Source organism: Pseudomonas sp. SJZ131 (genome assembly GCF_007828705.1).
Classification (GTDB): Bacteria; Pseudomonadota; Gammaproteobacteria; order Pseudomonadales; family Pseudomonadaceae; genus Aquipseudomonas; species Aquipseudomonas prosekii.
The window spans coordinates 972,674-1,199,360 of sequence record NZ_VIVC01000002.1; the positions used below are offsets into that span (position 1 = coordinate 972,674).

General features: G+C 59.2%; 222 protein-coding genes, 5 tRNA genes and 1 riboswitch (2 of these 228 cut by a window edge). Of the genes, 148 read left to right on the forward strand and 79 right to left on the reverse strand.

The features are described from left to right. The 43 genes from FBY12_RS11415 to solA all read left to right on the forward strand — a co-directional run. Positions 1-52 carry the 3' portion of a flagellar protein FlaG gene (locus FBY12_RS11415; protein ID WP_145252928.1) on the forward strand. It extends 314 nt beyond the left edge of the window, so the window shows 52 of its 366 coding nt (coding positions 315-366); the start codon falls outside the window, past its left edge; it ends in the stop codon at positions 50-52. An 82-nt stretch (positions 53-134) separates the two neighbouring features. After that, entirely contained in the window at positions 135-1,571 is a 1,437-nt protein-coding gene (fliD, locus tag FBY12_RS11420; protein WP_145252929.1) for a flagellar filament capping protein FliD, read from the forward strand. 130 nt (positions 1,572-1,701) lie between these two features. Beyond that, complete coding sequence (gene fliS / locus FBY12_RS11425) at positions 1,702-2,097, forward strand: flagellar export chaperone FliS (protein WP_092271473.1); 396 nt, start codon at positions 1,702-1,704, stop codon at positions 2,095-2,097. 10 nt (positions 2,098-2,107) lie between these two features. Beyond that, positions 2,108-2,404: a flagellar protein FliT gene (locus FBY12_RS11430; RefSeq protein WP_092271471.1), complete on the forward strand. Its 297-nt coding sequence runs from the start codon at positions 2,108-2,110 to the stop codon at positions 2,402-2,404. A gap of 172 nt (positions 2,405-2,576) precedes the next feature. Beyond that, the gene (locus FBY12_RS11435) at positions 2,577-4,052 is read left to right on the forward strand and encodes a sigma-54 dependent transcriptional regulator (RefSeq protein WP_092271469.1); all 1,476 of its coding nucleotides are present in this window, start codon (positions 2,577-2,579) and stop codon (positions 4,050-4,052) included. 128 nt (positions 4,053-4,180) lie between these two features. Beyond that, entirely contained in the window at positions 4,181-5,374 is a 1,194-nt protein-coding gene (locus tag FBY12_RS11440; RefSeq protein ID WP_178111747.1) for a PAS domain-containing sensor histidine kinase, read from the forward strand. 5 nt (positions 5,375-5,379) lie between these two features. After that, on the forward strand, positions 5,380-6,783 hold the full coding sequence (locus FBY12_RS11445) for a sigma-54 dependent transcriptional regulator (RefSeq protein ID WP_145252930.1): 1,404 nt from the start codon (positions 5,380-5,382) through the stop codon (positions 6,781-6,783). A 235-nt stretch (positions 6,784-7,018) separates the two neighbouring features. Then, positions 7,019-7,348, forward strand: coding sequence for a flagellar hook-basal body complex protein FliE (gene fliE, locus FBY12_RS11455; protein ID WP_092271463.1), 330 nt, complete (start codon positions 7,019-7,021; stop codon positions 7,346-7,348). A gap of 15 nt (positions 7,349-7,363) precedes the next feature. Next, positions 7,364-9,151, forward strand: a complete 1,788-nt coding sequence (gene fliF, locus FBY12_RS11460) for a flagellar basal-body MS-ring/collar protein FliF (RefSeq protein ID WP_092271461.1) — start codon at positions 7,364-7,366, stop codon at positions 9,149-9,151. Then, positions 9,144-10,163: a flagellar motor switch protein FliG gene (gene fliG / locus FBY12_RS11465; protein ID WP_092271459.1), complete on the forward strand. Its 1,020-nt coding sequence runs from the start codon at positions 9,144-9,146 to the stop codon at positions 10,161-10,163. The genes fliF and fliG overlap by 8 nt, the downstream gene beginning before the upstream one ends. Positions 10,164-10,170: 7 nt before the next feature. Next, positions 10,171-11,013, forward strand: a complete 843-nt coding sequence (gene fliH / locus FBY12_RS11470) for a flagellar assembly protein FliH (protein WP_145252932.1) — start codon at positions 10,171-10,173, stop codon at positions 11,011-11,013. Then, positions 11,003-12,361 (forward strand): flagellar protein export ATPase FliI, encoded by a 1,359-nt coding sequence (fliI, locus tag FBY12_RS11475; RefSeq protein ID WP_121757366.1) that lies wholly within the window; start codon positions 11,003-11,005, stop codon positions 12,359-12,361. The genes fliH and fliI overlap by 11 nt, the downstream gene beginning before the upstream one ends. A gap of 6 nt (positions 12,362-12,367) precedes the next feature. Continuing rightward, positions 12,368-12,817 (forward strand): flagellar export protein FliJ, encoded by a 450-nt coding sequence (gene fliJ, locus FBY12_RS11480; protein ID WP_092271453.1) that lies wholly within the window; start codon positions 12,368-12,370, stop codon positions 12,815-12,817. Positions 12,818-12,970: 153 nt separating this feature from the next. Next, the gene (locus FBY12_RS11485; protein WP_121733529.1) at positions 12,971-13,276 is read left to right on the forward strand and encodes an STAS domain-containing protein; all 306 of its coding nucleotides are present in this window, start codon (positions 12,971-12,973) and stop codon (positions 13,274-13,276) included. 5 nt (positions 13,277-13,281) lie between these two features. Then, positions 13,282-14,988, forward strand: a complete 1,707-nt coding sequence (locus FBY12_RS11490; protein WP_145252933.1) for a fused response regulator/phosphatase — start codon at positions 13,282-13,284, stop codon at positions 14,986-14,988. Between the two features lie 31 nt (positions 14,989-15,019). Beyond that, positions 15,020-15,367, forward strand: a complete 348-nt coding sequence (locus FBY12_RS11495; protein WP_145252934.1) for an Hpt domain-containing protein — start codon at positions 15,020-15,022, stop codon at positions 15,365-15,367. A 105-nt stretch (positions 15,368-15,472) separates the two neighbouring features. Further along, positions 15,473-16,858 carry a flagellar hook-length control protein FliK gene (locus tag FBY12_RS11500; protein WP_145252935.1) on the forward strand — a complete coding sequence of 462 codons (1,386 nt, stop codon included), beginning with the start codon at positions 15,473-15,475 and terminating at the stop codon, positions 16,856-16,858. A gap of 154 nt (positions 16,859-17,012) precedes the next feature. Further along, complete coding sequence (gene fliL, locus FBY12_RS11505; protein ID WP_121733525.1) at positions 17,013-17,519, forward strand: flagellar basal body-associated protein FliL; 507 nt, start codon at positions 17,013-17,015, stop codon at positions 17,517-17,519. A 9-nt stretch (positions 17,520-17,528) separates the two neighbouring features. After that, positions 17,529-18,497: a flagellar motor switch protein FliM gene (gene fliM, locus FBY12_RS11510; RefSeq protein ID WP_092271441.1), complete on the forward strand. Its 969-nt coding sequence runs from the start codon at positions 17,529-17,531 to the stop codon at positions 18,495-18,497. Positions 18,498-18,566: 69 nt separating this feature from the next. Further along, positions 18,567-19,025, forward strand: coding sequence for a flagellar motor switch protein FliN (fliN, locus tag FBY12_RS11515; protein ID WP_145252936.1), 459 nt, complete (start codon positions 18,567-18,569; stop codon positions 19,023-19,025). Continuing rightward, a complete protein-coding gene (fliO, locus tag FBY12_RS11520; protein WP_121733523.1) occupies positions 19,026-19,469 on the forward strand; it encodes a flagellar biosynthetic protein FliO in 444 nt (147 codons plus the stop codon). Continuing rightward, positions 19,469-20,227, forward strand: coding sequence for a flagellar type III secretion system pore protein FliP (fliP, locus tag FBY12_RS11525; protein ID WP_092271435.1), 759 nt, complete (start codon positions 19,469-19,471; stop codon positions 20,225-20,227). Before fliO ends, fliP begins: the two co-directional genes overlap by 1 nt. After that, complete coding sequence (fliQ, locus tag FBY12_RS11530) at positions 20,224-20,493, forward strand: flagellar biosynthesis protein FliQ (RefSeq protein WP_092271433.1); 270 nt, start codon at positions 20,224-20,226, stop codon at positions 20,491-20,493. The genes fliP and fliQ overlap by 4 nt, the downstream gene beginning before the upstream one ends. 3 nt (positions 20,494-20,496) lie before the next feature. Next, positions 20,497-21,279, forward strand: a complete 783-nt coding sequence (fliR, locus tag FBY12_RS11535) for a flagellar biosynthetic protein FliR (RefSeq protein ID WP_121733522.1) — start codon at positions 20,497-20,499, stop codon at positions 21,277-21,279. A 3-nt stretch (positions 21,280-21,282) separates the two neighbouring features. Beyond that, the gene (gene flhB / locus FBY12_RS11540; protein WP_121733521.1) at positions 21,283-22,422 is read left to right on the forward strand and encodes a flagellar biosynthesis protein FlhB; all 1,140 of its coding nucleotides are present in this window, start codon (positions 21,283-21,285) and stop codon (positions 22,420-22,422) included. A gap of 635 nt (positions 22,423-23,057) precedes the next feature. Then, complete coding sequence (gene flhA, locus FBY12_RS11545; RefSeq protein WP_092271426.1) at positions 23,058-25,187, forward strand: flagellar biosynthesis protein FlhA; 2,130 nt, start codon at positions 23,058-23,060, stop codon at positions 25,185-25,187. 11 nt (positions 25,188-25,198) lie between these two features. Next, positions 25,199-26,533, forward strand: a complete 1,335-nt coding sequence (flhF, locus tag FBY12_RS11550; RefSeq protein WP_121733520.1) for a flagellar biosynthesis protein FlhF — start codon at positions 25,199-25,201, stop codon at positions 26,531-26,533. 116 nt (positions 26,534-26,649) lie between these two features. Further along, complete coding sequence (gene fleN, locus FBY12_RS11555; RefSeq protein ID WP_003184001.1) at positions 26,650-27,480, forward strand: flagellar synthesis regulator FleN; 831 nt, start codon at positions 26,650-26,652, stop codon at positions 27,478-27,480. Then, positions 27,477-28,217 (forward strand): RNA polymerase sigma factor FliA, encoded by a 741-nt coding sequence (gene fliA / locus FBY12_RS11560; RefSeq protein ID WP_092271422.1) that lies wholly within the window; start codon positions 27,477-27,479, stop codon positions 28,215-28,217. Before fleN ends, fliA begins: the two co-directional genes overlap by 4 nt. Positions 28,218-28,384: 167 nt before the next feature. Continuing rightward, entirely contained in the window at positions 28,385-28,756 is a 372-nt protein-coding gene (locus FBY12_RS11565; RefSeq protein WP_178111748.1) for a chemotaxis response regulator CheY, read from the forward strand. A 22-nt stretch (positions 28,757-28,778) separates the two neighbouring features. Continuing rightward, entirely contained in the window at positions 28,779-29,567 is a 789-nt protein-coding gene (locus FBY12_RS11570) for a protein phosphatase CheZ (protein WP_121733519.1), read from the forward strand. 54 nt (positions 29,568-29,621) lie between these two features. Beyond that, a complete protein-coding gene (locus FBY12_RS11575) occupies positions 29,622-31,904 on the forward strand; it encodes a chemotaxis protein CheA (protein WP_145252937.1) in 2,283 nt (760 codons plus the stop codon). A 49-nt stretch (positions 31,905-31,953) separates the two neighbouring features. Then, the gene (locus tag FBY12_RS11580) at positions 31,954-33,132 is read left to right on the forward strand and encodes a chemotaxis response regulator protein-glutamate methylesterase (RefSeq protein ID WP_145252938.1); all 1,179 of its coding nucleotides are present in this window, start codon (positions 31,954-31,956) and stop codon (positions 33,130-33,132) included. Further along, positions 33,132-33,872, forward strand: a complete 741-nt coding sequence (locus FBY12_RS11585; protein WP_092271414.1) for a flagellar motor protein — start codon at positions 33,132-33,134, stop codon at positions 33,870-33,872. Before FBY12_RS11580 ends, FBY12_RS11585 begins: the two co-directional genes overlap by 1 nt. Positions 33,873-33,887: 15 nt before the next feature. Then, positions 33,888-34,778: a flagellar motor protein MotD gene (motD, locus tag FBY12_RS11590; RefSeq protein ID WP_092271412.1), complete on the forward strand. Its 891-nt coding sequence runs from the start codon at positions 33,888-33,890 to the stop codon at positions 34,776-34,778. Between the two features lie 43 nt (positions 34,779-34,821). Continuing rightward, positions 34,822-35,610: a ParA family protein gene (locus FBY12_RS11595; protein ID WP_092271410.1), complete on the forward strand. Its 789-nt coding sequence runs from the start codon at positions 34,822-34,824 to the stop codon at positions 35,608-35,610. Next, positions 35,610-36,515, forward strand: a complete 906-nt coding sequence (locus FBY12_RS11600; RefSeq protein ID WP_145252939.1) for a CheW domain-containing protein — start codon at positions 35,610-35,612, stop codon at positions 36,513-36,515. The genes FBY12_RS11595 and FBY12_RS11600 overlap by 1 nt, the downstream gene beginning before the upstream one ends. An 87-nt stretch (positions 36,516-36,602) precedes the next feature. Then, positions 36,603-37,088 (forward strand): chemotaxis protein CheW, encoded by a 486-nt coding sequence (locus tag FBY12_RS11605; RefSeq protein WP_059407544.1) that lies wholly within the window; start codon positions 36,603-36,605, stop codon positions 37,086-37,088. Beyond that, on the forward strand, positions 37,089-37,481 hold the full coding sequence (locus FBY12_RS11610) for a DUF2802 domain-containing protein (RefSeq protein ID WP_121733515.1): 393 nt from the start codon (positions 37,089-37,091) through the stop codon (positions 37,479-37,481). It begins immediately after the preceding gene. 559 nt (positions 37,482-38,040) lie between these two features. After that, positions 38,041-38,895 (forward strand): pyrroline-5-carboxylate reductase, encoded by an 855-nt coding sequence (locus FBY12_RS11615; protein ID WP_145252940.1) that lies wholly within the window; start codon positions 38,041-38,043, stop codon positions 38,893-38,895. Further along, a complete protein-coding gene (locus FBY12_RS11620; protein ID WP_145253308.1) occupies positions 38,852-39,712 on the forward strand; it encodes a class I SAM-dependent methyltransferase in 861 nt (286 codons plus the stop codon). The genes FBY12_RS11615 and FBY12_RS11620 overlap by 44 nt, the downstream gene beginning before the upstream one ends. 2 nt (positions 39,713-39,714) lie before the next feature. Beyond that, on the forward strand, positions 39,715-40,632 hold the full coding sequence (locus tag FBY12_RS11625; RefSeq protein ID WP_145252941.1) for an EamA family transporter: 918 nt from the start codon (positions 39,715-39,717) through the stop codon (positions 40,630-40,632). After that, positions 40,622-41,770 carry an N-methyl-L-tryptophan oxidase gene (gene solA, locus FBY12_RS11630; RefSeq protein WP_145252942.1) on the forward strand — a complete coding sequence of 383 codons (1,149 nt, stop codon included), beginning with the start codon at positions 40,622-40,624 and terminating at the stop codon, positions 41,768-41,770. Before FBY12_RS11625 ends, solA begins: the two co-directional genes overlap by 11 nt. Positions 41,771-41,791: 21 nt before the next feature. Here solA and FBY12_RS11635 read toward each other — a convergent pair whose 3' ends face one another. Continuing rightward, a complete protein-coding gene (locus tag FBY12_RS11635) occupies positions 41,792-42,121 on the reverse strand; it encodes an EscU/YscU/HrcU family type III secretion system export apparatus switch protein (protein WP_092271404.1) in 330 nt (109 codons plus the stop codon). Then, positions 42,118-43,683: a flagellar hook-length control protein FliK gene (locus FBY12_RS11640; protein ID WP_145252943.1), complete on the reverse strand. Its 1,566-nt coding sequence runs from the start codon at positions 43,681-43,683 to the stop codon at positions 42,118-42,120. The genes FBY12_RS11635 and FBY12_RS11640 overlap by 4 nt, the downstream gene beginning before the upstream one ends. A 219-nt stretch (positions 43,684-43,902) precedes the next feature. On the opposite strand from FBY12_RS11640, the gene ccmA reads away from it, so the two are divergent. The 12 genes from ccmA (at position 43,903) to FBY12_RS11700 (ending at position 52,163) form a co-directional block, all read left to right on the forward strand. Continuing rightward, positions 43,903-44,538 (forward strand): cytochrome c biogenesis heme-transporting ATPase CcmA, encoded by a 636-nt coding sequence (ccmA, locus tag FBY12_RS11645; RefSeq protein WP_145252944.1) that lies wholly within the window; start codon positions 43,903-43,905, stop codon positions 44,536-44,538. After that, on the forward strand, positions 44,535-45,203 hold the full coding sequence (gene ccmB, locus FBY12_RS11650) for a heme exporter protein CcmB (RefSeq protein WP_007980754.1): 669 nt from the start codon (positions 44,535-44,537) through the stop codon (positions 45,201-45,203). Before ccmA ends, ccmB begins: the two co-directional genes overlap by 4 nt. Before the next feature lie 95 nt (positions 45,204-45,298). After that, a complete protein-coding gene (locus FBY12_RS11655) occupies positions 45,299-46,054 on the forward strand; it encodes a heme ABC transporter permease (protein WP_092271398.1) in 756 nt (251 codons plus the stop codon). Further along, a complete protein-coding gene (gene ccmD, locus FBY12_RS11660; RefSeq protein ID WP_092271396.1) occupies positions 46,051-46,227 on the forward strand; it encodes a heme exporter protein CcmD in 177 nt (58 codons plus the stop codon). Before FBY12_RS11655 ends, ccmD begins: the two co-directional genes overlap by 4 nt. Further along, on the forward strand, positions 46,224-46,679 hold the full coding sequence (gene ccmE, locus FBY12_RS11665) for a cytochrome c maturation protein CcmE (protein ID WP_121733512.1): 456 nt from the start codon (positions 46,224-46,226) through the stop codon (positions 46,677-46,679). Before ccmD ends, ccmE begins: the two co-directional genes overlap by 4 nt. A 4-nt stretch (positions 46,680-46,683) precedes the next feature. Next, complete coding sequence (locus FBY12_RS11670; protein ID WP_145252945.1) at positions 46,684-48,672, forward strand: heme lyase CcmF/NrfE family subunit; 1,989 nt, start codon at positions 46,684-46,686, stop codon at positions 48,670-48,672. Next, the gene (locus FBY12_RS11675) at positions 48,669-49,205 is read left to right on the forward strand and encodes a DsbE family thiol:disulfide interchange protein (RefSeq protein ID WP_092271391.1); all 537 of its coding nucleotides are present in this window, start codon (positions 48,669-48,671) and stop codon (positions 49,203-49,205) included. The genes FBY12_RS11670 and FBY12_RS11675 overlap by 4 nt, the downstream gene beginning before the upstream one ends. Next, positions 49,202-49,672, forward strand: coding sequence for a cytochrome c-type biogenesis protein (locus FBY12_RS11680; RefSeq protein WP_145252946.1), 471 nt, complete (start codon positions 49,202-49,204; stop codon positions 49,670-49,672). Before FBY12_RS11675 ends, FBY12_RS11680 begins: the two co-directional genes overlap by 4 nt. Next, positions 49,669-50,868 (forward strand): c-type cytochrome biogenesis protein CcmI, encoded by a 1,200-nt coding sequence (gene ccmI, locus FBY12_RS11685; RefSeq protein ID WP_145252947.1) that lies wholly within the window; start codon positions 49,669-49,671, stop codon positions 50,866-50,868. The genes FBY12_RS11680 and ccmI overlap by 4 nt, the downstream gene beginning before the upstream one ends. Positions 50,869-50,882: 14 nt before the next feature. Then, positions 50,883-51,290, forward strand: coding sequence for a hypothetical protein (locus FBY12_RS11690; RefSeq protein ID WP_101207333.1), 408 nt, complete (start codon positions 50,883-50,885; stop codon positions 51,288-51,290). A 256-nt stretch (positions 51,291-51,546) separates the two neighbouring features. Beyond that, positions 51,547-51,759: a type II toxin-antitoxin system HicA family toxin gene (locus FBY12_RS11695; RefSeq protein WP_121733508.1), complete on the forward strand. Its 213-nt coding sequence runs from the start codon at positions 51,547-51,549 to the stop codon at positions 51,757-51,759. Beyond that, the gene (locus FBY12_RS11700) at positions 51,759-52,163 is read left to right on the forward strand and encodes a type II toxin-antitoxin system HicB family antitoxin (protein ID WP_145252948.1); all 405 of its coding nucleotides are present in this window, start codon (positions 51,759-51,761) and stop codon (positions 52,161-52,163) included. The genes FBY12_RS11695 and FBY12_RS11700 overlap by 1 nt, the downstream gene beginning before the upstream one ends. Before the next feature lie 91 nt (positions 52,164-52,254). Here the strand turns inward: FBY12_RS11700 and FBY12_RS11705 are convergent, their stop codons facing one another. Then, positions 52,255-53,460: an MFS transporter gene (locus FBY12_RS11705; protein WP_145252949.1), complete on the reverse strand. Its 1,206-nt coding sequence runs from the start codon at positions 53,458-53,460 to the stop codon at positions 52,255-52,257. A 233-nt stretch (positions 53,461-53,693) separates the two neighbouring features. On the opposite strand from FBY12_RS11705, the gene FBY12_RS11710 reads away from it, so the two are divergent. Continuing rightward, complete coding sequence (locus tag FBY12_RS11710) at positions 53,694-54,323, forward strand: DUF5666 domain-containing protein (RefSeq protein ID WP_145252950.1); 630 nt, start codon at positions 53,694-53,696, stop codon at positions 54,321-54,323. A gap of 102 nt (positions 54,324-54,425) precedes the next feature. Here FBY12_RS11710 and FBY12_RS11715 read toward each other — a convergent pair whose 3' ends face one another. The 8 genes from FBY12_RS11715 to gcl all read right to left on the reverse strand — a co-directional run bounded on the left by FBY12_RS11715 (position 54,426) and on the right by gcl (position 64,044). Continuing rightward, the gene (locus FBY12_RS11715) at positions 54,426-55,421 is read right to left on the reverse strand and encodes a sulfate ABC transporter substrate-binding protein (protein WP_145252951.1); all 996 of its coding nucleotides are present in this window, start codon (positions 55,419-55,421) and stop codon (positions 54,426-54,428) included. 104 nt (positions 55,422-55,525) lie between these two features. Beyond that, positions 55,526-56,350, reverse strand: a complete 825-nt coding sequence (locus FBY12_RS11720) for an ion transporter (protein WP_092271372.1) — start codon at positions 56,348-56,350, stop codon at positions 55,526-55,528. A gap of 21 nt (positions 56,351-56,371) precedes the next feature. Beyond that, positions 56,372-57,286 (reverse strand): urea transporter, encoded by a 915-nt coding sequence (locus FBY12_RS11725; RefSeq protein WP_145252952.1) that lies wholly within the window; start codon positions 57,284-57,286, stop codon positions 56,372-56,374. A 166-nt stretch (positions 57,287-57,452) separates the two neighbouring features. Beyond that, a complete protein-coding gene (pyk, locus tag FBY12_RS11730; RefSeq protein WP_121733503.1) occupies positions 57,453-58,868 on the reverse strand; it encodes a pyruvate kinase in 1,416 nt (471 codons plus the stop codon). Then, positions 58,858-60,138, reverse strand: coding sequence for a glycerate kinase (locus FBY12_RS11735; protein WP_145252953.1), 1,281 nt, complete (start codon positions 60,136-60,138; stop codon positions 58,858-58,860). The genes pyk and FBY12_RS11735 overlap by 11 nt, the downstream gene beginning before the upstream one ends. A gap of 159 nt (positions 60,139-60,297) precedes the next feature. Then, positions 60,298-61,191: a 2-hydroxy-3-oxopropionate reductase gene (locus FBY12_RS11740; protein WP_092271364.1), complete on the reverse strand. Its 894-nt coding sequence runs from the start codon at positions 61,189-61,191 to the stop codon at positions 60,298-60,300. 149 nt (positions 61,192-61,340) lie between these two features. After that, on the reverse strand, positions 61,341-62,123 hold the full coding sequence (gene hyi, locus FBY12_RS11745) for a hydroxypyruvate isomerase (protein WP_145252954.1): 783 nt from the start codon (positions 62,121-62,123) through the stop codon (positions 61,341-61,343). A 145-nt stretch (positions 62,124-62,268) separates the two neighbouring features. Then, positions 62,269-64,044, reverse strand: a complete 1,776-nt coding sequence (gene gcl, locus FBY12_RS11750; RefSeq protein WP_092271359.1) for a glyoxylate carboligase — start codon at positions 64,042-64,044, stop codon at positions 62,269-62,271. A 268-nt stretch (positions 64,045-64,312) separates the two neighbouring features. Between gcl and FBY12_RS11755 the strand changes: the two genes are divergently transcribed. Next, positions 64,313-64,753: a heme-binding protein gene (locus FBY12_RS11755; protein WP_109502342.1), complete on the forward strand. Its 441-nt coding sequence runs from the start codon at positions 64,313-64,315 to the stop codon at positions 64,751-64,753. A 213-nt stretch (positions 64,754-64,966) separates the two neighbouring features. Next, positions 64,967-65,425, forward strand: coding sequence for a transposase (locus FBY12_RS11760; RefSeq protein ID WP_145252955.1), 459 nt, complete (start codon positions 64,967-64,969; stop codon positions 65,423-65,425). 99 nt (positions 65,426-65,524) lie between these two features. Here FBY12_RS11760 and FBY12_RS11765 read toward each other — a convergent pair whose 3' ends face one another. Continuing rightward, a complete protein-coding gene (locus FBY12_RS11765) occupies positions 65,525-66,133 on the reverse strand; it encodes a TetR/AcrR family transcriptional regulator (RefSeq protein ID WP_101208030.1) in 609 nt (202 codons plus the stop codon). A 152-nt stretch (positions 66,134-66,285) separates the two neighbouring features. Between FBY12_RS11765 and FBY12_RS11770 the strand changes: the two genes are divergently transcribed. After that, positions 66,286-67,197 carry a DUF808 domain-containing protein gene (locus FBY12_RS11770; protein ID WP_109502345.1) on the forward strand — a complete coding sequence of 304 codons (912 nt, stop codon included), beginning with the start codon at positions 66,286-66,288 and terminating at the stop codon, positions 67,195-67,197. 200 nt (positions 67,198-67,397) lie between these two features. Here the strand turns inward: FBY12_RS11770 and FBY12_RS11775 are convergent, their stop codons facing one another. Continuing rightward, positions 67,398-68,186, reverse strand: a complete 789-nt coding sequence (locus FBY12_RS11775; protein WP_092271349.1) for a VacJ family lipoprotein — start codon at positions 68,184-68,186, stop codon at positions 67,398-67,400. Beyond that, complete coding sequence (locus FBY12_RS11780) at positions 68,179-69,477, reverse strand: serine/threonine protein kinase (protein WP_092271347.1); 1,299 nt, start codon at positions 69,475-69,477, stop codon at positions 68,179-68,181. Before FBY12_RS11780 ends, FBY12_RS11775 begins: the two co-directional genes overlap by 8 nt. A 225-nt stretch (positions 69,478-69,702) precedes the next feature. Between FBY12_RS11780 and FBY12_RS11785 the strand changes: the two genes are divergently transcribed. Beyond that, complete coding sequence (locus FBY12_RS11785; protein WP_145252956.1) at positions 69,703-70,071, forward strand: hypothetical protein; 369 nt, start codon at positions 69,703-69,705, stop codon at positions 70,069-70,071. A 109-nt stretch (positions 70,072-70,180) separates the two neighbouring features. Here the strand turns inward: FBY12_RS11785 and FBY12_RS11790 are convergent, their stop codons facing one another. Then, entirely contained in the window at positions 70,181-71,776 is a 1,596-nt protein-coding gene (locus FBY12_RS11790) for a beta (1-6) glucans synthase (RefSeq protein ID WP_145253310.1), read from the reverse strand. 299 nt (positions 71,777-72,075) lie between these two features. On the opposite strand from FBY12_RS11790, the gene FBY12_RS11800 reads away from it, so the two are divergent. The 3 genes from FBY12_RS11800 to FBY12_RS11810 all read left to right on the forward strand — a co-directional run bounded on the left by FBY12_RS11800 (position 72,076) and on the right by FBY12_RS11810 (position 75,177). Then, on the forward strand, positions 72,076-72,927 hold the full coding sequence (locus FBY12_RS11800) for a glycine betaine ABC transporter substrate-binding protein (protein ID WP_121733499.1): 852 nt from the start codon (positions 72,076-72,078) through the stop codon (positions 72,925-72,927). A 283-nt stretch (positions 72,928-73,210) separates the two neighbouring features. Next, the gene (locus FBY12_RS11805) at positions 73,211-73,522 is read left to right on the forward strand and encodes a DUF485 domain-containing protein (RefSeq protein ID WP_145252957.1); all 312 of its coding nucleotides are present in this window, start codon (positions 73,211-73,213) and stop codon (positions 73,520-73,522) included. Further along, a complete protein-coding gene (locus tag FBY12_RS11810) occupies positions 73,519-75,177 on the forward strand; it encodes a cation acetate symporter (protein WP_121733498.1) in 1,659 nt (552 codons plus the stop codon). Before FBY12_RS11805 ends, FBY12_RS11810 begins: the two co-directional genes overlap by 4 nt. A 400-nt stretch (positions 75,178-75,577) precedes the next feature. On the opposite strand, the gene gltA is transcribed toward FBY12_RS11810, so the two are convergent. Beyond that, on the reverse strand, positions 75,578-76,867 hold the full coding sequence (gltA, locus tag FBY12_RS11815; protein WP_003222994.1) for a citrate synthase: 1,290 nt from the start codon (positions 76,865-76,867) through the stop codon (positions 75,578-75,580). Positions 76,868-77,229: 362 nt separating this feature from the next. Between gltA and sdhC the strand changes: the two genes are divergently transcribed. The 12 genes from sdhC to FBY12_RS11875 all read left to right on the forward strand — a co-directional run bounded on the left by sdhC (position 77,230) and on the right by FBY12_RS11875 (position 91,768). Further along, positions 77,230-77,604: a succinate dehydrogenase, cytochrome b556 subunit gene (gene sdhC / locus FBY12_RS11820; protein ID WP_054049451.1), complete on the forward strand. Its 375-nt coding sequence runs from the start codon at positions 77,230-77,232 to the stop codon at positions 77,602-77,604. After that, positions 77,598-77,966: a succinate dehydrogenase, hydrophobic membrane anchor protein gene (gene sdhD / locus FBY12_RS11825; protein WP_092271335.1), complete on the forward strand. Its 369-nt coding sequence runs from the start codon at positions 77,598-77,600 to the stop codon at positions 77,964-77,966. Before sdhC ends, sdhD begins: the two co-directional genes overlap by 7 nt. Positions 77,967-77,969: 3 nt before the next feature. Then, a complete protein-coding gene (gene sdhA, locus FBY12_RS11830; RefSeq protein WP_092271333.1) occupies positions 77,970-79,745 on the forward strand; it encodes a succinate dehydrogenase flavoprotein subunit in 1,776 nt (591 codons plus the stop codon). Positions 79,746-79,756: 11 nt separating this feature from the next. Continuing rightward, positions 79,757-80,461, forward strand: a complete 705-nt coding sequence (locus FBY12_RS11835; protein WP_092271331.1) for a succinate dehydrogenase iron-sulfur subunit — start codon at positions 79,757-79,759, stop codon at positions 80,459-80,461. Positions 80,462-80,720: 259 nt separating this feature from the next. After that, positions 80,721-83,552: a 2-oxoglutarate dehydrogenase E1 component gene (locus FBY12_RS11840; protein WP_101208035.1), complete on the forward strand. Its 2,832-nt coding sequence runs from the start codon at positions 80,721-80,723 to the stop codon at positions 83,550-83,552. Between the two features lie 42 nt (positions 83,553-83,594). Beyond that, positions 83,595-84,824, forward strand: coding sequence for a 2-oxoglutarate dehydrogenase complex dihydrolipoyllysine-residue succinyltransferase (odhB, locus tag FBY12_RS11845; RefSeq protein WP_092271327.1), 1,230 nt, complete (start codon positions 83,595-83,597; stop codon positions 84,822-84,824). A 99-nt stretch (positions 84,825-84,923) separates the two neighbouring features. Beyond that, complete coding sequence (gene lpdA, locus FBY12_RS11850) at positions 84,924-86,360, forward strand: dihydrolipoyl dehydrogenase (protein ID WP_145252958.1); 1,437 nt, start codon at positions 84,924-84,926, stop codon at positions 86,358-86,360. Between the two features lie 230 nt (positions 86,361-86,590). Beyond that, a complete protein-coding gene (sucC, locus tag FBY12_RS11855; RefSeq protein WP_092271323.1) occupies positions 86,591-87,757 on the forward strand; it encodes an ADP-forming succinate--CoA ligase subunit beta in 1,167 nt (388 codons plus the stop codon). Continuing rightward, positions 87,757-88,638, forward strand: coding sequence for a succinate--CoA ligase subunit alpha (sucD, locus tag FBY12_RS11860; RefSeq protein WP_101208037.1), 882 nt, complete (start codon positions 87,757-87,759; stop codon positions 88,636-88,638). The genes sucC and sucD overlap by 1 nt, the downstream gene beginning before the upstream one ends. Before the next feature lie 419 nt (positions 88,639-89,057). Further along, positions 89,058-90,371, forward strand: coding sequence for a branched-chain amino acid transport system II carrier protein (gene brnQ, locus FBY12_RS11865; protein WP_145252959.1), 1,314 nt, complete (start codon positions 89,058-89,060; stop codon positions 90,369-90,371). Between the two features lie 258 nt (positions 90,372-90,629). Continuing rightward, positions 90,630-91,367, forward strand: a complete 738-nt coding sequence (locus FBY12_RS11870; protein ID WP_092271317.1) for a DUF599 domain-containing protein — start codon at positions 90,630-90,632, stop codon at positions 91,365-91,367. Continuing rightward, positions 91,367-91,768 (forward strand): MAPEG family protein, encoded by a 402-nt coding sequence (locus FBY12_RS11875; RefSeq protein WP_109502351.1) that lies wholly within the window; start codon positions 91,367-91,369, stop codon positions 91,766-91,768. The genes FBY12_RS11870 and FBY12_RS11875 overlap by 1 nt, the downstream gene beginning before the upstream one ends. A gap of 66 nt (positions 91,769-91,834) precedes the next feature. Here the strand turns inward: FBY12_RS11875 and FBY12_RS11880 are convergent, their stop codons facing one another. Continuing rightward, positions 91,835-92,113, reverse strand: coding sequence for a hypothetical protein (locus FBY12_RS11880; RefSeq protein WP_109502352.1), 279 nt, complete (start codon positions 92,111-92,113; stop codon positions 91,835-91,837). Between the two features lie 157 nt (positions 92,114-92,270). Here FBY12_RS11880 and FBY12_RS11885 point away from each other — a divergent pair, with 157 nt between their 5' ends. The 3 genes from FBY12_RS11885 to htpG all read left to right on the forward strand — a co-directional run bounded on the left by FBY12_RS11885 (position 92,271) and on the right by htpG (position 95,182). Further along, the gene (locus tag FBY12_RS11885) at positions 92,271-92,747 is read left to right on the forward strand and encodes a PaaI family thioesterase (protein WP_121733496.1); all 477 of its coding nucleotides are present in this window, start codon (positions 92,271-92,273) and stop codon (positions 92,745-92,747) included. Beyond that, a complete protein-coding gene (locus FBY12_RS11890; RefSeq protein WP_092271309.1) occupies positions 92,744-93,196 on the forward strand; it encodes a PaaI family thioesterase in 453 nt (150 codons plus the stop codon). The genes FBY12_RS11885 and FBY12_RS11890 overlap by 4 nt, the downstream gene beginning before the upstream one ends. 81 nt (positions 93,197-93,277) lie before the next feature. After that, positions 93,278-95,182: a molecular chaperone HtpG gene (gene htpG, locus FBY12_RS11895; protein ID WP_092281460.1), complete on the forward strand. Its 1,905-nt coding sequence runs from the start codon at positions 93,278-93,280 to the stop codon at positions 95,180-95,182. A 236-nt stretch (positions 95,183-95,418) separates the two neighbouring features. On the opposite strand, the gene FBY12_RS11900 is transcribed toward htpG, so the two are convergent. Together FBY12_RS11900 and FBY12_RS11905 are read right to left on the reverse strand one after the other, a co-directional pair. Further along, on the reverse strand, positions 95,419-96,279 hold the full coding sequence (locus tag FBY12_RS11900; RefSeq protein ID WP_145252960.1) for a pirin family protein: 861 nt from the start codon (positions 96,277-96,279) through the stop codon (positions 95,419-95,421). 61 nt (positions 96,280-96,340) lie between these two features. Beyond that, entirely contained in the window at positions 96,341-96,757 is a 417-nt protein-coding gene (locus FBY12_RS11905; protein WP_092271305.1) for an OsmC family protein, read from the reverse strand. 168 nt (positions 96,758-96,925) lie between these two features. Between FBY12_RS11905 and FBY12_RS11910 the strand changes: the two genes are divergently transcribed. Continuing rightward, entirely contained in the window at positions 96,926-97,930 is a 1,005-nt protein-coding gene (locus FBY12_RS11910; protein ID WP_371927429.1) for an amidohydrolase family protein, read from the forward strand. 152 nt (positions 97,931-98,082) lie between these two features. After that, the gene (locus tag FBY12_RS11915; protein WP_145252962.1) at positions 98,083-99,708 is read left to right on the forward strand and encodes a methyl-accepting chemotaxis protein; all 1,626 of its coding nucleotides are present in this window, start codon (positions 98,083-98,085) and stop codon (positions 99,706-99,708) included. Between the two features lie 195 nt (positions 99,709-99,903). Here FBY12_RS11915 and FBY12_RS11920 read toward each other — a convergent pair whose 3' ends face one another. From FBY12_RS11920 to purM, 3 genes are read right to left on the reverse strand one after another with little or no spacing between them, the layout of a single operon-like run. After that, entirely contained in the window at positions 99,904-100,617 is a 714-nt protein-coding gene (locus tag FBY12_RS11920) for a DUF3108 domain-containing protein (protein WP_121733493.1), read from the reverse strand. Positions 100,618-100,625: 8 nt separating this feature from the next. Beyond that, on the reverse strand, positions 100,626-101,276 hold the full coding sequence (gene purN, locus FBY12_RS11925) for a phosphoribosylglycinamide formyltransferase (RefSeq protein ID WP_092271297.1): 651 nt from the start codon (positions 101,274-101,276) through the stop codon (positions 100,626-100,628). 11 nt (positions 101,277-101,287) lie between these two features. After that, complete coding sequence (gene purM, locus FBY12_RS11930; RefSeq protein ID WP_092271295.1) at positions 101,288-102,346, reverse strand: phosphoribosylformylglycinamidine cyclo-ligase; 1,059 nt, start codon at positions 102,344-102,346, stop codon at positions 101,288-101,290. 393 nt (positions 102,347-102,739) lie between these two features. Here purM and FBY12_RS11935 point away from each other — a divergent pair, with 393 nt between their 5' ends. The 6 genes from FBY12_RS11935 (at position 102,740) to FBY12_RS11960 (ending at position 108,105) form a co-directional block, all read left to right on the forward strand. Continuing rightward, positions 102,740-103,810 carry a DUF2066 domain-containing protein gene (locus FBY12_RS11935; protein WP_145252963.1) on the forward strand — a complete coding sequence of 357 codons (1,071 nt, stop codon included), beginning with the start codon at positions 102,740-102,742 and terminating at the stop codon, positions 103,808-103,810. Positions 103,811-103,848: 38 nt separating this feature from the next. Continuing rightward, entirely contained in the window at positions 103,849-104,922 is a 1,074-nt protein-coding gene (locus FBY12_RS11940; RefSeq protein WP_145252964.1) for an AI-2E family transporter, read from the forward strand. 231 nt (positions 104,923-105,153) lie between these two features. After that, entirely contained in the window at positions 105,154-105,858 is a 705-nt protein-coding gene (gene hda / locus FBY12_RS11945; RefSeq protein WP_054049492.1) for a DnaA regulatory inactivator Hda, read from the forward strand. A gap of 225 nt (positions 105,859-106,083) precedes the next feature. Beyond that, the gene (locus tag FBY12_RS11950) at positions 106,084-106,722 is read left to right on the forward strand and encodes a C40 family peptidase (protein WP_121734346.1); all 639 of its coding nucleotides are present in this window, start codon (positions 106,084-106,086) and stop codon (positions 106,720-106,722) included. 165 nt (positions 106,723-106,887) lie between these two features. Continuing rightward, positions 106,888-107,430: a C40 family peptidase gene (locus tag FBY12_RS11955; RefSeq protein ID WP_145252965.1), complete on the forward strand. Its 543-nt coding sequence runs from the start codon at positions 106,888-106,890 to the stop codon at positions 107,428-107,430. A gap of 21 nt (positions 107,431-107,451) precedes the next feature. Beyond that, a complete protein-coding gene (locus tag FBY12_RS11960) occupies positions 107,452-108,105 on the forward strand; it encodes a class I SAM-dependent methyltransferase (protein WP_145252966.1) in 654 nt (217 codons plus the stop codon). A gap of 383 nt (positions 108,106-108,488) precedes the next feature. On the opposite strand, the gene FBY12_RS11965 is transcribed toward FBY12_RS11960, so the two are convergent. After that, positions 108,489-109,799 carry a sorbosone dehydrogenase family protein gene (locus tag FBY12_RS11965; RefSeq protein WP_145252967.1) on the reverse strand — a complete coding sequence of 437 codons (1,311 nt, stop codon included), beginning with the start codon at positions 109,797-109,799 and terminating at the stop codon, positions 108,489-108,491. Positions 109,800-109,888: 89 nt separating this feature from the next. Beyond that, positions 109,889-110,473: a hypothetical protein gene (locus FBY12_RS11970; protein ID WP_145252968.1), complete on the reverse strand. Its 585-nt coding sequence runs from the start codon at positions 110,471-110,473 to the stop codon at positions 109,889-109,891. Positions 110,474-110,627: 154 nt separating this feature from the next. Further along, positions 110,628-110,860: riboswitch (cobalamin riboswitch) on the forward strand. A gap of 78 nt (positions 110,861-110,938) precedes the next feature. Between FBY12_RS11970 and cobO the strand changes: the two genes are divergently transcribed. The 14 genes from cobO (at position 110,939) to FBY12_RS12035 (ending at position 122,567) form a co-directional block, all read left to right on the forward strand. Then, positions 110,939-111,550, forward strand: a complete 612-nt coding sequence (cobO, locus tag FBY12_RS11975) for a cob(I)yrinic acid a,c-diamide adenosyltransferase (RefSeq protein WP_101208045.1) — start codon at positions 110,939-110,941, stop codon at positions 111,548-111,550. A 10-nt stretch (positions 111,551-111,560) separates the two neighbouring features. Beyond that, positions 111,561-112,961, forward strand: coding sequence for a cobyrinate a,c-diamide synthase (locus FBY12_RS11980; protein ID WP_145252969.1), 1,401 nt, complete (start codon positions 111,561-111,563; stop codon positions 112,959-112,961). Then, on the forward strand, positions 112,958-113,608 hold the full coding sequence (bluB, locus tag FBY12_RS11985; protein WP_121734352.1) for a 5,6-dimethylbenzimidazole synthase: 651 nt from the start codon (positions 112,958-112,960) through the stop codon (positions 113,606-113,608). Before FBY12_RS11980 ends, bluB begins: the two co-directional genes overlap by 4 nt. After that, positions 113,605-114,513, forward strand: coding sequence for an adenosylcobinamide-phosphate synthase CbiB (gene cbiB, locus FBY12_RS11990; protein WP_092271272.1), 909 nt, complete (start codon positions 113,605-113,607; stop codon positions 114,511-114,513). The genes bluB and cbiB overlap by 4 nt, the downstream gene beginning before the upstream one ends. Next, a complete protein-coding gene (gene cobD / locus FBY12_RS11995) occupies positions 114,506-115,498 on the forward strand; it encodes a threonine-phosphate decarboxylase CobD (RefSeq protein WP_145252970.1) in 993 nt (330 codons plus the stop codon). The genes cbiB and cobD overlap by 8 nt, the downstream gene beginning before the upstream one ends. After that, entirely contained in the window at positions 115,495-116,946 is a 1,452-nt protein-coding gene (locus FBY12_RS12000) for a cobyric acid synthase (RefSeq protein WP_145252971.1), read from the forward strand. Before cobD ends, FBY12_RS12000 begins: the two co-directional genes overlap by 4 nt. Before the next feature lie 114 nt (positions 116,947-117,060). Beyond that, positions 117,061-117,582: a bifunctional adenosylcobinamide kinase/adenosylcobinamide-phosphate guanylyltransferase gene (gene cobU, locus FBY12_RS12005; RefSeq protein ID WP_145252972.1), complete on the forward strand. Its 522-nt coding sequence runs from the start codon at positions 117,061-117,063 to the stop codon at positions 117,580-117,582. Then, positions 117,579-118,634: a nicotinate-nucleotide--dimethylbenzimidazole phosphoribosyltransferase gene (gene cobT, locus FBY12_RS12010; protein WP_145252973.1), complete on the forward strand. Its 1,056-nt coding sequence runs from the start codon at positions 117,579-117,581 to the stop codon at positions 118,632-118,634. The genes cobU and cobT overlap by 4 nt, the downstream gene beginning before the upstream one ends. After that, the gene (gene cobC, locus FBY12_RS12015) at positions 118,631-119,206 is read left to right on the forward strand and encodes an alpha-ribazole phosphatase family protein (RefSeq protein WP_145252974.1); all 576 of its coding nucleotides are present in this window, start codon (positions 118,631-118,633) and stop codon (positions 119,204-119,206) included. The genes cobT and cobC overlap by 4 nt, the downstream gene beginning before the upstream one ends. Before the next feature lie 2 nt (positions 119,207-119,208). Further along, a complete protein-coding gene (locus tag FBY12_RS12020) occupies positions 119,209-119,943 on the forward strand; it encodes an adenosylcobinamide-GDP ribazoletransferase (protein WP_145252975.1) in 735 nt (244 codons plus the stop codon). Between the two features lie 232 nt (positions 119,944-120,175). Beyond that, complete coding sequence (locus FBY12_RS12025; RefSeq protein ID WP_121734360.1) at positions 120,176-120,580, forward strand: MarR family winged helix-turn-helix transcriptional regulator; 405 nt, start codon at positions 120,176-120,178, stop codon at positions 120,578-120,580. A gap of 46 nt (positions 120,581-120,626) precedes the next feature. Further along, entirely contained in the window at positions 120,627-121,835 is a 1,209-nt protein-coding gene (locus tag FBY12_RS12030) for an MFS transporter (RefSeq protein WP_101208055.1), read from the forward strand. Next, complete coding sequence (locus FBY12_RS27860; RefSeq protein ID WP_256663299.1) at positions 121,832-121,957, forward strand: hypothetical protein; 126 nt, start codon at positions 121,832-121,834, stop codon at positions 121,955-121,957. Before FBY12_RS12030 ends, FBY12_RS27860 begins: the two co-directional genes overlap by 4 nt. A 55-nt stretch (positions 121,958-122,012) precedes the next feature. Then, entirely contained in the window at positions 122,013-122,567 is a 555-nt protein-coding gene (locus FBY12_RS12035; protein ID WP_145252976.1) for a glutathione peroxidase, read from the forward strand. An 85-nt stretch (positions 122,568-122,652) separates the two neighbouring features. Here the strand turns inward: FBY12_RS12035 and FBY12_RS12040 are convergent, their stop codons facing one another. The 3 genes from FBY12_RS12040 to FBY12_RS12050 form a co-directional block, all read right to left on the reverse strand. After that, positions 122,653-123,924, reverse strand: coding sequence for an OmpP1/FadL family transporter (locus FBY12_RS12040; RefSeq protein WP_121734362.1), 1,272 nt, complete (start codon positions 123,922-123,924; stop codon positions 122,653-122,655). Positions 123,925-124,070: 146 nt separating this feature from the next. Continuing rightward, positions 124,071-124,553: a hypothetical protein gene (locus FBY12_RS12045; RefSeq protein WP_109502369.1), complete on the reverse strand. Its 483-nt coding sequence runs from the start codon at positions 124,551-124,553 to the stop codon at positions 124,071-124,073. A 289-nt stretch (positions 124,554-124,842) separates the two neighbouring features. Beyond that, positions 124,843-125,067: a hypothetical protein gene (locus FBY12_RS12050; RefSeq protein ID WP_092271247.1), complete on the reverse strand. Its 225-nt coding sequence runs from the start codon at positions 125,065-125,067 to the stop codon at positions 124,843-124,845. 1,089 nt (positions 125,068-126,156) lie between these two features. Here FBY12_RS12050 and FBY12_RS12060 point away from each other — a divergent pair. Next, positions 126,157-126,480 carry a hypothetical protein gene (locus FBY12_RS12060; RefSeq protein WP_092271245.1) on the forward strand — a complete coding sequence of 108 codons (324 nt, stop codon included), beginning with the start codon at positions 126,157-126,159 and terminating at the stop codon, positions 126,478-126,480. Between the two features lie 249 nt (positions 126,481-126,729). After that, complete coding sequence (gene rmuC / locus FBY12_RS12065; protein ID WP_178111761.1) at positions 126,730-128,094, forward strand: DNA recombination protein RmuC; 1,365 nt, start codon at positions 126,730-126,732, stop codon at positions 128,092-128,094. Between the two features lie 173 nt (positions 128,095-128,267). On the opposite strand, the gene FBY12_RS12070 is transcribed toward rmuC, so the two are convergent. Then, complete coding sequence (locus tag FBY12_RS12070) at positions 128,268-131,738, reverse strand: PAS domain-containing hybrid sensor histidine kinase/response regulator (protein WP_145252978.1); 3,471 nt, start codon at positions 131,736-131,738, stop codon at positions 128,268-128,270. A gap of 217 nt (positions 131,739-131,955) precedes the next feature. Further along, positions 131,956-132,495 (reverse strand): TetR/AcrR family transcriptional regulator, encoded by a 540-nt coding sequence (locus FBY12_RS12075; RefSeq protein ID WP_145252979.1) that lies wholly within the window; start codon positions 132,493-132,495, stop codon positions 131,956-131,958. A 91-nt stretch (positions 132,496-132,586) separates the two neighbouring features. Here FBY12_RS12075 and FBY12_RS12080 point away from each other — a divergent pair, with 91 nt between their 5' ends. From FBY12_RS12080 to FBY12_RS12095, 4 genes are all read left to right on the forward strand, one after another. Beyond that, positions 132,587-133,780, forward strand: coding sequence for an MFS transporter (locus FBY12_RS12080; RefSeq protein WP_145252980.1), 1,194 nt, complete (start codon positions 132,587-132,589; stop codon positions 133,778-133,780). A 60-nt stretch (positions 133,781-133,840) separates the two neighbouring features. Next, positions 133,841-134,152, forward strand: coding sequence for a cupin (locus tag FBY12_RS12085; RefSeq protein ID WP_145252981.1), 312 nt, complete (start codon positions 133,841-133,843; stop codon positions 134,150-134,152). Positions 134,153-134,269: 117 nt separating this feature from the next. Further along, complete coding sequence (locus FBY12_RS12090) at positions 134,270-135,451, forward strand: TDT family transporter (RefSeq protein WP_145252982.1); 1,182 nt, start codon at positions 134,270-134,272, stop codon at positions 135,449-135,451. Positions 135,452-135,550: 99 nt separating this feature from the next. Further along, positions 135,551-137,425: an MFS transporter gene (locus FBY12_RS12095; protein WP_145252983.1), complete on the forward strand. Its 1,875-nt coding sequence runs from the start codon at positions 135,551-135,553 to the stop codon at positions 137,423-137,425. 116 nt (positions 137,426-137,541) lie between these two features. Here FBY12_RS12095 and sugE read toward each other — a convergent pair whose 3' ends face one another. The 3 genes from sugE to rdgC form a co-directional block, all read right to left on the reverse strand. Further along, positions 137,542-137,856 carry a quaternary ammonium compound efflux SMR transporter SugE gene (sugE, locus tag FBY12_RS12100; RefSeq protein ID WP_121734209.1) on the reverse strand — a complete coding sequence of 105 codons (315 nt, stop codon included), beginning with the start codon at positions 137,854-137,856 and terminating at the stop codon, positions 137,542-137,544. Positions 137,857-137,973: 117 nt separating this feature from the next. Next, positions 137,974-138,939 (reverse strand): bile acid:sodium symporter family protein, encoded by a 966-nt coding sequence (locus tag FBY12_RS12105; protein WP_145252984.1) that lies wholly within the window; start codon positions 138,937-138,939, stop codon positions 137,974-137,976. 149 nt (positions 138,940-139,088) lie between these two features. Further along, the gene (gene rdgC, locus FBY12_RS12110; protein ID WP_145252985.1) at positions 139,089-140,009 is read right to left on the reverse strand and encodes a recombination-associated protein RdgC; all 921 of its coding nucleotides are present in this window, start codon (positions 140,007-140,009) and stop codon (positions 139,089-139,091) included. 159 nt (positions 140,010-140,168) lie between these two features. Here rdgC and FBY12_RS12115 point away from each other — a divergent pair. From FBY12_RS12115 to FBY12_RS12130, 4 genes are all read left to right on the forward strand, one after another. After that, positions 140,169-140,244 (forward strand) — tRNA-Val (locus FBY12_RS12115). Positions 140,245-140,263: 19 nt separating this feature from the next. Continuing rightward, positions 140,264-140,340 (forward strand) — tRNA-Asp (locus FBY12_RS12120). A 199-nt stretch (positions 140,341-140,539) separates the two neighbouring features. Further along, positions 140,540-140,615 (forward strand) — tRNA-Val (locus FBY12_RS12125). Positions 140,616-140,629: 14 nt separating this feature from the next. Beyond that, positions 140,630-140,706 (forward strand) — tRNA-Asp (locus tag FBY12_RS12130). 242 nt (positions 140,707-140,948) lie between these two features. On the opposite strand, the gene FBY12_RS12135 is transcribed toward FBY12_RS12130, so the two are convergent. After that, on the reverse strand, positions 140,949-142,085 hold the full coding sequence (locus tag FBY12_RS12135; protein ID WP_145252986.1) for a catalase family protein: 1,137 nt from the start codon (positions 142,083-142,085) through the stop codon (positions 140,949-140,951). Between the two features lie 3 nt (positions 142,086-142,088). Beyond that, the gene (locus tag FBY12_RS12140; RefSeq protein ID WP_145252987.1) at positions 142,089-143,921 is read right to left on the reverse strand and encodes a di-heme-cytochrome C peroxidase; all 1,833 of its coding nucleotides are present in this window, start codon (positions 143,919-143,921) and stop codon (positions 142,089-142,091) included. A gap of 270 nt (positions 143,922-144,191) precedes the next feature. Here FBY12_RS12140 and FBY12_RS12145 point away from each other — a divergent pair, with 270 nt between their 5' ends. The 9 genes from FBY12_RS12145 (at position 144,192) to FBY12_RS12185 (ending at position 151,086) form a co-directional block, all read left to right on the forward strand. Continuing rightward, positions 144,192-144,908, forward strand: a complete 717-nt coding sequence (locus tag FBY12_RS12145; RefSeq protein WP_092271215.1) for an FKBP-type peptidyl-prolyl cis-trans isomerase — start codon at positions 144,192-144,194, stop codon at positions 144,906-144,908. A gap of 296 nt (positions 144,909-145,204) precedes the next feature. Next, positions 145,205-145,660, forward strand: coding sequence for a YkvA family protein (locus tag FBY12_RS12150; protein WP_092271212.1), 456 nt, complete (start codon positions 145,205-145,207; stop codon positions 145,658-145,660). Between the two features lie 113 nt (positions 145,661-145,773). Beyond that, positions 145,774-146,115, forward strand: a complete 342-nt coding sequence (locus FBY12_RS12155; protein ID WP_092281458.1) for a helix-turn-helix domain-containing protein — start codon at positions 145,774-145,776, stop codon at positions 146,113-146,115. After that, the gene (locus tag FBY12_RS12160; RefSeq protein WP_003223109.1) at positions 146,112-146,483 is read left to right on the forward strand and encodes a hypothetical protein; all 372 of its coding nucleotides are present in this window, start codon (positions 146,112-146,114) and stop codon (positions 146,481-146,483) included. The genes FBY12_RS12155 and FBY12_RS12160 overlap by 4 nt, the downstream gene beginning before the upstream one ends. Beyond that, complete coding sequence (locus tag FBY12_RS12165) at positions 146,484-146,876, forward strand: sel1 repeat family protein (RefSeq protein WP_145252988.1); 393 nt, start codon at positions 146,484-146,486, stop codon at positions 146,874-146,876. 86 nt (positions 146,877-146,962) lie between these two features. Next, positions 146,963-148,171 carry a chromate efflux transporter gene (gene chrA / locus FBY12_RS12170; protein WP_145252989.1) on the forward strand — a complete coding sequence of 403 codons (1,209 nt, stop codon included), beginning with the start codon at positions 146,963-146,965 and terminating at the stop codon, positions 148,169-148,171. Positions 148,172-148,277: 106 nt separating this feature from the next. Continuing rightward, on the forward strand, positions 148,278-149,822 hold the full coding sequence (locus FBY12_RS12175) for a class I SAM-dependent methyltransferase (RefSeq protein ID WP_145252990.1): 1,545 nt from the start codon (positions 148,278-148,280) through the stop codon (positions 149,820-149,822). Between the two features lie 78 nt (positions 149,823-149,900). After that, positions 149,901-150,521, forward strand: coding sequence for a hypothetical protein (locus FBY12_RS12180; protein WP_256663300.1), 621 nt, complete (start codon positions 149,901-149,903; stop codon positions 150,519-150,521). A gap of 214 nt (positions 150,522-150,735) precedes the next feature. Next, a complete protein-coding gene (locus FBY12_RS12185) occupies positions 150,736-151,086 on the forward strand; it encodes a hypothetical protein (protein WP_145252991.1) in 351 nt (116 codons plus the stop codon). Between the two features lie 159 nt (positions 151,087-151,245). On the opposite strand, the gene FBY12_RS27865 is transcribed toward FBY12_RS12185, so the two are convergent. From FBY12_RS27865 to FBY12_RS12200, 3 genes are all read right to left on the reverse strand, one after another. Then, positions 151,246-151,629, reverse strand: coding sequence for a cytochrome c (locus FBY12_RS27865; RefSeq protein ID WP_145252992.1), 384 nt, complete (start codon positions 151,627-151,629; stop codon positions 151,246-151,248). 259 nt (positions 151,630-151,888) lie between these two features. Then, a complete protein-coding gene (locus tag FBY12_RS12195; RefSeq protein ID WP_145252993.1) occupies positions 151,889-153,574 on the reverse strand; it encodes an ATP-binding protein in 1,686 nt (561 codons plus the stop codon). A gap of 16 nt (positions 153,575-153,590) precedes the next feature. Beyond that, a complete protein-coding gene (locus tag FBY12_RS12200; RefSeq protein ID WP_145252994.1) occupies positions 153,591-154,802 on the reverse strand; it encodes a DUF4297 family anti-phage-associated protein in 1,212 nt (403 codons plus the stop codon). Positions 154,803-155,533: 731 nt separating this feature from the next. Here FBY12_RS12200 and FBY12_RS12205 point away from each other — a divergent pair. After that, complete coding sequence (locus FBY12_RS12205) at positions 155,534-155,860, forward strand: hypothetical protein (RefSeq protein WP_145252995.1); 327 nt, start codon at positions 155,534-155,536, stop codon at positions 155,858-155,860. Between the two features lie 126 nt (positions 155,861-155,986). On the opposite strand, the gene FBY12_RS12210 is transcribed toward FBY12_RS12205, so the two are convergent. Both FBY12_RS12210 and FBY12_RS12215 read right to left on the reverse strand, forming a co-directional pair. Further along, on the reverse strand, positions 155,987-157,777 hold the full coding sequence (locus FBY12_RS12210; RefSeq protein WP_092271197.1) for a bifunctional diguanylate cyclase/phosphodiesterase: 1,791 nt from the start codon (positions 157,775-157,777) through the stop codon (positions 155,987-155,989). 132 nt (positions 157,778-157,909) lie between these two features. Continuing rightward, positions 157,910-159,991, reverse strand: a complete 2,082-nt coding sequence (locus FBY12_RS12215; RefSeq protein WP_178111762.1) for a carboxy terminal-processing peptidase — start codon at positions 159,989-159,991, stop codon at positions 157,910-157,912. Between the two features lie 140 nt (positions 159,992-160,131). On the opposite strand from FBY12_RS12215, the gene FBY12_RS12220 reads away from it, so the two are divergent. Continuing rightward, a complete protein-coding gene (locus FBY12_RS12220) occupies positions 160,132-161,094 on the forward strand; it encodes an NAD(P)H-quinone oxidoreductase (RefSeq protein ID WP_145252996.1) in 963 nt (320 codons plus the stop codon). Positions 161,095-161,562: 468 nt separating this feature from the next. Here FBY12_RS12220 and FBY12_RS12225 read toward each other — a convergent pair whose 3' ends face one another. From FBY12_RS12225 to FBY12_RS12250, 6 genes are all read right to left on the reverse strand, one after another. After that, entirely contained in the window at positions 161,563-162,216 is a 654-nt protein-coding gene (locus tag FBY12_RS12225) for an HAD family phosphatase (RefSeq protein WP_101209971.1), read from the reverse strand. A gap of 34 nt (positions 162,217-162,250) precedes the next feature. After that, on the reverse strand, positions 162,251-163,240 hold the full coding sequence (locus FBY12_RS12230) for an ABC transporter ATP-binding protein (RefSeq protein WP_145252997.1): 990 nt from the start codon (positions 163,238-163,240) through the stop codon (positions 162,251-162,253). Further along, positions 163,237-164,037: an ABC transporter permease gene (locus tag FBY12_RS12235; RefSeq protein WP_145252998.1), complete on the reverse strand. Its 801-nt coding sequence runs from the start codon at positions 164,035-164,037 to the stop codon at positions 163,237-163,239. Before FBY12_RS12235 ends, FBY12_RS12230 begins: the two co-directional genes overlap by 4 nt. Beyond that, positions 164,024-164,860 (reverse strand): ABC transporter permease subunit, encoded by an 837-nt coding sequence (locus FBY12_RS12240; protein ID WP_178111763.1) that lies wholly within the window; start codon positions 164,858-164,860, stop codon positions 164,024-164,026. The genes FBY12_RS12235 and FBY12_RS12240 overlap by 14 nt, the downstream gene beginning before the upstream one ends. Before the next feature lie 5 nt (positions 164,861-164,865). Next, on the reverse strand, positions 164,866-165,672 hold the full coding sequence (locus tag FBY12_RS12245; protein WP_121734225.1) for an alkaline phosphatase family protein: 807 nt from the start codon (positions 165,670-165,672) through the stop codon (positions 164,866-164,868). A 142-nt stretch (positions 165,673-165,814) separates the two neighbouring features. Next, positions 165,815-166,879 carry an ABC transporter substrate-binding protein gene (locus tag FBY12_RS12250; RefSeq protein ID WP_145252999.1) on the reverse strand — a complete coding sequence of 355 codons (1,065 nt, stop codon included), beginning with the start codon at positions 166,877-166,879 and terminating at the stop codon, positions 165,815-165,817. A gap of 361 nt (positions 166,880-167,240) precedes the next feature. On the opposite strand from FBY12_RS12250, the gene FBY12_RS12255 reads away from it, so the two are divergent. Next, complete coding sequence (locus FBY12_RS12255; RefSeq protein ID WP_145253000.1) at positions 167,241-167,954, forward strand: UTRA domain-containing protein; 714 nt, start codon at positions 167,241-167,243, stop codon at positions 167,952-167,954. A 210-nt stretch (positions 167,955-168,164) separates the two neighbouring features. Here FBY12_RS12255 and FBY12_RS12260 read toward each other — a convergent pair whose 3' ends face one another. The 8 genes from FBY12_RS12260 to minC all read right to left on the reverse strand — a co-directional run bounded on the left by FBY12_RS12260 (position 168,165) and on the right by minC (position 176,451). Next, positions 168,165-169,502: an amidohydrolase gene (locus FBY12_RS12260; RefSeq protein WP_145253001.1), complete on the reverse strand. Its 1,338-nt coding sequence runs from the start codon at positions 169,500-169,502 to the stop codon at positions 168,165-168,167. A gap of 67 nt (positions 169,503-169,569) precedes the next feature. Beyond that, positions 169,570-171,726, reverse strand: coding sequence for a mechanosensitive ion channel family protein (locus FBY12_RS12265; protein ID WP_121733421.1), 2,157 nt, complete (start codon positions 171,724-171,726; stop codon positions 169,570-169,572). Between the two features lie 77 nt (positions 171,727-171,803). Then, positions 171,804-171,980 carry a hypothetical protein gene (locus tag FBY12_RS27670; RefSeq protein WP_178111750.1) on the reverse strand — a complete coding sequence of 59 codons (177 nt, stop codon included), beginning with the start codon at positions 171,978-171,980 and terminating at the stop codon, positions 171,804-171,806. Between the two features lie 147 nt (positions 171,981-172,127). Beyond that, on the reverse strand, positions 172,128-173,417 hold the full coding sequence (locus FBY12_RS12270; protein ID WP_145253002.1) for a M18 family aminopeptidase: 1,290 nt from the start codon (positions 173,415-173,417) through the stop codon (positions 172,128-172,130). Positions 173,418-173,626: 209 nt separating this feature from the next. Next, positions 173,627-174,262, reverse strand: coding sequence for an RluA family pseudouridine synthase (locus FBY12_RS12275; RefSeq protein WP_092271155.1), 636 nt, complete (start codon positions 174,260-174,262; stop codon positions 173,627-173,629). 183 nt (positions 174,263-174,445) lie between these two features. Further along, positions 174,446-174,700: a cell division topological specificity factor MinE gene (gene minE, locus FBY12_RS12280; protein WP_007898843.1), complete on the reverse strand. Its 255-nt coding sequence runs from the start codon at positions 174,698-174,700 to the stop codon at positions 174,446-174,448. Then, complete coding sequence (gene minD / locus FBY12_RS12285; protein WP_145253003.1) at positions 174,700-175,512, reverse strand: septum site-determining protein MinD; 813 nt, start codon at positions 175,510-175,512, stop codon at positions 174,700-174,702. Before minD ends, minE begins: the two co-directional genes overlap by 1 nt. A gap of 201 nt (positions 175,513-175,713) precedes the next feature. After that, positions 175,714-176,451, reverse strand: a complete 738-nt coding sequence (minC, locus tag FBY12_RS12290) for a septum site-determining protein MinC (protein WP_121733490.1) — start codon at positions 176,449-176,451, stop codon at positions 175,714-175,716. Positions 176,452-176,569: 118 nt separating this feature from the next. On the opposite strand from minC, the gene FBY12_RS12295 reads away from it, so the two are divergent. Both FBY12_RS12295 and FBY12_RS12300 read left to right on the forward strand, forming a co-directional pair. Further along, positions 176,570-177,502, forward strand: a complete 933-nt coding sequence (locus tag FBY12_RS12295; RefSeq protein ID WP_145253004.1) for a lipid A biosynthesis lauroyl acyltransferase — start codon at positions 176,570-176,572, stop codon at positions 177,500-177,502. Positions 177,503-177,660: 158 nt separating this feature from the next. Continuing rightward, the gene (locus tag FBY12_RS12300) at positions 177,661-178,833 is read left to right on the forward strand and encodes a patatin-like phospholipase family protein (protein ID WP_145253005.1); all 1,173 of its coding nucleotides are present in this window, start codon (positions 177,661-177,663) and stop codon (positions 178,831-178,833) included. Positions 178,834-178,938: 105 nt separating this feature from the next. Here FBY12_RS12300 and FBY12_RS12305 read toward each other — a convergent pair whose 3' ends face one another. The 8 genes from FBY12_RS12305 to puuE all read right to left on the reverse strand — a co-directional run bounded on the left by FBY12_RS12305 (position 178,939) and on the right by puuE (position 187,042). Then, positions 178,939-179,724: an outer membrane protein OmpK gene (locus FBY12_RS12305; protein WP_121733425.1), complete on the reverse strand. Its 786-nt coding sequence runs from the start codon at positions 179,722-179,724 to the stop codon at positions 178,939-178,941. Between the two features lie 376 nt (positions 179,725-180,100). Beyond that, the gene (locus FBY12_RS12310; protein ID WP_145253006.1) at positions 180,101-180,886 is read right to left on the reverse strand and encodes an outer membrane protein OmpK; all 786 of its coding nucleotides are present in this window, start codon (positions 180,884-180,886) and stop codon (positions 180,101-180,103) included. Between the two features lie 162 nt (positions 180,887-181,048). Then, on the reverse strand, positions 181,049-182,407 hold the full coding sequence (locus FBY12_RS12315; protein WP_092271131.1) for a nucleobase:cation symporter-2 family protein: 1,359 nt from the start codon (positions 182,405-182,407) through the stop codon (positions 181,049-181,051). A gap of 139 nt (positions 182,408-182,546) precedes the next feature. Further along, positions 182,547-183,848, reverse strand: a complete 1,302-nt coding sequence (locus FBY12_RS12320) for a urate hydroxylase PuuD (RefSeq protein WP_121733427.1) — start codon at positions 183,846-183,848, stop codon at positions 182,547-182,549. Positions 183,849-183,898: 50 nt separating this feature from the next. Continuing rightward, positions 183,899-184,402 carry an ureidoglycolate lyase gene (locus tag FBY12_RS12325; RefSeq protein WP_145253007.1) on the reverse strand — a complete coding sequence of 168 codons (504 nt, stop codon included), beginning with the start codon at positions 184,400-184,402 and terminating at the stop codon, positions 183,899-183,901. A 118-nt stretch (positions 184,403-184,520) separates the two neighbouring features. Beyond that, positions 184,521-185,516, reverse strand: coding sequence for an allantoicase (gene alc, locus FBY12_RS12330; RefSeq protein ID WP_145253008.1), 996 nt, complete (start codon positions 185,514-185,516; stop codon positions 184,521-184,523). Positions 185,517-185,603: 87 nt separating this feature from the next. Continuing rightward, the gene (gene uraD, locus FBY12_RS12335; RefSeq protein WP_145253009.1) at positions 185,604-186,119 is read right to left on the reverse strand and encodes a 2-oxo-4-hydroxy-4-carboxy-5-ureidoimidazoline decarboxylase; all 516 of its coding nucleotides are present in this window, start codon (positions 186,117-186,119) and stop codon (positions 185,604-185,606) included. Next, entirely contained in the window at positions 186,116-187,042 is a 927-nt protein-coding gene (gene puuE, locus FBY12_RS12340) for an allantoinase PuuE (RefSeq protein ID WP_092271119.1), read from the reverse strand. Before puuE ends, uraD begins: the two co-directional genes overlap by 4 nt. A 418-nt stretch (positions 187,043-187,460) precedes the next feature. Between puuE and uraH the strand changes: the two genes are divergently transcribed. Continuing rightward, positions 187,461-187,814, forward strand: coding sequence for a hydroxyisourate hydrolase (uraH, locus tag FBY12_RS12345; RefSeq protein WP_010456673.1), 354 nt, complete (start codon positions 187,461-187,463; stop codon positions 187,812-187,814). 210 nt (positions 187,815-188,024) lie between these two features. Here uraH and FBY12_RS12350 read toward each other — a convergent pair whose 3' ends face one another. The 7 genes from FBY12_RS12350 to FBY12_RS12380 form a co-directional block, all read right to left on the reverse strand. Further along, positions 188,025-188,651, reverse strand: a complete 627-nt coding sequence (locus tag FBY12_RS12350; protein WP_092271114.1) for a LysE family translocator — start codon at positions 188,649-188,651, stop codon at positions 188,025-188,027. Positions 188,652-188,715: 64 nt separating this feature from the next. Further along, positions 188,716-190,065, reverse strand: coding sequence for an NCS2 family permease (locus FBY12_RS12355; RefSeq protein ID WP_092271111.1), 1,350 nt, complete (start codon positions 190,063-190,065; stop codon positions 188,716-188,718). Positions 190,066-190,583: 518 nt separating this feature from the next. Further along, complete coding sequence (locus tag FBY12_RS12360; RefSeq protein WP_121733431.1) at positions 190,584-190,955, reverse strand: glutathione S-transferase N-terminal domain-containing protein; 372 nt, start codon at positions 190,953-190,955, stop codon at positions 190,584-190,586. A 101-nt stretch (positions 190,956-191,056) separates the two neighbouring features. Continuing rightward, on the reverse strand, positions 191,057-191,602 hold the full coding sequence (folE, locus tag FBY12_RS12365; protein WP_085705311.1) for a GTP cyclohydrolase I FolE: 546 nt from the start codon (positions 191,600-191,602) through the stop codon (positions 191,057-191,059). 77 nt (positions 191,603-191,679) lie between these two features. Next, positions 191,680-192,237, reverse strand: coding sequence for a Smr/MutS family protein (locus tag FBY12_RS12370; RefSeq protein WP_101208291.1), 558 nt, complete (start codon positions 192,235-192,237; stop codon positions 191,680-191,682). Between the two features lie 86 nt (positions 192,238-192,323). Beyond that, positions 192,324-192,644 (reverse strand): hypothetical protein, encoded by a 321-nt coding sequence (locus FBY12_RS12375; RefSeq protein WP_092271102.1) that lies wholly within the window; start codon positions 192,642-192,644, stop codon positions 192,324-192,326. A 131-nt stretch (positions 192,645-192,775) separates the two neighbouring features. Beyond that, a complete protein-coding gene (locus FBY12_RS12380) occupies positions 192,776-193,366 on the reverse strand; it encodes a cysteine hydrolase family protein (RefSeq protein ID WP_101208292.1) in 591 nt (196 codons plus the stop codon). 253 nt (positions 193,367-193,619) lie between these two features. Here FBY12_RS12380 and prmB point away from each other — a divergent pair, with 253 nt between their 5' ends. Next, positions 193,620-194,528 (forward strand): 50S ribosomal protein L3 N(5)-glutamine methyltransferase, encoded by a 909-nt coding sequence (gene prmB / locus FBY12_RS12385; protein WP_145253010.1) that lies wholly within the window; start codon positions 193,620-193,622, stop codon positions 194,526-194,528. Between the two features lie 168 nt (positions 194,529-194,696). Here prmB and FBY12_RS12390 read toward each other — a convergent pair whose 3' ends face one another. Both FBY12_RS12390 and FBY12_RS12395 read right to left on the reverse strand, forming a co-directional pair. Next, a complete protein-coding gene (locus FBY12_RS12390; RefSeq protein ID WP_145253011.1) occupies positions 194,697-195,488 on the reverse strand; it encodes a hypothetical protein in 792 nt (263 codons plus the stop codon). A 99-nt stretch (positions 195,489-195,587) separates the two neighbouring features. Next, entirely contained in the window at positions 195,588-196,586 is a 999-nt protein-coding gene (locus FBY12_RS12395) for an alpha/beta hydrolase (RefSeq protein WP_121733433.1), read from the reverse strand. Between the two features lie 148 nt (positions 196,587-196,734). Between FBY12_RS12395 and aroC the strand changes: the two genes are divergently transcribed. The 4 genes from aroC (at position 196,735) to FBY12_RS12415 (ending at position 199,824) form a co-directional block, all read left to right on the forward strand. Beyond that, the gene (aroC, locus tag FBY12_RS12400) at positions 196,735-197,826 is read left to right on the forward strand and encodes a chorismate synthase (RefSeq protein ID WP_092271087.1); all 1,092 of its coding nucleotides are present in this window, start codon (positions 196,735-196,737) and stop codon (positions 197,824-197,826) included. Positions 197,827-197,860: 34 nt separating this feature from the next. Continuing rightward, on the forward strand, positions 197,861-199,006 hold the full coding sequence (locus FBY12_RS12405) for an MFS transporter (RefSeq protein ID WP_145253012.1): 1,146 nt from the start codon (positions 197,861-197,863) through the stop codon (positions 199,004-199,006). Next, complete coding sequence (locus FBY12_RS12410) at positions 199,003-199,185, forward strand: class II aldolase/adducin family protein (RefSeq protein ID WP_145253013.1); 183 nt, start codon at positions 199,003-199,005, stop codon at positions 199,183-199,185. Before FBY12_RS12405 ends, FBY12_RS12410 begins: the two co-directional genes overlap by 4 nt. A 93-nt stretch (positions 199,186-199,278) precedes the next feature. Then, positions 199,279-199,824, forward strand: coding sequence for an acireductone dioxygenase (locus FBY12_RS12415; RefSeq protein WP_145253014.1), 546 nt, complete (start codon positions 199,279-199,281; stop codon positions 199,822-199,824). 374 nt (positions 199,825-200,198) lie between these two features. On the opposite strand, the gene FBY12_RS12420 is transcribed toward FBY12_RS12415, so the two are convergent. Then, entirely contained in the window at positions 200,199-200,477 is a 279-nt protein-coding gene (locus FBY12_RS12420; RefSeq protein WP_092271072.1) for a DUF3509 domain-containing protein, read from the reverse strand. 343 nt (positions 200,478-200,820) lie between these two features. Here FBY12_RS12420 and FBY12_RS12425 point away from each other — a divergent pair, with 343 nt between their 5' ends. From FBY12_RS12425 to FBY12_RS12450, 6 genes are all read left to right on the forward strand, one after another. After that, positions 200,821-202,659: a long-chain-acyl-CoA synthetase gene (locus FBY12_RS12425; RefSeq protein WP_145253015.1), complete on the forward strand. Its 1,839-nt coding sequence runs from the start codon at positions 200,821-200,823 to the stop codon at positions 202,657-202,659. Between the two features lie 97 nt (positions 202,660-202,756). Next, entirely contained in the window at positions 202,757-203,275 is a 519-nt protein-coding gene (locus tag FBY12_RS12430) for an ankyrin repeat domain-containing protein (RefSeq protein ID WP_121733437.1), read from the forward strand. 153 nt (positions 203,276-203,428) lie between these two features. Beyond that, a complete protein-coding gene (locus tag FBY12_RS12435) occupies positions 203,429-203,959 on the forward strand; it encodes a hypothetical protein (protein ID WP_145253016.1) in 531 nt (176 codons plus the stop codon). A 71-nt stretch (positions 203,960-204,030) separates the two neighbouring features. Beyond that, positions 204,031-204,222 (forward strand): PLDc N-terminal domain-containing protein, encoded by a 192-nt coding sequence (locus tag FBY12_RS12440; protein WP_092271060.1) that lies wholly within the window; start codon positions 204,031-204,033, stop codon positions 204,220-204,222. 222 nt (positions 204,223-204,444) lie between these two features. Continuing rightward, entirely contained in the window at positions 204,445-204,678 is a 234-nt protein-coding gene (locus FBY12_RS12445) for a hypothetical protein (RefSeq protein WP_121733439.1), read from the forward strand. Positions 204,679-204,893: 215 nt separating this feature from the next. Further along, on the forward strand, positions 204,894-205,235 hold the full coding sequence (locus FBY12_RS12450) for a ribonuclease E inhibitor RraB (RefSeq protein ID WP_092271051.1): 342 nt from the start codon (positions 204,894-204,896) through the stop codon (positions 205,233-205,235). 535 nt (positions 205,236-205,770) lie between these two features. On the opposite strand, the gene FBY12_RS12455 is transcribed toward FBY12_RS12450, so the two are convergent. Further along, positions 205,771-206,592 carry a cytochrome c gene (locus FBY12_RS12455; protein WP_145253314.1) on the reverse strand — a complete coding sequence of 274 codons (822 nt, stop codon included), beginning with the start codon at positions 206,590-206,592 and terminating at the stop codon, positions 205,771-205,773. A gap of 606 nt (positions 206,593-207,198) precedes the next feature. Here FBY12_RS12455 and FBY12_RS12460 point away from each other — a divergent pair. The 3 genes from FBY12_RS12460 (at position 207,199) to FBY12_RS12470 (ending at position 211,392) form a co-directional block, all read left to right on the forward strand. Next, complete coding sequence (locus tag FBY12_RS12460) at positions 207,199-208,404, forward strand: acetyl-CoA C-acetyltransferase (RefSeq protein ID WP_145253017.1); 1,206 nt, start codon at positions 207,199-207,201, stop codon at positions 208,402-208,404. A gap of 25 nt (positions 208,405-208,429) precedes the next feature. Continuing rightward, positions 208,430-210,574, forward strand: a complete 2,145-nt coding sequence (locus FBY12_RS12465) for a 3-hydroxyacyl-CoA dehydrogenase NAD-binding domain-containing protein (RefSeq protein WP_145253018.1) — start codon at positions 208,430-208,432, stop codon at positions 210,572-210,574. A 95-nt stretch (positions 210,575-210,669) separates the two neighbouring features. Beyond that, positions 210,670-211,392: an amidotransferase gene (locus tag FBY12_RS12470; RefSeq protein ID WP_145253019.1), complete on the forward strand. Its 723-nt coding sequence runs from the start codon at positions 210,670-210,672 to the stop codon at positions 211,390-211,392. 44 nt (positions 211,393-211,436) lie between these two features. Here FBY12_RS12470 and FBY12_RS12475 read toward each other — a convergent pair whose 3' ends face one another. The 3 genes from FBY12_RS12475 to FBY12_RS12485 form a co-directional block, all read right to left on the reverse strand. After that, a complete protein-coding gene (locus FBY12_RS12475) occupies positions 211,437-212,408 on the reverse strand; it encodes a magnesium and cobalt transport protein CorA (protein WP_145253020.1) in 972 nt (323 codons plus the stop codon). A 143-nt stretch (positions 212,409-212,551) separates the two neighbouring features. Next, positions 212,552-213,274: a 1-acylglycerol-3-phosphate O-acyltransferase gene (locus FBY12_RS12480; protein WP_145253021.1), complete on the reverse strand. Its 723-nt coding sequence runs from the start codon at positions 213,272-213,274 to the stop codon at positions 212,552-212,554. Positions 213,275-213,487: 213 nt separating this feature from the next. Continuing rightward, positions 213,488-214,177, reverse strand: coding sequence for a crotonase/enoyl-CoA hydratase family protein (locus FBY12_RS12485; protein WP_101208302.1), 690 nt, complete (start codon positions 214,175-214,177; stop codon positions 213,488-213,490). A gap of 308 nt (positions 214,178-214,485) precedes the next feature. Between FBY12_RS12485 and FBY12_RS12490 the strand changes: the two genes are divergently transcribed. The 7 genes from FBY12_RS12490 (at position 214,486) to FBY12_RS27870 (ending at position 217,351) form a co-directional block, all read left to right on the forward strand. Then, a tRNA-Ser gene (locus FBY12_RS12490) sits at positions 214,486-214,575 on the forward strand. A gap of 182 nt (positions 214,576-214,757) precedes the next feature. Then, positions 214,758-215,078: a YbjQ family protein gene (locus FBY12_RS12495; protein ID WP_145253022.1), complete on the forward strand. Its 321-nt coding sequence runs from the start codon at positions 214,758-214,760 to the stop codon at positions 215,076-215,078. Positions 215,079-215,314: 236 nt separating this feature from the next. Next, the gene (locus FBY12_RS12500; protein ID WP_092271023.1) at positions 215,315-215,503 is read left to right on the forward strand and encodes a hypothetical protein; all 189 of its coding nucleotides are present in this window, start codon (positions 215,315-215,317) and stop codon (positions 215,501-215,503) included. A gap of 328 nt (positions 215,504-215,831) precedes the next feature. Continuing rightward, entirely contained in the window at positions 215,832-216,203 is a 372-nt protein-coding gene (locus FBY12_RS12505; RefSeq protein ID WP_145253023.1) for a YMGG-like glycine zipper-containing protein, read from the forward strand. 168 nt (positions 216,204-216,371) lie between these two features. Next, the gene (locus tag FBY12_RS12510; protein ID WP_145253024.1) at positions 216,372-216,794 is read left to right on the forward strand and encodes a hypothetical protein; all 423 of its coding nucleotides are present in this window, start codon (positions 216,372-216,374) and stop codon (positions 216,792-216,794) included. A 127-nt stretch (positions 216,795-216,921) separates the two neighbouring features. Next, the gene (locus FBY12_RS12515; RefSeq protein ID WP_145253025.1) at positions 216,922-217,104 is read left to right on the forward strand and encodes a hypothetical protein; all 183 of its coding nucleotides are present in this window, start codon (positions 216,922-216,924) and stop codon (positions 217,102-217,104) included. A gap of 43 nt (positions 217,105-217,147) precedes the next feature. Continuing rightward, a complete protein-coding gene (locus FBY12_RS27870) occupies positions 217,148-217,351 on the forward strand; it encodes a hypothetical protein (protein WP_145253026.1) in 204 nt (67 codons plus the stop codon). A gap of 56 nt (positions 217,352-217,407) precedes the next feature. On the opposite strand, the gene FBY12_RS12525 is transcribed toward FBY12_RS27870, so the two are convergent. The 3 genes from FBY12_RS12525 to FBY12_RS28155 form a co-directional block, all read right to left on the reverse strand. Continuing rightward, entirely contained in the window at positions 217,408-217,836 is a 429-nt protein-coding gene (locus FBY12_RS12525; protein WP_145253027.1) for a hypothetical protein, read from the reverse strand. A gap of 167 nt (positions 217,837-218,003) precedes the next feature. Continuing rightward, positions 218,004-218,435, reverse strand: a complete 432-nt coding sequence (locus FBY12_RS12530) for a hypothetical protein (protein ID WP_145253028.1) — start codon at positions 218,433-218,435, stop codon at positions 218,004-218,006. A 658-nt stretch (positions 218,436-219,093) separates the two neighbouring features. Continuing rightward, entirely contained in the window at positions 219,094-223,971 is a 4,878-nt protein-coding gene (locus tag FBY12_RS28155; RefSeq protein WP_145253030.1) for an RHS repeat-associated core domain-containing protein, read from the reverse strand. Positions 223,972-224,228: 257 nt separating this feature from the next. On the opposite strand from FBY12_RS28155, the gene FBY12_RS12545 reads away from it, so the two are divergent. Beyond that, entirely contained in the window at positions 224,229-224,924 is a 696-nt protein-coding gene (locus FBY12_RS12545; RefSeq protein WP_145253031.1) for an HAD-IA family hydrolase, read from the forward strand. 56 nt (positions 224,925-224,980) lie between these two features. Here FBY12_RS12545 and FBY12_RS12550 read toward each other — a convergent pair whose 3' ends face one another. After that, positions 224,981-225,727 (reverse strand): 3-oxoacyl-ACP reductase family protein, encoded by a 747-nt coding sequence (locus tag FBY12_RS12550; protein WP_145253032.1) that lies wholly within the window; start codon positions 225,725-225,727, stop codon positions 224,981-224,983. A 124-nt stretch (positions 225,728-225,851) separates the two neighbouring features. On the opposite strand from FBY12_RS12550, the gene FBY12_RS12555 reads away from it, so the two are divergent. After that, positions 225,852-226,687, forward strand: partial view of a LysR family transcriptional regulator gene (locus FBY12_RS12555; protein WP_145253033.1) — the 5' portion only. Its footprint extends 88 nt past the window's final position; only the first 836 of its 924 coding nucleotides appear in the window; its start codon is at positions 225,852-225,854; the stop codon falls past the right edge of the window.

Below are 226,687 nucleotides of genomic sequence, written 5' to 3' on the forward strand. Positions count from 1 at the left end.
CGCGGAAAGCCTGCATAACGCCAGTAACGTGTTGTTCGACGCCAAAGCCTGATGCTGGCATGAAACGTGTTTGTACGATCATTGATCGCTGAGAGTGGTCAAAAGACCGGCGATACACAGAGAGGGAGATGCACATGGCAAGTCCAATTCTACCGGGTTCGGGTCTAGGCTCTGGTCTGGACATCGGCGCGATCGTCAGTGCGCTGGTTGGTGCCGACAAATCGGCCAAGCAAACCCAGATCGATACGCAGACCAAAACCAATACGCTGAAAATCTCCGGTGTCGGTGCCCTGAAAAGCGCATTGACCGCGTTTCAAACGGCGATGAAAAACCTGGGCAGTACGACGACTCCTGCATTTGCGGGTTTTACTGCTTCTTCAGGCAATGCCTCGATTCTCGCTGCGACCTCGGACAACACAGCGGTGGCCGGGACTTACAGCGTTGTCGTGAAAAATCTGGCCACCGGCTCGAAAGTGGCGAGCGCTGCTTTTGCGGGCGGAACTGCCAGTGCCATTCCGAGTGGTACTCTGAAAATCAGTCAAAATGGCACTGACTACGATGTCGCGATTCCCGCCAATGCGACCCTGCAGTCAACCCGGGACGCGATCAACACCGCGCAGGGCGCCAACGGTATTTCGGCCAACATCGTGACGGACAGCACCGGCGCTTCGCGTCTGGTGATCAGTTCGAACAAGACTGGCGCCGGCTCCGACCTCACCGTCAGCGGCATCGCCGGCCTGGAGATCGATGGCACCAAACCGATGAGTGATACCCCGTTGCCAGGCGCCTCCGGTGCGGTCAACGGGATTGCCAGCGATGCATTGCTGACCATCGATGGTCTGACCGTCACCAGCAAAAGCAATACGGTCACGGGCGCGATCAGTGGCTTGACGCTTAATCTCGCCGCCGTCAGCCCCGGCACGCCGCCGACCGCCGCTGTGGTCACCGTCGCCAACAACACCACCGGTTTGCAGACCTCCGTCCAGGCGTTTGTGGATGCTTACAACACCCTGAAGAAAACCGTCGATACCTTGTCCAAAGCGACGGCCGACGATGAGGGTAATCCGACCGTTTCTGCGGCGTTCACGGGTGATGCCTTGCCGCGTTCGCTGATTGCCGACATCCGCGGTCAGTTGACTGCGCCCGGCGCCGGTGGTCCGTTGGCGGTGCTGTCGCAGATCGGGGTCATGACCGACCAGAACACCGGTAACCTGGCGTTCGACTCGGCAGCGTTCACCAAAAACATGGCTACTAACGGCATGGCCGGTCAGGTGCAGCAGTTGTTCACCGGGACCAATTCGACCAATGGCCTGCTGGCGCGCATGAGCGCTGCTGTCGATCCTTACGTCAAGACTGGCGGGCTGCTGGATCAACGCAGTTCCAACCTGACGACTGTCGGCAAGGCGCTGACGACCCAGCAGAAAGCGTTGGATTTGCACGTCACCAGCCTCACTGCGACCCTGACGGCGAAGTACAACGCGATGGATTTGATTGTCGGGCAAATGAAGGCGACGGCCAGCAACATCACCTCGTTCTTCGCGTCGCTGAACGCGCAGCAGTCCAGCAAGTAGTCATGAACTGACGACAAAAACCCGGCTACGCTTTTTCAAGTGCGCCGGGTTTTTGTCTTTTCAATCTAAAGTTTTCTGGCTCGACGACGATACAGTGGTCATACGAGTCAACGTGGCAATGAGGTAAAACATGAACCCAATGTTAGCCCTTCGGCAATATCAGAAGGTTGGCGCACAGGCGCAAACGTCCGAAGCCAGTCCGCACCGCCTGGTGCAAATGTTGATGGAAGGTGGGCTGGATCGTATCGCCCAGGCCAAAGGCTCCATCGAGCGTAAAGATGTGCCGGGCAAGTGCGTATCGATCAGCAAGGCGATCGGCATTGTCGGCGGCCTGCGTGAAGGTCTGGACCTGGAGAACTCCGCCGAAGCCGTCGGCGAGCTCGACCAGTTGTACATCTACATGATGAAGCGTCTCGCCGAGGCGAACATCAAGAGTGACCCGCGGATCCTCGACGAAGTCGCGGGTTTGCTGCGCACGGTCAAAGAAGGCTGGGACGCCATCGCGGCGCCAGGTCCTCAGTTTTAAGGAGATCACCATGAGTCTTGTTTTGCAGCGAATCGAACACACCCGCGTAGCGTTGGTGAGTGCATTGGCCGACCGTAACTGGGAGGTGATCGGTCAATTGGATCTGGATTGCCGGTCCTGCATGGAAGACGTCTTGAGTGAAGCTTCGCTGGACGAGGCCGCGTTGCGCGACAACCTCGAGGAGCTGCTGTATGTCTACAAGCAGCTTCTGGAAGTGGCGATGGGGGAGCGGCAGGCAATTGTCGACGAGATGTCTCAGATCCACCAAGCGCAGAACGCCGCAAAGGTTTACCATCTGTTTGGTTAATTAATCCCCGGTTAATCCAAACTAGTGCGCCATAAATTTGACTGTGCACAGTTTTTTGACTTAACTAGTGGCTGTATCCAGATTTCAGGCGTCTACAGGCTTAACGAGTCTGCAAGCGTCTAGCTTGCCCCCTCATTTCGGGCATTGAGTTGACTAGGGAAGTTGCTATTGCATGTGGCGTGAAACCAAAATTCTGCTTATTGATGACGATAGCGTCCGCCGCCGCGATTTGGCGGTGATCCTTAATTTTCTTGGCGAAGAAAATTTACCCTGCGGCAGCCATGACTGGCAGCAGGCGGTCGGCTCTTTGTCATCAAGTCGTGAAGTCATTTGCGTACTGATCGGGACGGTGAATGCTCCTGGCGCGCTTTTGGGCTTGTTAAAGACACTCTCAACCTGGGATGAGTTCCTTCCGGTTTTGTTAATGGGCGATAATTCTTCCGTTGACTTGCCCGAAGACCAGCGTCGCCGAGTGCTTTCGACCCTCGAAATGCCGCCCAGCTACAGCAAATTGCTCGACTCCCTGCACCGTGCCCAGGTCTATCGCGAGATGTACGACCAGGCCCGCGAGCGCGGTCGTCACCGCGAACCCAATCTTTTCCGCAGCCTCGTCGGCACCAGCCGGGCGATTCAGCACGTGCGCCAGATGATGCAGCAAGTCGCTGACACCGACGCCAGCGTGCTGATCCTCGGCGAGTCCGGCACCGGCAAGGAAGTGGTCGCGCGCAACTTGCACTATCACTCCAAGCGCCGCGACGGGCCATTCGTTCCAGTCAACTGCGGGGCGATCCCGGCCGAGTTGCTGGAAAGCGAATTGTTCGGTCACGAGAAAGGCGCGTTCACCGGGGCGATCACCAGCCGCGCCGGGCGTTTTGAACTGGCCAACGGCGGTACGCTGTTCCTCGACGAAATCGGCGACATGCCGCTGCCAATGCAGGTCAAGCTGTTGCGCGTCCTGCAGGAACGTACCTTTGAACGCGTGGGCAGCAACAAGACCCAGAGCGTCGACGTGCGCATCATTGCCGCGACGCACAAAAACCTCGAAAGCATGATCGAGATCGGCACGTTCCGCGAAGACCTTTACTATCGCCTGAACGTGTTCCCAATCGAGATGGCGCCGCTGCGCGAACGTGTCGAAGACATTCCGTTGCTGATGAACGAATTGATCTCGCGCATGGAGCACGAGAAACGCGGCTCGATCCGTTTCAATTCCGCCGCGATCATGTCCCTGTGCCGCCACGGCTGGCCGGGCAACGTCCGTGAGCTGGCCAACCTGGTGGAACGCATGGCGATCATGCATCCGTACGGGGTGATCGGCGTGGTCGAATTGCCGAAGAAATTCCGCTACGTCGACGACGAAGACGAGCAACTGGTCGACAGCCTGCGCAGCGACCTCGAAGAGCGCGTGGCCATCAACGGTCACACGCCTGACTTCAGCGCCAATGCCTTGCTGCCGCCGGAAGGCCTGGACCTCAAGGACTACCTCGGTGGTCTGGAGCAAGGGCTTATTCAGCAAGCGCTGGATGATGCGAATGGCATCGTCGCGCGCGCCGCCGAACGCCTGCGTATTCGTCGTACCACGCTGGTGGAAAAGATGCGCAAGTACGGCATGAGTCGTCGTGATGGAGATGAACAGGCGGATGATTGACGCCTGTTTTTCAAGTCGTTCATTTGTAAGCGATTTTTTTTAGGCACGGGTATTGCTATAGCTCTCGCAACGTTCCGTTTAACTGACGGTCAGCCAAGCGAGAGAGCACGATGCCCCAAGCCGCCCAGATGTCTCCTGTCCCTGATACTTCGGGGCTGCCGCTGCCCGTAGAGCAGGCGAGCCGTCTCGGACTTGAGCAGGCGTTCGCGCTGTTCAACCAGATGTCGAGCCAGTTGACCGATTCCTACAGCATGCTCGAAGCCCGCGTCACCGAGCTCAAAGGTGAGCTGGCAGTGGTCAGCGCCCAGCGCATGCAAGAGTTGGCGGAAAAGGAACGCCTGGCCAACCGTCTGCAAAACCTCCTTGATCTGTTACCCGGCGGCGTGATCGTCATCGATGCCCAAGGCATGGTGCGCGAAGCCAACCCGGCCGCGTGCGAATTGCTCGGCTTGCCACTCGAAGGCGAGTTGTGGCGCCAGGTCATCGCCCGTTGTTTCGCGCCCCGTGAAGACGATGGTCATGAAATCTCCCTGAAGGACGGTCGGCGCCTGTCGATTGCCACGCGCTCGCTGGATGCCGAGCCCGGTCAGTTGGTGTTGCTCAACGACCTCACCGAAACCCGGCATTTGCAGGATCAACTGGCGCGCCACGAACGTTTGTCGTCGCTGGGGCGCATGGTGGCTTCGCTCGCTCATCAAATCCGCACACCGCTGTCCGCCGCGCTGTTGTACGCCAGTCATTTGACCGAGCAGGAATTGCCGGTCGCCACCCAGCAACGTTTTGCCGGGCGCTTGAAAGAGCGTCTGCATGAACTCGAACATCAGGTGCGCGACATGCTGGTGTTTGCCCGTGGCGAACTGCCGCTGACCAACCGCGTCACCCCCAAAGAACTCATGCAGGCGCTGCAAGCGGCGGCGTTGACGCATGTGCAGGATTTGCCGATTCGCTGGCAGTGCGACAGCCATGCCGGCGAATTGCTGTGCAATCGCGACACCTTGGTCGGGGCGATTCTGAACCTGATCGAAAACGCGATTCAGGCCAGCAGCGGCGCGGTGCGCTTGAAAGTCCATCTGTATAGCCGCGACAACCATTTGCGCCTGTGTGTCAGCGACAGCGGCAGCGGCATTGAGCCGGTGGTGCTGGCGCGATTGGGCGAGCCTTTTTTCACCACCAAAACCACTGGAACCGGGCTTGGCCTGACCGTGGTCAAGGCAGTGGCTCGCGCGCATCAGGGAGAATTGCAGTTGCGCTCGCGGCTCGGTCGCGGCACGTCTGCGTTACTGACCTTGCCGTTGTTTTCCAGCGCAGCGCAGATGGAGTGAAGGGGATGCCAATCAAGGTTTTACTGGTCGAGGATGACCGCGCGCTGCGCGAAGCACTGGCCGACACCCTGCTGCTCGCGGGCCACGATTTCAAGGCTGTCGGTTCTGCCGAAGAGGCGCTGACGGCGGTCGCTGTCGAGGCGTTCAATCTGGTGGTCAGCGATGTCAATATGCCGGGCATGGACGGCCATCAACTGTTGGCGTTGCTGCGCGCGCGTCAACCGCAATTGCCGGTGTTGCTGATGACTGCGCATGGCGCCGTCGAGCGTGCCGTCGATGCGATGCGCCAGGGCGCGGCGGATTATCTGGTCAAGCCTTTTGAGCCCAAAGCCTTGCTGGATTTGGTGGCTAGGCACGCGCTCGGCAGCCTCGGCGCAAGCGACAGCGAAGGCCCGATCGCCTTCGAACCGGCCAGCGCGCAGTTGCTGGAACTGGCGAAGCGCGTGGCGCGCAGCGATTCGACCGTGTTGATTTCCGGCGAATCCGGCACTGGCAAAGAAGTGCTGGCGCGTTTTATTCACCAGCACTCGAACCGCGCCAATCAGCCGTTTATCGCGATCAACTGCGCGGCGATTCCCGACAACATGCTCGAAGCGACGTTGTTCGGTCATGAGAAAGGTTCGTTCACCGGCGCCATCGCCGCTCAGGCCGGCAAGTTTGAACAGGCCGACGGCGGGACCATTCTGCTCGACGAGATTTCCGAAATGCCGATGGGCCTGCAGGCCAAGTTGCTGCGGGTGTTGCAGGAGCGCGAAGTCGAGCGGGTCGGTGCGCGCAAGCCGATCACTTTGGACATTCGCGTGGTCGCCACTACTAACCGTGACCTGGCCGGTGAAGTGGCGGCGGGGCGTTTTCGTGAAGACCTTTATTATCGTTTGTCGGTTTTTCCGCTGGCCTGGCGTCCGTTGCGCGAGCGTACCGCCGACATCCTGCCGCTGGCCGAGCGGCTGTTGGCTAAACACGTCAATAAAATGAAGCATGCGGCGGCGCGTCTGTCGCCGGACGCGCAGGCGTGCCTGATCGGTTATCCGTGGCCGGGCAACGTGCGCGAACTGGACAATGCGATTCAGCGCGCGTTGATTCTGCAGCAGGGCGGCTTGATCCAGCCGCAGGATTTCTGCCTGTCGGGGCCGGTGGCCTGTGCGCCGTTGCCGACGTTGGCGCCGACATTGGCATCTACGCTGACGCCGCTGCGGGCGGCGGACGTGGATGTAGAGTCGGCGAATGCCTTGGGCGATGACCTGCGTCGCCATGAATTCCAGATGATCATCGACACCCTTCGCGCCGAACGTGGCCGCCGCAAGGAAGCCGCCGAACGCCTGGGCATCAGCCCGCGCACCCTGCGCTACAAACTCGCGCAAATGCGTGACGCCGGCATGGACGTGGAAGCGTACCTGTTCGCCACTTGAGTGCGGCGCGCCGCATAACCCCCTGTAGGAGCGAGCCTGCTCGCGATAGCGGTCTATCAGTCGACATTTATGTAACTGACACAGCGCTAATCGCGAGCAGGCTCACTCCTACAGTAGTTTTCGCATCTGCAGGCTTTTCTGAAGGCTGTCTCGCCGAGCTGGCACCCTTGTTGCTAACACCTGTATACCCGCCGAGTGAGTGTCAAAAAATTGCGGGTCGTCAGAGAGAGAGACCATGAGCCAAGGTATTGAATTTAATCGATTGATGTTGGACATGCGTTCCATGCAAATGGACGCAATGTCGGCACCCAAATCGACTGCAGCCGTTCCCGAACTCGGTGGCAGCAGCTTTGCAGACATGCTTGGCATGGCCGTCAATAAAGTCAGCGAGACCCAGCAGGCGTCGAGCCAGTTGGCCAATGCCTTCGAGATCGGCAAAAGCGGCGTTGATCTGACGGACGTGATGATTTCCTCGCAGAAGGCTACTGTGTCTTTTCAGGCGTTGACCCAAGTGCGTAACAAGTTGGTTCAGGCTTACCAAGACATCATGCAGATGCCGGTTTAAGGACGAGATTGAGTCATGGCTGATGCGATCGCCGATAATGTTCCGGCCAAGGCCACCCCGGTAGACGGCAAACCGCCGCTGTTCGGGTTGTCCTTCCTGGAAAACCTCTCCGAGATGACCATGCTGCGTCAGGTAGGCCTGTTGGTCGGCCTGGCTGCGAGCGTGGCGATTGGCTTCGCCGTGGTGTTGTGGTCGCAGCAGCCGGATTACCGGCCGCTGTACGGCAGCCTCGCCGGGATGGACGCCAAGCAGGTCATGGAAACCCTGGCCGCCGCCGACATTCCTTATTCCGTTGAACCCAATTCCGGTGCCTTGCTGGTCAAGGCCGATGATGTGTCGCGCGCGCGGCTCAAGCTCGCGGCCGCTGGTGTCACTCCCAGCGACGGCAACATCGGTTTTGAAATCCTCGACAAGGAACAGGGTCTGGGCACCAGCCAGTTCATGGAAGCGACCCGTTATCGTCGCGGCCTCGAAGGCGAACTGGCGCGGACCATTTCCAGCCTGAACAACGTCAAGGGTGCCCGCGTGCACCTGGCGATCCCGAAAAGCTCGGTGTTCGTGCGTGATGAGCGCAAGCCAAGTGCGTCGATTCTGGTTGAGCTGTATTCCGGCCGTTCGCTGGAGCCAGGTCAGGTTTTGGCGATCATCAATCTGGTTGCCACCAGCGTGCCTGAGCTGAGCAAGTCGCAGATCACCGTCGTCGACCAAAAGGGCAACCTGCTGTCCGATCAGGCGGAAAACTCCGAACTGACCATGGCCGGCAAGCAATTCGATTACAGCCGTCGCATGGAAAGCATGCTCACCCAGCGTGTGCACAACATCCTGCAACCCGTGCTGGGCAACGACCGCTACAAGGCAGAAGTGTCGGCGGACGTCGATTTCAGTGCTGTCGAGTCGACTTCCGAGCAGTTCAACCCGGATCAACCGGCGTTGCGCAGCGAGCAATCGACCTCTGAACAACGTACTTCCAGCAATGGCCCGCAAGGTGTGCCGGGTGCCCTCAGCAACCAGCCGCCAGCGCCAGCCTCGGCGCCGCAAACCACCGGTGGCGCGACTGCGGCGGCGGGCATGGTGCAGCCAGGTCAGCCATTGCTTGATGCCAACGGTCAGCAAATCATGGACCCGGCCACCGGCCAGCCTATGCTTGCACCGTACCCTGCGGACAAGCGTCAACAATCCACCAAGAACTTCGAGCTCGATCGCTCCATCAGCCACACCAAGCAGCAACAGGGTCGTTTGAATCGCCTGTCGGTGTCGGTGGTGGTCGATGATCAGGTCAAGGTCAACGCGGCCAACGGTGAAACCAGCCGTGCGCCGTGGAGCGCCGACGAATTGGCACGCTTCACTCGCCTGGTGCAGGACGCCGTCGGTTTCGACGCCAGCCGTGGTGACAGCGTCAGCGTGATCAACATGCCGTTCTCCGCCGAACGCGGCGAAGTGATTGCCGATATTCCGTTCTACTCCCAGCCTTGGTTCTGGGACATCGTCAAACAAGTGCTGGGTGTGTTGTTCATCCTTGTACTGGTGTTCGGTGTGCTGCGTCCGGTGCTGAACAACATCACCGGTGGCGGCAAAGGCAAACAACTGGCCGGCATCGGCAGCGACGTCGAGTTGGGTGGCATGGGCGGCCTGGACGGCGAACTGGCCAACGACCGCGTGAGCCTCGGCGGCCCGACCAGCATCTTGCTGCCGAGCCCGAGCGAAGGCTATGACGCCCAGTTGAACGCAATCAAAAGTTTGGTGGCAGAAGATCCGGGCCGTGTGGCCCAGGTCGTGAAAGAGTGGATTAACGCAGATGAGTGATAACCGAGCCGCTGTCGCCAAACTGTCCCGTGTCGATAAAGCCGCGATCCTGCTGCTGTCGCTCGGTTCGACGGATGCCGCCCAAGTGTTGCGCCACATGGGGCCCAAAGAGGTCCAGCGTGTGGGCGTAGCCATGGCGCAAATGGGTAACGTGCACCGTGAGCAGGTCGAGCAGGTGATGAGCGAGTTCGTCGACATCGTCGGCGATCAGACCAGCCTCGGCGTCGGTTCCGACGACTACGTGCGCAAAATGCTCACTCAGGCGTTGGGCGAAGACAAGGCCAACGGCCTGATCGACCGCATTCTGCTGGGCGGCAACACCAGTGGCCTGGACAGCCTGAAGTGGATGGAGCCGCGCGCCGTCGCCGACGTGATTCGTTTCGAACACCCGCAGATCCAGGCAATCGTGGTCGCGTATCTCGACCCGGACCAGGCTGGCGAAGTGCTCGGCAACTTCGACCACAAGGTGCGTCTGGACATCATTCTGCGCGTCTCGTCGTTGAATACCGTGCAGCCAGCGGCGCTGAAAGAACTCAACCAGATTCTCGAGAAGCAGTTCTCCGGCAACTCGAACGCCTCGCGCACCACCCTCGGTGGCATCAAGCGTGCGGCCGACATCATGAACTTCCTCGACAGCTCGATCGAAGGTCAGTTGATGGATTCGATTCGCGAAGTCGACGAAGACCTGTCCGGTCAGATCGAAGACCTCATGTTCGTGTTCAACAACCTGTCCGATGTTGATGACCGCGGGATTCAGGCGTTGCTGCGCGAAGTGTCCTCCGACGTGCTGGTGCTGGCCCTCAAGGGTTCGGACGAAGGCGTCAAGGAAAAGATCTTCAAGAACATGTCCAAACGAGCGGCCGAACTGTTGCGCGACGACCTCGAGGCCAAAGGCCCGGTGCGCGTCAGCGACGTCGAAACTGCACAGAAAGAAATCCTCACCATTGCCCGCCGTATGGCCGAAGCCGGAGAAATCGTTCTCGGTGGAAAGGGCGGCGAAGAGATGATTTAAGGTCACTATGTCGTCCGAACATGATGAGTCCAATACCGACCTGATCCGTGGCAAGCAGGTCGGCAATTTCGACATCTGGTCGCTGCCAAGCTTCGACCCGCATGTGCCTGAGCCCGAACCGGAAGCCGAGCCTGAACCGCCGGAAATGGAAGAAGTGCCGCTGGAAGAAGTCCAGCCACTGACCCTCGAAGAGCTCGAAAGCATCCGTCAGGAGGCTTACAACGAAGGTTTTGCCACCGGCGAAAAAGAGGGTTTCCACAGCACCACGCTCAAGGTTCGCCAGGAAGCGGACGTCGCTTTGTCGGCCAAGCTTTCCGCGCTGGAGCAGTTGATGGGGCATTTGTTCGAACCCATCGCCGAGCAGGATTCGCAGATTGAAAAATCCCTGGTCGACCTCGTGCAGCACATCACCAAACAGGTGATTCAGCGCGAACTGGCGATCGACTCCACGCAAATCGAAAGCGTCATGCGCGAAGCGCTCAAGTTGTTGCCGCTGGGCGTGGGCAATGTGCGGCTGTACATCAATCCGCAGGATTTCGAACAGGTCAAAGCCCTGCGCGAGCGCCATGATGAAACCTGGCGCATCGTCGAGGACGAGGCGCTGCTGCCCGGCGGTTGCCGGGTTGAAACCGAGCACAGCCGCATCGACGCGACCATCGAAACCCGCGTTGCGCGAGTGATGGACAAGCTGTTCGATCAGTTGCACGAACAAGCCTTGCACCCGGCCGCGCCGGACCTGAGTCTGGAACTGCCGGTCGACGCCAAACCGGCGGCCGATCCAGTTTCCGAATCTGGTCTTGCGCCAGACGCCGAATCGCCCGCCGAGCCGGACCCGACCGATGCGCCTTGATCGCACCAGTTTCGCCAAGCGCCTCAGCGGTTACGCCGAGGCCACGGAGCTGGAAGGCGCGCCGATCCTTGAAGGACGCTTGCTGCGCATGGTCGGCCTGACCCTCGAAGCCGAGGGTTTGCGCGCCGCCATGGGCAGCCGTTGCATGGTCATCAACGACACCAGTTATCACCCGGTGCAGGTTGAAGCTGAAGTCATGGGTTTTTCCGGCAGCAAAGTATTCCTGATGCCAGTCGGCAGCGTCGCCGGCATTGCGCCCGGCGCGCGTGTAGTGCCGCTGGCCGATACCGGCCGTTTGCCGATGGGCATGAGCATGCTCGGTCGAGTGCTGGATGGCGCCGGCCGCGCGCTCGACGGCAAGGGCGGGATGAAAGCCGAGGATTGGGTGCCGATGGACGGCCCGACGATCAACCCGCTCAAACGCCACCCGATCAGCGAACCGCTGGACGTCGGCATTCGCTGCATCAACGGTTTGTTGACGGTCGGTCGCGGTCAGCGTCTGGGCCTGTTCGCCGGTACCGGCGTGGGTAAATCTGTGCTGCTGGGGATGATGACGCGCTTCACCGAGGCCGACATTATTGTCGTCGGGCTGATCGGTGAGCGGGGGCGTGAGGTCAAGGAATTCATCGAACACATTCTGGGTGAAGAAGGCCTCAAACGCTCCGTCGTGGTCGCCTCGCCGGCGGACGATGCGCCGCTGATGCGCATGCGCGCCGCGATGTATTGCACACGCATTGCCGAATATTTCCGCGACAAGGGCAAAAACGTCCTGTTGCTGATGGATTCGCTGACCCGTTTCGCCCAGGCCCAGCGCGAAATCGCTTTGGCCATTGGTGAGCCGCCAGCGACCAAAGGTTATCCGCCGTCGGTGTTCGCCAAGTTGCCAAAATTGGTGGAACGCGCCGGTAACGCCGAGAAGGGCGGCGGTTCGATCACCGCTTTCTATACCGTGTTGTCCGAGGGCGATGACCAGCAGGACCCGATTGCCGATGCCGCGCGGGGCGTACTCGACGGCCACATCGTGTTGTCCCGGCGTCTGGCCGAAGAAGGTCATTACCCAGCCATCGACATCGAAGCGTCGATCAGCCGGGTGATGCCATCGGTGGTGACGCCGGAACACATGATGCGCGCGCAGTATTTCAAGCAGTTGTGGTCGCGTTATCAGCAGAGCCGCGACTTGATCAGCGTTGGCGCCTACGTCGCGGGCGGTGATCGCGAAACCGATTTGGCGATCTCGTTGCAGCCGCAGCTGGTCCGCTACTTGCGGCAGGGTTTGAACGACAGCATCAGCCTCGGCGAAAGCGAAGCCTACCTCGGCAGCATTTTCGCCCCAGCGGCCGGCGGTTAACCGGCCATGGCCCAGAGCCGAGCCGGGCGTTTGGCGCCCGTGGTCGAAATGGCCGAAAAAGCCGAGAAGGCTGCGGTGCAGCGTCTCGGGCATTTTCAGGGCCAGGTGCGCCTGGCAGAGAGCAAACTCGCTGACCTTGAAGCCTTTCGCCTCGATTACCAGGAGCAATGGATCGTGCGCGGCAGCGGCGGCGTGTCCGGGCAGTGGCTGCTTGGGTATCAGGGCTTTCTGGCGCAGCTCGGGACGGCCATCGACCAGCAGCGCCAAAGCCTCGCTTGGCACCAGAACAATCTGAATAAAGCACGGGACGCCTGGCAGCAGGCGTTTGCCCGGGTCGAGGGTTTGCGCAAACTGGTCCAGCGCTACATGGACGAGGCGCGCAAGCTCGAAGACCGGCGCGAGCAAAAGCTGCTTGATGAACTGTCGCAGCGGTTGCCGCGACAGGATCCGTATTGAGTCAGATCAAGCGCGTTATCGCTGTTCGCGGGCAAGCCTCGCTCCTGCAGCGAAGGCGATCTGGCTGGCGCGACAATATTTCCCGCCTTGCCGGCTTCCACGGCAGGTGCTAAACCTTGTACACACATTGTTCAATGACAAGGAAGCCGTTAAATGTCAGTCGTTACAGAACTAACTCCAGATGGGCAGAAACTGACGATTGTGATCTCCGGACGATTCGATTACGCCAAGCATCAGGGATTTCGTGAATCCTACGAAAATCTCCAGCCAAAACCTAAATCCTTCGAAGTCAACTTGAAGGACGCTACTTATCTCGACAGCTCCGCGCTTGGCATGTTGCTGCTGCTGCGCGATCACGCCGGTGGCGATAAAGCGGACATCAAGTTGTCCCACGCCAGCGCCGATGTCCGGAAAATTCTCGCCATCTCCAATTTCGTAAAATTGTTCAACGTCAGTTGAGCCCTGTGCAATCGCCCTTCGAACCGCTGACGATCCTCATCGCTGAAGACAGCGCCGCCGATCGCATGCTGCTGTCGAGCATCGTCCGGCGCCAGGGCCACCAGGTGCTGACGGCCGCGAATGGCGCCGAAGCGGTCGAAGCTTTCCGTCAGCAGCGCCCGCAACTGGTGTTGATGGACGCGATGATGCCGGTGATGGACGGTTTCGAGGCGGCGCAGCAAATCAAGGCGCTTGCCGGGGAAACCCTGGTGCCGATCATCTTCCTGACTTCGCTCACCGAAAGCGAAGCCTTGGCCCGATGCCTGGAGGCCGGCGGCGACGATTTTCTGGCGAAGCCGTACAACCAAGTGATCCTCGCCGCCAAGATCAAGGCGATGGATCGCTTGCGCCGCTTGCAGGCGACTGTCCTCGAGCAGCGCGACCAGATCGCCAAACATCACGAATACCTGCTCAACGAGCAACGGGTGGCGAAAGCGGTGTTCGACAAAGTCGCGCATTCCGGCTGCCTCAATGCACCGAACATTCGTTACCTGCAATCGCCATACGCGCTGTTCAACGGCGACTTGCTGCTGGCCGCGTTTACCCCGGCCGGCGACATGCACGTGCTGCTCGGCGATTTCACCGGGCACGGTTTGCCGGCAGCGGTCGGCGCCATGCCGCTGGCGGAAGTGTTTTATGGCATGACCGCCAAGGGCTACGGCTTGTCGGAAACCCTGCGCGAAATGAATGCCAAGCTCAAACGCATCCTGCCGGTGGACATGTTTTGCTGCGCCACGTTGCTGTGCCTGAGTTTTCAGAGCCGCTCGGTGGAAGTCTGGAATGGCGGGATGCCCGACGGTTACCTGCACAGCATCACCACCGGCGAGCGCACGCCGCTGCCGGCGCGGCATTTGCCGCTGGGCGTGTTGAGCCCGCAGACCTTCAATGACCGTACCGAAGTGTTTCCGATGGCACAGGGTGACCGGGTGTTCCTGTTGTCCGACGGGGTGATCGACACCTGCGATGCCAACGAACAGTTATTTGGCGTCGAGCGCTTGCAGCAAGTGTTTGCCGCCAACCGTCAGCCGGATCACTTGTTCGAGGACATCGAGCAGGCCCTGCGCGACTTCCGTGGCGAGGCCCGGGACGATGTGAGCATGGTCGAGATCAGCCTGCTCGACGCGCAACAGTTGAGCCCGCCAGCGCCGGTGTACTCCGACAGCGGCCAGTCGTGCCCGCTGGACTGGTCGGTGAGTTTCGAATTCCGCGCCGCCTCTCTCAAGCGCTTCAATCCATTGCCGTACCTGCTGCAGTTGTTACAGGAAGTGCACGGCCTGCGGGCGCAAAGTGGCGCGTTGTACAGCGTGCTCGCCGAACTGTATTCCAACGCGCTCGAGCATGGCGTGCTCGGCCTCGATTCCAGTCTCAAGCGCGATGCCTCGGGTTTCGCCCGCTATTATCAGGAGCGCAATACCCGCCTCGATCAGTTGCAGGACGGCTACGTGCGCCTGCATTTGCAGGTCACGCCGACCGAGCAGGGCGGTCGCCTGAACATTCGCGTCGATGACAGCGGCAAGGGTTTTGATGTTGCGCGGGTGATGCAGCGGCCGGTGGATGGCGTCCGTCTGTCGGGCCGTGGTGTCAGTCTGATCCGACAGTTGAGCCACAAGGCGAGCTGGTCCGACGATGGTCGTAGTGCGCACGTGGAGTTTTACTGGGAGGCTCTGGCATAATTCCGCGAATTCTTGATCAAGGAGTGAACAAGTGGCTGATACACATCTGGATCGCGACGTGCTCAGCGCGTTGCAAGAGGTGATGGAAGGTGAGTATCCGACGTTGCTCGATACCTTCATCGCCGATTCCGAAGAGCGCTTGCGCGTGCTGCGCAAGGCCGACGATGCGGTGCAATTGATGAACGCCGCGCACAGCTTCAAGGGCAGCAGCAGCAACATGGGCGCCACGCGCCTGGCTGAGCTGTGCAATGAGCTTGAGCAACGCGCCAAAGATCAACAGTTGTCCGGAATCGAAAAACTGGTGGGCGAAATCGACGGTGAATTCGCCATCGTCCGTCCACTCTACGAAGCCGAGCGCCAGCGTTCTCTGGCCGAATAATCCCACTGTTCAGCGTTTTTTTCTCCGCTGCGGGCATTCTGGCTCGCACCTTGCAATCACCTTTCACAACTGTACCTACGATCCCAGTGCAGCGGAGACCGCGTCATGCCCGTTACCCCCAATTTGCTTCTTCAGGCCGCTACCAAGGCCAAATCTCAAGCTGCCACTGCCAATAACCCGGTAGCGGCCGCTGAGCCTGGGGATAAGGCAGCCAGCTTCGCCAATGTTTTCGCCAAACAGGCGCAAAAAAAGCCTGCCATGCTGGCCGAAGCGCCGGTCAAACCGGCGCGTGACAAGGTCGCGGACGCGCCTGCCAAGAAAGACGTGAGCAATGACAAATCTGCCGCTGCGGACCAGAAGGTTGCCGATAGCGGCAAATCCTTGCCCGCCGATAAACCGGCGGCAGCCGACGACAAGAGTGCCAGCGAGCAAGACGCGGACGCCGAAACGCCGGTAGCGGTCGATGCGTCGCCGGTTGATGCATCGCCAGTTGATCCGACGCTCGACCCGGCGCTGGCGCAAGCCACTCAAGCCGTAACGCCCGCACCCGCGCCGGAAACGCCGCCGACAGTCGCCACCGAGCAACCGCAAGCGGCCGCCGTTGCTGCTGCTGCGGCGGCCGCTGCACTGCCGGTTGCAGCCGCCGCGACTGCCGACACTGATTTCGATCCTGAAGCCGATCCGCTGGATGCCTTGCCGGCCCTGCGCATGGCCATGGAGCAAAGTGGCCACGTCTCGGCGTCCAGCCAGAATCAAACGAAAGCCACTGCGGCGCAGCTCTCCGCCGATGGTGAGCCGACAGCCGCGCAGAACTTCACTGCTGGCATGGCCAACATGCTCAATGTGCAAAGCGACAAGGACAGCACCGGTCAGGGCGGCGACAAGGCTTTCAGCGGCTTGCTCAATGAAGGCCTGAAAGACTTGTCGTCGAGCAGCAGCGACACTCGCGTCGATGATTTCGCCAGTCGTCTGGCGGCATTGACCCAGGCCGCTACGCCGAAAACTGCGAACGTCGCCGTGCCGGTCAATCAGCCGATCGCCATGCATCAAAGCGGCTGGACCGAGGAAGTGGTCAACCGCGTGATGTACCTGTCCAGCGTCAACCTCAAGGCTGCTGACATTCAGTTGCAACCGGCTGAGTTGGGGCGCCTGGATATTCGGGTGAACATGGTCCCGGACCAGCAGACCCAAATCACGTTCATGAGCGCGCACCCGAGCGTTCGCGAGGCGCTGGATGGGCAAATGCATCGCTTGCGTGACATGTTTGCGCAGCAGGGCATGGGCCAGGTCGATGTCAACGTCTCCGACCAGTCGCGTGGCTGGCAGGGGCAAGGCCAGGAGCAACAAGCCCAGCAAGGGCAGGGCGGCCGCACCAGCGCCAGTGGCGGACGCGTTGATTCGATGGACGATGAGATCGCGCCGACCGTTGCCGAAGTGGCGGCCAGCAGCACCAGCGTCATCGGCTCCAGCGCCGTCGATTACTACGCCTGATCAAACGCCAGACCTGTGGGAGCCAGCTCGCTCCCACATTGGTTTTGCGCTGGCTGGCGATCCCTGCTTAAGCGATCTGCAACACTTCTGGCATAACACTTGCTCTTGCCTTGCCGTGCGACTGTGAAAACCTGAATAGTGACGGATTATTGGCATGGCGAAGAGTGAAGCGGCAGCAGTGGTTAAAGACCCTGCAACCAAAGGCAAACTGAAGCTGATCATTTTGATCGTGGTGGCAGTGCTGCTGGCCATCGGCTTGTCCGTGGGGGCCACGTGGTACTTCATGCACAACGCCCAGAGCAAACCTGCCGAGACGGCTGAAACCGCGCCGACCGGCAAACAACCGGCGATTTTCGAACCGATGGCGCCAGCCTTTGTTGCCAACTACAACCAGAACGGCCGCCAGCGCTACATGCAGGTGAGCATCACCATGCTCGGGCGCAATCAGGCTGACCTCGAAGCACTCAAAGTGCACATGCCGGTCATCCGCAATAACCTCGTCATGCTGTTCTCCGGCCAGGATTTCGCTACTCTGGCGACGCCGGTTGGCCAGGAAATGTTGCGGCAGAAGGCCACTGCCAGCGTCCAGGAAGTGGCGCAGAAAGAACTCGGCAAAGTGGTGATCGAACAGCTGCTTTTCACTAATTTCGTACTGCAGTAGGAACACGACATGGCCGTGCAGGACCTGCTGTCCCAGGATGAGATCGATGCGCTGTTGCATGGCGTCGACGATGGTCTGGTGCAGACCGATACCGCTTCCGAACCCGGCAGCGTCAAAAGTTACGACCTGACCAGCCAGGACCGCATCGTCCGCGGACGCATGCCGACCCTGGAAATGATCAACGAGCGGTTCGCCCGTTACACACGCATCAGCATGTTCAACATGCTGCGCCGCTCCGCCGACGTTGCCGTGGGCGGCGTGCAGGTGATGAAGTTCGGCGAATACGTGCACTCGCTGTACGTGCCGACCAGCCTCAATCTGGTCAAGATCAAACCGTTGCGCGGCACCGCGCTGTTCATCCTCGACGCCAAACTGGTGTTCAAACTGGTGGACAACTTCTTCGGCGGCGACGGCCGTCACGCGAAGATCGAAGGGCGTGAATTCACCCCGACCGAACTGCGGGTGGTGCGCATGGTGCTGGAGCAGGCGTTCATCGATTTGAAAGAAGCCTGGCAGGCGATCATGGAAGTCAATTTCGAGTACATCAACTCGGAAGTGAACCCGGCCATGGCCAACATCGTCGGCCCGAGCGAAGCGATTGTGGTATCGACCTTCCACATCGAACTCGATGGCGGTGGCGGCGATTTGCACGTGACCATGCCGTACTCGATGATCGAGCCGGTGCGCGAAATGCTCGACGCCGGTTTCCAGTCCGACCTCGACGATCAGGACGAGCGCTGGGTCAACGCCCTGCGCCAGGACGTGCTCGACGTCGACGTGCCGATCGGCGCGACCGTGGCCCGCCGTCAGTTGCGTCTGCGCGACATCCTGCACATGCAGCCGGGCGACATCATCCCGGTCGAGATGCCGGAAGAAATGATCATGCGCGCCAACGGCGTGCCTGCGTTCAAGGTCAAGATGGGCTCGCACAAAGGCAACCTCGCGTTGCAAGTGATCGAGCCGATCGAGCGTCGCTGAGCGACGCTCAATTCTCCCTATTTAACACTGGCCGCTTCCTGTTAAAGAGCGGCTCGCCGAGGACACACGATGAACGACGATATGAACGCCCAGGACGACCAGGCACTGGCTGATGAATGGGCCGCCGCGCTGGAAGAAACCGGCGATGCCAGCCAGGCCGATATCGATGCGCTGCTGGCTGCCGACAGCGGCCGCTCGGGCTCCAACCGTCTGCCGATGGAAGAGTTTGGCAGCGTGCCGAAGAACAACGATCAGGTCACCCTCGACGGTCCGAACCTGGACGTGATTCTCGATATTCCGGTGTCGATTTCGATGGAAGTCGGCAGCACCGACATCAACATCCGCAACCTGCTGCAACTCAACCAGGGCTCGGTGATCGAGCTGGATCGTCTGGCCGGCGAGCCGCTCGACGTGCTGGTCAATGGCACGCTGATCGCGCATGGCGAAGTGGTGGTGGTCAACGAAAAGTTCGGCATTCGCCTGACCGACGTGATCAGCCCAAGCGAACGCATCAAGAAGCTGCGCTGAGTGAACAAGGTTCTGGGGTTGTTGCTGGCGCTGCCCTTCAGCGTCCTGGCGGCCGAACCGGCGGCGACGGCAGCGGCCGCAGCGCCAGCGGTCAACAGCGGCGTGGCCGGGCAATTGACGCAATTGGTCTTCGGCCTGCTGCTGGTGTTGGGGTTGATTTTCTTCCTCGCCTGGCTGTTGCGCCGGGTGCAGCAGGCCGGACCGGCAGGCAAGGGCCAAGTGATCGAAATCGTCGGTTCGCGTGCACTCGGGCCGCGTGACCGGTTGATGCTGGTGCAGGTCGGCAACGAACAGATTCTGCTGGGCTTGAGCCCCGGCACCATCACCGCGTTGCATGTGCTCAAGGAGCCGGTGCACGTCCCGAGCGCCACGGAAAAAACCACCCCGGAGTTCGCCCAGCGCCTGATGGAACTGTTGGGCAAGGATCAGAAGGATAAGAAGTAATGGGTGCGTTACGCATCGTCTTGACGCTGGCATTGATGCTGGCGGCGCCGCTGGCGTTGGCCGCCGATCCGTTGTCGATCCCGGCAATTACCCTCGGCACCAACGCGCAAGGCGCGCAGGAATACTCGGTCAGTCTGCAGATTCTGCTGATCATGACGGCGCTGAGTTTTATCCCGGCGTTCGTCATGCTGATGACCAGTTTCACCCGGATCATCATCGTCTTCTCGATCCTGCGCCAGGCCCTCGGCTTGCAGCAGACGCCGTCGAACCAGATCCTCACTGGCATGGCGCTGTTCTTGACGATGTTCATCATGGCGCCGGTGTTCGACCGGGTGAATAACGATGCCCTCCAGCCGTACCTGGCGGAAACCATGACCGCGCAGGACGCCGTGCTCAAGGCGCAAGTGCCGATCAAGGATTTCATGCTCGCCCAGACGCGCACCAGCGATCTGGAGCTGTTCATGCGCCTGTCCAAACGCACCGACATCGCGACGCCGGATCAGGCGCCGCTGACCATTCTGGTGCCGGCGTTTGTCACCTCCGAACTTAAAACCGCTTTCCAGATCGGCTTCATGATCTTCATTCCGTTCCTGATCATCGACCTGGTCGTGGCCAGTGTGCTGATGGCGATGGGGATGATGATGCTGTCGCCGCTGATCATTTCGCTGCCGTTCAAGATCATGCTGTTTGTGCTGGTGGATGGCTGGGCGCTGATCATCGGCACGTTGGCCAGCAGTTTTGGAGGTGTTTCGCCATGACCCCGGAAGTCGCCGTAGACATATTTCGCGAAGCGCTGTGGCTGACCACGATGATGGTGGCGGTGCTGGTGATCCCGAGTCTGCTGGTCGGCTTGCTGGTGGCGATGTTCCAGGCCGCGACGCAGATCAACGAACAAACCCTGAGCTTCTTGCCGCGCTTGCTGGTGATGCTGGTGACGCTGATCGTCGCCGGCCCGTGGCTCACGCAAACCTTCATGGAATATATCCTGCAGCTGTACGGCAATATTCCTACGGTCATCGGCTAAGTCATGTCGTTGCTGCAGCTGACCGATACCCAGATCAGCACGTGGGTGGCGACGTTCATGTTGCCGCTGTTTCGCGTCGGCGCGATGCTGATGTTGATGCCGGTGTTCGGCACAACCCTGGTACCGCGCCGCGTGCGCGCCTACTTTGCGCTGGCGATAACCGTGGTGATCACGCCGGCATTGCCGCCGATGCCACCGGTCAATCCGCTGGACCTGAGCGGGCTGCTGCTGATTGGCGAGCAGATCATCATCGGCGCGGTGCTGGCGTTCTCCTTGCAGCTGTTCTTCCAGGCTTTCGTGATCGCCGGGCAAATCGTCGCGATCCAGATGGGCATGGGCTTCGCCTCGATGATCGACCCCACCAACGGTGTCTCGGTGGCGGTGATCGGGCAGTTTTTTACCATGCTGGTGACGCTGCTGTTTCTGTCGATGAACGGCCACTTGGTGGTGTTCGAAGTGCTCACGGAAAGCTTCACCACGTTGCCGGTCGGCAGCGGGTTCATGGTCAATCATTTCTGGGAATTGGCCGGCAAGCTCGGCTGGGTCCTAGGCGCGGCACTGGTGCTGGTGTTGCCGGCGGTCACGGCGTTGCTGGTGGTCAACATTGCGTTCGGGGTGATGACCCGCGCCGCGCCGCAGCTGAACATTTTCTCCATCGGTTTCCCGCTGACGCTGGTACTCGGCATGTTCATTCTCTGGGTCAGCCTCGGCGATATTCTCAATCAGTACCAGCCCATGGCCTCCGAGGCCTTGCAGTTTTTACGCTCACTGGCACAGGCGACCTGAGCCATGGCTGAGAGCGAAAGCGGTCAAGACAAAACAGAAGACCCCACGGAGAAAAAGAAAAAGGACGCCCGCGAGAAGGGCGAGACCGTGCGTTCCAAAGAACTCAATACGCTGGCGATCATGTTGGTCGGCGCCAGCGCGCTGTTGATTTTCGGCGGTGCCCTGGCGGAAAAATTGATGGGGCTGATGAGCCTGAATTTTTCCCTGCCGCGCGATGTGGTCCTCGATCCGAACTACATGGGCCGCTACCTGATGCAATCCGGGCTGGTGGCCTTGCTGGCGATTCAGCCGATCATGATTTCGCTGGTGCTGGCGGCGCTGATCGGCCCGATTTCCCTCGGCGGCTGGTTGTTTGCGGCGAGCGGTCTGGCGCCGAAATTCAGCCGGATGAACCCGCTCAGCGGTCTCAAGCGGATGTTTTCGACCAAGGCCTTGGTGGAGCTGCTCAAGGCCTTCGCCAAATTCATCATCGTGCTGTTTGTGGCGTTGGCGGTGTTGTCGTCGGACATCGACGACTTGCAGCGCATCGCCCACGAGCCGCTGGAAATGGCGATCATTCACAGCTTGCAAGTGGTCGGCTGGAGCACGTTGTGGATGGCCTGCGGCTTGATCATCATCGCCGCCGTCGATGTGCCGGTGCAGTTGTGGGAAGGTCACAAGAAGCTGCTGATGACCAAGCAGGAAGTGCGCGACGAGCACAAGGATCAGGAAGGCAAACCCGAGGTCAAGCAGCGCATCCGTCAGTTGCAGCGCGAGATGTCGCAGCGGCGGATGATGGCGGCGATCCCTGAGGCCGACGTGGTAATTACCAACCCGACGCACTACGCCGTGGCCCTCAAGTACGACCCGGAGAAGGGTGGGGCGCCGATGCTGCTGGCCAAGGGCAGCGACTTCCTGGCGTTGAAAATCCGTGAAATCGCCGTCGCCAATGAAGTGTTGCTGCTCGAGTCGCCGGCGCTGGCGCGGTCAATCTATTACTCCACCGAGCTCGATCAGGAAATCCCCGGCGGCTTGTACCTGGCGGTCGCGCAAGTGTTGGCCTACGTCTACCAGATCCGCCAACATCGCGCCGGCAAGGGCAAACGCCCGGATCCGCTCAAGGATGATTTGCCGATTCCGCCAGATCTGCGCCGCGATTCCTGATCGTCCATAACCTGCGCAAGCGCTCAATCACAAAACCTGCGGGATGTGTGGTCTGACCCCAATTCCTGTGGGAGCTGAGCTTGCTCGCGATGGCGCCATCTCAGTCGATGAAAGAATTGGCTGACCCACCGCTATCGCGAGCAAGCTCAGCTCCCACAGGTTTTTGTGCTGCGGCTGGGATTAGTGGTTTGCCCCCAATCCTTGTAGGAGTGAGCCTGCTCGCGATGGCGCCGTCTCAGTCGATGAAAGAATTGGCTGACCCACCGCCGTCGCGAGCAAGCTCAGCTCCCACAGGTTCTTGTGCTGCGGCTGGGATTAGTGGTTTGCCCCCAATCCTTGTAGGAGTGAGCCTGCTCGCGATGGCGCCGTGCCAGTGATTGAAGAATTGGCTGACCCACCGCTATCGCGAGCAAGCTCAGCTCCCACAGGCCTTTGTGCTGGGGCCAGGATTTGGGGTTGCCCCCAATCCTTGTGGGAGCGAGCCTGCTCGCGATGGCGCCGGTGCGAATCACACTAACTCACCCGCCAAACCCCTCTATTCCCACCCTCTGCAAAAGTTGGAAGGCTTCTTGCAGTAGCCGTCCTGCGCCTGCTTCGGGCGTCAAAAGTTTGCTTTAAAGGAACGGGGAAAACCGGTGGATCGCTCTCAGTTACTCAACAGTGCCCGCACAAACGTCGCCGACTTGAGTCGGGGAAATCTGGGTGTGCCGCTGTTGCTGCTGGTCATGTTGGCGATGATGATGTTGCCGATCCCGCCGTTCCTGCTGGACGTGTTTTTCACGTTCAACATTGCCTTGTCGATCGTCGTTCTGCTGGTCTGCGTCTACGCCTTGCGGCCGCTGGATTTCGCCGTGTTCCCGACCATTCTGCTGGTGGCGACATTGATGCGCCTGGCGCTCAACGTCGCTTCGACGCGGGTGGTCATGCTCCACGGCCAGGACGGCCACGCCGCCGCCGGCAAGGTGATTCAGGCCTTCGGTGAAGTAGTAATCGGCGGTAACTACGTGGTCGGTATCGTCGTGTTCGCGATTTTGATGATCATCAACTTCGTCGTCGTGACCAAAGGTGCCGGGCGTATTTCCGAGGTGAGCGCGCGTTTCACCCTCGATGCCATGCCCGGCAAACAGATGGCCATCGACGCCGACCTCAACGCCGGTCTGATCGATCAGAACCAGGCCAAATTGCGCCGCATGGAAGTCGCCCAGGAAGCCGAGTTCTACGGTTCGATGGACGGTGCCAGCAAGTTCGTTCGCGGTGACGCCATCGCCGGCCTGCTGATTCTGTTTATCAACCTGATCGGCGGCATGGCGGTCGGTATCTTCCAGCACGGCATGACCTTCGGCGACGCCGGCCGGGTTTACGCGCTGTTGACCATCGGTGACGGTTTGGTGGCGCAATTGCCATCACTGCTGTTGTCCACCGCTGCAGCGATCATGGTGACCCGTGCGTCCGGCTCGGAAGACATGGGCAAACAGATCAATCGGCAGATGTTCGCCTCGCCGAAAGCCTTGGCGGTTGCAGCCGGTTTGATGGCGGTCATGGGCCTGGTGCCGGGCATGCCGCACTTCTCCTTCCTGAGCATGGCTGCGTTGGCGGCTGGCGGTGCTTACCTGTTCTGGAAGAAGCAAAGCGTGGTCAAGGTTCAGGCCTTGCAAGAGGTCAAGCGTCAGCAGGAATTGCTGCCGTCGCCGGCCCGCGCCCAGGAAACCAAGGAACTCGGCTGGGACGACGTGACTCCTATCGACATGATCGGCCTGGAAGTGGGCTACCGCTTGATCCCGTTGGTCGATCGCAATCAGGGTGGTCAGTTGCTGGCGCGGATCAAAGGCGTGCGTAAAAAGCTCTCGCAGGATCTGGGCTTCCTGATGCCGACTGTGCATATCCGTGACAACCTCGACCTCGCGCCGAGTGCTTATCGCCTGACCCTGATGGGGGTGATCCTCGCCGAAGCGGAGATTTACCCGGATCGCGAACTGGCGATCAATCCAGGGCAGGTCTACGGCTCGCTCAACGGCATTACCGCCAAAGATCCGGCTTTTGGTCTTGAAGCGGTCTGGATCGAAATCAGCCAGCGTGCGCAGGCCCAGTCACTCGGTTACACCGTGGTCGATGCCAGTACGGTAGTGGCAACCCACTTGAACCAGATTTTGTATAAGCATTCCAGTGAGCTGATTGGCCACGAAGAAGTGCAGCAACTCATGCAATTGCTGGCCAAAAGCTCGCCAAAACTGGCGGAGGAGCTGGTGCCGGGCGTGGTGTCGCTGTCGCAGTTGCTCAAGGTTTTGCAAGCGTTGCTGGCCGAACAAGTGCCGGTTCGCGACATTCGCAGCATTGCCGAGGCCATCGCCAACAATGCTGCCAAGAGTCAAGATACTGCCGCGCTGGTCGCTGCAGTGCGCGTTGGCGTAAGCCGCGCAATCGTCCAAAGCATTGTAGGGACTGAGTCTGAGCTGCCAGTTATCACCTTGGAGCCAAGGTTGGAACAGATATTGCTCAATAGTCTGCAGAAGGCAGGACAAGGCTCGGAAGAGGGCGTTCTGCTGGAGCCAAGCATGGCGGAAAAGTTGCAGCGCTCGTTGATCGAAGCGGCGCAGCGTCAAGAGATGCAAGGTCAACCGGTGATTCTGCTGGTGGCCGGTCCGGTTCGCGCGATGCTCTCGCGATTCGGCAGGCTGGCAGTTCCGGGTTTGCACGTGTTGGCGTATCAGGAAATTCCTGACAACAAGCAAGTGACCATCGTTGCGACAGTAGGGCCCAACGGCTGAGGTAGCAGTTTATGCAAGTTAAGCGTTTTTTCGCCGCCGATATGCGTCAGGCCATGAAGCTGGTTCGTGATGAGCTGGGCGCTGATGCCGCAATCATCGGCAACCGCCGGATCGCCGGCGGTGTCGAGCTGACGGCTGCGCTGGATTACAAATTGTCGGCGCTGGCCCCGCGCGTTCCCAATATGGAACTCGAGGACGAGCTACGCAAGACGCAGTCGCGCATCGCTACCGCCCAGGCCGAATTGACCCTGCGCAGCGAAGGCGAGACCGAAGGTGACAAAACCACCAATCGCCAGTTGTTCGCCGGCCTGCCACTGACCGCCGCCGAACCGCTGATCGAACCGACTTACAGCGAACCACGTCGTGCTGCGCCGGCCCCTGCGCCAGCCGCCGGCGGGGTCGACCCGCGTGCTTTCGACTCGATGCGTTTCGAGCTCAACAGCCTGCGCGAACTGATGGAAGTGCAACTGGGCTCGCTGGCCTGGAATCAGCTGCAAGGCAGCCGTCCGGCCCAGGCCAACCTGTGGCGTCGTCTGCAACGCATCGGCTTGTCCGGCCCGTTGTCGCGCGACCTGTTGGCGCTGATCACCGATATTCAAGAGCCTCGTCAGGCCTGGCGCATGTTGCTGGCGCACCTGGCGCGGATGATCGCGACCCCGGAAGTCGAGCCACTGGAAGAGGGCGGTGTGATTGCCATGGTCGGCCCTGCCGGCATGGGCAAGACCACCACGCTGGCCAAACTCGCCGCGCGCTACGTGCTCAAGTACGGCGCGCAAAGCATCGCGCTGGTAAGCATGGACAGCTATCGAATCGGGGCGCAGGAGCAACTGAAAACCCTGGGCCGGATCCTCAATGTCTCGGTGACCCACGTCGATCCGGGTCAGTCGCTGGTCCAGGCATTGGATCCGTTGCTGCGCAAACGGGTGATTTTGATTGATACTGCCGGCCTTCAGGCCAGCGACCCGGCCCTGCGCATGCAGCTCGAAAGCCTGGCCGGTCGCGGCATCAAATCAAAGAATTATCTGGTCCTGGCTACCACCAGCCAGAAACAGGTGCTGACCGCCGCTTATCACAGTTACAAGCGGTGCGGGCTGGCCGGCTGCATCCTGACTAAACTGGATGAAACGGCAAGTCTGGGTGAGGTGTTGAGCCTGGCCATCAGTCATGAATTACCGGTGGCTTACCTCACCGATGGCCCGCGTATTCCAGATGATCTGCATCTGCCGCGACGTCACCAGTTGGTCAGCCGCGCGGTCAGCGTGCAAATGCAGGAAGAACCCAGCGAAGAAGCCATGGCTGACATGTTCGCTGATATTTACCACAGTCCGACCAAGCAGGTGGGCTGAGGTGCTAATGAACAGTTTTTGTACCTACATCGATGGTCTGCCATGCATTGTTCAGATTGTGAACGCGCAGCCAGTAATGTGGCCTCCGTCTATGCAAGACAAGGTAAAGAAATAACATGGGCAGCATGCATCCCGTACAGGTGATCGCGGTGACCGGCGGCAAAGGTGGCGTCGGCAAGACTAACGTGTCAGTGAACTTGTCCCTGGCTCTTGCAGAGCTTGGCCGACGGGTCATGCTGCTGGACGCCGATCTGGGTCTGGCGAACGTTGACGTTCTGCTGGGACTGACGCCCAAACGTACTTTGGCCGACGTGATCGAAGGCCGCTGCGAGCTGCGCGACGTTCTGTTGCAAGGCCCCGGCGGCATTCGCATCGTCCCGGCCGCGTCCGGCACGCAAAGCATGGTTCATCTGACCCCTGCGCAGCACGCCGGCCTGATCCAGGCGTTCAGCGATATCGGCGATAACCTCGACGTATTGGTGATCGACACGGCTGCGGGTATTGGTGACTCGGTAGTCAGTTTTGTTCGCGCGGCCCAGGAAGTATTGCTGGTGGTGTGCGACGAGCCGACTTCGATTACCGACGCCTACGCGCTGATCAAGTTGCTCAACCGCGATTACGGCATGAACCGCTTCCGCGTGCTGGCCAACATGGCCCAGAGCCCACAGGAAGGTCGCAACCTGTTCGCCAAGTTGACCAAGGTCACGGACCGCTTCCTCGACGTCGCCCTACAATACGTGGGCGCCGTGCCTTACGACGAAAGCGTGCGCAAGGCTGTGCAGAAACAACGTGCTGTCTACGAAGCCTTCCCGCGCTCCAAGTGCGCACTGGCGTTCAAGGCGATTGCACAGAAGGTCGACACTTGGCCGTTGCCCGCCAACCCGCGCGGACACCTGGAGTTTTTCGTCGAACGTCTCGTGCAACAAACCGCAGGACCCGTCCTATGACAGCCAGTGGCTACAACCTCTACCAGAAGTCGGCACGTGACGCGCAGTACGAGCTGATCGAGCGTTATGCGCCACTGGTCAAACGCATTGCTTACCACTTGCTGGCGCGTTTGCCGGCCAGTGTCCAGGTGGAAGACCTGATCCAGGCCGGGATGATCGGCCTGCTTGAAGTGTCGACCAAATACGACGCCAGCAAAGGCGCGAGTTTCGAAACGTACGCGGGCATTCGAATCCGTGGCGCGATGCTTGATGAAGTACGCAAAGGGGACTGGGCACCACGCTCGGTCCACCGCAATACCCGCATGGTCAGCGACGCAATTCGCTCGATTGAAGCTAAAACCGGTCGTGACGCTAAAGATCACGAGGTTGCGGCCGAACTCCAATTGAGTCTCGACGATTATTACGGGATTTTGAACGATACCTTGGGCAGCCGCCTGTTCAGTTTCGACGACCTGTTGCAGGACGGCGAACACGAAGGGCTGCACGAGGATGGCGCCAGTGCTCATCTGGAGCCGTCGCGCGATCTGGAAGATGAACGCTTCCAGGCCGCTTTGGCGGACGCGATTGCCAATTTGCCGGAGCGTGAGCGACTGGTGTTGGCGCTGTACTACGACGAAGAGCTGAACCTCAAGGAAATCGGTGAAGTCCTTGGTGTCAGTGAATCGCGGGTCAGCCAGTTACACAGCCAGTGCGCGGCCCGTTTGCGGGGGCGTTTGGGGGAGTGGCGAGCGCGCTGAAGGCAGTGTGGGGACACTGCGAACGAGGCTGGTGCGGTGATCAACCGCAGCGGTCGCGATCTGTTGTGCTCCAGACAGTCATCGAATGCTTTGCCTGATTGAATGAAATGGCGTGTCCAGGTGCTGGGCGCGTTTAAGACTGCTTGGAGGTCGAATTGGACAAGAACATGAAAATCCTCATCGTTGATGACTTCTCAACGATGCGGCGGATCATTAAAAACCTGTTGCGTGACCTCGGGTTCACCAACACGGTCGAGGCTGACGATGGCACCACTGCCATCCCGGTTCTCAACACCGGCAGCATCGACTTTCTGGTAACGGACTGGAACATGCCAGGCATGACCGGCATCGATCTGCTGCGCCACGTGCGCGCCGATGAAAAACTCAAGCACTTGCCAGTGCTGATGGTGACCGCTGAAGCCAAGCGCGAGCAGATCATCGAAGCGGCCCAGGCCGGGGTAAACGGCTATGTGGTCAAACCCTTCACGGCCCAGGCGTTGAAAGACAAGATCGAAAAGATTTTCGAACGCATCGGTTGAGCAACTGCGCCACGGGGGAGCTATGGAGCATAAAGAATCTTCACAGGGCGATTTTGAGTCGACCCTGAAAAAACACGCCGTCGAACTGGTCGAAAGCCTTGAAAAGGGCAGGTTCGGCGACGCTGTGCAACTGATCCATGAGCTCAACCAGACCCGTGACCGCGGCCTGTATCAGGAAGTGGGCAAGCTCACTCGCGAGCTGCATAGCGCGATCGTCAATTTTCAGATTGACCCGAATATGCCGCAAGCCGAGGAAGTTTCGCAGATCACCGACGCCACCGAGCGTCTGGGGTATGTGGTCAAGCTCACCGAGGCCGCTGCCAACCGCACCATGGACCTGGTGGAAAACGCCACGCCGCTGGTCAATGCCCTGAGCACTGAAGCCCAGGCATTGAGCGCCGACTGGGGCCGGTTCATGCGTCGCGAAGTCGGGGCTGAAGAGTTCCGTGAGCTGGCGCGTCGTGTCGACGGTTTCCTGACACGCAGTAGCGAAGACAACCGCGTGGTGTCGAGCAACCTCAACGACATCCTGCTGGCTCAGGATTACCAGGACCTCACCGGTCAGGTGATCAAGCGCGTGACCCAGTTGGTCACCGAAGTCGAAAGCAATCTGCTCAAGCTCGTACTCATGGCCAGCCAGGTAGACCGCTTTGCGGGTATCGAACATGACCGTGACGCGATGCTGGCTGAAAAAGATCCGCAAAAACATCTCTCTCAGGGTGAAGGTCCGCAGATTCATGCCGATAAGAGAGAAGACGTTGTGTCCGGTCAGGACGATGTGGACGATTTGTTATCCAGCCTGGGATTTTAGAGTTTTAGAATTTTAGGTTTTTTAGGTTTTTAGACCTGTAGGAGCACCCCCTTAATGAGCTTCGGCGCCGATGAAGAGATCCTTCAGGATTTCCTGGTTGAGGCCGGCGAGATTCTAGAGCTACTGTCCGAGCAACTGGTCGAGCTGGAAAGCCGACCGGATGATGCGGACTTGCTCAATGCAATTTTTCGCGGTTTTCACACTGTAAAAGGGGGCGCCGGCTTCCTCCAGCTCAATGAACTGGTGGAGTGCTGTCACATCGCCGAGAACGTGTTCGACATCCTGCGCAAGGGTGAACGCCGCGTCGACTCGGAACTGATGGACGTGGTTCTCGAAGCGCTGGATGCGGTGAACGGCATGTTCACCGAAGTCCGCGAACGCAGCCCGATCACCGCTGCCACTCCAGAATTGCTCGCGGCACTGGCCCGTCTGGCCGAGCCGCAATCGGCCGACGAAGCCGCCCCGGTGGCCGACGCTGTGGAAGAACCGACCGCTGAAAGCGCATCTGGCGACGACAGCGGCGACATTACCGACAATGAATTTGAACAACTGCTGGATTCGCTGAACGCCGTCAAGGCTCAGGCTGAAGCCCCGGCACCCGTCGCTGCGCCAGCGCCGAGCAGCAGCAACGCCGCCGCCAGCGACGAAATCACCGATGACGAGTTCGAGTCGTTGCTTGATCAGTTGCACGGCAAAGGTCAGTTCGCGGTGGATGCCGTCGCTGCGTCTACTTCCGCGCCTGCTCCTGCAGCACCGGCCGCGCCAAAAGCGGCGGGCGACAGCTCGGACATCACCGACGACGAATTCGAAGCCTTGCTCGATCAACTGCACGGCAAGGGCAACTTTGCCGTCGACGCACTGGAATCGGCAATTGCTGCGACGCCTGCCGCCCCGGCAGCGCCTGCGGCGAAAGCGGCTGGCAGCGATCTGATCTCCGATCACGAGTTCGAATCGCTGCTCGACGAATTGCACGGCAAAGGCAAGTTCACCGAAGTCGGCACTGGCGCAGTGGTTTCCGCTCCTGTGGCCAAGGCTCCGGCGCCTGCTGCAGCACCCAAGCCTGTGGCGAAAGCGCCTGAGCCGAAAGCTGAACCGGCCAAGCCTGCGGCAGCTCCAGCGCCTGCCCGCGCTGCGTCGCCGCCACCGGCGGAAAAACCCGCCAGTGAAGCCGAGACCACTGTGCGGGTTGATACCGCGCGTCTCGACGAAATCATGAACATGGTCGGCGAACTGGTATTGGTGCGTAACCGCTTGGTCCGTTTGGGCCTCAATAGCGGCGACGAAGCCATGTCCAAGGCTGTGTCGAACCTCGACGTGGTCACCGCTGATCTGCAAACCGCGGTCATGAAGACCCGGATGCAACCGATCAAGAAAGTCTTCGGCCGCTTCCCGCGCCTGGTTCGTGACTTGGCTCGCCAGCTCAAGAAAGAGATCAACCTGGAATTGGTCGGCGAAGAAACCGACCTCGACAAGAACCTCGTCGAGGCCCTGGCCGACCCGCTGGTCCACTTGGTGCGCAACGCGGTCGACCACGGCATCGAGTCGCCGGAAGAACGCGAAGCCTCGGGCAAATCCCGTGGCGGCAAAGTGATTCTGGCGGCTGAACAGGAAGGCGATCACATCCTGCTGTCGATCTCCGATGACGGCAAAGGCATGGACCCGAACGTCCTGCGTTCGATCGCGGTAAAACGCGGCGTGATGGACAAGGACGCGGCCGATCGCTTGAGCGATACCGAGTGCTACAACCTGATTTTCGCTCCGGGTTTCTCGACCAAAACCGAGATCTCCGACGTGTCGGGTCGTGGCGTGGGCATGGACGTGGTGAAAACCAAGATTTCCCAGCTCAACGGTTCGATCAACATTTATTCGACCAAGGGCCAAGGCTCGAAGATCGTCATCAAGGTGCCGCTGACCTTGGCGATCATGCCGACGCTGATGGTCATGCTCGGCAATCAGGCGTTTGCGTTCCCGCTGGTCAACGTCAACGAAATCTTCCACCTGGACCTGTCGCGCACCAACGTTGTCGACGGTCAGGAAGTGGTGATCGTGCGGGACAAGGCGCTGCCCTTGTTCTATCTCAAACGCTGGCTGGTCAGCTCCGCCGCTCATGAAGAGCAGCGCGAGGGCCACGTGGTGATCCTTTCGGTGGGCACGCAGCGGATCGGCTTTGTCGTCGATCAACTGGTGGGCCAGGAAGAAGTGGTGATCAAGCCATTGGGCAAAATGCTCCAGGGAACCCCCGGCATGTCCGGCGCCACCATCACCGGTGACGGGCGCATTGCGCTGATTCTCGATGTACCGAGCATGCTCAAGCGTTACGCCGCACGGCGTATTTGATTCTGGTGGAGCGGGGCGAGTGCGCCTCGCTCCGTCTAACGGAGTGTTTATGGTAGTCAAAGTCCTGGTGGTCGACGATTCGGGTTTCTTCCGTCGCCGCGTTTCGGAAATCCTTTCAGCAGATCCGAACATCCAGGTTGTCGGTACGGCGACCAACGGAAAAGAGGCGATTGATCAGGCCCTGGCCCTCAAGCCAGACGTGATCACCATGGACTACGAGATGCCGATGATGGATGGCATCACGGCGGTGCGGCACATCATGCAGCGCTGCCCGACACCGGTGTTGATGTTCTCCTCACTGACGCACGAAGGCGCCCGGGTCACTCTGGATGCGCTGGACGCCGGTGCGGTGGACTTCCTGCCGAAGAATTTCGAGGACATCTCGCGCAACCCCGAGAAGGTCAAGCAATTGCTGTGCGAGAAGATCCTGAGCATCTCGCGCAGTAACCGTCGCGCCAACACCTACAGCGCCCCGGCGCCAGTGGCGGCACACGCCCCAACACCAGCTCCGGCACCGGCACCGGCACCCAGCCATTCAAACCATGGCAGCACCAGCAGCTATGGCAGCAGCGCGCCCTCGCGTCCGGCCCCGGCACCCTTGCCGACCCGTGCGCCAGCCCCGGCGAGCGCGCATTCAAGTGCTTCGTCCGCCAGTGCCAAACGCAAGGCCTACAAACTGGTCGCCATCGGCACGTCTACCGGCGGCCCGGTGGCGCTGCAGCGGGTTTTGACCCAGTTGCCGGCGAACTTCCCGGCACCTATCGTATTGATCCAGCACATGCCGGCGGCTTTCACCAAGGCGTTCGCCGAGCGTCTGGACAAGCTCTGCCGCATCAGCGTCAAGGAAGCCGAGGATGGCGACATCCTGCGTCCGGGCCTGGCCTTGCTGGCGCCGGGCGGCAAGCAAATGATGGTCGATGGTCGGGGCGCGGTGAAAATCCTCCCAGGCGATGAGCGTCTGAACTACAAGCCGTGCGTGGACATCACTTTCGGCTCGGCGGCCAAGTCCTACGGTGACAAAGTTCTGGCGGTGGTGCTGACCGGCATGGGCGCCGACGGTCGCGAAGGTGCGCGTCTGCTCAAGCAGGGCGGCAGCTCAATCTGGGCTCAGGATGAAGCCAGCTGCGTGATCTACGGCATGCCGATGGCCATCGTCAAAGCCGACCTCGCCGACGCGATCTACAGCCTCGACGACATTGGCAGACACCTGGTCGAGGCGTGTATCTGATGGATGTACTGAGCCTTATCGGGATCATCATGGCGTTTGTCGCGATCATCGGCGGCAACTACCTTGAAGGCGGTCACCTCGGCGCATTGGCTAACGGCCCGGCGGCGTTGATCGTGATTGGCGGTACCGTCGGCGCGGCGCTGCTGCAATCACCGATGAGCGCGTTCAAGCGCTCGATGCAGATCCTCGCGTGGATCCTGTTTCCGCCACGCGTCGACTTGGCTGGCGGCATCGACCGCGTGGTCAACTGGAGCCTCACCGCGCGCAAGGAAGGCTTGCTTGGGCTGGAAGGCGTGGCTGACGCCGAACCGGACAATTACTCGCGCAAAGGCCTGCAATTACTGGTCGATGGCGCCGAGCCGGAAGCGATTCGGAGCATCCTCGAAGTCGATTTCTACACCCAGGAAAGCCGCGACATCGAAGCCGCCAAAGTCTTCGAAAGCATGGGCGGTTATGCGCCGACCATCGGCATCATCGGCGCGGTAATGGGCCTGATTCACGTCATGGGCAACCTTGCCGATCCGTCGCAACTGGGCAGCGGGATTGCCGTGGCGTTCGTCGCGACCATCTACGGCGTGGCCAGCGCCAACCTGGTGTTGCTGCCGGTCGCGGCCAAACTCAAGTCCATCGCGTTGCGCCAGTCGCGTTATCGCGAAATGTTGCTGGAAGGAATTCTGTCGATCGCCGAAGGTGAAAACCCTCGCTCTATTGAGTTGAAGCTTCAGGGCTTCATGGATTGATGGGAGACATGGACCATGGCACGTCGCCGGCAACCTGAAGAACACGTTAATCACGAACGCTGGTTGGTGTCCTACGCGGACTTCATCACTCTGCTGTTTGCGTTCTTCGTGGTCATGTATTCGATTTCTTCGATCAACGAAGGCAAGTACAAGGTCATCTCCGAAGCGTTGGTCGGCGTGTTCACCGATTCCGACCGTGCACTGAAGCCGATCCCGATTGGCGATGAGCGACCGCACACGGTGACCCCGGCCAAACCGCTGGTGCAGGACGCCGAGCAGATCGACGCGGGCATTGCCGGCGGCAGTGACCCGCTGAAAAGCATCGCCGATGACATCAGCGCGGCGTTCGGCGACTTGATCCGCTCCAACCAGATGACCGTGCGTGGCAACGAGTTGTGGGTCGAGATCGAACTCAATTCCAGCCTGTTGTTCGGCAGCGGCGACGCGATGCCGAGCGACATGGCGTTCAACATCATCGACAAGGTTGCGGGCATTTTGAAGCCGTTCGACAACCCGATCCACGTCGAAGGTTTTACTGACGATCAACCGATTCGCACCGCGCAGTACCCGACCAACTGGGAACTGTCTTCGGCGCGTTCGGCGAGCATCGTGCGCATGCTGGCGATGCAGGGCGTCAACCCCGGTCGCCTGGCTTCGGTGGGTTACGGGGAATTCCAGCCAGTCGCCAATAACGCCACGGCTGAAGGGCGCGCGCGCAATCGGCGGGTGGTGTTGGTGGTTTCGCGCAATCTCGATGTGCGCCGCAGTCTGACCGGCACCGGCACCGCTCATGCACAACCGGACGCGGCGTTGAAGCGTGCTGGCACACAAACTGCACCGACCCCGGTCAAGTCGCCGGGACGAGAGAGCGCCGTCAATTCTCCGTCACCCGCATTAACACGTTGAGCTATTTCTCGGTCGACGCTTTCGCCCGAGAGGAACCATTCGAATGAGAGTCTGGGCAGTTGCCAATCAAAAGGGTGGTGTTGGTAAAACCACTTCCTCTATCGCTTTAGCCGGTTTGCTGGCCGAGGCGGGCAAGCGCGTGGTCATTGTCGACCTCGACCCGCACGGCTCGATGACCAGCTATTTCGGTTACGACCCCGACAGCCTCGAGCACAGCTGCTACGACCTGTTCCTGAATCGCGGTAGCGTGCCGCAAGGGTTGCCCGGTCAGTTACTGTTGCCGACCAGTCACGAAAGTATTTCGCTGTTGCCGTCGAGCACTGCGCTGGCGACGCTGGAACGTCAGTCGCCGGGGCAAAGCGGTCTGGGCCTGGTGATCGCCAAGAGTCTGGCGCAATTGTGGCAAGACTTCGATTACGCGGTGATCGACAGCCCGCCGTTGCTCGGCTTGTTGATGGTCAACGCCTTGGCCGCGAGCCAGCAATTGGTGATTCCGGTGCAGACCGAGCACTTGGCCGTCAAAGGCCTGGAGCGCATGGTCAACACGCTGGCGATGATCAACCGTTCACGCAAACAGGCGTTGCCGTTCAGCATCGTCCCGACCCTGTTCGACCGCCGGACTCAGGCGTCCCTCAGCACCTTGCGGGTGCTGCGCGACAAATACCCGGAAGAAATCTGGCAGGGCTACATCCCGGTCGATACGCGCTTGCGCGATGCGAGCCGGGCCGGGGTCACGCCTTCGCAATTCGACGGTAAAAGCCGTGGAGTGCTGGCGTACCGCGCGTTGCTCAAACATTTGCTGGCTGCCCAACTTGTCCCGGCGGTGGCCTGATGAACCGTCCGGTCAAAACCACTTCGCGACCGCAACTGGCGCTGCAAACCTACCTCGACAATTTGTTGATGGAGGCGACTGAAGAGTTGCCGGCGCCCGTTGAATTGCTGGCTGAGGTGGCTGAGGTGGCTGAGGTCATTGAAGTCGTTGAGTCGGTCGAGGAGCAGGCAGCGCTGGATGAGTTTCAGGCTGCGATGCTGGAAGAGCAGGCGCGTGATGCGTTGCCAGCGGCTGTCGAAGCTGCGCCAGTGCATGCGCCCGTGATCGAGAAAACGCCGCTGACGGTAATTGAAGCGCCGGCGCCGGTGCTGGCCTCGGTCTCGACCATTGCCCCGCTGTTGCAAGCGCTGGTGCCGCCGGTGGTCGAAGTCCACATGCCGCCGAGCATCACGCCGCCACCGGTGGAAACCGATGGCCGTCCGACGTGGGCCGCCGAGCCGTTCGAATGCCTGTTGTTCGATGTCGCCGGGCTGACCTTGGCCGTGCCGCTGGTGTGCCTGGGCTCGATTTATTCGCTGGCCGGTCACGAGCTGACGCCGTTGTTCGGTCAGCCGGAATGGTTCCTCGGGATCCTGCCGAGCCAGGCCGGCAACCTGAAAGTCCTGGATACCGCGCGCTGGGTCATGCCGGATCGCTACCGCGAAGATTTCCGCCAGGGCCTGCAATACGTCATTTCGGTGCAGGGCTACGAGTGGGGGCTGGCGGTGCATCAGGTCAGCCGTTCGTTGCGCCTGGACCCCAACGAAATTAAATGGAGAAGTCATCGAGGTCAGCGGCCATGGCTCGCGGGCACGGTGATTGAGCACATGTGTGCGCTGCTGGACGTTGCCGCGCTGGCCGAGTTGATCGCCAGCGGTGGCGCAAAGCACATTGGCGGCAGCAAGCCGCTACACAAATCGACATAACAGCCGACATAACAAGTAGGCGACGGCATTGTTGAATGCCGCCACACAGAACACACACCGCCAGAAGCGGTTTTCGAGGGGTCAGGTATGAGTAATCACGCGACGAATGCAAAGGGTTCTGAAGATCCGATCCTGCAATGGGTAACCTTCAAACTGGACAACGAAACCTACGGCATCAACGTGATGCGCGTTCAGGAAGTCCTGCGTTACACCGAAATCGCCCCGGTCCCGGGTGCCCCGAGCTACGTGCTGGGCATCATCAACCTGCGCGGTAACGTGGTCACCGTGATCGACACCCGTCAGCGCTTCGGCCTGATGAATGCCGAGATCAGCGACAACACCCGGATTGTCATCATCGAAGCCGACAAGCAAGTCGTCGGGATCATGGTCGACAGCGTTGCCGAAGTGGTTTACCTGCGTCAGTCGGAAATCGAAACCGCGCCGAACGTCGGTAACGAAGAATCCGCCAAGTTCATTCAGGGCGTGTGCAACAAGAACAACGAACTGCTGATCCTGGTCGAGCTCGACAAGATGATGAGCGAAGAAGAATGGTCGGATCTGGAGAACATCTGATTGATTCTTGAGGTTGCTGTCATTGTCCTGTTCCTGTTTTGGGCAGGCACGCTGGCGATGTTCCTGGCCTACATCCGCGGCCAGCGGCTGATCGCCGCGCAACAGGCCGAGGGTGATGCGCTGCGCGATCAGCGCATCAAGGACTTGGCCAAACGCGTCGACAACTATCAGAACGGCATCGTGCGCATGGGTGAAGACCTGCACGAACTGCGCGCCGTCGTCAGCCCGTTGCCAGACAAACTGGCGAGCCTGGAACAGCGCGACCCCTCAAGCCTGTCGTTCGCCCAAGCGGCACGCCTGGTCGGCATGGGCGCCAGCGTCGATGAACTGACCCAGTCCTGCGGCCTGACCCAGGCTGAGGCGGAATTGATGAGAAAGATGCACAAGAACTGAGCCTTGCGGCTCTGCTCGGAACGCTTCGAGAATAGGCTCGCTCCTGCAGTAGATTGGCGGTGTTCACAGATTTTGTGTTCATCACCAGGTTGCTGTGGGAGCGGGCTTTTTTGTTATGGCGGGTTTGAAGTCTTTTACTGGAGGCGATGAGTTTCCTGTGGCGAAGGAGCCGGCTCCCGTCGGACTGCAGCAGTCCCGAGATCATCCCGCCGGGTAAGTCCGGCAAACGGCACCACTCAACCAGACCAACAAAGTAGAACCGCTTAAACGCGAGTTGCTTGAGTGTTTCTGGTTATTTCAGGTGTTTGCTAACTCAAAAAAACAAAGTCCTACTTTAAGAAGCGCTGAATAGACTTTTAAAATCATTTTGGTCCTACATTGCCAAGTAAGAGCTTTCCTACAAAAAATCAAAAAAATATTAAATGCCATTTCTCAGTGCTTTGTCGTTTAAATGTTTTGCGTTGACATGCAGGCGTCAAACTATTTAAGTTTATTTATCGAGTTCGCGATGACTCGGGTCAATGGTTTAGAGACTTCCCATTTCTGAGGTGGTCGGATTATGGAAAACATATATGTGATTGGTGCTGGGTGTATGGGGCGGGCCATCCTGTTCGGACTACGAAGAACTTTAGGGCTGGCGCATTTGAGAGTTATAGAAACTGACTCAGTTCAATCCGAATATCTTGCCGTCAGCGGATTCCATGTCAAAAAGTCAATCGACACGATTGATTATGACGATATCGTCATTCTGGCTGTTCCACCTGATCAGTTTCAGAAGTCAGTTGAAAATAATCCGGCATTGCTTACTCATTGTGGTCCGGTGATTTCAGTGATGGCGGGTGTCACAATCGATTTGTTAAGCAAGATTCTGAGACATGCACGCCTGGTCAGGTCTATTCCAAATACACCGTCAGAAGTTCAGGAAGGAATGACGCTTTATTATGTTTGTGACGAAACAGACGCGCAGTTGATATCCATTTCTCAGAGTATCTTCGGCTCAATTGGTCAATGCGCTCAGGTTGCCGATGAAAACCAGATCGACTCTGCTACCGCGTTTGCGGGAGGCGGCCCGGCACTGGTGGCCTATTTCGCCAATGCATTACAGATCTACGCAGAGCACCAAGGGTTTGACAGTGAAGCGGCTCGCGCAATGACCATCCAATTATTATATGGAACAGCATTGTTGATGCGGGCGACCGGGAAGACATCGATGCAATTATGTAGGGAGGTCCAGACTCCTTCAGGAACTACTGAGCGAGCCATCCAGTTGTTGGATTCGCATAATCTGAATAAAAGCATTTTTGCTGCGCTAGCTGCGGCTGCCGAACGTTCGGCAGAGTTGGGGCGTAGTCTTCATGAGAGGCATGATTATGACTGCGGAACAGCCAGGCCGGACGAAGGAAGCTCCAGGTAATTCGTGTTTTAACGAGTTTGAATTATATGATGTGTATTTTGGTATGGGGCACTGCATAACCCTCATAGATGACCCGAAAGCCTTTAAAGTGAGTCCCGCAGGCGTGGCGTTCGGCTCGCTGCTGACCCGATATGTCACCGAGGAACTTTTAACTGCGAGAATTCTGGATCTTGGAACCGGAAGCGGAAGCGGAATCCATTCTTTGCTTTTGAAAAGCATTGGTGTGGGCAACGTGGTTGCAAGCGATATTTCCGAGGATGCGGTCGCCATCGCGAGGAAAAACGAATTATTAAATTATGGCAACAGCACCATTGAATTTTGCCATGGCGATCTCTTTGAGGGGTTGAAAGCATCTGCCTATAGGTACGACGTAATATTATTTAATCCGCCAGGTTGGCGAACACCCTCCAATGGTTTTTTAGAAGCCTTGGGGAAGTTGGCTGGCTCGAAAGTTTGCCCCGTTGGATCGATGTTTTACGGAGATGAAATTCTGGCGAGGTTTTTCAAGGAACTGCCGTTTCGTTTGGTTGATGGCGGAAAAGTGATAATTGGCTTGAACTCGCTGGTCGGAATTAAACAGTCAATCAACAGGCTGCGACACGTACATGCAAACGATTTTATTATTCAGTGCAGGCTTTTAGAGAGGCACGAGTTCCCTTTGTTTTTTTATTATGAAGAGTGGACGGCCGCCAAGCATCTGTTTATCAGTGAGATTTTGAGTTGGACGCGTCAAGGGCTAGCGTACTGCAGTGTTGAGAAAAATGGCCAGATCAACTGGTCGTATGAGATCGTCGAATTGACACTGCGGAAAAAATAAGTATGGTCTCCTCGAACGTTAAGCAAAAAGCGTTGGGAGCGTTAAGCGGTATTCTCGCGAATATTTTGTTAGGTCTGTCGTCCGTCTTCTGGGCACTTCTAGGCGCTGTGAACACATTCACATTACTTGGGTATAGGGTCTATTTTTCGGTTCTAGCAGCGCTTTTTGTAGTCTGTGCCAGTGGGCAGTTCAGGAAGCTGTTCGCGAGTCTGAATGTGCGGCAGTTATTCGTACATGCTATGGCTGCTGTTTTAATAGCGGTTAATTGGGGTGTTTTTATATGGGCTTCCATACATGGTCGTGTGTTGGAAAGCAGTGTTGGTTATTTGATTGCACCGATAATCACTATAGTTATTGGAGTGTTTGTTTATAAAGAGAGTTTGTCCCCTTTCAGGGCTATTAGCGTTGTGGCTATGGTGATAGGGGTGTCAGGACTGTTGATATTCAGCTCTGGTCTGGATGTCCGCGTTTATCTGGCTATCGGGCTCAGTTGGGGAGGATATTGCAGTCTGAAAAAAATGACGTCCCTGAATGTTTTCAGTGGACTGCTTCTGGAGTCCATCGTATTGGCCGTTATGTTTACGCCAATATTGTTGTTTTCGGATCTGAGTCTGGACCTGCCTGACGGCCTGGGATTGCTGCGGACAGCGCTTATCTTCAGTTGCGGATTAGTATCAATTATTCCATTGGCTTTGTTTGCTTTTTCATCCAGCAGAATTTCCATGACTTCGCTGGGGTTGTTGCAGTTCGTGCTGCCGATTACGCAGTTCATCGTCGCCACGGTGGTTTATGAACAGACGGTCTCGGTCGAGCTTGGAGTGGTTCTTCTCGTTGTTTTTGCTGGTCTGCTTTTAACAGTGCTTGAGCCGATCATAAGTACGCTGTTGTCTTCACAAAAGAGGCGCCGGGATGGTACGTAAATACAACGTGGTCGTCGTCGGTCTGGGGATCATTGGAAGTGCTTCGCTCTGGCGACTCTCCCATTCGAGTTCCAATGTGCTTGGAATTGATGCCGGCGCGCCGATAAATCTCTCTGGCTCTTCGCATGGCGCTTCCAGGATTTTCAGACAGGCGTATTGGGAAGGGGAGGCGTACCTTCCTTTGCTTTCGTTGTCGGGTGATTTATGGAGAGAGCTTGACGACACATGTGACAGGCGCCTGATTGTTGAGACAGGGGGATTATTTGTCGGTCCGGTTGCCTCAGGCGTGGTACGTCAAAGCGTCGAGACAGCCCGGAGGGGCAACATCAAACACGAAGTTTTATCCGATACAGAGATCGGGCGGTCTTTCCCGGCCTTTCAGGTTCAGGAGGGTATGGAAGGCGTTTACGAGGCCGGAGCCTTCACCGTCGCAGCGGATGATTCGAAATGTCATATGTTGAACGTGGCGGTGAGACAAGGCGCCGAACTGCGTTTTGGAGCTTCAGTTGTAAGTATCGTTCGTAGCTCAAAGGGTTTGACGCTTAGATTGAGTGACGGCGTTCTGATTCACGCAAATCGGGTAGTTTTGGCGACAGGCTTGGGTATGAGCACTGATTTGATTAGTGATCTCTGCGGCTTGATCGAGCCAAAAAGCGTTCCGGTTTATTGGTTTAGACCCAAACTGAATAACGATCTGAATTTCGCTGAGGAATTTCCTGCTTTTTTGTATCAGTTGCCAGATGGACGATTGCTTTACGGAACGCCACAAATTGGCAGCGAAGAAGCAGGAATCAAGATCGGATTTCATAACCATCAACAAGTCATATTTGAACCCGAGATGCATAGACAAGCAGTTGCAGAATCCTGCGTCGATGAGATTTCTGCCTGTATAGAACAGGTTTTTCCGGGATTGAACTCGACGCCTTATGCACATCGAAAATGTATATACACAATGAGTCGCGATGGCTCGTTCATCATCGACGAAGCCGCGAATTTGCCGGGTGTGTTTTATGCGTCGGCATGTTCAGGGCACGGTTTCAAGTTCGCCACGGGTCTGGGTCATCTTCTGGCTAAAGCGGCGTCAAGCGGGGTCTTGGACGATAGTGTCGCGATATTTAGCGCCAAGCGCTTTATCTAAGCGAGCCCTCTATTTCTTTAATCAATAGTCATCTCCCCGATCAGTAATGTCCTTCTCCACCATCGGCGCATTCGGATCCTGCCCCGCCGGGAACTTGCCCTTCAGATTCCACGCAAACGCGATGATTTCGGCGATCGTGCGATACAGCTCTTCCGGAATGCTGTCGCCCAATTCCATTTTCGCCAGCAGCCTGACCAGTTCCGGGTTTTCGTAGATCGGCACTTCGCATTCGCGGGCGATTTTGAGGATGGCTTCGGCCAGTTCTTCGTCGCCCTTGGCGGTGAGGGTCGGGGCGTGGCTGCCGTCGTATTTGAGGGCGATGGCCTGGCGTGGGGCGTTGGGGTTTCTCATGCGGTTTCGTCGACCCAGCGTTGTTCGAGGCGGGTTTGCGCGCCTTGGGGTGGTGTGCCGAGGTGGCAATCCAGGTCGCCGACATTGAGGCCGGACGCCAGCAATTGCTCGCGCAAGGCTGCCAGATTGCTTTCGATCAGGCTCGCGGTGTACGGCCGTTCGGCCCACAACTGGCTGGACAGGCTGCCCTGAATCAGTTGCGCCTGAACCTGCAATGGGCCGAGCGGTTCCATGTCGAAGGCGAGTTCCACGCGCCACAGTTGTTGCTTGGGTTCGCGCTCGTCCCGCCGTTCGTTTTGCGGCTGTTTTTCTGGCGCTTCTTCGCGCTGGAATTTGACTTGCAGCGGCACGATGTCCTGCAAGTTACGCATCGGTATCTCAAGCTGCCAAGTGCTCATCAACCGACCATCGTCGGTGACGCCGGTTTGTTCCAGGCTCGACAGTTGGTGGCTCTGCAGGCGTGAAACGGCAGCGGCGGCCAGACGCAGCAGATGTTCCAGATCACCTTCGCCGTCCTGGCTCTGCAGCGATCGCTCGGGCAAAGGGAAATGCGTCGGCAATGGTTTGGCGCTGACCTGGCCGAGCATGCCCAAGGCGCTGCGGACGAAACTTGGCATCGTCTGGGCAAGGGTGTTCGCGGCAATCACCGCGCCGAGGTTGCTGTTGGGCGGCGTCAGTTGCGCGATGAGTTTCAGCAGGTCGGCTTTCATGTCCGGGGCGAGGGTGGGCGTCTGCCCGGCGAGCAATTTTGATTCAAGGAACAGGCCGCTGTTGGCCAGCGCCAACGCCAGGCCTCTGGCCGTGCTCAATTGCTGAACGTCCGGCAGGCCGGCGAGCAATTTGTTCACGGCCGCTCGCAGGTCCGCGGAGGTTTCGTCGGTCGGCGGCAGGTTCTGCAAGGCGCTGAGCAAACTGTTCAGCGAACCTTGGCGGCTCTGTTGGGTGGTCAACTGCTGGGTCACCGCCAATTGGTCCTGACGATTGCTCAACGGTACGAATTTCAGGGTTTGCGTGTCTTGCACCAATGCGCTCAGCAACGTGCCGATGCGCAGTGGCTGCGGACTGTCGATGGTCAGCGTGCTGCCGCTCAGCGCGGTATTCAGGAGACTGACCATCGAGCGAAAAACCGTCGGTTGCCCCGGCGTCTGCGGCAGCACTTGCGACGTCAGCACTTTGCCCTGCAGCAAGGTGCCGGCCGGCAGTTGCGCGGTGTCGATGCGGGTGAGGGCGGCGACGTTGGAAGCCGTAGTCTGTTGCACCGCAATCGCCAGGTTGCTGGCGGACGGTTGAGTGATCGCGAGGTTGGTGCCGGTCGGCAGCGGTTGCGTGCTGGTGGCTTGGACTGTGGTCTGGCGACCGCCATCGACGGTGACTTTGAGCAGCAATTGAAAGGTCTGATCCGCCTGTTTCAGCGACAACACTTCGGCATTGGCAGTCTTGCCCGCACTGATCAGGCCCTCGATCGGCGTCAATAACTTGAGCAAATCACCGCTTACCACCTGCGGGCGCGTGGCCGTCGGGGTGGTCGGGGGCACTGGGAGGATGTTCATTTCGCCTGTCATACGCGGTCACAACCTTCGGAAAATGCGCTCTTTAGAGTAAGGCATGGCATGTATAATGCCGCCCGTCTTCAGGGAGCGGTGAAAACATTCAATTGTTTTGATCCAGCTCTCTAAAACCGGCTGCCGATGCATCTATGCTGCATCTCTTTAGCGGCCGCGCCACTGCTGACTTGAACCCGACTTGAACCGCCGACTTGAAACGTAAAGGCCTTTGATCTCTTGACCAGTCCAGTCCTGCAAACCGTTGACCTCGCCTGTGAGCGAGACCTTCGGCTGCTTTTCGAAAGTCTCGAATTGCGACTGTGCAGTGGCGAAATGCTGCAGATCAGCGGCCCCAACGGCAGCGGCAAGACCAGCCTGTTGCGTTTGCTCAGCGGCCTGATGCAACCGACCGCCGGCCAGGTGCTGCTCAATGGCCAGCCGCTGAACGCGCAACCCGGCGAACTGGCACGCAATCTGTTGTGGATCGGGCATGCCGCGGGGATCAAGGATTTGCTCACGCCGGAAGAAAACCTCAGCTGGCTCTGCGCCCTGCATCAACCGGCGAGCCGCGAGGCGATCTGGCAAGCGCTGGCCGCGGTCGGTTTGCGCGGTTTCGAGGATGTGCCATGCCACACCTTGTCGGCCGGCCAGCAACGGCGCGTGGCATTGGCGCGGCTGTACCTCGACAGCCCGCCGCTGTGGATTCTCGACGAACCGTTTACCGCGCTCGACAAGCAAGGCGTGGCGCAGCTCGAAGAACACCTGGCCGGGCACTGCGAACGCGGTGGCATGGTAATCCTGACCACGCATCACACGCTGAGCCGAATGCCGGCCGGCTACCGCGACATTGATCTGGGGAATTGGGCCGTATGAGTGTTTTCGGCCTGTTGGTCGCCCGAGAAGCGCGCTTGCTGTTTCGTCGTCCGGCGGAATTGGCCAATCCGTTGGTATTCTTCGCCATCGTCGTTTCGCTGTTCCCTTTGGCGGTCGGCCCCGAGTCTCAATTGTTGCAAACCTTGTCTCCGGGACTGGTCTGGGTCGCAGCGCTTTTATCGGTCCTGCTCTCGCTGGACGGGCTTTTCCGCAGTGATTTCGAGGATGGATCGCTGGAACAGTGGGTCCTTTCGCCGCACCCCCTGGCTCTTCTGGTTTTGGCCAAGGTACTGGCACACTGGGCCTTCTCCGGGCTGGCGCTGGTGTTGCTCGCGCCACTGCTGGCGTTGATGCTCGGTTTGCCTGCCGCCTGTCTGCCGGTGTTGCTGCTTTCTTTATTGCTGGGTACACCGGTGCTGAGCCTGCTCGGTGCGGTGGGCGCAGCGTTGACGGTAGGATTGAAACGCGGCGGCCTGTTGCTGGCGCTGCTGATTCTGCCGCTGTACATCCCGGTGTTGATTCTCGGCAGTGGCGCCTTGCAGGCAGCCTTGCAGGGCATGCCGGCGACCGGTTATCTCTTGTGGCTTGGTAGCCTGACCGCCCTGGCGATAACACTTACACCCTTTGCAATAGCGGCTGGCCTGAAGATCAGCGTCGGCGAATAATAATGAGGTCTGGTTATTTTTTAACCATGTTGGTTAAAGCCAGCAGACCCTTGGCTAGCTCGTGACAACGAGCAGCAACCGTGATGGAAACAGCAATGAACTGGACCTGGTTTCATAAGCTCGGCTCACCCAAATGGTTTTATGGCATCAGCGGCAGACTGCTGCCGTGGCTGAGCGTCGCGGCGTTGCTGCTGATCGCCGTCGGCGTAGTCTGGGGCCTGGCCTTCGCGCCGCCGGATTACCAGCAGGGCAACAGCTTTCGCATCATTTATATCCACGTTCCGGCGGCGATGCTCGCGCAGTCCATCTACGTGATGCTGGCGGTGTGCGGCATCGTCGGGCTGGTCTGGAAGATGAAACTGGCCGACGTCGCCCTGCAATGCGCGGCGCCGATCGGGGCCTGGATGACCGCTGTGGCGCTGGTCACCGGGGCGATCTGGGGCAAACCGACGTGGGGCTCGTGGTGGGTCTGGGACGCGCGACTGACGTCGATGCTGATTCTGCTGTTTCTGTATTTCGGCCTGATTGCGCTGGGTAACGCCATCAGCAATCGCGACAGCGCGGCCAAGGCCTGCGCGGTGTTGGCGATTGTTGGCGTGATCAATATCCCGATCATCAAATACTCGGTGGAGTGGTGGAACACCCTGCACCAGGGTGCGACGTTCACCCTCACCGAAAAACCGGCAATGCCTGCCGAAATGTGGCTGCCGCTGCTGCTGACGGTGCTGGGTTTCTACTGTTTCTTCGGCGCAGTGCTGTTGCTGCGCATGCGCCTTGAAGTGCTCAAACGCGAAGCGCGGGCGAGCTGGGTCAAGGCCGAAGTGCAGAACAGTCTGGAGGTCGCACGATGAGTTTTGCTTCATTCGGCGACTTCATCGCCATGGGCCATCATGGCCTGTATGTCTGGTCCGCCTATGGCATCTGTCTGGCCGTGCTGGTCCTCAACGTGGCGGCGCCGATCCTGGCCCGCAAGCGGTATCTGCAACAAGAGGCGCGTCGTTTGCGCCGGGAGAACGGCAAGTGAATCCGCTGCGCAAAAAGCGTCTTATCATCATTCTCGCGATTCTCGTCGGGGTCGGCGCCGCCGTTGGCCTGGCCCTGAGCGCGCTGCAGCAGAACATCAATCTGTTTTACACACCGACCCAGATCGCCAATGGCGAAGCCCCGCAAGACACGCGCATCCGTGCTGGCGGCATGGTCGAGGCCGGGTCGCTGCAACGTTCTGGTGATTCGCTGGACGTCAAATTCGTTGTGACCGATTTCAACAAATCCGTGACCATCAGCTATCGCGGGATCCTCCCGGACCTGTTCCGCGAAGGGCAGGGCATTGTTGCGCTGGGCAAAATCAACGCCGATGGCGTAGTGGTCGCCGACGAAGTGCTGGCCAAGCACGACGAGAAATACATGCCGCCCGAAGTCACCAAGGCATTGAAAGACAGCGGCCAGTCCGCGCCCACCCCAGCAAAGGAGGGTTGATGTAATGACCTCTGCACTGTTCATTCCGGAATTGGGCCAACTGGCCATGATCCTCGCGCTGTGTTTTGCGCTGGTTCAAGCCATCGTGCCGTTGATGGGCGCCTGGCGCGGCGACCGCTTGTGGATGAGCCTCGCGCAACCCGCCGCGTGGGGCCAGTTTGCCTTCCTGTTGTTTTCCTTCGGTTGCCTGACTTACGCGTTCATGACCGACGACTTCTCCGTCGCTTACGTGGCCAGCAACTCCAACACAGCGTTGCCGTGGTACTACAAGTTCAGCGCAGTGTGGGGCGCGCACGAAGGCTCGTTGCTGCTGTGGGCGCTGATCCTCGGCGGCTGGACTTTCGCCGTGTCGGTGTTCTCCCGCCAATTGCCGCAAGTCATGCTTGCCCGCGTACTGGCGGTGATGGGCATGATCAGCACCGGTTTCCTGTTGTTCCTGATCCTCACGTCCAACCCGTTCGCGCGCATCCTGCCGCAGATCCCGACTGATGGTCGTGACCTCAATCCATTGTTGCAAGACATCGGCCTGATCGTGCATCCGCCGATGCTGTACATGGGTTACGTCGGTTTCTCGGTCGCTTTCGCTTTCGCCATCGCCGCACTGTTGGGCGGTCGACTGGATGCGGCATGGGCGCGCTGGTCGCGGCCGTGGACCATCGTTGCATGGGCGTTCCTCGGCATCGGCATCACGCTGGGCTCGTGGTGGGCGTATTACGAACTCGGCTGGGGCGGCTGGTGGTTCTGGGATCCGGTGGAAAACGCCTCGTTCATGCCTTGGCTGGTCGGCACGGCGCTGATTCACTCGTTGGCGGTCACCGAAAAACGTGGCGTGTTCAAGAGCTGGACGGTGTTGCTGGCCATTGCCGCGTTCTCGTTGAGCCTGCTCGGGACCTTCCTCGTGCGTTCCGGCGTGTTGACCTCGGTGCACGCCTTCGCCTCCGATCCGGAGCGCGGGGTGTTCATCCTGATTTTCCTGCTGTTTGTGGTCGGTGGCTCGCTGACGCTGTTCGCCCTGCGCGCGCCAGTGGTCAAAAGCCATGTCGGTTTCAACCTCTGGTCCCGCGAAACCCTGTTGCTGGGCAATAACCTGGTGCTGGTGGTGGCCGCGTCGATGATCCTGCTCGGTACGTTGTACCCGCTGATCCTCGATGCGATGACCGGCGCCAAGCTGTCGGTGGGCCCGCCGTACTTCAACGCGTTGTTCATTCCGTTGATGGCATTGCTGATGGTGGTGATGGCCATCGGCATGCTGGTGCGCTGGAAGGACACCCCGGTCAAATGGCTGGTCGGCATGCTGACCCCGGTGCTGCTCGGCAGCGCGGCGTTGGCCGTGGTCGCCGGCATTGCCTACGGCGATTTCAATTGGGCGGTGCTCGCCACGTTCATGCTCGCCGCGTGGGTGTTGCTGGCCGGCGTGCGCGACATCCTCGACAAGACTCGCCACAAAGGCCTGATCAAAGGCCTGCCGAGCCTGACCCGCAGCTATTGGGGCATGCAGATTGCGCACTTGGGCATCGCCGTGTGCGCGCTCGGCGTGGTGTTGTCGAGCCAGAACAGTGCCGAGCGCGATTTGCGCCTGGCGCCGGGCGAGTCCATGGACCTGGCCGGTTATCACTTCATCTTCGAAGGCACCAAGCATTTTGAAGGGCCGAACTTCACGTCCGACAAGGGCACCATCCGCGTCGTGCGCGATGGCAAGGAAGTCAGTGTGCTGCACCCGGAAAAACGTCTGTACACGGTGCAGAACTCGGTGATGACCGAGGCCGGGATCGACGCCGGTTTCACCCGCGACATCTACGTCGCCCTCGGCGAACCGCTGGGCGATGGCGCCTGGGCCGTGCGCGTGCACGTCAAGCCGTTCGTGCGCTGGATCTGGTTCGGCGGCTTGCTCACCGGCGCCGGCGGCTTGCTCGCGGCGATGGATCGGCGTTATCGGGTCAAGGTGAAAAGCCGCGTACGTGAAGCATTGGGCATGACAGGAGCCACGGCATGAAACGTTGGTTGATGGTGTTGCCGCTGGCGATTTTCCTGCTGGTGGCGGTGTTCCTTTATCGCGGCTTGTACCTGGACCCGGCCGAGCTGCCGTCGGCGATGATCAACAAGCCGTTCCCGGAGTTTTCGCTGCCAGCGGTGCAGGGCGACAAGACCCTGACCAAGGCTGACATTCTCGGCAAACCGGCGCTGGTCAACGTTTGGGGCACCTGGTGCATTTCCTGCCGGGTCGAGCACCCGGTGCTGAACAAACTGGCCGAGAAGGGCGTGGTGATCTACGGCATCAACTATAAGGACGTCAACGCCGACGCCTTGAAGTGGCTGGCCGAATTTCACAATCCCTATCAACTGGACATCCGTGACGACGAAGGCACGCTGGGCCTGAACCTCGGGGTCTACGGCGCGCCGGAAACCTTTTTCATCGACGCCAAAGGCATCATCCGCGACAAGTTCGTCGGCGTGATCGATGAACAGGTCTGGCGCGAAAAACTCGCGGCCAAGTATCAGGCACTGGTCGATGAGGCCAAGCCATGAAGCGCTGGCTCGCCGCGGCTGTTTTGGGTTTGAGCATGGCCGGCGTGGCGCACGCGGCCATCGACACTTACGAGTTCGCCAAAGAAGGTGATCGCGAGCGTTTTCGCGAGCTGACAAAGGAACTGCGTTGCCCCAAGTGCCAGAATCAGGACATTGCCGATTCCAACGCACCGATCGCCGCCGACCTGCGCAAAGAGATTTTCCGCATGTTGGGCGAGGGCAAGAACAACCAGCAGATCATCGATTTCATGGTCGATCGCTACGGTGATTTCGTTCGCTACAAACCCGCCCTCAACGCCAAGACTGCCTTGCTCTGGTTCGGTCCCGCCGGACTGTTGCTCGGCGGTTTCGTGATCATCGCCGTGATCGTCCGCCGTCGTCGTGTGCAACGCGCTGACACCCCGGACACGCTTTCTGCCGAGGAGCGTCAACGCCTCGACCACCTGTTGGATAAAAACCAAGAATGATTGATTTCTGGCTCGCTGCAGGTCTGCTACTTCTGGTTGCCCTGAGTTTTCTGTTGATCCCGGTGTTGCGCGGTCGTCGCGCTCAGCTCGAAGAGGATCGTACTGCCCTGAACGTCGCGCTGTATCAGGAGCGCGTGGCTGAGTTGCAGACTCAGCAGGAGGAGGGCGTGCTCAACGCGACGCAACTGGACACCGGCCGCGCCGAGGCCGCCCGCGAGTTGCTCGCCGACACCGAAGGCGTTACGGCACCGCGTGTATCGCGTCTGGGCAAACCGCTGCCCTTGCTGGCGGCGATTCTGGTGCCGGTTCTGGGCTTGGCGCTGTACCTGCATTTCGGCGCCAGCGACAAAGTCGAACTGACCCGCGAGTTCGCCCAGGCACCGCAGTCGATGGAAGAAATGACCCGTCGTCTGGAGCGTGCCGTCGAGGCGCAGCCGGATTCGGCGGAGGGTCTGTACTTCCTCGGTCGCACCTACATGGCTCAGGATCGGCCGGGCGACGCGGCGAAGATTTTCGAGCGCACAGTCAATTTGGCGGGCCGTCAGCCGGAATTGCTCGGCCAATGGGCGCAAGCCCAGTATTTTGCCGATGGCAAAAAGTGGTCGGACAAGATCCAGGCCCTGACCGACGAAGCATTGAAAGCCGATCCGAAGGAAGTCACCAGCCTGGGTCTGCTCGGCATCGCCGCGTTTGAGGCCGAGCGTTTCCAGGACGCCATCGACTACTGGAATCGCCTGCTGGCGCAACTGCCGCCGGACGACAATTCCCGAGGCGCGCTGCAGGGCGGCATCGCCCGCGCCACTGAGAAACTTGAGGCTGGCGGCGGCAAAGTGGCCCAGGCCCCAGCGGCCAAAGGCGCGTTGCTCAAGGTTCGCGTCGATCTCGCGGCGGAGCTTAAAGCCAAGGTCCAACCGGGTGACAGCGTGTTCATTTTCGCCCGTGCCACCTCCGGCCCACCGGCACCGCTGGCCGCCAAACGCCTGACCGTCGCGGACCTGCCGGCCTCCGTCGAACTGGGCGACGCCGACGCAATGATGCCGCAGTTGAAACTGTCGAACTTCCCTGAAGTCCAACTGGTTGCGCGCATTTCCCGCGCCGGCCAACCGACTGCCGGCGAATGGATCGGTCGCAGCCAGCCACTGGCCAGCAGCACCACCGCGCCCCAAACAGTGACCATCGACAGCCCGGATAAATAACAGGAACCGCCACCATGACGACCGCCTTCGCTCGAATCACCCTGCTCAGTCTGGTCATGGGGTTAAGCGCTTGTGCGGTCCATCGGCCGGAGCCGGCACCGCTGCCGCCGATCCCGCCCTCGCAGCCAAGCCCGACGCCTTCACCGACGCCATCGCCAGGCAAGCCGAGCATCCCGGCCAAACCGGCAAAACCGGTTCCACGCACCTCCGCCAGCTTCGCCCCACCACCGGGTGGCAACAGCCACTGGGACGCGAAGATGGGCGTCTACGTCCTCGACGACCAAACCAACACCTTCTACCGCCAGCGCACCTACTACCGCTGGAACAACGGCTGGAGCCGCTCGATCAGCCCTAATGGCCCGTGGGAAGAAACCGACATCCACGGCGTACCGGGTGGGTTGGGCAGGCAGTTTGGGCAGTAAGTGAATGAAAGCGGCGATCTTCGGATCGCCGTTTTTTTTTGTGGATTGTGAGAGCAGCACGGCTGGTCTCGCTGGACCGGATCAATAGACGCTCGGCTATACGCTGAAAAATTCCCTCGTCACACCCCTCGAATGATTCGCCGCCAACCCCAATCTCACATCCCGCAAAACAACCAAGCGTCTCCATCACTGATTTTGTGCTTGAGTAAAGATAACTCTAGGGTTACTTTTGATTGGCCCAAGCAAGGAGGCTGGTGTGCAGAGCAGGTTATTGATCAAGGAGCTGGAGGAGGCGGGCTGGACGTTGGATCGGGTCACCGGCAGTCACCATGTCTTCACTCACCGTTACAACCCGTACACGATTCCCGTTCCGCATCCGAAAAAGGATTTGCCGATCGGGACGGTAAAAAGCATCAGGAGGCGCGCCGGGCTGCACTGCCCGCCAGCCAGTTACGCAGGAGATCCATAATGCAATATCCCATCTGCATCGAGTGGGGCGACGAGAACACCGCCATCGGTATTCAGATCCCCGACATTCCCGGCGCAGTAACGGCCGGAGATACATTTGAAGACGCTTATAACGCGGCGGTCGAGATTGCTCACATCATGCTGCAGGAAATCGCTGCGGACGGAGAACCGATTCCGATGCCGACCTCAGCCGCCACGCACCGGGGCAATCCTGAATTTGCCGACATGGGCTGGGGAATGCTCGAACTGGACATCTCGCCGTACATGGGCAAAACCGAGAAGGTCAATGTGACGCTGCCCGGTTACGTCATTCAGCGGATTGACCGCTATGTACGCGAGCACAGCGTCAAAAGCCGTTCGTCCTTCCTCGCCGATGCGGCGATGGAGAAGCTGGTTCGACACTGAGTCCGTGATATCAACTTCGCAGGCAGCTTCGCCCCGACTGGCCCCACACCAATCCTGTAGGAGCGAGGCTTGCCCGCGAAGCTTTTCAGTTTCACGCAGTCGCCAGTGAGCCCTTCGGCGACACACTCAAAAACCGCACCAGTGCCAGCAGCGGAAACGCGCTGCCGACGATCACGATCCATAACCAGCCGCCGTGTTCGTACACGGCACTGGCGATTGACGAGCCGAACGCGCCGCCGATGAAGATGCTGGTCATGTACAGCGCATTGAGGCGGCTGCGGCTTTTGGCGTCGAGGGCGTAGACCGCGCGTTGGCCGAGGACCATGTTCATCTGCACGCAGAAGTCGAGCACAACGCCGGTGACGGCGAGGCCGATGACGCTGTAGATCGGGTGAATGAACGCTGGCAGGAAGCTCAGGCTGGCGAACAGCAGGGCCAGCAGCGATGCCATTCGGGTGTGGCCGGCATCGGCCAGGCGCCCGGCGATGGGCGCGGCGATTGCACCGATGGCGCCGACCAGGGCGAAGATCGCGATCTGGGTCTGGCTCAAACCATGATTGCGCGCCAGTTCCAGCGGCACGGCGGTCCAGAACAGGCTGAACGTGGCGAACATGCAACCCTGGTAAAACGCCCGTTGACGCAGTACCGGTTGTTGCCGCAGCAGTGTCCACAGCGAGCCGAGCAATTGCCCGTAAGAAGCCGTGTGATCAGGCTGGCGCTTGGGAATGGTCATCGCCAGCACGATGCTGATCGCCGCCATCAATGCCGCCGCGATCATGAACATCGCGCGCCAGCCGAGGTGGTCCGCCACCACACTGGACACCGGACGCGCCAGCAAAATACCCAGCAACAAACCGCCCATGATCCCGCCCACGACGCGGCCGCGAGAAGCTTCCGGCGTCAGGTGTGCGGCGAGCGGAATCAGGATCTGCACCGACACCGAGCTGAAACCGACCAGCAACGAGATCAGCAGAAACACATTCGGCTGATCGGTAAACGCCGCGCCCAGTAAGCTTGCGATCGCCACGACAGTGGTGATGATCATCAACTTGCGGTTTTCCAGCAGGTCGCCCAACGGCACCAGAAAGAACAGGCCCAGCGCATAACCAATCTGGGTCAGCGAAACGATGAAACTGGCCATGGTGCTGCTCAGGCCGATGTCCGGCGCGATCAGGCCAATGATGGGTTGGGCGTAATAGATGTTGGCAACAATGGCGCCGCAGCAGAAGGCGAACAGCAGCACCATGCCTCGGGTCATTGTCGCGGCGCTGTGTGGCGCCTGGGAGGCTGTTTTCATAAGATGTCTCGCTGAGCAATGGGGAATGCGCGCAGGCTAAGGGTTTGGTCACAGCGGCGGAAGAGCGATTGGATTGATAGCCATCATTGCTGTGCGAAATGAATGACCAACCGGATGGAGTCCGCAGAAGCCCCATCGTTGAAACTTTGAGGTCGGATGATACATTCACTTACATCTCGTTCGATAGCGTGCTCATGTTCCCTTCCACGTTTCATCACCAGGCAGCCATCTCCATGAATGCGATATTCCGTCAGCTGATTCGCAGCACCGCAGCCATCACGTTGATTACTCTGTTCACGGCCGGCCTCGCACAAGCCGCCGATGCGCCGGGCATGCGCATCGGTGTGCGGGGCGAGATCACCGGCGTCAATTCCGACAGCCTGAAAGTGCACGTCACCACTGGCGAAAACGTCGTGGTTCATCTGGACAGCGACACCAAGGTTCGCGGCGTGACCTTGGCCAATATCGAAGACATCAAGCCCGGCAGCTACATCGGCTCGGCCGCTGTGCCGCAGGAAGACGGCACGCTGAAAGCGCTGGAAGTTCACGTATTCCCGCCAGAACTCGCCGGCAGCGGCGATGGCCATCGGCCGTTCGATCTGGCCAAGGGCAGCAGCATGACCAATGGCAGCGTCGGTGATCTGCTGGTCAGCAACGGTCGAGTGCTGACCGTTAACTACAAGGGCGGCCAGCAGAAGATTCTGGTGCCGGAGGATGTGCCGATCGTCAACCTGGTGCCGGGCGATCGCAGCTTGCTCAAGGTCGGGGTGAAGATCGTGACGTTTGTCACGCAAAGCGCGGACGGTACACTGACGGCGCAATCGATCTCTGCAGGCAAGGACGGCGTGACACCACCGATGTGATGCCGGGTGCTCCCACAGGGGATGTTCGGCGGACGCAGCTCTTTTGTTCAGCCACAAAAAAGGCGACCGTATCAGGTCGCCTTTTTCATGGCTGCCTAGCCCTTACTGCGCATAGATCTGATCAAAAATCCCGCCATCATTGAAGTGGGTTTTCTGCACGGTGCGCCAGTCGCCAAAGGTCTTCTCTACCGAAAGGAAATCAACTTTCGGGAAACGATCGGTGTACTTGGCCAACACCGCCGGATCCCGCGGACGCAGGTAGTTAGCTGCCGCAATTTCCTGACCTTCCGGCGACCACAGGTACTTCAAATATTCCTCGGCAGCGGCGCGGGTACCTTTTTTGTCGACGACTTTATCGACCACAGAAACCGGCGGCTCGGCCTCAGCCGAAACGCTCGGGTAAATCACTTCGAACTGATCACGACCAAACTCGCGGGCAATCATTTCCGCTTCGTTCTCGAAGGTCACCAGCACGTCGCCGATCTGGTTGGTCATGAACGTGGTGGTCGCGGCACGGCCACCGGTATCCAGCACCGGCGCCTGCTTGAACAGTTTGCCGACGAAGGTTTTGGCCTTGTTTTCGTCGCCGCCGTTCTTCAGCACATAACCCCAGGCCGACAGGTAGGTGTAGCGGCCGTTGCCCGAGGTTTTCGGGTTGGGCACGATCACTTGCACGCCATCCTTGAGCAGGTCCGGCCAGTCTTTCAGGGCTTTCGGGTTGCCCTTGCGGACGATGAACACCGTGGCCGAAGTGAACGGCGCGCTGTTGTTCGGCAGGCGCGTGACCCAGTTGTCCGGGACCAGTTTGCCGTTGTCCGCCAGGGCGTTGATGTCGGTGGCCATGTTCATGGTAATGACGTCAGCCGGCAGGCCGTCGATCACCGAGCGCGCCTGTTTGCTCGAGCCGCCGAACGACATCTGCAACGTGATGTTTTCGTTGTGCTCGGCCTGCCAGTGTTTCTGGAACGCAGTGTTGTAGTCCTTGTAGAAATCGCGCATCACGTCGTAGGAAACGTTGAGCAGGGTCGGTGCGGCCTGAGCCACGCTGGTCAGGGCCAGGCCAGCGGCCAGAAGTGAGGCGCCAAAGAGTTTTTTCACTGCGCATTCCTTGTTCGATGAAGTGTTTTTATTAAAAGTGAGGCAATTTGCCAGCGACTATAGCCGGGCGCGCATAGTCCTTTAAAGATTAAAAAGCACTTTGCTTATTCCAGTTTCTTAAACAGCTGATTGCCGCATCGCGAACAAAACGCCGCGCCTGCTTCGTGGCTGTTTTTCTTGCACACCGGGCAGTCGTGTTGCAGCTGTTCGCCGCGCATCGCGTTGGCCAGTTCAGCGGTGAAAATCCCGGTCGGCACGGCGATGATCGAGTAACCGGTGATCATCACCAGCGACGAAATCACCTGACCCAGCGGCGTCTTCGGCACGATATCGCCGAAACCGACGGTGGTCAGCGTAACGATCGCCCAGTAGATGCCTTTGGGAATGCTGGTGAAGCCGTGTTCCGGGCCTTCGATCACGTACATCAGCGTGCCGAACACCGTCACCAGCGTGCAGACGCTGACCAGAAACACGACGATCTTCTGCTTGCTGCCGCGCAGCGCCGACATCAAATAGTTGGCTTGCTTGAGGTATGGGCTGAGCTTGAGCACGCGGAAAATCCGCAACATGCGGATGATTCGAATGATCAGCAAATACTGCGCATCGGCGTAATACAACGCGAGAATCCCCGGCACAATCGCCAGCAAGTCCACCAACCCGTAAAAGCTGAATGCGTAGCGCAACGGCTTCGGCGAGCAGTACAGGCGCAAGCCGTATTCGATGGCGAAAATCACCGTGAAGCCCCACTCGATGTACGCCAGCACGTTGGCGTAGTTCTGATGGATCGAGTCGATGCTGTCGAGCATCACGATCACGATGCTGGCGAGGATGATCAACAGCAAGATGCCGTCGAAGCGCCGCCCAGCCTTGGTGTCGCTCTGGAAAACCATGACGTAAAGCTCTTCACGCCAGTTTTTGCTGCTGTCCATGGATACCGCCTGAACCAATGATCAGCGAAGCCTAGGGTGATTCTCCCCGGTAGCGCAAGGCGCACTTTCAACGGCGGCTTTGGTGAACATTTGCACAGCGCTGCGCAGCAGCCAGCAGGCGAGGATAAATGGCGCGGTCAGCGTCGGCAGACCGACGAGGGCGAACAGCGGCGTCAGCATCAGCGCCGCGCCGATCGCCAGCAGTGGCAGCCACGGTTGGCGGCGCTGCGAGCTGAAGGCGAGGGCGGCCAGCACGGCGTTGTAACCACCGAGGCCGAGCAGCGCGGTATAGACATCCTGGTGCAACAAACTCCAGCTCATCCCCGCAAAAGAGCCGAACAGCGCCCAGCAGAACGCGCGGCGATCAGCGATCAGCAAACCGGCGGCAATCAGCGCGCCGGCCAGTGGATGGCTGAGAAACATCACTTGGCCAAGTCCTTTCAACGGCGCGGCGAGGGTGTTGAGCGCGCTGATTTCAATCAAGTGCGCCTGAGTCGAAGGCGTGGCAAAACACAGCAGCACCCAACTCAGCCCGACGAAGGGCGCGGTGCAGGCCGGCAGGTATTGGCTGAGGCGGGCGTGCTTGAGCCATTGCTGGGTGAGCATGGCGCTGAGGCCGCCGGCAGCGATGATCAGCGGCGGCAACAGCGCTGACCAGGGGAAATACAGGCTCAGCAACAAGCCGAGCAGAACACCGTTGTAGCTGAACAAACCGGCCTGGCGATCAGCCTTGGCATAACCGCGCCGTTGCGCCGTGAGCAACCCGGCAACCCCGCCCAGCAGTGCGCCGCCGAGCAAAGTGGGCGCGGTAAACAGAATCGCCGACAGGCACAGCAGACCGCACAGCGGATGCCGCTGCAGGAAAATCTGGCTGAAACCGTTGAGCAGGGCAGTGGCCCAGTCGGGGCAATGGGTGTTGAAGTGGTTGGCAGGCATGATGACGTCTGTGTTGTTTCAGTTAGATCGTGGTGCCTGCATCGCGAGCAAGCTCGCTCCCACATTGAATCTCTGTTCAATCAACGGATCTGTGAAAAACACACATCCACTGTGGGAGCGAGCTTGCTCGCGATGAGGTCAGTGCAGGCACCACAAAGGTCGGTCTTTAAATCAACGTTTCGATACGCAACGAGTTAGTCGACCCCGGCTGCCCGAACGGCACACCCGCAGTGATCAACAGTGTGTCGCCGCGTTGCGCCATGCCTTGGGCCTGGGCGATTTCCAGCGCCGTCGAACACACCTCGTCGACCTGGCGCAGCCGATCATTGACCACCGAATGCACGCCCCACGCCACGGTCAAACGGCGCGCTGTTTGCAGGTTCGGCGTGAGGTTGAGGATCGGCACCGTCGGCCGTTCCCGCGCCGCGCGCAGGCTCGACGTCCCCGATTCGCTGTAATTCACCAGCACCGCCACCGGCAGCACATTGCTGATGCGGCGGATCGCGCAACTGATCGCATCAGAAACCGTTGCTTCCGCTTTCGGCCGGCTGACGTCCAGTTGCGTCTGATAGTCCGGACCGTTTTCCACTTGGCGAATGATCTTGCTCATCATCTGCACCGCTTCCAGCGGGTATTCGCCGGACGCGGTTTCTGCCGACAACATCACCGCATCCGCGCCTTCGGCCACGGCGTTGGCGACGTCCGTCACCTCGGCACGGGTTGGGGCAGGGGAGAAGCGCATCGATTCGAGCATTTGCGTCGCCACCACCACCGGTTTGCCCAATTCGCGGCACGTTTTGATTATGTTTTTCTGAATCTGCGGCACGCTTTCGGCCGGCACTTCCACGCCAAGGTCGCCGCGCGCAACCATGATTGCGTCGCTCAATTCGGCGATTTCACGCAGTTGCGTCACGGCTGACGGTTTCTCGATTTTCGCCATCAGGAACGCTTTGTCGCCGATCAACGCGCGGGCCTCGCGAATGTCTTCCGGGCGCTGCACAAACGACAGCGCCACCCAATCCACGCCGAGCTCCAGACCGAAGCTCAAATCGCGACGATCCTTGGCGGTCAGCGGGCTCAGATCCAGCACCGCTTGCGGCACGTTCACGCCTTTGCGGTCGGACAGTTCGCCGCCATTGAGCACCGTGGTGTCGATCGCGTCGGAATACTTGGTGACCACGCGCAGACGCAATTTGCCGTCATCGAGCAGCAGGTCCATGCCCGGCTCCAGCGCCGCGATGATCTCGGGATGTGGCAAGTTGACCCGGCGCTCGTCGCCCGGCGTGGTGTCGAGATCCAGGCGCAACGCCTGGCCGCGATGCAGTTGCACTTTGCCCTCGGCGAACTTGCCGACCCGCAGTTTCGGGCCTTGCAGGTCCATGAGAATGCCCAGCGGGTAATTCAACTGGCGCTCGACTTCACGAATCCACTGATAGCGCTGCGCATGATCGGCGTGATCGCCGTGGCTGAAATTCAACCGGAAGATATTCACCCCGGCCTCGACCAGTTCGCGGATGTCTTCGATGCCGTGGGTGGCCGGGCCGAGGGTGGCGAGGATTTTGACCTTTTTATCAGGCGTCATTTTTTGTGCTCTCGAGAATCAGGATGGCGCGGAAGTCGTTGACGTTGGTGCGCGTCGGCTCGGTGACGATCAGCGCGTCGAGCGCCTCGAAATAGCCGTAGCCATTGTTGTTGTCCAACTCGTCGCTGGCGCTCAAACCGAGGGCGGCGGCGCGGGCGTAGCTGTCCGGGGTCATGATCGCGCCGGCATTGTCTTCGGAGCCGTCGATGCCATCGGTGTCGCCGGCCAGCGCATAGACGCCCGGCAGGCCTTTGAGGCTGTCGGTCAGGCTCAGCAGGAATTCGGCGTTGCGTCCGCCGCGACCGTTGCCGCGCACGGTGACCGTGGTTTCGCCGCCGGAAAGGATTACGCAAGGTGCGGCCAATGGCTGGCCGTGCAGAATGATCTGCCGCGCGATGCCGGCATGCACTTTCGCCACTTCGCGCGATTCGCCTTCCAGGTCGCCGAGGATCAGCGGGCTGAAACCGGCCTGACGGCACTTCACCGCAGCCGCTTCAAGCGATTGCTGCGGACGTGCGATCAGCTGGAAATGACTGCGCGCCAGGCTCGGGTCGCCGGGTTTGACGGTTTCCGACTCGGGACTCTGCAGCCAGTTGCGCACCGACACCGGCACTTCGATCGAATAACGCTTGAGGATCGCCAGCGCTTCGGCCGACGTGCTTGGGTCGGCCACGGTCGGGCCTGAAGCGATGACTGTGGCGAGGTCGCCCGGCACGTCGGAAATCGCGTAGGTATAAACAGTCGCCGGCCAGCAGGCTTTGCCGAGACGGCCGCCCTTGATCGCCGAGAGGTGCTTGCGCACGCAGTTCATCTCGCCGATGGTCGCGCCGGATTTGAGCAGCGCTTTGTTGATCGATTGCTTGTCGGCGAGGGTGATGCCTTCCGCCGGCAGGGCTAGCAACGCCGAGCCGCCGCCGGAGAGCAGGAAGATCACGCGGTCGTCTTCGCTGAGGTTGCTGACCAGCTCCAGCACGCGCTTGGCTACGGCCAGACCCGCTGCGTCCGGCACCGGGTGCGCGGCTTCGACCACTTCGATTTTTTCGCACGGCGCGCCGTGGCCGTAGCGGGTCACCACCAGCCCTGAGACTTCGCCCTGCCAGCAGCGCTCGACCACTTGCGCCATGGCGGCGGCGGCTTTGCCGGCGCCGATGACGATCACCCGACCGCTGCGATCACTGGGCAGATGGGCTTCAAGGACTTGCTGCGGATGCGCCGCGTCGATGGCTGTGGCAAACAGCTCGCGCAGCAGTTGTTGCGGATCGACCGACATGGCGGGCTCCCGGAATTCTTGTTATTGGAGAACGACTCGAACCCCTGTAGGAGCGAGGCTTGCCCGCGAAGGCGTCAGTACAAACGCCGTTGAGAGTCAGTCAGACCGAGGCGCTGCCTTCGCGGGCAAGCCTCGCTCCTACAGGGGGTAGGGGATGGCTTACTTGTTATCGCGGATCGAGAAATTGGCCATGTGCTCCAGGCCTTTGATCAGCGCCGAGTGGTCCCAGTTGCTGCCACCGATGGCTGCGCAGGTGCTGAACACTTGCTGGGCGTTGGCGGTGTTTGGCAGGTTGATGTTGAGTTCCTTGGCGCCTTGCAGGGCCAGGTTCAGGTCCTTCTGGTGCAGGCTGATGCGGAAGCCCGGATCAAAGGTGCCTTTGATCATGCGCTCGCCGTGTACTTCGAGAATTTTCGACGAAGCGAAACCGCCCATCAGTGCTTCACGAACCTTGGCTGGATCGGCGCCGTTTTTCGAAGCAAACAACAGCGCTTCGGCGACGGCCTGAATGTTCAGCGCAACGATGATCTGGTTCGCCACTTTCGCGGTTTGACCGTCACCATTGCCACCGACCAGGGTGATGTTCTTGCCCATCGCCTGGAACAGCGGCAGGGCGCGTTCGAAGGCGTCGGCATCGCCGCCGATCATGATGCTCAGGCTCGCAGCCTTGGCGCCGACTTCACCGCCGGAGACTGGCGCGTCGAGGTATTGCGCGCCTTTTTCGTTGACCTTGGCGGCGAAGGTTTTGGTCGCGGTCGGCGAGATTGAGCTCATGTCGATGACGATTTTGCCTTTGCCGACACCGGCGGCAATCCCGTCGGCGCGGAACAGCACATCGTCGACCTGCGGGGTATCCGGCACCATGATGATGATGAATTCGGCTTCTTGCGCGACTTCCTTCGGGTTGGCCAGAGCGATGGCGCCGCCCGCAACCAGATCAGCCGGCGCAGCGTCGTGGTGCGCCGACAGGAACAGGCTGTGACCGGCTTTCTGCAGGTTCAACGCCATTGGGTGGCCCATGATGCCGGTGCCGATAAATCCGATTTTAGCCATGAGAAAATCCTCTTGTTTTTATTGCTCTGTTCGCAAAATTCGTGGGGTGTCAGCGAGGGCGCCTTCGCGGGCAAGCCTCGCTCCTACGAACAACCCTGCTCCCTGTAGGAGCGAGGCTTGCCCGCGAAGAACGATGACGCGGTGTCAGATCAAATTGCGTTGTGGGTTTTCAGCCAGCCGAGGCCCGCTTCTGTGGTGGTCAGCGGCTTGTATTCGCAACCCACCCAACCCTGATAACCAATGCGATCGAGGTGTTCGAACAGGAAGCGATAGTTGATCTCGCCGGTGCCCGGTTCGTTACGCCCAGGGTTGTCCGCCAATTGCACATGGTTGATCTCAGCCAGGTGCGATTGCAGCGTGCGCGCCAGGTCGCCTTCCATGATTTGCATGTGATAGATGTCGTATTGCAGAAACAGATTGGCACTGCCGACCTGCTCGCGAATCGACAGGGCTTGCGCGGTGTTGTTCAGGTAGAAGCCGGGGATGTCGCGGGTGTTGATCGCTTCCATCACCAGTTTGATCCCCGCCGCTTGCAGCTTGTCGGCCGCGTACTTGAGGTTGCTGACGAAAGTTTTTTCCCCCGTGGCATCGTCGACGCCTTGCGGACGAATACCGGCCAGGCAGTTGATCTGCGTATTGCCCAGCACTTGCGCGTAAGCAATCGCCAGATCGACGCCGGCCCGAAACTCTTCGACCCGATCCGGCAGGCACGCGATGCCGCGCTCACCTTTGGCCCAATCACCGGCCGGCAGGTTGAACAGCACTTGGGTCAGACCGTTGGCATCGAGTTTGGCTTTGATTTCGGCGGAGCTGAAGTCGTAAGGGAACAGGTACTCGACACCACTGAAACCGGCTTTGGCGGCCGCTTCGAAACGGGCAAGAAAATCCTGTTCGGTGAACAGCATGGACAGGTTGGCTGCGAAACGCGGCATGGTGGTCTCCCGTAAAATATAGGGCCTGTAGCAGCTGCCGAGGCACGAGGCTGCGTTGGGCTGCGAAGCGGCCCCCGCGATGGCGGTCCTGCGGACACGCAACGCAGCCTCGTGCCTCGGCAGCTGCTACAAGTTCAGGTCATTCTCAATCAAGCATCGAAATCGCTGTTGGCGCATCGTTGCCGACCAGCGCCAGGTCTTCGAATTCGTTGACCGCGTTGATCTCGGTGCCCATCGAAATGTTGGTCACGCGTTCCAGAATAATCTCGACGATCACCGGCACCTTGAACTCTTCGATCAGTTCCTGAGCCTTGCGCAGGGCAGGCTGGATCTGCGCCGGTTCGAACACACGCAGTGCCTTGCAGCCGAGGCCTTCGGCAACCGCGACGTGGTCGACACCGTAACCGTTGAGCTCCGGTGCGTTGAGGTTATCGAAGGACAGCTGCACGCAGTAGTCCATGTCGAAACCGCGTTGGGCCTGACGGATCAGCCCCAGGTACGAGTTGTTCACCACGACGTGGATGTACGGCAGTTTGAACTGCGCGCCCACCGCCAACTCTTCGATCATGAACTGGAAATCATAGTCGCCCGACAGCGCCACAACCTTGCGCGTCGGATCAGCCTTGACCACGCCCAGCGCTGCCGGAATGGTCCAGCCCAACGGGCCGGCCTGACCGCAGTTGATCCAGTGACGCGGCTTGTAGACGTGCAGGAACTGCGCGCCGGCAATCTGCGACAGACCAATGGTGCTGACGTAGCAGGTGTCTTTGCCGAATACTTGGTTCATCTCTTCATACACGCGCTGCGGCTTGACCGGCACGTTGTCGAAGTGGGTCTTGCGTTGCAGGCTGGCCTTGCGCTGCTGGCAATCCTGCAGCCAGGCGCTGCGGTTTTTCAGCTTACCGGCGGCTTGCCACTCGCGAGCGACTTCGATGAACACGGTCAGCGCGGCGGCGGCGTCGGACACGATGCCCAGGTCCGGGTTGAACACGCGGCCAATCTGCGTCGGCTCAATGTCGACGTGAATGAATTTGCGACCTTCGGTGTAGACGTCGATCGAACCGGTGTGACGGTTGGCCCAACGGTTACCGACGCCCAACACCACGTCAGATTTGAGCAATGTCGCGTTGCCGTAGCGGTGCGAGGTTTGCAGGCCAACCATGCCGACCATCAACGGGTGATCGTCGGGGATTGTGCCCCAGCCCATCAGTGTCGGGATAACCGGGATGCCGGTCAGCTCGGCGAACTCGACCAGCAGCTCGCTGGCGTCGGCGTTGATGATGCCGCCACCGGCGACCAGCAACGGCCGCTCAGCCTGATCGAGCATGGCCAGGGCCTTTTCGATTTGCACGCGGTTGGCGGTGGGCTTGGCCAGTGGCAGCGGCTGGTAGGCGTCGATGTCGAATTCGATTTCGGCCATCTGCACGTCGAACGGCAGGTCGATCAGCACAGGGCCAGGGCGCCCGGAGCGCATTTCGTAGAAGGCTTTCTGGAACGCGTAAGGCACCTGGCCCGGCTCCATGACGGTGGTTGCCCACTTGGTCACGGGTTTGACGATCGCGGTGATGTCGACGGCCTGGAAGTCTTCTTTATGCATGCGCGCCCGCGGTGCCTGGCCGGTGATGCAAAGAATCGGGATCGAGTCGGCCGAGGCGCTGTAAAGGCCGGTGACCATGTCGGTACCCGCCGGGCCGGAGGTGCCGATGCACACGCCAATGTTGCCGGCCTTGGTGCGCGTGTAGCCCTCGGCCATGTGCGAAGCGCCTTCAACGTGGCGAGCGAGCACGTGATCGATGCCACCGACCTTCTGCAGGGCGGAGTACAGCGGGTTGATCGCGGCGCCCGGGATGCCGAAAGCGGTATCAACCCCTTCACGGCGCATCACCAGAACGGCGGCTTCGATTGCTCTCATTTTGCTCATGGTTTTGGTGCCTCTTACGTTTTGTAATTGTATACAAGTGGCTTTGCGCAGAGTGTATTCACGGCGGACGGCGCAGGTCAATCCATTTTCTCAAGCGTCTGTTTCATTCGTCGGAAGCCTGTTCTGCTGTGGCTTTTCGTCGCATGCGGCGCTTTTCGAGAATTATTGTATACAAATAAATAATCTATTGTGTTCTATTTGTTGCATCGGTCTGCGGCGAAAGCACGCAGCCCAACAGCTTTCCCTATAACAAAATGAGGACGGCACCATGAGCGCTTTAACCTTGAAAGTGGCAGTCAGCCTGGTCGATCAGGCCATCGCCGCAGGACGTGCAATTTCCGCAGCCCCACTGACCATCGCCGTGCTGGACGCCGGCGGGCACCTGGTCACCTTGCAACGCGAGGACGGCGCAAGCCTGCTGCGCCCGCAAATCGCTATCGGCAAAGCCTGGGGCGCAATCGCCCTGGGCAAAGGTTCACGCCTGCTGGCGCTGGACGCCCAACAACGCCCGGCATTCATCGCCGCACTCAACAGCCTGGGGCAGGGCAGCGTCGTCCCGGCACCGGGCGGTGTGTTGATCCGCGATCAGGATGGCAATGTGCTGGGTGCGGTCGGGATCAGCGGCGATCTGTCGGATGTCGATGAACAGTGTGCGATTAGCGCGATAGAGGCGCTGGGGCTGCGGGCGGATGCGGGGGTTGCTGCTTAAGATTTTTGTTGATTGACCTGGCGCTATCGCGAGCAGGCTCACTCCTACAGGGATTGATGGTGGACACAAATTGTGTCAACACCGCAAATCCCCTGTAGGAGTGAGCCTGCTCGCGATAGCTATCTATCAGACACATCCAGCCAACTGTTTGCCCCGTCTCCCAGCCTTCACAGGTCTAGCCTTTTCCTGAATTCATCATGAAAGGGCAAAGGAATGCCGGACCTACCCGCTGCACATCGATTGCGCCTCGGCCGCTATGCCGAACCCAACCGAATTTATCTGCTGACCACCAACACATTTCGCAGAGAACCTGTCTTCAACGACTTTGCCTTGGGCAGATTGGTCGTTGCGCAATTGCGCGCTGCGCAGGACCGAGGCTTGGCAAACTCCCTGGCCTGGGTGGTCATGCCCGATCACTTTCATTGGTTGATTGAGTTACAGCGCGGCTCTTTGAGCGAGTTGATGCAAAAGACCAAGTCGATGAGTACCAAGGCAGTGAAGCAGTGTAGTGGTCGAGCTACTGAACTCTGGCAGAGAGGATTCCATGATCGGGCACTTCGGCGGGAGGAGGATTTGGTCAAGCTTGCTCGGTATGTCGTAGCCAACCCGTTGCGGGCTGGACTGGTGGAGAAGCTGGGCGACTATCCGCTGTGGGATGCGATCTGGGTTTGACCGGATACCGAAGTGACTCGATCGCGAGCAGGCTCACTCCTACAGAGGGATGCATTCCAAATGTAGGAGTGAGCCTGCTCGCGATCAAGACGCCGCCATCTACCGATCCGGCTCACATCCTTTCAACACCAACCGAATAATCGTCTGCGCCGCCGCTTCGTAATCTGCTTCATCCAGTTTGGCTTTACCGGTGACTGCCGAGATCTGCCAATCGAAATCAGCATACGTCTGGGTCGCCGCCCAGATGCTGAACATCAGGTGGTTGGGGTCGATCGGGGCGATTTGGCCGCGGTCGATCCAGGTCTGGATGCAGTCGATGTTGTGCTTGGCCTGGCCGTTGAGGCGTTCGACCAGGTCGGCGCTCAGGTGCGGGGCGCCGTGCATGATTTCGCTGGCGAACACTTTGGAGGCGAATGGCAGATCGCGCGAGATGCGGATTTTCGAACGGATGTAGCCGCTCAGCACTTCACCCGGCACGCCGTCGGCGTTGAACGGCGTCGAGGCCTGCAGGATCGGCTCGATGATGCTTTGCAAAACCTCGCGGTAGAGGTTTTCCTTGGACTTGAAGTAGTAATAGACGTTGGGCTTGGGCAATCCCGCTTTGGCCGCGATATCACTGGTTTTGGTCGCAGCGAAGCCCTTGTCGGCAAACTCTTCACTGGCGGCACGCAGGATCAGTTCTTTGTTGCGCTCGCGGATAGTGCTCATAAACCAGGTAGTTCCTTGAACCAGGGAGTTCCTTGCCTGTTTCGGCGGTTGCGCATGGTAGCACCGGGCTCGCGCAGCGCTCAAGAATGCCCCACGGTGCGTCGGCTCGCGCTATGCTGCGCGGCATTCCACATTTGAAGGAAACCTGATTCATGGCAGGAAGCAGTTTGCTGTTGCTGATCGACGACATCGCCGCCGTGCTCGACGATGTTGCGTTGATGACCAAAATGGCCGCGAAGAAGACCGCTGGCGTGCTCGGCGACGACCTGGCGCTCAACGCCCAGCAAGTCAGTGGCGTGCGCGCCGAACGGGAAATCCCGGTGGTGTGGGCGGTCGCCAAGGGCTCGTTCCTCAACAAACTGATCCTGGTGCCGTCGGCGCTGGCCATCAGCGCGTTCATTCCGTGGTTGGTGACGCCGCTGTTGATGGTCGGCGGCGCTTACCTGTGCTTTGAAGGTTTCGAGAAACTCGCGCACAAGTTCCTGCACAAGGAAGAAGCCCAAGCCGAGCACGCGCAACTGGTCGAAGCCGTGGCTGACCCGGCGACCGATCTGGTGGCGTTCGAAAAGGGCAAGATCAAAGGCGCGATCCGCACCGACTTCATCCTCTCCGCAGAAATCATCGCCATCACCCTCGGCACCGTGGCTGACGCGTCGCTGACCCAGCAAGTGATCGTGCTGTCGGGCATCGCCATCGTGATGACCATCGGCGTTTACGGCTTGGTGGCGGGCATCGTCAAACTCGATGACTTGGGCCTGTGGTTGACGCAGAAGCCGGGTCAAGTGGCCAAAAGCATCGGCGGCGCGATTCTGCGTGCGGCGCCGTACATGATGAAAAGCCTGTCGGTGATCGGCACGGCCGCGATGTTTCTGGTCGGCGGCGGGATTCTCACCCACGGCGTACCGGTGGTGCATCACTGGATCGAAGGCGTCAGCGCCAGCGCCGGCGGGGCAGCGTTTATCGTGCCGACGTTGCTCAACGCGGTAGCGGGCATTGTTGCCGGCGCGGCGGTATTGGCGGTGGTGATGCTGGTGGGCAAACTCTGGAAATCAGTCAAAGGCTGAAGCTGACGCTGATCATTGTCGGAGCGAGCTTGCTCGCGATGGCGGTGTAACAGTCAGCGTATATGTTGACTGTTATGCCTTCATCGCGAGCAAGCTCGCTCCCACAGGGGATTTCGGGTGTTGGATCAAGCGCAAAAAAAGGCCATTCGACTCGCATCGAATGGCCTTTTTTGTTGCCCGCAGATTATGGAATGCCAGGGTTACTCGGCGATCTGCAGCTTGCGCGACTCGGTGTAGACGTAACGCACCTTCTCGTACTCGAACGGCGAGTTGAGCTGGCCGTAGCGGAAGCTGTTCTGGTGGCGCTTGTCGACCGCGCGCAAAGCCCAGATTTCCGGGTGGTTGGAGCTGACTTCGGAGACGTTCAAGAAGTTGACCGCCGCCTCGCCGCTGTAGTCGACCACCAGGCCTGCAGTGTCACGCAGGTTCGATGGGCCGAGGATCGGCAGCACGAAGTAAGCGCCGCCCGGCACGCCGTAGAAACCCAGCGTCTGGCCGAAGTCTTCGCTCTGGCGCGGCAGGCCCATGGCGGTGGCCGGGTCCCACAGGCCGGCGACGCCGATCGTGGTGTTGAGCAGCAGCCGCGCGGTGGTTTCCAGCGAGCGATGGCCCTTCAACTGCAACATGCTGTTAAGCAGGTTCGGCACATCGCCGAGGTTGTTGAAGAAGTTGCTCACGCCGGTGCGCAGAAAGCTTGGGGTGATGTAGCGATAGCCATCGACCACCGGCAGGAACACCCATTCATCGAACCGGTAGTTGAAGTGGTAAACCCGACGGTTCCACTCTTCCAGCGGGTCGTAGACGTTCAGCGCGTTGAGCGTAGAGCGCTCGAATTCGCGTTGGTCCAGGCCCGGGTTGAACTTGAGTTTGCTCAGCGGTTCCTTGAAGCCGTCACCGTCGATCACCACGGGTGCGTTGGCTTTGCTGTTGTCGGCATTGGCGACGCCTGCACAGAGTAACGCTGCGATAAGCAGGAGATATTTAGCCACGGAAGAACTCCAGCATGGCGTCGCTGTTGACGCGATAGTTAAGGTTGCCGCAATGGCCGCCCAATGGGTAAACGGTCAAGCGGTCACCGAATGTCTTGCGCAGGAAACCGAGGTCGCCTGGGCCGAGAATCACGTCGTCAGCGTTGTGCATGACCGAGATTTTCGGGCTGTCGCGCAGGTAATCCGTCAAGGCATACAGGCTGACCTGATCGATCAGTTGCAGCAGGCTGCCGCCGTCGGTGCGGGCGCGCCACATCGGGATCACTTGTTCGGTGATATAGCAGTCGAAATCGCATTGCAACGCACGCTTGAGGAACGGCGTGAGGCTGGTGCCTTCGGTGATCGGGTATTTCGGCGGCGTGATCAGACCGCGACGGTTGATCAGGTCGGATGTAAACGCAATGTCGGCGGCCGAGAAGCGGAACGAGGTGCCGATCAGCATGGCCATCTGTTCGTTGCTCAGGTGCTGCTTGGACTGTTGGAAGTCATAGAGCAGTGCATCGTTGAGGTCGATGTAGCCTTTTTGCTGGAAGTAGCGGGTCAGCTTGTTCAGCACCAATTCGTAGAACGTGGTGCTGTTGTTGATGCCTTTAACCTCGGTCTGGACAAGCTTGTCCAGGTTGGTGATCGAGGTGTAGAGGTTCACCGGCGGGTTCAACAGCAAGACTTTCTTGAAGTTGAAGCTGCGACGGGTTTCGTCCAGATGAGCGACGAACGCGGCATCCAGCGCACCCAGGCTGTAACCGGTGAGGTAGTACTCGGTGACCGGCGTTTTCGGGTTTTGCGCCCGAACGGCCTGCATCACCCGGTACATGTCCTCGGCGTCTTCCTTGGTAATGCCCGGTGTAGCGAAGCGTGAGGCAGCGCTGATGAAGTCGAAACTGGTCGGCGACGACAGCTGCACCACGTGATAACCGGCTTTGTAATAAAGCTTCTTCAGGTATTCGTTGAGGCTGCTGTCATAGCGCGCGCCGGTCCCGGCGATCAGAAAAATCAGCGGCGCCGCGTGATCCTGGGTGGCGATGCGGTAAGTGAGCTTTTTTACCGGCCAGAAGTTATCCGGCAGGCTGAACTCACGTTCAGGGCGCAACCGCACACTGCGGTCTTCCTGATTGATGTCTTCGTTGGCCGGCAACTCCGGGCGCAAGTCCGGTGGTGTGGTGGCAATCGTCGCCTCGAACGGATTCGTCAAGGGGAAGCCATAGCTGGCGGCGTCGATGTCGACCGCCAGTGCGGACGCACTCAAAATAAGGCCGCCAAACAGGGCGGCGAAGCGCAAGGAACGGAGCATGACTAAATCCCTTAGAGGAAAGGTGCCGAATGAAGTTCGCAGGCTATGACCACGGGGTTTGCGCCAAAGTGCCATGGAGCGGCACCAATCAGGGCTGAATTCGGAGTAATAGTAGCCGGACGATACACTTTGCAGCGATTGCTTGCCCAGTTAACTGTTGTTAAGGCTTGCACAAGGCTGGCGGGAGATTAAGCTGGCCGCCGTTTTCGCTTATTGGAGTGCTCCATGTCTCGCCGTATGCCCGTGATTCTGCTGCTTGTTTTGCTGCCCTTGTGGCTGGCCGCCAGTTATGGCGCGCGTTATGGCTTCATGGAGGACGCGCAATGGGTCGGCCTCTGCGTGGATGAGGCGAGTCGCTGGGAATGCCAAGTGCGCTCGAACCTGGGCCTGATGATTCACTTCAAGGTGTTGGGCTGGGGCGCGTTGGCCGCAGCGCTGATCGGTTTTGTCGTGCCGGGCCGCGCCGGGTGGTGGCTGGCAGTGTTGGCGCTGGTGCTGGGGTTCCCGGCGTTGGCGTTGTACAACACGACGTTAGCGGTGTTTGCGGTGGTGATTGCGGCGTTGCGGTTGGTCCGGGCTTCCCGGGTCGCCTGATAGTCCGTCATCGCGAGCAAGCTCGCTCCCACATTTGATCTGCGTAACACCGAAGATCCCCTGTAGGAGCGAGGCTTGCCCGCGAAGAGGCCAGCAGCGGTATTGAAGATCAGCCCTTGCGAACCCGCAAACACCGCCACAACGCTGCAACTATCAACACGCTAACCAGCGCCCAACCCCAGGCCTGCTGGTTCTGCAAACCTTCACGAAACAGCTGCGGCGCAATGCCGGCGCCGATGATGAAGGTCAGCAGGGCAATTTCCCGACGCGGCACACTCACCGGACGGCACAGGTAAACCAGCGCCGGCAGGATGAACGCGACGCTCGGAAAGCTGCGATAACGCGGATCGAAGACCAATTCCAACATCATCACCGCCGCCGCAAACCCGGCCGCGGCTACCAGCCAACCGGCTCGGCGTTCCAGCACGGCAAAAGCCTTGGCGCGCCAACCGCTGCGGGCGCTCAAGGTCAGTGCGGCATGCGCCAGCACCAGCAGATTCAGCGCGGTCAACAAGCCCACCCACAACCATTCGCTGGCAAAGCGTGTGGTGACTCGCGCCAGATCGCCCCAGGCGCCAATCGAGCAAGCCGCCAGTGCGCCCAGCAGCGGCAGCACCAACGCCGCACGAGTGCTGCGAACCCGGCCGCCCAGCAGCAAGGTGCCGAGGAAGATCAAACCGCCCACCGCCAGCCATTGTGACCAGTACGGCACGTTCGACACCGGGCCGGCCAGCACACCTTTGTCCTGACGATCGGCATCGTACAAACCCCAATAACCGCCGACCGCGCCTTCGCTGGCGCGTTTCCATGGCTGGTCAAACGCTTCGATCAGGTTGTAATGCCAGTTCTGTTCTTCGGCCATGGCGACAAAACCACGGATGAACTTCGCTTCGTTGACCCGGCTCGGCAGCGCGGTTTCACGCTGGCGGCCTTCGCTCGGCCAGCCGGTTTCGCCAATCATTACGTCTTTGGGTGCGAACTTGTTGCCGAACACCTGGCGCACTTCAGCGACGTGTTGCAGCGCGGCGTCGATGTTCGACGGATCATCTTCCCAGTACGGCAGCAAGTGGATGGTCAGGAAGTCCACCGCTGGCGCGACTTCCGGGTGCTTCAACCAGAATTCCCAGACGTCGGCATAGGTGACGGGTTGCTTGATCGCGCTTTTTACCTTGTTGATCAGTTTGGCCAATTGCGCGCCGGTGACTTCTTTGCGCAGCAAGGCTTCGTTGCCGACGATCACCGAGGTCACGACGTCCGGGTTGGCGTTGGCCGAGGCAATCAGCAGGTCGACTTCCTTGGCGGTGTCGACCGGGTTGTTGTTGACCCAGGCGCCAATCATCAGCTTCAAACCGTGCTTGCGCGCCAGGTCGGGCAGGGCTTCGAGGCCGGTCATGGAATACGTGCGGATGCATTCAAAACGCGTGGCCAGCAGCGCGAGGTCGGCGTCCATGCGCTCGGGGCGCAATTTGAACAGCTGATCGAACGGCGACTGGTCTTTGTCGAATGGCGTGTAGGACGCGCATTGCAACTTGTGCGTGGCGCTGGCCGCGTCCGGCAGAATCACCGGTTTGCCGAGGCCGTACCAGAAACCGCCGAGGGCAAACAGCCCCAGCAGGCAAGCGAATAGATAGGCTGAAAAAGGAAAGCGTGAAGTCGCGGGCATGGTCTGGCCGTCTGGGAGCAAAGCCGCGCATGTTACCTGTATTTGCCGCGCGCTTGGGGCCTTGCATGATTTTGACATGCAAAGTTCGGGCGGATCGGGAAGGGTGTTTGTGCTCGTCGCGATTAATGGCCTTCTGATGTCGTTTCTCGATGCCTTGAGGTCGCTGGCAGAGCAGGTCGCGGATGGCGTCAGGTTGATTATCGAGGCGTCAGTGTTCTCCTTGGTCAATCGCGCTGACGCGGGCGAGTTGGCGGTCAGGCGTGATGGAGGCGCTGTGCACCATAACAATACGTTGACGCCGCTCGGCATCCGTCGGGCGCAGCACTTTCGGGGAAGTAACGATGAAGATGCGACGACTTTTAGGCGCGAGTGCCGCACTGGTGCTTGCGATTGGCTCCACATTCGCCAACGCCGAGACCAAAACCCTGAGCATCGGTTACGTTGACGGCTGGTCCGACAGCGTCGCGACCACCCACGTGGCCGCGGAAGTGATCAAGCAGAAACTCGGTTACGACGTGAAGCTGCAAGCCGTCGCCACCGGGATCATGTGGCAAGGCGTGGCGACCGGCAAACTCGACGCCATGCTGTCGGCGTGGCTGCCGGTGACTCACGGCGACTACTGGACCAAGAACAAGGATCAAGTCGTCGATTACGGCCCGAACTTCAAGGACGCAAAAATCGGCCTGATCGTGCCGGAATATGTCAAAGCCAAGACCATCGACGATCTGAAAACCGATGACACCTTCAAGAAACGCATCGTTGGGATTGATGCCGGTTCGGGTGTGATGCTCAAGACCGAACAGGCAATCAAGGACTATGACCTGACCGGTTATCAGCTCAAGGCCAGTTCCGGCGCCGGCATGATTGCCGAGCTGACCCGTGCCGAGAAGAAAAACGAATCCATCGCCGTCACCGGTTGGGTGCCGCACTGGATGTTTGCCAAGTGGAAACTGCGTTTCCTCGACGATCCGAAAGGCGTGTATGGCGCGGCGGAAACCGTGAACAACATTGGCAGCAAGGATTTGGCGACCAAGGCACCGGAAGTGGCGAAATTTCTGAAAAACTTCCAGTGGGCGTCGAAGGACGAAATCGGCGAAGTCATGCTGGCGATTCAGGACGGCGCCAAGCCTGATGCGGCGGCCAAGGCCTGGGTGGCAAAACACCCGGAACGAGTTGCCGACTGGATCAAGTGATCTAGCCAAAAGCGTCTAGCCCGTACTTCTCAAGGCCCCTTGGCATAACCGCCAAGGGGCCTTTTGCATTCCTGCAGGAGCACGGCTTGCCCGCGATGGCGTTCTTACTATCGCCATCGCGGGCAAGCCTTGCTCCCACAGGTGCAAAGCACGCTAACTATTTAGTTCTGGAAAATGGCAATTCTGTCATGTCGTTCTAATACTAAGGTCGTCTGGAAGCCGTCCCGCAGCCGCATAAAGTGGCTACGTTCTAACAATAATCTGTGCTGCGAGGATAAAAACAATGAACGACAGCATTTACCTCTCGATTCAAAACAGCCCGCGCTTCAAGGAGCTGGTTAGTAAGCGAGAAAAGTTCGCCTGGATTCTATCGGCGATCATGCTTGGGCTTTACTCCGGCTTCATCCTTCTGATCGCTTACGGCCCGCATGTGCTGGGCGCGAAGATCAGCCCTGAGTCTTCTATTACCTGGGGGATACCGATTGGTGTCGGGTTGATCCTGTCAGCGTTTGTCCTGACCGGAATCTACGTAACACGCGCCAATGGCGAATTTGACGACCTGAACAATGCGATTCTCAAGGAGGCTCAGCAATGATCCGGCGTCTAATCGCTCTATTGAGCATCGCAGCCTTCGCCCCGAGCGTCTGGGCGGCCGAAGCGCTGACTGGCGAAGTGCACAAACAACCGCTGAACGTGTCCGCGATCCTGATGTTCGTGGCGTTCGTCGGTTTGACCCTGTGCATCACGTACTGGGCGTCCAAACGCAACAATTCGGCGGCCGACTACTATGCGGCCGGCGGCAAGATCACCGGTTTCCAGAACGGCTTGGCGATTGCCGGCGACTACATGTCGGCGGCGTCTTTCCTGGGTATTTCCGCGCTGGTGTTCACCTCTGGCTACGACGGCTTGATCTACTCGATCGGCTTCCTCGTGGGTTGGCCGATCATTCTGTTCCTGATCGCCGAACGCCTGCGTAACCTGGGTAAGTACACGTTTGCCGACGTGGCGTCCTACCGCCTCGGGCAAACCCAGATCCGCACCTTGTCTGCCTGCGGTTCGCTGGTGGTGGTGGCGTTCTATCTGATCGCGCAAATGGTCGGTGCCGGCAAGCTGATCCAGCTGCTGTTCGGCCTCGACTACTACGTTGCGGTGATCCTCGTCGGTATCCTGATGTGCATGTACGTGCTGTTCGGCGGCATGTTGGCGACCACTTGGGTGCAGATCATCAAGGCTGTGCTGCTGCTGTCCGGTGCCTCGTTCATGGCGCTGATGGTGATGAAACACGTCAACTTCGACTTCAACATGCTGTTCTCCGAAGCGATCAAAGTTCACCCGAAAGGCGAGGCGATCATGAGCCCCGGTGGACTGGTGAAAGACCCGATTTCGGCGTTCTCGCTGGGTCTGGCGCTGATGTTCGGTACCGCTGGCCTGCCGCACATTCTGATGCGCTTCTTCACCGTGAGCGACGCAAAAGAAGCACGCAAGAGCGTGCTGTACGCGACTGGCTTCATTGGTTACTTCTACATTCTTACGTTCATCATCGGTTTTGGCGCGATCCTGTTGGTCAGCACCAATCCTGAGTTCAAGGACGCGGCTGGCGCATTGTTGGGCGGTAACAACATGGCGGCGGTGCACTTGGCCAATGCGGTCGGCGGCAGTGTGTTCCTCGGCTTCATTTCGGCGGTAGCGTTCGCGACCATTCTGGCGGTTGTGGCAGGTTTGACCCTGGCCGGTGCGACGGCGGTGTCGCATGACTTGTATGCCAGTGTGATCAAGAAGGGCAAAGCCAACGACAAGGACGAGATCCGCGTTTCGAAGATCACCACGGTTGCGCTGGGTGTGCTGGCGATTGGCTTGGGGATTTTGTTCGAGAGCCAGAACATTGCGTTCATGGTTGGCTTGGCGTTCTCGATTGCGGCGAGCTGTAACTTCCCGGTGTTGCTGCTTTCGATGTACTGGAAGAAGCTGACGACCCGTGGCGCGATGATTGGCGGCTGGTTGGGGCTGATCAGTGCTGTTGGTTTGATGGTGCTCGGGCCGACCATTTGGGTGCAGATTCTGCATAACGAAAAGGCAATTTTCCCGTACGAGTATCCAGCGCTGTTTTCGATGGCGATTGCATTTGTCGGGATCTGGTTTTTCTCGATTACTGACAAGTCGACGGCTGGGGTGAATGAGCGGGCGTTGTTTTTCCCGCAATTCGTTCGGTCGCAGACTGGGTTGGGGGCGAGCGGGGCGGTTTCGCACTGATGCCGTTGTAGAGGTTGTTTGAATTGAAATGCCCTGGTCGAGAGACCGGGGCATTTTTTTGGCTTTTTTTTGTAGGAGTGAGCCTGCTCGCGATGGCGGTGTGTCTGGCAGCATATGCATTGACTGACCCACCGCTTTCGCGAGCAAGCTCAGCTCCTACAGGATTAGCGTCATGCCTGAATCCGGCATCCAAGGTGGATTCCCTGTGGGAGCGAGCTTGCTCGCGATGGCGTCTTGTCTGTCGGTGTATGAACCAGCTGCAAAGTGACTCGCTGTCAGAGCGAAACCGCCGGAAAACCCACTCGGTGCCACCGCTGCTGAGCCCCCACAAACAAAAACGGCCTCTATATAAATAGAGGCCGTTCCCGGTACAACCTAAGACGTTATCGCAAGACAAATCTTATTTGCGGTCTTCCAGCTTGGTGATATCACGCGACTCATACCCAGTGTACAACTGGCGCGGACGGCCAATCTTGTACGGGCTGGAGAGCATTTCTTTCCAGTGAGAAATCCAGCCGACAGTCCGCGCCAAAGCGAAGATCACGGTGAACATACTGGTCGGAATGCCGATCGCCTTGAGAATAATCCCCGAGTAGAAGTCGACGTTCGGGTACAGCGAGCGCTCGATGAAGTACGGATCAGTCAACGCAATCTCTTCCAGGCGCATCGCCAGTTCGAGTTGCGGATCGTTATTGATCCCCAGTTCCTTGAGCACTTCGTCGCAGGTCTGCTTCATGACGGTAGCGCGCGGGTCGCGGTTTTTGTAAACGCGGTGGCCGAAGCCCATCAACTTGAACGGATCGTTCTTGTCCTTGGCCTTGGCGATGAACTTGTCGATGTTCGACACATCGCCAATCTCGTCGAGCATGGTCAGAACTGCTTCGTTGGCGCCGCCGTGGGCAGGGCCCCACAGTGCAGCGATACCAGCGGCGATACAGGCGAACGGGTTGGCACCCGACGAGCCGGCCAGGCGCACGGTGGAAGTCGATGCGTTCTGCTCGTGGTCGGCGTGGAGGATGAAGATCCGGTCCATTGCCTTGGCGAGTACCGGGCTGATCGGTTTGATCTCGCACGGCGTGTTGAACATCATGTGCAGGAAGTTTTCCGCGTACGTCAGGTCGTTGCGCGGGTACATCATGGGTTGACCCATGGAGTACTTGTAAACCATCGCTGCCAGGGTCGGCATCTTGGCAACCAGGCGGATCGCGGAGATTTCGCGATGCTGCGGGTTATTGATGTCCAGGGAGTCGTGGTAGAAGGCCGAGAGGGCGCCTACTACACCGCACATGACGGCCATCGGGTGGGCGTCGCGACGGAAGCCGTTGAAGAAAGTCTTCAATTGCTCGTGAACCATGGTGTGGTTCTTCACGGTACTGACGAACTGGGCCTTCTGTTCTGCGGTCGGCAATTCGCCGTTGAGCAGCAGATAGCAGGTTTCCAGATAGTCCGACTTTTCAGCCAGCTGTTCGATCGGGTAGCCGCGGTGCAGCAGGATGCCGTTGTCGCCGTCGATATAGGTGATCTTCGACTCGCAGGAAGCTGTCGACATGAAGCCAGGGTCAAAGGTGAAACGGCCCGTGGCCGTCAGGCCCCGAACATCGATTACATCGGGACCAACGGTGCCGGTTAAAATGGGCAGCTCGACGGGGGCTGCGCCCTCGATGATCAACTGCGCTTTTTTGTCAGCCATGTGGCCTCCTATTTATGCTTGAAATCATCAGACAGACCCCCCACGCAGGGCCCGCACCACTATAGTGAGATAAATCCGAATGTCAATTTGCCTAAAGTCTTGCTCCAGAAGGCTTTAACCGTACTTTTTCCTCGAAATTGCCTGCCATTTACGCCTTTTATTCAACTTGTGCAATGCGCTATTAGGGGAAGGTGAACGCGTTGTCATTAGTAGCCTAACTGTCTATACTCGGCCACCGACCGCCAGGGGCTTTTGGGCCTGCTTTATTGGGGGTCGCATCCCTGGGTGGTGGTTACCTGACCAGTGCACTCCCCAACAACTTTGCCCTGATTGTTAGGGGCTCTTCAGTGTGAAAAAAAGCCGTGAAAAGCCAACGACCTGTAAACCTAGACCTAAGGACCATCAAACTCCCCATCACCGGCGTTACGTCGTTTCTTCACCGTGTTTCCGGCATCATCCTCTTCCTGGGCATTGGCTTCATGCTGTACGCATTGAGCAAATCCTTGGGTTCCGAGGAAGGTTTTGCCGACGTGAAGGCAACCTTGACCAGCCCGCTGGCCAAGTTCGTAGCATGGGGCCTCCTGTCCGCTCTGCTGTATCACCTGGTAGCCGGTGTGCGCCACTTGATCATGGACATGGGCATCGGTGAGACGCTGGAAGGCGGCAAGCTGGGCTCGAAAATCATTATCGCCGTGTCTGCGGTGTTGATCGTTCTGGCGGGAGTTTGGATATGGTAACCAGCGTTACGAACCTGTCGCGTTCGGGCCTCTATGACTGGATGGCACAGCGCGTGTCGGCGGTTGTCCTCGCGGCTTATTTCATCTTCCTGATCGGGTACCTGGCAATGCACCCCGGCATTGGCTATGTCCAATGGCATGAGCTGTTTGCAAGCAACGGGATGCGTATCTTCAGTCTGCTGGCCCTTGTAGCCCTGGGCGCTCACGCCTGGGTCGGCATGTGGACCATCGCGACCGACTACCTGACGCCGATGGCGCTGGGCAAGTCCGCGACTGCAGTACGTTTCCTCTTCCAGGCAGTATGCGGCGTTGCGATGTTCGCCTACTTCGTCTGGGGTGTGCAGATTCTTTGGGGTATCTGATTCATGTCTACTACAGTTAATACGCTTTCGTTCGACGCCATTATTGTTGGCGGCGGCGGTGCTGGCATGCGTGCCGCACTGCAGCTGGCACAAGGCGGTCACAAGACTGCCGTGGTTACCAAGGTTTTCCCGACTCGCTCGCACACTGTATCCGCCCAGGGTGGCATCACCTGCGCCATCGCCTCCGCTGATCCAAACGATGACTGGCGCTGGCACATGTACGATACCGTCAAGGGTTCCGACTACATCGGTGACCAGGACGCTATCGAATACATGTGTTCCGTAGGCCCGGAAGCGGTCTTCGAGCTCGAGCACATGGGCTTGCCATTCTCCCGTACCGAACAGGGCCGCATCTACCAGCGTCCGTTCGGCGGTCAGTCGAAAGACTTCGGCAAGGGTGGCCAGGCTGCACGTACCTGCGCCGCTGCCGACCGTACCGGTCACGCTCTGCTGCACACTCTGTACCAGGCCAACCTCAAGGCCGGCACCGTATTCCTCAACGAATACTACGGCGTCGACCTGGTGAAGAACGAAGATGGTGCCTTTGTCGGCATGATCGTCATCTGCATCGAGACTGGCGAAACTTCCTACGTTCGTGCCAACGCCACCGTATTGGCGACCGGCGGCGCAGGTCGTATCTACTCGTCCACCACCAATGCCCTGATCAACACCGGTGACGGCGTCGGCATGGCTCTGCGTGCTGGCGTGCCGGTACAAGACATTGAAATGTGGCAGTTCCACCCGACCGGCATCGCCGGCGCCGGTGTACTGGTTACAGAAGGTTGCCGCGGTGAAGGCGGTTACCTGATCAACAAGCACGGCGAGCGTTTCATGGAGCGTTATGCTCCGAACGCCAAAGACCTGGCTGGTCGTGACGTGGTTGCTCGCTCGATGGTTAAAGAAATCATCGCCGGCAACGGTTGCGGCCCTGATGGCGACCACGTGATGCTGAAACTCGATCACCTCGGTGAAGAAGTTCTGCACAGCCGTCTGCCAGGCATCATGGAACTGTCCAAGACCTTCGCCCACGTCGATCCAGCCGTAGCGCCGATTCCGGTCGTTCCAACCTGCCACTACATGATGGGCGGCGTGCCGACCAACATTCATGGTCAGGCAATCACTCAAGACGCTGAAGGCGTGGACCAGATCATCCCGGGCCTGTTCGCTGTAGGCGAAGTGGCTTGCGTATCGGTTCACGGCGCCAACCGTCTGGGCGGCAACTCGCTGCTCGACCTGGTGGTATTCGGTCGTGCTGCCGGCCTGTTCCTCGAACAGACCCTGAAAGAAGGCGTCGACTACGCTCGCCCACGCCAGTCCGACATCGATGCTGCCCTGGCACGTCTCGATGGCCTGAACTCGCGGACCGAAGGCGAAGACGTTGCAACTCTGCGTAAAGAGCTGCAAAGCTGCATGCAGAACTACTTCGGTGTATTCCGTACCGGCGAATACATGCAGAAGGGTATTGCCCAGCTGGCCGATCTGCGTGGGCGTATCGCCAACGTCAAGATCAACGACAAGAGCCAGGCGTTCAACACCGCTCGAATCGAAGCCCTGGAACTGCAAAACCTGCTGGAAGTGGCCGAAGCCACCGCCATCGCTGCAGAGATCCGTAAAGAGTCGCGCGGCGCTCACGCCCGTGAAGACTTTGAAGATCGCGACGATGAAAACTGGCTGTGCCACACCTTGTACTTCCCGGGTGACAAGCGCGTTACCAAGCGTGCCGTGAACTTCTCGCCGAAGACTGTTCCGACTTTTGAACCTAAGATTCGGACTTATTAAGGGTGGCTGCCATGTTGAAAGTCAGTGTTTATCGCTACAACCCTGATCAGGACGCTGCGCCGTTCATGCAGGAATTCCAGGTTGATACCGGTGGTAAAGACCTGATGGTGCTGGACGTGCTGGCCCTGATCAAAGAGCAGGACGAGGGTTTCTCCTATCGTCGCTCTTGCCGTGAAGGTGTTTGCGGTTCCGACGGCATGAACATCAACGGCAAAAACGGCCTGGCATGCGTGACGCCGCTGTCGTCTGTCGTAAAAGGTAACAAGCTGGTTGTTCGTCCGCTGCCTGGTTTGCCGGTTATCCGTGACCTGGTCGTCGATATGAGCATCTTCTACAAGCAATACGAGAAGGTGAAGCCATTCCTGCAGAACGACACGCCGGCTCCGGCCATCGAGCGTCTGCAGACTCCGGAAGAGCGTGAAAAGCTCGACGGTCTGTACGAGTGCATCCTGTGCGCTTGCTGCTCGACCTCTTGCCCGTCCTTCTGGTGGAACCCCGACAAGTTCCTGGGCCCAGCTGCCCTGCTGCAAGCGTATCGCTTCCTGGCAGACAGCCGCGACACCAAGACTGCCGAGCGTTTGTCTTCGCTGGATGACCCGTTCAGCGTATTCCGCTGCCGCGGGATCATGAACTGCGTCAACGTCTGTCCAAAAGGCCTGAACCCGACTAAGGCCATCGGACACGTACGTAACATGCTGCTGCAAAACGGCGTGTGATACAGCTGTAAACGCAGGACCGCTGTACCCGTAGATGCTACGGCGCAGGCTTCAACCGGCGCCGTAGTTTTAACCTGAGCAGCAGCCCATAAAGCTGCAGCTCTTATTTTGAAGAAATGAGACAAGCAGGGGCATCCGGGCTGGTACCCGGACTATCAGCGTGATCCTAAGTGGCTTGTTTTAGTCGCTGCATTCGGACTTCTGCAAGTTTGCTCGGTGTCGACGCCGGTGGTGTTCCCCTAACCGAGGGTGACCAAGCATGCAAGAAAGCGTGATGCAGCGCATGTGGAACAGCGCCTACCTATCCGGTAGTAACGCTGCCTATGTGGAAGAGCTCTACGAGCTCTACCTGCACGACCCTAACGCTGTGCCAGAAGAGTGGCGCACCTACTTTCAGAAGTTGCCTTCCGACGGCAACACTGCCACCGATGTTTCGCACTCCACGATTCGCGATCATTTCGTCTTGCTGGCAAAGAACCAGCGCCGCGCCCAACCGGTGTCTGCCGGGAGCGTGAGCAGCGAGCACGAGAAGAAGCAAGTTGAAGTGCTGCGATTGATCCAGGCCTACCGTATGCGTGGCCACCAGGCAGCCCAGCTTGATCCGCTGGGGCTGTGGCAGCGTCCTGCACCTGCAGACCTGTCAATCAATCATTACGGCTTGACCAATGCCGATCTTGATACGACCTTCCGTGCCGGCGACCTGTTCATCGGCAAAGAGGAGGCGAGCCTACGCGAAATTCACGAAGCGTTGCAGCAGACATATTGCCGCACCATCGGCGCTGAATTTACGCACATCGTCGATTCCGAGCAGCGTCACTGGTTCCAGCAGCGTCTGGAAAGCGTGCGCGGTCGCCCGGCGTTCTCGGCCGATATCAAGAGCCACCTGCTTGAGCGCGTTACCGCCGCTGAAGGTTTGGAAAAATACCTGGGCACCAAATACCCGGGCACCAAGCGTTTCGGTCTGGAAGGTGGCGAGAGCCTGATCCCGTTGCTCGACGAGCTGATCCAGCGTTCCGGTTCCTACGGCACCAAGGAAATCGTTATCGGCATGGCCCACCGTGGCCGTCTGAACGTGCTGGTCAACACCTTCGGCAAGAACCCGCGCGAGCTGTTCGACGAGTTCGAAGGCAAGAAGAAGGTCGAGCTGGGTTCCGGTGACGTCAAATATCACCAGGGCTTCTCGTCCAACGTCATGACCACCGGCGGTGAAGTTCACCTGGCCATGGCCTTCAACCCGTCCCACCTGGAAATCGTTTCTCCAGTGGTCGAGGGTTCGGTGCGTGCCCGTCAGGATCGTCGTAACGACCCTACCGGTGAAAAAGTCCTGCCGATTTCCATCCACGGTGACGCTGCATTCGCAGGTCAGGGTGTGGTCATGGAAACCTTCCAGATGTCGCAGACCCGCGGCTTCAAGACTGGCGGTACGGTTCACCTGGTGATCAACAACCAGGTCGGCTTCACCATCAGCAATCCGGAAGACTCGCGCTCCACCGAGTACGCGACCGACGTTGCGAAAATGATCCAGGCGCCGATCCTCCATGTGAATGGTGATGATCCGGAAGCCGTATTGTTCGTGACCCAGCTGGCCATCGATTACCGCATGCAGTTCAAGCGTGACGTGGTTATCGACCTGGTTTGCTACCGTCGCCGCGGCCACAACGAAGCTGACGAGCCTAGCGGCACCCAGCCTCTGATGTACCAGCAGATCGCCAAACAGCGCACCACGCGTGAGCTGTACGCCGAACGCCTGACCCAGGCCGGTGTGGTTGATGATGCGCGCGTACAGGCCAAGATCGACGAATACCGCAACGCGCTGGACAACGGTCTGCACGTTGTGAAAAGCCTGGTCAAAGAGCCGAACAAAGAGTTGTTCGTGGACTGGCGTCCGTACCTGGGCCACGCCTGGACTGCACGTCACGACACGCGTTTCGACTTGAAGACCTTGCAGGAACTGTCCGCCAAGCTGCTGGAAATTCCGGAAGGCTTCGTGGTTCAGCGCCAGGTTTCGAAAATCTACGAAGACCGTCAGAAGATGCAAGTCGGCGGCCTGCCGATCAACTGGGGTTACGCCGAAACCATGGCGTACGCGACCCTGGCGTTCGAAGGTCACCCGATCCGCATGACGGGTCAGGACATCGGCCGCGGTACGTTCTCGCACCGTCACGCCGTGTTGCACAACCAGAAAGACGCGGGCAGCTACATCCCGTTGCAGAACCTGTACAAAGGCCAGCCACGTTTCGACCTGTACGATTCGTTCCTGTCCGAAGAAGCCGTACTGGCATTCGAATACGGTTACTCGACCACCACGCCTGAGGCGCTGGTGATCTGGGAAGCCCAGTTCGGCGATTTCGCCAACGGTGCCCAAGTGGTTATCGACCAGTTCATCACCAGTGGCGAGCACAAGTGGGGCCGTCTTTGCGGTCTGACCATGCTGCTGCCGCACGGTTATGAAGGTCAGGGGCCGGAGCACTCTTCGGCACGTCTGGAGCGTTACCTGCAATTGTGCGCCGAGCACAACATTCAGGTAGCCGTGCCGACGACCCCGGCGCAGATCTACCACTTGCTGCGTCGTCAGGTGATCCGTCCGCTGCGCAAGCCGTTGATCGTGCTGACTCCGAAGTCGCTGCTGCGTCACAAACTGGCTGTTTCGACCCTGGAAGATCTGGCCGAAGGTTCGTTCCAGACCGTTATCCCGGAAATCGATGCCCAAGACCCGTTGAAGGTCGAGCGCGTTGTCCTGTGTAGCGGCAAGGTCTACTACGACCTGCTGGAAAAACGTCGTGCCGAAGGTCGTGATGACATCGCCATCGTGCGTATCGAGCAGCTGTACCCATTCCCTGAGGACGACTTGAACGAAGTCCTGGCTCCGTATTCCAACCTCAAACACATTGTTTGGTGTCAGGAAGAGCCGATGAACCAGGGTGCGTGGTACTGCAGCCAACACCACATGCGCCGCATCATTGGCAATCACAACAAGTCGCTCGTACTCGAATACGCCGGCCGTGATGCTTCTGCTGCACCTGCATGCGGTTACGCATCGATGCACGCTGAGCAGCAGGAAAAACTGCTGCAAGACGCCTTTACTGTTTAACGCCTTCGCGCACCTGAAACCGAATTTAAGGACCCACAGATAATGGCTATCGAAATCAAAGCCCCCACTTTCCCGGAATCGGTTGCCGATGGCACCGTTGCCACTTGGCACAAGCAACCAGGCGACGCGGTAAAGCGTGACGACCTGATCGTCGACATCGAGACCGACAAAGTTGTGCTGGAAGTGTTGGCTACTGCCGACGGCGTGCTGGGCGCAATCGTCAAGAACGAAGGCGACACCGTTCTGTCCGACGAAGTCCTGGGCTCGATCGAAGAGGGCGGCGCTGCTGCCGCTCCGGCTCCTGCTGCTGCCGCTGCTGCTCCGGCCGCCGCACAAGCCGCTGCTCCAGCTGCCGATGGCGAAGACGATCCTGTTGCTGCACCGGCTGCTCGCAAGCTGGCTGAAGAAAACGGCATCAACATCGCTTCCGTTTCCGGCACCGGCAAGGGTGGTCGTGTCACCAAGGAAGACGTTGTCGCTGCTGTTGCTGCCAAGAAAGCCGCACCGGCCGCCGCGCCTGCCAAGGCTGCTGCACCTGCCGCCGCCGCTCCAGTGTTCGCCGCTGGCGACCGCATCGAGAAGCGCGTACCGATGACCCGCGTGCGGGCCACCGTTGCCAAGCGTCTGGTTGAAGCTCAGTCGAACATGGCGATGCTGACCACTTTCAACGAAGTCGACATGACCGAAGTCATGGCCCTGCGTTCGAAGTACAAGGATCTGTTCGAGAAGTCCCACAACGGCGTACGCCTGGGCTTCATGTCGTTCTTCGTCAAAGCGGCCACCGAAGCGCTGAAACGCTTCCCGGCAGTCAACGCTTCGATCGACGGCGCCGACATCGTTTACCACGGTTATGCCGACGTTGGTGTGGCTGTTTCCAGCGACCGTGGCCTGGTAGTACCGGTCCTGCGCAACGCTGAAATGATGAGCCTGGCTGAAATCGAAGGCGGCATCGCCACCTTCGGCAAGAAGGCTCGCGACGGCAAACTGTCGATGGACGAAATGACCGGTGGTACGTTCACCATCACCAACGGTGGTACCTTCGGTTCGATGATGTCGACGCCGATCGTCAACCCGCCGCAAGCGGCCATCCTGGGCATGCACAACATTCTGCAGCGCCCGATGGCGATCAACGGTCAGGTGGTTATCCGTCCGATGATGTACCTGGCTCTGTCCTACGATCACCGTCTGATCGATGGCAAAGAAGCTGTGACCTTCCTGGTTACCATCAAGAACCTGCTGGAAGACCCGGCTCGTTTGCTGCTGGATATCTGATAGAAGCAGCTGCAGGTTTCAAGCCTCCAACTGCCGGAAACGGCAGTCTGGCTTGAGGCTTGCGGCTTTAAGCTTGCCGCAAAAAAGAGGATTTTTTGAATGTCGCAGAAATTTGACGTAGTAGTGATCGGTGCCGGCCCTGGTGGCTACGTGGCTGCCATCAAGGCAGCACAGCTCGGTCTTTCGACTGCCTGCATCGAGAAGTACACCGACAAGGAAGGCAAACTGGCTCTGGGCGGTACTTGCCTGAACGTCGGCTGCATTCCATCCAAGGCGCTGCTGGACAGCTCCTGGAAGTACAAGGAAGCCAAAGACGGCTTCGCCATCCACGGTATCAATCACGCTGGCGTGACCATGGACGTGGCAGCAATGGTTGGCCGTAAAGCCAACATCGTCAAAGGCCTGACCTCTGGCGTTGCGACCCTGTTCAAAGCTAACGGCGTTACTTCCCTGCAAGGCCACGGCAAACTGCTGGCCGGCAAGAAAGTCGAACTGACCAAGCCTGACGGCACCGTCGAAATCATCGAAGCCGAGAACGTGATCCTCGCTTCGGGCTCGCGTCCGATCGACATTCCACCCGCTCCGGTTGACCAGAACGTGATCGTCGATTCGACCGGCGCGCTGGAATTCCAATCGGTACCTAAGCGTCTTGGCGTGATCGGCGCTGGCGTGATCGGTCTGGAACTGGGTTCTGTGTGGTCGCGTCTGGGTTCCGAAGTCGTGGTTCTGGAAGCGCTGGAGAAGTTCCTGCCGGCTGCTGACGAAGCGGTTTCCAAGGAAGCCTACAAAACCCTGACCAAACAAGGTCTGGACATCAAGCTGGGCGCTCGCGTCACCGGTTCGAAAGTCAACGGCGACGAAGTCGTTGTGAACTACACCGATGCCAACGGCGAACAGAACATCACCTTCGACAAGCTGATCGTTGCCGTTGGTCGCCGTCCGGTGACCACCGAGCTGCTGGCAGCTGACAGCGGCGTGAACATCGACGAACGTGGTTTCGTTTTCGTTGACGACCAGTGCGCGACCAGCGTACCGGGCGTGTTCGCCATTGGTGACGTGGTTCGCGGCATGATGCTGGCGCACAAGGCGTCCGAAGAAGGCATCATGGTGGTTGAGCGCATCAAGGGCCACAAAGCCCAAATCAACTATGACCTGATCCCGTCTGTTATTTATACTCACCCGGAAATCGCGTGGGTCGGCAAGACCGAGCAGACCTTGAAGGCTGAAGGCGTTGAAGTTAACGTCGGCACCTTCCCGTTCGCAGCCAGTGGCCGTGCCATGGCAGCCAACGATACCGGCGGTTTCGTGAAAGTCATCGCTGATGCCAAGACTGACCGCGTATTGGGCGTCCACGTAATTGGCCCGAGCGCTGCAGAACTGGTTCAGCAGGGCGCAATCGGTATGGAATTCGGCACCAGTGCCGAAGACCTGGGCATGATGGTTTTCTCCCATCCGACCCTGTCCGAAGCCTTGCACGAAGCTGCTCTGGCAGTGAATGGCGGCGCCATTCACATCGCCAACCGCAAGAAGCGTTAAGACAAGACAATAAGAAACCACGGCGGAAGGCCCGTCGTGAGCCTTGCGTGCAAGACTCACCGCGGAATGTCCGCCGGACGCAGCCTTGCGTAGTCACACCGGTTAACCGGAACACCGGTTAACCGGAACACCGGTTACCGGACCGCTACGCAAGCAGCAGTCACAGGTGGTGCGGCACTTGAACGAGTGCAGCACCGAATGCGCAGTACCTAACGAAGACGGTAATAAGCATGAATCTTCACGAGTATCAGGGTAAGCAGCTGTTCGCTGAGTACGGCCTGCCAGTATCCCAGGGTTTCGCCGTAGACACCCCGGAAGCAGCAGCAGAAGCGTGCGACAAAATCGGCGGGACCGAATGGGTTGTCAAAGCCCAGGTTCACGCAGGTGGTCGCGGTAAAGCGGGCGGCGTCAAGCTGGTTCGCAGCAGAGAAGACGCCAAGGCATTCGCTCAACAGTGGTTGGGCAAGCGTCTGGTGACTTACCAGACTGACGCCAATGGCCAGCCAGTCACCAAGATCCTGGTTGAGTCGTGCACTGATATCGCTAAAGAGCTGTACCTGGGCGCTGTCGTTGACCGTTCGAGCCGTCGCATCGTGTTCATGGCTTCCACCGAAGGTGGCGTGGACATCGAGAAAATCGCTCACGACACTCCAGAAAAAATTCTGAAAGCCACGATCGATCCACTGGTTGGCGCTCAGCCATTCCAGGGTCGCGAGCTGGCATTCCAGTTGGGTCTGGAAGGCAAGCAAGTTGCTCAGTTCGCCAAGATCTTTGTTGGTCTGGCCAAGCTGTTCAAGGATCACGACCTGGCTCTGCTGGAAGTGAACCCGCTGGTGATCAAGGCTGACGGCGATCTGCATTGCCTCGACGCCAAGATCAACATCGACGCCAACGCCATGTACCGTCAGCCTAAGCTGAAAACTTTCCACGATCCGTCGCAAGACGATCCGCGCGAAGCGCACGCTGCCAAGTTCGAACTAAACTACGTAGCGCTGGAAGGCAACATCGGTTGCATGGTCAACGGTGCTGGCCTGGCCATGGGTACCATGGACATCGTCAACCTGCATGGCGGCAAACCAGCCAACTTCCTCGACGTGGGCGGCGGTGCTACCAAAGAACGCGTTACCGAAGCGTTCAAGATCATCCTGTCCGACACTAACGTCGCTGCAGTATTGGTCAACATCTTCGGCGGCATCGTTCGTTGCGACATGATTGCCGAAGGCATCATCGGCGCAGTGAAAGAAGTCGGCGTGAAAATCCCGGTTGTTGTTCGCCTTGAAGGCAACAACGCTGAGCTGGGCGCTAAAGTACTGGCAGAAAGCGGTTTGAACATCATCGCTGCTACCAGCCTGACCGACGCTGCTCAACAAGTTGTCAAAGCTGCGGAGGGCAAATAATGAGCGTCCTGATCAATAAAGACACCAAAGTTATCTGCCAGGGTATTACCGGTTCGCAAGGTAGTTTCCACACCCAGCAAGCCATCGAATACGGCACCAAGATGGTTGGTGGCGTTACTCCGGGCAAGGGCGGCACCGAGCACCTGGGTCTGCCAGTGTTCAACACCGTGAAAGACGCTGTTGCGCAAACTGGCGCTACTGCCAGCGTGATCTACGTACCGGCTCCTTTCTGCAAGGACTCCATCCTGGAAGCGGCATTCGGCGGCATCAAGCTGATCGTTTGCATCACCGAAGGCATTCCTACCCTGGACATGCTGGACGCTAAAGTTAAGTGCGACGAGCTGGGCGTAGTCCTGATCGGCCCTAACTGCCCAGGCGTGATCACTCCAGGCGAATGCAAGATCGGCATCATGCCAGGTCACATTCACTTGCCAGGCAAGGTCGGTATCGTTTCGCGTTCCGGCACCCTGACCTACGAAGCTGTGAAGCAGACTACTGACGCCGGTTTCGGTCAGTCGACTTGCGTCGGCATCGGCGGTGACCCGATCCCGGGTTCGAACTTCATCGACATCCTGAAGCTGTTCCAGGAAGACCCGAAGACCGAAGCGATCGTAATGATCGGTGAGATCGGCGGTTCGGCTGAAGAAGAAGCGGCTGCCTACATCAAGGCACACGTGACCAAGCCGGTTGTTTCCTACATCGCTGGTGTGACTGCCCCTGCGGGCAAGCGCATGGGCCATGCTGGCGCAATCATCTCTGGCGGCAAAGGCACTGCAGACGAGAAGTTTGCTGCCCTGGAAGACGCAGGCGTGAAAACCGTGCGTTCGCTGGCAGACATCGGCAAGGCTTTGTCCGAGCTGACCGGTTGGGCGATCAAATAAGCCACGTGCTTAGCTGACGCTTCACCAAACAAAGGCCACCTTCGGGTGGCCTTTGTCGTTTCCGGGATTTGTTGGCCTTTCGGGCCTCTTCGCGGGCAAGCCTCGCTCCTACAGGTTTCTCTTCGTTCACAAATACGACGCCAACCTGTAGGAGCGAGGCTTGCCCGCGAAGGCTTATTTACAGACGACACCCATTTACATGCAAAAACGCGACATCGCAATGTCGCGTATCGGAATGTTCGCCCTCTAACAGTGCGTTTGTCGGGCAAATTCGTTAGGCTAGCAGCCATTTTTGCGCCCGCAGCCCACAAGGCAGCTACGCGCTGAACGGGTCGGCCCTATGCGGATCGACAGCATTTCCCTCACCCACAAGGGAAATCCCTCTCTAAATTCCGATTCAGTAGTGTGGTATTTCCTTAATGAAAGTGTTGAAAGGCCAGGACATTCTGGCACTTGGTTTTATGACGTTTGCCCTGTTCGTCGGGGCCGGCAATATCATCTTCCCGCCTATCGTCGGTTTGCAGTCCGGGCCTCATGTCTGGATGGCGGCACTGGGTTTCCTGATCACCGCCGTCGGTTTGCCGGTGATCACCGTGGTCGCGCTGGCCAAGGTCGGCGGTGCAATGGATGCCTTGAGCAGCCCGATCGGCAAAGTCGCTGGCGGCATTCTCGCCGCTGCGTGCTATCTCGCTGTCGGCCCGTTGTTCGCCACCCCGCGCACCGCCACGGTATCGTTCGAAGTGGGCCTGGCGCCGCTGACCGGCGAGAGCCCGCTGGCGCTGTTCCTCTACAGCTCGGTGTACTTCCTGCTGGTGTTCTTCATTTCGCTCTATCCGGGTCGTCTGCTCGACACCGTAGGACGTTTCCTTGCACCGCTGAAGATTATTGCCCTGGCCGTTCTCGGCATTGCGGCGTTTGCGCTGCCGGCCGGTGACATCGGTACGGCCACGCCTGAATACGTCGCGGCGCCTTTCTCCCAAGGGTTCATCAATGGTTACCTGACCATGGATACCCTGGGCGCATTGGTATTCGGCATCGTCATCGTCAACGCGATCCGCTCGCGTGGCGTCGAGTCGCCAGCGCTGATCACCCGTTACGCGATCATCGCCGGGATGATCGCCGGCGTCGGTCTGGCGCTGGTTTACGTCAGCCTGTTCCGCCTCGGTTCGGGCAGCCACGAAGTCGCCGCCGGTGCTGCCAATGGCGCGGCAGTGCTGCACGCTTACGTGCAACACACCTTCGGTTCGCTGGGCAGCGGCTTCCTCGCTGTGCTGATTTCGCTGGCATGTCTGGTTACAGCGGTTGGTCTGACCTGCGCTTGCGCCGAATACTTCAGCCGGGTGCTGCCACTGTCCTACAAGACATTGGTGATTATCCTCGCGGTGTTCTCGCTGTTTGTCTCCAACCTGGGCCTGACCAAGCTGATCGCGTTCTCGATCCCGGTGCTGACCGCGATCTATCCGCCGTGCATCGTCCTGGTCGCGCTGAGCTTCTGCAAAGACTTCTGGCGCGAACAGGGGCGCATCGTTGGCCCGGTGATGCTGGTGTCGTTCATCTTCGGCCTGATCGACGCGCTGAAAGGCGCAGGTCTGGCGGACTGGATGCCGGCGCAACTGACTCACTTGCCGCTGAGCGAGCAAGGCCTGGCGTGGCTCGTGCCGTCGGTGATGACCCTGGTGGTCGCGGCCGTGTGTGATCGCCTGCTCGGCAAGCGCGCCGAAGCGTTGGCCTGAATCTGAGCGCCCGCCACGAGCGGGCCATCGGTCGAAACAGAAATGCCCCGTATCAATCGATACGGGGCATTTTTTATGCGCCTGAGGCAGTGTCTTTTCCCACCATCCAACGTCGAAGCACTACCCAACTCCATGTGGGAGCGAGCTTGCTCGCGATGAGTGCATAACATCCACTAAAGATGTTGACTGAAAGTCCGCTATCGCGAGCAAGCTCGCTCCCACAGTTTTGCCGTTACCCAATACATCACAAGGACCTGCATGTCGTTCATCCACGCCAACCTGATCCATCTGCTCGCCGCGTTGTGGTTTGTCATCTGCTGGGGCGGTTATACCCGATACGCGACGTGGAAGGGTCGCGACACCGCGTGCCTGGCCAGCGTGCTGCACCTGTACCGCGAAGACTGGATGCGCCGCATGCTCCTGCGCGACAACCGCATCGCCGACGCCAGCGTGATCGGCAACCTGGAGCGCAACGCCTCGTTCTTCGCCTCGAGCACCCTGATTATCCTCGCCGGTATTCTCACCGTGCTCGGCGCCTCGGAACGGGCAGTGTCGTTGCTCGCCGACATCCCGATGGTGCAGCAGGCCTCGCAAGGCATGTCCGAGATCAAATTGCTGTGCCTGGCGATGGTGTTCGTCTACGCGTTTTTCACCTTCAGTTGGTGCATGCGCCAATACAACTTCGCCGCGATCCTCGTCGGCTCGGCACCGATGATCGGCGAGCGCCATGTTTCCGAGCAGGAGCGCAAAGCCTTTGCCGCACGCGCAGCGCGGGTCATCTCGATGGCGGCCAACCAGTTCAACTTCGGCCTGCGTTCCTATTACTTCGGCATGACCATGCTCGCGTGGTTCGTCAGCCCGTGGTTATTCATGTTGATGAGCACCGGCGTGGTTTTGGTGTTATACCGTCGCGAGTTCCATTCCGACGTTCTCGACGTGATGGTCTATACCCCTACAGAGGCACCCTTGCCCGACGCCAATAAAGAGGCCGCTTGATGAGTATTCCGTTCTGGTGTGTGTTTATCAGTGCACTGCTAATTTATGTAGCGCGTATGCCCGTGGCCAAAGCCATGAAAGAGCAGGGCGGTTACAACAACAATCTGCCGCGTCAGCAACAGGCGCAACTGACCGGTTTCGGCGCCCGCGCATTGGCGGCGCATCAAAACAGTATTGAAGCGTTTATTCTGTTTGCCGTCGGTGTGCTGATGGCGCATACCACGCAAACGGCGGGATGGTTGATTGATTCGTTGGCAATCATCTTTGTGATTGCACGCATCATCTACTTGCTGTGCTATTGGGCTGATCTGGCGTGGCAGCGCAGCCTGGTGTGGCTGGTCGGCTTGATCTGTTCGTTATTGCTGATGATTAGTCCGACTTTTAGAACGGTATTGCTCTAAGCGGCAAATAACAGGCAAAAGAAAACCCGCACCAGGCGGGTTTTCTTTTATCACGCTAAAAACGACTTAGTTTTTAGGCGCTTCTACTGGAGCAGCTGGAGCGGCTGGAGCTACAGGGGCAGTGCCTTCCTGTGCGGCAGCTTTGTTCGATTCAGCCTGATCTTTGGCTGCTTCGGCGTTTTCTTTCGCAGCGTCGTTCACTTTATCCTGAGCTTCGTTCATTTTTTCCTGAGCTTGCTCAGCATGTTGGTTGGCATCTTGAGCTTTGTCCTCGGATTTTTTATCGCAAGCAGCGAGACCGAGGGAAGCGGTCAACATCAAGGCAATAGCTAAAGTCTTACGCATGGGGTGTATCTCCTTATGGATATTATCTACTGGCCTTTCGAGCTCAGGCGTCAGCGATAAGTTCCTCATTTCACACAGATATATAAGTTTTTATCCGGCGGAACTTTTACAGCACCCACCGACGCTTTACCAGCGAACTAAAAAGAGTTTTCCTCAAATGGCCGAAAACCCCGTTTTTGAGCGTGCGACGCGCTTTTTATCAGCACTGAGACACTGTCAGGTACTCGGCTTGCGCGTGCACAGCGCCAGTGAAGATGGACTAACGGTAGTCCTTCCTTACAGCCCGCAAATCGTCGGCAATCCACAAACCGGAATCATTCACGGCGGCGCGTTGACCTCGTTGATGGACACCGCGTGCGGCATGTCGACGTTGTGCGTGTTGCCGGAATTCGAAGTGTGCCCGACCCTCGATTTGCGCATCGACTACATGCACGCCGCCGAACCGCATAAAGATGTCTACGGTTTCGCCCAATGTTATCGGGTGACCACCGACGTGATCTTCGCTCGAGGTTTTGCTTATCAGGACGATCCCGAGCAGCCCATCGCGCATGTCGTCGGCACCTTCATGCGCATGGGCAAAGGCATCAAGGGCACCAAAGGCTTCGGCGGTGTGGTTGCAGGGGAGAAGAAATGAGCGATTCGTTCAAAGAGCAACTGCAGCAAGCGCACGAGCAGGGCGACTACGCTTCGCTGCTGCACCTGATTCCTTACGCAAAACTGATCGGCATTGAATGCTCGCGGGTCGGCGATGAGCTGCTATTTCGTCTGCCGGCGAACAAGGACAACATTGGTAACCCTTTATTACCGGCAATCCATGGCGGGGTGATTGCCGGGTTCATGGAGCTGTCGGCGGCGTTGCATTTGCTGATCTTTACCGGTTCGCCGGGCGTGCCGAAGATCATCGACTTCTCCCTCGATTACCTGCGCGCCGGGCAGTTTCGCGATACTTGGGCACGTTGCCAGGTGTGTCGGCAGGGCCGGCGCGTGGCGAATGTCGCGGTGACGGCGTGGCAAAGCACCGAAGCCGAGCCGATTGCCACTGCGCGCGGGCATTTCAAAATCGAAGAGCCCTTGAAATCCTGAACTCAGCCCCAAACTCTGATGACAACCCGCCGTCGACCCTGAAGGTCGCGGCCACTGCCATCTGATTGGAGTTTGATGACCATGAGTGTGGAAACTCAAAAGGAAACCCTGGGCTTCCAGACCGAGGTGAAGCAACTGCTGCACCTCATGATCCATTCGCTGTATTCCAACAAGGAAATTTTCCTTCGCGAATTGATCTCGAACGCCTCTGACGCTGTCGACAAATTACGCTTCGAAGCCCTGTCCAAGCCTGAGTTGCTGGAAGGTGGCGCCGAACTGAAAATCCGTGTGAGCTTCGACAAAGACGCGAAAACCGTCACCCTCGAAGACAACGGCATCGGCATGAGCCGCGAAGACGCGATCACCCATTTGGGCACCATCGCCAAGTCCGGCACCGCTGATTTCATGAAACACCTGTCCGGCGATCAGAAGAAGGATTCGCACCTGATCGGTCAGTTCGGCGTCGGTTTCTACTCTGCATTCATCGTTGCCGACAAAGTTGACGTGTTCAGCCGTCGTGCCGGCGCAGCTGCGAGCGAAGGCGTGCACTGGTCGTCGAAAGGTGAGGGCGACTTCGAAGTGGCCACCGTCGAGAAAGCTGAGCGCGGCACCCGCATCGTTCTGCACCTGAAATCCGGTGAAGACGAGTTCGCTGACGGCTACCGTCTGCGCAACATCATCAAGAAATACTCCGACCACATCGCTTTGCCGATCGAGCTGCCGAAAGAAGTGGCTGCCGCTGAAGGCGAAGAGCAGCCAGCCGTTGAGTGGGAAACCGTCAACCGTGCCAGCGCCCTGTGGACCCGTCCTCGCACCGAGATCAAGGACGAGGAATACCAGGAGTTCTACAAACACATCGCTCACGATTTCGAAAATCCGCTGAGCTGGAGCCACAACAAGGTCGAAGGCAAGCTCGAATACAGCTCGCTGCTCTACGTGCCGACCCGTGCGCCGTTCGACCTGTACCAGCGTGAAGCGCCGAAAGGCCTGAAGTTGTACGTGCAACGCGTGTTCGTGATGGATCAGGCCGAGTCGTTCCTGCCGCTGTACCTGCGTTTCATCAAAGGCGTGGTCGATTCCAACGACCTGTCGCTGAACGTGTCGCGGGAAATCCTGCAGAAAGACCCGATCATCGATTCGATGAAATCGGCGCTGACCAAGCGTGTTCTCGACATGCTGGAAAAACTGGCGAAGAACGAGCCTGAGCAATACAAAGGCTTCTGGAAAAACTTCGGTCAGGTCATGAAAGAAGGCCCGGCAGAAGATTTCGCCAACAAGGAAAAAATCGCCGGCCTGCTGCGTTTCGCCTCTACTCAGGGCGAAGAAGGCGAGCAAGTGGTCGGTCTGGCCGATTACCTGGCTCGCGCCAAGGAAGGTCAGGACAAGATCTACTACCTGACCGGCGAGACTTACGCGCAAGTCAAAAACAGCCCGCACCTGGAAGTCTTCCGCAAGAAAGGCATCGAAGTGCTGCTGCTGACCGACCGCATCGACGAGTGGCTGATGAGCTACCTCAGCGATTTCGACGGCAAGAGCTTTGTCGACGTGGCGCGCGGTGATCTGGACCTCGGCAACCTGGACTCGGAAGAGGACAAGAAAGCTGCGGAAGAAGTCGCCAAGTCCAAAGAAGGTCTGGTTGAACGTCTGAAAACCGCATTGGGCGATTCCGTCGCTGAAGTCCGGGTTTCCCATCGTCTGACCGATTCCCCGGCGATCCTCGCGATTGGCGAGCAAGACCTGGGCCTGCAAATGCGTCAGATCCTTGAAGCGAGCGGGCAGAAGGTTCCGGATTCGAAGCCGATTTTCGAATTCAACCCGGCGCATCCGCTGATCGAGAAACTCGACGCCGAACAGAGCGACGAGCGCTTCGGCGACCTGTCGCACATTCTGTTCGATCAAGCGGCCCTGGCGGCCGGCGACAGCTTGAAAGACCCGGCAGCCTACGTGCGCCGTCTCAACAAGCTGTTGGTTGAACTGTCGGTTTAACCGAGCTGCAGAAAAAAACCCGCTTCGGCGGGTTTTTTTGTTTCTGCAGTTGGGCGCTTTTCGCGTAGGGATTTCAGTGTATCGGCGTCAGTGGCGGCCTCATCGCGAGCAGGCTCACTCCTACCCTGGAATGCATTCTCCTGTAGGAGCGAGGCTTGCCCGCGAAGGCAATGTCATTGACACCCAATGCAGGAGCAAGCCTGCTCGCGATTGCGCACTAACCGGCCCCCGCGATCTCACGGCAACTCGATCCGCTCACTTTCCCCCGGCACCGTCGGCCAATCCCCGGCCGCCCAGCGCCGGCGCGCTTCATCAATCGCGGCCGGATCGCTCGCAACAAAATTCCAGTTGATCCGCCGTGGCCCGTCCAGCGCCGCGCCGCCAAACAGCACCGCATGGCAATCGCTCTCGGCGAACAACGTCATATCTTCACCCGCCGGCAACACCACCAGCGAATGCGCTTCAACCGCCTCGCCATCCAGCTGTACTTCACCGTCCAGCACATACAGCGCGCGCTCTGCATGCTCGGTCGGGATCAACAACGTCGTCGCGGTCTGCAGGTGCAGTTCCGCGTAGAGCGTAGGAGAAAGCACTGGCACCGGCGATTCCAGGCAAAAGCCTGACCCGGCAATCATCCGAATCTTCACCCCAAGGTTATCGATGACCGGCAACGTAGCTGCCGGGTGATGGCTGTAATGCCCCGGACCCTGCTCGTGCTCCTTGGGCGACGCCAGCCAGACCTGCAAGCCATGCATCAGAAAACCGCTTTGTTTCAGCGCCTCGGGCGTGCGCTCGATATGCGCAATCGCGCTGCCAGCCGTCATCCAGCTGACATCGCCGGCATTCACTACCTGATCGGAGCCGAGGCTGTCCTTGTGCTGGATTTGCCCATCAAACAAATAGGTAAGGGTCGACAGACCAATGTGCGGATGTTGGCGAATGTTCATGCCTCGGCCCGGCGGGTAGCGGGTTTCGAGCATGTGATCGAAAAACACGAAAGGCCCGACACTGCGGCATTTGGCGGACGGTAATGGACGAAGAATCGGTTGACCTTCGACATCTTCGGCGCGGGGGCGAATCACAAGCGGAGTGGTCATGTTGCATTCCAGGCTGAGCGGGTGATGCGTGGAGCATAACCCGCTCGCGCAGCCCGTGCCCCTACTGGCTGAAAGCGCCTTCGGACAGATGGGTTTCGATGCTCACTTCGGAGGTGGTCATCAATTTGTGCACCGGGCAGCGATCAGCCACGCGGTGCAGCTCTTCGCGCTGGGCGTCAGTGAGCACGCCTTTGAGCGTCAGTTTGACGTGCAGCGCATATTTGCCCTGCTGCTCCTGACTGTTGTCGCGTTTGACCTCGACGGTGACGCCGGTCAGCGGAATGTCTTTTTTCTTCGCGTACATCTTTAGCGTCAGCGCTTTGCAGGCACCCAGCGCGGCGTCGAAATAGTCGTGAGGCTCCGGCGCCGTGCCTTCGCCGCCGGCCGTGGTCGGCACATCGGCAAAAAGTTCGTGGTCATCGATCTGGACGCTGTGACGAAAACCTTCACTGGAAACGGTATTAACGGTAACAGTCATGGGAAACCTCATCGGCAGTAGGAAAAGTCATTCGATCAAAACAGGACCCTGAAGTTATAGAGCATCTGTGCTGTTCTGCGTTCCACTTTGCTGCTCGCTGAACCCTGATCGGCGGCGCGCGGTCTATCACGCTAATGCCTCCGGAGATTCCCCGTGCCCCAGTCCTGCCTGAGCCTCGCCTGTCTGTTGACGCTGAGCAGCGTCCTTTTATCGCCCTGCGCAAACGCCCGCGAATATGCCTACAGCGATGCGCACCTGCATTACGTGGATTTCTTCCAGGAAAGCGCCGGCATGGCGAAATTGCTCCAGGCAATGTCGGAAAATTCCATCGATCACGTAATGATTTCCGGCATTCCGGTGGCGAAGAAGTGGCACGAAGACGAACCCAAGCGCCCGCGCTATTACGCCGGGGACGATGCCGATGCGTATTGGTACAGCGCGACCGACGTGATTGTCGCCGCTGCCGTGAACAAGCTGACCCCGGAGCAGCGCCAGCGTTTTCACCCCTTTCTGTCTGGCTTCAATCCCAACGACAAGAACTCGGCGGCGCACATCCAGCGCATGCTCGATCTGAATCCGGGGCTGTGGCAGGGCATCGGCGAAGTGTTTACCCGCCACGACGACCTGACCGCGTTGACCTCCGGCGACACTCCGCGCGCCAACAATGAGGCGATGACGCGGATTTATCACCTCGCCGCCGAGAACGACTTGCCGGTGATGCTGCATTCCAACATCACTTCCAAGCGTGAGAAAAATCCGCTGTACCTCGCGGAAATCGAAGAGCCGCTGCGCAATCACCCGCACACGCGGTTCATCTGGGCGCACGCCGGCACCAGCGCGGAAATCCATCGCCATCAGACCCAACTGGATTTCCTTCTGCCGACCCTCACGCGGATGCTGGAGGCTTACCCGAATCTGTTTATCGACCTGTCGTGGAGCATGCTCACGCCGTACTTGCTGGACGAGCAGGGCAAACCTCGGGAAGAGTGGCTGAAACTGGTGGAGCGCCATCCGGATCGCTTCATGATCGGCTCGGACGTGGTCGGACGTTTCAACAAGCTTGGTAAGGAAATTCGCAGCTTCGATCCGTTCCTCGATGCCTTGCCGGAAGACGTCGCGCGTAAAGTCGCGCGCGACAACTTCCTCGCGATCCTGCCGCGCGCGGTGCGCTAAGTCCGCCGCGCGCAGCGGTGCACACCGATGTTCGAAGTAGCCAACCCTTCCAATATGTCCATTTGATCTTACGTAAATCGCTCGGGGGCCGATAACGTCTAGAGCAACCCGCTGCAGGGATGATGCAGAGTCATTTGGAAGGAGCCAGAACAATGAGTATTCGAAGCCTCAATATCGCCCCGCGCGCGGGCCTCGGGTTTGGCCTGTTGGCGTTGATGGTGTTTGGTCTGGGCGCGTTTGCCTTGCTGCAAATGTCGAACATGCGCGCGCAGTCCGATCAGGTCGACAACAACTGGCTGCCCAGCGTGATGGCGGTCGGCGAAATGAGTCAGGACATGCTGCGGTTGCGCGCCTTGACCATGCGCTTGCTGATCAACCGCGACCCGCAGGCGCTGGAGCAGAATGTCGGCAAACTCAACGAACTGAAAAGCGCGCTCGGCGACCCGCAGCAGCGTTACGACGCGCTGATCGTATTGCCCGAAGAGCGCGCGCTGTTTGATCGCTTCAAAGCCGCCGAGCAGAAGTATCTGGAGTTTCAGGGCCAAGTGATGAACCTGTCCGCGCAAGGTCAGGTTGCCGATGCTGCGGCGATTCTGAATGGCGAAATGAGCCCGTTGGCCGACAACATCGCCGTGACCCTGAAAGCGCTGGTCGAACTGAACAAGCACAATGCCACCCTCGCCACCGAAGCCGCGCGGCTGGTGTTCAGCGACTCGCGGGTCTGGGTCGGCGTGATGGTGACGATTGCCGCGTTGATGACCATTGGCCTGGCGTTGCTGCTGACGCGCAGCATCGTGTTGCCGTTGGCGCAGTCGTTGCGCGTTGCCGAAGTGGTCGCCGGTGGTGACTTGACCGGCGACATTCACATCACCGGCAAGGACGAACCGGCGCGGCTGCTGCACGCGCTGAAAAGCATGCAGCACAACCTGCGCGACACCATTCGGCGCATCTCCGACTCGTCCAGTCAGCTGGCCTCGGCCTCCGAAGAACTCAGTTGCGTCACCGAAGACGCCACGCGCGGTTTGCATCAGCAGAGCCTGGAAATCGAGCAGGCCGCCACGGCGGTCAATCAGATGACGGCGGCGGTGGAAGAGGTGGCGAGCAACGCGGTGGCGACCTCCGAAGCCTCGCGGGAATCCGATCGCATTGCCCAGCATGGCCGCGCGCAGGTGCATCAAACGGTGCTGTCGATCGAGTCGCTGGCGGACGATGTCACTGCCAACGCCACGCAGGTCGAGGATCTGGCGCAGAAGGTTTATGGCATCAGCAAAGTGCTGGATGTGATTCGCTCGATAGCCGAGCAGACCAATTTGCTCGCACTCAACGCCGCCATCGAAGCGGCCCGGGCGGGCGATGCCGGGCGCGGATTTGCCGTGGTCGCCGATGAGGTGCGGGCGCTGGCGCACCGCACGCAGCAGTCGACTCAGGAAATCGAGCAGATGATCAGCGGCATTCAGCAGGGCACCGATTCGGCGGTCAGCTCGATGCAGCAGAGCAACAGCCGCGCGCGCTCGACCCTGGAAGTGGCGAAAGCGGCGGGGATTGCGCTGGAGGAGATTGCCTCGGCGTTTACTCTGATCAACGAGCGCAACACGGTGATCGCCAGCGCTTCGGAGGAGCAGGCGGCTGTGGCGCGCGAGGTTGATCGCAATCTGATGAACATCCGCGATCTGGCGTTGCAAACCTCGGCAGGGGCGAACCAGACCAGCGCGGCGAGCCAGGAGTTGTCGCGGCTGGCGGTGGATTTGAACAGCATGGTGGCGCGGTTTTCGGTCTGACCCATACCAGACAACACCCCCAACCCCTGTAGGAGCGAGCCTGCTCGCGATAGCGGTGTTTCATTCAGCACATGTGTTGCCTGACCCAACGCATCGCGAGCAGGCTCACTCCTACAGGGTTGGTCGGTAATCCGGATTGCCCATCCGCAGGCAAAAAAAAGCCCCGCATTTGCGGGGCTTTTCATTTCAAGCGGATCAGTTGCCTTTGACAGCCTTGCCGTTGACTGTGCCGTCGAGGAGCATGATGTTGTACTCCTTGCCGTCGGTTTCAACTTGTTGCAGGCGCACCAGCAGGTAATCCCAGTCTTTCGCAAACCACATCACGGTGATGCGCTTGCTTTGCGTCGGGTCGCGGACGCGCTCGACTTTGATCGCGTCGATCTGGCCAGCCTTGGTCTCGACTTTTTCCGCACCCAGCACGCGGAAGTCATAAGTATCGATCTCGCCATCGTCGACGACTTGATAGCTCATGCTTTTCTTGCCGGCGGCGACGTCATGTTGCAGCGCCAACTGGTAAGTGGATTTGTCGACCATGCCGCGATTCAGCGGGATCTTGACCGCGTCGCCACGATCGGTGCCGGTGACCATTTTGGTCGCCCAGTCGAAGTCCAGATCAGCCTTTTTGGCTTTGCCCAGACCACCACGTTCGAAGTGGTAGGACTGCGGCAGCAGCGTGTCTTTGTCCAGGGTCAGGGTGCTTTCTTCGCTCAGGCTGGCGATCATCATCGACGCCTTGAAGCTGAGTTTCCAGACGCCGTTGGCTTCCTTGGTCAGGCTGCGTTCGGCGGTGCCGCTCATGGGCAGCTGTTTCCAGTCGGCGGTGTAGCTGGCGGAGAACGGTTGAAGGTCTGCCGCCTGTGCCAGAGGCAGTGCAAACAAAGCGCAAGCGAGAAGCAGGGCGCGACGCATAAAATCTCCTAGGTACGAATCAAGTGGCCGCTGGCCGCGAGTAACTGTCCATCCAGTAAGGCACCGTGTTCACCGAGGGCCAGACGACCCTCGGCAAACCAGCGTACGGCCAGTGGGTAGATCAGGTGTTCCTGAACGTGAACCCGCTGCGCCAGACTCTGCGGCGAATCGTGCAACTCTACCGGTATTACTGCCTGTACGACCAGAGGTCCGCCATCGAGTTCCTCGGTGACGAAATGCACAGAGCAGCCATGCTCGGCGTCTCCGGCCTCCAGCGCGCGCTGGTGAGTATGTAACCCTTTGTATTTGGGCAGCAGCGAAGGATGGATATTGAGCAGGCGACCCGCGTAGTGACGCACGAAGTCAGCGCTGAGAATGCGCATGAATCCGGCGAGTACCACGAGTTTGGGGTTGAAGGCGTCGATCAGTTCGATCAGCGCGGCATCGAAGGCCTCGCGGCCCTCGAAAGCCTTGTGATCCAGCGAGCGGGTGGCAATCCCCGCGTCCCTGGCGCGTTGCAGGCCGAAGGCGTCGGCGCGGTTGGAAATCACCGCAGCGATGCGGACCGGGCTGTCGCCGGTCCGCGTGCTGTCGATCAAGGCCTGCAAGTTACTGCCGGTGCCGGACAGCAGCACCACCACATCACACGTGGCGGACATCCGCTCTTGCATCAGTGGGCCTTAAGGTTATTCAGTACAACCTGTGCCGCGCCTTCGGCAGCGGTGGAGATCTGGCCGATGACCCAAGGCTGCTCGCCGGCTTCACGCAATACGTTCAGCGCGGTTTCGACGTGTTCCTGGCCAACACAGATGACCATGCCGACGCCGCAGTTGAGCACGCGGTGCATTTCGTTTTCGTCAACGTTGCCTTGTTCTTGCAGCCAGTCGAACACGGCCGGGCGAGTCCAGCTTGCGACGTCAACCACTGCTTGTGCGCCTTTTGGCAGAACGCGCGGGATGTTGTCGAGCAGGCCGCCACCGGTGATGTGCGCCATGGCTTTGACTGCGCCGGTGTCTTTGATCAGCTTGAGCAGCGGCTTCACGTAGATGCGGGTCGGAGCCATCAGCAGGTCGGTCAGTGGTTTGCCGTCGAGCTGGATGTTTTCGATGTCGGCACCGGACACTTCGATGATCTTGCGGATCAGCGAGTAGCCGTTGGAGTGCGGGCCGGACGATGGCAGGGCGAGCAGGGCGTCACCGGCAGCGACTTTCGAACCGTCGATGATTTCGGATTTTTCCACAACGCCGACGCAGAAACCGGCCAGGTCGTAGTCTTCGCCTTCGTACATGCCAGGCATTTCTGCGGTTTCGCCGCCGACCAGCGAGCAGCCGGACAGTTCGCAGCCAGCGCCGATGCCGGTCACCACTTGGGTCGCGGTTTCGACGTTGAGCTTGCCGGTGGCGTAGTAATCAAGGAAGAACAGCGGCTCGGCGCCGCACACCACCAGGTCGTTGACGCACATGGCGACCAGGTCGATGCCGATGCTGTCGTGCTTGTTCAGGTTCAAGGCCAGGCGCAGCTTGGTGCCGACGCCGTCAGTACCGGAAACCAGCACAGGCTGCTTGTAGCCGGCCGGGATTTCGCAAAGGGCGCCGAAACCGCCCAGGCCGCCCATGACTTCCGGGCGCGCAGTGCGCTTGGCGACGCTCTTGATGCGTTCGACCAATGCTTCACCGGCGTCGATGTCTACACCGGCGTCCTTGTAGCTCAGGGAGGGTTGCTTGCTCATGATCCAGGCCTTTAGGGGGGATTCAGGGGTAACGACCGAGTTCAGCGGGAACGCCGAATCGATGGGGCGATTGCCTCACGCGTGATTCGGACAGTGCCCGGTTGTAGCCGGTCTGCGAAGGCGCGCGATTTTATCAGGCTTGAAGGGCAGCGGCCATCCTCGCGCCGACGGCAGGGGCATATCGGCCGAAAAAAACCGCGATTGGTCGTTGCACTTGCGCCGTGCAAGCCTGAACCAAGCCCGGTATAAGGTATCGCCATTAACCGTCTATCGTTAGCACAGTGCGAAAAACTCTCGGGGTCCGGTGAATGTTTTGCGCGGGGCGATGGTCACAGCCTTGCTCAATGTATTCACGCGGCCCGTTCCAGCCGCTCTTGTCGTCAGGAATCCTCCATGCGTTTTTTTTCCAAGTCCCTGTTTGTCGCCGGCTGTTTGTCACTGGTCAGCCTGGCGAGTCATGCCGAAAACGTCAAAGGCCTGTATCAGGTCCGCCAGCCCGTCAGCAGCCAGAGTCCCGAGGTCCGTGATCAAGCGACCCAGGAAGCGCTGGACACATTGGTGCTGCGCCTGACCGGCGATCCTAAAGCTGCACAGAATCCGGGGCTGGCGGCGATCCGCAAAGACCCGCAACAGATCATCAGCCAGTACGGTTTTGATGCCGGGCCGCCGGAAGTGCTGAAAGTCGACTTCGACCCGGCGACCACCGAAGCGGCGCTGCGCCGTGCCGGGTTGTCGCTGTGGGGCGCCAATCGCCCGTCGATCCTCGGCTGGTGGTTGAATGATTCCACCGAGGGTTCGAGCCTGGTCGGTGATGGCCAGTCCAGCGCCGCGCCACTGCGTCGCGCCGCACAACATCGTGGTTTGCCATTGCGTTTGCCGCTGGCCGACCTGAGTGAACAATTGGTCGCCACTGCGCCAAATCTGGAAGGTAACGACGCAGCGCCGTTGCGCGATGCCTCGGAACGCTACAACGCCGATGCCTTGCTCGCCGTGCACGCCCATGAAGAGGGTGGTCAATGGCAGGCCAAATGGCATCTGTGGCTGGGTGATCAAAAAGAAGCGGGCAGCGTGCAGGGTGCCGATCAAGCCGCCGTTGCCGATGCGGTGATGCTGGCGATCAGTCAGCGTCTGGCGCCACGCTTTGTGGTCAAACCGGGCGTTGCGGGCGAACAGTTGCTGGAAGTGCAAGGCATGAATCTGGAGCGTTATGCGGCGCTGGGGCGTTTGCTCGATCCGTTTGGCGCGCGTCTGCAAAGCGTCGAGGGCGACCGGATTCTTTATCGGGTCAATGGCAGCGTCGAGCAACTGCGCTCGCAATTGTCGTTGGCGAAGTTGCAGGAGGTTCCTGCGGGTGAGGCTGCGGCGCCAGTGGTACCGGTTCAGCCGGTGGCGGACGGGTCGGCGCCAGTGGCAGCGCCCGCGCCGGTTCCTGCCCCGGTGCCGAGCTTGCGATTCCGTTGGTAGGGTTTTCTTTCTTTATATAGAAGCATATGGAGTGGTTCATGGCCGATACGCGGCGTTGGTTCTGGTTGGGTGGGGTTGTACTGCTCTGCGTGTTTGTCTGGCTGTTGCATCCGATTCTGACGCCGTTTCTGGTGGCGCTGCTGTTGGCTTATCTGTTCGATCCGCTGGTGGATCGGCTGGAGAAAGCCGGGCTGTCACGGACGTGGGGCGTTATCGCGGTGTTTGCGCTGTTTACGTTGATCTTCACCGCATTGCTGTTGGTGCTGGTGCCGATGCTCGCCAAGCAGTTGTTCCGCTTGTACGAACTGACGCCGCAAATCCTCGATTGGCTGCAACACACCGCGTTGCCGTGGGCGCAGTCGAAATTTGGTCTGTCGGATAACTTCTGGAAGTTCGACAAGGTCAAAGCCGCGATCAGCGAACACATGGGCCAGACCACTGATATCGTCGGTGTCGTGCTCAGTCAGGCCACCGCGTCCGGGCTGGCATTGATCGGCTGGTTGGCCAATCTGGTGCTGATCCCGGTCGTCAGCTTCTACTTGCTGCGCGACTGGGACCTGATGATGGCGAAAATCCGCAGCCTGCTGCCGCGCGATCGTGAAGAGCGCGTGGTGCACCTGGCCGGCGAATGCCATGAAGTGCTCGGCGCATTCGTGCGCGGGCAGTTGCTGGTGATGGTTGCGCTCGGCGTGATCTACGCGGCGGGCCTGATGGCGATCGGCCTGGAGCTGGGTCTGTTGATCGGCCTGATCGCCGGTCTGGCGGCGATTGTGCCGTACATGGGTTTTGTCATCGGCATCGGCGCGGCGTTGATTGCCGGGCTGTTCCAGTTCGGCGGCGATTTTTACCCGATGATCGGTATCGTCGCGGTGTTCATGGTCGGGCAGGCGCTGGAAGGCATGGTGCTTACGCCTCTGCTGGTCGGCGATCGCATTGGCCTGCACCCGGTAGCGGTGATCTTCGCGATCCTTGCGGGTGGCGAGTTGTTCGGTTTCACCGGCGTGCTGCTGGCGTTGCCGGTGGCGGCGGTGATCATGGTGCTGGTGCGCCATATGCATGATTTGTATAAAGATTCTGAAATCTACAGTGGCGCCGATGACCCCGAGCTTTAACTCGGGTTGATGGCGTGGGCCGGCAGGTCTGGAGCATCTCCAGGTCTGCCGGTTTTTCTTTGCGCGGCTATAACCTGTACCGCCAAAGAAACTGTCATGAAACCAGTGCGTTAACGCAAACCTTTGATTTTGCTTGTGGTCTGCCGCATTGTGCGGGCTGGCCCACGGGTATAAACTTCGCAAACTTTACACAGAGGCCACTAACGGTTCCTTTGGAACTGTTCAGTCAGCATGAAACCGATTCAGCTGCCCCTAGGTGTGCGTCTGCGTGACGACGCTACCTTTATCAATTACTACCCAGGCGCCAATGCCGCTGCACTCGGCTATGTCGAGCGGCTATGCGAAGCCGACGCCGGCTGGACCGAAAGCCTGATCTATCTCTGGGGCAAGGACGGGGTAGGGCGCACGCATTTGTTGCAAGCCGCGTGTCTGCGTTTCGAGCAGATGGGCGAGCCCGCCGTGTATCTGCCGCTGGCCGAGTTGCTGGATCGCGGCATCGAAATCCTCGACAACCTCGAACAATACGAACTGGTGTGCCTGGACGATCTGCAAGCCGTGGCCGGCCGCGCGGATTGGGAAGAGGCGCTGTTTCACCTGTTCAATCGTCTGCGTGACAGCGGTCGGCGTTTGCTGATTGCCGCTTCGACCTCGCCGCGTGAGTTGCCGGTGAAGCTCGCGGATCTGAAATCACGCCTGACCCTGGCACTGATTTTCCAGATGCGCCCGTTGTCCGATGAAGACAAGCTGCGCGCCCTGCAATTGCGCGCATCGCGTCGCGGCTTGCACCTGACGGACGAAGTCGGGCACTTCATCCTGACGCGCGGCACGCGCAGCATGAGTGCGTTGTTCGAGCTGCTGGAACGCCTCGATCAGGCCTCGCTGCAGGCCCAGCGCAAGCTGACCATTCCCTTCTTGAAAGAAACCCTTGGCTGGTAGCAAGTCCCGCTGATTCGGGGGCTTTAGCCGTTTTTGGTCTAAGGCAGACGCCAGCAATCGCGCTTTCCTGCAGGGCGCAGGCCGCGTAAACAGGCAAAACGGGCTTTAGCGCTTAGATGTGCGGACGAAACCGGGAAGTCACATTAAGTTCGATTGAATTTGCAAATCGACTTGATAGCGGGCATAGTCTCGCCTTCTTTACAACTATCAGCCACGGTCGTGCCCATGCTAAATCGCTTCGCACCCCTCGTGCCTCTCGCACTCGTCACCCTGTTGTTCGGTTGCGCCAGCCACACGCCAGTGGTTGAACAAGCCCCGCAGCAGCAGGCTAAAAGCTCTGTTACCGCCCAATCTTCGGTTCGTTATCAAGAACCTCTGTTCCTCGAAGAAACGGCCACCGAAAAAGAACTGGCGACCTTTGCCGACGGCAAGTCGTACCAGCTTCCGGTCCTTGCTGACAGCATCCTCGAACGCGGCATGTCCCTGATCGGTACTCGTTACCGTTTCGGCGGCACCTCTGAAGCCGGTTTCGACTGCAGCGGTTTCATCGGTTATCTGTTTCGTGAAGAGGCCGGCATGAATCTGCCGCGCTCCACTCGCGAAATGATCAACGTGGACGCGCCGCTGGTTTCGCGCAACAATCTGAAACCTGGTGATTTGCTGTTCTTCGCCACCAATGGTCGTCGCGGTCGTGTCAGTCACGCCGGGATCTACCTCGGTGATGACCAGTTCATCCACTCCAGCAGCCGCAAAAGCGGTGGCGTACGAGTCGATAGCCTGGGCGACAGCTACTGGAGCAAAACCTTCATCGAAGCCAAGCGCGCACTTGCGATGGCACCCACTGTGGTCACCGCTCGAAAGTAAGCACACTTTATGTAGGGCGAACTTAAAGTCTTACTTGAAGTTTGGCGCATAAGCGCTAGAATCCTGATCTATTATTGATGGCAAACCGCCCGTGCCCAGCGCTGGCGGTTTTCTTTTCTGTCTTCCGACAGGAAAAAGCCGCAGCCAGATCAGGATGCTCTGCTTATGACGATGTCGGCCCGCCTCACCCTGATGCTCCTCGCAGCCCTGCTCAGCGGCTGCGCCAGTCGCACGCCACCGCCGCCTGCTGCGCCGGTGATCCGCGCGCCAATTGTGTTCGCGCCCGCGCAATCTTTCTCTCCCGAAGCAGAAGACGTGTTGTTCCGCGCCCTCGGGCTCGTCGGCACGCCCTATCGCTGGGGCGGCAACACGCCGGATTCCGGTTTCGATTGCAGTGGCTTGATCGGTTACGTCTACCGCGATGTCACTGGCATCCGCCTGCCGCGCACCACCCGTGAAATGATCGGCATGCAAGCGGCGAACGTCGGCAAGGAAGGCCTGCAAACCGGCGACCTGATCTTCTTCGCCACCAACGGCGGCTCGCAGGTCAGCCACGCCGGCATCTACGTCGGCGAAGGCCGCTTCGTGCATGCGCCGGCCACGGGCGGCACGGTCAAGCTCGACAGTCTGTCGAAAGCCTATTGGCAGAAGGCCTATCTGAGCGCCAAACGCGTGTTGCAACCTGAGCACTTGGCGCGTAATCAGTAGGTTTTCTTCGCGGAGGTGTTGATGACCGCTCGCACGCTCAATCTCGACGATTCCCTCTATCAATACCTGCTCGACGTTTCCCTCAGGGAAACGTCGCTGCTCAAGCGCTTGCGTGACGAGACCCAGGCGCTGCCGATGGCGCGCTGGCAAGTGGCGCCGGAGCAGGGGCAATTCCTCGCGTTACTGGTCAAACTCACCGGCGCCAAGCGTTTGCTGGAAGTCGGCACCTTCACCGGCTACAGCGCGTTGTGCATGGCGCAAGCGTTGCCCGATGACGGCTCGCTGATCTGCTGCGATATTGCCGGCGACTACAACGCCACCGCGCGCCGCTATTGGCAGGAGGCGGGCGTTGTCCAGCGTATCGATCTGCGCTTGGCGCCGGCGCTGGAAACCCTCGCGACGCTCGATCAGCCAGGGCAGTTCGACCTGATGTTCATCGACGCCGACAAAGCCAATTACCCCAACTACCTCGAACACGCCCTGCGCTTGCTGCGGGTCGGTGGTCTGGCAGTCTTCGATAACACGCTGTGGAGCGGGCGGGTGCTGGAAAGCAATCCCGAAAGCGCGGATACGCGAGCGATTCAAGCGTTGAACCGAGCGTTAAAAGAAGACCAGCGCGTGGACTTGTCCCTGCTACCGATAGGCGACGGCCTGACCCTGTGCCGTAAACGCTAGCCATCACACCAATCAAATTGTAGGAGTGAGCCTGCTCGCGATGGCGGCCTAATAATCAACACAGATGTTGAATGTTATGGCCCCATCGCGAGCAGGCTCACTCCTACATGGGGTATGCGGTGGGGCGCAGACACCAGTCAAAACTGTGGGAGCGGTGCGCTGGATGACTTGGTGCTGCGAGAAGCAGGCACAAACACCAATCAAATTGTAGGAGTGAGCCTGCTCGCGATAGCGGCCTGACAGTCAACACAGATGTTGAATGTTGAGGCCCCATCGCGAGCAGGCTCACTCCTACATGGGTTATGCGGTGGGGCGCAAACACCGATCAAACCTGTGGGAGCGAGCAAGCTCGCTCCCACATGGGTCATACGCTGGCGCTGGGGTTATTTAACCGCCGAAACCCGCCACACCTTGTTCCCCACGTCATCAGCCACCAGCAAGCTGCCTTGCTGATCAATGACCACGCCCACCGGGCGGCCCATGGCTTTTTCGTCTTTGTCGAGGAAGCCGGTCAGCACGTCCACTGGCTGTCCGGTCGGTTTGCCGGCGGTGAACGGCACGAAAATCACTTTGTAGCCGCTGTACGGTTTGCGGTTCCACGAACCGTGCTGGCCGATGAATGCGCCGCTGGTGAACGACGGCAATTTGCTGCCCTCGGCAAACGTCAGACCGAGCGAGGCGGTGTGGGGGCCGACCGCGTAATCCGGGGCGATGGCTTTGGCCACCAGATCGGGGTTTTGCGGTTCGACACGCACATCCACATGCTGCCCGTAATAGCTGAACGGCCAGCCATAAAACGCGCCGTCCTTGACCGAAGTGATGTAGTCCGGCACCAGATCGCTGCCGATTTCGTCGCGCTCGTTCACTGCCGTCCACAACGCGCCGCTGGTAGGTTCCCAGCTCATGCCATTGGGGTTGCGTAAGCCCGACGCGAAAATCCGATGATTACCGGTGGCGCGGTCGACTTCCCAGATAGCCGCGCGACCTTCTTCCTGGTCCAGGCCGTTTTCACCGACGTTGCTGTTCGAGCCAACCGTCACGTACAGCTTGCTGCCGTCCTTGCTGGCGATGACGTTTTTGGTCCAGTGATGGTTCAGCGTGCCACCCGGTAGGTCGACGACTTTGATCGGCTCGGACTTGATTGACGTCGCGCCGGTTTCATAGTTGAAACGCAACAAACGGTCGGTGTCAGCGACGTACAAATCATTGCCAACCAGCGTCATGCCGAACGGCGAGTTGAGGTTTTCCAGAAACACCGTGCGGGTTTCGGCGACGCCGTCGTGGTCCTGATCGCGCAACAACGTGATGCGGTTGGCGCTTGGCACGCCGGCACCGGCGCGGCCCATGACCTTCTTCATCACCCAGCCACGAATGCCTTTGCTGTCATCAGGTTTTGGCGGCGCGTTGGTTTCGGCCACCAACACATCACCGTTCGGCAGCACGTAGAGCCAGCGAGGGTGATCGAGGTTTTCGGCGAACGCGGCGACCTGGGTTCCGGCGGCAGCAGTCGGTTTGGCGCCGGCCGGCCAGCCGATCGCCGGGGCGATGTTGACTGTCGGGATCAGGGTTTTGTTCGGTTCGGGCAACTTCGGCGATGGGCCGGTGCCGTCAGAGACTTGCAGGCTGGACGTCTCGCCGCAGGCAGCAAGGCCTCCGGCGAGCGCGATGACAAAAACGAGCTGGGGCTTGCGCATGCTGACCTTCCCTATGAATGCACTGGTTTATTCATAGAGAAGCGAACCGCCGCGATGGTTCAACCCATCGACCCTGAGCAATCAACCCGTCAACCGCGCGCCTCTTTGAGCAGCACGGCGATCCCTGGGTGATAGTGGCCGCTCTCGTTGCGCAATTTGCGGTAGGCGTAAGGGAAATACCAGGCGACCGCGCACGTGTGTTCCTTTTGCAGATCGTCGACCATGTCCTGCAATTCTTCCGGGGTGGCGCTTTGCTGCGGCTTGTGCGGCGCGACAAACAGACAGCCGAGTTTCAGGTCGCTGGCGTAGCTGATTCGCTTCGCGTCACTGGTGATATCGACCAGTGCCTGAGTCAGATTCAAGCTGTTGACCTTCGGCCAGCGCTGACTGGTCTGCAACCAGACGCGTTCGTCGCTGGTGGCAATCATCAGGTCGGCACGGCCATTGCGGTCGCCGTCCTCAGTCTGTTTGCGCGTCGGCGCCTGCTGCAAAGTGACCATTTCCGCCGCCCACGCCGCCGCCGACAGCAGCCCGCGATTGGCGTTTTCGTCGAACCAGTACGGCGCGTCGTTATCGCCGCGCACCGCGTTATAGCGGTCGATACAGTCAAACCAGCGTTCCAGCAGCGGGCGCAGGAATTCCAGCTTCGGATTGCTGATGATCATGCCTTGCATGGTGCTCACCCTTGTTATTGTGATGTGAGATTGTGGCGCTTTGATATCACCGCCAAGCGTAGGCTACAACACCAGCCATGACAAATGGATTGACGGCAGTTATTCAACCGCCCGGCGCCCGGCTTTAATTGACGCTCCACCCCCAACCCTCTAACCTTCGCGGCTTGTTTCAGGTGCTCTGTGACTGCGGTCGACAGGGTGAAACAGGGAAGCCGGTGCGTGCCTCGATTCAAGCAATCGACAAGCATCATCCCGGCGCTGCCCCCGCAACGGTAAATGAGTCAAAGATTGCGCCAACAGCCACTGTGTCGAACGACATGGGAAGGCGCGCAGTCCGGCATCCGCCACTCATGAGCCCGGAGACCGGCCTGATCCATCCAGCGGCATCACGGTGGGCGATGCCAGGCTTTTTGCCGTCTATTCTTGTGCCTGCCCGCCGTTTCCAGCCTCAACGGAGAGCTCCCCATGACTGATACCCCCGATCGTGACGAACGCCATTTGGCGCGCATGTTGCGCAAAAAAGCGGTGATCGACGAACGCATCGCCAACTCGCCGAACGAATGCGGTTTGCTCCTGGTGCTGACCGGCAACGGCAAAGGCAAAAGCAGTTCGGCGTTCGGCATGCTCGCCCGTTCCATGGGCCACGGCATGCAGTGCGGCGTGGTGCAGTTCATCAAGGGTCGCAACAGCACCGGCGAAGAATTGTTCTTTCGGCGCTTCCCGGAACAGGTGCGTTTTCACGTGATGGGCGAGGGCTTCACCTGGGAAACCCAGGACCGCCAGCGCGACATCGCGGCGGCCGAGGCAGCGTGGCAAGTGTCCCGCGAACTGCTGCGCGATCCGTCGATTGGCCTGGTGGTGCTGGATGAACTGAACATCGCCCTGAAGCACGGCTACCTCGACCTCGATCAGGTGCTCAGCGATTTGCAGGCGCGTCCGCCGATGCAGCACGTGGTGGTCACCGGTCGCGGGGCCAAAGCGGAAATGATCGAACTCGCCGACACGGTCACCGAAATGGGCGTGATCAAGCATGCGTTCCAGGCCGGGATCAAAGCGCAAAAAGGCGTCGAATTGTGAGTTGTGCTTTATGAATATCAGCCGTCATTGCCCGGCGGTGCTGATCGCCGCGCCGGCCTCCGGTCAGGGCAAGACCACCGTCACCGCCGCGCTGGCCCGTTTGCATCGCAATCAGGGGCGCAAGGTGCGCGTGTTCAAATGCGGCCCGGACTTTCTCGACCCGATGATTCTCGAGCGCGCCAGCGGTGCGCCGGTCTATCAATTGGACATGTGGATGGTCGGCGAGCAGGAAAGCCGTCGACTGTTGTGGGAAGCCGCCGGCGAAGCCGATCTGATCCTGATCGAAGGCGTCATGGGCCTGTTCGACGGCACGCCGTCCAGCGCTGACCTGGCGCGACACTTCGGGGTGCCGGTGCTCGGCGTGATCGACGGCACCGCCATGGCCCAGACCTTCGGCGCATTGGCGCTGGGCCTGGCGCGCTATCAGCCGGACTTGCCGTTTGCCGGCGTTTTGGCCAATCGCGTCGGCACCTTGCGTCACGCGCAATTGCTCGAAGGCAGCCTCACCGAAGGCCTGCGCTGGTACGGCGCGTTGTCGCGCGAAACCGGGATCGAGCTGCCGAGCCGCCACCTCGGACTGGTCCAGGCCAGCGAGCTCAACGACCTCGACCTGCGCCTCGACGCCGCCGCCGATGCGCTCGCCAGCAGTTGCGAGGTAGCGCTGCCACCGGCAGTCGAATTTGCCACCCCGGATGTGCTCGAAGCCGAGCCGCTGCTCGCCGGCGTACGGATTGCCGTGGCGCGCGACGAAGCGTTCGCCTTCACCTACGGCGCCAGCCTCGATTTGCTGCGAGCGATGGGCGCCGAATTGCTGTTCTTCTCGCCGATCCGCGACCGCCAGTTGCCCGAGGCTGACAGCCTTTATCTGCCGGGCGGTTATCCCGAGCTGCACCACGTTGCGCTGGCGCAAAACACTTCGATGCTCGATGCCATCCGCGCACACCACGCCGCTGGCAAACCGCTGCTCGCGGAATGTGGCGGCATGCTTTATCTGCTCGATTCGTTGACCGATGTCGAAGGCACACGCGCCGAACTGGTCGGTTTGCTGACCGGTGCTGCGGTGATGCAAAAGCGCTTGGCGGCGTTGGCGTTGCAAGCGGTGGAATTGCCCGAAGGTGTATTGCGCGGGCATACCTATCACCACTCGTTGACCAGCACCGAACTCGAGCCGATTGCCCGTGGTTTGAGCCCGAACGGTGGGCGTGGGGCGGAGGCGGTTTATCGTCAGGGGCGGATGACGGCTTCTTATGTGCACTTTTATTTCCCGTCGAATCCGTCCGCGATTGCTGCACTTTTTCTACCGGATCTTGAGGACGCCATCGCGAGCAGGCTCACTCCTACATTGAATGAGGTTGTGTCTGAAGAATCGCGGAACCCTGTAGGAGCGAGCCTGCTCGCGAAGCGGCCATGACCGACACCGCATTTTCCGCAGCCGAGCGCGCAGCGGTCTACCGAGCCATCGCCGAGCGTCGCGACATGCGCCACTTCAGCGGCGGCAGCGTCGAGCCGACCTTGCTTCGACGCCTGCTCGAAGCCGCGCATCAGGCCCCCAGCGTCGGCCTGATGCAACCGTGGCGCTTCATCCGTATCAGCGACCGAGCCCTGCGCGGGCAGATCCAGCAACTGGTGGAAGAAGAACGTGTGCGCACCGCCGAAGCCCTCGGCGAACGCAGCGACGACTTCATGAAGCTCAAAGTCGAAGGCATCAACGACTGCGCCGAAGTGTTGGTCGCCGCGCTGATGGACGACCGTGAAAAACACATTTTCGGTCGGCGCACTCTGCCGGAAATGGACATGGCGTCGTTGTCCTGCGCGATTCAAAACCTCTGGTTGGCGGCCCGCGCCGAAGGCCTCGGCATGGGTTGGGTGTCGTTGTTCGAGCCGCAAGCCCTGGCCGACCTGCTCGGTTTGCCGGCCGGCGCCAAGCCGCTGGCGATCCTCTGCCTCGGCCCGGTCAAGGAGTTTTACCCGGCGCCGATGCTGGTGCTTGAAGGCTGGGCGCAGGCGCGTCCGCTGAATGAACTGCTGTATGAAAATTTTTGGGGAGTGAGTCAATGAGTGTGGCGTTGTTGAGTGTCGCTGCGGTTGCGCTGGATGCGCTGCTCGGTGAACCGAAACGCTGGCATCCGCTGGTGGCGTTCGGCGGCTTTGCCGATCGCATCGAGCAACGTTTCAACTCCGCCGGGCGCGGCTGGCGCAGTCACGGCGTCACCGCGTGGGTGATCGCGGTAGTGCCGCTGACCTTGCTCGCCACCGCGCTGTCCTGGGCGCCTTACGTCGGTTGGCTGGTGGAAATTCTGGCGCTGTACTGCGCGCTGGGCATGCGCAGCCTCGGCGAACACGTCGAACCGGTGGCCAAGGCCTTGCGCAGCGATGATCTTGAAGAGGCGCGCAAACGCGTTGGTTATCTGGTCAGCCGCCAGACCAGCGAACTGGACAAAACCGCAGTCGCCCGCGCCGCTACCGAATCGGTGCTGGAAAACGGCAGCGACGCGGTATTCGCCGCACTGTTCTGGTTTGCCGTGGCCGGCGCGCCGGGCGTGGTCCTCTATCGCTTGAGCAACACGCTCGACGCAATGTGGGGTTATCGCAACGAACGCTTTGAACGCTTTGGCTGGGCAGCGGCGAAAATCGACGACGTGCTCAACTACATTCCTGCACGTCTGGTGGCGTTGACCTACGCGCTGCTGGGCAAAACCCGACTCGCGCTGAAATGCTGGCGCAACCAAGGGCCGACCTGGGACAGCCCGAATGCCGGACCGGTGATGGCCGCCGGTGCCGGTGCGTTGGGCGTCGAGTTGGGCGGGGCGGCGATTTATCACGGTGAACTGCACCAGCGTCCGCAGCTCGGCGAAGGCCCGCCAGCGGACGCCGACTCTATCGACCGTGGCTGGCAATTGGTTCAGCGCGGCGTATGGTTATGGCTGCTGATTCTCTGCGTCGGAGCCGAATTTTATGCTTGAGCACGGTGGCCGGCTGCGCAAGGCAGCCCTCGATTACGCGATTGCCGAGGCCGATTGGCTCGACCTGTCCAGCGGTCTGGCGCCGTGGCCGTTTCCGATCCCGCAGATTCCGTTGCGTGCCTGGGCGCGGTTGCCGGAAACCGATGACGGCCTGGAGCAAGCCGCCTGCGATTACTACGGCGCAGCGCAAGTGTTGCCGGTCGCCGGTTCGCAAATGGCTATCCAGTTGCTGCCGCGTTTGCGCCGCGCCGGCAAGGTCGGCGTGCTGTCGCCGTGTTACGCCGAACACTCCGAAGCCTGGCGCCGCAGCGGCTACATCGTGCGCGAAGTGCTGGAGCAGGAAGTCGACTTCTTTATCGACAACCTCGACGTGCTGGTGGTGGTCAATCCGAACAATCCCACTGGCCTGAGCCTGACCCCAAGTCGCTTGCTCGACTGGCACTCGCGGCTGGCCCAGCGCGGTGGCTGGCTGGTGGTCGACGAAGCGTTCATGGACAACACCCCGCAACTGAGCGTGGCACCGTTCGCCAACCAGGTTGGCTTGATCGTGTTGCGCTCCTTCGGCAAGTTTTTCGGCCTCGCCGGGGTACGTTTGGGATTCGTTTTGGCTGAGCGCAAACTGCTCAAATTGCTCGCCGAGCAAGTCGGGCCGTGGGCGGTCAGCGGCCCGACGCGGGTCTTGGGCCAGGCATGTCTGCAAGATACCGAGGGCCATGCGCGGCAACGCCTGCGCAGTGAACAAGCGAGCCAGCGCCTAGCCGCCATGCTCGAACGTTACGACCTCAAGCCGCAGGGCGGTTGCGCGTTGTTTCAGTGGCTGATCACCGAACGCGCCGAAGAACTGCATGAGTTCATGGCCCGGCGCGGCATTTTGCTGCGGTTGTTCACCCACAACAGCAGCCTGCGCTTCGGTCTGCCTGCCGACGCCGCTGAAGAAGCGCGCCTCGAACAAGCGCTGCGAGCCTTCGCCAAGGAAAACCAATGACTACGTTGATGGTGCAGGGCACCACGTCCGACGCCGGTAAAAGCACGCTGGTGACGGCGTTGTGCCGTTGGGTGCGGCGCCACGGCGTCAGCGTCGTGCCGTTCAAACCGCAGAACATGGCGTTGAACAGCGCGGTAACGGCTGACGGTGGCGAAATCGGCCGCGCGCAAGCGGTGCAGGCCCAGGCCGCCCACCTTGAGCCGCACACCGACATGAACCCGGTGCTGCTCAAACCCAACAGCGACACCGGCGCGCAAGTGATCATCCACGGTCGCGCCGTCACCACCATGAACGCCGTGGCGTATCACGACTACAAAAGCATCGCCATGCAAGCGGTGCTCGCCTCGCATGCGCGGCTGAGCGCGGCGTATCCAGTGGTCATGGTGGAAGGCGCGGGCTCGCCGGCCGAGATCAATCTGCGCGCCGGCGACATCGCCAACATGGGTTTCGCCGAGGCGGTGGATTGCCCGGTGGTGCTGATCGCCGACATCAATCGCGGTGGGGTTTTCGCGCATCTGGTCGGCACCCTGGAGTTGCTGTCGCCGAGTGAACAGGCGCGGGTCAAAGGCTTCATCATCAATCGTTTTCGCGGCGACATTGCGTTGCTGCAACCGGGCCTCGACTGGCTCGAATCACGCACCGGCAAACCGGTGATCGGCGTGCTGCCGTATGTGATGGACCTGCATCTGGAGGCCGAGGACGGCATCGATCAGCGCCAGACCGCCAAGGCTGATCAAGTGCTCAAAGTGGTGGTGCCGGTGCTGCCGCGCATCAGTAATCACACCGATTTCGATCCGCTGCGCCTGCATCCACAAGTCGATCTGCAATTCATCGGCCCTGGCCAGCCGATTCCATCCGCGGATTTGATCATTCTTCCCGGCTCGAAAAGCGTTCGGCATGACCTCGCCTATTTGCGCGCCAATGGCTGGGACACGGCGATTTCGCGGCACCTGCGCTATGGCGGCAAAGTGCTGGGGATTTGCGGCGGTTTGCAGATGCTCGGCGAACAGGTCCACGACCCGCTGGGCCTCGAAGGCGCGCCGGGTTCGAGTGCCGGGCTGGGCTTGCTGGCGTTCGAAACCTTGCTCGAGGAAGAGAAGCAGTTGCGCAACGTGCGCGGACATCTGGCGCTGGAGAATGCTGAAGTGCTCGGTTATGAAATCCACGCTGGCGTAACCACTGGGCCGGCGCTGGAACACGCGGCGGTGCAACTGGACGATGGTCGCTGCGATGGCGCGCAAAGCCTCGACGGGCAGATTTTCGGCACGTACCTGCATGGCTTGTTCGAATCCCCGGCGGCGAGCAGTGCGCTGCTGCGCTGGGCTGGTTTGAGCGACGTGCAGGACGTCGATTACCACGGCTTGCGCGAACGTGATATCGAGCGCTTGGCAGATTTGGTGGAGAAGCATTTGGATACGCGGCTGCTCCGAGAGCTTTGTGGGTTTTGAGGCCGCCTTCGCGGGCAAGCCTCGCTCCCACAGTTGGTGCGCCGCATCTCTGTAGGAGCAAGGCTTGCCCGCGATGAGGCCCTCCAATCCACCGATTATTAAAAGGTTGAAACCATGCTCCAACTCATCCTCGGCGGCGCCCGCTCCGGCAAAAGTCGCCTCGCTGAAAAACTCGCTTCCGACAGCGCCATGGCGGTGACTTACATCGCCACCAGCCAACCCCTCGACGGCGAAATGAACGAACGCGTCGCCCATCACCGCGCCCGTCGTCCGGCCGAATGGGCGCTGATCGAAGAACCGCTGCAACTCGCCCGCGTCCTGCGCGAAAACGCCCGCGCCGAGCAGTGCCTGCTAGTGGATTGCCTGACCCTGTGGCTGACCAACCTGCTGATGCTCGACGACCCCGAGCGCCTCGGCGCCGAGCGCGATGCCTTGCTCGATTGCCTGGCGTCATTGCCGGGTGAAATCATTTTTGTCAGCAACGAAACCGGAATGGGTGTCGTGCCGCTGGGCGAATTGACTCGCCGCTACGTCGATGAAGCCGGTTGGCTGCATCAAGCTTTGGCTGAGCGCTGTCAGCGTGTTGTCCTGACGGTCGCCGGCCTGCCCCTGACTTTGAAAGGAACTGCGTTATGACCCAATCCTGGTGGCTGAACCCGTGCAAGCCGATTGATGCGGCGGCCGTCGAACTGGCCGAGGCGCGGCAACAGCAACTGACCAAACCGGCCGGTTCGCTCGGGCGGCTGGAGTCGGTAGCGGTGCAACTCGCCGGGTTGCAGGGCCAGGTCAAACCGCGCCTCGAGCACCTGTGGATCGCGATTTTTGCCGGCGATCACGGCGTGGTTGCTGAAGGTGTGTCGGCGTATCCGCAGGAAGTCACCGGGCAAATGCTCCACAACTTCGTCAGCGGTGGCGCGGCGATCAGCGTATTGGCGCGGCAGTTGGGCGCGGCGCTGGAAGTGGTCGACCTCGGCACCGTCACGCCGTCGCTCAACCTGCCAGGCGTGCGTCACTTGAACATCGGCGCCGGCACCGCCAATTTCGCGCACGGCCCGGCCATGACGGTCGCCCAAGGTGAACTCGCCTTGCAGGCTGGTCGCGACAGCGTGTTGCGCGCCCGCGAAACTGGCGCGCAGCTGTTTATCGGCGGCGAAATGGGCATCGGCAACACCACCGCCGCCAGTGCGCTGGCCTGCGCGTTGCTCGACTGCCCGGTGGCGCATTTGACCGGGCCGGGCACCGGGCTCGACGCTGCCGGGGTCAGCCACAAGGCGCAGGTGATCGAGCGTGCAATAGCGTTGCATGCCGCGCGGCGTGGCGACGCGCTGCAAACCCTGTTCAACCTCGGCGGTTTCGAAGTCGCCGCGCTGGTCGGCGCTTATCTGGCCTGCGCGCAGGAAGGCATTGCAGTGCTGGTCGACGGCTTTATCTGCAGCGTCGCTGCGCTGGTCGCGGTGCGCGTGAATCCGCAGTGCCGCGACTGGCTGCTGTTCGGCCATCGCGGCGCCGAGCCGGGCCATCGCCACGTCCTCGAATCCTTGAACGCCGAGCCGTTGCTCGACCTCGGTTTGCGCCTCGGCGAGGGCAGCGGCGCGGCGTTGGCGGTGCCGTTGTTGCGTCTCGCCTGCGACCTTCATGGGCAAATGGCGACGTTTGCCGAAGCGGCCGTGGCGGATCGTCCGGCATGACCTTGCACCTGGATTTGTTGCGCCACGGCGAGACCGAACTCGGTGGCGGCCTGCGCGGCAGCCTCGACGATGCGCTGACCGAAAAAGGCTGGGCGCAGATGCGCGCGGCGGTGATCGAGCAAGGGCCGTGGGATCGCTTGGTCAGTTCGCCGTTGCAACGTTGCGCGCGGTTTGCCGACGAACTCGGCGCGCAACTGGGCTTGCCGGTACAACTTGAAAAAGACCTGCAGGAACTGCATTTCGGCGCCTGGGAAGGGCAGAGCACCGCCGCGCTGATGGACTCCAGTGCCGAGGATTTGGGTCGATTCTGGAGTGATCCTTACGCGTTCACCCCGCCCGACGGTGAGCCGGTTGCGGACTTTTCGGCGCGGGTGCTGGCAGCGGTCGAGCGCTTGCACGCCGCGCATGCCGGCGAACGCGTATTGCTGATCACCCACGGCGGCGTGATGAAACTGCTCCTGGCGCAGGCGCGTGGTTTGCCGCGCGAGCAATTGCTGAATGTCGACGTCGCGCACGCGTCGTTGCATTCGCTGGCGGTCGGTGCGGGTGCCTTGTTACGGGAAGCGAGCTGAGCATGTTGCCGTTCTGGATTGCCCTGCAATTTTTGAGCAGTTTGCCGATTCGTCTGCCGGGCATGCCGGAGCCGAAAGAGCTAGGGCGTTCGTTGCTGTTTTATCCGCTGGTCGGCCTGCTGTTTGGCTTGATTCTCTGGGGAATGAACATCGCGCTGGCGGGCGCGCCATTGTTGCTGCATGCCGCGCTGTTGCTGACGGTTTGGGTATTGCTCAGCGGCGCGCTGCACCTGGACGGTCTGGCCGACAGCGCGGATGCGTGGCTGGGCGGATTCGGCGATCGCGAACGCACGCTGACGATCATGAAGGATCCGCGCAGTGGGCCGATTGCGGTGGTCACGCTGGTGTTGGTGTTACTGCTGAAATTTGCCGCGTTGCTGGCGTTGATCGAACAAGGGCAGGGCGCGGTGTTGCTGATCGTGCCGCTGCTGGGGCGGGCGGCGCTGCTAGGGTTGTTTCTGACCACGCCGTATGTGCGCGCCGGTGGCTTGGGCCAGGCGCTGGCGGATCATTTGCCGCGCACCGCCGGTTGGCGGGTGTTGGCCCTGAGTGCGCTGGGGTGTCTGCTGATCGGCGGGATGACCGATGGGCTGGTTGCGCTGGTGATCGCGATTGCGCTGTTTGTCTGGTTGCGGCAGGTGATGCTGCGGCGCTTGGGCGGGACCACCGGCGATACGGCGGGGGCGTTGCTGGAATTGCTTGAGATGGCGGTGTTGGTGGGGTTGGCGTTGGTTTGATGGGGTTGGTGGGGGCTGTGCTGGCCCTATCGCGAGCAGGCTCACTCCTACAGGGGATCGCGGTCCTGCATGGAATCGCGCTCACCTGTGGGAGCAAGGCTTGCCCGCGATAAACGATCACGCGGTTTACCCGTCGGACCGCAGCGCAACCTTCGCGGGGCAAGCCTTGCTCCCACTTGCCTTCTGTAACAAAAAATTTGCTTTCATTTAACCGCGGGTATATACACGCACCATGCTCGATTCCCAATGTTTATGTATCAACCTGCGTCGCGCCGCTCGTGGCGTCAGCAGGCATTACGACGGCGCTCTCGACGGCTTCGGCATCAACGTTGCCCAGTATTCTTTGCTGTGCAATCTGCAGCGTCTGGATCAGCCAAGTATTTCCACGCTCGCCGAAGCCATGGGGCTGGACCGCAGCACGCTTGGGCGCAATCTGCGCGTGCTTGAGGGCGAAGGCCTGGTGCAACTGGTCGAGGGCGAAGACATGCGCAACCGCATCGTCAAGCTCACCGACGCGGGCACACAACGTCTGGCTGACGCACTGCCAGCGTGGGAAGCGGCGCAGCAGCGTCTGGTCGATCGCCTCGGCGCCGAGAAACGTGAAACCTTGCTGAAATTGCTGGACGAACTGGCTTGAGGCCAGTTTGTTCAAGCGGGTATATACCCGCTACCGGAGAATAAGAATGACATCGATGTGGCGTACTTGCGGTTGGGTGTTGGTCGGGAGTGCGCTGATCCTCGCGTTGTCCCTCGGTGTGCGCCATGGTTTCGGGCTGTTCCTCGCGCCGATGAGCAGCGAATTCGGTTGGGGCCGCGAGACGTTTGCGTTCGCCATCGCCCTGCAAAACCTCATCTGGGGCTTGGCGCAGCCGTTCACCGGGGCGCTGGCCGACCGCTTCGGTGCGGCCAAAGTGGTGCTGATCGGCGGCGTGCTGTACGCGGCAGGGCTGATCTGCATGGGCTTCTCCGACTCGGCGGTGACGTTGTCGCTGAGCGCCGGCCTGCTGATCGGCATCGGCCTGTCCGGCACTTCGTTCTCGGTAATCCTCGGCGTGGTCGGCCGCGCCGTGCCGCCGGAAAAACGCAGCATGGGCATGGGCATTGCCAGCGCCGCCGGTTCGTTCGGCCAGTTCGCCATGTTGCCCGGCACTTTGGGCCTGATCGGCTGGCTCGGCTGGTCCGCAGCATTGCTGGTGCTCGGCTTGCTGGTCGCGTTGATCGTGCCGCTGGTGAGCATGCTCAAGGACAAACCGCTGCCGACCCTCGGCCATGATCAGACCTTGTCCGAAGCCTTGCGCGAAGCCTGTTCGCACTCCGGTTTCTGGTTGCTGGCGTTTGGCTTTTTTGTCTGCGGTTTTCAAGTGGTGTTCATCGGCGTGCATTTGCCGGCGTATCTGGTCGATCAACACTTGCCGGCCACGGTCGGCACCACGGTGCTGGCGTTGATCGGGCTGTTCAATATCTTCGGCACTTACACCGCCGGTTGGCTCGGCGGGCGCATGTCCAAACCGCGTTTGCTCACTGGTTTGTACCTGCTGCGTGCGGTGGTGATCGGCTTGTTTCTGTGGGCGCCGGTGACGACGACCAGCGCTTACCTGTTCGGTATGGCGATGGGCTTTCTCTGGTTGTCCACCGTGCCTTTGACCAACGGCACCGTGGCGACCTTGTTCGGTGTACGAAACCTGTCCATGCTCGGTGGGATTGTTTTCCTGTTCCACCAGCTCGGTTCGTTTCTCGGCGGCTGGTTGGGCGGGGTGGTTTACGACCGAACCGGGAGCTACGACTTGATCTGGCAAGTGGCGATTCTCTTGAGCCTGTTGGCGGCGGCGCTGAACTGGCCGGTGCGCGAACGGCCGGTGGCGCGCCTGCAAACGCAGATGAGCGCGGTATGAACAGCTTCTGGCCGCGCATTATTGCCGTCGCGGCCGGCGCTTTTTTACTGCTGGCCCTGGCGTGGTGGGGCTGGCAACAGGGCGGGTTGGCGTTGATGCAATTGGGCATGGGCGCTTGCTAGGCGGTTGCGAGGGCGAGTAGCTTGTTGGCTGACGACCTCTCAAGGATGCCCCGACATGCTCAAGCGCTGGTTTGCAGTCCCCGCGTTGCTGATGACGTTTGCTGCCGCGGCCCAGGCGGCCGAATGCCCGGACCTGTTGCAAGGCTCATTGCCGAAATTGCGCGCCAAGGAATCCATCGACCTCTGCCAGCGCTTCGCCGGCAAGCCGCTGGTGGTGGTCAACACCGCGAGTTTCTGCGGTTTCGCTCCGCAGTTCCAAGGCCTCGAAGCGCTTTATCAGCGCTACAAGGGCCAGGGGCTGGAAGTGATTGGCGTGCCGTCGAATGACTTCAAGCAAGAGTCCAAGGACGGCGAAGAAACCGCCAAGGTCTGCTACGTCAACTACGGCGTGACTTTCACCATGACCGAACCGCAGAAAGTCCGCGGCGACGACGCCACGCACCTGTTCAAAAACCTCGCCGAGCAGAGCAGCGCGCCGAAGTGGAATTTCTACAAATACGTGGTCGATCGCCAAGGCAAGGTGATCGCCGATTTCTCCAGCCTGACCAAACCCGACGACCCGCAATTCCTCGAAGCGGTCGAGCAAGCCCTGGCCTCGAAACCTGAATGACACCCACTGAAAAGCCCCGCCTCTGAACAAGAGCGCGGGGCTTTTTCGGTGTTGCTGGCGAGGGGTTCAGGCTCGCCGTGAATCATCAGAAGCGGTAAGTTGCGCCGACCCCGAAACCGTTCGCCCAGTTTTGATACTTGGCGTTGTAGCTCTGGCCACGGTCGTTGCTGTTGTTGACCTTGACCGACTCTTCGCGCAGGTACGAATAGGCGACGTCGATGGTCAGGTCGTCGGTTGGGCTCCAGCCGGCGCCGAGGCTGAAGATCTTGCGATCGCCAGTCGGAATGCGCGGGGAACGGTCGACGTTGTTGGTCGGTGCCTGGTCAAAGGACAGGCCGGTACGCAGCACCCATTGCTTGTTCAGCTGATACGAAGCGCCGATGGCGTGCGCCCAGGTGTCGTGCCAGTTCTGGTCTTCGGTGATGTTGCCGAATTGGCCGTTGAGGATCGCCGGCACACCTTTGTTTTCCACGGTGATTTCTTTCAGACGGCTCCAGCGCGTCCAGGTGCTGCCGGCGTACAGGGTCCACTTGTCGTCGAGCTCGTGAGTGACCGAGAAGTCCACCGATTCAGGCGTGGTCAGGTCCAGCGAAGCGTCGAACTTCTGGTTCGGGTTCTGGCCGATCAGGCCCAGCACGCCGTAGTTGACCTTGGTGTTGCCTTCGAGCTTGTACTTCACTTTCGAGTGATAAGTCAGGCCGACGCGGGTGCTGTCGGTAGCTTGCACCAACAGGCCGATGTTGTAGCCCAGCGCGGTGTCGTCACCTTTGATCTTGACCTTGCCGTCCGGCGCTGCCTGGGTAATCGACAGGTTCGATTCCAGCTTGCCGTCGATGCGGTTGATGGTCGGACCGAAACCGATCGACACCTTGTCGTTGAAGGCGTAGCTGATGGTCGGTTGCAGGGTCACGACTTTAACGTCGCTGGTGCTGCCGAAGTAACGGCCGGCAAAGCCGTTTTCGTAGTCGGTCACCAGACCGAATGGCGCGTACATGCCAATACCAACTGCCCAGTGATCATCGATAGGCTTGACGTAGTAGCCCATGGGCACGGCAATGAACGGAACCATGTTGCCGTGGCTGCTGCCGTTGTTTGGCGCAGAGTCGGCATTGCTGATATCGGTGTGTGCGTCGAGCATTGCAGCACCGCCGGTGACTTGTTCACGCTTGATGCGCGACATGCCGGCAGGGTTGCCAAAAATTGTGCTTGCGTCATCGGCAGAGGAAGATCGCCCGGCAAAACCTGTACCCATCCCGCTGATACTTTGTTCGTTGATGGCAAAGCCAGCTGCGAAGATCTGGGTGGATGCCAAGGTAACGGCGAGGCTAAGGGTGGTTTTGAGCATTACTTTTTTCATTATTAGAACTCCTGGTGATCACCGGGGCGAAAATTACCAACATTTTCGTCCCAGCGCTATAGCCCGTATGCCTTGAGTTAGAGCGGTTTTGTAGGACAATCCGACCAGAATCGCGACCCGTTACGGGATCTTTGGAAACTGGTGGGTCAGCAAGCGACCTGATTCAGCGATGAAACACAGGTCTGCCAGGCGCAGGTGAAGTCGCGCAGGCGTCCCTGAGGCTGGAACGTCTGGCGCCAGATTCGCGCCATGCCCAGCACATCATCGGGATCGGGGAGGGGAGTGTTCTGTTGTTCGACCAGCAGCCAGGCGATGGCGGTGGCGTAACGCAGGTTTACGGTCAGTTCCAGGTGTGGGCTGCTAAGAAATGCGTGCTGGCTGGCGAGGCCTCGGACCAGGCTCGCGCGTTCCGGGTCGAGCGCCAGGTAATGGTCCCAAAGTGCCCGGTGGCGGATCTCGGCGATCCGGTACAAGCCATGGCCACGGCGGTCGTGCAGGGCTGAGCCGAGGGCTGACTGGCTGGCGGCGATGCCCAGCAGCAGGGATTCGGCAGTTGCGCTGTGGCGCCCGAGATAAATCAAGGTCGGGCGGATCACATAGCGGCACAGTTCGCTGGCAGCGATACCCATAAAGCCCTCGAAGCAAAGCCCTTGAAGCAGGAAATGGGCGGCGATACCTGAAAGGGCCTTGGCAGCGGTGGATCGACTCAGGCTCGCCGGAAGCGGATCACCCCGCTTGAGTTGAAGTGTAGTGTCATATTCGCGCTGTAAAGGTCTGTTTTTAAAATATTTCCGGCTGGCAGTTATAACCGTTATATCGGTTAGTGCTTAAGCGCTAGGGGCGAAAAGAGAAATATCAGGCAATAAAAAGCCCTGCTATTTAGGCAGGGCTTTTGTGCTTTTCAGCCTTTCTGGCGTATCAGGCAACCAGTGCCTGACGAGTACGATCGATCACGGCCTGCAGCGGTTCAGCGCTGGAGTATTGATCGGGGTACAGGCGTTCGCTGTGACGAGCGATGCCGTGTTCGTTGACCAGAGTGAAGCTGAAGCAGCCTTTGCGAGCGGCCATGATCAGGCAGTTCATTGGTGCGAAGGCGTTGGTTAGGGTGCGAATGGCATCCTGAGTATGGATTTGTGCAGACATTATTAGGTGTTCCTACAAGCGACACGGATAAGAGCCGTGCAAAATTAAAACGTTCCAGTGACGACGACCACCGTTGGTCGAACGAAGAACCCGACTGGAACAAAGCAGCCAGTTTGAAGCGCTAAAAAATTTGGCGCGCTTGGGCTGGCAGGTAGGTACTTAGGAGGGCAGGCAACACATCAAGGGCAAAGGTTCGTGGCCCGGGGTGAAGATCCTGATCAATTTGCAGGCTGGTTCGGTCAGAGTAAGTGAGCTTGGCAACACCCTTTGCTTTCATTTCAAAGGCTGTGTTGGGGCAAGTATTACCTGGAAACCATCGAGGTGGTCGATCCTGCTTTGTCGGTGGAGGCTTCTTTACGAAGGCTGACCGGGAGGATTTGTTCGACCAGAATTGACTTTCAGCTTGGTACTAACGCCGCGGATACTAACGGATTGAATTCGAGAAAGGAAGTGTGATAGCAAAAAAACTTTCTCTTCCCCACAAAACACCGCCCCTTGTAGCAGCTGGCGAAGCCTGCGTTCGGCTGCGCAGCAGTCGCCGAGTTGAGCGCCGCAGTTGATCAGGATTACCGCGTTTGCAGGTTTTACGACTGCTGCGCAGCCTAACGCAGGCTTCGCCAGCTGCTACAGGGGTATGTGTTGCTACAGGGTTATGGGTTGACCGTGGATTACCGTTGGTCGTCGCTTCGAGTCAGCTCCGGCGTGGGTTGGCCAAGGTTTATCCCCAACCCTGGCTACAAAAAACCGCGTGGATATAACCGTGTCGAAGGTACTTGTGCACATTAGTTGCGCGGGCTGTAACGCCGCTGTCACATCCGATCGAACGACAGTGGGTGCCTGTAATGAAAATTTAAGTCAATGAAAAACATCGCTTTTTTTTACTGGTGAAAAAATCGTCAGTTTGACTGCGGGCCCCATTCCATAAGGGTTTTGAAGAGTTCAAGGCGGGTTGTCCACTGAGTTATCCACAGCTTCTGTGGATTGTCCCGAGCGCTTGCTCTAGGACGGGCGTGCCGGGTTTTTTTCGACTTTACCTGTGGGAAAAAAAGAGTAGAGTGGCGCGCCTTCCGTTCTGCCCCACAGTGCTTTATGAAGTTTCGCTCAGTATCAGATCCTGTTACCGCAACACCACCCGGTGTTACCCCGCCAAAACGTTTTTCCATGCGTGTGGCCGAGTGGCTGCTCGACAGCCCGCGCCTGGGCGAAAACCTCAACGTCAAACACTTTGCCGGACGTTTGCTCAAGCAACCGGCGCGCGAAGGCGTGGTGGCTGCGCAAAGTCGGCTCGGCCAATTGATGTGCCGCGAGTGCGGCAACGCCCGCGACCGCCGCATCGGCCACGACCTGCTGCGCCAAGCCGCGCGTGCCGGTGACCGCCGCGCCTTGCGCGAACTGGGCCTGCTCGAAGACTGAGACGTACAAAGCCCGGTTGTGCAAAACCAGGTCATGCAAAACCGGGCCGTCAGTAACAAGCTGTCTAAAACCGGGCTGTGCAAGACCTGACGCCTTGGTTAACCTTCTGGCTTCATTACCTCGGCAGGAATCTTTATGGCTATGGACTTGACCAGCCTTTTGCTCGGTCTGGCGGGCGCGGCATTGCCATTGCTGGCGCTGGCCTGGCACATCCAGCGCCGGGCGAGCGCGGGGCAGGCCGGCGTGGCGCTGCTGGAAGAGCGGTTGGCCATGGTGCAACTGGCGCAGGACGGTTTGAACGCTCAGCTCGATGCCTGTCGCGATGAAATCGGCGACTTGAGCCAAGCCAACGCCGCCAAGCAGGCTGACCTCGCCGCCGTGCGCCGCGAAGTCGAACTGCTGCAAATCGAGCGCGACGATGCGCGCGACGCCGCCCACGCCTGGAACATCGAGCGCGCCGGTAAAGAAGCTGAGTTACGGCGCCTCGACGCGCAAACCGCTTCGCTCAACGCCGAACTGCGCGAACAGCAGGAAAGCCATCAACAGCGCCTCAGCGACCTTCAGGGCTCGCGCGATGAGCTGCGTGCGCAGTTCGCCGAGCTGGCGGGCAAGATCTTCGATGAGCGCGAACAGCGTTTCGCCGAAACCAGCCAACAGCGCCTCGGGCAATTGCTCGATCCGTTGAAGGAACGCATTCAGTCCTTCGAAAAACGTGTGGAAGAAAGCTATCAGTCCGAGGCGCGGGAGCGGTTTTCCCTGGCCAAGGAATTGGAGCGTTTGCAGCAGTTGAACCTGCGTTTAAGCGACGAAGCGACCAACCTTACCCGCGCGTTGAAAGGGCAGAAAACCCAAGGCAACTGGGGCGAGTTGATTCTGGAGCGGGTGCTCGAACATGCCGGCCTGGAGAAGGGCCGCGAATACCAGACGCAGGTCAATCTGAAAGGCCCGGACGGCGAGCGGTTCCAGCCGGACGTGATCATTTACCTGCCCGGCGACAAGCAAGTGGTGGTCGATTCCAAGGTCAGCCTGACGGCGTATCAGCAGTACGTTTCGGCGGAGGACGACGCGATCGGCCAGATCGCGATCAAGCAGCACGTGCTGTCGCTGCGCAATCACGTCAAAGGCTTGTCCGGCAAGGATTACAAGCGACTCGATGGCATCCACAGTCTGGATTTTGTGCTGCTGTTCGTGCCGATCGAAGCGGCGTTTTCCGCCGCGCTGCAAGCTGAGCCGACGCTGTTCCAGGACGCGTTTGACCGCAATATCGTGATCGTCAGCCCGACGACATTGTTGGCGACGCTGCGCGTTATCGACAGTTTGTGGAAGCAGGAACGGCAGAGCCAGAACGCCCGGGAAATCGCCGAGCGGGCGGGGTGGCTGTACGACAAATTTGTGCTGTTTATTCAGGATCTGGATGAAGTCGGCAATCGCTTGCAACAGCTGGACAAAGCCTACAGCTCGGCGCGCAACAAGCTGACAGAAGGGCGCGGCAACCTTGTCAGCCGCAGCGAACAACTGAAACTGCTCGGCGCCCGTGCCAGCAAAAGCCTGCCAGCGGACCTGCTGGAACGGGCAATGACCGATGTCGACGGCCTCGCCGAATTGCCCGAGTAAAGAAGGACGTCAACGCCAACACCCAAATTAAAACTATCCCCGTGGCGAGGGGGCTTGCCCCCGTTGGGGCGCGCAGCGGCCCGGTCTTGCGCAGTGACGGACGATTTTACGGCTGCTGCGCAACCGAACGGGGCAAGCCCCCTCGCCACGGGTTTAGCGCCGGTTTCCAGAATTCACAACGGCAAATGCCGACTCAACAGCGCCCGCAGCGCCGCCGGTTTCACTGGTTTCGCCAGGTAATCCAGGCCTGCCGCGTGGACTTGCGCGACCGTTTCCGGACGGCCGTCGGCGCTGATCACCACGCCGGGCACCGGCTCGCCGAGGCGGGTGCGCAGCCACGCCATCAGCTCGGTGCCGGTTTCGCCATCGTCCAAGTGATAATCCACCAGCGCCAATTGCGGACGCATGCCGTCGCCAAGCAACGTTGCGCATTCCTCGCGATTACGCGCGGTCCAGACTTGGCAACCCCAACGCGTCAGCAGGCTGTTCATGCCGATCAAAATGCTGTCCTCGTTATCGACACACAGCACCTGCGCGCCCGTCGGCAGTTTGCCGTTGAGCTCGGTGACGTTGTGCGGCAGCGCCACCTGCGCGCGGGCCAGTGGCACGCTGACGCTGAACACACTGCCGCGCCCCGGCCACGAGCGCACGCGCAAACGGTGCCCGAGCACGCGGCACAAACCGTCGGCAATCGCCAGGCCCAGCCCCAGGCCTTTCTCGGCGCGGGTCTGGTGGCTGTCGAGACGTTTGAATTCTTCGAAAATCACTTGCTGCTTATCTTCCGGAATCCCCGGGCCTCGGTCCCAGACTTCCAGGCACAACTCACCTTTGCGCCGCCGAACCCCGAGCAATACCGGGCCTTTGGCATAGCGGAACGCGTTGGTGAGGAAGTTCTGCAAGATGCGCCGCAGCAGTTTGATGTCGCTGTCGATGCGCAACGTGCTGCCGCGCAGGCGGAATTTGATGCCCTGTTCGTCGGCCAGAACCTTGAACTCGGCGCCGAGGATGTCGAACAGTTCGTTGAGCACGAACGGCTTCGGATCAGGATTGATCTTGCCGTTCTCCAGACGCGAAATATCCAGCAAATCGCTGATCAAGTCCTCGGCCGAACGCAACGACGTGTCCAGATGCTGGATCAGTTTCTGCGCCTCGGCCGACAAGCCATCGTCCTGATGCGTCAGTGCGGCGGAGAACAAACGTGCGGCGTTCAACGGCTGCATCAAGTCATGGCTGACCGCCGCGAGAAAACGGGTTTTCGACTGGTTGGCCGACTCGGCGGTGCCTTTGGCCTCGGTCAGTGCGACGTTGAGCTGCGACAGTTCGTGGGTGCGCGCGGCGACGCGTTGCTCCAGCCCTTCGTTGGCCTCGGTCAGCGCCTGCTCGGCTTCGCGGAACGCGGTGATGTCGGTGAAACTCATGACAAAACCGCCGCCGGGCATCGGGTTGCCGATCAACTCGATCACCCGGCCATTCGGAAACAACCGCTCGGAAGTGTGCGCGCGGCCCTGACGCATCCAGTGCAAACGGCGCGCAACGTGCACTTCCGCTTCACCGGGGCCACACAAACCGCGCTCGGCGTTGTGCCGAATGATGTCGGCAATCGGCCGGCCAACGCTGATCAAACCGTCCGGGTAATTGAACAGTTCCAGATAACGCCGGTTCCAGGCCACCAGTTTCAACGACTGGTCGACCACGCTGATGCCTTGGGTGATGTTCTCGATGGCGCCTTGCAGCAGCGCGCGGTTGAACTGCAAAACTTCTGACGCCTCGTCGGCGATTCGGACTACGTCCTCAAGCTGCATTTCCCGACCTTCGATGGCGGCTTTAACCACCGCACGCGTCGAAGAAGCGCCGAGTACACCGGCAAGTAAACGTTCGGTATGGGCGATCCATTCGCCATCGGCGTTCTGGTTCGGGTTGAAGCCTTTGCCCTGGCGGTAGGCGAAACGGATAAAACTCTGGCGGGCGCGTTCTTCGCCGACAAAACGCGCGGCGAGTTGCAGCAGATCGTCGATTTGCACCGCGAGCATCGAGCGTGCGCTCGGTCGGGCGCTGATCTCCTGACCGATGAAACGCCCGGCCTGCCAGTGTTCCGAAACCCGTGTGCGCGACAGCACCGAGACCCAGGCAAACAGCGTGAAGTTGGCCGCCAGGGACAACACCACGCCTTGGGTCAGCGGCGTCAGCGGCAGGTTCAGCGGGTTGCTGTGCAGCCACGCCAACCCCGGAAAACTGCTCAGTGACAAGCCGAGGCTGTGCGCGGCAATCGGCAGGATCAGCGTGTAGAACCACAGGAAGGTGCCGGCGGCGAGGCCGGCAAACACGCCGCGCCGGTTCGCCTGTTTCCAGTACAGCGCGCCGAGCATCGCCGGCGCCAGTTGGGTCACGGCGGCGAAAGCAATCTGGCCGATAGTGGCGAGGCTGGCCGTCGAGCCGAGCAGGCGATAGCTGACATAGGCCAGCAGCAAAATCACCACAATGCTCACGCGCCGCACCGACAGCATCCATTGGCGGAACACTTCGAACGGCCGCTCGGCGTTGTTTCGGCGCAGCAACCACGGCAATAGCATGTCGTTGGAAACCATGGTCGACAGCGCCACACTGGCAACAATCACCATGCCGGTGGCCGCCGAAGCGCCGCCGATAAATGCCAGCAGCGCCAGTGCCGGATGGGCCTGAGCCAGTGGCAGGCTGATCACGAAGGAGTCCGGCAGTACCGAACTTGGCAGCAACATCTGACCGGCCAAAGCGATCGGGACTACAAACAACGCGGCCAATGCCAGATAGGCCGGGAACACCCATTTCGCCAGACGCAGATCCTGCGGTTCGATGTTCTCCACCACGGTCACGTGAAACTGTCGCGGCAGGCAGATGATCGCCATCATCGCGACGCCGGTTTGCACCACCATCGACGGCCAATTGATGGTTTCTTTCCAATACTGTTCCAGGCGCGGGGCGAGCATTGCCTGGTCGAACAGGTCATCAAAACCGTCGTACAAACCGTAGGTGACGAAGGCGCCGACCGCGAGGAACGCGAACAGCTTGACCAGCGATTCGAAGGCAATCGCCAGCACCATGCCACGGTGGTGTTCGGTGGCATCGAGGTTTCGCGTGCCGAAGACGATGGTGAACAGCGCCAGCACCAGCGAGACGATCAGCGCCGTGTCCTGTGCGCGCGTGCCCATGGCGTCGGGGCCGGCGCCGATCAGCAGGTTGACGCCGAGGACGATGCCTTTGAGTTGCAGGGCGATGTAGGGAAGCACGCCAACCAGGCAGATCAACGCGACCACCACGGCCAGCGATTGCGATTTGCCGTAACGCGCGGCAATGAAGTCGGCGATGGAGGTGATGTTCTCCTGTTTGCTGATCATCACCATTTTTTGCAGAACCCACGGCGCGCACACCAGCAGCAGGATCGGCCCGAGGTAGATCGGCAGGAATGACCAGAGCTGTTCGGCGGCCTGGCCGACCGCGCCGAAGAAGGTCCAACTGGTGCAATAAACGGCCAGCGACAGGCTGTACACCCACGCACGCACGCGCGGCGGCAACGGCGTGCTGCGGCGGTCGCCGTAGAAGGCGATGGCGAACATGATGGCCATATAGGCCAGGGCAACGGCGGCGATCAGCCCGCTGGACAGCGACATGGAAACTCCAGACAAAAGACATCCGGGTGCGCGCCCGGTCCGACAGTCTCGCACGACGGCTGCGGATAGTCAGTGTCGACCAAGGTCGTGGCGTGGCGGGGTGTCGCAGGGTGTTTTTCGGGGGGCTGACGGCCTCATCGCGAGCAAGCTCGCTCCCACAGTGATTAGCGGCGAACCACGGTCCCCTGTGGGAGCGAGCTTGCTCGCGATGACGACCTCACTGACTCAACGCCATCTCAACCAACCGATGCAATTCCTCAACCTCCAGCGCCGCCGCCGAGAACAGAATGCTGAACACTGTCGGCGCCGCCAGCAGGTTGATCAGCCGGTCTACGCTCGGCAACGGTTGGTCAGGATACCGATCCAGAATCGTCTGCAATTGCCCGCCAATGATCGTCGCGCAGAACCCCGGCGTGGCGCTGCATTGCACGTCGCGCAGCATCTGGCGACCGGGCTCGGAGCTCATCTCGTCGAGATATTGCTCGGCCCACGCGCGCAAATCACCGCGCAGGCTGCCGGTGTCGGCTGGCTCGGTTTCGGGGCGCATGCGCGCGAGGGCGACGTCGGCGAGCAACGCCGACAAATCACCCCAGCGCCGATAAATCGTCGACGGCGTGACCCCCGCGCGCGTGGCGATTTGCGGCACGGTCACGGTCGCGCGGTCCTGTTCTTCGAGGAGCGCACGGACTGCCGAATGCACCGACTCTTGCACCCGGGCACTGCGGCCGCCGGGGCGTAAACCTTCTTTAATAGCCATAGGGCGGACCTTAACACAAAGAATTTGCTTTAAGCGCTAGCCAGTAGCACACTCCACAAAAGCAAATACTTAGCTTTTGCGGAGTGTGCCCATGTCTCATCCAACATCGAATCGCGTCAGTCTGTGGTTTCTGGCGGTCACGTTACTGAGTTTTCTCGCCGCGTCCACGGCGCCGACGCCGTTGTATCACTTGTATCAGCAACAGCTGCAATTTTCGGCGGCAACCCTGACGCTGATTTTCGGCGTCTACGCCTTGAGTTTGCTGGCGGCGTTGCTGACTGTCGGTTCGCTCTCGGATCACCTGGGACGCAAACCGGTGATTTTCACCGCTGTGTTACTCAACATGTTGGCGATGCTGCTGTTTATCAACGCCGACAGCGTTGCGTGGCTGATCAGCGCCCGTGTGCTTCAGGGGTTCGCCACCGGCATGGCCACGGCGGTGTTGAGCGCCGCGCTGCTCGACACCGACCGCCAGCAAGGGCCGCTGGTCAACAGCGTGGCGCCATTGCTGGGCATGGCGGTCGGCGCGATGGGGTGCGGCTTGCTCGCCGAATTTGCACCGTTGCCGTTGCAACTGACGTTTTGGCTGCTGTTCGGCTTGTTTGCGCTGCAAGCGCTGTACGTCTGGCGCCTGCCGGAAAGCGTCAGCCGCCTGTCGGGTGCGTGGGCGTCGCTGCGTCCGACCTTGCATGTGCCGGTGCAAGTGCGGCGGACTTTGTGGTCGGTGCTGCCCATCAACACCGCAGTCTGGGCGCTCGGCGGATTCTTCGCCTCGTTGGCGCCCTCGCTGGTGCACACGGCGACGGGCTCGACGTCGAACCTGATCGGCGGCGCCACCGTCGCCGCGCTGACCGTGACCGGTGCGCTGATGATCTACACCTTGCGCAATCACCCGGCGGACCAAGTGCTGCGCCTCGGCGCCAGTTTGCTCCCGGCCGGAGTGGCGCTGATCCTGATCGCCGTGCACAGCGCCAGCCTCGTGCTGTTTTTCATCGGCACATTGCTCGCCGGTTGCGGCTTTGGCGCAGGGTTCCTCGGCGCCGTGCGCAGCCTCGTACCACTGGCCTTGCCGCATGAACGGGCGGGTTTGATGTCGGCGTTTTACGTTCTGAGCTACCTGGCGTTTTGCTTGCCGTCCTTGCTCGCCGGGAGCCTGGTCCGCAGCTTCGGCCTGATCGCCACCACCGATGGTTATGGCGCGGTGCTGATCATCCTCGCCGTCGGTGCGCTGCTGGCGTTGCTGCGCGAGCGCTCGCTTAAAGTCTGTAGCGCCAACGGCCAATGATCGCTAGCCTTGCCCTCGCCACAATTCCTAGCCTCTCGCCACTATTCGACGGACCGGCCCATGAAAATCATCCGCAGCAAATCCTTCACCGCCGAACGTGCCTGGGGCGCGCTGGACATCGCCAACATGAACGGCATCACCACGCGTTTGCACTGGACTGATCAGCCGTACAAATGGCACGTCAACGGTGGCGAAGAAGTGTTCGTGGTGCTTGATGGCCAGGTGCGCATGCATTATCGCGAGGAGGGCGTGGAGCAGCAGACGTTGCTCGATGTCGGCGATATTTTCTACGCCTCGGTCGGCACCGAGCACGTCGCGCATCCACTGGGCGCGGCGCGGATTCTGGTGATCGAAACCGAGGGCAGCGTTTGACCCATATCTACACTACTTATCTGTAAAGCAGATAACAGTTAGAGATATTCCCCGTTATATAGATATTCGATTGGCTTCTATCATGGGCTCTACCTCATCAGAGGACAGGAGTTCGCCATGAATTGCCCCGACACGATTGATCCTAAGACCGTCTGTTCACGCGTCAGCAAGCCCAGCTTCAAACCTTTCAGCCATCTGCCGCGTCCCTTGGAAGCGATCCGCCAGTTCACCCCGAACTGGTTCGCCGCGACCATGGGTACCGGCGTGCTCGCCCTGGCGATGGCGCAATTGCCCGGCGCCAATCCCGTGCTGCACGTGGTCGCCGAAGGTCTGTGGCTGTTCAACATTGCACTGTTCGTATTGTTCAGCGCTGTGTACGCCGCACGCTGGGTGCTGTTTTTTGATGAAGCGCGGCGGATTTTCGGCCACTCCACGGTTTCGATGTTCTTCGGCACGATCCCGATGGGCCTCGCGACCATCATCAATGGTTTCCTGCTGTTCGGTTTGCCGCGTTGGGGCAATGGCGTGATTGCTTTCGCCGAAGTGCTGTGGTGGCTGGACGTAGCGATGTCGCTGGCCTGCGGCGTGTTGATTCCGTACCTGATGTTCACCCGCCAGGAACACAGCATCGACCAGATGACGGCAGTTTGGCTGTTGCCAGTGGTCGCCGCAGAAGTTGCAGCGGCCAGCGGTGGGCTATTGGCGCCGCACCTCGCCGAGGCGCATTCGCAGCTGGTGGTGCTGGTGACGAGCTACGTGCTCTGGGCATTTTCCCTACCGGTGGCGTTCAGCATTCTGACAATTCTGTTGCTGCGCATGGCCCTGCATAAACTCCCGCACGAAAGCATGGCGGCCTCAAGTTGGCTGGCGCTTGGTCCGATCGGCACCGGCGCGCTCGGCATGTTGCTGCTCGGCGCCGATGCTCCGGCGATCTTCGCTGCCAACGGTTTGCCAGGCATTGGCGAAATCGCCGAAGGGCTCGGGCTGGTGGCGGGGATCACGTTGTGGGGTTTTGGCCTGTGGTGGATGCTGATTGCGCTGTTGATCACCGCCCGTTACCTGCGCGCCGGCATCCCGTTCAACCTTGGCTGCTGGGGTTTTACCTTCCCGTTGGGCGTGTATTCGCTGGCGACGCTGCGACTGGCGAGCACGCTCAACCTGACATTTTTCAGTGTGTTTGGCTGCGCGTTGGTCGGGTTGTTGGCGCTGATGTGGCTGATCGTCGGCAAGCGCACCGTGCAAGGCGCGTGGCGCGGCGAGCTGTTTGTCTCGCCGTGCATTGCAGGATTAAAGCAATAACCGGCAAAGTTTAGGTAATGTGTGGCCTGGATCGGCGTGCGGTATACCAATAACAGCCTGCATCGTCACTCTTTAGCCAACATCAGGGACACACGGAAGATGAGTCATCCCTCACAGTTCAGCCTGCTTCGCACCCGGCGCTTTCTGCCGTTTTTCGTGACACAGTCCCTTGGGGCGTTCAACGACAACATCTTCAAGCAGTCGCTGATCCTCGCCATTCTGTACAAATTGACCATCGACGGTGACCGCTCGATTTGGGTCAATTTGTGCGCGTTGCTGTTTATCCTGCCGTTTTTCCTGTTCTCAGCGCTGGCCGGGCAGTTCGGCGAGAAATTCGCCAAGGACGCACTGATCCGGCTGATCAAGCTCGGCGAAATCGCGATCATGGCGGTTGGCGCGGTCGGTTTCATGTTCGATCACCTGTCGCTGATGCTGGTGGCACTGTTTGCCATGGGCACGCATTCGGCGCTGTTCGGGCCGGTGAAATACTCGATCCTGCCGCAAGCGCTGCATGAAGAAGAACTGGTCGGCGGCAACGGCCTGGTGGAAATGGGCACGTTCCTGGCGATTCTCGCCGGGACCATCGGCGCCGGGATCATGATGTCGTCGGGGCACTACGCACCGATTGTGTCGACGGCGATCATCGGCATCGCGGTGCTCGGTTACCTGGCCAGCCGCAGCATCCCGCGCGCGGCGGCCGCGTCGCCGGAAATGCGCCTCAACTGGAACATTTTTACCCAGTCGTGGGCCACGCTGAAGCTCGGTCTGGGGCAGACGCCTGCGGTGTCGCGTTCGATTGTCGGCAATTCATGGTTCTGGTTTGTCGGGGCGATTTACCTGACGCAGATCCCGGCCTACGCCAAGGAATGGATGCACGGCGACGAAACCGTGGTGACGCTGATTCTCACGGTGTTCTCGGTCGGCATCGCCCTCGGTTCGATGCTGTGCGAGAAACTCTCCGGGCGCAAAGTCGAGATCGGTCTGGTACCGTTCGGCTCGTTTGGCCTGACCGTTTTTGGGCTGCTGTTGTGGTGGCATTCCGGTGGAATTCCGGACAGCGTCACCGGCCACGGCTGGCTCGAAGTTCTGGGTTTCGGCCACACCTGGCTGGTGCTGATCGACATCCTCGGGCTCGGGGTTTTCGGAGGTTTCTACATCGTGCCGCTGTACGCGCTGATCCAGTCGCGCACCGCCGAGAATGAACGCGCGCGGGTAATTGCCGCAAACAACATTCTCAATGCGCTGTTTATGGTGGTGTCGGCGATTGTCTCGATCGTGCTGTTGAGCATGGTCAAACTGTCGATTCCGCAGCTGTTTCTGGTGGTGTCGGTGCTGAACATCGGCGTCAACGCCTACATCTTCAGCATCGTTCCCGAGTTCAGCATGCGTTTCATGATCTGGCTGCTCAGCCATTCCATGTACCGCGTCGAGCACCGCAATCTCGATCTGATTCCCGATGAAGGCGCGGCGCTGCTGGTGTGCAACCACGTTTCGTTTGTGGATGCGCTGCTGATTGGCGGCGCGGTGCGTAGGCCGATTCGCTTTGTGATGTATTACAAAATCTACAACTTGCCGGTGCTGAATTTTATCTTCCGCACCGCCGGGACTATTCCTATCGCCGGGCGTAACGAAGACATCCAGATTTACGAAAAGGCCTTCACGCGCATCGCCCAATATCTGAAGGATGGCGAGCTGGTGTGCATCTTTCCCGAGGGCAAGTTGACCGCTGACGGCGAGATCAATGAGTTCCGCGGCGGGCTGACGCGGATTCTCGAAGAGACGCCGGTGCCGGTGATTCCGTTGGCGTTGCAGGGGTTGTGGGGGAGTTTCTTCAGCCGCGATCCGGGCAAAGGGCTGTTTCGTCGGTTGTGGTCGCGGGTGACGATTGTGGCGGGGCCGGCAGTGGCGGTGGAAGTGGCTGAGCCGGCGAAATTGCAGATGTTGGTGGGGGAGTTGCGCGGCAGCGTCAGGTAGTGGGTGAATTGGATGGACCCTTCGCGGGCAAGCCTCGCTCCTACAGGTACAGGATTGTTCGCGTCTGATGCGCGAACCTGTAGGAGCGAGGTTTGCCCGCGAAGGCCATCTAATGGCTAGGTGCTAATCTTCAGCCCAACCAACCCGGCGATAATCAGCGCCACGCTGGCCAACCGGAACAGCGCCATGGATTCGCCAAACAGGATGATCCCGGCGATTACCGTGCCCACCGCGCCGACGCCAGTCCAGATCGCGTAGGCGGTGCCCAGCGGCAATTCCTTCACGGCGAGACCGAGCAAGCCCAGGCTGATCACCATGGCGCCAACGGTTAATACGGTAGGGAGAGGGCGGCTGAAGCCGTCGGTGTATTTCAGGCCAACGGCCCAGCCGACTTCAAACAGGCCAGCGAAAAACAGAATGATCCAGGACATGCGAGACCTCCATCGATTGACGGGGTCGTCCCCAGATTAATGACTCAATCGAGCCGCAAGGTCGTCCTCGCGTCGGGCAATAGTGCCCAGCATTAATCCGGGGATCAAGTTCGGCGCTTACTCGGTGGCTTGCCGCGCGGCGGTTTCGCGATCTTGTTTCTCGCTCATGCGGCGGAAATAAGTCGAGAGCAGCGCCCCGGAAATGTTGTGCCACACACTGAACAACGCGCTCGGCACCGCCGCCAGTGGCGAGAAGTGCGCACTGGCCAGCGCGGCGCCCAACCCCGAGTTCTGCATGCCGACTTCCAGGGCCAGCGATTTACGCTGTGGCAGCGGCAGTTTGAACAGGCGCCCGGTGAAGTAGCCGAGCAAGTAACCGAAGCTGTTGTGCAGCATCACCACCGCCATGATCAGCAGCCCGGACTCGGCGATTTTCGCCTGACTGGCCGCGACCACTGCCGCGACGATGATCACAATGCTGACCACCGACACCAGCGGCAATACTTCCACGGCGTGGCGAACCTTGTCGCCGAGGATCCGCTGCGCGACGACGCCGAGGATGATCGGCAACAGCACCACTTGCAGGATCGACCAGAACAGTTCCATGAACGAAACCGGCAACCACGCCGAGGCCAGCAGCCAGATCAGCGCCGGCGTCAGCAGCGGGGCGAGGAGGGTGGTGACGGCGGCGATGGCCACCGATAACGCCAGGTCGCCGCGCGCCAGCCAGGTCATCACGTTCGACGAAGTGCCGCTTGGGCAGCAGCCAACCAGAATCACCCCGACGGCGATTTCCGGCGGCAGCTGAAACACCTGGCAAAGCAACCACGCCATACCGGGCATGATCACGAAATGTGCGACCACGCCCAACGCCACGCGCCACGGATGGCGGGCGACTTCGGCGAAGTCTTCGAGTTTGAGGGTCAGGCCCATGCCGAACATCACCAGTCCCAGCAGCGGTACGATCGCGCCTTTCAGGCCGATGAACCATGTCGGTTCGAGGAATGCCAGAACGGCGAAAATCAGCACCCAGTAAGCGAAAGTGTTGCCGACGAAGCGGCTTAAAGCGGCGAGTGCGCGCATGGCCCGATCCTTTTTTATTTAGTAGCAGCACAAAACCAAATGTAGGAGTGAGCCTGCTCGCGATTGCGGATGTTCAGTCAACAGGTGTGTTGAATGTCAGTCCCTCATCGCGAGCAGGCTCACTCCTACAGGTTGGGTATTACGAGGGTTCAGATACCCTGCGGGGTTTCTTCGCCGCCCAGCGCTTCAACCAGCGCCGGCAGGAAGTCGCCGAACGTCAGCATCATCAGGGTGAAGCTGGCATCGAGTTGGCCCAGGGCCTCTTCGCCGCCGTCCTGTTCCGCTTGATCCTGCAACAGGTCTTCGAACTTCAGGCGCTTGACGGTCATTTTGTCGTCGAGCATGAACGACAGTTTGTCCTGCCATGCCAGCGACAGCTGCGTCACCACTTTGCCGGTGCTCAAGTGCAGCTGGATTTCTTCGCTGGTCAGGTCCTGACGTTTGCAACGCACGATGCCGCCGTCTTCGTGGGTATCGCGCAGTTCGCACTCATCCAATACAAAGAAGTCGTCCGCGGCTTTCTGGGTTTTGACCCAGTCAGTCATGGTGGCGGTCGGGGCCATTTTCACGGTCAACGGACGCACCGGCAGCGAGCCGACCACTTCACGCAGCGTCGACAACAAATCTTCGGCACGCTTCGGGCTGGCGGAGTTGACCAGGATCAGGCCATGTTTCGGCGCAATCGCAGCAAACGTCGACGAGCGACGAATAAAGGCACGCGGCAGGAATTCGAGGATGATTTCATCCTTGATCTGGTCGCGTTCCTTTTTATAGACCTTGCGCATTTGCGTGGCTTCGATCTCTTCGACCTTTTCCTTGACCGCGTCGCGCACGACGCTGCCCGGCAGAATGCGTTCTTCTTTACGTGCAGCAATCAACAGGAAGTCGCCACTGACATGCGCCAGCGGAGCATCTTCGCCCTTGCCGAATGGCGCGACGAAACCGTAGGTGGTCAACTCCTGGCTTGCACATGGACGCGCCAGTTTGGTCGCCAGTGCAGTTTCCAACGCCTCGGCATCAAAAGGCAGATCTTGGGTCAGGCGATAGATAAGCAGGTTTTTGAACCACATGGGGCGAGTCTCTCCTTTATACAAAGGGGGGCATTATTCTCTTCGCGGCGCCATAGGCCAACCCTTCTCTAAGCCTTTGGAAGGCCTCGGAAAATTAATTAAAAAAGTGCTTGCCAGAGGTGGGGGTGCTCCGTAGAATGCGCGCCACACCGAAACGAAGGGTGATTAGCTCAGCTGGGAGAGCGTCTGCCTTACAAGCAGAATGTCGGCGGTTCGATCCCGTCATCACCCACCATTCGTTCTTAGTGTTACGCGCAGCGGTAGTTCAGTCGGTTAGAATACCGGCCTGTCACGCCGGGGGTCGCGGGTTCGAGTCCCGTCCGCTGCGCCATATTCGGTCACCTGGAATGCTGAACGCCAGGTCACCACGGAAAAGCCCGCTCACGCGGGTTTTTTTCTGTCTGTTGTTTGTCTGTTGTTCCTGCGGGATGTGTCGTTTCACTGGTTTCCGGATTTATTTGAAAAATTATTCAATTAAATCAACACATTACGAAAACCTGTGGCATAATGCGCCCCGCAACGAAGGTAAAGGGTGATTAGCTCAGCTGGGAGAGCGTCTGCCTTACAAGCAGAATGTCGGCGGTTCGATCCCGTCATCACCCACCACTTTCACGCTACGCGCAGCGGTAGTTCAGTCGGTTAGAATACCGGCCTGTCACGCCGGGGGTCGCGGGTTCGAGTCCCGTCCGCTGCGCCATATTCGGTAACCTGGAACGCTGAACGCCAGGTCACCACACAGAAAGCCCGCTTAATGCGGGCTTTTTGCTGTCTGGGCTTTTTTTACGGGTTTGGGTTTTACGGGTTTTGGGTTGTCAGGGATTATCGCTATTCCAATGTAGGAGTGAGCCTGCTCGCGATGACGGATCAGCAGGCAACACAGTGGTTGAATGTCAGACCGCTATCGCGAGCAGGCTCACTCCTACAAGGTTTTGGGCTGAATCATTGCTCGGCATTACGGCTATGCCGGTAATCGCTGACCGCTTCGTACACCGCTTTTCGCAGCCGATTGATCCCACCAATCGGCCGATGCGCTTCCACGCCGAACCATGGGTTGAATGACTGGTTATCGCACTGCAGATTCAGCGCCGGCGTGTCGAAATCCTGCGCCGGCAGACTGATCTTCGCCACCGTCTCGAACGGCGCATCACTCTCCCGCCATTCCACACTCGTGTCCTCGATCGGCATGAATTTGTTCGCATTCTGCCGCTGAATCTGCAGAACAAAACACGCCGGCACTCGATCCGTCGACAACTGCTGATTCAACGCATTGCGCAGAAAATTCGGCAACGCCTGATTCTGCTTCGGCAAGGTATAAGCAGGGCAGCTGGCCGGGTCCGGCATCACGCGAAACTTGGCATTACCCTGACCAAATTTGTAGGGCGAAACCGAAAAGTACGTAGTCTGTGTCGGGCTGTCCGGCGCTGGGGCCAGCGTCGCCAGCGCGATAAACAAATGCCGAACCTGCCAGGTGCGCGGATCCCAACCGGGAAAGAACGCCATGACCTTCTTGCCGTCAGCCTGCGCGGCCACGTTCTGACGGTACTCTGCGACATCGCTGACAAAAAAATTCGGGTGACTGAACATGACGAAATCCTGCTCGCGCCGCCCAGCCTGATCCGCCAGTAGTTGCTTGCCCGGCACGTCGAGCAACTTGATCGCCATGCCCCGCGCATCACGAATGCTGTCGAATTGCGGATACGCGTTGCCGTTGGACAAGCGCACCGTCGCTTGCCAGGTTTTGCCCGGCTCACTGAACACACCTTGACGCAAATCCGCCGGCAGTTGCGGCAACACCTGAACCTCGGCTTTCACGCAGCCATGCGCCTTGGCGTGGGCATCGCGCAGGTAGCGCGTGCTTTCGCGGTGCTGATCGACGATGCGCACGGCGGTCTGAATGATGTCCTGAGTCATCGCCGCTTCACCGCTGGGGATCTGCTCTTCAGCAGACACCGCGCCGCTGTGCTGCCAGGCAAACCACGCGGTGGCCAGCGCCCAGCCAAGCAATCCCAGCCCCAACAACCACAGCAGCAATTTTCCGAGGAAGGCGCCGAGGCGCAGCCATAGGGTGATCAGCATTATTCAATCCTTTTGCATGGCGACAGTTTCTGGCAGTTGCGCTTCCAGCGGACCGCCCAGCACTTTCAGGTATTCGAGCAGCGCCCAGCGTTCCTGCGGTTGCAGCAAACGGCCAATAACGCCGTTGCCACGCTTGCCCGCGCGGAATTCATGACCGCTGTTGTGATTGCCGGTGATGCGCGTGTCGAACAGGAAACCGTTGCTGAACGCCTCTGTGCGATAACCCAAGTGCTTCGGGTCGTACTCGAACGTGCCTTTATAGAAGCTGCTCGCGCGCTCATCCTGCGGCGAAAGCAATTGATACAGGCTCGGTACTGACCCGTTGTGCAGAAACGGCGCCGTCGCCCACACGCCCGCCAATGGCCGCGCCTTGTAAGCGCGCAGTTCCTGAACGCCAATGGGCAGGCCGAAACCGTCCAGCGCCGGACGTTCTGCCGCGGTGACGCCGGCATCGCGGTAAGCGCGGTTCTCGACGAAAGCGGTGACATACGCCAACCCCTTGGCCACCGAAAGTTTGCTCAAGTCCAGCGGCTCGGTGGGTTTAGGGTGCAATTGCACATCGAGTTGCGCGAGTTCTGCCGGGTCCCATTGCAGCGCGCTCAGGTCGAAACGATGGTCAGCAATGTTGTCGGCAGCGGTGGGGTCGGTGCCGATGGCCGCGACCGGCAACAGATGCAGTTGCTGCACATCGCGCCCGTCAATCTTCTTCACCCTGGGCACATGGCAACTGGCGCAGTTCTCGGTGAACAGCGCTCTTCCTTTGGCGGCCAAGGGTTTGTCGACGCTGCCCAATACGTCTTCCGGCCACGTCGGCGGCTGGAGCCGTTGCAGGGTTTGTTCGATCAAGTGCAAGTCGCGCACGCGCACGCTTGACGGGTAGCGCGCATCGCCCTTGAGCGGCTGGCCATTGGCGTCGAAGAAATTCAGCGTCGCGCCCACGCCCAACGCCTCGCCGATATTGCGCGCCATCGGTTGCTGCGCCGAACCGTTCCACTGCACCCAATCAAACGTCCACATGTCCCACAACTGCGGGTAGTCCACCGGCGCGTTGGCCACGCGATAGTTGTCCGGCGAAATCGCGTCGCCGAAACTGGCGTTGGCGATACGCCCGAACGCATCGGCGCGGCCGGGGCCTTCCTCGGTGGGGTAGAGCCCGCGATGGGTGTCGTTCCATGCGACTTTGAGAAACATGTCCAACGAGCGTTTGTAGTCCGCGCGTAGGGATTTATGCCCGTCCTCGTAGTCCGCGCCCAACACGTTGCGTGCGAAACGTTCGAATTTCCATGGGTTGTAATAGGTCGCGGCAAGGCTCGCGACCAGCGCCTGACCAAAACTGCCGCCACGCAGGGTCGGCACCGTCGACGGCAAAACATGCAGCGCCGCGCCGCCATCGATGCGCACAGCCTGGCCGTTGACACGCAATTCGCCGGTGTGGCATGCGGCGCAAGTGATGTCCAGGAACTGCTCCGGGCTGCCGGGATTCTGGTGGCGGGCGAACCCTACGGGCAGGTTGCCGGGGTTGTCCGGCGTAGCTTTTTGCGCGGGATCGATCAGAAACCCGAAGCGCGCCAGGTATTCCGGCGCGGCAAAACGCTGCTGCGAGAACGGCAGTTCCAGCGCCTGAAACCAGTCGTAATGCAGGCCTTTGACCTGAGTGCCCTGCGGCGTGAAGTAATAGGTCTGGCGGTCGGCGGCGCTCCACTGCTCCAGGTAATGCACCTGTTGCGCGGGGGTGTAGGCCGGCAGTTTGGGGTTGGCGATGTAGTACATGACTACAGCGAGGCCAAGTCCCAACGCGACGGCGATCAGAACCAGCAAGCGGATTAGGAGGCGCAAGATAAAACGTCCTTGTTGAAATGTTACGCCTTTATGCCTCAGCGACTTCGGTGGCGGCAAGTGGCCATTACGCCAAGTCTCAGTAACGCGCATCAGTGCGTGTGCGACCAACCTGACAGAAACTTCATCCAGCGCATTCCCGAAATGCTTTAAAAGACCTGAACTTATCGGCTGTTTCCTGCTCTCATGCCGGTAGCCATTGGTCGTGGCCGCCTGATAAGCTCGCGGCTTTATTCGATTGCCCTTTAGGCGCATGAACAAGGAAATAGCATGAAACAGCATCGGTTGGCGGCGGCGGTGGCCCTGGTTAGCCTGGTACTTGCGGGTTGTGATTCGCAGACCAGCGTAGAGCTGAAAACCCCGGCGCAAAAAGCTTCCTACGGGATTGGCCTGAACATGGGCAAAAGCCTGGCTCAGGAAGGCATGGACGATCTGGATTCCAAGGCCGTCGCTCAAGGCATCGAAGATGCCGTCGGCAAGAAAGAACAAAAGCTGAAGGACGACGAACTGGTCGAGGCCTTCGCAGCACTGCAAAAGCGTGCAGAAGAACGCATGGCGAAAATGAGTGAAGAGTCGGCCTCCGCCGGCAAGAAATTCCTCGAAGAAAACGCCAAGAAGGCCGGTGTAGTGACCACTGCTTCCGGTCTGCAATACGAAGTCGTGAAAAAAGCCGATGGCGCTCAGCCTAAGCCGACCGACGTAGTGACTGTTCACTACACCGGCAAGCTGACCAACGGCACCACGTTTGACAGCTCGGTTGATCGCGGTAGCCCGATCGACCTGCCAGTCAGCGGCGTGATCCCGGGTTGGGTCGAAGGCCTGCAACTGATGCACGTCGGCGAGAAGTACAAGCTGTACATTCCTAGCGACCTGGCTTACGGCGCGCAAAGCCCGAGCCCGGCAATCCCGGCCAACTCGGTGCTGGTGTTCGATCTGGAACTGTTGGCGATCAAAGATCCAGCGAAACAAGACGACGCTGCCAAGTAAGCGCCGTTTGCTGCAAAAACAACGCCTCGCATTATGCGGGGCGTTGTTGTATCCGGGGTTTGACAAACCGCGATCAAAGCGAACGGATGCGCAAGGTTGCAGTCATAGCCATTGAGGACGCCGGTGCTAGCCACACCTCGGCGCCAAGTCAATGAAATCTTGGGTTTTTTTATGTGAGTAAAAAACGCCCGATCTGAGCTCAGCCCTTATGAAACGTGGCTTCCAGCCGCGAAATGCAGCTCTGTTCACAAGGTTATCCACAATTTGTGTGGATAACATTTCAGCGGGAGGAAAACATGAAAGCACCCTGGAATCTGGCCCGTTTTCTGCCATTGGCCGGCCGTTTGCTGGCCCGTGGCCGCCTGCCAACGCTGCTGTTCGCCGTCGCCAGCAAGGCCGGCAACGAAGGCAATCGGCTGGGCAAACTCAAGGATGACCTGCGCCTGTTGCAGGCCTTGTGCCTGGCTTACTGGCGCGGCGAATACCGTGGCATCAGCCGCAAATCGATCCTCACCGTCGTCGCTGGCCTGATGTATTTCCTCAGCCCGCTGGATGCCATCCCGGATTTCATCCCGGTGCTGGGCATGTTCGACGACATCGCCGTGCTGGCGTGGATCATGAAAACCCTCGACGACGAACTGAATGCTTTCCGCGCCTGGCGCAATCGCCAGTTACCGGAAAAGTTGGCCAGGGTCGAACGTCTGCCCGATACCCCGGAACAACTGCAATTGCAGAAACCCAAAGATCTTTGATCAGGTTGATCTTCAACCTTAGATGCATGCCCCCGCGACCTTGGCCGCTGTTAGGATTACACTTCAACGGAAAAGCGCCGACTCGCTAAGTGTCGTTGTCCTACGGGGAAGTCATGGATATTCAGATAATCACACGCGAAGGCGAGCCCGAATATGCAGTTTTGCCATGGGCTCAGTACCAAGCTCTACTGAAAGCAGCAGGCATCGAACCACAACCGCCGCGAGCCGCCACAGCGCGTCCCGCGGCGACCCCGGACCAGATTCTTCCTGGTCTGGACCAACTCCGCAGTTTGCGCGAAGGGAAGGGCATCGCCATCGAGGCGCTCGCCCGCACGGTAGGCATCAGCCCGTCTTATCTGGCCTTGATCGAAAGTGGCGAGCGTCAACCCGACGCAGCGATTCGCCGCAGCCTGGCCTGGGAATTGACGGTGCCAGGGTGGAGGGATGAATCGTGAGCGTACGCATCAGTCGTCAACATTGGGACGGGTTGTTAGGTGAACTGGATCAGGCGCGCCGCCAGCGCCATCTACTGACTTACCGCGCGTTGCTCGAACGATTGCAACTGCCCACGCCGGCCATGCAAACCCTCACTGCCGCCCTCGAACACCTCGCCGCCCTCGATGCCAAAGCCGAGCAGCCGTTGCGCAGCTCGCTGGTCATCAGCCAAGGCGCGAGCCGCCTGCCACGCACCGGTTTTTTTGAATGTGTCGAACGCCTGGGGCGCTTCTCCGGCCCCTCCGACGGTGTCGCTGCCGCCTCTTGGCATGCTTCCGAAGTGGTGCGCGTGTTCGAATACGAGTACCCCGAATCTGCGGAGGCTTGAGTGTTTTTACGACTCAAGGCGCGGGCAAGTTACTGGTTGGCCCGTAGGCTGTTTCACTGGCAATGGTTTGTGCGCTCGCCGCGTGGCTGGAAATGGCTCGAAGGGCAATTCGCGCGCATGGCCAACCTCGGCGACGTCGGCGCGCAAAGCTTCTATGGCCACATCCTGACTTTTCGCGGCGTCGGCCTCGGTGCGCGCGAAGAAGGCGTGCGCTTGCTGCGCCTCGCGGCGTTGGCGGGTGATGGCAAAGCGGCGTATCAGGTCGGCGTGATTTGTCTGGCAGGCACGCCGAGCAAAGCACCGGACCCGGCAGAAGCCGCGCGGTTCTGGCAGATTGCCGCGAAGGCCGGGCACCCGTTGGCCGAAATCAAGTTGCGAGAATTGCGCGGGTGATCGTTCCCACGCGTTGCGTGGGAGAACGTTTTCCCCAACTTGAATACATTCCCATCGCTCAATGACTGAACCTGGAACCGCGACCCATGGCCGATTTCCCTGGCGCCGAGCGTAGCAATGCCTGGTCGGTATTCCTGATCTTCCTGCGCCTCGGGTTGACCTCGTTCGGCGGGCCCGTCGCGCACCTGGGATATTTCCATAACGAGTTCGTCATCCGCCGACGCTGGCTGACCGAGCGCGGGTATGCGGATCTGGTAGCGCTGTGCCAGTTTCTGCCGGGGCCGGCGAGCAGTCAGGTCGGTATCGCGTTGGGCCTGTCCCGCGCAGGTTACGGCGGGGCGCTCGCGGCGTGGCTAGGTTTTACCCTGCCGTCCGCGACGCTGATGATCTTGTTGGCGCTGGGTCTCTCTCATTACGGCACGGCCGTTGCGCCCGGCGCGCTGCACGGCCTAAAAATTGTCGCTGTCGCGGTTGTCGCCCAAGCCGTCTGGAGCATGGCCAAAACACTCTGTCCAGACCTGCCGCGAGTGACCCTGATGGCCATTGCTGCCTGCGTCGCGCTGCTCGCGCCGTCCGTTTGGACCCAGGTCGGCGTGATTGTTGTTGCCGGTCTTGCAGGCCTGTTGCTGTTCAATCCGCCGCAAAGTACCCGCCATGATGCGCTGCCGATCACCATCAGCCGCAGGGCCGGAGCGCTCTGGTTGACGCTTTTTGTGCTGCTGCTGGCCGGGCTGCCGCTGCTGACCAAGCTACTGCCCAATCAAAGCCTCGCACTGCTGGATTCGTTTTACCGCTCCGGCGCGTTGGTATTTGGTGGTGGTCATGTCGTCCTGCCGCTGTTGCAAGCCGAAGTGGTGCCCACCGGATGGGTCAGCAATGAAGCATTCCTCGCCGGTTATGGCGCTGCGCAAGCTATGCCCGGCCCGTTGTTTTCGTTCGCGGCGTTCCTCGGCGCCTCGATGAACCTCACGCCGTCGGGCTGGGCCGGTGGGTTGATCTGCTTGTTGGCGATATTCGCCCCAGCCTTTTTGCTTGTGCTGGGGGCTTTGCCTTTCTGGGAGCGACTGCGCAGCAATGTGCGCGCGCAAGCCGCACTGGTCGGGGTCAATGCAGCGGTGGTCGGCCTGCTATTGGCCGCGTTCTATCAGCCGGTCTGGACCAGCGCCATCGTCAAACCGCAGGACTTTGGGTTGGCGCTCGTTGCGCTGCTTGCCTTGATGTTTTGGAAGCTGCCGCCGTGGTTGGTGGTGTTTGCAAGCGGCGTAGCGGGGTGGGCGGCGAGTGTCATTGCTTGAACGGACCCATCGAAAAGAATCTCGCTGCCACGCGTTTCTTCTTGTGGCCCGCAACAACTCCCCCTATAAGAACAACTTTTCCTCCTCGACATAAAAGGATGCACGCATGAGCTCAGCCTGGAACGAAGGGTATTTCACGGACGAGGGTTACACCTACGGGTATTCCCGCGAAATCAATCCAGTGTTCCAGCGCTATTGCTTGTTGCTGCGCGGTTTTGCCGCCCTGGAAAGCGCCGAGGCCTGGCACTGCGAATTGGGCTTCGGCCAAGGCGTGTCGATCAATATCCACGCCGCCGCCAATCCGGGATCCTATGTCGGCACCGACTTCCTCCCGGCCCAAGCGGCTCACGCCAGCGGGCTCGCAACCGCGTGGGGCAGCGATGCGCGGCTGTACGACGACAGCTTCGAGCAACTGCTGGCGCGCAATGATTTGCCGCAATTCGACAGCATCAGCCTGCACGGCATCTGGACTTGGGTCAGCCGCGACAACCAGAAACTCATCGTCGAATTCGCCCGGCGCCACCTCAAACCCGGCGGCATGCTCTACATCAGCTACAACTGCTTGCCGGGCTGGTCGCCATCCGCACCGTTGCGCCAATTGTTCAGCCTGCACAACCGCTTCGCCTCGCACACGTCCGCGCGCCCGAACGAGCGCATCGACGCCGCACTGCAATTCTCCGAAGCGCTGCTGGCCGCCAACCCCAAATACGCCCAAGCCGCACCGAACCTCGGCGCCAAACTGCAAGGCATCAAAGGTCAGGATCGCCAATACGTCGCCCACGAATACTTCAACCGCGACTGGGACTGCATGTATTTCACTGACGTGGTCGACGCCTTCGCGCCAGCCAAACTCGACTACGCCGCCACCGCGCTGCCACTGGACTCGGTCGACCCGCTCAACCTCAGCGCCGAAGGCATGGACTTCCTCGAAGGCATCGAACACCCGATCATGCGCGAACAGGCGCGCGACTACTTCGTCAACCAGAGCTTCCGCCGCGACCTCTACGTGCGCGGCGCCAACCGCCTGTCCACCGCCGAACACCGCGAAGCCATGCTCAACACGCGTTTCGTGCTGCTGCAAGTCATAGAAAGCGTCCCAGTCACCGTCACCGGCCCCGCCGGCGAAGCCTCGTTACAACCGGAAATCTACAACCCGATCCTCGAAGCGCTGGCAGCCAAGGCCTACGCACCGAAAACCCTGCGCCAGCTAATCAGTGCCGTGCCGTCGATGACTTACCACGACGTCGAACAGGCCCTTAACGTATTGATCGGCATGCACGCCGTCGCGCCATGCCAGAGCGAAGCGGCCGAGAAACTGGTGCAAGCACGTTGCAGCACCCTCAACTTGCAACTGTGCAAACGCTCACTGTTCGCCAACAAAATCCAAGTACTGTCGAGCCCGGTTACGGGTGGCGGCGTGCCTGTGAGCCGGTTCCAGCAGCTGTTTTTGATCGCGGTCATGCAAGGGAAAAAACTGCCGAGCGAATGGGCGCAGTTCGCCTGGGACATTATCGGTGGGCAGGGCGAGGGAATATTGAAAGGCGATAGGGCGCTGACCACGGCGGAGGAGAATATTGCGGAGTTGAAGGAACAGGCTGTGGGGTTTGCTGAGAAGTCGATGGTGGTTTTGAAGGCTTTGCGGGTTGTTTGAGGTTTGACGGTCGCAGATCTATTTATGGACGAATAGGTCTGCTTCTTTCGTTTCAATACGTCTAAGAGTGAACATCACGTGAGCCTATTCAGGCGGATAAAAGATTTATTTAAAGCCGCGTCTGGTGAGCAAATTGTCGGGTATTCCGTTGTAGAGCTCACGTCTATTTTCGGAAATTCCTTTAAACAGGCTGATGCTGCAAAGGCTCAATATCCTGTTTTTTCTTCTCTGGGATCAATGGGTATCCGAGCATATTATTCAAATTTCGTCATTGATAGGTCCGAAGTCGATAACTTCCGAACAGTGATTGGTGATGGATTTTCGCTTGTTGATGAAAGGGCTTTTACCGATTTGACGATTGAGCGTTACCGTAATAATGCAGCGAATGAGAACCTGATACTTTCCATATCGTACAAAGAATTTAATGTCGCGACGGTTCGTCTGGTTACTGATAGTGCTGAAGTGATGGATCTGATAACTAAATATGGATTCTCCGTTCCTCCGCCATGGGTCGCGTTCGAGGGGTACGATCCAGCGTGGTGGGGAGGGGAGATGCAGGGGGCACAGGGTTACTATAACGATCATTATTTTGGTGCTTTTTTTTCCAGACTAGAGTTCGCAGAGAGAAACGAGTTTTATACAAAGTACTCTGCAACGGCAGATTGGGTCCTAAGTCTGGAGTCAACACTGGAGCGGTAATCGTGGCGTGGGCATAAGGTCATGAGATGCGTAGCAACGAAACTGGTTAGTTGTTCTGAAGTTAAAGGGGGCGAATCTATATTTCAGTCCAGAACTGAAAATATACTTATCCTCTCTTTACTCAGTGTTTACAGGCACTATTGAAGTGGCAATCGTATTGCTTATGTAGCTGGCACCTTGACAAAAACAGGAGGTTTTGACGTTGGGACGTCCAATGACTGATGAAGAGCGTTCTTATGTCTACTGGGCATTATCTGACGCCTTTGTAGACACCGAGGTTGACTATGAAGCTATTGCGCGTCAGACCGAGGAATATGAGCGTGAAGAAGTTAAACGAATGCTTTATCACGAGGTAGCACCGGAATGCCATTTCAATCTCGAAACTGTGATTCCCACGGTATGGTCAGCGTTCAACCTCGAAGATCTAGAGGCCTGTATAAAAAACTCACTTGAGGCGAGAAGCAGAAGCTATTTCAGGCGTAAGAAAGACGGACTGTTGATTCGCTGGTTGGAGTTCCGCTATAAGTATATTTGGGTGGAGATCTCCAGGTTCTACAACAAGTAAATGCTGCGGCTTCCATGTCTGGCCCAATCTTCCGCCCAGAATAATAGCTCGTGGTGAGTGAAATACCTGAGCGACCCGTGTAGCGGGTCAATTGTCAGATTCTTCTTCCTGAAAACCTCATGTGAAATGGTATATAGGTCTGGATATCTGCACCTAATTTTAGAATTGTGTTCTTTTTAGGATCATATCAACCATGTATTGATTCAAGTCGCGCAGATCGTTAACTCGCCATGAGAATGGCGCTAGCTTCACACCATTCTCTCGCAACGTTCTTGGAATCAAGTCTCCATTCGGACGAAGCACCACCGAAGAGACAATCACTCCCGGGTAATCATTCAATCGTTTCCTGAAAGCGGATGTTGTTAGATCAGGCGTGGGAGGATTGCTTTTTTTGGACAATGGCCCTGTTGCCTTGAGATCAACTCCATGGCACATGGAGCATCGCTGCAAATAAATAGTTTTTCCATTGGCATTATCCGCAGAGGATAGTGATGTATGAATAAGGGATAGAGCTGCCAGTAGAGCGATCAATGATGATTTCAATGTTTACATCTTCCTTGATGGAGTCGGCGCCGATTGTGCGTGATTTGATGCGAGCAAAGATAGCAGTCACCGCACTGGCGAGCACGGCTATTTTTTCTGCTCATTGAAGCATTCGTTTAAGGACGCATCCCAACTACTGCTTCTGGTCCGAAAGCGGCGTTTGGAGGAAAAATGGCGGACGAATCTATTTTTATTCTTTACTAGTTCTTAGAAATAAATCCGTCCCCATTTTTTTCTTGACGAATACAGCTTGCAGATATTACTTGTACCATTCCGCTTTGATGGCCGCGAAGTCCATGTCCTTCCATTCCTCCTTCCACAGTTGCCAGTAAGGGATATCGTTCGAGGAGGGGGCGTCGGCGCAAGGCTCAATTTGAACGATTGAGGGAAGAATAATGGATTCACCTACCAATAAAGCTTCCCCCTGTCGGAACGAGGTCATCTTGTCAATCAATGAACCAAGCGAGTCCGGAAGTAGCTTTTTTACGTAGCCTTGATCCGTTGGATTGGTCAGACGCATCGCAATGAAGTTGCTGCATTGAGAAAAGATCGTTTCTGATATCTCTGAGGGCCGTTGGCTCGCTAACAATAGCGTCACGCCATACTTTCGTCCTTCCTTGGCAATCCGTTCAATAGAGGCTTTGGACGACCGGTATTTTGAAAGGTCGCTGTTAGGGACATATTTGTGCGCCTCCTCGTAGACAAGCAGGATTGGTACATCGTTGTTCACCTTCTCGCTAGGGTTCTTGGCGCAGCGTATGCGTTTGTAGATGTACCCATACTCGAAAATGAGCCTCGATATGAGTGATACTGTGATGCTCAGTACCTCGAACGGAACTCCGCTAAGGTCAATGACTGTCACGTTTGATCTGCTTTGCAAGGGGTATCCGAGCAACTGCTGAAGTGTTTCTTCGAACGTGATGTTCTTTGATTTTTCGCCAAGGAAGAATTCAAGCCTAGTGTCATTCACCTTGTTCTCGAGGCGGTTGACGAAGTTCGTTAGTTTTCCGTAAAGGCTTCCCTGCGTGTATTTAGGCTGTCCGGCCTTTTCCTTGTTACTGGATGCGTAAACTTCTCCGCTATCGACCATTTCTTCATTCTTAGCGATCGCGTACGTCAGTACCTCTTTGATGTCGAATAGGATAGGTGTGTCGAGGTGAATTTTTTGCTTTTCGGTCTCGGATCCGCTGAACTTTGCGCGTCGGTCCCTAATGATCGCTTCCTTGAAAATATTCCTCTGGTTGTGATCGTTCGCTTCGGTGTCGAGGAAGAACTCCTCCAGCTCTTCACTGTTTAGCATCCAGTATGGTAAGACTAAGTTTGAAATGTCGATGTAGTTTGCGGAAGGGAACGCCGACTTGTACTCCGCGTGGATGTCGAAAATGATCACATGTGAGTTGTTGAGTGAGAAGTCGCCGTCTTTTCCCGATACTGCCTTCTGGATGATGGTAGCTAAAGTGTGTGATTTACCGGACCCGGTCGAGCCGACCACTGCGATGTGCTTGTTGAAGAATTTATTTCCGTTCACGGGCACGGGAACGTTCCCATTTGAAGCCAGCGTCGAAAATAGGAACCTCTCGCGTTGAGGGACTGAGTCATCGTAAATTTTTTTAATATCGGCGATGGTCGCGGGTTGAACTTCCTTAGGCGGGATCGCTAGCGAATCGCCGCCGCGTTCGAATTTACCGTCCCTCAAGATGCCTATCGGGAATGCTTCGATGATGTAATCCCGCTTCCCATTTGCGCTGACGGCAATCTGGAAGTTCTCGATAATTGCTATGAGAACCGCGTTTTCGTTATCCGCAATTTTCACATAAGAGCCAACCCTCAACGAATCTTCCGCTGTTTTAAAGTCTTCGAGGTCATCCACAACAATACGCACCTTGTCGGGAAAAACCGCTATTACTTGGGCATTTATTTTCTCTTCTTCCTGTTTATGTAACATGCTTACATCCCTGCGTTCAGATGATTGATTTGATGTCTGACAGCCGTTCAACCTGAATCTTGATGTGCCGGACCGCTGGCTTGTCGTACTGGAAATAGCATCTGCCCAAATGGAATTGGTAAATGCGCCGTGTCTTGGTAACCGCGTCTACGGTTTGCTCGACATTGGAAAGCGTGTTTAGGACCTTTATCCTAATCCCGTTACCGTGCGTGGCCGTCTGCGTAATCGATTGATGGCTAAATTCCGCCCCTTGGAAGTCGTGGCCGTCTATTGGCTTAAAGCCCTCGTTGCTGAGTTCCCGCTTAAGCTCGAGAAGCTCACCGTCTGTTACTCCGTGAACATAAATGTACGGACAGAAAGGCGACGGCTCACGAGCCGACAGTTTGGCCCATTTCCTTGAAAGATCGTGGAATAGGTCTTTTAGGTCGCCTCGCTCATATGAGTCTGAGTCTACTTCTACCATGAAGAAACGTTCGTATGGCGGCACGTTTAGCTCCGTAAAATACTCCTTACGAAGCGCTGCCAAGTGAGCCTTTTTGCCCTTTCTCTCGACGAACCACTCATTGAACAAAATGCTCGAGGTGTTGATCTTAGCCAGGAATTGCTTCTTCGTAATTGCCCGGTCCGTCGGCGAAGCCTTGATCGATAAATCGCGGATAACCGCCAGCGCGTTATTGTAGAAAAAATATTCGGCAGAGAATAACGACCCGCCCAGCGCAACTTGAAGCGCCCTCACCACCTCTTGGAACTGTTGATCAAACTCTTTCGCCCTGATGTCGATAGTCAGGCGCTGTAAAAACTCCTCGAGTTCAGCGTCGGAAAGCTCTAAGTCCAAGTGATGGTGATAGATGACTTTGTCTTTCGTGTAGGTTAGGAAGTGCTTCTTTAGGAAATCAACGTCTACACCGCCATCCAGTTTTTCCTGGCCGGATGCATAGTGCCCCTTAATGGAATACGCAACCTTTGGTTTCGTTCCGCACAAGCTTTCCTTGAAGTGGGACACCATGTGCTTAATCGCATCTTTAATCACGGAATGGTTGTATTCGGTCTTCGCGTAGTATTTGCACTGCGTGGCGGTTACTTCGCTTGCGGTCCGGATATCGATATCCTCGGTGCACTCAATCTCAATAGAATCGTCCGGCGAAGTCAGTTTCAAAACGCTAAAGATGGAAAGATCGAATTGGTAAAAATAACCTCGGATAGTGTCAACGGCGCTTCTGTCGGTCATGGCATGTCCATCTGCTATGTCTCTATCAGTAATTGCTCGCATTCAGCATTATCAGTCGGTGCAAGTATTCCAACGTGCTATTCCGTAAATGCTGGCGAGTACCCTCTGTACCCCAGGCACGGTTTACCATCATATGTTCAGTGTAAGATTTTGCTGAACATGCATTGCAAATATCACGGAATATTGTCCTATCGCGCGTCAGCGACAGTTAATCACTATAGCTCAGCTTCGGAGACGGGATGAGCGAACAGCGGCTTGATTTTCTGAGGGGCCGCATTGGGCCGGAAGGAGCGTCTGACAAATCGCGCCTATTGATGGAAGAAACCCACCTCGGGATGACAAAAATCTAGGGAAGGCGCGTACGAATTTCATGCCTTTCGCTTTCTATGGACGAAATTTCCGGGCAACACCCTCGGAAATTTCCTTCAAGTCGCGGCGACTTTGGTGAACTGGTGCGCGGTGAGTTCGAGGGGTAGGCTTTGGTGGTCGCTGCATATCCAGCGACAGGGCGTAGGAACCCTTCAAGACTTTTAAGGTGACATTGGCGTCGATGCTGGATTGCGGCCGTTGAAATGCGTCCGTAAGATTCGATTCGGCGGCTGTGTGCGGGCACGCTTCGGCGTGGTCGAGTTTTGCCTTAAAAGTCTCGATATTCCTACCCCGCACATGGCTGCCACCTTACCCGTAGGAAGGTGGATGGCAGTTTTCATCACACTTTTAGGGATTCAAAAATGCCAAAGCCAAATTTTAACCAACCCTACATAAAACCTACTCCCCACCCCGAAAGCCGCTTCATGGCCCTCACCAGCAATTGCGATGACATGCCCACGCTGTTCGTCGACGCCCATGCCCCACTCGATGTTTTGTACGACGCTGCCAATTATCGACTTCGCGCTGTGACTCAGGCGTTGGAGAATTTGGCGATGCGTGGGTCGATTGAGTCTCAGTCTTTCATCCTCAGTGACTTTGCGTTGCTGTGTGCCATTCCGTTGCGCGATGGCTGTGATTTGCTCGATGTGATTGGGCGGCGGTTGAAGGCGATGGGGGAGGTGGGATAGTTTTTTTGGATTGATGGTGTTTGAGCTGACGTCTTCGCGGGCAAGCCTTGCTCCTACGGGGTTTGCGTTGTTTTGGGAACAACGCGAATTCTGGGAGCGGGGCTTGTTGGCGAAGGCGTCAGTTTGTTACCGCTGGCCCATCAGTAATTCGCTTTCTCGCCAGTGCACGGCGAGGCTATCGATTACGTGCACGCTGTAGCCCGGTACGTTTTTCGCGTGGTGTTTGGCTTGGGAGGCCATCTCGGCCAGCAGGCTTGCGTCCAGCCCGGCGCAGGCTTGTGGGTGCAGGTGCACGACGCCAATCGACAATGACAACAACGGGAATTCTTGCCTCACGCCTTGGCGGTTAGGGGCGATGAAGCAGCCGGCGTCGAGGTGTTCGCTGCGGTAAAAGCGTCGGCACTGGCTCTGGAAGTCGTCGAGCAACTGGTTCAGCCGTTTGCGCCAATCTTCCGGGCCGAGCACCAGTAAGAAGTCGTCGCCGCCGATGTGTCCGACGAAGTCGCGGGACGGGTCGACGCGGTCGTTCAGGCATTGCGCCAGGCACAGCAGAACTTCGTCGCCGCGGCCGTAGCCGTAGATGTCGTTGAAGGGTTTGAAGCTGTCGATGTCGACGTAGCAGATCACCGATTCGCGCGCCTGTTGCAGCAGGCGGGTCAGGCATTGCTGGATCGGCACGTTGCCGGGCAGCAGGGTCAGCGGGTTGGCGTAGCGCGCTTGTTGGATTTTCAGTTCGGTGATGAGTTTGAGCACGTCGATGACTCGGCCCAGGCCCAGGTAACCGCCGTTGAGCGTGATGATGAAGTCTTCTTCGATGCGTTGGCGGGCGCGGCTGGTGATCAGGCGGCTGACTTGTTGCAGCGACTGGCTCATTTCTACGGCGAGAAAGTCGTCGTTCATCAAGCGGCTGATCGGTTTGCGCGCGAACAGGTCGGTGGCGAAGGGCTTGAGCAGCGCGTCGGAGAGCGAATGGCGGTGGACGATGCCGCACGGCTGGCCTTGTTCGTCGAGCACCGCCAGCGAGTTGAGGTTGGCTTGACGACGGAAGGCTTCGAGTACGGTGGCGGTCGGGGTGTCGCGGTTGACCGCCGGTTGCTCGTTGAGCAGGGCGCTGAGGTCGCTGCCTTCATCATTCAGCGCGACGGCTGCGCTGTCGTGTTTGGGCATCAGGTTACGGGCGTCGCGCGGCGGCTGTTCCTGCGGGCGGCAGAGCAAATAGCCTTGCACCAGGTCGACGCCCATTTCGGTCAACACCGCGAGTTCTTCCGGCAGCTCGATGCCTTCGGCGATCACTTGCGCGCGCGAGGCTTTGGCGATCTGCAAAATCGAACCGACAAACTCACGTTTGAGCGCGTCCTGATGAATGCCGTCGATAAAGTGCCGATCAATCTTCACGTAGTCCGGCCGCAGCTCGGACCATAAACGCAGACTCGAATAACCCGCGCCCAGATCATCCAGCGCGATGGAAAAACCCATCGCCCGGTAGTGATGCAGAGCGTTTTGCAGCAGCTGGAAATCGTCGGTCGGGGTTTGTTCGGTGAGTTCGATGACCACCTGGCTCGGCGGGATGCCGAAGTCTTGCAGCAGTTGCAGGGTGCGGCCCGGCTGGTGCGCGGCTTCGAGCAGCGATTCCGGCGAGACGTTGAGGAACAGTTTGCCCGGCAGTTGCTGTTCGTTGAAGCGTCGGCAAGCGCTGGCGCGACAGGCTATTTCCAGTTCGCTGAGGCGCCCGGCCTGACGGGCCACGGCGAACAGCGCGATGGGGGAGTGCAGCGGGCTGTTGGACGGGCCGCGGCTGAGGGCTTCGTAACCGATGATTCGTCTTTCGGAGAGCGAGATGATCGGCTGGAACAAGCTGTGCAAGCCGCTTTGAGCCAGTATTGAACTCAAGGCACTCAGCTGTTCGGTCATGGTCATGGCGATCTCTGGCAATAAAAAAAAGGACTGGGAGCGACTCTTGTTGAAGAGGCGGTCCCAATCCTTTATTTCACGACAGAGTGATGACTGTTTGATGACGCTCCGGGGAGCGTCAGCATTAAATTGCCATCATTAGTGCTTGGCTACCGTGGTGTTGAGTTTCAAGTAATCCAGCAGAATCCGCCCGGTCTCGCTCAGGTAGGCATCGTCTTCCGGTTTGGTCTTGTCCGGCTCGGCCGCGATCACATCTTCGTCTTCTTTCTTCAGCTCTTTGAGCGGTTCTTCGCCCTTGGCTTTGCGACGGATGTTTTCCATGACCAGTTGCTTGGCTTCGATGTCGGCGTGTTGCTTGCGACGATCGGCTTCGTTGAGGCTGACGGTTTTTTCTTCCATCAGCTTCTGCGCCAGGGCCAGCTTGTCACGGATGAACACGAACTCGGCGTCTTTGGCCGAACGCACGTCATGCTCGGATTTGAGCTCGGTGAGGTACGGCTTGAACGGGTCGCTCGCAGGCTTGATCGCCGCTTTGATGGTGTCCCACGGCATGGCTTCCGGCAGTGCGCTTTCGCCGATTTCCTTGGTGTCGATGATCGACGGGAAATCTACATCCGGCAGTACGCCCTGATGCTGGGTGCTCTGGCCGGAAACCCGGTAGAACTTGGCCAGGGTCAGTTTCAGTTCGCCATGGTTCAGCGGCTGAATGGTCTGCACGGTGCCTTTGCCGAAGGTCTGGCCGCCGACGATCAACGCGCGGTGGTAGTCCTGCATGGCGCCGGCGAAAATCTCCGAAGCCGAGGCGGACAAGCGGTTGACCAGCAACGCCATCGGGCCTTTGTAGAAGGCGCCCGGGTTTTCATCTTCGAGCACATCGACCCGGCCATCGGCGTTACGCACGAGGACGGTCGGACCTTTGTCGATGAACAGGCTGGTCAGCTCGGTGGCTTCCTGCAGGGAACCGCCGCCGTTGTTGCGCAGGTCGATGACCACGCCGTCAACTTTGTCTTTCTGCAGCTCGGTCAGCAGTTTCTTGACGTCGCGCGTGGTGCTCTTGTAGTCCGGATCGCCAGCGCGGAACGCCTTGAAGTCCAGATAGAAGGCGGGAATCTCGATGACGCCGAGTTTGTAGTCCTTGCCATCCTGTTTCAGGTTGAGGACCGACTTCTTCACAGCCTGGTCTTCAAGCTTCACGGCTTCGCGGGTGATCGGCACGATCTTGGTGGTCTGGTCGTTTGGCGCATTGCTCGCCGGGATGACTTCCAGGCGCACGATGGTGCCTTTCGGACCACGGATCAGTTTGACCACTTCGTCGAGACGCCAGCCCACCACGTCGACCATCTCTTTGTTGCCTTGGGCAACGCCGATGATCTTGTCGGCCGGTGCGACCTGTTTGGTCTTGTCGGCCGGGCCGGCTGGCACCAGACGCACGACTTTCACTTGGTCGTTGTCGCTCTGCAACACGGCGCCGATGCCCTCGAGGGACAGGCTCATGTTGATGTCGAAGTTTTCCGCGTTATCCGGCGACAGATAGTTGGTGTGCGGGTCGTAGGACATGGCGAAGGTGTTGATGTACGCCTGGAAGATGTCTTCCGGACGGGTCTGATCGAGGCGCGCCAATTGGTTCTTGTAGCGCTTGGTCAGGGTTTCCTGGATTTGCTTGGAATCCTTGCCGGCGATCTTCATCCGCAGCACTTCGTCCTTGACGCGTTTGCGCCACAGGTCGTCGAGTTCGGCGGTGGATTTGAGCCACGCAGCGTCCTTGCGATCGATCAGCAAGGTTTCTTTGGTGGTGAAGTCGATTTTGTCGACGCCTTTGTTCAGCTCGGCAAGGGCGAAGTCCAGACGCGCTTTGACGCGGTCCAGGTAGCGCTTGTAGATGGTAAACCCGGCGTTCAGATCGCCGCTTTTGAGGAAGTCGTCAAACTGGGTTTTCCATTTGTCGAATTCGGCGATGTCGCTGGCCATGAAGTAGCTGCGCGATGGATCCAGCAGCTTGAGGTAGCTGTCGTAGATGATCACCGAGCGCGCATCGTCGAGCGGCGGCTTGCTGTAGTGGTGGCGTTTGAGCAGCTCGACGACGTTCAGACTGGCGATTACTTCGTCACGATCAGGCTGAAGTTTGTCCCAGCTATTGGCTGCAAACGAATTGCTCGACATCGGCAGAAGGCCGATACCAATGAATAGGGCTAGGGCGGTGCTGGGGAACAGTTGCTTCATGCTGATTCGACGCGGGGACAATTGATCACGCATATTAGGCCGTCTTTGAAGTCGCCGGTTCCACAAAGGGCCGGTCACATAATGCAAGAAAGCCCGGTGATACAGCGCCGGGCTCAGTCCAGACTCACTATGGAGGCACTGTGAAAGCATTGCAAGGCGTTGACGGTCAAGTGGAGTGGGTTGAAGAGCCGAGTCCTACGTGTGATGTAGGACAAGTGCGTATTCGGGTGGCGGCAGCGGGCCTCAATCGCGCCGATTTGTTACAGAAGGCAGGCCTTTATCCGCCCCCACCGGGAGCCAGTCAGGTGCTGGGTCTTGAGTGTTCGGGGGTGATCAGCGAGGTCGGCGCGGGCTCGTCCTGGCAGGTCGGGGACCGGGTTTGCGCCTTGCTGGCCGGGGGCGGGATGGCCGAGGAAGTGGTTGTCGACGGACGGCACGTGTTGCCGGTTCCCGAAGGTGTGTCGCTGGCCGAGGCCGCCGGGTTGCCGGAAGTGTATGCAACTGTTTGGTTAAATTTATTTCATCTTGCGGCGCTCAAGCCCGGTGAGAAAGTTCTGCTGCACGCTGGCGCGAGTGGCATCGGTTCTGCGGCGATCCAGTTGTGCAAGGCGTTTGGTAGCCCGTGTTGGGTCAGCGTCGGGTCGGCCGAGCGTCTGGCGTACTGCGAAGCCCTCGGCGCGCAGGGCGGCGTGGTGCGCACTGGCGACCTGGAAAGCTTGAGTGATCTGGGCCCGTTCAACGTGATTCTCGACCCGGTGGGCGGCAATTACGCGGCGCTGAACTTGAAGCTGACGGCGCTGGATGGCCGTTGGGTGTTGATCGGTTTGATGGGCGGCCGTGAGGCCAAGCTCGATCTGGCGCAGGTGTTGGGCAAACGCGTGCAGTTGCTGGGCTCGACGTTGCGCAGCCGCGATGATCAGTTCAAGGCTGATTTGTTCAGCGAACTGAGCCAGCACGTTTGGCCATTGTTTGCCGAAGGTCGGTTGAAACCGCAGTTGGCGCAGGCCTTCAAAATCAAAGACGCCGAAGCGGCCTTCGCGGAACTGGCGAGCAACACAGTCTCGGGGAAACTGGTCCTGCTGATCGACGAAAGCCTGACCTGAAAACCTGGATTCCCAGCGCGAACCGATGCCCTTGTAGGAGCGAGGCTTGCTCGCGAAGAACGATAACGCGGTCCGTCAGTTAAACCGCGTCGCCTCATTCGCGGGCAAGCCTCGCTCCTACAGGTTTCGCGCCGCCCTTGCTCCTACAGGTTTTGCGCCGCCCTTGTAGGAGCAAAGCTTGCTCGCGAAGAACGATAACGCGGTCCACCGGTCTGACCGCGTCGCGGCAATCGCGGGCAAGCCTTGCTCCCACAGGTTCCGCGCCACCGTTGCTCCTACAGGTTTCGGGCAAGCCTTGCTCCCACAGGTTTCGCGCCGCCCTTGTGGGAGCAAAGCTTGCTCGCGAAGAACGATAACACGGTCCATCAGTTAAACCGCGTCGCGGCAATCGCGGGCAAGCCTTGCTCCCACAGGTTTTGCGCCAGCCTTGCTCCTACAGGTTTTTTGCGGTCCCTATGGGGGTATCGGTTATTTCCAGAGGTGGATCGGCCAGCCGGCTTTTTCGGCATGCTCGAGCAGCACCGGGTCGGGGTTGACCACGTGCGGGAAGTCGACTTTCAGCAGCAGTGGCAGGTCGTTGCGCGAGTCGGAGTAGAAGCTTGCGCCTTCGAGGTTTTCCTCTTCGGCGTCGAGCCATTCCAGCAATCGGGTGATTTTGCCTTCGCGGTAGGTCAGCGTGCCAACCGTGTTGCCGCTGTAAACGCCGTGCGCGACTTCCAGTTCGATGGCGAGAATCTCGTCGATGCCCAAGCGGTCAGCAATCGGCCTGACCAAATGCGTGCCCGACGCCGAAATCACCAGAATCCGGTCACCGGCCTTGCGGTGCGCGGCGATGGTTTTGGTGGCGTCGCTGAAAATAATCGGCTCGATAAAGTCTTCAACCCACGGGCCGACCAGGTGATCGACCTCTTCCGGCGTGCGCCCGATCATCGGTTCGAGGCTGAAGGCCATGTAGTCCTCCATCCGCAGTTTGCCGTGGCTGTAGGCGTCCATCAGCTCATTGTTCTGCCGCATGAACGACTCGGGATCAACCCAGCCCAGCCGGCCCATCTGTTCGCTCCAGAGGGTGGCGCAGTCGCCATGAATCAGCGTTTCGTCCAGATCAAAAATTGCCAGGGCCATTAGTGCAGTTCTCTCTTCAACATCAGCAAAGGCATCAGGCTACCTCACACAGCGCGGTCGGATCGATGGAAAGCGCCAGACGCTGACCGTCGGGATGCAGATCCGCCGCCGAGCGGTTCAACACGTCCACCACCAATTCCACGCCTCGGGCCTCGACCCGGTAGCGGATCACGTTGCCCAACAGGCTGTGGCTGCGGACCTGCGCGTCGAGTTCGCCATTGAGGCTCAGTTCGATGGCCTCCGGGCGAATCGCGATGCGGCTGTTGATCGGTCGCTGCAACAGTTTTGTCGCGCTGTCGGCGTCGAGCAGGTTGTAGTTGCCGATAAAACCGGCGGCGAACACATCGACGGGCGCGGTGTAGAGGGTTTCGGCGTCGCCGCTTTGTACGATTTTTCCCTGATTCATCAGGAAAATGCGATCAGACATCGTCAGCGCTTCTTCCTGATCGTGTGTGACGAAGATCGTGGTCAAGCCGAGTTCGCGCTGAATCTGGCGGATCTGTTCGCGCAAGTGTTTACGAATCCGCGCATCCAGCGCCGACAGCGGTTCATCCAGCAACAACAGTCGAGGCCGCGTAACCAACGAACGCGCCAGCGCCACCCGCTGACATTGGCCGCCAGACAGTTGATGCGGATAACGCGCGGCGAACTCGTTGAGCTCGACCAGTTTCAGCACCTCGGCGACGCGTCGGTGGCTGTCGTCGGCGTTGACCTTTTGCATGCGCAAACCGAACGCGACGTTCTGTTCCACCGTCATGTTCGGGAACAGCGCGTAGCTTTGGAACACCATGCCGATTCCGCGTTTCTGCGGGCTCAGCGGCACGATATCGACGCCATCCAGCAGGATCTTGCCGCCATCCACCGAGGTCAGCCCAGCGATGCAGCGCAGCAAAGTCGACTTGCCACAACCGGAAGGGCCGAGGAGGGTGACGAATTCACCTTTCTGAATTTCGCAATTGATATCGCTGAAGACTGGTGTGCTCGCGTAGCTTTTTTGCAGGTGTTGGACGCTGACGTAGCTCATTCGCTTTTGTCCTTGTTCAAGATATTGGCCGCCCAGGTCAGAACCAGCACAAAGAAGAAGTAGGAAATCACCAGCGCGCTGGTGAAGTGGCCGCTGCTGTTGCGCATGTTGTTGAGGTACACCTGCAAGGTCTCGTATCGCGTGCCGACGAGGATGTTGGCAAACACGAACTCACCGAACAGGAACGAGAACGACAGCAGCAACGCCACCATCAAACCCTTGCGCAAGTTCGGCAGCACCACCAGGAATGCCGCTTGAAAAGTGCTGGCGCCGAGCAGTTGCGCGGCGTCCATCAGGTCGCGCAGGTTGATCGCTTGCAGGTTGTTGGTGATCGCGCGGTACATGAACGGCAGGGCGACGGTGAAGTAGCAACCGATCAGAATCCACGGCGTGCCAACCATCGCCAACGGCCCGGAACCGTACAGTTGCAGCAGGCCGACCGAGGACACCACCGGCGGCACCGCGAACGGCAGCAGAATCAGGATGTTCATCAGCGCATCGAGTTTCGGGAAGTGGTAATGCACCACAAACAGCAGCGGCAGAATCAGCACCACCGAGAGGATCAGCGCGCCGACGCACACCAGCAGCGACTGGCCGAAAGCGTGCAGGAAACGCGGATCGCTCCACAGCTGCACATACCATTTGAAGGTGAAACCGCTGGGCAGAATGGTCGCCGACCAACTGCTGGAGATCGAATAGATCAGCGTGCCGAGCAGCGGCAATAACAGGATCGCAAACAGCACATACACCACGACCCGGTGGTAAACGCCGACGGGGCCCAATTCAGCGCGAGACATGGTAGCTCCTCTTCAACAGCAACTGATGGACGATGGTCACCAGGGTCATCAACGCCACCAACACCACGGCGAGGGCGCTGGCCATGTTCGGGTCGAGGGAGATGTCGCCGGAAACCATCGCCGCGATGCGGATCGGCAGCACGTTGAAGTTGCCGGTGGTCAGCGCGTAAACCGTGGCGTAGGCGCCGAGGGCGTTGGCCAGCAGAATCACAAAGGTGCCGAGCAGCGCCGGGGTCAGCACCGGCAAACCGATGTGGCGCCAGAATTGCCAACCGTTGGCGCCGAGCAGTTCGGCAGACTCGCGCCAGTCTTCGCGCAAGGCGTCGAACGCCGGGTACAGCAGCAGCACGCCGAGCGGAATCTGGAAGTAGGTGTAGAGAATGATCAGGCCGGTTTTCGAGTACAGGTTGAAGTCCTGAATGATCCCAGCCTGCTTGAGCATGATGGTGAAACTGCCGTTGAAGCCGAGCAGAATGATGAACGCGAAGGCCAGTGGCACGCCGGCGAAGTTGCTGGTCATGTTGGCGAAGGCGTTGACGAAGTTGCGCAGTTTGGAGTCGACCCGGCGCAACGAATACGCGCCAAGCACGGCGATGATGATGCCGAATACGCTCGACCAGAAACTGATTTCGAGGCTGTACTGGATCGCCTGCAAATAGAACTTCGAGCTGAAGATTTTGCTGAAGTTGGCCACGCCCCAGCCGAACTCTTCCGATTGCAGGCTGTTGATCATCACCCAGACCAGCGGGGCGATTTCGAACACGATAAAGAACAGGGCAAAGGGCACCAGAAACAGCGCCGCCAGCCATTTGCCGCGAGTCATGGCGTTCACTTGAGCAGCTCCCGGCACACAGGTTTGTCGTGGGGCACGCCGAGCAGTTCGCAGACGCTGCCGCAGATTTCGATTTGTTTCGGCGCCGCGTCGGGGTTGAGGCTGAAGGCGTCGCCGAGGACAAACAGCGGCACTTCGCGTTCTTCCGGCAGCAGGCCGTTGTGCGAGCGGTCGTTGTTCATGCCGTGGTCAGCGGTCACCAATACCTGGTGGCCGGCGTCGAGCCAGGTTTGCAGGTAATCGGCGAGGATGATGTCGGCCGAGCGCGCGCTGTTACGGTATTGCGGCGTGTCGAGGCCGTGCTTGTGCCCGGCGTCGTCGATGTTCATCGGGTGGATCAGCAGAAAGTTCGGCGCATGGCGCAGGCGCAGGTTTTCCGCGTCGGCGAACAGGTGCGAATCGGGGTAGTGGTCGTTCCAGTAGAAGTGCCCGTGCTGGATCGGCAGCTCGGCGTCGTCGGTGTGACGATCGCGGGCGGCGACAAATGGCGAACGGTTGTACAGCTCGCTGACCCAGTGATAAGCCGCGGCGGCGGTGGTCAGGCCGGCGTCGCGCGCGTAGTGATAGATGCTGCGCTGGTTGGACAGGCGCGAGACGTTGTTGTGGACGATGCCGCTGTCGATCGGCGTAACGCCGGTCAGGATGCATTCGTAAAGCGGTCGGGACAGGGCCGGCAGTTCGCACTCCAGTTTGTACAGCGCTGCGCGTCCTGCGCCAACGTAAGCCTGCAGGTGCCCCATGGCGTGGCGAGCGACCTGGTAATTGAGGCCGTCGAGCACGACAAGGATGACGTTGTGCTTCATAGGGGCGAGAACTCCGCAAAACAGTAGATAACAACAAAACCTGTAGGAGCGAGGCTTGCCCGCGAAGGCGGACTTTCAGCCAACATCAATGTTGAATGTCAGTCCGTCTTCGCGAGCAAGCTTTGCTCCTACAGATGAAGCATCATTTCATTTCAACAATGACTTCTTCGTTCCACTTCTGCGGCAGGGCTTTGGAGGTTTTTTCCCAGGCGTCGGCGTCCTTGATCGGGGTCACGCCTTTGTACTGCTCGTTCGGCAGCAATTTGGCTTGAACCTCGGCCGGCAGTTGCAGGTGTTCGGCGCGGATCGGACGAGCGTTGCCGCGCGCCAGGTTGGTCTGGCCGGCGTCGCTGAAGATGTATTCGCGGGTCAGCTTGGCGGCGTTCGGGTTCTTCGCGTACTTGTTGATGATGGTGGTGTAACCGGAAATCACCGAGCCATCGGACGGGATCAGCACGGTGTAGTCATCCGGGTTGGCCATCTTGGCTTTGTAGCTCAGGCCGTTGAAGTCCCAGACCACGCCGACTTCGATTTCGCCTTTTTCCATGGTGGCGATGGTCGGGTTGGCCATCGACAGACGCCCTTGCTTGGCGATGTCGGCGAACAGCAGCAGGGCCGGTTGAATGTTTTTCTCGTCGCCACCGTTGGCAATCGCTGCGGCCAACACGCCGTTGGCGGCTTGCGCGGCGGTGCTCACGTCACCGATGGACACCTTGTATTTACCGGTTTTCAGGTCAGCCCATTTGGTTGGGGATTCGGAGCCGTGCAGGAGTTTTTTGTTGACGATGAATGCGATGGTGCCGGTGTAGGCCAGCGCCCAGTTGCCGTCGGTGTCTTTGGCCCAGGCGGGGATTTGTTCCCAGGTGGTTGGCTTGTACGGTTGCACAACGCCTTGCTTGACCGCGATCGGGCCGAAGGCTGCACCGACGTCGCCGATGTCGGCGCTGGCGTTGTCTTTTTCAGCGGCGAACTTGGCGATTTCCTGCGCCGAGCTCATGTCGGTGTCGACGTGTTTGAGGCCGTATTTTTTCGCCAGGTCTTCCCACGTGCCTTTCCAGTTCGCCCAGTCATCGGGCATGCCGACGCTGTTGACTGCACCTTCCGCTTTCGCTGCGGCTTCCAGGGTTTTCAAATCATCAGCCGCCATCGCGGCGGTGCACATGGCAATGGTCGAGCCTAACAGTGATGCCAGGAAAAGCTGTTTCATCCGAAGCTCCTTTGGGCGTTTTCAACGCTGCGATTGCGGTGGTGTTGGTCTAGGTCAGCAATACCTGAGCCAATTTAGGCGGACTGCATGACACTTTCATGTCGGCGGTCGCCCGACGGGGCTTTTATTTGCCCGTATCTGGCGGGTGCCCGGTAAGCGTAGACCATGGGCAGCGGCCCGCTGAGCAGGGACTTGGCCGATGTATTGCAAGGTTTGCGCGGGCGCTTTTGATGACCGTTGGGCGGCTTTGTCATCTGTTGGTCATCTGGGCTGCCTAGGCTTGCTGGACGTTGCTCAAGCGGTTTTGGCAGGCAGCGGTGCCCCGATTCAGTGCTGGTCTAGTCCAGATAGGTAACGTTTGATGCGCGATGAGGCAACCAAAGCGGTGACAGCGATTGGCCAGGTGTTGCAGGAGCAACTGGGCCACGGGTTGTTGGCGGCCGGGAGTAAGTTGCCGGCCGAGCGCAAGCTCAGTGAGTTGTTCGGGACGACGCGGATTACCGTGCGCGAGGCGTTGTTGCAGTTGGAGGCGCAGGGGCAGATTTATCGGGAGGAGCGCCGTGGCTGGTTTGTTTCGCCGCCGCGTCTTGCTTATAACCTGATGCAGCGCAGTCATTTTCACGCGATGGTGAGTGCGCAGGGGCGGGTGCCGTCGACGGAGGTGATTTCAGCGCGGTTGCAGCCAGCTTCGGCAGCGGTGTGCGAGTGGTTGCAGTTGCCGGCGTTGTCGAGCGTGATTCAGGTGTGTCGGGCGCGGCGGATTGATGGGCGGTTGGTGTTGTATGTGGAGCATTATCTGAATCCGCAGTTTTTTCCGGGGATTCTCGATTTTGATTTGAATGAGTCGATTACCGAGTTGTATGCGCGGCATTACGATTTGCACTATGGCCGCGTGCGTTTCGAGATTGTGCCGACGGCGTTGTCGGTGGATGCGGCTTCTGCGTTGAGGGTGTCGGTGGGGAGTCCGGGATTGAGGATTGTTCGGGTCAATTATGATCAGCGGGGGAGACTGATCGATTGTGACTTGGAGTTCTGGCGCCATGATGCGATTCATGTCGGGGTTGACGTGATTTGAGTCTGGCGACCTCACAGCCAACCCGGTTTCCCCAAACACACCCAACCCCCTGTAGGAGCGAGGCTTGCCCGCGAAGGCGTCCTCACAGACCACCTGTTTTCCCCAAACACCCCCAATTCCCCCCCTGTAGGAGCGAGCCTGCTCGCGATAACCCCCTCCCACCCAACAAATCCCTCCCAGACTCCCCCAATCCCCCCACTCAAAACCCCATCAAGGCTTCCCATTCGCATACAAATAATCGGTCGCCAACGAAGCCATCGTCCGCACCCCAACCACCAGCGCCGACTCATCCACAAAGAAACCCGGATTATGATTCGGCGCCGCTTTGCTCAAATCCTGATCCCTGGGCGTCACGCCCAAGAAAACAAACAACCCCGGCACTTCTTTCGCATAGAACGAAAAATCCTCCGCGCCGCCCACCAGCGGCCCCTGCACCACGTCGTCTCTCGCTGCCCAGCGCAGGGTCGGCAGCATTTTCTCGGTCAGCGCCGGGTTGTTAATCGTCGGGTCGTATTTCTCGATGATGGTCACTTCGGCTTTCGCGCCGCCGCTTTCGGCGATTTTTTCCACGGTCTGGCGGACGTCGGCGTGCAGTTTTTGGCGGATGCCGTAGTCGTAGGAGCGGATGGTCCCGGTCATGTCGAGTGATTCGGGAATGATGTTATAGCGCGTGCCGCCGTTGATGGTGCCGATGCTGACCACCGAAGGGTAGGACGATATGTCGGTGCGGCGGCTGACCACGGTTTGCAGGCCGACGATGGTTTGGGCGCCGACGGTGATCGGGTCGATGCCGTCCCAGGGGCGGCCGGCATGGGTTTGTTTGCCGAGGATTTTGATGCGCAGGTCGTCGGAGCTGGCGAGGGTTGGACCTTGGCGGTAGGCGATTTGCCCGGCGGGGACGCCGGCCCAGACGTGCAGGCCGAACACCGCGTCGGGTTTCGGCGATTGCATCGCGCCTTCAGCGATCATCATTTTTGCGCCCCAGGTGTTTGTGCCATCCGGGATGAAGTCGCTCGGGCCTTCTTCGGCCGGTTGGAAGTAGAACACCACCGTGCCGGGCAGGGTTTCGCGCAGGCCTGTAAGAATTTTCGCCGTGCTCAGCAGGATCGCGGTGTGCGCGTCGTGGCCGCAGGCGTGCATCACGTCGACTTCTTTGTTGAGGTAGGTGCCTTTGGCCTTCGAGGCGAATGGCAGGTCACCGACTTCCTTGACTGGCAGCGCGTCCATGTCGGCGCGCAGGGCCACGGTCGGGCCGGGCAGGGCGCCCTTGAGGACGGCGACCACGCCGGTGCGGGCGACGCCGGTTTTGACTTCCAGGCCCATCGCGCGCAGTTGTTTGGCGACCAGTTCGGCGGTGCGTTTCTCGGTGTTACCGAGCTCTGGATGCGCGTGGATGTCGCGGCGGGTTTCCAGCAGTTCGGGTTCGAGCGCCCGGGCTTGTTCGGCAATGTAACTGCGGCTGGTTTCCCGGGTGTCGGCGCCGGCGTGGGCGGCCAGCGCGCCGAACACGGTCAGCAGGCAGGTTTGGGCAATGCGAGTCAGCGGCATCGGTCTTCTCCATGGCTGTTGTTTTTGTTGGCTTCAATGCCTGTGACCGGAGCCGCCGCCCAGAGTGCTATTGCTTCTGCACGCCGCCGCCCGCAGTGATCACCTGCACACTCATCCGCGGCGTCGCCAGATCCAGCCCGGCCTCATCCAAATGCCGTTTCAGCGACAAGTTGAACGCGCGCGACACTTCCCACTGTTTGATCGGCGCCGTCTTGAACCGCGCGCGCAGGATCGCGCTGCCGGACTCGAAACTCTCGACGCCTTGAATCTCCAGCGGTGACCAGATATTGCGGCGTTGCAGCGGGTCGGTGCGCATTTTCTGGCCGACCTCGCGCATCAGTTTGATCGCCTCGTCGATTTCCATGTTGTACGGCACCGCCACGCGGAAAATCGCGTAGCCGAATTCGCGCGAGTAGTTCTTGATGCTTTTGATTTCGCTGAACGGGATGGTGTGGACGATGCCGTCGATGTCGCGCAGGCGCACGGTGCGGATTGTCAGGCCTTCGACGGTGCCGAGGTGGCCGCCGACGTCCACGTAATCGTCGATGGCCAGCGAGTCTTCGATGATGATGAACAGGCCGGTGATCAAGTCGGCAACCAGCGATTGCGCACCGAAACCGATGGCCAGACCGATCACACCGGCACCCGCCAGCAGTGGCGTGACGTTCATGCCCATGTTCGCCAGCGCGACGATCAGCGCGATGATGAAAATCGCCACGAACAGCACGTTGCGGATCAGCGGCATCATCGTTTGCGCCCGCGCGTTGGCCAGGCCTTTGCGCGAACGGGTGAGGGCGTGGTGCACGGCGGTGTCGCTGAGAATCCAGATCAGCCAGGCAAAAATCAGCGTACCGGCGAGGCTGAACAGTTTGACGCTGACTTCATGCCCTTCGCCCTCGGTGAAGGAAATCAGCGACATGCCCCAGACGCGCAAACCGAGCTCGATGAACACCAGCCAGACGAACAAATGCGCGAGGGTGTAGCAGAAGCTTTTCAGGCGCTCGGAATACAGCGCGTGGCGTTTCACCCCGCGTTGCGGTTTCAGTGAATGGCGGCGCACCAGGCCATTGATGACCATGCACAACACCAGCAGGACGGTGCAGATCAGTGATTGGCGCAACGCGGTGCTGGTGTCGCCGGCCGAGAAGAATGTCGCGAACAGCGAAATGCACACCAGCACCAGCGCCGGTACGTACCAGAACGTGCCGAGGATATCGATGGTGTCGCTGAGGGCGCGACGGGTCAGGCGTCGCGACAACGGCTGATTGCGGATCAAATGCGCAATCGGGCGGCGGAAGCGCAGGATGAACAGCCCGGTGGACAGCGCGGCCATGACATTGGCGATGGTCGCTGCGGTGTGCGCCAGGTGCGTGCCGAGGCTGGCGACCAGTCGCGGGTCGCTCAGGGCTTCACCGAACGCGGCGAAACTGCCGATCAGCCACAGCGGCCGGAACGCCTGATGACGCAGGATGTACAAGGCGCGATGGCGATGCGGGCCGTCGAGCACGGAGAACGCAATCACGCAGATCGCCGAGAAACAGGTGCCGACCACCAACGCATACGCGAGCACCATCGCCAGGCTTTTGCCCAGCGAGGACGGCAGCGCGTAGCTCATGTAAACGGTCATCACCAGCGCAATCAGCCACGGCCCGAGCTTGCGCAGGGCGAAGCGCAGCATGTCGAGGGCTTTGGGGTGTTGCGGCAATTCTTCGGTAAGGCCGAAGCGCATGCGCACGCGGTGGCTGATCCAGATCAGCGCGGCGGCGAGCAGGCTCCAGACCATCAGAATCATCGCGAAAGCAAAAATGATCGGCAGCCACTCGCTGGCCGGGAGCATCAGCGCGGAGAATTCTTCCTTGGCCAAACCAAATTCCGTGGACCAGCGGGTGACCGGACTGTCAGCCCCGGAAAACTTGCTTTCGAAACTGGCGAGCGTGCCGCCGATCAAGCCCAGCACGCCTTCTTCGGCGGTCGGTTGGGCTTTTTTGGTGACGTCGCGGAGCTTTTTCAGATCGGCGAGCAGCTTGGTGCGTTGTTGATCGTTTTCCAGCGACTTGATCACTTCGTCGAGCGATTGCCCCAGCGGTGCCTGGGCTTCGGGTTGGGTTTTCGACGAGTTGTTCAGCAGACCGGGCAAACCGACGGCCTGGGCAGAGGCGATCGGCAGCAACGTCATGAGGCAGACAAGGAGGAAACAGGGCAGGGCAAAAAGACGAGCGGACACTAGGTGGTCAACCTCGGGATGAGCGGATCGGCCGAGTGTACGAGCCCGTCAAAATCAATGCGAGCCGGGGCGCGGATTTATTCGTTGAGTTTGGCGAGGATTTTGTAAACGACGGTGGCGAGGATCAGCAGCATGCCGAACCACATGGCGAAGACGCCGGCGTTTTTGTCGCGGAAGTTGAAGCCGATTGCCAGCATGATCATCCCGGCGAGAATCGGGATCAGCATGGCGTGGAAGGAAGACATCGTGATCATGGCGACAGCCTTGTCGTAGGGGATGTTTAAAGTCTAGGTGGCTTTTCGGCGACCGGTGGTAAACACCTGTAGGAGCAAGGCTTGCCCGCGATGGCGATCTCATTGACGCCATCGCGGGCAAGCCTTGCTCCTACAGGGGCGCAGCGTTTATGGCAACTCGCGGCAGGTGTAGAACGCGCTCAGCACTTTGACCAGATGCGCGAGGTCGTGGCTGCCGCACAGTTCGCGGATCGAGTGCATGGCGAACGTCGGCAGGCCGATGTCCACGGTGCGCACGCCGAGGTGGCTGGCGGTGATCGGGCCGATGGTCGAGCCGCAGCCCATGTCGCTGCGCACCACGAAGCTTTGCACCGGCACTTCTTCGGCCATGCACAGATGGCGGAAGAACCCGGCGGTTTCGCTGTTGGTGGCGTAGCGCTGGTTGCTGTTGACCTTGATAACCGGGCCGGCGTTGAGTTTCGGGCCGTGGTTGGCGTCGTGTTTCTCGGCGTAGTTGGGATGCACGCCGTGAGCGTTGTCGGCCGAAATCAGCAGCGATTTCTGAATCGTGCGGACGAACTCGTCACCTTCCGGCAACAAGCGGCGCAGCGTCTGTTCAAGCATCGGGCCGTCGGCGCCGCATGCCGAGCAGGAGCCGACTTCTTCGTGGTCGTTGGCGACAAACACACAGGTTTCGTCGGTTTCGGTGGTCAGCAACGCTTGCAGGCCGGCGTAGCACGACAGCAGGTTGTCGAGGCGCGCGCCGGCAATGAAATCGCCGTGCAAGCCAATCACTGCAGCGCTTTGCGTGTCGTAAAAGCTCAGCTCGTAATCAAGCACCACGTCGGCGTTCAGCCCGTGTTCGCGCGCCAGTTGATCGGTGAGCACGGCGCGGAAGTCCACGCGTTCGTCACCGGCAAATTGCGCGAGGATCGGCGGCAGTTCGGTTTGCGCGTTGATCGCCCAACCCATGTTGGCTTCACGGTTGAGGTGAATGGCCAGGTTGGGAATGGTCGCGATCGGCGCCTTGAAGTCGACCAATTGGCTTTCGACTTTGCCATCGCGGCGGAAGGTCACGCGGCCGGCCAGCGACAGGTCGCGGTCGAACCACGGTGCCAGCAGCGCGCCGCCATAAACTTCGACGCCCAACTGCCAGAAACCCTGGCGTTGCAGTTCCGGTTGCGGCTTGACCCGCAGGCACGGGCTGTCGGTGTGCGCGCCGACCATGCGAATGCCGCCGTGCAGCGGCGAGTGACGGCCCATCTTGAAGGCGACAATCGAGGAATCATTGCGGGTGACGTAGTAACGGCCGTTGGTTTCGACGACCCACGGTTCACGCTCGTCGAGACGCGAGAAACCTGCCGCTTCCAGACGCTGAACAAGGCTGGCAGTGGCATGAAACGGGGTAGGGGAGGCCTTGAGGAAGTCGATCAGGCCTTGGTTCAACTCTTCGCGCATAAGAAACTCCAGACAGCAATGGGCGCGAGTTTAACGTATTGGCCGCAGAATTGGCGGTGGGCTGATGTCGGGTTGCCGATGAAGGGGACTTGGAATGATGCCCTGTGGGAGTGAGCCTGCTCGCGATGGCGATGCATCAGCCAACATCAATGTCGGATTTGAGATCGCTATCGCGAGCAAGCTCGCTGCCACAGGTTATTTACACGACTTCAGAACGGTGCGGGGCATTCGAAGCGCAGGCGTTCGCCGGTTTGCGGCTGGGTGAAGCTCAGCATGCTCGCGTGCAAACACAGGCGCGGCCAGGCAGCCAGGGCCTGTTCGTGGGCGTAGAGGCCGTCGCCGAGCAGCGGATGGCCGATCGACAGCATGTGCACACGCAACTGATGCGAACGGCCGGTGATCGGCGTCAGCTCGACGCGACACCAGTCGCCGCAACGTTCCAGCACGCGCCAGAACGTCAGGGCGTTCTTGCCGAATTCGTGATCGACCACATGCCGGGGTTTGGTCGGCGGGTCGTAGCGCAACGGCAAATCGATGCTGCCGCTGTCCAGTTCCGGTTGGCCCCAGCACAGCGCGGTGTAGGCTTTTTCGGTTTCGCGGTCGTGAAACTGTCGAGACAATTCGCGGTGCGTGTCCGGGTCGCGGGCCAGCAGAATGATGCCGGAGGTTTCCCAATCCAGCCGATGGACGATGCGCGCTTCCGGGTAGCCGTTTTCTTGCAGGCGGGTAATCAGGCAGTCCTTGTTGTCATCGGCCCGGCCGGGCACGGAGAGCAACAGGGTCGGTTTGTTCACCACCAGAACGGCGGCGTCCTGATGAATGATCTGGATGTTCGACAACGGCATTAAAACAGCCTCGTAACAAACGCCAACGGCGACTCAGGTCCTCGCGCCCCCTGTAGGAGCGAGGCTTGCCCGCGAATTGCGTCAACTCGGTGTGTCAAATACACCGAGTTGCCTGGGTTCGCGAGCAAGCTTCGCTCCTACACGGGGCGCAGGCCTGAGTCGCCGTGGCTCCTGCGGGTTCGACTAGCGATCCGGCAGGGTGATATTGAGTTCCAGAATCGAGCAGCTACCCTGGTTTTCCAGAGCAACGTGCACGTCATCGGACCCGATATTGACGTACTTGCGGATCACTTCCACCAGTTCCTTCTGCAAGGCTGGCAGGTAATCCGGGGTACTGCGTTGGCCGCGTTCATGCGCCACGATGATCTGTAGACGCTCTTTCGCTACCGACGCGGTACTAACCTTTTTACTGGCACGAAAGAAGTCAAAAAGATTCATTATTTACCTCCAAACAGGCGCTCGAAGAAGCCCTTCTTCGTCACATCGAGAAAACGATGTGCCTTTTCTTTGCCAAGGAGGCGATCAACCGCGTCGCCGTAGGCCTGACCGGCGTCGCTCTGGTCGTCGAGAATCACCGGCACGCCAGAGTTGGAGGCTTTCAGCACCGCTTGGGATTCCGGAATGACGCCCAGCAGGGTCACCGCGAGAATTTCCTTCACGTCTTCAACGCCGAGCATTTCGCCGTCGCTGACGCGCTGCGGGTTGTAACGGGTCAGCAGCAAGTGTTCCTTGATCGGCTCTTCGCCACGTTCGGCGCGACGCGACTTGCTCGCCAGCAGGCCGAGCATGCGGTCCGAGTCACGTACCGAGGACACTTCCGGGTTGGTCACGATGATCGCTTCATCAGCGAAGTACATCGCCAGGTGCGCGCCTTTCTCGATACCGGCAGGGGAGTCACAGACCACGAACTCAAATTGTTCCTTGAGCTCCATCAGGACTTTTTCCACGCCTTCCTGGGTCAGCGCGTCTTTGTCGCGGGTCTGACTGGCGGCCAGCACGTAGAGGTTTTCCAGACGTTTATCTTTGATCAGCGCCTGCTGCAGGTTGGCTTCACCGTTGACCACGTTGACGAAGTCATACACCACGCGACGTTCGCAACCCATGATCAGGTCGAGGTTACGCAAACCGACGTCGAAGTCGACGATCACTGTTTTGTGGCCGCGCAGAGCGAGGCCGGTACCGATAGCGGCGCTGGTGGTGGTCTTACCCACACCACCCTTGCCGGATGTAACCACGAGAATCTTGGCCAAGGTGTTTCACCCCTAAGGAAAAAGGACATTTAGCCCCTGAAAAACATCTCTTGAAAAACTACTGCAGTCGGACAGCCTTGGCTGGAATCCGGTCCTGGGCGGCACTTACTTTGGGTAAACACTGCTTGTGGCCTTTTTCCTACTTCGTTTGAGCCGTTTTCGCTACGTTTTAGAGATGCTTGGAAAATGCGGCAGTATCCGTTAAAGACGAATGATGTTCAACACGTCGCCCGACAGGCTGACTTGAACGCCCGAGCCCCACAGTGGATCGCGGCGCAGGTCTTCGGAAACCTTGTAATGGCCGGCGATGGAGAGCAGTTCAGCGCTCATCTGCTGACAGAAAATTCGTGCTTTCCAGTCGCCTTTTACCCCGGCCAGCGCACGACCGCGCATCGGGCCGTATACATGGATGTTGCCATCGGCGAGAAGTTCCGCACCCGGACTGACCGAGGAAATCACCACCAGATCGCCACCCTGGGCATAGATCTGTTGGCCACCACGTACTGGCGACGTGATGACTTTGGTCGGTTTGATCGTCGGCTCCGGCGGTTTTTCCGGTTTTTTCACCACCACGCCTTCGTTCGGGTCCAGCGGTCGCTCACGCGCGCCGGACGGCGGCAGCACCGGCAGGTCGACGGCGATGGCAGCAGCGATGTCTTCGATGCGGCTGGCGCGGATCGCCAAAGTGCGCAGGCCGTGCGAGCGGCAAACGCGCATCAGGCCCGGCAAATCGACGGCGCCTTCGCTCGGCGGCAGCTTGTCCAGCGCCAGCACCAGCGGCGCGTTGCTGAAGAAATTCGGCGCCTGGGCGACCTTGGCGGCCAGTTGTCGATCGAGGCTCTCGAGGTCGTTACGCGCCAGCTCCAGCACCGTAATGGCGAGCATGCTGCCCTTCAACTGGAACACGGGATCTTGGTCTAGCGGTTCGGTTTGGCTCATGGTCGGCATACAACGGCTTGTCACTAAAAGTGCCGAGACTTATAACGAGAACGCCCGCAGGCCGCAAGCCGGGTCGAACGATGTAGAATGCGCGGCCATTGTCTTTCCGGAACCTTTAATGGATCGCCCGCGTTTTCGTCCAGCATTTCTTTCTCCGCGTTTCTGGCCGCTGTGGTGCGGGCTGGGGCTGTTGTGGCTGATCGTGCAGTTGCCGTATCCGGCGCTGCTGTTTATCGGTCGCGTCCTGGGCTCGCTGATGTACCGCGTGGCCGGCGACCGACGGCGCATTGCCAAACGCAATCTTGAACTGTGTTTCCCGGAAAAATCCGCGGCCGAACGCAAGCGCCTGCTCAAGGAAAACTTCGCCTCCACCGGCATCGCGTTCTTCGAAATGGCCATGAGTTGGTGGTGGTCACGCGAGCGTCTGGCCAAATTGGCGCATGTCGAAGGCCTGGAGCATTTGCAGAAAGCCCAGCGCGACGGCAAAGGCGTGATTCTGATGGCGCTGCACTTCACCACGCTGGAAATCGGCGCGGCGTTGCTTGGCCAGCAGCACACCATCGATGGCATGTACCGCGAACACAAAAATCCGTTGTTCGACTACATCCAGCGTCGCGGTCGCGAGCGGCATAACCTCGATTCGCTGGCGGTGGAGCGCGAAGACGTGCGCGGCATGCTCAAGTTGCTGCGCGCCGGCCGGGCGATCTGGTACGCGCCGGATCAGGACTACGGCGCCAAGCAAAGCATCTTTGTGCCGCTGTTCGGGATTCAAGCGGCGACTGTCACCGCGACCAGCAAATTTGCCCGCTTGGGCAAGGCGCTGGTGGTGCCGTTCACGCAGGAGCGTCTGGCGGACGGCAGCGGTTATCGGTTGGTGATTCATGCACCGCTCGAAGGTTTCCCCGGCGAAACCGAAGAGGCCGACTGCATCCGCATCAACCAATGGGTCGAAGGCGCCTTGCGCGATTGCCCGGAGCAATACCTCTGGGCCCATCGCCGCTTCAAGAGCCGCCCGCCCGGCGAGCCCAAGCTGTACGCAAAACGCGGCTGAACCACGAGCCCCTGTAGGAGCGAGGCTTGCCCGCGAAGGCTTCACCTCGGTTTCTGGGTGTCGCAGATGACGCCTTCGCGGGCGAGCCTCGCTCCTACAGGTTTTGTGTTAGACAGGGCTGGAATAATGATCCCGTCCAGCACCATGGAGCGTTGTGCATGAATCCAGGCGAACCGGTTACAGGATTGATTCTTTCCGGCGGCGGGGCTCGGGCGGCGTATCAGGTGGGCGTGCTGGCGGCGATTGCCGAATTGTTGCCGGTGGGCGCCGACAATCCGTTTCCGGTGATCGTCGGCACTTCCGCCGGGGCGATCAACGCGGTCAGCCTGGCCAGCGGCGCGATGGACTTTCGCAGCGCCATCGAGCGCCTTACCGCGTTCTGGCAGGGCTTTCGCAGCCATCAAGTGTTGCGCAGCGATTGGCCGGGGGTGATCCATCAGGCCGCGCGGTTTGTCAGTCGCAGCCTGTTGGGTATCGGCGCGCCGGTGCCGGTGGCGCTGCTCAACAGTTCGCCGTTGCGCAATCTGCTCAACGAAAAATTACAGATGAACGGCATCGCCGAGGCCATCGCGCGCAAGCAGTTGCAAGCCGTGGCGGTGACCGCGTTCGGTTACGAATCGGGGCAGGCAGTCACGTTTTATCAGGGCGGCGGGACGATTGAAGCGTGGTTGCGTCATCGTCGCATCGGCGTGCCGACCCAATTGAGCGTGGAACATTTGCTCGCCAGTTCGGCAATTCCGCTGTTGTTTGCGCCGGTGAAAATCGGCGACGAATTTTTCGGCGATGGCGCGGTGCGGCAGTCGGCGCCGATCAGCCCGGCGCTGCATCTTGGCGCCACGCGCGTGTTGGTGGTCGGCGTCAGCGGCAACCCGCGCGGCGTCGATCCCGCGCAACCGCTGCAACGCGCGTACACCGGCCAGCAGCCGACGCTGGCGCAGATCGGTGGGCACATGCTCAACAGCACGTTCATCGACAGCCTGGAAAGCGATATCGAGTTGTTGCGCCGTCTGAATCAGTTCAGCCATTTGCTCCCCGATGGCACGCCAACCCGCGCGCTGGGCGTGGCGCCGGTGGAGGTGCTGGTGATTTCCCCGAGCCAGCCGATCGATGAAATCGCTGCGCGCCATCGCCAGGAATTGCCGGCGGCGCTGCGCCTGTTTTTGCGCGGGCCGGGGGCGACCAAGACGAGCGGGGCGGGGGTGCTGAGTTATCTGCTGTTCGAGGCGGGGTATTGCAGCGAATTGATCGAGCTGGGGCGGCGCGATGCGTTGGCCAAGCGCGCGGAGTTGTGCCGGTTTTTGGGGTTGTCGGAGGCGGTTGTTTCAGCTTGAAACCGGCGCTGATGCCATCGCGAGCAGGCTCACTCCCACAGGGATACGCGATCACCTGTAGGAGCGAGGCTTGCCCGCGAAGGCGTCTTTTCAGACGCCGCCGGATCAGAAGTGAAACTTCACCAAGAAGCTCGTCACGTTCTGGTTGGTGGTGAACGCACGGGTGTCGTCGATCCCGTATTTGTTCTTCCAGTAGTCGTACTCGACACCGACGTAGAGCTGCTTCTCGCCGAAATTAAGCGCCTTGCCCAAGTCGTATTTCACCTGCGGGTTGAAGTGCAGGTTGGCGTGGTAATCACCCTTGGAATTGGAGTCGTTGTCGACCACCCAGTCCATGAAACCGTCGATCAGGATGTTCGAGTTGCCCACCGGAATCGTGTAAGCCCACACCGGGGTAATCTGCCAGACGTTGTCGCCGGCGCGCGCGCCTTCGGTCTGACGCTGATAGAAGTTCAGCTGGAAGTAATCAAAACCCGGGATCGCCAGGTCGAAACCCGGACCGATCAGGTACGACTCGGTATCGCCTTCACCGAACTCATACGTCATCGCCAGCAACACATCTTTGATCGGGCCGAATTCGATCTTCTGGTCAAGCACCTTGCCCAACGAAATACGCGGGCTGAACTCGCCGTAGTAAGTGTTCGGGCCAACGTTGAAATCCTTGTCACCGTTGTAAAAGATCTTGTCGAGGAAGAAGAAGTTGTCCCCATATTTCCAGCCGTCGGCGTGCTCGAAAGTGACGGTTTGCTGGATCGCCGGATTGACTTTGAAGTCTTTGCCATACAGGTAGGTCAGGCTGTTGTCCTGCCACTGCAGCAAGTCGCCGGCCATCGCCTGGCCGCCGGCCAGCAAAGAGCCCGCGAGCATCAGGCTGGTGCACGTACGTTTCATTCGGTTGCTCCCAAAAAGTAGGTGGTTCCACGTTGTTTTTCTTAGGTCGGCGCTCTGGTGTGGCGCCTTTTTTCGTTGCGCTGAAAATTCATCCAATCGGTCAGCTTCAGTGCAGTTAGCAAGAGCTGAGCCAAGGCTTCCAAAAAGCAAAAAAACTCCCGCTCGGCTGTTCTGAAACAGTCGATTGAGAGGTTTTTTGGGGTGCCTTGGTACCGTCCAGAGCCGGGATAAGTTGGCTTTCTGGTCAGGAATTAAATCCGGGCTTTTTTTTAAAGCGGATTCGGGCGGCGGCGGAGAATACTGACTCCTTCGCCAGGTCTCAAGTGCCCCGCAACAGAGCACCGACGACAAGTGTGGGGCAATGTTGCGGGCCATCTCAGAAATGCACCTTGAGCAACAGGCTGGCGGTGTTTTGGTTGGTGTCGAGATTGGTGCTGTTCTCGACCCCGTACTTGTTTTTCCAGTAGCTGTATTCGGTGCCGACGTACAGCTGTTTTTGGCTCCAGCCAAGCGCTTTGCCGAGGTCGTATTTGAGCTGCGGATTGACGTGCAGGTTGGCGTGGTAGGTGCCGCGCGAATTCTGATCGTTGTCCACCACCCAATCGATGTAACCGTCGAACAGCAGATCCGAATTGCCCAGCGGAATGCTGTAGGACCACGCCGGGGTGATCTGCCACACGCCGTCGCCGGGGCGCGGGCCGTCGGTCTGGCGGCGATAGAAGTTCAGGGTGAAATAGTTGAAACCCGGCACCGCGAGGTCGAAGCCCGGGCCGATCAGGTAAGCCTCGCTGTCGCCTTCGCCGTACTCGTAAGTCATGGCCAGCAGCACGTCTTTGATCGGGCCGTATTCGAGGCGTTTGTCGAAGATCTTGCCAAACGACAGGCGTGGGCTGAACTCGCCGTAGAAGGCGTGACGACCTTTGTTGCGGTCTTCTGCACCGTTGTAAAAAATCTTGTCGACGAACAGAAAGTTGTCGCCGTATTTCCATTTATCGGCGTGCTCGAAAGTGACCGTCTGCTGGATCGACGGATTGATCGCGAAGTTCTTGCCGTACAAATAGCTCAGGCTGTTGCTCTGCCACAGCAGCAGGTCGCCGGCCATGGCTTGACTGGCGGCGAGCAGGCCAGCGCTTAACAGCAGATTGGTTTGCGTGCGATTCATCTGATGCTCCCTGTTGTTTTTATTTTTTCAGGCGCAAAGCTGTTGCTGCCCCTGTAGGAGCGAGCCTGCTGGCGATGGCGGTGAATCAGTCAACGATGATGTCGGGGCTGATGACGCTATCGCGAGCAGGCTCGCTCCTACGGGGTTGCGTAGGTGTTGCTGTTAGTGCTGGTGCGCGTGGCAGTCGTTGATCGCGGCGCGTTCCTTGCCGCCGAGAATGTTGAACAGCAGGTTCAGCGCCAGCGCACTCAGAGTCGCCATCGCGATACCGCTGTGGGTGATCGGGCTCATCCACAGTGGCAGGTGCGCGAAAAACTCCGGACGTACCACCGGGATCAGGCCCATGCCGATGCTCACCGCCACCAGCAATTGGTTGCGGCGGTCACCGATGTCGGCTTCCTGGAGAATCTTGATCCCGGTGGCCGCGACCATGCCGAACATCGCAATCGCCGCGCCGCCGAGTACCGCCGGTGGAATCGATGCGACCAGAAATGCCGCTTTCGGCAGCAGGCTCAAGAGGATCAGCAAGCCGCCGGCAACGATTGTCACCGAGCGGCAGCGCACGCCGGTCATCTGCACCAGGCCGATGTTCTGTGCGAACGAGGAGTGGGTGAAGGTGTTGAAGAACCCGGCGAAAAACGACGCGCCGGCATCACACAACAAGCCGCGACGGAGCATCCGGGGGCAGACTTCCTGGCCGGTGATCTTGCCGAGCGCGAGGAACATGCCGGTGGACTCGACGAAGATGATCACCACCACCAGACACATCGACAGGATCGGCGCGAGTTCGAATTTCGGCATGCCGAAGTGCAGCGGGGTGACGATCTGCAACCATGGCGCCTCGGCCATGCCGCTGAGGTCGACCATGCCGATCACGCCGCAAATCGCGTAGCCCAGGCACATGCCGATCAACACCGAAATGTTCACCCAGAAACCGCGCATGAAGCGGTGCACCAGCAGGATGGTCGCCAGCACCAGGGCGGCGATGGCGAGGTAAATCGGTGAGCCGAATTGCGTGGCGCTGGCACCGCCGCCCGCCCAATTCACGGCGACGGGGAACAGCGACAAACCGATCGAGGTGATAACCGTGCCGGTCACCAGTGGCGGGAAGAAGCGCACGACTTTGGACATGAACGGCGCGATCAGCATGCCGAAGAACCCGGCGGCGATGGTTGCGCCGAAAATCCCTTGCAGGCCAATCCCCGGCATGCCGGCCATGGCGACCATGCTGCCGACAGCGGCAAAACTGGCGCCCATCATCACTGGCATGCGAATGCCCATCGGGCCGATGCCCAGCGACTGGACAATGGTGGCGATGCCGGCGACCAGCAGGTCGGCGTTGATCAGGAAGGCGATTTCTTCACGACTCAGGCCAGCGGCCTGTCCGATGATCAGCGGCACCGCGATGGCACCGCCGTACATCAGCAGAACATGTTGCAGACCGACCAGGATCAGTTGCAAAAGGGGCAAACGCTGAATGGCGGGTGCGTCGGGGATGCGCGCTTGGGATAGCTCGGACATGCAACACCTCGGATCTTTTTTATTCTTGTGATTTTGTGCATCAGGCGACCGCTGCGCGGCCAATCGCGGGCAAGCCTCGCTCCTACAGGTCCTGTGTAAATCCTGTAGGAGCGAGGCTTGCCCGCGAAGCTTTCAACGATTAATTGGTCTGGGCTCCCTGCACAATCCACGCACCGATCAGGTCACGTTCCTGCTGGGTCATCTGGGTGATGTTGCCCAGTGGCATGATCTGGCTGGTGACCGCTTGCGCCTGGATCCGCGCGGCGTTCTGGCGGATCTGGTCAGGGGTATCGAACATCACGCCGGCCGGCGCGGCACTGAACAACGGGCTGGTCGGTTTGGCCGAGTGGCAGACCGAGCAACGTTCCTGGATCACGCTGTGCACCTTGTCGAAACTCGGGCCAGCGTTGGATGCCTGGGCCGGTGCAGCGGCAGGCGCAGCAGGTTTCGCGTCAGCGGGTTTGGCCCCGCCACCGATTGCGGTTTCCGGCAACGGCTGGTACTCGATGGTGCCAGGCGCCTTGGCCACTTCCGGTGAACTCGGCATTTGCGCCGGGCCAGTCACGTAGGCCAGGCAGATCATGCCGACGGCGGCGACCGGCAAGGTCCAGGCGAACTTGTGGCTGTCGTGACGGGTGTTGAAGTAGTGACGCACCAACACCGCCAGCACCGCGATCCCGGCCAGGATCAGCCAGTTGTATTGGCTGCCGTAGGTGCTCGGGAAGTGGTTGCTGATCATGATGAACAGCACTGGCAAGGTGAAGTAGTTGTTGTGCCGCGAACGCAACAGGCCTTTGGCCGGCAGTGCCGGATCGGGCGTGCGGTTCTCGGCAATCGCCGCTACCAGTGCACGTTGCGCCGGCATGATGATGCGGAACACGTTGCCGACCATGATGGTGCCGATGATCGCGCCGACGTGCAGGTACGCACCACGACCGCTGAACACTTTGCTGAAGCCGTAAGCGGCGCCGATGATCAGCACAAACAGGATGAAACCGAGCAGGGCAGGGCGTTTGCCCAGGGCCGAGTCGCAGAGGAAGGAGTAGACGAACCAGCCGACGAACAACGAAGCGATGCCCAGGGCAACACCTTCAGGGCCGGTCAGGCTGCTGCCGGGTGCCAGCAGGTAGAGCGTCGGGTTGGAGTAGAACACCACGCACAGCAGCGCGATCCCCGACATCCAGGTGAAATAGGCTTCCCATTTGAACCAGTGCAGGTTGTCCGGCATGGTCGGTGGAGCCAGTTTGTATTTTTCCAGGTGATAGATACCGCCGCCATGGATCGCCCACAGATCGCCGGCCAGACCACTTTTCGGGTTGACCCGATTGAGGTTGTTTTCCAGCCAGACGAAATAGAACGACGCACCGATCCAGGCCACGCCAGTAATCATGTGAACCCAGCGCACGCTCAGGTTCAGCCATTCCAACAGATGTGCTTCCACAGTCTTTACCTCTCGCCTGTCACTCTGTTGTCGAGTGATCAGACCTTCTCTTATTGGTGGGGGGCGAGGATCAAACGCTCATCCTCTTTGAAAAAATGCTCATCGCAGTTATTGCCTGTGCCACTGCGATCAACCACCAGGAAGTCATCCCGCTTTTCGATCGTCAGCACCGGGTGGTGCCAGACGCCGCGATGGTAATTAATGCCCTGCCTGCCGTTGGTGACGAAGGCGCGGACAAAGCCTGATACAGGTTCATCGCCAAGTGGCGCGACCACGATCAGAAAGGGGTTGCCGAGCAGCGGAATGAAAGCCTGGCTGCCCAGCGGGTGACGCTCCAGCATGCACACGGTCAGGGGCATGTCCTGCGCGTCGGCGCGGAAAATGCTGATGATCGCGTTGTCTTCTGGCGTGGCGGTTTCTACCGTCGCCAGTTTATGAAAGCGCATGGTCGAACCGTTGTTGATCATGAAGTGATCGCTGCCATCGGTTTCGATCACGTCACCGAACGGGGCGAAAGCTTCTTTGGTCAGCGGTTCAATCGTCAATGTGCGCATGCTGGTCTTCTTTTCGTTGAGTTCTGTGTTGTTTGATCTGGCGCCTTCGCGGGCAAGCCTCGCTCCTACGGTCAGTGATACCTGTAGGAGCGAGGCTTGCCCGCGAAGGACGCGCCGCTTATTTAGCGACCTTGCCCAAAACGCGCAGGCGACTCACGCCACCATCCGGGAACACGTTGAGGCGGATGTGGGTGATCGGGCCCAGGGCCTTGATCTGCTCGGCGAAGGTGTGTTCGGCGTGCATTTCCAGTTTCTGTGCCGGCAACAGTTCGCGCCAGAACAGCGATTGGGTTTCGATCTGGCTGTCGGTGCCGCCCTTGACGAAGGCGCCCTGGATCGAGCAAGTGTCCGGGTAGTTGCCCTTGAAGTGCAGGGTGTCGACGATGACTTTCTCGACTTCACCGGCATGACCCAGCGCGACGATGACCCAATCATTGCCCGGCGTACGACGACGTGCAGTTTCCCAGCCGTCGCCCATGTTGATGCCACGGCCCGGGTTGAGGATGTTGCTCATGCGGCCGAAGTGTTCGTCGGAGCAGGCGAGGGCGCGGCCACCATTCAGGGCTGCGGCCAGGTCGATCTGCTCGTTGTCGCCCACAGCGGACCAGTCGCGGTGCGGCACGCCGTACACACGCAGACGCGCTACGCCGCCATCCGGGTAGATGTTGAAACGCAGGTGGCTGAAGGCCTGATCGTTGTTGATTTCGTGGAAGTGATGGCTGTTGCCTTGCAGCTCGACGGCGGACAGCACTTCAACCCATTGGGTGTTTTCAGTCGGTTCGCCTTCAGCGAGGAAACACGCTTCCAGGGAGGCCGACGGCGGGAAGTTGCCGGTGAAGAATGAAGTGTCGATGTCCACGCCTTTGATCGAGCCGGCAACGCCCAGGCGAATCACCGCGCTGTCGTAACCTTCGAAACGCTTGCGGCGCGATTCCCAGCCGTCCATCCACTTGCCGTTGTCATCGAACACGCCTTCTTTCCACACCGCCGGGGTCGGTTGGAACAGGCGGTTGGCATCAGCGAACCAGTCATCGGTGACCGAGATGATTTTGGTGCCCAGACGGGCGTCGGCCAGGTTGACGAACTTCTCGAAAGGTACGGCGTAAGCTTTCATTCTTCTTGTCTGCCTTTAATAAGTTGGCTTGGGATGCTTGCAGTGCCCTGGGCGACGTTGCGTTCTGGGTCGCTCGGGCAAGGCTCGCTATAGGGTCAGTAATCGGAACAGGGCGATCTTGTTGATCTCCGCCAGCGCGCATTTGAATTCGGTATCTGCCGAGTTGTGAATGCGCGTTTCGAACGCCGCGAGGATCTGATGCCGGTTGCTGCCTTTTACCGCCATGATGAAGGGAAACTTGAACTTGGCTTTGTAGGCGTGGTTCAGCTCGGTGAAGCGCTGGAACTCTTCGGCCGTGCATTGGTGAATACCGGCGCCAGCTTGTTCATTGGTGCTGGCTTCGGTCAGTTGGCCCTGGACGGCGGCTTTGCCGGCCAGGTCCGGGTGAGCGTTGATCAGGGCCAATTGGCTTTGATGATCAGCGCTCAACAGGATGTCGCTCATGCGCTGGTGCAGGGTTTCGATCTGGTCGATCGAAGCGTCCTGGCCCAGGTCGAAGGCCTTCTCGGCCACCCATGGCGAATGTTCGTAGATGTCGGCGAAAGCGGCGACAAACGCATCGCGGCTCAGGGTCGAAGGTTGGATGGTTTGGAACTGGCTCATTTCGCGGCCTCTTGATACGGGTGGGTTTCGTGCCAGTGGCGAGCAATGTCGACGCGACGGCTGAACCACACCTGTTCATGACTTTTAGCGTATTCGATAAAGCGTTTCAGCGAGGCCAGACGCGCCGGACGGCCGATCAGGCGGCAGTGCAGGCCGATCGAGAGCATCTTCGGCGCTTCGGCACCTTCGGCGTAGAGCACGTCGAATGCGTCTTTGAGGTATTCGAAGAAATCGTCGCCCTTGTTGAAACCCTGGACCTGGGTGAAGCGCATGTCGTTGGTGTCCAGCGTGTACGGGATCACCAGGTGCGGCTTGCCGGTCGGGTTGTTCGGTTCCCAGTAGGGCAGGTCGTCGTCGTAGGTGTCGCAGTCATAGAGGAAACCGCCTTCTTCCATCACCAGCCGCCGAGTGTTCGGGCCGGTGCGGCCGGTGTACCAGCCCAATGGGCGTTCGCCGGTGAGTTCGGTGAGGATGCGGATCGCTTCGAGCATGTGCTCGCGTTCCTGCGCTTCGTCCATGTACTGATAGTCGATCCAGCGATAGCCGTGGCTGCAGATCTCGTGGCCGGCTTCGACCATCGCGCGGATCACGTCCGGGTGGCGCTGGGCGGCCATGGCAACGGCGAAGATGGTCAGCGGAATGTCGAATTCCTTGAACAGTTTCAGAATCCGCCAGACGCCGGCACGGCTGCCATACTCGTAAAGCGATTCCATGCTCATGTTGCGCGCGCCTTGCAGCGGCTGTGCCGAGACCATTTCCGAGAGGAAGGCTTCAGACTCTTTGTCGCCGTGCAGAATGTTGCGCTCGCCACCTTCTTCGTAATTCAGCACGAAGGACAGGGCGATGCGGGCATTGCCCGGCCAGTGTGGGTGCGGAGGGTTACTGCCGTAACCGACCAGGTCGCGTGGGTAGTCAGCGCTCACTGCAGTCTTCCTTCTTATTCGTTGAAAGGTTGGTGTGGCGGCCGGCGGATAGATGACATGCTGGCGTCACAGCGATGGGCTGATTGTATACAACTTTATATCGACTTTGTAAGCCTGAATTTTTGCATTTTTCATTGACTGTCATCCAAACGTGATACTGCAAGAAACCTGCCTGAATGGTCAGCTAATGGACAGGAGGTCCGCTGATCGTCTGGTTCGGGGTGTGATTCGGCGGAAATCGCTGGATGGCGTTGGTCGTGAGAAAAATGTCGTTTTTATTGTGTACAATTTTTTTGAAAAGTGTCTTAATCAGTCGCTCGCCGCAGTGTTTCGTGCTCCGAAACGGTGCGGTCTCCTTTCAACTGACTTCGGGAGGCGCGAGGCCTGACTGCACTGAGCAGGCAGGCGCGCAGAATCAATGGGACGTTTGACTACACACGTTTTAGACGCTGCACACGGTTGCCCGGGCAGCTCGATCAAGGTCGAGTTGTACCGCGTTGAAGGTTCGCAGCTGGAATTGGTCGCCAGCGCAATAACCAACAGCGATGGCCGTGTCGATGCACCGCTGTTGCAGGGTGATGATTACCGTTCCGGGGTCTATCAGGTTCAGTTTCATGCGGGCGATTACTACCGCGCCCGTGGCGTTCAGTTGCCGGAGCCGGCGTTTCTGGATGTGGTGGTGCTGCGCTTTGGCATCTCTGCCGAGCAGGATCACTACCATGTGCCGCTGCTGATTTCGCCTTACAGCTATTCGACCTACAGAGGAAGCTAGGTCCCCCAAGCCGCTTCTTCTGAAAAAAGCTGCGCATAAAGCTTCTTTGGTCTTTCGCCCGCTCACACTGCGGGCTTTTTTTTGCCCTGGGGAATGTGGTGTGGCGGATGATGCCTTCGCGGGCAAGCCTCGCTCCTACAGATGTTGTGCCGTCCGCAATGTCGGTGAACGACACAAACCCTGTAGGGGCGAGGCTTGCCCGCGAAGCTTTTAGCGGCTCAACAACGACGCCGCGCCCGCGCCACTGAACAACCCGGCACTGACCCGGTTAAACCAACTCTGCCCCTTGCCACTGCGCAGATACCGCGCCGCGCCGTGCGCGCCCAACCCATACGCCAACTTGCACAGCAGATCGAGCACGGTCCAGGTCGCGATCATCACCAGCAATTGCGGGAGGAACGGCTGCTCGGCGCTCAAGAACTGCGGCAAAAATGCGGCGAAGAACAGGATGTCTTTCGGATTGCTCGCGCCCAGCACAAACGCGCGCCCAAACAATGCCCGAAAGCGCGGCACCGCGGCGGTCTGCGGCACTTCGGCACCCACCGACGGCTGGCGCGATTGCTGCCAGCTCTGCCAGGCGAGGTAAAACAGGTACAGCGCGCCGACGATCTTCAGCGCGCTGAACAACTGTTCCGATGCCAACAGCAGGGCGCCCAGGCCCAACGCCGAGGCGCTGAGCAGACAGATCGAAGCAATCACGCCACCGAGGAACGCCGGATAAGAGCGGCGCAAACCGTAATTCAAACTGTTGCTGATCATCAGCAAAGACAACGGCCCCGGGATCAGGATTACCACCAGCGCAGCGCCGCTGAACAGCAGCCAGGTTTCCAGACTCATCACTTTCCTCCTAATGTGCAAAAGCCCCACCCGACGGGTGAGGCTGTTTTGAAACGATGACCGCTTACAAGAAAACGAACTTGGCGATGAAGATCGCGCAGAGCACCCACAAACTGATGGAAATTTCCTTGTGTTTACCGGTGCAAGCCTTCAACACCACGTAAGTGATAAAGCCCAGCGCGATGCCGTCGGCGACCGAGAAGGTCAGCGGCATCATGATCGCGGTAACGATAGCCGGAATGCTGTCGGTGGCTTCGTCCCATTCAATGTGAGCCATGCCGCCCATCATCAGCATCGCGACATAAATCAGTGCGCCGGCGGTGGCGTAAGCCGGGATCATGCCGGCCAGCGGTGCGAAAAACATCGCGGCAATAAATAGCACACCTACGGTCACTGCGGTAAGACCAGTCCGACCACCCGCTGCCACACCGGCGGCACTTTCCACATAGCTTGTGACTGGAGGGACACCGACCATCGCGCCGAATACGCTCGACGCACTGTCAGCCTTGAGTGCGCGGGAGAGGTTTTCGATTTTGCCGTCGGCGTTAACCAGACCGGCGCGCTGAGCGACGCCCATCAAAGTGCCAGCGGTGTCGAACATGTGCACAAAGAGGAACGCCAACACCACGCTGATCATGCTGATGTTGAACACGCCGGCGACGTCCATGGCCATCCAGGTCGGCGCCAGACTTGGCGGTGCCGACATCAGGCCTTGGTAGTGGACGAGGCCCAGGCCCCAACCGGCCAACGTCACGGCGATGATGCTGATCAAAATGGCGCCGAACACTCGGTGATAGCTGAGCACGGCGATCATCAGGAAGCAGATGGCCGCGAGCAGCGGGCCGGGCTCGCGCAGGGAGCCGAGTTTGATCAGGGTGGCCGGGCTGTCGACGACGATGCCGGCGGTTTTCAGGCCGATCAGCCCGAGGAACAGGCCGACGCCGGCGCCCATGGCGTAGCGCAGGCTGACTGGAATGCTGTTGAGCAACCATTCGCGGATCCGCGAAAAGGTCAGGAACATGAACAACACGCCCGAAATAAACACCGCGCCGAGGGCGGTTTCCCAGTTGTAACCCATGGTGCCGACCACGGTATAAGTGAAGAACGCGTTGAGGCCCATGCCCGGCGCGAGGCCGACCGGCCAGTTCGCGTACAGGCCCATCAGCAGGCAGCCGAGCGCGGCGGCGATGCAAGTTGCAACAAACGCGGCGCCGTGGTCGATGCCGGCGTCAGCCATGATGTTCGGGTTGACGAAGATGATGTACGCCATGGTAATGAAGGTTGTCAGACCGGCAATCAGCTCGGTCTTCACCGTGGTGCCGTGCAAGCTGAGTTTGAAGATGCGCTCCAGCCAGCCTTTGCGTAACGGCGGCGAGAGATCCAGCGACGGGGCTTCGGATTTGCGGCTTTCCACAGCGAGTACTCCTCAAGAGTTTTATTTTTATTTCCAGGACCGGACCCATGAGGGTGGCAGCAGTCCTTTGAGGCACTTGCGAATTTGTTGACCGCTTGGTCAGGAACTCGCACGAAGTGGATTATGCTTTTGTATACAAATAAAGCAAATAATGTTTTTGGTTTTGTAGACGAATTTTTTGGCGATTGGGATATATCGCCAGTTCCGACGCCATCGCGAGCAGGCTCGCCCCACAGGAGAGCGCATTTCCCTGTAGTAGTGAGCCTGCTCGCGATAGGGTTCAGACTGGCGACGGTGGTGCGGCAGGCGCCGGTGTTTAAGGCTGCGTGAAGGCATAAAAAAACCGGCTCAAGGGCCGGTTTTTTTGGGGCTTGTGAATTGTGGTGTCCGGGCTGGCCTCATCGCGAGCAAGCTCGCTCCCACATTGGACCGAAGGTGCCGCCCATTTCCACCACCCCACAAAACCCTGTGGGAGCGAGCTTGCTCGCGATGGCGTCAGTCAGCACACCACTGAACAATCAAACCGCAGCAAAGCGCTTATCCAGGTAATCAATAATCACCTTGGATTCATACATCCACGTCGTCTGCCCGTTCTCTTCAATGCGCAGGCACGGGACTTTGATTTTTCCGCCCTGATCCAGCAACGTCTGGCGATCCTGCTCGTTGTTTTTCGCATCACGCAACGCCACGGGCACATTCAAGCGGCGCAGCGTGCGGCGGGTTTTCACGCAAAACGGGCAGGCGTGGAATTGATACAGCGTCAGGTCCTTCGCCGCCGCGTTGACCTTGGCCTGATGTTCCGCCGGGCGCTGCTTCTTGCCGGGGCGGGTGATGAAGTCGATGAAGATGATCAGTTGGCCAAGGCCGACACGAAGTGCTTTTACGAACACGGTATAAGCCTCACGGGGCGAAAGAAGGCGCGCAGCTTACCGTACTTTTCACGGGCGAAAAAAAACCGGCGATGAATGCCGGTTTTCTTCGTGCTGCCGAATTACTTGATCAGGCTGAGAAACTCGCTGCGGGTAGCGGCGTTTTCGCGGAACTCGCCGAGCATCACCGAAGTGATCATCGACGAATTCTGTTTCTCGACACCGCGCATCATCATGCACATGTGCTTGGCCTCGATCACCACCGCAACGCCCAGGGCGCCGGTGACTTGCTGGACCGCGTCGGCGATCTGGCGGCTGAGGTTTTCCTGGATCTGCAGGCGGCGGGCGTACATATCGACGATCCGCGCGACTTTCGACAGCCCCAAGACCTTGCCGCTCGGGATATAGGCGACGTGCGCCTTGCCGATAAACGGCAGCAAATGGTGTTCGCACAACGAGTAGAGCTCGATGTCCTTGACCAGCACCATTTCGCTGTTGTCGGAGCTGAATAAGGCACCGTTGGTGACTTCTTCCAGTGTCTGTTCATAACCGCGGCAGAGGTACTGCATGGCTTTGGCGGCACGCTTTGGCGTGTCGCGCAGGCCCTCGCGGGAAACGTCCTCGCCCAATTGGCCGAGAATCGCGGTGTAATTCTGTTCCAGGGACATGAAACTACCTGTGGGATTTTACGCAAAGGGCAAGGGTACGGTGGCGGACACGGCGCTGCAAGCGTGAAGCGACAGCTTTACTCGTCGCGACCTTCCATCATGGTTCGTTTGAGCAGCACATAAACCGCTCCGGCGCCGCCGTGTTTGGCTTGGCACGAGGTGAAGCCAAGTACCTGGGAATGCTGGCGCAGCCAGGTGTTGACGTGGCTTTTGATCATCGGCCGCTTGCCGTCCAGGCGCACCGCTTTGCCGTGGGTGACGCGCACGCAGCGGATTTCGAATTTGGTCGCTTCGGCAAGGAACGCCCACAGGGTTTCGCGGGCCTTTTCGACATTCATGCCGTGCAGGTCGAGGCTGCCTTCGAAGGGGATCTGGCCAATCTTCAGTTTGCGGATCTGGCTTTCCTGAACACCGTCGCGCGCCCACATGAGCTCGTCTTCCGGGCCGACGTCGATCACAAACTGATCGGACAGGCCGTCGACGGTGGTCGCATCGGTGCGCACGGTGGCAGCCTGGCGCAGCTTGGCAATCTGCGCGCGGTCAGCCTTGGGTTTGCCGGTTTCGGCGCGATCGTGCTTGATCGGCTTGACGCCTTGGATCGCACTTTTGAACAGGGAAAAATCGTCGTCTTGCATGTCAGCCTCCGCGAAGGAGGGCAGTTTACCCAAGTCGCGGCGCTATCCATAACAATTGGCGCCCGGCGAGTGCCGAGCGTCAGGCTTCAGTCGTGTTTTTTCATCAGATGCGGTGCCATGTTCAGCTCTTGCGACTGGCGCGAACGACGTCGGCAACGACGCCACAGCCACACGCCGATGTACAACACCAGCAGGCCGATCACTAGAATCACCGCCGCGCCGGCCTTGTTGGTGTTCAGTTCGCCCATCGCGGGCGCATGGCCGAGCAGACTGGCGCCGCCGGCCAGTGCCATCAGCACACCGAGCATCGCCAATAGCGCGGCAATCGTTGCGCCGATTCGAAAACGCCAGTTGCTTTGGCCTTTGGGCCGCAAGCGGCGTGCGTCAAAACCATCGGATAACTTCATTCCGACCTTCCTCAATGGGTATCGGCCCTTCGACCGGGAGTTGACCGGGATGTTCCTGAGGCTAAGGCAATTGCAGCAAATGAGAGGCTTTTGCGGATGAGCGGCGGCATCGACCGCTCAGCGTCAGGCGATCAGATCAAATCGTGGGTCAGGGCGAGGGTGGCAAAGTTGTCTGCCATGATCGCCATTTCGGTCTGCTGCACATGCTCGGCGCTCAGCACGCTGTCCTTGTAAGGCAAATCGCGAGTGGCGCAGGCATCTTCAACGAGTGTGCAGCGGAAACCCAGGTTCTTCGCCGCGCGTACCGTGGTGCTGACGCTGGAATGGCTCATGAAACCGGCAACGATCAGGTCCAGCGAACCGAGTTCCTGCAAACGATCGTACAGCGGGGTGCCGTGAAACGCGCTCGGCAGCAACTTGCCGATGATGGTTTCGTCGCCCTGTGGCTCCAGGCCCGGGATGAATTCACCGCGCTCGCCTTGCGGATCGAACAGCCCGCCGACGGTGCCGAGGTGGCGCACATGGACGATCGGCCGACCGGCTGCGCGGGCGGCGCTCACCAGTTGCTTGATGTTGGCGACGGCATTATCCATGCCGCTCAGGGCCAGCGGGCCGCTGAGGTATTCCTTCTGCGCATCGATGATGATCAGCGTCGCCTGGCTCAGTTTGGCCGCCGGGTAACCGCGGCCGCTGAGATGAAACATCGTTTGTGGAACGGACATTCTGGGGCTCCTTGGAGTGGGGCTTTTGCGACATTGTCCTCTGGCTGAGCGGTTCTGTGAATCGCTACCATCGCAGGCGCCGTCGTTGCTGGCGTGCAGCCTTGTCAAGATGCGCATTGTGTTCAATAGCCAGTGGAAAATACAGATAAGTCCTACATCTGCTCCGGTGTTTTTCCCGCGTCGTCGTGGCGCGCTTTGGCTGGTAGAATCGCCAGTCGTTTTATTGCCACTCGTTTTATTTGGAGTTTGCCCCGTGATCACTTCCCGACTTCGTACCCTGCGCGACCATATCCGTTGGGCCGTCAGCCGCTTCCATGGGGAGGATCTGTTTTTCGGCCATGGGACCGACAACGCCTGGGACGAAGCCCGTCAACTGGTGTTGGGTTCGCTGCACCTGCCGTGGGAAATCGCCGACAGCTACCTCGATTGCGCGTTGGAAGACGACGAGCTGGTCAAACTGCAGCGTCTGCTCAAGCGCCGCATCGAGGAGCGCATTCCCACCGCTTACCTGTTGGGCGAGGCGTGGTTCTGCGGCATGTCGTTCATCGTCGACGAGCGTGTGCTGATCCCGCGTTCACCGATTGGCGAGTTGATCGAAAAGCGTTTTGCGCCGTGGCTGGGCAACGATCCGGTGCGCATTCTTGATCTCTGCACCGGTTCCGGTTGCATCGGCATTGCCTGCGCCTACGAGTTCCAGAACGCCGAAGTGGTGCTGGCCGATCTGTCATTCGAAGCGCTCGAAGTGGCGAACCAGAACATCGAGCGCCACGGCGTCGATGAGCGGGTATACACGGTGCAGGGCGATGGTTTTGATGGTTTGCCGGGGCAGCGTTTCGACTTGATCGTGTCGAACCCGCCTTACGTCGATGCCGAAGATTTCGCCGACATGCCGGACGAATATCAGCACGAACCGGAACTGGGCCTGGCGTGTGGTGAGGATGGTTTGAACCTGGTGCGGCGGATGCTCGCCGAAGCGGCGGAGCACCTGACCGAGAAGGGTTTGTTGATTGTCGAAGTGGGCAACAGCCAGGTTCACGTCGAAGCGCTGTACCCGGAAGTCGATTTCGCCTGGCTCGATTTCGAGCGCGGCGGGCATGGCGTGTTCATGCTGACGGCGGAACAGTGCCGCGAGCATCAGGCAATCTTCGCGTCCCGCGTCTGACCGCTATCAATTGTGGCGAGGGGGCCTGCCCCCGTTGGGTCGCGAAGCGGCCCGCGCATTTCCCCGCGCGTTTCAGCGTTAAACCGCAGCAAGCGGTTTGCGACTGCTGCGCAGTCGAACGGGGGCAAGCGCCCTCGCCACAACAAGCCCCCTCGCCACAAAGTGTTGCTACCGGTGCGTAGCAATCCAGATCAGCAATCCCGCCTGAAACACCGCAAACGCCACGAGGCAGGTAATGGTGAAGCGCAGCCCGGCGTCTTCACGTTTGTACTTGCTGACTTTCTCTTCGTGCTTCTTCAGCTTCACTTCCTGCTCAGCCAAGTTGTGCTCGGCTTGTTGAAGCATCTGCGCGGCTTCGAGAATTTCCACCTGCTGGAGCTTTTCACTGTTCCAGTCCGCGAGTAAATCGCCGACCTTCACTTCTTTGACGCTGCCCTTCAAATGCTGAGCATCGGCGTACGCCACGGCAAAACCGTGCGCGCGCAAAAAGTGATCGCGGCGCAGGCGAGTGTCTTCGTTCAGCGCGTCTTTGTTGTTCAGGTCGGTGCCGTCGACGGTGTAGCCGGGCCAGCGTTTCTTCGCCCAACTGATGCCTAGGGCGGCGAGGTAACGGCCGATGCCACGGTTCAGCGGTTCGATTTGCAGCCCGCTGTCCGGGCCGAAATGCACGCGTCGGGTCTGGTGATCGACCCACACGTCCAGCAGGTTCTGTTCCTTGCGCACCCGCTGGCCCGGCAGCTTGATGGTCAGGCGCATCAGGCTGAGTTCCTTGCTGTTGCGCTCGGCGTAACCGAATTCAACAAAACGCAACGGCCGCCCGCCGGTGTTGCGATCGGTCTTCAACGGCGCCAGACGCAGCATTCTGTGGTGCTCGGCGTGCACATCCGCCCACGGCAGCTCGACCGCTGGCGGTGCTTCTTTTTCAGCGCTGATGTCGGGTGAAGTCTGGGTATCAGTCATAACGGCGAGATCCTGTCCAAGCTCTGCTTGCCGCCAGTCATAGCGCTGGCGACAAAGGCTTATCGGCCGTTTTACTCAAGACTGGAGGGCAGTCAGCGCTTAACGGGTGCGAAGTCCGTCAATAAACCCAAGGATGCGCGCGCCCAGTTCGGCGGCCAGCGGCAATTGCGGGTCCTTGTACGAGGCCAATTGCCGCTTCACGTCGTTGGGGACGATGCGCATCACGTGGTTCATGCCCTCGATCACCGCCAGTTCGGCGTCCGGTTTGGCTTCCTTGAGCAGCTTGGCGTCACCGACGCCGACTTGGATATCGTTGGTGCCCTGAACGATCAGCGCCGGCATTTTCAGTTTGGCAAACGCGGCGGCCGGGTCCTGGCGGAACAGCGAAATCAGGTAGGGCTGCACGCTTGGACGGAAAATCACCTGCAATTGCGGCGGGACATTTTCGTCGGTGCGGCCGGCCTTGAGGCTGTCGAGCAATTCATTGCTGCGCAGCATCAGCGGTGGCGGCAGGCGATTGCTCAATTGCTGACGCAACACTTGGTCAACCGGTCGCGCGCTGCCGGACATGGAAATCAGCGCCGACGCATCGACACTCGGCGCCGCCAGCGTGGCAATCAACGCACCTTCGCTGTGGCCCAGCAGAATCAACGGGCCAAAACGCGGATCAGCCTTGAGCTTCCGGCCCCAGGCCTCGGCGTCGGCGACGTAGGCTTCCACCGACAGATTGCGCTCGTCCGGGGTCGCGGCAAGGCTCGCCGCGACGCCGCGCTTGTCGTAGCGCACGCTGGCAATATTGTGTTTGGCCAACACCCACGCCAGCCGTTTGAGGCTGTCGTTGCGTCCGCCATCCGGGTTATTGCCGTCGCGATCCGTAGGACCGGAGCCGGAAATAATCAGCACAACGGGCACAGGCGTGTCGGATTTAGGCAACAGTAGGGAGCCGAAAAGCTCCCCGGTGCCTGTCATCAAACTGATTGGCCGCTGTAGGACAGTGGCTTGGGCGAAGCCGGTAAACAGGGTAAGGCTCAAGATCAGAACTCGCAGCATCATCACGCCATCATCAACAAGGTGCCGGTTGGACTCGCGGGCACCCAATAAGGTTCGCAGGTGGAAAGGTTAAGGCTAGAAAGGTTCAAGGGTGGAAAGGTTCAGGGCTAGAAGGCTTCGAGGATGAACTACTTGGGTAGCCTGCGTATACTGGCGCGCATTACGTATTCAGGTTCGATTTCACGGAGCGTCCCGCATGTCCGGCAATACCTACGGCAAGCTGTTCACGGTCACCACCGCAGGCGAAAGCCATGGTCCGGCGTTGGTCGCCATTGTCGATGGCTGCCCGCCAGGTCTGGAGATTTCCCTGGAGGATCTGCAGCGCGACCTCGACCGCCGCAAGCCCGGCACCAGCCGCCACACCACGCAACGCCAGGAAGCCGACGAAGTCGAAATCCTCAGCGGCGTGTTCGAAGGTCGCACCACCGGTTGCGCGATTGGCCTGTTGATCCGCAACACCGACCAGAAGTCCAAGGACTACTCGGCGATCAAAGACCTGTTCCGGCCGGCCCACGCTGACTACACCTACCACCACAAGTACGGCGAGCGCGATTACCGCGGCGGCGGTCGCAGCTCGGCGCGCGAAACCGCGATGCGCGTGGCGGCCGGGGCGATTGCCAAGAAATACCTGGCGAGCCAGGGCATCGTCATTCGCGGTTACATGAGCCAGCTCGGCCCGATCGAAATCCCGTTCAAGACCTGGGATTCGGTAGAAGACAACGCGTTCTTCAGCCCCGACCCGGACAAAGTGCCGGAACTGGAAGCCTATATGGACCAGTTGCGCCGCGACCAGGATTCGGTCGGCGCAAAAATCACCGTGGTCGCTGAAGGCGTGATGCCCGGCCTCGGCGAGCCGATCTTCGACCGCCTCGACGCCGAACTGGCCCACGCGCTGATGAGCATCAACGCGGTCAAAGGCGTGGAAATCGGCGCCGGTTTTGCCAGCGTCGCCCAGCGCGGCACCGAGCACCGCGACGAAATGACCCCGGACGGTTTCCTCAGCAACAATGCCGGCGGCATCCTCGGCGGGATTTCCTCCGGCCAGCCAATCGTCGCGCACCTGGCGTTGAAGCCCACCTCCAGCATAACCACGCCGGGCCGCTCGATTGACGTCAATGGCAACCCGGTCGATGTCATCACCAAGGGCCGTCACGACCCGTGCGTCGGCATCCGCGCCACGCCGATTGCCGAGGCGATGATGGCCATCGTGTTGATGGATCACCTGCTGCGTCATCGTGGGCAAAACGCCGATGTGCGCGTGAACACGCCGGTGTTGGGTCAGCTGTAATGGCTGACCTCAAAGCCGTTCTGGTCTGAGGACCATGGCGGCGCTCCCGTACTGGCGGCTCTCCAGTTTTTACCTGTTCTATTTCGCCTTGCTCGGTTCGACAGCGCCATTTCTGGCGCTGTATTTCGATCACCTCGGATTTTCCAGCGCGCGCATCGGCGAGCTGGTGGCGATCCCGATGCTGATGCGCTGCGTGGCGCCGAACATCTGGGGCTGGCTCGGCGACTACACCGGCCGGCGCCTGGCCATCGTGCGTTTCGGCGCAGTCTGTACGTTGCTCACGTTCTCGCTGATCTTCGTCAGCAAAACCTACGCCTGGCTGGCGATGGTCATGGCGTTGCACGCATTCTTCTGGCACGCGGTGTTGCCGCAATTCGAAGTCATCACCCTCGCGCATTTGAACGGTCAGACTTCGCGTTACAGCCAGATTCGCTTGTGGGGCTCGATCGGTTTCATCATCACCGTGGTCGCGCTCGGGCGCGTGTTCGAATGGCTGAGCCTGGAGGTCTACCCGATTGCGCTGGTGCTGATCATGGCCGGGATTGTCGTCAGCAGCCTGTGGGTGCCGAACGCGCAACCAGTGCACAGCGAACGCGTGGCGGGGCAGGGTTTTCTCAAGCAATTGCGCAGCCCCGGCGTGTTGGCGTTTTATGCTTGCGTGGCGCTGATGCAAATGAGCCACGGCCCGTATTACACCTTTCTGACCTTGCACCTTGAGCGACTCGGTTACAGCCGCGGCGTGATCGGCATGCTCTGGGCGGTCGGCGTAGTCGCTGAAGTGCTGATGTTCCTCGCCATGAGCAAAATCCTCGCGCGTTTCTCGGTGCGCCGGGTGCTGATGGCGAGTTTTCTGCTGGCGGCGCTGCGCTGGTTGCTTCTGGGGTCGTTTGCCGAATTTCTCTGGGTGTTGCTGTTCGCCCAAGTGCTGCACGCGGCGACATTCGGCAGCTTTCACGCGGCGGCCATCCAGTTCGTGCAACGTAGTTTCGGCGCACGTCAACAAGGGCAGGGCCAAGCGTTGTACGCGGCGCTGGCCGGCACCGGTGGCGCGCTCGGCGCGTTGTATTCCGGTTACAGCTGGAATGTCCTCGGCGCGACATTGACCTTTAGTATTGCCAGCCTCGCAGCCTTCGCCGCTGCCGTTATCATTGCCACTCGCATGCAAGAGGAGCGGCCATGAGCCTTACCCGTGAACACCTCGCCGAGGAAGTCATCGACGCCGGGCGTTATCTGTTTCGCGGCCACGGCCTCTACACCTGGGGCGTGCGCATAAGCGACGCGCTGCGGCAGATTGAGGCTTTTGAATTTCTGTTTGAGTGCGAGTTGAAGACCCGCAGCAGCATCAACCGCCAAGGCTGACTTCACCGGAAGCAGCCTGTTTGCCTGATTAAACGCCGCGCCCGACCGGTCTGTAAGAACCGGACGGCGCCGCCGCTACCGAGGAATTGCCCCATGAGCAGCCTGTCCGTTTATCACGTCTCCAGCCCGGAAATACCCAACAAGGTATTGACCCATTTCGAAGACATCGCCTCGACCCTCGCCGAACAAGGCGTGGGTTTCGACCGCTGGCAAGCCGCCGCAAAAATCCAGCCCGGCGCCAGTCAGGAGGAAGTGATCGCCGCGTATCAGCAACAAATCGACAAACTGATGACCGAGCGCGGTTACGTCACCGTCGATGTCATCAGCCTGAACAGCGACCATCCACAGAAAGCCGAATTGCGCGCCAAGTTTCTCGATGAGCACCAACATGGCGAGGACGAAGTCAGATTTTTCGTCGCCGGCCGTGGCTTGTTTACCCTGCACATCGACGATTACGTCTACGCCGTACTCTGCGAGAAAAACGACCTGATTTCGGTGCCGGCCGGCACGCCGCACTGGTTCGACATGGGCGAACATCCGCATTTCGTGGCAATTCGTCTGTTCAACAATGCTCAAGGCGGGGTGGCCAAATTCACCGGCGAAGACATCGCCAGCCGTTTCCCACGTCTGGACGACTGAGCCGACGCCGATCAAGGCGATTCTCTCCGACATCGAAGGCACTACCACAATTCCTGTGGGAGCCGACTTTGCTCGCGATAGCGTCCGATCAGTTAACCCATGGCTAACTGCCAAACCGCCATCGCGAGCAAGCTCGCTAACACAGTGTGTGCGTTCTGGACCAAATCTGCGCAACACCACAATCCCTGTGGGAGCCGAGCTTGCTCGCGATAGCGTCCGATCAGGCAACCCATGAATGACTGCAGACCGCCATCGCGAGCAAGCTCGCTCCCACAGGGTGTGTGCGCGATTCCATATTGGTTGCAGACCCCACAAACAACTCAGGCCGTGAAGCGTTAACGCTCACGGCCTGTCTGTTTGCAGCGTCGAACGATTTACGCCGAGTGATACGTCGGCAGGGCAAATCGTTGTTGGCTCTGCAGCATCGAAATCTGCGGCAGTTCGCTGGCCTGTTCAGCCAGGTCACGGCGGATCGCGCTGATCACCCAAGACAACTGATCGCCAGCGTGCAACTGCTGGTAAGAGATCGAGCGTTTGAACACTTTGCCTTCGGCGCTGCGCAGTGTCAGCAGGATGCCACCGTCAGGTCGAGCCTGGGTGGTCACGTCGAAGTTGGAGAACAGGGAGTTAAATTTTTCTTGGATCAGGCTCATGTCTATCAGCTCCGTTAGCACTTGATTAGCAAGCATGGAGAGGTAGTTGCAGTGATTGTGCCAGCACGAAGCAAATAAAAAACTCTTACAAATCAACAAGTTATTTATATGTCGAATTTATGCTTTCGTGCAATCTGCATGAATGGCCATCGTGCATCCTGCATTTTGCGTGGTTTTGCACGATTCAACGGAACCAAACGGAAAACCCAGAATCGCGTTTTCCCACCTGAGTGCAGCGGATACAAAACATTGCAAAAACCGCGTGTACAGCGTCGGAACGGCTGACGTATTTTCGGGCTCATTCCATGCCGCCCGATAATAAGAAGACCGACCGGGAGCCACCATGCGCGACACGATCACCTGGGGCATGATGCTCCGCAAATTGCCGACGATCGCCAAAGCCATTCCCCGCGTGGTGAAGGGCATGAAAGTCGCCAACGTCAAGGACCCGACCCAACCGTGTGGCCTTGCCTGGACCTTTGAACAGGCGACTTTGCGCAACCCCGAAGGCCTCGCGCTGCTGCAAAACGACGTGGCGCTGACCTATGCGCAGGTCAATCAGTGGGCCAATCGCATCGCTCATCATCTGATCAGCCAAGGCATCCGCAAGGGCGACGCGGTGGCAATTTTCATCGAGAACCGCCCGGAACTGCTGGTGAGCATTCTCGCCGTGGCCAAGGTCGGCGCGGTCAGCGCGTTGCTCAACACTTCGCAGACTCGTGACGCGCTGGTTCACAGCCTCAGCCTCGTGGCGCCGGTCGCGATTATCGTCGGCGAAGAGCTGGTGCCGGCGTACTCCGCAGTCCGCCAGCGCGTTGCGATCGCCGAAACACGCACGTGGTTTGTCGCCGACCGCGACACTTATGGCAGTCCGGGCATTTCGCCCGACGGCTTTATCAACTTGATGAAAGTCAGCGCCGACACTGGTGACGCCGGTCGAAACCACAACCCGCCAAGCAGCCAACAGGTGTTTTGCGATGACACCTGCTTTTACATCTACACCTCCGGCACCACCGGGCTGCCCAAGGCCGGCGTGTTCAAACACGGGCGCTGGATGCGCAGCTCGGCGAGTTTCGGTTTGATCGCGTTGGACATGCGCCCCGCAGACGTCGTCTATTGCCCGTTGCCGCTGTATCACGCCACCGGCCTGTGCGTGTGCTGGGGCTCGGCGATCAGCGGCGCGTCGGCATTCGCGATTCGGCGCAAGTTCAGCGCCAGCCAGTTCTGGAACGACGTGCGCAAGTACCGCGCGACCACCCTCGGTTATGTCGGCGAATTGTGCCGTTATCTGGTCGATCAACCGCCCAGCGCCGACGACAACCAGCACAGCGTGACCAAGATGATCGGCAACGGCCTGCGCCCCGGCGCGTGGCAACAATTCAAGACGCGGTTTGGCGTTGGCCACATCTGCGAGCTCTACGCGGCCAGCGACGGCAACATTGGTTTCAGCAACATTCTCAACTTCGACAACACCATCGGTTTTTCGCTGATGAACTGGGAGCTGGTGGCATACGACCACGACAGTGGCGCGCCGATCCGCAACGCCAACGGCTTGATGAGCAAAGTCGCCAAGGGCGGGCAGGGTTTGTTGCTCGCCAGAATCGACGACAAAGCGCCGCTCGACGGCTACACCGATCCGCAGAAAACTGAAAAAGTCGTGCTCCGCGATGTGTTCAGCAAGGGCGACCGCTATTTCAACACCGGCGACTTGTTGCGCAACATCGGTTTTGGCCATGCGCAGTTTGTTGATCGCTTGGGCGACACCTATCGCTGGAAGGGCGAAAACGTCTCGACCACCGAAGTCGAGAACATTCTGCTGCAACACCCGAATATCTCCGAAGCCGTGGCTTACGGTGTGGAAATCTGCAACACCAATGGCCGCGCCGGCATGGCCGCGATCACGCCCGCCGAGTCGCTGGCGACCCTCGATTTCAGCGAATTGCTGAGTTTTCTCCAACAGCACCTGCCGGCGTACGCAGTGCCGTTGTTCTTGCGGGTGAAGGTCAAAATGGAAACCACCGGGACCTTCAAATATCAGAAAACCCGGCTCAAGAATGAGGGTTTCGACCCAGGCAAAACCGCTGATGATCCGATCTATGCGTGGCTGCCGGGCAGCCAGACTTACGTGCAAGTGACCACGCAGGTACTGGCGGATATTGACGCGGGCAAGTACCGCTATTAAATCCGGCTATGGCAGCGCATGAGAAAAAATGAGTGACAGGCGCGAGGCCGCTCGGGAAACTGTCGGCTTTTTGCGAACGACCAATTATGGAGTCCCTATGTCAGACCAAAGCCGCCAGATGACGCCCGAAGAAGCTGCTGAATTTGCCGAACAGGTGTTCAACAAAGCGCGCGAGGGCGATGCCGCGATGATGGCAGCGCTGCTGACCAAAGGCCTGCCGCCGAACCTGCGCAACCACAAGGGCGACACTTTGTTGATGCTCGCGGCGTACCACTGTCACGCCGAGACGGTGAAGGTACTGCTCGAGCACAAGGCCGATCCCGAGATCCGCAACGACAACGGCCAGAGCCCGATTGCCGGCGCCGCGTACAAGGGCGATCTGGCGGTGGTCAAAGCGCTGGTGGAAGGTGGGGCGCAGGTTGACGGTTCGGCGTTCGATGGCCGCACGGCGCTGATGATGGCGGCGATGTTCAACCGCGTGGAGATCGTCGATTACCTGATCAGCAAGGGCGCCGACCCGCGCGCCAAGGACGCCAATGGCGCGAGCGCCATCGATGCAGCGAGAACCATGGGCGCCGTGGATACGCTGGCGCAGCTTGAGAAGCTGTTGGCCTGAAATTGACGTTTGTCCGGTAGGAGCATGGCTTGCCTGCGATGGCGATTTCGCTGATGTCATCGCGGGCAAGCCTGGCTCCCACAGCGTCAAGGGGCGGCGGAATGCTGTATCCTTCGCGCCCTCAAAATTCTCCTTCGCTACAGGATCCGCGCCATGAAAACCGCACTCGTCGAACTCGTCAGCAAAATCAGCTCCGGGTGCATGGGCGATGACGAAATCCTCAAGATCGCTGACGAAGCGGCGCAGGCCTACGCTGATCCGCAAGCTTTCCTGACAGCCAATCCCGACATCAACTACGACGACACCTTCCCGATGCCATTGGGCGAGTGGGTGGTGGTCGGCAGTCTGCCGGACACCGTGCTGTTCCAGGCTGACACCTACGTGGACCTGTTCGCGCAGATCGTCGCGTCGTTCGGGCCCGGCGTCGACTTCAACCTCAAACCCAAGCAACTGGCCAAGACTGAAGCGCTGACGGCGCTCAACCGCATCCAGGTGCAGATGAGCAGCATGAACAAGGAAAACGGCGGTTACACGCTGATGAACTTCAGCCAGTTGCTCGACGACGAACTGCAAGTGGTGTTGGTTTATGGCAACGACGTGCCGCGTGTTCTTGAACTGTGCGCCGAAGTCGGCATCGCTGCCGCGCCGTCCCTGGAAGCGCTGAAAGTGGCGATTCACGTTTAATGCAATAAAACGGAACCCTCGTCAGGGCCGGCTATCCTAAGACTGCATGTCACTTTTTAGGGAGCAACACCATGGGTTCGACGTTTAACGGTCTGATTGGCCTGATCATTTTCGCCCTCGACATCTGGGCCATCATCAACGTGCTGAAAAGTGGCGCCACCACCGGGATGAAAATCGTCTGGGTGCTGCTGATCCTGCTGCTGCCGGTACTGGGCCTGATCATCTGGGCCATCGCCGGACCACGAGGCAATGTGCGCATCTGACAGGCATGACGCCGAAACCGTAGGAGCAAAGCTTGCTCGCGAAAGCGCTGTACCCGTCGACAGATGTTTTGACTGGCACAGCCCCTTCGCAAGCAAGCTTTGCTCCTTCAGGGCTGCAGTAATTTTTTGCTGACCCAGTGACGCAATCCGTTTGAACGATCACCCAGTGCATAAGTCCAGATAGTTGTAAGCCCATTTGCGGGTTTGATCGAGGAGGCACTGATGTCAAAGTGGAAAATCACTTTCGTAGATGATCACGGTGAAACGGTCGATGAAGTCTTCGAGTGCGAGGAATGCCCGGATAACGAGCACGCCGCCAAACTCATCAAGGCTCGATTCCTGCCTGTGGCTGCGGAACTGGATCTGAATGATCTGGAAGGGCGGACCAGCGACGCCACCGTCAAAAGTCTGAAAACCCAGAACAGCATTGAAATCGTCGGCATTACCCCTGCCTGAACCTCACCTGTCTCATTCTCAACCAGACCTTGGCAGCAGCTCCGAGATGGGGCTACTCTGCAAGCGAGATCAGCGAATGGATCGCTAAGGTCTGGTCTTGTCAGCTACATGCTTAAACCCCGGCGGCAACCTGGTTTGCCGTAATGTCCGCGCCAATCGGTTGCGGGCAATGGGAGTACGGAAAGTCTATCCAATGTATTTCAGGAGGACGATTCATGAGCACAGCCTATCAAGAAGACATCAGCACCAGCGTGCTGCGCCGCATGAAGGAAGGCGGTTTCGATTTTTCACGGTTCCATCCCATCGAGTTCTACGCAATTTTCCCGGACGAGGAACGGGCCCGCAGAGCAGCAGTGCATTTTTGTGGTGAATCGCTGAATGCGCAGGTCAGCGTGCGTGACGACGGCGCCTGGCATTTGGAATTGAGCAAAGTGATGCACGCCACCTACGACGGTATTGGCGATTTCGAGCAGGATTTCGAGGCGGTGGTCGAGCCTCTGGGCGGAATTATCGAGGGCTGGGGCGTCAAGCAGGAGGTACGAGGGCTACTCGCATAACACTATGAACAGCGACAACATCCACTAACGGCTGACCTTCGGGTTGGCCGTTTTCGTTTTTGGGGTTCGCATAAACCCTGTAGGAGCCGAGCTTGCTCGCGAAGGCGTCGGGTCAGACAGAACTGTATTGGCTGGCTCACCGCTATCGCGAGCAAGCTCGGCTCCCACAGGGATGCACGCGTTTCGCCCTTGTAGGAGCTGAGCTTGCTCGCGAAAGCGTCGGGTCAGACAGAACTGCATTAGCTGACCCACCGCAATCGCGAGCAAGCTCGGCTCCCACAGGGATTGCATGCGTTTCGCCCTTGTAGGAGCTGAGCTTGCTCGCGAAGGCGTCGGATCTGACGAAACTGTTTGCCTGACTCACCGCTATCGCGAGCAAGCTCGGCTCCCACAGGGATTGCATGCGTTTCGCCCTTGTAGGAGCTGAGCTTGCTCGCGAAGGCGTCGGATCTGACAAAACTGTATTGGCTGGCCCACCGCTATCGCGAGCAAGCTCGGCTCCCACACAAGTTGTTTGGATTGGATTGAGCGCGTGTTATTGCTGGGTTTTGCGCCCGGCCATGTGCCGCAGATACGCGACCAATTTATCCAGATCCGCCGCCGGCAATACCTGCTCAGAGAAACCTGGCATTTTCGCCTGTGGCCAATGGCGCAGGCTTTGCGGGTCGCGGATGTAGCGTTTGAGGAAGTCGGCGCCGAAATATTCGGTGGGGTTGTACGGGATATTCAGGTCCGGCCCAAACTGCGCATCGCCCGCGCCATTGAGCCGGTGGCACGCCAGACAATTCTTTTGAAACAGCGCAAATCCCTGGTTCACCGGATCGTCCACCTTCAACGCCGGATCCGGCAACAACGCCGGAAAGCGCTCGGCTACCGGCGCCATGCGCTTGATGCTGGCGACCTGAAACGGCCATTGCTCGGGGCTGATATTGCCGGCCTGCGGATCGGTCCAGACCAGATAAAACGGCCCGGCGCTGGGCTTGTTCGCCGACAGCGCTGGCCACGGTTTGCCCGGTTCTTCAATCGCCAGCCAGGCCTGCGCGCCGTGTTTATTCAGCAACGGCGCGGCCGCCAATTCAGCGGCAAAACCATCAAGTGCCACGGCTTGCAGGTGATCTTCAGGTTTAACGCCAGTCAACAACGCAGCCAACGGCACCGCCTGATAGCGCATGTCGCGTTTGTAAGAAACGTCGTTGCTGATATTGATGGTTTGGACTTGAGGATGCTTGAGCAACTCCTCGGTCTGCCAGGTGCGAGTGCTCGCGCCCAGCTGCAGGTTCAGCTGTGCGGCAAACAGGGGCGTGCCGAACAGCATGGCCCCAATCAGTAGAAAAGCTCTCAAATGATCGCCGTCCATGTCGTGGAAGTGCCGGGAAGGTTGGCACACCCACGCTGGCTCGGGTAGCGAGCCAGGCAACTTTTCCAATCAAATCCGTTCGGGCGATAACAAAACCTGGCGCCGTTTTCGATCAACCGCCTAACCAATCACCTTGGTCAAGTTAGGCAAAATCAACAACAGCGTGGTGGCGAATAAGATGAGTCCCGCTTGACGTACTTTCGAATGTTTGAACATGGCTGACCGCCTTTTTTGTTATTTCCTGATGCTTGCCTGCATATCTCCATGACGGCAGAGCGTTGCACTTCCTGTCAGACGAGTGCCTCGGCAAAACCCGACGACAACTTCGCACATGTTCACCTTAGAGCCCGCGTCACTCGTGGTTTAGATCCATTTCGTCTGGAGCGCAGGGAAAAAGCTCTTAAAAAGGCATGAGGCCTATTGCCAGCTGCTTGCACGCCCGTTGGCTAGACACCTTGGTCACCTGAAACGGTTAATCCGATAGCTGACTACCGTCCGTCTGAGCGTGAGCGTCAACGTCGATGAGCATTGCGGTCATTGAATCCAACGCCGCTGGGCTTAAGGTGACCACTCAGCATTTACTCCCCGCACAGGTTCGAGGACGTCATGACCCAAGCTTTGATTTTCGACGCGCTACGCACGCCCCGTGGCAAAGGCAAGGCTGATGGCGCGCTGCACAGCGTCAAACCGGTGAATCTGGTGGCCGGGTTGCTGACCGCGTTGCAACAACGCACGTCCCTCGACACCAGCCAGGTCGATGACGTGGTGCTCGGTTGCGTCACACCGATCGGCGATCAAGGTTCGGACATCGCCAAGACCGCCACGCAAGTTGCCGATTGGGACGTCAGCGTCGCGGGCGTGCAAATCAACCGGTTCTGCGCTTCGGGCCTGGAAGCGGTGAACCTCGGCGCAATGAAAGTCCGTTCCGGGTTCGAGGATCTGGTGGTGGTCGGCGGCGTCGAGTCGATGTCGCGTGTGCCGATGGGCAGCGACGGCGGCGCGTGGGCGCTGGACCCTGAAACCAACTTGCACAGCCATTTCACCCCGCAAGGCGTGGGCGCCGACCTGATCGCCACCATCGAAGGTTTCAGCCGTCAGGACGTCGATGCCTACGCGCTGCACTCCCAGCAAAAAGCTGCGCGGGCGAGGGCGGATGGCTCTTTCAACAAATCACTGGTGCCGGTACAGGACCAGAACGGCATCATCCTGCTCGATCACGATGAATTCATCCGCGCCGAATCGACGCTGGAAGGCCTCGGCAAGCTCAAACCGAGTTTCGAGATGATGGGGCAAATGGGTTTTGACGCCACCGCGCTGCGCGTATACAGCCACGTCGAACGGATCAACCACGTGCACACGCCGGGCAACAGCTCCGGGATCGTCGACGGCGCCGCGCTGATGCTGATTGGCTCCGAAGCCAAGGGCCGCGCGCTGGGGTTGCAACCACGAGCGCGGATCGTCGCGACGGCGGTCACCAGTACCGACCCGACGATCATGCTCACCGGCCCGGCGCCGGCCACGCGCAAAGCCTTGGCCAAAGCCGGGTTGCGCGTCGAAGACATCGATCTGTTCGAGGTCAACGAGGCCTTCGCCTCGGTGGTGTTGAAGTTCATCAAAGACATGGCGATCGACCCGGACAAGGTCAACGTCAATGGTGGCTCGATTGCCATGGGCCATCCGTTGGGCGCCACTGGTTGCGCGATCCTCGGCACCTTGCTCGATGAACTGGAAACCCGGCGCCTGCGCTACGGCCTCGCGACCCTGTGTGTCGGCGGCGGCATGGGCATTGCCACCATCATCGAACGCCTCTGAGCCCCGACTTCAAGGAAATTCCCTCATGACTGAAGCCATTCGTTACGAAAAAGGCCCGGACCAGATCGTGGTCCTGACCATCGACATGCCGGGCCAGAGCGCCAACACCATGAACGCGGTTTACCGCGACGCCATGGCCACCTGCGTCGCCCGGCTGGTGGCGGACAAGGACACCATCGCCGGGGTGATCATCACCTCGGCGAAGAAGACTTTTTTTGCCGGCGGCGACCTCAATGAACTGATCAAGATCGGCAAACCCGAAGCCAAAGCGTTCTACGACATGGTGCTGACCCTGAAGGGGCAATTGCGCACCCTGGAAACCCTGGGCAAACCGGTGGTCGCCGCAATCAACGGCGCGGCGCTGGGCGGCGGCTGGGAAATCTGCCTGGCCTGCCATCATCGGGTCGCGCTGGACAATCCTTCGGTGCAACTCGGCCTGCCGGAAGTCACGCTTGGCTTGCTGCCGGGCGGCGGCGGGGTGGTGCGCATGGTGCGCATGTTGGGCCTGGAGAAAGCGTTGCCGTACTTGCTCGAAGGCAAAAAGGTCCGCCCGCAACAGGCGTTGCAGGCGGGTTTGGTTGATGAGCTGGCGGCGGATCACGATCAATTGCTGACCAAGGCGCGGGCGTGGATCGTTGCCAATCCCAGCGCCGTGCAGCGCTGGGACGTGAAGGGTTACCAGATCCCCGGTGGCACGCCGTCGAACCCGAAAGTCGCGCAGATGCTGGCCATCGCGCCGTCGATCCTGCGCGCCAAAACCCAGGGCTGCATGCCCGCGCCGGAAAAAATCCTCTGTGCGGCAGTCGAAGGTGCACAGGTCGATTTCGACACTGCGCACTTGATCGAAACCCGCTATTTCACCGAATTGACCACCGGCCAGGTCGCGAAAAACCTCATTGGCACCTTCTGGTTTCAACTGAATGAGATCAATGCCGGCGGTTCGCGGCCGCAGGGTTTTGCGCCTTATGTGACCAAGAAGGTTGGCGTGCTTGGTGCCGGAATGATGGGCGCCGGGATCGCGTTCGTCAGCGCTTCGGCGGGCATCGAAGTGGTGCTCAAGGACATCAACGTTGCGGCGGCGGAGAAGGGCAAAGCGCATTCCGCGTCGTTGCTGGAGAAGAAAGTGGCGCGCGGCCAGTTGAGCGCCGAACAGCGCGACGCGGTGCTGGCGCGGATCAAAACCACCGACAGCGATGCCGACCTGGCCGGTTGCGACCTGATCATTGAAGCGGTGTTTGAAGATCGCGACCTGAAAGCCAAGGTGTCTGCGGCGGCGCAGCAAGTCGTCGGCGCCGACGCGTTGATCGCGTCCAATACCTCGACGTTGCCCATCAGCGGCCTGGCCACTGCGGTGCCGGATCAAAGCAAATTCATCGGCCTGCACTTCTTCAGTCCGGTGGAAAAAATGCCGCTGGTGGAAATCATCAAAGGCGCGCGCACCAGTGATGGAAGCCTGGCGCGCGGTTTCGATTTCGTCCTGCAAATCAAGAAAACCCCGATTGTGGTCAACGACAGTCGTGGCTTCTTTACCTCGCGGGTGTTTGGCACGTTCACCAATGAAGGCATCGCCATGCTCGGCGAAGGCGTGAGCGCGCCGATGATCGAGACCGAGGCGCGCAAGGCCGGGATGCCGATCGGGCCGCTGGCAATCTCCGACGAAGTTTCCCTCAGCCTCATGAGCCACATCCGACAACAAACGGCGAAGGATCTGCAAGCAGAAGGGAAACCGCTGATCGAGCACCCGGCGTTCGCCGTGATTGACTTGCTGCTCAACGAATACAAGCGTTCGGGCAAAGCCGCTGGTGCGGGTTTTTACGATTACCCGGCGGCCGGGCAGAAACATTTGTGGGCGGAACTGAAGACGCGTTTCGAGAAGGCCGACGGACAGATTTCGCCGAAGGACGTGCGTGATCGGCTGCTGTTCGTGCAAGCAATCGAAACTGTGCGCTGCGTGGAGGAGGGCGTGCTCACCTCGACGGCGGACGCCAACATTGGCTCGATCTTCGGCATCGGCTTCGCCGCGTGGACCGGCGGCGCGTTGCAGTTCATCAATCAATATGGCCTGAAAGACTTTGTTGCCCGCGCGCAATACTTGGCCGAACAGTACGGCGAACGCTTTGCCCCGCCCGCGTTGCTGCTGGAAAAAGCCGCGAAAGGCGAGATGTTTTAAGGGATCGATGACGCACGCCGGGGCTTGCCTTGCCACCGTGTTTCGAGGCAGGCTTCGCGGTGTGCATTATTCCCATCACGTGTCAGGTATTTTTTATGTCGTTACGCATCTGCATTCTTGAAACCGACAACCTGCGTCCAGAACTGGTCGATCAATATCAGGGTTACGGGCAGATGTTCCAGCGTCTGTTTTCGCAACAGCCGATCGAAGCCGAGTTCACCGTTTACAACGTGGTGCAGGGTGAATACCCGAGTGATGAGCTGACATTCGATGCGTATCTGATCACCGGCAGCAAGGCCGATTCCTTCGGCACCGATCCCTGGATCGAAACCCTGCGTACTTACTTGTTGAAGCGCTACGAGCGCGGCGACAAATTGATTGGCGTGTGTTTCGGCCATCAGTTGTTGGCGTTGCTGCTGGGTGGCAAAAGCGAGCGCTCGACCGCAGGCTGGGGCGTTGGCACTCACAACTACAAACTGGCGGCAAAAGCGCCGTGGATGAACCCGGTTCGCGAAGAGCTGACGCTGCTGATCAGTCACCAGGACCAGGTCACCGCGCTGCCGGAAAACGCCACGGTAATTGCTTCAAGCGATTTCTGCCCGTTCGCCGCGTACCACATCAACGATCAGGTGCTGTGCTTCCAGGGTCACCCGGAATTCATTCACGATTACTCGCGCGCGCTGCTGGATATTCGTCAGGAAGCGTTGGGCGAACAGGTCTATTCGAAAGGCGTGGCCAGCCTTGCAAGTGAACATCACGGCACCACGGTGGCGGAATGGATGATGCGCTTTGTGGCGCACAAGCCAACAACGGTCTGAGCCAAATCTGTGGTGAGGGGGTTTGCCCCCTCACCACAGGATTTCTACAGCCAGCCAGACTTTTTGAAACTCGCCCACAAACTCACACATCCCACCGCAATAAATCCCAGCACGCCGAAATAGCCGTAATGCCAGCTCAATTCCGGCATGTTCTGGAAATTCATCCCGTAAATCCCCGCCACCGCTGTCGGGAACGCGAGAATCGCTGCCCACGCCGCAAACTTGCGCTGCACCACGCTTTGACGTGACGCTTCCAGCAACACCCCGACTTCAATGGTCTGGCTGGCAATATCCGCCAACGTCGTCAGGTCTTCCATCTGCCGCGTGACGTGAATCTGCACATCGCGGAAGTACGGGCGCATGTTCTTGTCGATGAACGGGAAACTGAGTTTTTGCAGTTCCTCGCCAATCTCGACCATCGGCGCCGCGTAGCGCCGCAAGCGCAATACGTCGCGCCGCAAGCCGTGAAGTTTCTGGATATCGCGCTCGTTCAGCGCGCTGCACAACACGTTGCGTTCCAGCTCATCGATTTCGGCGTGAATCGCTTCGCCGACCGGCTGATAGTTCTCGATGACGAAATCGAGAATCGCGTAGAGGACAAAATCCTCGCCGTGTTCGAGCAAAATCGGACGCGCCTCGCAGCGTTGTCTGACATACGCGTAGGACGCCGAGTGGCCGTTGCGGGCGGTGATGATGTAGCCGTTGCCGGCAAAGATATGCGTTTCGATGAATTCGAGTTTGCCGTCGTTGCGAATCGGCGAGTAGGTGACGATGAACAGCGCGTCGCCGAAGGTTTCCAGCTTCGGGCGGCTGTGTTTTTCCATGGCATCTTCGATGGCCAGTTCGTGCAGGTTGAACTGGCTTTGCAGCGCGGTAAGTTCCTCGGCGCTCGGCTCTTCGAGGCCGATCCACACAAAGTGCCCGGGCTTGGCGGCCCACGCCGCACCTTCATCGAGGGTGATATTGGTGATTTTCTTACCGGCGCTGTAAACCGCAGCAGCAACAACTCTACCCATGATGTTGGTTCACTTCTTGTCAGCAAATGGCAGTGGCAGGCAGTGTGCAGCTTAGCCTTGTGTTGCTTGAGATTCAGTGAAACCTGCAGAGTTCGCCGGCAGAAAAAATCCTCTGTTGCTCAGCAGTGTTTGCCTACGCCGGTTCAGGCGATTTTCAGCTGCTGATCCATCGCGGCGATGCACTCGCGCATCTGCTCGCGGCACTGGGCGATCAGCTGCGGCATGTCGTCCATGCTCAAACCGGCGGTAGGAATGGCCGGCAGCGAGCGGATCAGAATTTTCCCACTGCGCCAGCGGTTTAATCGCATGTGTTTGACGTAACTGCTGACACACACCGGGATGATCGGCACGCCGGCGGCGATAGCCATTTGGAACGCGCCCTTCTTGAACGGCAGCAAATCCTCGCCCAGATTGCGCGTGCCTTCGGGGAACACCCAAATCGAAGTGTCTTCATGTTGCAAGGTGTGCGTGGTGGTTAGCATCGACTTGCGCGCCTTGTACGCGTTGCCCCGGTCGATCAGCACGTTGCCCGCCAGCCAGAATAACTGGCCGAACAGCGGCACCCATTTCAGGCTCTTTTTGCCGATGCACACGGTGCGGCGCGGCACCACGTTGCCCAGCACAAACAGGTCATAGTTGGATTGATGATTGGCGATGATCACGCAGCTTTCAGGTTTGTTCATCATTGGCCCCACGTCAGCCTTGACCCGCAGGCGCAAAATGCACATCGCCGGCCAGGCATACAGCCGCGCGCACAAACGACTGTTGTCCGGATTGAACGGTCGGCACAGCCCAAGCAGCACGCCCAACACTCCAGCGAGAATAAAGTGCAGGCCCATCAACAACATACGAAACACAAACAGCATTTACAGGCCCCACCGGACGAAAGGTGGCGCAGTGTACGGATGTGCACTGTTTTCGGCAATTGCCGCTATAGAGGTCGGAGATAGGCGATGTTTAAGCGCATGTTTCAGAGTGGGATGTCAGACGCAGTCTAGAGCGCTTGCATACTTTTCAACACGGGACGTAGGAAAAAGCCCGACACGGCGGTCGGGCTTTTCGCTGTCACAGGATAGGGCTCAGCCCAGATGTTCCTGGTCCTGGATGATCGCGTTGTCCAGCGTCTCCAGCAATGCCTTGCGCACTTTCAACTTGGTGGCCTTGTGCGCGTTCATGTTGATCTTCTTCAACTGACGCGCCGCCGCCAGCGCTGCACCTTGCAGTTCTTCGGCCGAGACCACGACATCGAGGAAACCGGCAGCAATCGCGCTCTGCGGGTTGAACATCTCGCCATTGATCACCGAGCGATGGAACGCCGCGTTGCTCAAGCGATCACGTGCCAGCTCAATGCCGGCGTGGTGCATGGTCATGCCGATCTGCACTTCGTTCAGACCGATGCTGAACGCGCCATCAACGCCGATGCGGTAATCGGCCGACAACAACAGGAACGCACCTTTGGCCACCGCATGTCCGGTGCACGCGACGATCACCGGGAACGGGTGCGCGAGCAAACGACGCGCCAGCGTCGAACCGGCGGTGACCAGCGCCACGGCTTCTTTAGGCCCGGCGGTCATCACTTTCAGGTCATAACCACCGGACAAAATCCCCGGCGTGCCGGTAATGATCACCACCGCACGATCAGTCACAGCCTGATCCAGCGCAGCGTTGAACGCCGCAATCACGTCCGGCGAAATGGCGTTCACCTTGCCGTTGGCCAACGTCAGGGTCGCGATACCGTCTTCGAGGTGGTAGGAAATCAACTCACTCATGACGCTATTCCTTGTATGAAAGTTGAGGCAGACGTTACCCACCGCCGCCGGCCAGGTAAAGCGCCGTGACTGACTCGTCAGTCATGCTTTGCCAGGCGCAGAAGGGTAGCCGACCGCGCCAGCCGTGCATTCCTGTCTATATAGAAGAGAGCGCCGCGCCGGAGATTGGCCGGTTTGCCATAGCCACGAAACTGCCGGAAGCTCTGAATCGCTAAGCGCATGAAAATTCTGAAAAAAATATTTGCCATCGGAAAAGCTTTCGACTACATTAGCGCGCCTCGACAGACAGAACATGTTTGCAGAGATACGGTGAAGTGTCCGAGTGGCTTAAGGAGCACGCCTGGAAAGTGTGTATACAAGAAATTGTATCGAGAGTTCGAATCTCTCCTTCACCGCCAAATTCGATGTAACCAGAACCCCTGATTTCGAAAGAAGTCAGGGGTTTTGTGGTTTCTGGCGTATGGTTTTCCAGGTCGAGGTGGGCACGCTACCTCGCATCCTGCGGCCAGCAACTGCGCCAATGATCCGGTAACCTTGCCCGGTTTGCCTCGAAGCGAAAATCCATCCATAAGGAAACCTCATGATCACCACGACTACCCACACCGTCGAAGGTCGGCAGATCACCGCTTACCTGGATATCGTCAGCGCCGAGTCGGTGCAGGGCGTGAACGTGATTCGCGACATGTTCGCCGGGATGCGTGATTTTTTCGGCGGGCGTTCGCAGACGCTGGAACGGGCGTTGCTGGAGGCGCGCGTGCAGGCGACGGACGAGATCAAGGAGCGGGCGCGAGCGTTGCAGGCGGACGCGGTGGTCGGCATGGATTTCGAGATCAGCATGCCGGGCGGCAAGGGTGGGATGGTCGTGGTGTTCGTCACCGGGACGGCCGTAAAACTGCGGTGAGGTTTTCGACTGACCCGTACGTTGCTCGTTCGGGTCGTTGTCGAGAGCGCCTAACCCACCTGGGCTGGAACTCCTGAGAATGCGGGTTGGATAAACCTCTTCCATTCGTCGGCGCTTGGCCAATCTGAACCGCAAGTCCAGTAATGACCGGCTAGTCTCAAAAGCCTTGGAGGTCGATATTTTTCAGGCAATCAGGGCTTGCCGGTGTCGACCCCGTTTTGCGAAAGGGGCAGAAAATGGCTGATCCGTATATCGAAGACGACGGGGCTGAGTTTCCAATCAACAATTGCGTGCAGTGCGGCCAGACGGAGTACGTGGCCAGTTTCGGTGAGGATCAGGTCAAGACCGGCAAGATCAAATCGAAGGCTACGCGAGGCTTGAAGTCGAAGTTTCTGCCGAAAATGGCAGTGTCCTCCAGGAAGTAACCGTAACAACGCCAACCCCGCCATCGAGCGGGGTTTTTTGTGCGCGGATGGTGTTGAGGAAATGCCCTACAGCCACTTGACGTTATTGCGATTTTTCTTTCACAAAGTTTTCACAAGGACTTACGTAGTCTCAGCTCATCCGTTAGAAAGCAGTACTCCAGCCCGTTCCCCAGCGGGCTTTTTTTTGCCTGTCATAAAACCTTTCCGGTAAATGCTGTCCAACCGTCGCTGATTGCGGCGGTTGCGCGGGATTTGTGTCTGGACGACCGCATCGCTAAGACATTTCATCAGCGACTTCTTGTTTCCCCCATTTTTTGAGGTTTTCGACATGCGTTTAACATTGCCGGCTCTGGTTCTCGGGCTTCTGGTTGCTCAAGGTGCAATGGCTGCGGGCGAAGGTACTGCCGCGCTCGGTGGTGGCCTGGGTGGCGCGCTGGGTAATGTGGTCGGTCAGAAAATGGGCGGCAGCACCGGCGCAGTGATTGGTGCGGGTGTCGCGGGTGCGGCAGGCAGCGCGATTGCCGCGCCGAAACGCAGCCGCACTAAAGCGGCGATCGGCGGCGGCGTCGGCGCGGCTGGCGGCTCGGTCATCGGCAACAGCCTCGGCGGCAGGAACGGCGCAACCATCGGCGCAGGCCTGGGTGGTGCGGCGGGTGGCGCAGTCGGGACCAATTTGTCGAAGGGCCACAAGCGCCACTGATTTTTTGCAGCAGAGCAAAAGCCCGGTTCGCTGCCGGGCTTTTGCGTTTCTGAACGTTTTATTTGAATCCGGCTCCAATCTCTTGCAACACCCTCTTCGTTAGCGAGTACCGTGTGGGCGGGCTGATGCACTTGCGAGCCCTGATGCGGAAAATCTGAGGTTCATATCATGCGTTTGACATTGTCCACGTTGTTTTTAGGTGTGTTGGTCGCTCAGGGCGCCATGGCGGCCGGAGATGGCACTGCAGCGGTCGGCGGCGGTCTCGGCGGGGCGCTGGGTAATGTGGTCGGCCAGCAAATGGGCGGCAGCACCGGCGCAGCCATTGGTGCTGGTGTCGGCGGCGCGGCGGGTGGCGCAGTCGCCGCACCGAAGGGCAGCCGCACCGCAGCGGCACTCGGTGGCGGTGTCGGCGCAGCAGGCGGTTCGGTAGTCGGCCATAGCCTGGGCGGCTCCACCGGTTCGACCATCGGCGCAGGCCTCGGCGGCGCGGCGGGTGGCGCGGTTGGTAACAACCTAGGCACCGACAGCGGCAAATCCCATTCTGGCGGCGGCCATAAGCACAAAAACAAACACAGAAATAAACATCGTTGATGTTTGCTGTGTGACGCGAAAAACCCGGCCTGGCGCCGGGTTTTTTGTTTCTGCAATTTGGCGGTGGAACGTTTGGTTCGTGGGTGCCTCGAACTTTATACACTCCGCGAAATATGTGAGGCAGGCCATGGCACGTTCAACCGAAGTGAAGGAACTGGGCGACCGCAGCGGCGACCCGTATTTGAATGATCCGGGCAATGAGGATCCGGGCTCGCTGATGGACGACGCGACCGTACCGCTCAACGATTCGGACGATGCCGGCGATGTCGGTAACACCGAGTATGAAGACGAGGATGTGGACTTGGATTGATCGTCGGCTGATTGATCGTGCCGAGTTCCATGAGAGGTGATTTATGAACGCTGATCCGAAAGTTGATGATGTTGACGAAACGCCGGAGTATCCGCTGCCGTCCCCTACGGATCCACTGCCCCGTGACCAGCGTCCGCCTGATGATGAGGACGAGGTTGGGGTGGAGCAGGTGTCGGAGGGTGATAGGGAGCAGAGGAGTGTTGATCCAGCTATTTCTGGGGAGGATAGATCCGGGAAAGTGAGTTGAAACGACAGTTCAGTCAGAGTGGAGCAAAGCCCGGCAGTCGCCGGGCTTTCGAGTTTTTAGGTAAAATTTTTCCCTTTAATTACGTAGAGTTTATCCGTGGAAGGGACCATTTCTTCCAACTTACCTTCTGCGATATATTCCTTGAAATCTGCGGTCAGTACTTTTCTGTCCGTATATTTTTCGTCCTGATCCGGCAATTCGCAAGCCAGTAGATATAGTCGCCAAACATCGAAGCCATCAATCCTTCCATCCACGCCGTAATCGAAATCTATACAAACGTCCGGTAGATAAACTGCGCAGCCTACGCCATGCAGTTCATATGTTATGTCGTCGATAATCGTCCCACATTTTCCGATTTTATTAGTACGCCATAGTCTCAAGATGCAGCGAGTGCCGAATTTTTCTTCAAGTAATGCTGTGGCCGCGTCTACCTTAGAGAGGAATTCGAGGATCAACTGCTCTAATTTTTCGTTTCTGTTAATCATCGTCTCCGGTTCTCCAGTCGGTCGTTACCAACGTTATTCGCAGACTCTAAAGCCTCATCAAGACTATTCAAATTTTGTTTGTGCCCCAGAATGTCCTGCACTGATTGTATCGTCGCACTTGTCCCGAACTGTCTAGCGGCTAAGTCCGGTGATCGTCATCTGATATATCAGGGGCACCGCGTGTACAGCTGTTCGTCTTTGAAGTAGAGATTCGACGTTCCGCACTGCATTCTTTTAATTTTGCCTGCAGTGATGTATTTATCTAGATCGCGCTTAACGATTTCCAGTTTTGTGTACTGCTGATGTCTGTCAGGGAATTCATTTGCGTAGATATACAGTCTCCAAGAATCGAACCCGTCGATCCTTCCATCGGGACCATAATCAAAGTCAATACACGCCTCGGACAAGTAAACGCGGCATCCGACACCATGCAACTCATAAGTGACGTCGCCGTTGACACTTCCTCTCTGGGGGATTTTCTTGGTTCTCCATAATCTCAGAATGAACCTATCACCGAATTTTTTTTCCAGCATTGCGGTAATTTTGTCGACTTGTTCTAAAAAGTCCCCTATTAAATACTCTAATGCTTCGTTCTTCATCTTCGAAGTCTCGTCTGTCTGCCTAGTCCTATAGAGCCTGTGATTTAACTTGTTCTACGGTGGTGAAAATATGTTCTGTGGCCGCAATGTCCGTGATCAATTTGAAATAGCTGTAGTATGAGTGCGTCTCCGCTTACTTACGTAAAGCTTATCCATAAAGGGACCTGCTTCTCCCAATCGCTCGGTCGGATTTATTTATCGAATTCCGCGATCTCGATTTTTCGATATTTAATATTTGTAGGTTGCTAACCTTTTTTCTCTCGAAGAATGTTTTATTTAAGTGAATCTAGCCATGTGAAGAAAAAGTCCGTTTGCAGTTGCGGGTCATTTATTATGTCTTCGTCGTCGTAATCAAATATGTTGACCACGTCCTTCCTCGAAGCCTTTATACCAAGATTATGTTGATACGCCATAACTCCGGAGGTCATTTGCGACGACATGCTAGAGGGGCGTACATTAATCTTGGCACCCTTGCACAAGAATCTTATTTTAGGAAAGCTTTTGATCATTTTTCCGAAGCATTCATAAATATCTTGTCCTGTGTATTTTTGCTTTTGTCCATTTCCCAAAGTTAACATTAGCCACGGGTTTTTTTCTTCATAGTCAATGATAGCTGTTTCACTGCACCCATTAATCAATATTCTTATTGTTTTCCTAGTCATCGATCATTTCTCCGAGGGTTCGGTATCGAGTAGCCGACGTAGCTGCCATCTTTTTTAAGTGGGGTTGCACCAATGATATCTCCACTTTTGATCCTATTAGGGATTGCTATCTCGTTTTCATAGTTGTATGGGATTTCGTGTGCAGGCAATTCCTTATTTACATCATGGCCTTCAATATTCCTTAGCGTGTACAAAAAGCCTTTTGTCGTTCTGAATCGGGTACCAAAATCTACGCCTACCTCCAAGCTGGTCGAGGTGCTAACAAAATTACTAGGCGGGTTTTTGTTATCCCATACGTGAAGCGACAAGTCCGTGCTTTTTCCCAAACTCATGAAGCCCTCTTCGAAAATTTCATTAGGGCGCCGCAGATCGCCACGGTAAAGATATTGGCGTGCATCTGCTGGGGAAGGAAGTATTACTTGACCCTCATCAACCCTAACCTTGCCCGCCGGATCCTCACCCCCATCCCTCGGCAAATCACACCCATCCCCGCCCGGACAATCGCTCAACCCCAACGGATCAACCCACCCCGTCGGATTCATCGCATACCGATAGCCATTAACCCCGCCAGCCAATTTCACCGGGTCCGGCGTCAGATACCGCCCGACATCCGGGTTGTAATACCGATGGCGGTTGTAGTGCAGGCCTGTTTCCGCGTCGAAGTACTGGCCCTGAAAACGCAGCGGTTGATCCAGCACTTGGTCGGTGTCGCGGTTTAAGCGGGTGAGTCGGCCGTGGGCGGTGTATTGGGCGGCCCAGACGATTTCGCCGCTGTAGTCGGTGAGTTCTTGTGGTGTGCCAAGGTGGTCGAGTTGGTAGTAGAACGGGCAGGCCTGGCGAGAGCCTTTGCCGTCGAGCATGGCCAGCGGGCGGAACGTGCCGGGTTCGTAGATATAGCTGCGGTGATGTTCATGGCTGCTTTCCGCGACCAGGTGATCGCCTTGCCAGAAAAATTCGGTGGTTTTGCCATCGACGGTTTTCGCGATTCGGCGGCCGAAAGCGTCGTAGCGATAACTGGCGCAGCGGCCATCAGGAAGCGTGACGCCGACTAGTCGGTGCTGGCAGTCGTAGCGATATTCGGTGACGAGTTTTTGCGCGGTGCCGCGCCGTTCGCGGATCAGATTGCCGTAGGCGTCATAGTGGTAATGCCGATCGCCCTGCATCAGCAGACGGTTGCCCAATACTTTCGCCGCACCGGGGCGGTCCTGCATCAGCAAATTGCCGGCAGGGTCGTGGGCGAAGCTTTCCGGCAAGTGGTCGCGGGAATGACGGACGCGGATCAGGCGGTCGAGCGCATCGTATTGATAGTTGCGCTGGCCATGGCGGGTGTCGGCGATGCGGTCGAGGTTGCCGTTGGCGCTGTAGGCATAATCGCGGCGGTACAGCGGTTGGCGTTGTTGGCTGACGGAATGCGCTTTGAGGCGACCTTGTTCGTCGTATTGGTAGTCGCTGAGCAGCAGACCTTGTTGGCGTTGCTGTTCTCGGCCAGCTGAAAAGGTGTGCGTTGTCAGCCGCGCGCCATTCAAGTCGATGGCCGTCAGCGCGCCACCCTTGGCGTGGTGGTAGTCGAGTTTGCTGCCGTCGGGCAGGCGCATGTGGTTGAGCTGACCGCACGCGTCATAGCCATAACGCAAGGTGCCCCAACCCTGGTGCTCGGTGATCAGCCGGTCCTGCAGGTCGTACTCGAATTCCAACGGGTGATCGTGACTGTCGTCGACGCTGATCAGGCGCCCGAGGCTGTCGTAGCGATATTCGACAGTGCTTGCATCGGGCAGTGTTTTAACCAGCAATCGACCTGAGGCATCGCGCTGATAACCGGTGATCAGCTGCGAACCGTCATCGCCGAACTCGGTTTTCTCCAGCAGGTGTCCGCCGGCGTCGTAGGCATACGCTGTGCGTTGACCATCAAATCCGCTTTCTTGTCGGATCAATCCGTCAGGCGTGTAATCCAGCTGATATTTCTCGCCGGACTCATTCTCGATTTCCGTCAGCAACAGCTGCGCATTGTCGTAGCGGTAACTCAGTTGCGTGCCGTCGGGATTGGTTCGGCGGCTGACCAGATGCAGGTCGTCGGCATATTCGTAACGGGTGATGCGACCGAGTTCGTCCTGCTCAGCCGTCACCTTGCCGTAGGCGTTGTAACTGAATGCGCGCGTGGCGCCTGTAGGAAGCGTGGTCTGGATCAGTCGGCCAACGGCGTCCCATCGATAGGCCGTGATCGCGCCATGTTCGTCCTTGCTGGTAGCCCGTCGCCCCAGTGAGTCGTAGGAAAAATAACGCTGCCCGCCATCCGGCAAGGTCTCATCGACCAATTGCCCAAGATCATTCCAGACCAGCAGGTGCCGACTGGCATCCGGGTAGCGGGTCGACGACAAGCGGCCGCGAGAATCGTAGTGATAGTGCGTGACCTGACCGTCGGGGTCGGCCGCCTCGGTCACATCACCCTGGGCGTTGCGCTGATATTTCCAGACTGCTTTGCCGCGACGCCGCGCATGCAGGAAACCATTACGGTATTCGTAGGACGTCGGCTCACTTTCGGGAGGAATCGAGGCGATCAGCCGTCCGATGTCGTCGTAGCGATAGTGGGTAATTGCCCCGAGCGGATTCTGCTCGGCAATCAACCGACCCTGTTCGTCGTAACGTTTCAGGTGTTCGCCGCCGCCCGGCTCGACGCGCCGTACCAGTCGCGCCTTATCGTCGTGGACATAAGTTTCTTCGCTGCCATCGACGTTTTTCACCACCACGCCGCCCTGGTCATCCCAGGTATAAGCGGTGTCCATCTGCGAAAACGTCGCGCGGTGGCGGATGCATCGCGCAGCCTTGCCGGACCTTTCCCACTCCCAAAAATAACTCGCGCCACCGGCCAATTGCCGCTGGAGGATGACGTGCTGGTCGTCGTAGTCGTAACGCTCGCTTTCGCCCGCCGCGTTGGTGACTTCGACCAAGTGATGACGCGCGTCGTAGCGATAGGAAACCAGCGTCTGCTCGGTACGCCAGGCATCGCTCAGCGTGTCGGCGGGGCGAAAAAGCTGATGTTCGATTGCGGTCAGATGTCCGTGTTCGTAGCTGAGCAGCAGCGAGCGTCCGGCGCCGTTATCCAAGCGTTGAATGCGCTCCATGCGATCGCGGGTGATCAGCAGGCGGTTGTCGTAGGCATCGCTGATCGCCGTCAGTTGGCCATTGTGGAAGTGATAAAAGCGCCGCGTCTCGCCAGCCGTTGCGACGATCAGTTCTTGTGCGTTGTCGCCCAGATAAATCGCCGCTCGCGAGAGGCTGTTGTGAATCGCCGGGCGTTCAATGTTCGGCAGGGGGAAGGGCGTGCGGCGGTTTTCGTGGTCGATCCAGACGACCTTATCGCCGTCGAATTCCAGGCGGTGCGCCAGCGAATGGCTCCAGCCCCAGCCCAGTCCGCAGTCGAGTTCCGCCGCGCTGGTGCGATACAACCGGGTGAAATCGAATGGCAGTACGCCGTCGAGCGCGCCATCGGTGAGGGTCAGCAGTTCTTCACCGGTGACCATCGAAACCGGGCAACCGTTGGTGCAGGTCAGCGGGGCGCAATCGGCGCTGTCGCCGTTGGGATTTTTCGCTTGCTCGGGCGCATCGTCCCGCGGTTCCTGTCGGACCATTCGCGTTTGCGCGTCGGATTTTTTGCGAGCGATGGCGGCGGGGTTTTTCACCCGCAGGGCCGTGCCGTCGTAGCTGCGAATGTCCAGCGGCACCGTGGGTGTCGGCCGCAACGGCGCCTGGCGTGCGTTGACCGCCAGCGGTTTGAACGCGGCGGCGTGGCTGTCGAGGCGAGAGTCGGAGCTCAGTTCGCTCAAGCGCAACGTCGCGGCTGCCAGCCATTGCCGCGCTCTAGGGGATTTGATCTTGCCGAGGATCTTCGCGCTCAAACCGAGCTTCAGGCCCAGTCGGCGCGTGACGATTGTCAGGAGGAAGGCGATCAGCAGGTCAGTGCGGATTTCCGCCACCACTTCAGCAGCAAACTGCGGCGGCAGCATCTTCAGCCAACTGGTAAGCGCGGCGAGGTGAATAAACAGCAGCGGCTCGTCGCTCAATACCAGCAAGCCGTTGGCGATGGCTTCAGCCGAGGCGCCGAGCAAGGCATCCAGCTCAGCCTGGGAAATGTATTCCAGCAATTTTTCGCTGTTGGCCTGCAAGTCCGCGAGCAACTCGTAGACCTGTTTCACGTCATCCCAGACGCCTTGCAACGAGTTGCCGACGCCGCGCCAATCGGCCTCTCGCAGTCGACCGTAGCGCTCGAGAAAACCGCCGCTGGCGAATTCTTGCCACAGCGGCTCGAACTGGTTGCTCCACTCCGCGCGCAGCCAGCCCTCGAGCTCGTCGAGCAAGCCCTGATAGGAGGCGTAAAGCGTTTTGACGTGCTCGGCGGACACATTGGGAAAGAAGGTGATGCGATAACGCTGGCCCCGTGGGCAACCGGAAACTTCGAGAATGCCGCTCGGGCCAATGGTCTCGTGGACCGTCTCGCCGAGTGTCAGCTCGCCGTCGCGTTCCGCGATCACCGCTTCGAGCATCACCGGCGTATTGCCGATCGGCACGAACCGCGCGGCGTCGAACATGTGCACCAGGGTCAATGAGCCGGCCGCGCTGCATTGGGCCACCACTGAACTGACGGGTTTATCCGGTTTCAGTGGCGCGCTGAGGCGAACATCGTTGCCAACCTTGAATACTTGCTCGACATCCAGCGCCCAGCCGCTCCAGAAGTTTTCCGCCCAGCGTTCGTAGTCGTTGAGGCAGAGGCGGAATTCGCCGAGCACGCTTTCGACGTCGGGTTGCTGCGGGTTCATCGCGGCAACCACCAGCAGGCCAATGGTGTTGTTCAGGGCCAGCAGTCGATTGGGGTCGAACATCGCAGTCACTCGCGCTCAGCATTCAGGAGCGCCAGACTTTGCGTTGGATCAGCCAAGAAAGAAGTCAGGAAAAGAGGTGATTGCTGTAGGGATAATCGCTAAATGACTGCAAGCACGCGAATGACGATTTTTATCCGTTGAATTTTGCCGGTTGCCCGAGGCGGGCCACGCTCGTTATGCTGCTGAACCCTTTAATCGATCCGAGTCATGGCCGTAGCTGAGCCGCCTGGGATGTCATCAAGAACGGATCAGATGCGATGAATGCACCACTGAAAGCGTTTGGCCCGATCAAGGCCGTTATTTTCGACATGGATGGTTTGTTGCTGGACACGGAAGGCATCTACACCGAAGTCACGTCGATGATCGTCGAACGGTATGGCCGCACCTTCGACTGGAGCGTGAAGCAAAACATCATTGGCCGTGGCGCTGGCGACCTCGCGCGTTACGTGGTCGAAGCGCTGGATTTGCCGATTACCGCCGAAGAGTTTCTGGTGATCCGTGAACCGCTGATGCGCGAGCGTTTTCCCTCGGCGTTGGCGATGCCGGGCGCCGAGCAACTGGTGCGGCACTTGAAGGCCAACAACATTCCGATTGCGGTGGGCACCAGTTCTTCGCGCCAATCGTTCGGCCAGAAAACCACCCTGCACCGTGACTGGTTTGCGCTGTTCGACTTCGTCGTGACGGCCGATGACCCGGAAGTCGGCGCGGCGAAACCGGCGCCGGATATCTTCCTGACCGCCGCGCGCCGCCTCGGTGTCGCACCGCAGGATTGCCTGGTATTCGAGGATTCGCCGTTTGGCGTGACCGCAGCGAAAGCGGCGGGGATGACCGCGATTGCGATCCCGGACGCGGCCATGGCCGATGAAAAATACGCACACGCCGATGGGATTCTTCGTACGTTGAAAGCATTCACCCCGAGCGCGTGTGGTCTGCCGGCGCTTGAATGGACCTGATGCAAAAAAGTGGGAGCGAATAGGCTCGCTCCCACATTTGGATGGCTTTTAACGCATCAAGCGCCGAAACCGCCATCGATCGTCAGGCTCGCGCCGGTGATGTAGCCCGCTTCCGGGCCGGCCAGGTAGGCGACGAAACTGGCGATTTCTTCCACTTTGCCGTAACGGCCGACAGCCATCAGCGGGATCAGACTTTCAGCGAAGTCGCCGTTGGCCGGGTTCATGTCGGTGTCGACCGGGCCCGGTTGCACGTTGTTGACGGTGATGCCGCGCGGGCCGAGATCGCGCGACAAGCCTTTGGTCAGGCCGACCAGCGCTGCTTTGCTCATGGCGTACGGGCCGCCACCGGCGAAGGGCATGCGGTCGGCGTTGGTGCTGCCGATGTTGATCACGCGACCGCCTTCTGTCATGTGTTTGGCGGCAGCTTGGGTGGCGATGAATACACTGCGTACGTTGATGGCCAGGGTCTGGTCGAAATCTTCCAGTTTGAATTCTTCCAGCGGCGCGACGGCCAGCACGCCAGCGTTGTTGACCAGGATGTCGAGGCGGCCAAAGGCTTCGACAGTGGCGATCACGGCGTTGCGAATGGCTTCGGCGTCGGCGCTGTCAGCCTTGATCGCCAAGGCTTTGCCGCCACTGCCGGTGATGCTGTTTTGCAGCTCTTCGGCTTTTGCGCTCGAGCTGACGTAAGTGAAGGCAACGGTCGCGCCTTCGGCAGCCAGGCGTTTGACGATGGCCGCGCCGATGCCGCGCGATCCGCCTTGAATGAGAGCTACTTTGCCGCTGAGATTTTGCGTGGTCATGTCGATCTCCAGAAATTCAAGGCGGGATGCCTTGTGGTTGGCGTCGAGTATCGGCCGCGCATTACCTCCTGTGTAGACCATAATTACGATTGTCTGTGTAAACCAAAAGTTTATAGTGGCGACCATGGAAAACTTTAGCAGCATCGAATGCTTCGTCCGCAGCGCCGAAGTCGGCAGCTTTGCCGAGGCCGCGCGGCGCCTCAGTCTGACGCCCGCCGCTGTTGGCAAAAGCGTCGCCAAACTTGAGGCGCGCCTCGGCGTGCGGCTGTTTCAGCGCAGTACCCGCAGCCTGACGTTGACCGAAGCCGGGCAGCTGTTTTTGAGCGAAGTCAGCGCCAGCCTGTACACCATTCAGAACGCCGTGGCCAACCTGGCCAGTGCCGAAGGGCGGCCGGCCGGCACGCTGAAGGTGAGCATGGGCACGGTGTTCGGGCGCTTGTACGTGGTGCCATTGCTCGGGGAATTCTTGCGGCGTTATCCGGCGATCAACCCGGACTGGCATTTCGATAATCGCCAGGTTGATCTGATCGGGCAGGGCTTCGACGCGGCGATTGGCGGCGGCTTTGAGTTGCCGCAAGGTGTGGTGGCGCGCAAGTTGACCCCGGCGCATCGGGTGTTGGTGGCTTCGGCGGATTATCTGGCGCAGCGTGAGGCAATTGTCGGCCCGGACGATCTCGAGCACTGTGACGGGATTCTGATCCGCTCGCCGCAAACCGGTCGCGTGCGCTCCTGGCAATTGACCAGCCGCAGCCGACAACACAGCCCGCTGGTGCTCAAGCCGCGCATGACCATGAGTGATTCGGAAGCGGCGTGCGCCACGGCGGCGCAAGGTCTGGGCATTGCGCTGGTAAGTTTGCCGTTTGCCGTTGGTTATCTGCAGGCCGGGACCTTGCAGCGGGTGTTGCCGGATTGGTATGTCGACGATGGCAACATTTCGATTTATTACGCCGAGCACAAATT

Excerpts from the sequence above, each read along its gene's own strand:
- fliD (WP_145252929.1), top strand. The coding sequence starts at position 135 with ATGGCAAGTCCAATTCTACCGGGTTCGGGTCTAGGCTCTGGTCTGGAC.
- fliS (WP_092271473.1), top strand. The coding sequence starts at position 1,702 with ATGAACCCAATGTTAGCCCTTCGGCAATATCAGAAGGTTGGCGCACAG.
- FBY12_RS11430 (WP_092271471.1), top strand. The coding sequence starts at position 2,108 with ATGAGTCTTGTTTTGCAGCGAATCGAACACACCCGCGTAGCGTTGGTG.
- FBY12_RS11435 (WP_092271469.1), top strand. The coding sequence starts at position 2,577 with ATGTGGCGTGAAACCAAAATTCTGCTTATTGATGACGATAGCGTCCGC.
- FBY12_RS11440 (WP_178111747.1), top strand. The coding sequence starts at position 4,181 with ATGTCTCCTGTCCCTGATACTTCGGGGCTGCCGCTGCCCGTAGAGCAG.
- FBY12_RS11445 (WP_145252930.1), top strand. The coding sequence starts at position 5,380 with ATGCCAATCAAGGTTTTACTGGTCGAGGATGACCGCGCGCTGCGCGAA.
- fliE (WP_092271463.1), top strand. The coding sequence starts at position 7,019 with ATGAGCCAAGGTATTGAATTTAATCGATTGATGTTGGACATGCGTTCC.
- fliF (WP_092271461.1), top strand. The coding sequence starts at position 7,364 with ATGGCTGATGCGATCGCCGATAATGTTCCGGCCAAGGCCACCCCGGTA.
- fliG (WP_092271459.1), top strand. The coding sequence starts at position 9,144 with ATGAGTGATAACCGAGCCGCTGTCGCCAAACTGTCCCGTGTCGATAAA.
- fliH (WP_145252932.1), top strand. The coding sequence starts at position 10,171 with ATGTCGTCCGAACATGATGAGTCCAATACCGACCTGATCCGTGGCAAG.
- fliI (WP_121757366.1), top strand. The coding sequence starts at position 11,003 with ATGCGCCTTGATCGCACCAGTTTCGCCAAGCGCCTCAGCGGTTACGCC.
- fliJ (WP_092271453.1), top strand. The coding sequence starts at position 12,368 with ATGGCCCAGAGCCGAGCCGGGCGTTTGGCGCCCGTGGTCGAAATGGCC.
- FBY12_RS11485 (WP_121733529.1), top strand. The coding sequence starts at position 12,971 with ATGTCAGTCGTTACAGAACTAACTCCAGATGGGCAGAAACTGACGATT.
- FBY12_RS11500 (WP_145252935.1), top strand. The coding sequence starts at position 15,473 with ATGCCCGTTACCCCCAATTTGCTTCTTCAGGCCGCTACCAAGGCCAAA.
- fliL (WP_121733525.1), top strand. The coding sequence starts at position 17,013 with ATGGCGAAGAGTGAAGCGGCAGCAGTGGTTAAAGACCCTGCAACCAAA.
- fliM (WP_092271441.1), top strand. The coding sequence starts at position 17,529 with ATGGCCGTGCAGGACCTGCTGTCCCAGGATGAGATCGATGCGCTGTTG.
- fliN (WP_145252936.1), top strand. The coding sequence starts at position 18,567 with ATGAACGACGATATGAACGCCCAGGACGACCAGGCACTGGCTGATGAA.
- fliP (WP_092271435.1), top strand. The coding sequence starts at position 19,469 with ATGGGTGCGTTACGCATCGTCTTGACGCTGGCATTGATGCTGGCGGCG.
- fliQ (WP_092271433.1), top strand. The coding sequence starts at position 20,224 with ATGACCCCGGAAGTCGCCGTAGACATATTTCGCGAAGCGCTGTGGCTG.
- fliR (WP_121733522.1), top strand. The coding sequence starts at position 20,497 with ATGTCGTTGCTGCAGCTGACCGATACCCAGATCAGCACGTGGGTGGCG.
- flhB (WP_121733521.1), top strand. The coding sequence starts at position 21,283 with ATGGCTGAGAGCGAAAGCGGTCAAGACAAAACAGAAGACCCCACGGAG.
- flhF (WP_121733520.1), top strand. The coding sequence starts at position 25,199 with ATGCAAGTTAAGCGTTTTTTCGCCGCCGATATGCGTCAGGCCATGAAG.
- fleN (WP_003184001.1), top strand. The coding sequence starts at position 26,650 with ATGGGCAGCATGCATCCCGTACAGGTGATCGCGGTGACCGGCGGCAAA.
- fliA (WP_092271422.1), top strand. The coding sequence starts at position 27,477 with ATGACAGCCAGTGGCTACAACCTCTACCAGAAGTCGGCACGTGACGCG.
- FBY12_RS11565 (WP_178111748.1), top strand. The coding sequence starts at position 28,385 with ATGAAAATCCTCATCGTTGATGACTTCTCAACGATGCGGCGGATCATT.
- FBY12_RS11570 (WP_121733519.1), top strand. The coding sequence starts at position 28,779 with ATGGAGCATAAAGAATCTTCACAGGGCGATTTTGAGTCGACCCTGAAA.
- FBY12_RS11575 (WP_145252937.1), top strand. The coding sequence starts at position 29,622 with ATGAGCTTCGGCGCCGATGAAGAGATCCTTCAGGATTTCCTGGTTGAG.
- FBY12_RS11580 (WP_145252938.1), top strand. The coding sequence starts at position 31,954 with ATGGTAGTCAAAGTCCTGGTGGTCGACGATTCGGGTTTCTTCCGTCGC.
- FBY12_RS11585 (WP_092271414.1), top strand. The coding sequence starts at position 33,132 with ATGGATGTACTGAGCCTTATCGGGATCATCATGGCGTTTGTCGCGATC.
- motD (WP_092271412.1), top strand. The coding sequence starts at position 33,888 with ATGGCACGTCGCCGGCAACCTGAAGAACACGTTAATCACGAACGCTGG.
- FBY12_RS11595 (WP_092271410.1), top strand. The coding sequence starts at position 34,822 with ATGAGAGTCTGGGCAGTTGCCAATCAAAAGGGTGGTGTTGGTAAAACC.
- FBY12_RS11600 (WP_145252939.1), top strand. The coding sequence starts at position 35,610 with ATGAACCGTCCGGTCAAAACCACTTCGCGACCGCAACTGGCGCTGCAA.
- FBY12_RS11605 (WP_059407544.1), top strand. The coding sequence starts at position 36,603 with ATGAGTAATCACGCGACGAATGCAAAGGGTTCTGAAGATCCGATCCTG.
- FBY12_RS11615 (WP_145252940.1), top strand. The coding sequence starts at position 38,041 with ATGGAAAACATATATGTGATTGGTGCTGGGTGTATGGGGCGGGCCATC.
- FBY12_RS11620 (WP_145253308.1), top strand. The coding sequence starts at position 38,852 with ATGACTGCGGAACAGCCAGGCCGGACGAAGGAAGCTCCAGGTAATTCG.
- FBY12_RS11625 (WP_145252941.1), top strand. The coding sequence starts at position 39,715 with ATGGTCTCCTCGAACGTTAAGCAAAAAGCGTTGGGAGCGTTAAGCGGT.
- solA (WP_145252942.1), top strand. The coding sequence starts at position 40,622 with ATGGTACGTAAATACAACGTGGTCGTCGTCGGTCTGGGGATCATTGGA.
- FBY12_RS11635 (WP_092271404.1), bottom strand. The coding sequence starts at position 42,121 with ATGAGAAACCCCAACGCCCCACGCCAGGCCATCGCCCTCAAATACGAC.
- FBY12_RS11640 (WP_145252943.1), bottom strand. The coding sequence starts at position 43,683 with ATGACAGGCGAAATGAACATCCTCCCAGTGCCCCCGACCACCCCGACG.
- ccmB (WP_007980754.1), top strand. The coding sequence starts at position 44,535 with ATGAGTGTTTTCGGCCTGTTGGTCGCCCGAGAAGCGCGCTTGCTGTTT.
- FBY12_RS11655 (WP_092271398.1), top strand. The coding sequence starts at position 45,299 with ATGAACTGGACCTGGTTTCATAAGCTCGGCTCACCCAAATGGTTTTAT.
- ccmD (WP_092271396.1), top strand. The coding sequence starts at position 46,051 with ATGAGTTTTGCTTCATTCGGCGACTTCATCGCCATGGGCCATCATGGC.
- FBY12_RS11670 (WP_145252945.1), top strand. The coding sequence starts at position 46,684 with ATGACCTCTGCACTGTTCATTCCGGAATTGGGCCAACTGGCCATGATC.
- FBY12_RS11675 (WP_092271391.1), top strand. The coding sequence starts at position 48,669 with ATGAAACGTTGGTTGATGGTGTTGCCGCTGGCGATTTTCCTGCTGGTG.
- FBY12_RS11680 (WP_145252946.1), top strand. The coding sequence starts at position 49,202 with ATGAAGCGCTGGCTCGCCGCGGCTGTTTTGGGTTTGAGCATGGCCGGC.
- ccmI (WP_145252947.1), top strand. The coding sequence starts at position 49,669 with ATGATTGATTTCTGGCTCGCTGCAGGTCTGCTACTTCTGGTTGCCCTG.
- FBY12_RS11690 (WP_101207333.1), top strand. The coding sequence starts at position 50,883 with ATGACGACCGCCTTCGCTCGAATCACCCTGCTCAGTCTGGTCATGGGG.
- FBY12_RS11700 (WP_145252948.1), top strand. The coding sequence starts at position 51,759 with ATGCAATATCCCATCTGCATCGAGTGGGGCGACGAGAACACCGCCATC.
- FBY12_RS11705 (WP_145252949.1), bottom strand. The coding sequence starts at position 53,460 with ATGAAAACAGCCTCCCAGGCGCCACACAGCGCCGCGACAATGACCCGA.
- FBY12_RS11710 (WP_145252950.1), top strand. The coding sequence starts at position 53,694 with ATGAATGCGATATTCCGTCAGCTGATTCGCAGCACCGCAGCCATCACG.
- FBY12_RS11720 (WP_092271372.1), bottom strand. The coding sequence starts at position 56,350 with ATGGACAGCAGCAAAAACTGGCGTGAAGAGCTTTACGTCATGGTTTTC.
- FBY12_RS11725 (WP_145252952.1), bottom strand. The coding sequence starts at position 57,286 with ATGCCTGCCAACCACTTCAACACCCATTGCCCCGACTGGGCCACTGCC.
- pyk (WP_121733503.1), bottom strand. The coding sequence starts at position 58,868 with ATGACGCCTGATAAAAAGGTCAAAATCCTCGCCACCCTCGGCCCGGCC.
- FBY12_RS11735 (WP_145252953.1), bottom strand. The coding sequence starts at position 60,138 with ATGTCGGTCGATCCGCAACAACTGCTGCGCGAGCTGTTTGCCACAGCC.
- FBY12_RS11740 (WP_092271364.1), bottom strand. The coding sequence starts at position 61,191 with ATGGCTAAAATCGGATTTATCGGCACCGGCATCATGGGCCACCCAATG.
- hyi (WP_145252954.1), bottom strand. The coding sequence starts at position 62,123 with ATGCCGCGTTTCGCAGCCAACCTGTCCATGCTGTTCACCGAACAGGAT.
- gcl (WP_092271359.1), bottom strand. The coding sequence starts at position 64,044 with ATGAGCAAAATGAGAGCAATCGAAGCCGCCGTTCTGGTGATGCGCCGT.
- FBY12_RS11755 (WP_109502342.1), top strand. The coding sequence starts at position 64,313 with ATGAGCGCTTTAACCTTGAAAGTGGCAGTCAGCCTGGTCGATCAGGCC.
- FBY12_RS11760 (WP_145252955.1), top strand. The coding sequence starts at position 64,967 with ATGCCGGACCTACCCGCTGCACATCGATTGCGCCTCGGCCGCTATGCC.
- FBY12_RS11765 (WP_101208030.1), bottom strand. The coding sequence starts at position 66,133 with ATGAGCACTATCCGCGAGCGCAACAAAGAACTGATCCTGCGTGCCGCC.
- FBY12_RS11770 (WP_109502345.1), top strand. The coding sequence starts at position 66,286 with ATGGCAGGAAGCAGTTTGCTGTTGCTGATCGACGACATCGCCGCCGTG.
- FBY12_RS11780 (WP_092271347.1), bottom strand. The coding sequence starts at position 69,477 with ATGCTCCGTTCCTTGCGCTTCGCCGCCCTGTTTGGCGGCCTTATTTTG.
- FBY12_RS11785 (WP_145252956.1), top strand. The coding sequence starts at position 69,703 with ATGTCTCGCCGTATGCCCGTGATTCTGCTGCTTGTTTTGCTGCCCTTG.
- FBY12_RS11800 (WP_121733499.1), top strand. The coding sequence starts at position 72,076 with ATGAAGATGCGACGACTTTTAGGCGCGAGTGCCGCACTGGTGCTTGCG.
- FBY12_RS11805 (WP_145252957.1), top strand. The coding sequence starts at position 73,211 with ATGAACGACAGCATTTACCTCTCGATTCAAAACAGCCCGCGCTTCAAG.
- FBY12_RS11810 (WP_121733498.1), top strand. The coding sequence starts at position 73,519 with ATGATCCGGCGTCTAATCGCTCTATTGAGCATCGCAGCCTTCGCCCCG.
- gltA (WP_003222994.1), bottom strand. The coding sequence starts at position 76,867 with ATGGCTGACAAAAAAGCGCAGTTGATCATCGAGGGCGCAGCCCCCGTC.
- sdhD (WP_092271335.1), top strand. The coding sequence starts at position 77,598 with ATGGTAACCAGCGTTACGAACCTGTCGCGTTCGGGCCTCTATGACTGG.
- sdhA (WP_092271333.1), top strand. The coding sequence starts at position 77,970 with ATGTCTACTACAGTTAATACGCTTTCGTTCGACGCCATTATTGTTGGC.
- FBY12_RS11835 (WP_092271331.1), top strand. The coding sequence starts at position 79,757 with ATGTTGAAAGTCAGTGTTTATCGCTACAACCCTGATCAGGACGCTGCG.
- FBY12_RS11840 (WP_101208035.1), top strand. The coding sequence starts at position 80,721 with ATGCAAGAAAGCGTGATGCAGCGCATGTGGAACAGCGCCTACCTATCC.
- odhB (WP_092271327.1), top strand. The coding sequence starts at position 83,595 with ATGGCTATCGAAATCAAAGCCCCCACTTTCCCGGAATCGGTTGCCGAT.
- lpdA (WP_145252958.1), top strand. The coding sequence starts at position 84,924 with ATGTCGCAGAAATTTGACGTAGTAGTGATCGGTGCCGGCCCTGGTGGC.
- sucC (WP_092271323.1), top strand. The coding sequence starts at position 86,591 with ATGAATCTTCACGAGTATCAGGGTAAGCAGCTGTTCGCTGAGTACGGC.
- sucD (WP_101208037.1), top strand. The coding sequence starts at position 87,757 with ATGAGCGTCCTGATCAATAAAGACACCAAAGTTATCTGCCAGGGTATT.
- brnQ (WP_145252959.1), top strand. The coding sequence starts at position 89,058 with ATGAAAGTGTTGAAAGGCCAGGACATTCTGGCACTTGGTTTTATGACG.
- FBY12_RS11870 (WP_092271317.1), top strand. The coding sequence starts at position 90,630 with ATGTCGTTCATCCACGCCAACCTGATCCATCTGCTCGCCGCGTTGTGG.
- FBY12_RS11875 (WP_109502351.1), top strand. The coding sequence starts at position 91,367 with ATGAGTATTCCGTTCTGGTGTGTGTTTATCAGTGCACTGCTAATTTAT.
- FBY12_RS11880 (WP_109502352.1), bottom strand. The coding sequence starts at position 92,113 with ATGCGTAAGACTTTAGCTATTGCCTTGATGTTGACCGCTTCCCTCGGT.
- FBY12_RS11885 (WP_121733496.1), top strand. The coding sequence starts at position 92,271 with ATGGCCGAAAACCCCGTTTTTGAGCGTGCGACGCGCTTTTTATCAGCA.
- FBY12_RS11890 (WP_092271309.1), top strand. The coding sequence starts at position 92,744 with ATGAGCGATTCGTTCAAAGAGCAACTGCAGCAAGCGCACGAGCAGGGC.
- htpG (WP_092281460.1), top strand. The coding sequence starts at position 93,278 with ATGAGTGTGGAAACTCAAAAGGAAACCCTGGGCTTCCAGACCGAGGTG.
- FBY12_RS11900 (WP_145252960.1), bottom strand. The coding sequence starts at position 96,279 with ATGACCACTCCGCTTGTGATTCGCCCCCGCGCCGAAGATGTCGAAGGT.
- FBY12_RS11905 (WP_092271305.1), bottom strand. The coding sequence starts at position 96,757 with ATGACTGTTACCGTTAATACCGTTTCCAGTGAAGGTTTTCGTCACAGC.
- FBY12_RS11915 (WP_145252962.1), top strand. The coding sequence starts at position 98,083 with ATGAGTATTCGAAGCCTCAATATCGCCCCGCGCGCGGGCCTCGGGTTT.
- FBY12_RS11920 (WP_121733493.1), bottom strand. The coding sequence starts at position 100,617 with ATGCGTCGCGCCCTGCTTCTCGCTTGCGCTTTGTTTGCACTGCCTCTG.
- purN (WP_092271297.1), bottom strand. The coding sequence starts at position 101,276 with ATGTCCGCCACGTGTGATGTGGTGGTGCTGCTGTCCGGCACCGGCAGT.
- purM (WP_092271295.1), bottom strand. The coding sequence starts at position 102,346 with ATGAGCAAGCAACCCTCCCTGAGCTACAAGGACGCCGGTGTAGACATC.
- FBY12_RS11935 (WP_145252963.1), top strand. The coding sequence starts at position 102,740 with ATGCGTTTTTTTTCCAAGTCCCTGTTTGTCGCCGGCTGTTTGTCACTG.
- FBY12_RS11940 (WP_145252964.1), top strand. The coding sequence starts at position 103,849 with ATGGCCGATACGCGGCGTTGGTTCTGGTTGGGTGGGGTTGTACTGCTC.
- hda (WP_054049492.1), top strand. The coding sequence starts at position 105,154 with ATGAAACCGATTCAGCTGCCCCTAGGTGTGCGTCTGCGTGACGACGCT.
- FBY12_RS11950 (WP_121734346.1), top strand. The coding sequence starts at position 106,084 with ATGCTAAATCGCTTCGCACCCCTCGTGCCTCTCGCACTCGTCACCCTG.
- FBY12_RS11955 (WP_145252965.1), top strand. The coding sequence starts at position 106,888 with ATGACGATGTCGGCCCGCCTCACCCTGATGCTCCTCGCAGCCCTGCTC.
- FBY12_RS11960 (WP_145252966.1), top strand. The coding sequence starts at position 107,452 with ATGACCGCTCGCACGCTCAATCTCGACGATTCCCTCTATCAATACCTG.
- FBY12_RS11965 (WP_145252967.1), bottom strand. The coding sequence starts at position 109,799 with ATGCGCAAGCCCCAGCTCGTTTTTGTCATCGCGCTCGCCGGAGGCCTT.
- FBY12_RS11970 (WP_145252968.1), bottom strand. The coding sequence starts at position 110,473 with ATGCAAGGCATGATCATCAGCAATCCGAAGCTGGAATTCCTGCGCCCG.
- cobO (WP_101208045.1), top strand. The coding sequence starts at position 110,939 with ATGACTGATACCCCCGATCGTGACGAACGCCATTTGGCGCGCATGTTG.
- FBY12_RS11980 (WP_145252969.1), top strand. The coding sequence starts at position 111,561 with ATGAATATCAGCCGTCATTGCCCGGCGGTGCTGATCGCCGCGCCGGCC.
- bluB (WP_121734352.1), top strand. The coding sequence starts at position 112,958 with ATGACCGACACCGCATTTTCCGCAGCCGAGCGCGCAGCGGTCTACCGA.
- cbiB (WP_092271272.1), top strand. The coding sequence starts at position 113,605 with ATGAGTGTGGCGTTGTTGAGTGTCGCTGCGGTTGCGCTGGATGCGCTG.
- cobD (WP_145252970.1), top strand. The coding sequence starts at position 114,506 with ATGCTTGAGCACGGTGGCCGGCTGCGCAAGGCAGCCCTCGATTACGCG.
- FBY12_RS12000 (WP_145252971.1), top strand. The coding sequence starts at position 115,495 with ATGACTACGTTGATGGTGCAGGGCACCACGTCCGACGCCGGTAAAAGC.
- cobU (WP_145252972.1), top strand. The coding sequence starts at position 117,061 with ATGCTCCAACTCATCCTCGGCGGCGCCCGCTCCGGCAAAAGTCGCCTC.
- cobT (WP_145252973.1), top strand. The coding sequence starts at position 117,579 with ATGACCCAATCCTGGTGGCTGAACCCGTGCAAGCCGATTGATGCGGCG.
- cobC (WP_145252974.1), top strand. The coding sequence starts at position 118,631 with ATGACCTTGCACCTGGATTTGTTGCGCCACGGCGAGACCGAACTCGGT.
- FBY12_RS12020 (WP_145252975.1), top strand. The coding sequence starts at position 119,209 with ATGTTGCCGTTCTGGATTGCCCTGCAATTTTTGAGCAGTTTGCCGATT.
- FBY12_RS12025 (WP_121734360.1), top strand. The coding sequence starts at position 120,176 with ATGCTCGATTCCCAATGTTTATGTATCAACCTGCGTCGCGCCGCTCGT.
- FBY12_RS12030 (WP_101208055.1), top strand. The coding sequence starts at position 120,627 with ATGACATCGATGTGGCGTACTTGCGGTTGGGTGTTGGTCGGGAGTGCG.
- FBY12_RS27860 (WP_256663299.1), top strand. The coding sequence starts at position 121,832 with ATGAACAGCTTCTGGCCGCGCATTATTGCCGTCGCGGCCGGCGCTTTT.
- FBY12_RS12035 (WP_145252976.1), top strand. The coding sequence starts at position 122,013 with ATGCTCAAGCGCTGGTTTGCAGTCCCCGCGTTGCTGATGACGTTTGCT.
- FBY12_RS12040 (WP_121734362.1), bottom strand. The coding sequence starts at position 123,924 with ATGAAAAAAGTAATGCTCAAAACCACCCTTAGCCTCGCCGTTACCTTG.
- FBY12_RS12045 (WP_109502369.1), bottom strand. The coding sequence starts at position 124,553 with ATGGGTATCGCTGCCAGCGAACTGTGCCGCTATGTGATCCGCCCGACC.
- FBY12_RS12050 (WP_092271247.1), bottom strand. The coding sequence starts at position 125,067 with ATGTCTGCACAAATCCATACTCAGGATGCCATTCGCACCCTAACCAAC.
- FBY12_RS12060 (WP_092271245.1), top strand. The coding sequence starts at position 126,157 with ATGAAGTTTCGCTCAGTATCAGATCCTGTTACCGCAACACCACCCGGT.
- FBY12_RS12070 (WP_145252978.1), bottom strand. The coding sequence starts at position 131,738 with ATGTCGCTGTCCAGCGGGCTGATCGCCGCCGTTGCCCTGGCCTATATG.
- FBY12_RS12075 (WP_145252979.1), bottom strand. The coding sequence starts at position 132,495 with ATGGCTATTAAAGAAGGTTTACGCCCCGGCGGCCGCAGTGCCCGGGTG.
- FBY12_RS12080 (WP_145252980.1), top strand. The coding sequence starts at position 132,587 with ATGTCTCATCCAACATCGAATCGCGTCAGTCTGTGGTTTCTGGCGGTC.
- FBY12_RS12085 (WP_145252981.1), top strand. The coding sequence starts at position 133,841 with ATGAAAATCATCCGCAGCAAATCCTTCACCGCCGAACGTGCCTGGGGC.
- FBY12_RS12090 (WP_145252982.1), top strand. The coding sequence starts at position 134,270 with ATGAATTGCCCCGACACGATTGATCCTAAGACCGTCTGTTCACGCGTC.
- FBY12_RS12095 (WP_145252983.1), top strand. The coding sequence starts at position 135,551 with ATGAGTCATCCCTCACAGTTCAGCCTGCTTCGCACCCGGCGCTTTCTG.
- sugE (WP_121734209.1), bottom strand. The coding sequence starts at position 137,856 with ATGTCCTGGATCATTCTGTTTTTCGCTGGCCTGTTTGAAGTCGGCTGG.
- FBY12_RS12105 (WP_145252984.1), bottom strand. The coding sequence starts at position 138,939 with ATGCGCGCACTCGCCGCTTTAAGCCGCTTCGTCGGCAACACTTTCGCT.
- rdgC (WP_145252985.1), bottom strand. The coding sequence starts at position 140,009 with ATGTGGTTCAAAAACCTGCTTATCTATCGCCTGACCCAAGATCTGCCT.
- FBY12_RS12135 (WP_145252986.1), bottom strand. The coding sequence starts at position 142,085 with ATGCTGATCACCCTATGGCTGCGCCTCGGCGCCTTCCTCGGAAAATTG.
- FBY12_RS12145 (WP_092271215.1), top strand. The coding sequence starts at position 144,192 with ATGAAACAGCATCGGTTGGCGGCGGCGGTGGCCCTGGTTAGCCTGGTA.
- FBY12_RS12150 (WP_092271212.1), top strand. The coding sequence starts at position 145,205 with ATGAAAGCACCCTGGAATCTGGCCCGTTTTCTGCCATTGGCCGGCCGT.
- FBY12_RS12155 (WP_092281458.1), top strand. The coding sequence starts at position 145,774 with ATGGATATTCAGATAATCACACGCGAAGGCGAGCCCGAATATGCAGTT.
- chrA (WP_145252989.1), top strand. The coding sequence starts at position 146,963 with ATGGCCGATTTCCCTGGCGCCGAGCGTAGCAATGCCTGGTCGGTATTC.
- FBY12_RS12175 (WP_145252990.1), top strand. The coding sequence starts at position 148,278 with ATGAGCTCAGCCTGGAACGAAGGGTATTTCACGGACGAGGGTTACACC.
- FBY12_RS12185 (WP_145252991.1), top strand. The coding sequence starts at position 150,736 with ATGACTGATGAAGAGCGTTCTTATGTCTACTGGGCATTATCTGACGCC.
- FBY12_RS12195 (WP_145252993.1), bottom strand. The coding sequence starts at position 153,574 with ATGTTACATAAACAGGAAGAAGAGAAAATAAATGCCCAAGTAATAGCG.
- FBY12_RS12200 (WP_145252994.1), bottom strand. The coding sequence starts at position 154,802 with ATGACCGACAGAAGCGCCGTTGACACTATCCGAGGTTATTTTTACCAA.
- FBY12_RS12205 (WP_145252995.1), top strand. The coding sequence starts at position 155,534 with ATGCCAAAGCCAAATTTTAACCAACCCTACATAAAACCTACTCCCCAC.
- FBY12_RS12210 (WP_092271197.1), bottom strand. The coding sequence starts at position 157,777 with ATGACCATGACCGAACAGCTGAGTGCCTTGAGTTCAATACTGGCTCAA.
- FBY12_RS12215 (WP_178111762.1), bottom strand. The coding sequence starts at position 159,991 with ATGAAGCAACTGTTCCCCAGCACCGCCCTAGCCCTATTCATTGGTATC.
- FBY12_RS12225 (WP_101209971.1), bottom strand. The coding sequence starts at position 162,216 with ATGGCCCTGGCAATTTTTGATCTGGACGAAACGCTGATTCATGGCGAC.
- FBY12_RS12230 (WP_145252997.1), bottom strand. The coding sequence starts at position 163,240 with ATGAGCTACGTCAGCGTCCAACACCTGCAAAAAAGCTACGCGAGCACA.
- FBY12_RS12235 (WP_145252998.1), bottom strand. The coding sequence starts at position 164,037 with ATGTCTCGCGCTGAATTGGGCCCCGTCGGCGTTTACCACCGGGTCGTG.
- FBY12_RS12240 (WP_178111763.1), bottom strand. The coding sequence starts at position 164,860 with ATGACTCGCGGCAAATGGCTGGCGGCGCTGTTTCTGGTGCCCTTTGCC.
- FBY12_RS12245 (WP_121734225.1), bottom strand. The coding sequence starts at position 165,672 with ATGAAGCACAACGTCATCCTTGTCGTGCTCGACGGCCTCAATTACCAG.
- FBY12_RS12250 (WP_145252999.1), bottom strand. The coding sequence starts at position 166,879 with ATGAAACAGCTTTTCCTGGCATCACTGTTAGGCTCGACCATTGCCATG.
- FBY12_RS12255 (WP_145253000.1), top strand. The coding sequence starts at position 167,241 with ATGCGCGATGAGGCAACCAAAGCGGTGACAGCGATTGGCCAGGTGTTG.
- FBY12_RS12260 (WP_145253001.1), bottom strand. The coding sequence starts at position 169,502 with ATGCCGCTGACTCGCATTGCCCAAACCTGCCTGCTGACCGTGTTCGGC.
- FBY12_RS27670 (WP_178111750.1), bottom strand. The coding sequence starts at position 171,980 with ATGATCACGATGTCTTCCTTCCACGCCATGCTGATCCCGATTCTCGCC.
- FBY12_RS12270 (WP_145253002.1), bottom strand. The coding sequence starts at position 173,417 with ATGCGCGAAGAGTTGAACCAAGGCCTGATCGACTTCCTCAAGGCCTCC.
- FBY12_RS12275 (WP_092271155.1), bottom strand. The coding sequence starts at position 174,262 with ATGCCGTTGTCGAACATCCAGATCATTCATCAGGACGCCGCCGTTCTG.
- minE (WP_007898843.1), bottom strand. The coding sequence starts at position 174,700 with ATGAATCTTTTTGACTTCTTTCGTGCCAGTAAAAAGGTTAGTACCGCG.
- minC (WP_121733490.1), bottom strand. The coding sequence starts at position 176,451 with ATGAGCCAAACCGAACCGCTAGACCAAGATCCCGTGTTCCAGTTGAAG.
- FBY12_RS12295 (WP_145253004.1), top strand. The coding sequence starts at position 176,570 with ATGGATCGCCCGCGTTTTCGTCCAGCATTTCTTTCTCCGCGTTTCTGG.
- FBY12_RS12300 (WP_145253005.1), top strand. The coding sequence starts at position 177,661 with ATGAATCCAGGCGAACCGGTTACAGGATTGATTCTTTCCGGCGGCGGG.
- FBY12_RS12305 (WP_121733425.1), bottom strand. The coding sequence starts at position 179,724 with ATGAAACGTACGTGCACCAGCCTGATGCTCGCGGGCTCTTTGCTGGCC.
- FBY12_RS12310 (WP_145253006.1), bottom strand. The coding sequence starts at position 180,886 with ATGAATCGCACGCAAACCAATCTGCTGTTAAGCGCTGGCCTGCTCGCC.
- FBY12_RS12315 (WP_092271131.1), bottom strand. The coding sequence starts at position 182,407 with ATGTCCGAGCTATCCCAAGCGCGCATCCCCGACGCACCCGCCATTCAG.
- FBY12_RS12325 (WP_145253007.1), bottom strand. The coding sequence starts at position 184,402 with ATGCGCACATTGACGATTGAACCGCTGACCAAAGAAGCTTTCGCCCCG.
- alc (WP_145253008.1), bottom strand. The coding sequence starts at position 185,516 with ATGAAAGCTTACGCCGTACCTTTCGAGAAGTTCGTCAACCTGGCCGAC.
- uraD (WP_145253009.1), bottom strand. The coding sequence starts at position 186,119 with ATGAGCCAGTTCCAAACCATCCAACCTTCGACCCTGAGCCGCGATGCG.
- uraH (WP_010456673.1), top strand. The coding sequence starts at position 187,461 with ATGGGACGTTTGACTACACACGTTTTAGACGCTGCACACGGTTGCCCG.
- FBY12_RS12350 (WP_092271114.1), bottom strand. The coding sequence starts at position 188,651 with ATGAGTCTGGAAACCTGGCTGCTGTTCAGCGGCGCTGCGCTGGTGGTA.
- folE (WP_085705311.1), bottom strand. The coding sequence starts at position 191,602 with ATGTCCCTGGAACAGAATTACACCGCGATTCTCGGCCAATTGGGCGAG.
- FBY12_RS12370 (WP_101208291.1), bottom strand. The coding sequence starts at position 192,237 with ATGCAAGACGACGATTTTTCCCTGTTCAAAAGTGCGATCCAAGGCGTC.
- FBY12_RS12375 (WP_092271102.1), bottom strand. The coding sequence starts at position 192,644 with ATGAAGTTATCCGATGGTTTTGACGCACGCCGCTTGCGGCCCAAAGGC.
- FBY12_RS12380 (WP_101208292.1), bottom strand. The coding sequence starts at position 193,366 with ATGTCCGTTCCACAAACGATGTTTCATCTCAGCGGCCGCGGTTACCCG.
- FBY12_RS12390 (WP_145253011.1), bottom strand. The coding sequence starts at position 195,488 with ATGACTGATACCCAGACTTCACCCGACATCAGCGCTGAAAAAGAAGCA.
- aroC (WP_092271087.1), top strand. The coding sequence starts at position 196,735 with ATGTCCGGCAATACCTACGGCAAGCTGTTCACGGTCACCACCGCAGGC.
- FBY12_RS12405 (WP_145253012.1), top strand. The coding sequence starts at position 197,861 with ATGGCGGCGCTCCCGTACTGGCGGCTCTCCAGTTTTTACCTGTTCTAT.
- FBY12_RS12410 (WP_145253013.1), top strand. The coding sequence starts at position 199,003 with ATGAGCCTTACCCGTGAACACCTCGCCGAGGAAGTCATCGACGCCGGG.
- FBY12_RS12415 (WP_145253014.1), top strand. The coding sequence starts at position 199,279 with ATGAGCAGCCTGTCCGTTTATCACGTCTCCAGCCCGGAAATACCCAAC.
- FBY12_RS12420 (WP_092271072.1), bottom strand. The coding sequence starts at position 200,477 with ATGAGCCTGATCCAAGAAAAATTTAACTCCCTGTTCTCCAACTTCGAC.
- FBY12_RS12425 (WP_145253015.1), top strand. The coding sequence starts at position 200,821 with ATGCGCGACACGATCACCTGGGGCATGATGCTCCGCAAATTGCCGACG.
- FBY12_RS12430 (WP_121733437.1), top strand. The coding sequence starts at position 202,757 with ATGTCAGACCAAAGCCGCCAGATGACGCCCGAAGAAGCTGCTGAATTT.
- FBY12_RS12435 (WP_145253016.1), top strand. The coding sequence starts at position 203,429 with ATGAAAACCGCACTCGTCGAACTCGTCAGCAAAATCAGCTCCGGGTGC.
- FBY12_RS12440 (WP_092271060.1), top strand. The coding sequence starts at position 204,031 with ATGGGTTCGACGTTTAACGGTCTGATTGGCCTGATCATTTTCGCCCTC.
- FBY12_RS12445 (WP_121733439.1), top strand. The coding sequence starts at position 204,445 with ATGTCAAAGTGGAAAATCACTTTCGTAGATGATCACGGTGAAACGGTC.
- FBY12_RS12450 (WP_092271051.1), top strand. The coding sequence starts at position 204,894 with ATGAGCACAGCCTATCAAGAAGACATCAGCACCAGCGTGCTGCGCCGC.
- FBY12_RS12455 (WP_145253314.1), bottom strand. The coding sequence starts at position 206,592 with ATGGACGGCGATCATTTGAGAGCTTTTCTACTGATTGGGGCCATGCTG.
- FBY12_RS12460 (WP_145253017.1), top strand. The coding sequence starts at position 207,199 with ATGACCCAAGCTTTGATTTTCGACGCGCTACGCACGCCCCGTGGCAAA.
- FBY12_RS12465 (WP_145253018.1), top strand. The coding sequence starts at position 208,430 with ATGACTGAAGCCATTCGTTACGAAAAAGGCCCGGACCAGATCGTGGTC.
- FBY12_RS12470 (WP_145253019.1), top strand. The coding sequence starts at position 210,670 with ATGTCGTTACGCATCTGCATTCTTGAAACCGACAACCTGCGTCCAGAA.
- FBY12_RS12475 (WP_145253020.1), bottom strand. The coding sequence starts at position 212,408 with ATGGGTAGAGTTGTTGCTGCTGCGGTTTACAGCGCCGGTAAGAAAATC.
- FBY12_RS12480 (WP_145253021.1), bottom strand. The coding sequence starts at position 213,274 with ATGCTGTTTGTGTTTCGTATGTTGTTGATGGGCCTGCACTTTATTCTC.
- FBY12_RS12485 (WP_101208302.1), bottom strand. The coding sequence starts at position 214,177 with ATGAGTGAGTTGATTTCCTACCACCTCGAAGACGGTATCGCGACCCTG.
- FBY12_RS12495 (WP_145253022.1), top strand. The coding sequence starts at position 214,758 with ATGATCACCACGACTACCCACACCGTCGAAGGTCGGCAGATCACCGCT.
- FBY12_RS12500 (WP_092271023.1), top strand. The coding sequence starts at position 215,315 with ATGGCTGATCCGTATATCGAAGACGACGGGGCTGAGTTTCCAATCAAC.
- FBY12_RS12505 (WP_145253023.1), top strand. The coding sequence starts at position 215,832 with ATGCGTTTAACATTGCCGGCTCTGGTTCTCGGGCTTCTGGTTGCTCAA.
- FBY12_RS12510 (WP_145253024.1), top strand. The coding sequence starts at position 216,372 with ATGCGTTTGACATTGTCCACGTTGTTTTTAGGTGTGTTGGTCGCTCAG.
- FBY12_RS12515 (WP_145253025.1), top strand. The coding sequence starts at position 216,922 with ATGGCACGTTCAACCGAAGTGAAGGAACTGGGCGACCGCAGCGGCGAC.
- FBY12_RS27870 (WP_145253026.1), top strand. The coding sequence starts at position 217,148 with ATGAACGCTGATCCGAAAGTTGATGATGTTGACGAAACGCCGGAGTAT.
- FBY12_RS12525 (WP_145253027.1), bottom strand. The coding sequence starts at position 217,836 with ATGATTAACAGAAACGAAAAATTAGAGCAGTTGATCCTCGAATTCCTC.
- FBY12_RS12530 (WP_145253028.1), bottom strand. The coding sequence starts at position 218,435 with ATGAAGAACGAAGCATTAGAGTATTTAATAGGGGACTTTTTAGAACAA.
- FBY12_RS28155 (WP_145253030.1), bottom strand. The coding sequence starts at position 223,971 with ATGTTCGACCCCAATCGACTGCTGGCCCTGAACAACACCATTGGCCTG.
- FBY12_RS12545 (WP_145253031.1), top strand. The coding sequence starts at position 224,229 with ATGAATGCACCACTGAAAGCGTTTGGCCCGATCAAGGCCGTTATTTTC.
- FBY12_RS12550 (WP_145253032.1), bottom strand. The coding sequence starts at position 225,727 with ATGACCACGCAAAATCTCAGCGGCAAAGTAGCTCTCATTCAAGGCGGA.